This is a genomic window from Roseovarius sp. B-10 (assembly GCF_056859295.1).
In genome coordinates, this window is record NZ_JBSXOE010000040.1 from 1 (window position 1) to 222433 (window position 222433).

The 222433-nt window shown below is 65.9% G+C and carries 217 protein-coding genes, 4 tRNA genes, 3 pseudogenes and 1 riboswitch (1 of these 225 cut by a window edge); of the genes and pseudogenes, 137 read left to right on the forward strand and 87 right to left on the reverse strand.

The genetic code is table 11. The features are described 5' to 3' along the window. Positions 1-143 precede the first annotated feature (143 nt). Positions 144-431, reverse strand: coding sequence for a hypothetical protein (locus tag AC13D8_RS16250; protein WP_482969701.1), 288 nt, complete (start codon positions 429-431; stop codon positions 144-146). A 12-nt stretch (positions 432-443) separates the two neighbouring features. Between AC13D8_RS16250 and AC13D8_RS16255 the strand changes: the two genes are divergently transcribed. Continuing rightward, the gene (locus AC13D8_RS16255; RefSeq protein WP_482969702.1) at positions 444-902 is read left to right on the forward strand and encodes a c-type cytochrome; all 459 of its coding nucleotides are present in this window, start codon (positions 444-446) and stop codon (positions 900-902) included. A 412-nt stretch (positions 903-1314) separates the two neighbouring features. After that, positions 1315-1842 carry a cupredoxin domain-containing protein gene (locus AC13D8_RS16260; protein ID WP_482969703.1) on the forward strand — a complete coding sequence of 176 codons (528 nt, stop codon included), beginning with the start codon at positions 1315-1317 and terminating at the stop codon, positions 1840-1842. A gap of 207 nt (positions 1843-2049) precedes the next feature. Here AC13D8_RS16260 and AC13D8_RS16265 read toward each other — a convergent pair whose 3' ends face one another. Next, complete coding sequence (locus tag AC13D8_RS16265) at positions 2050-2505, reverse strand: Lrp/AsnC family transcriptional regulator (protein ID WP_482969704.1); 456 nt, start codon at positions 2503-2505, stop codon at positions 2050-2052. 109 nt (positions 2506-2614) lie between these two features. Between AC13D8_RS16265 and AC13D8_RS16270 the strand changes: the two genes are divergently transcribed. The 5 genes from AC13D8_RS16270 (at position 2615) to AC13D8_RS16290 (ending at position 9438) form a co-directional block, all read left to right on the forward strand. Continuing rightward, positions 2615-3817, forward strand: coding sequence for a methionine gamma-lyase (locus AC13D8_RS16270; RefSeq protein ID WP_482969705.1), 1203 nt, complete (start codon positions 2615-2617; stop codon positions 3815-3817). A 30-nt stretch (positions 3818-3847) separates the two neighbouring features. Continuing rightward, a complete protein-coding gene (locus AC13D8_RS16275) occupies positions 3848-4966 on the forward strand; it encodes a glycine cleavage T C-terminal barrel domain-containing protein (protein WP_482969706.1) in 1119 nt (372 codons plus the stop codon). A gap of 22 nt (positions 4967-4988) precedes the next feature. Continuing rightward, complete coding sequence (locus AC13D8_RS16280; RefSeq protein WP_482969707.1) at positions 4989-7349, forward strand: 1-deoxy-D-xylulose-5-phosphate synthase N-terminal domain-containing protein; 2361 nt, start codon at positions 4989-4991, stop codon at positions 7347-7349. Between the two features lie 80 nt (positions 7350-7429). After that, positions 7430-8656, forward strand: coding sequence for an acyl-CoA dehydrogenase family protein (locus tag AC13D8_RS16285; RefSeq protein ID WP_482969708.1), 1227 nt, complete (start codon positions 7430-7432; stop codon positions 8654-8656). Positions 8657-8853: 197 nt separating this feature from the next. Continuing rightward, the gene (locus AC13D8_RS16290; RefSeq protein WP_482969709.1) at positions 8854-9438 is read left to right on the forward strand and encodes a carboxymuconolactone decarboxylase family protein; all 585 of its coding nucleotides are present in this window, start codon (positions 8854-8856) and stop codon (positions 9436-9438) included. Positions 9439-9445: 7 nt separating this feature from the next. Here the strand turns inward: AC13D8_RS16290 and AC13D8_RS16295 are convergent, their stop codons facing one another. Then, the gene (locus AC13D8_RS16295) at positions 9446-9787 is read right to left on the reverse strand and encodes an ArsR/SmtB family transcription factor (protein WP_482969710.1); all 342 of its coding nucleotides are present in this window, start codon (positions 9785-9787) and stop codon (positions 9446-9448) included. Positions 9788-10033: 246 nt separating this feature from the next. On the opposite strand from AC13D8_RS16295, the gene AC13D8_RS16300 reads away from it, so the two are divergent. Together AC13D8_RS16300 and clpX are read left to right on the forward strand one after the other, a co-directional pair. Continuing rightward, entirely contained in the window at positions 10034-10672 is a 639-nt protein-coding gene (locus AC13D8_RS16300) for an ATP-dependent Clp protease proteolytic subunit (RefSeq protein WP_129432009.1), read from the forward strand. 143 nt (positions 10673-10815) lie between these two features. After that, on the forward strand, positions 10816-12081 hold the full coding sequence (clpX, locus tag AC13D8_RS16305) for an ATP-dependent Clp protease ATP-binding subunit ClpX (RefSeq protein WP_129432010.1): 1266 nt from the start codon (positions 10816-10818) through the stop codon (positions 12079-12081). Positions 12082-12366: 285 nt separating this feature from the next. Here clpX and queF read toward each other — a convergent pair whose 3' ends face one another. From queF to queC, 4 genes are read right to left on the reverse strand one after another with little or no spacing between them, the layout of a single operon-like run. Then, positions 12367-12834, reverse strand: coding sequence for a preQ(1) synthase (gene queF / locus AC13D8_RS16310; protein WP_482969711.1), 468 nt, complete (start codon positions 12832-12834; stop codon positions 12367-12369). Between the two features lie 12 nt (positions 12835-12846). Further along, positions 12847-13587, reverse strand: coding sequence for a 7-carboxy-7-deazaguanine synthase QueE (gene queE / locus AC13D8_RS16315; RefSeq protein ID WP_482969712.1), 741 nt, complete (start codon positions 13585-13587; stop codon positions 12847-12849). After that, positions 13566-13922, reverse strand: a complete 357-nt coding sequence (locus AC13D8_RS16320) for a 6-pyruvoyl trahydropterin synthase family protein (protein WP_104017098.1) — start codon at positions 13920-13922, stop codon at positions 13566-13568. Before AC13D8_RS16320 ends, queE begins: the two co-directional genes overlap by 22 nt. Then, positions 13922-14614, reverse strand: coding sequence for a 7-cyano-7-deazaguanine synthase QueC (gene queC, locus AC13D8_RS16325; protein ID WP_482969713.1), 693 nt, complete (start codon positions 14612-14614; stop codon positions 13922-13924). Before queC ends, AC13D8_RS16320 begins: the two co-directional genes overlap by 1 nt. Positions 14615-14753: 139 nt before the next feature. Here queC and AC13D8_RS16330 point away from each other — a divergent pair, with 139 nt between their 5' ends. The 4 genes from AC13D8_RS16330 (at position 14754) to aat (ending at position 17907) form a co-directional block, all read left to right on the forward strand. Continuing rightward, complete coding sequence (locus tag AC13D8_RS16330) at positions 14754-15296, forward strand: PAS domain-containing protein (protein ID WP_482969714.1); 543 nt, start codon at positions 14754-14756, stop codon at positions 15294-15296. Positions 15297-15414: 118 nt separating this feature from the next. Continuing rightward, positions 15415-15909 (forward strand): acetyl-CoA carboxylase biotin carboxyl carrier protein, encoded by a 495-nt coding sequence (gene accB, locus AC13D8_RS16335; protein ID WP_482969715.1) that lies wholly within the window; start codon positions 15415-15417, stop codon positions 15907-15909. Between the two features lie 7 nt (positions 15910-15916). After that, positions 15917-17266: an acetyl-CoA carboxylase biotin carboxylase subunit gene (accC, locus tag AC13D8_RS16340; protein WP_482969716.1), complete on the forward strand. Its 1350-nt coding sequence runs from the start codon at positions 15917-15919 to the stop codon at positions 17264-17266. After that, positions 17266-17907: a leucyl/phenylalanyl-tRNA--protein transferase gene (gene aat / locus AC13D8_RS16345; protein WP_482969717.1), complete on the forward strand. Its 642-nt coding sequence runs from the start codon at positions 17266-17268 to the stop codon at positions 17905-17907. The genes accC and aat overlap by 1 nt, the downstream gene beginning before the upstream one ends. Here aat and AC13D8_RS16350 read toward each other — a convergent pair. The 8 genes from AC13D8_RS16350 to sfsA all read right to left on the reverse strand — a co-directional run bounded on the left by AC13D8_RS16350 (position 17874) and on the right by sfsA (position 23284). Continuing rightward, positions 17874-18233 (reverse strand): DUF2155 domain-containing protein, encoded by a 360-nt coding sequence (locus AC13D8_RS16350; protein ID WP_482969718.1) that lies wholly within the window; start codon positions 18231-18233, stop codon positions 17874-17876. The genes aat and AC13D8_RS16350 overlap by 34 nt on opposite strands. Next, positions 18230-18688 carry an outer membrane lipid asymmetry maintenance protein MlaD gene (gene mlaD, locus AC13D8_RS16355; RefSeq protein WP_129432018.1) on the reverse strand — a complete coding sequence of 153 codons (459 nt, stop codon included), beginning with the start codon at positions 18686-18688 and terminating at the stop codon, positions 18230-18232. The genes AC13D8_RS16350 and mlaD overlap by 4 nt, the downstream gene beginning before the upstream one ends. Before the next feature lie 10 nt (positions 18689-18698). After that, positions 18699-19082 (reverse strand): NADH:ubiquinone oxidoreductase subunit NDUFA12, encoded by a 384-nt coding sequence (locus AC13D8_RS16360; RefSeq protein WP_104017090.1) that lies wholly within the window; start codon positions 19080-19082, stop codon positions 18699-18701. 101 nt (positions 19083-19183) lie between these two features. Next, positions 19184-19450 carry a glucose-6-phosphate isomerase gene (locus AC13D8_RS16365; protein ID WP_129432019.1) on the reverse strand — a complete coding sequence of 89 codons (267 nt, stop codon included), beginning with the start codon at positions 19448-19450 and terminating at the stop codon, positions 19184-19186. A gap of 96 nt (positions 19451-19546) precedes the next feature. Continuing rightward, a complete protein-coding gene (locus AC13D8_RS16370; protein ID WP_482969719.1) occupies positions 19547-20443 on the reverse strand; it encodes a DMT family transporter in 897 nt (298 codons plus the stop codon). Positions 20444-20445: 2 nt separating this feature from the next. Further along, positions 20446-21462: a DMT family transporter gene (locus AC13D8_RS16375; RefSeq protein ID WP_482969720.1), complete on the reverse strand. Its 1017-nt coding sequence runs from the start codon at positions 21460-21462 to the stop codon at positions 20446-20448. Positions 21463-21648: 186 nt separating this feature from the next. Continuing rightward, on the reverse strand, positions 21649-22521 hold the full coding sequence (map, locus tag AC13D8_RS16380; protein WP_482969721.1) for a type I methionyl aminopeptidase: 873 nt from the start codon (positions 22519-22521) through the stop codon (positions 21649-21651). A 1-nt stretch (position 22522) separates the two neighbouring features. Next, complete coding sequence (sfsA, locus tag AC13D8_RS16385) at positions 22523-23284, reverse strand: DNA/RNA nuclease SfsA (protein ID WP_482969722.1); 762 nt, start codon at positions 23282-23284, stop codon at positions 22523-22525. Positions 23285-23329: 45 nt separating this feature from the next. Here sfsA and AC13D8_RS16390 point away from each other — a divergent pair, with 45 nt between their 5' ends. Genes AC13D8_RS16390 through AC13D8_RS16405 form a run of 4 tightly spaced genes read left to right on the forward strand, consistent with a single transcriptional unit; the run spans position 23330 to position 26271 of the window. Beyond that, complete coding sequence (locus tag AC13D8_RS16390) at positions 23330-24052, forward strand: competence/damage-inducible protein A (RefSeq protein ID WP_482969723.1); 723 nt, start codon at positions 23330-23332, stop codon at positions 24050-24052. Further along, positions 24049-24774 (forward strand): GNAT family N-acetyltransferase, encoded by a 726-nt coding sequence (locus AC13D8_RS16395; protein WP_482969724.1) that lies wholly within the window; start codon positions 24049-24051, stop codon positions 24772-24774. The genes AC13D8_RS16390 and AC13D8_RS16395 overlap by 4 nt, the downstream gene beginning before the upstream one ends. Next, on the forward strand, positions 24771-25346 hold the full coding sequence (locus AC13D8_RS16400) for a peroxidase-related enzyme (protein WP_104017082.1): 576 nt from the start codon (positions 24771-24773) through the stop codon (positions 25344-25346). The genes AC13D8_RS16395 and AC13D8_RS16400 overlap by 4 nt, the downstream gene beginning before the upstream one ends. A gap of 1 nt (position 25347) precedes the next feature. Continuing rightward, positions 25348-26271, forward strand: a complete 924-nt coding sequence (locus AC13D8_RS16405; protein WP_482969725.1) for an OmpA family protein — start codon at positions 25348-25350, stop codon at positions 26269-26271. Between the two features lie 101 nt (positions 26272-26372). Here the strand turns inward: AC13D8_RS16405 and AC13D8_RS16410 are convergent, their stop codons facing one another. Next, complete coding sequence (locus AC13D8_RS16410; protein ID WP_482969726.1) at positions 26373-27263, reverse strand: LysR family transcriptional regulator; 891 nt, start codon at positions 27261-27263, stop codon at positions 26373-26375. A 113-nt stretch (positions 27264-27376) separates the two neighbouring features. Here AC13D8_RS16410 and AC13D8_RS16415 point away from each other — a divergent pair, with 113 nt between their 5' ends. The 4 genes from AC13D8_RS16415 (at position 27377) to AC13D8_RS16430 (ending at position 32328) form a co-directional block, all read left to right on the forward strand. Next, positions 27377-28375: a TRAP transporter substrate-binding protein gene (locus AC13D8_RS16415; RefSeq protein ID WP_482969727.1), complete on the forward strand. Its 999-nt coding sequence runs from the start codon at positions 27377-27379 to the stop codon at positions 28373-28375. 71 nt (positions 28376-28446) lie between these two features. Then, a complete protein-coding gene (locus AC13D8_RS16420; protein ID WP_482969728.1) occupies positions 28447-28929 on the forward strand; it encodes a TRAP transporter small permease in 483 nt (160 codons plus the stop codon). A gap of 14 nt (positions 28930-28943) precedes the next feature. Next, entirely contained in the window at positions 28944-30221 is a 1278-nt protein-coding gene (locus tag AC13D8_RS16425) for a TRAP transporter large permease (RefSeq protein ID WP_482969729.1), read from the forward strand. Positions 30222-30225: 4 nt separating this feature from the next. Continuing rightward, positions 30226-32328, forward strand: a complete 2103-nt coding sequence (locus tag AC13D8_RS16430) for a N,N-dimethylformamidase beta subunit family domain-containing protein (protein ID WP_482969730.1) — start codon at positions 30226-30228, stop codon at positions 32326-32328. Between the two features lie 127 nt (positions 32329-32455). Here the strand turns inward: AC13D8_RS16430 and AC13D8_RS16435 are convergent. After that, a tRNA-Ser gene (locus AC13D8_RS16435) sits at positions 32456-32545 on the reverse strand. 125 nt (positions 32546-32670) lie between these two features. On the opposite strand from AC13D8_RS16435, the gene AC13D8_RS16440 reads away from it, so the two are divergent. The 6 genes from AC13D8_RS16440 to proB all read left to right on the forward strand — a co-directional run bounded on the left by AC13D8_RS16440 (position 32671) and on the right by proB (position 37563). Next, the gene (locus AC13D8_RS16440) at positions 32671-33519 is read left to right on the forward strand and encodes a DUF2059 domain-containing protein (protein WP_482969731.1); all 849 of its coding nucleotides are present in this window, start codon (positions 32671-32673) and stop codon (positions 33517-33519) included. A gap of 185 nt (positions 33520-33704) precedes the next feature. Next, the gene (locus AC13D8_RS16445) at positions 33705-34373 is read left to right on the forward strand and encodes a 50S ribosomal protein L21 (RefSeq protein WP_129432034.1); all 669 of its coding nucleotides are present in this window, start codon (positions 33705-33707) and stop codon (positions 34371-34373) included. A gap of 11 nt (positions 34374-34384) precedes the next feature. Next, positions 34385-34654, forward strand: coding sequence for a 50S ribosomal protein L27 (rpmA, locus tag AC13D8_RS16450; protein WP_129432035.1), 270 nt, complete (start codon positions 34385-34387; stop codon positions 34652-34654). A gap of 192 nt (positions 34655-34846) precedes the next feature. Continuing rightward, complete coding sequence (locus AC13D8_RS16455; RefSeq protein WP_482969732.1) at positions 34847-35386, forward strand: GNAT family N-acetyltransferase; 540 nt, start codon at positions 34847-34849, stop codon at positions 35384-35386. A 39-nt stretch (positions 35387-35425) separates the two neighbouring features. Next, positions 35426-36469: a GTPase ObgE gene (gene obgE / locus AC13D8_RS16460; RefSeq protein WP_482969733.1), complete on the forward strand. Its 1044-nt coding sequence runs from the start codon at positions 35426-35428 to the stop codon at positions 36467-36469. After that, on the forward strand, positions 36457-37563 hold the full coding sequence (proB, locus tag AC13D8_RS16465; RefSeq protein WP_129432038.1) for a glutamate 5-kinase: 1107 nt from the start codon (positions 36457-36459) through the stop codon (positions 37561-37563). Before obgE ends, proB begins: the two co-directional genes overlap by 13 nt. Positions 37564-37806: 243 nt before the next feature. Here the strand turns inward: proB and AC13D8_RS16470 are convergent, their stop codons facing one another. After that, on the reverse strand, positions 37807-38604 hold the full coding sequence (locus tag AC13D8_RS16470) for a crotonase/enoyl-CoA hydratase family protein (RefSeq protein WP_482969734.1): 798 nt from the start codon (positions 38602-38604) through the stop codon (positions 37807-37809). A gap of 112 nt (positions 38605-38716) precedes the next feature. On the opposite strand from AC13D8_RS16470, the gene AC13D8_RS16475 reads away from it, so the two are divergent. After that, a complete protein-coding gene (locus AC13D8_RS16475) occupies positions 38717-39829 on the forward strand; it encodes a pyridoxal phosphate-dependent aminotransferase (protein ID WP_482969735.1) in 1113 nt (370 codons plus the stop codon). A 45-nt stretch (positions 39830-39874) separates the two neighbouring features. Next, on the forward strand, positions 39875-40048 hold the full coding sequence (locus AC13D8_RS16480; protein WP_164989178.1) for a hypothetical protein: 174 nt from the start codon (positions 39875-39877) through the stop codon (positions 40046-40048). A gap of 13 nt (positions 40049-40061) precedes the next feature. On the opposite strand, the gene AC13D8_RS16485 is transcribed toward AC13D8_RS16480, so the two are convergent. From AC13D8_RS16485 to AC13D8_RS16505, 5 genes are all read right to left on the reverse strand, one after another. Further along, positions 40062-41417 carry an MATE family efflux transporter gene (locus tag AC13D8_RS16485; RefSeq protein ID WP_482969736.1) on the reverse strand — a complete coding sequence of 452 codons (1356 nt, stop codon included), beginning with the start codon at positions 41415-41417 and terminating at the stop codon, positions 40062-40064. 184 nt (positions 41418-41601) lie between these two features. After that, on the reverse strand, positions 41602-42768 hold the full coding sequence (rnd, locus tag AC13D8_RS16490; protein WP_104017062.1) for a ribonuclease D: 1167 nt from the start codon (positions 42766-42768) through the stop codon (positions 41602-41604). A 79-nt stretch (positions 42769-42847) separates the two neighbouring features. Then, entirely contained in the window at positions 42848-43441 is a 594-nt protein-coding gene (gene purN, locus AC13D8_RS16495) for a phosphoribosylglycinamide formyltransferase (RefSeq protein ID WP_482969737.1), read from the reverse strand. Next, on the reverse strand, positions 43438-44493 hold the full coding sequence (gene purM / locus AC13D8_RS16500; RefSeq protein WP_482969738.1) for a phosphoribosylformylglycinamidine cyclo-ligase: 1056 nt from the start codon (positions 44491-44493) through the stop codon (positions 43438-43440). Before purM ends, purN begins: the two co-directional genes overlap by 4 nt. Positions 44494-44591: 98 nt before the next feature. Further along, positions 44592-45449, reverse strand: a complete 858-nt coding sequence (locus AC13D8_RS16505) for a sigma-70 family RNA polymerase sigma factor (RefSeq protein WP_482969739.1) — start codon at positions 45447-45449, stop codon at positions 44592-44594. 101 nt (positions 45450-45550) lie between these two features. On the opposite strand from AC13D8_RS16505, the gene AC13D8_RS16510 reads away from it, so the two are divergent. Beyond that, positions 45551-46150 (forward strand): MarR family winged helix-turn-helix transcriptional regulator, encoded by a 600-nt coding sequence (locus AC13D8_RS16510; RefSeq protein WP_482969740.1) that lies wholly within the window; start codon positions 45551-45553, stop codon positions 46148-46150. Between the two features lie 73 nt (positions 46151-46223). Here AC13D8_RS16510 and serS read toward each other — a convergent pair whose 3' ends face one another. After that, positions 46224-47516, reverse strand: coding sequence for a serine--tRNA ligase (gene serS / locus AC13D8_RS16515; protein ID WP_482969741.1), 1293 nt, complete (start codon positions 47514-47516; stop codon positions 46224-46226). Positions 47517-47588: 72 nt separating this feature from the next. Further along, entirely contained in the window at positions 47589-48905 is a 1317-nt protein-coding gene (locus AC13D8_RS16520; RefSeq protein WP_482969742.1) for a pentapeptide repeat-containing protein, read from the reverse strand. Positions 48906-49108: 203 nt separating this feature from the next. On the opposite strand from AC13D8_RS16520, the gene yajC reads away from it, so the two are divergent. The 12 genes from yajC to arsJ all read left to right on the forward strand — a co-directional run bounded on the left by yajC (position 49109) and on the right by arsJ (position 59113). Continuing rightward, entirely contained in the window at positions 49109-49390 is a 282-nt protein-coding gene (yajC, locus tag AC13D8_RS16525) for a preprotein translocase subunit YajC (protein ID WP_104017054.1), read from the forward strand. A 41-nt stretch (positions 49391-49431) separates the two neighbouring features. After that, positions 49432-52065, forward strand: coding sequence for a protein translocase subunit SecD (secD, locus tag AC13D8_RS16530; protein WP_482969743.1), 2634 nt, complete (start codon positions 49432-49434; stop codon positions 52063-52065). After that, entirely contained in the window at positions 52058-52819 is a 762-nt protein-coding gene (locus tag AC13D8_RS16535) for a sulfite exporter TauE/SafE family protein (protein ID WP_482969744.1), read from the forward strand. The genes secD and AC13D8_RS16535 overlap by 8 nt, the downstream gene beginning before the upstream one ends. 3 nt (positions 52820-52822) lie before the next feature. Next, positions 52823-53176 carry an Mth938-like domain-containing protein gene (locus tag AC13D8_RS16540; protein ID WP_104017052.1) on the forward strand — a complete coding sequence of 118 codons (354 nt, stop codon included), beginning with the start codon at positions 52823-52825 and terminating at the stop codon, positions 53174-53176. 57 nt (positions 53177-53233) lie between these two features. Next, the gene (ccmA, locus tag AC13D8_RS16545; protein WP_482969745.1) at positions 53234-53851 is read left to right on the forward strand and encodes a heme ABC exporter ATP-binding protein CcmA; all 618 of its coding nucleotides are present in this window, start codon (positions 53234-53236) and stop codon (positions 53849-53851) included. Then, positions 53848-54504, forward strand: coding sequence for a heme exporter protein CcmB (ccmB, locus tag AC13D8_RS16550; protein ID WP_482969746.1), 657 nt, complete (start codon positions 53848-53850; stop codon positions 54502-54504). Before ccmA ends, ccmB begins: the two co-directional genes overlap by 4 nt. Before the next feature lie 16 nt (positions 54505-54520). After that, positions 54521-55261, forward strand: coding sequence for a heme ABC transporter permease (locus AC13D8_RS16555; protein WP_482969747.1), 741 nt, complete (start codon positions 54521-54523; stop codon positions 55259-55261). Next, complete coding sequence (ccmD, locus tag AC13D8_RS16560; RefSeq protein ID WP_129432052.1) at positions 55258-55416, forward strand: heme exporter protein CcmD; 159 nt, start codon at positions 55258-55260, stop codon at positions 55414-55416. Before AC13D8_RS16555 ends, ccmD begins: the two co-directional genes overlap by 4 nt. After that, a complete protein-coding gene (locus tag AC13D8_RS16565; protein ID WP_482969748.1) occupies positions 55409-55948 on the forward strand; it encodes a DsbE family thiol:disulfide interchange protein in 540 nt (179 codons plus the stop codon). Before ccmD ends, AC13D8_RS16565 begins: the two co-directional genes overlap by 8 nt. Before the next feature lie 86 nt (positions 55949-56034). Continuing rightward, the gene (locus tag AC13D8_RS16570) at positions 56035-56874 is read left to right on the forward strand and encodes an arsenate reductase/protein-tyrosine-phosphatase family protein (RefSeq protein ID WP_482969749.1); all 840 of its coding nucleotides are present in this window, start codon (positions 56035-56037) and stop codon (positions 56872-56874) included. Next, on the forward strand, positions 56871-57869 hold the full coding sequence (locus AC13D8_RS16575; RefSeq protein WP_482969750.1) for an ArsJ-associated glyceraldehyde-3-phosphate dehydrogenase: 999 nt from the start codon (positions 56871-56873) through the stop codon (positions 57867-57869). Before AC13D8_RS16570 ends, AC13D8_RS16575 begins: the two co-directional genes overlap by 4 nt. Beyond that, positions 57866-59113 carry an organoarsenical effux MFS transporter ArsJ gene (arsJ, locus tag AC13D8_RS16580; protein WP_482969751.1) on the forward strand — a complete coding sequence of 416 codons (1248 nt, stop codon included), beginning with the start codon at positions 57866-57868 and terminating at the stop codon, positions 59111-59113. The genes AC13D8_RS16575 and arsJ overlap by 4 nt, the downstream gene beginning before the upstream one ends. Positions 59114-59132: 19 nt before the next feature. Here the strand turns inward: arsJ and sucD are convergent, their stop codons facing one another. The 4 genes from sucD to AC13D8_RS16600 are packed head-to-tail and all read right to left on the reverse strand — an operon-like array spanning position 59133 to position 63378. Beyond that, complete coding sequence (gene sucD / locus AC13D8_RS16585; RefSeq protein ID WP_129432057.1) at positions 59133-60014, reverse strand: succinate--CoA ligase subunit alpha; 882 nt, start codon at positions 60012-60014, stop codon at positions 59133-59135. Further along, positions 60014-61204 (reverse strand): malate--CoA ligase subunit beta, encoded by a 1191-nt coding sequence (locus AC13D8_RS16590; protein WP_104017043.1) that lies wholly within the window; start codon positions 61202-61204, stop codon positions 60014-60016. Before AC13D8_RS16590 ends, sucD begins: the two co-directional genes overlap by 1 nt. Positions 61205-61217: 13 nt before the next feature. Further along, positions 61218-62159: an HpcH/HpaI aldolase/citrate lyase family protein gene (locus AC13D8_RS16595; protein ID WP_482969752.1), complete on the reverse strand. Its 942-nt coding sequence runs from the start codon at positions 62157-62159 to the stop codon at positions 61218-61220. 13 nt (positions 62160-62172) lie between these two features. Beyond that, the gene (locus AC13D8_RS16600; RefSeq protein ID WP_482969753.1) at positions 62173-63378 is read right to left on the reverse strand and encodes a pyridoxal-phosphate-dependent aminotransferase family protein; all 1206 of its coding nucleotides are present in this window, start codon (positions 63376-63378) and stop codon (positions 62173-62175) included. A gap of 192 nt (positions 63379-63570) precedes the next feature. Between AC13D8_RS16600 and AC13D8_RS16605 the strand changes: the two genes are divergently transcribed. After that, on the forward strand, positions 63571-64245 hold the full coding sequence (locus tag AC13D8_RS16605; protein ID WP_482969754.1) for a helix-turn-helix transcriptional regulator: 675 nt from the start codon (positions 63571-63573) through the stop codon (positions 64243-64245). 111 nt (positions 64246-64356) lie between these two features. On the opposite strand, the gene AC13D8_RS16610 is transcribed toward AC13D8_RS16605, so the two are convergent. The 5 genes from AC13D8_RS16610 to AC13D8_RS16630 form a co-directional block, all read right to left on the reverse strand. After that, a complete protein-coding gene (locus AC13D8_RS16610; RefSeq protein WP_129432060.1) occupies positions 64357-65103 on the reverse strand; it encodes an ABC transporter ATP-binding protein in 747 nt (248 codons plus the stop codon). Further along, on the reverse strand, positions 65100-65885 hold the full coding sequence (locus AC13D8_RS16615) for an MlaE family ABC transporter permease (protein ID WP_482969755.1): 786 nt from the start codon (positions 65883-65885) through the stop codon (positions 65100-65102). The genes AC13D8_RS16610 and AC13D8_RS16615 overlap by 4 nt, the downstream gene beginning before the upstream one ends. Then, positions 65882-66919, reverse strand: coding sequence for an alanine racemase (gene alr, locus AC13D8_RS16620; protein WP_482969756.1), 1038 nt, complete (start codon positions 66917-66919; stop codon positions 65882-65884). Before alr ends, AC13D8_RS16615 begins: the two co-directional genes overlap by 4 nt. 97 nt (positions 66920-67016) lie before the next feature. Further along, positions 67017-67130, reverse strand: coding sequence for an entericidin EcnA/B family protein (locus tag AC13D8_RS16625; RefSeq protein WP_104017037.1), 114 nt, complete (start codon positions 67128-67130; stop codon positions 67017-67019). Between the two features lie 45 nt (positions 67131-67175). Next, positions 67176-69011, reverse strand: coding sequence for an extracellular solute-binding protein (locus AC13D8_RS16630; protein ID WP_482969757.1), 1836 nt, complete (start codon positions 69009-69011; stop codon positions 67176-67178). A 293-nt stretch (positions 69012-69304) separates the two neighbouring features. Between AC13D8_RS16630 and AC13D8_RS16635 the strand changes: the two genes are divergently transcribed. The 25 genes from AC13D8_RS16635 (at position 69305) to AC13D8_RS16755 (ending at position 89909) form a co-directional block, all read left to right on the forward strand. Then, positions 69305-70078, forward strand: coding sequence for a 3-hydroxybutyrate dehydrogenase (locus tag AC13D8_RS16635; RefSeq protein ID WP_482969758.1), 774 nt, complete (start codon positions 69305-69307; stop codon positions 70076-70078). Between the two features lie 45 nt (positions 70079-70123). Next, positions 70124-70561: a tellurite resistance TerB family protein gene (locus AC13D8_RS16640; RefSeq protein ID WP_482969759.1), complete on the forward strand. Its 438-nt coding sequence runs from the start codon at positions 70124-70126 to the stop codon at positions 70559-70561. Then, positions 70558-71307: a phosphate/phosphite/phosphonate ABC transporter substrate-binding protein gene (locus AC13D8_RS16645; RefSeq protein WP_482969760.1), complete on the forward strand. Its 750-nt coding sequence runs from the start codon at positions 70558-70560 to the stop codon at positions 71305-71307. Before AC13D8_RS16640 ends, AC13D8_RS16645 begins: the two co-directional genes overlap by 4 nt. 94 nt (positions 71308-71401) lie before the next feature. Next, the gene (locus AC13D8_RS16650) at positions 71402-72202 is read left to right on the forward strand and encodes an ABC transporter ATP-binding protein (protein WP_104017032.1); all 801 of its coding nucleotides are present in this window, start codon (positions 71402-71404) and stop codon (positions 72200-72202) included. A gap of 27 nt (positions 72203-72229) precedes the next feature. Beyond that, on the forward strand, positions 72230-72949 hold the full coding sequence (locus tag AC13D8_RS16655; RefSeq protein WP_129432067.1) for a transporter substrate-binding domain-containing protein: 720 nt from the start codon (positions 72230-72232) through the stop codon (positions 72947-72949). A 58-nt stretch (positions 72950-73007) separates the two neighbouring features. Next, the gene (locus tag AC13D8_RS16660; RefSeq protein WP_482969761.1) at positions 73008-73892 is read left to right on the forward strand and encodes an ABC transporter permease; all 885 of its coding nucleotides are present in this window, start codon (positions 73008-73010) and stop codon (positions 73890-73892) included. Beyond that, a complete protein-coding gene (locus tag AC13D8_RS16665; RefSeq protein ID WP_482969762.1) occupies positions 73889-74695 on the forward strand; it encodes an ABC transporter permease in 807 nt (268 codons plus the stop codon). Before AC13D8_RS16660 ends, AC13D8_RS16665 begins: the two co-directional genes overlap by 4 nt. A gap of 8 nt (positions 74696-74703) precedes the next feature. Continuing rightward, a complete protein-coding gene (locus AC13D8_RS16670) occupies positions 74704-75300 on the forward strand; it encodes a nucleotidyltransferase family protein (protein ID WP_482969763.1) in 597 nt (198 codons plus the stop codon). A gap of 188 nt (positions 75301-75488) precedes the next feature. Continuing rightward, positions 75489-75845 (forward strand): hypothetical protein, encoded by a 357-nt coding sequence (locus AC13D8_RS16675; protein ID WP_482969764.1) that lies wholly within the window; start codon positions 75489-75491, stop codon positions 75843-75845. After that, positions 75766-77109, forward strand: a complete 1344-nt coding sequence (locus AC13D8_RS16680; protein WP_482969765.1) for a DNA-packaging protein — start codon at positions 75766-75768, stop codon at positions 77107-77109. The genes AC13D8_RS16675 and AC13D8_RS16680 overlap by 80 nt, the downstream gene beginning before the upstream one ends. A 480-nt stretch (positions 77110-77589) precedes the next feature. Further along, positions 77590-78783 carry a phage portal protein gene (locus AC13D8_RS16685; protein WP_482969766.1) on the forward strand — a complete coding sequence of 398 codons (1194 nt, stop codon included), beginning with the start codon at positions 77590-77592 and terminating at the stop codon, positions 78781-78783. Further along, a complete protein-coding gene (locus AC13D8_RS16690; protein WP_104017025.1) occupies positions 78776-79018 on the forward strand; it encodes a GTA head formation protein, RCAP_rcc01685 family in 243 nt (80 codons plus the stop codon). Before AC13D8_RS16685 ends, AC13D8_RS16690 begins: the two co-directional genes overlap by 8 nt. A gap of 18 nt (positions 79019-79036) precedes the next feature. Beyond that, entirely contained in the window at positions 79037-79594 is a 558-nt protein-coding gene (locus AC13D8_RS16695) for an HK97 family phage prohead protease (RefSeq protein WP_482969767.1), read from the forward strand. 31 nt (positions 79595-79625) lie between these two features. After that, complete coding sequence (locus AC13D8_RS16700) at positions 79626-80804, forward strand: phage major capsid protein (protein ID WP_482969768.1); 1179 nt, start codon at positions 79626-79628, stop codon at positions 80802-80804. Positions 80805-80954: 150 nt separating this feature from the next. After that, positions 80955-81554 (forward strand): head-tail connector protein, encoded by a 600-nt coding sequence (locus AC13D8_RS16705; protein ID WP_482969769.1) that lies wholly within the window; start codon positions 80955-80957, stop codon positions 81552-81554. Continuing rightward, positions 81554-81892, forward strand: coding sequence for a head-tail adaptor protein (locus AC13D8_RS16710; RefSeq protein WP_482969770.1), 339 nt, complete (start codon positions 81554-81556; stop codon positions 81890-81892). Before AC13D8_RS16705 ends, AC13D8_RS16710 begins: the two co-directional genes overlap by 1 nt. Continuing rightward, positions 81889-82302 carry a DUF3168 domain-containing protein gene (locus AC13D8_RS16715; protein WP_482969771.1) on the forward strand — a complete coding sequence of 138 codons (414 nt, stop codon included), beginning with the start codon at positions 81889-81891 and terminating at the stop codon, positions 82300-82302. Before AC13D8_RS16710 ends, AC13D8_RS16715 begins: the two co-directional genes overlap by 4 nt. A 24-nt stretch (positions 82303-82326) precedes the next feature. Next, positions 82327-82740 (forward strand): phage major tail protein, TP901-1 family, encoded by a 414-nt coding sequence (locus AC13D8_RS16720; protein WP_104017019.1) that lies wholly within the window; start codon positions 82327-82329, stop codon positions 82738-82740. Between the two features lie 8 nt (positions 82741-82748). Beyond that, complete coding sequence (locus tag AC13D8_RS16725; protein WP_482969772.1) at positions 82749-83072, forward strand: gene transfer agent family protein; 324 nt, start codon at positions 82749-82751, stop codon at positions 83070-83072. Next, positions 83069-83266: a rcc01693 family protein gene (locus AC13D8_RS16730; protein WP_482969773.1), complete on the forward strand. Its 198-nt coding sequence runs from the start codon at positions 83069-83071 to the stop codon at positions 83264-83266. The genes AC13D8_RS16725 and AC13D8_RS16730 overlap by 4 nt, the downstream gene beginning before the upstream one ends. A 6-nt stretch (positions 83267-83272) precedes the next feature. After that, positions 83273-83935, forward strand: a complete 663-nt coding sequence (locus AC13D8_RS16735; protein ID WP_482969774.1) for a phage tail tape measure protein — start codon at positions 83273-83275, stop codon at positions 83933-83935. Positions 83936-83948: 13 nt separating this feature from the next. Then, positions 83949-84581, forward strand: coding sequence for a phage distal tail protein, Rcc01695 family (locus AC13D8_RS16740; RefSeq protein ID WP_482969775.1), 633 nt, complete (start codon positions 83949-83951; stop codon positions 84579-84581). Continuing rightward, positions 84578-85465 carry a DUF2163 domain-containing protein gene (locus AC13D8_RS16745; RefSeq protein WP_482969776.1) on the forward strand — a complete coding sequence of 296 codons (888 nt, stop codon included), beginning with the start codon at positions 84578-84580 and terminating at the stop codon, positions 85463-85465. Before AC13D8_RS16740 ends, AC13D8_RS16745 begins: the two co-directional genes overlap by 4 nt. Then, a complete protein-coding gene (locus AC13D8_RS16750; protein WP_482969777.1) occupies positions 85462-85905 on the forward strand; it encodes an NlpC/P60 family protein in 444 nt (147 codons plus the stop codon). The genes AC13D8_RS16745 and AC13D8_RS16750 overlap by 4 nt, the downstream gene beginning before the upstream one ends. Before the next feature lie 2 nt (positions 85906-85907). Continuing rightward, positions 85908-89909: a baseplate multidomain protein megatron gene (locus tag AC13D8_RS16755; RefSeq protein ID WP_482969778.1), complete on the forward strand. Its 4002-nt coding sequence runs from the start codon at positions 85908-85910 to the stop codon at positions 89907-89909. A gap of 15 nt (positions 89910-89924) precedes the next feature. Here AC13D8_RS16755 and AC13D8_RS16760 read toward each other — a convergent pair whose 3' ends face one another. From AC13D8_RS16760 to AC13D8_RS16770, 3 genes are all read right to left on the reverse strand, one after another. Further along, entirely contained in the window at positions 89925-90863 is a 939-nt protein-coding gene (locus AC13D8_RS16760) for an ABC transporter permease (RefSeq protein WP_241691079.1), read from the reverse strand. Beyond that, a complete protein-coding gene (locus tag AC13D8_RS16765; protein ID WP_482969779.1) occupies positions 90856-91863 on the reverse strand; it encodes an ABC transporter permease in 1008 nt (335 codons plus the stop codon). The genes AC13D8_RS16760 and AC13D8_RS16765 overlap by 8 nt, the downstream gene beginning before the upstream one ends. Before the next feature lie 76 nt (positions 91864-91939). Beyond that, positions 91940-93646 (reverse strand): peptide ABC transporter substrate-binding protein, encoded by a 1707-nt coding sequence (locus tag AC13D8_RS16770; RefSeq protein WP_482969780.1) that lies wholly within the window; start codon positions 93644-93646, stop codon positions 91940-91942. 250 nt (positions 93647-93896) lie between these two features. On the opposite strand from AC13D8_RS16770, the gene AC13D8_RS16775 reads away from it, so the two are divergent. From AC13D8_RS16775 to AC13D8_RS16785, 3 genes are all read left to right on the forward strand, one after another. Then, positions 93897-95717 carry an ABC transporter ATP-binding protein gene (locus AC13D8_RS16775; RefSeq protein WP_482969781.1) on the forward strand — a complete coding sequence of 607 codons (1821 nt, stop codon included), beginning with the start codon at positions 93897-93899 and terminating at the stop codon, positions 95715-95717. Positions 95718-95719: 2 nt separating this feature from the next. Then, entirely contained in the window at positions 95720-96883 is a 1164-nt protein-coding gene (argE, locus tag AC13D8_RS16780; protein ID WP_482969782.1) for an acetylornithine deacetylase, read from the forward strand. 76 nt (positions 96884-96959) lie between these two features. After that, positions 96960-98120 (forward strand): M20 aminoacylase family protein, encoded by a 1161-nt coding sequence (locus AC13D8_RS16785; RefSeq protein WP_482969783.1) that lies wholly within the window; start codon positions 96960-96962, stop codon positions 98118-98120. A 73-nt stretch (positions 98121-98193) separates the two neighbouring features. Here the strand turns inward: AC13D8_RS16785 and purB are convergent, their stop codons facing one another. Next, positions 98194-99498, reverse strand: coding sequence for an adenylosuccinate lyase (gene purB, locus AC13D8_RS16790; protein WP_482969784.1), 1305 nt, complete (start codon positions 99496-99498; stop codon positions 98194-98196). Positions 99499-99581: 83 nt separating this feature from the next. On the opposite strand from purB, the gene AC13D8_RS16795 reads away from it, so the two are divergent. Beyond that, entirely contained in the window at positions 99582-99989 is a 408-nt protein-coding gene (locus AC13D8_RS16795) for a DUF6314 family protein (RefSeq protein ID WP_482969785.1), read from the forward strand. Then, the gene (locus AC13D8_RS16800; RefSeq protein ID WP_482969786.1) at positions 99986-100708 is read left to right on the forward strand and encodes a heme-dependent oxidative N-demethylase family protein; all 723 of its coding nucleotides are present in this window, start codon (positions 99986-99988) and stop codon (positions 100706-100708) included. The genes AC13D8_RS16795 and AC13D8_RS16800 overlap by 4 nt, the downstream gene beginning before the upstream one ends. A 32-nt stretch (positions 100709-100740) precedes the next feature. Here the strand turns inward: AC13D8_RS16800 and AC13D8_RS16805 are convergent, their stop codons facing one another. From AC13D8_RS16805 to AC13D8_RS16830, 6 genes are all read right to left on the reverse strand, one after another. Beyond that, positions 100741-101175, reverse strand: a complete 435-nt coding sequence (locus tag AC13D8_RS16805) for a glyoxalase superfamily protein (RefSeq protein ID WP_482969787.1) — start codon at positions 101173-101175, stop codon at positions 100741-100743. Between the two features lie 217 nt (positions 101176-101392). Beyond that, positions 101393-102058: a hypothetical protein gene (locus AC13D8_RS16810; protein WP_129432081.1), complete on the reverse strand. Its 666-nt coding sequence runs from the start codon at positions 102056-102058 to the stop codon at positions 101393-101395. Between the two features lie 129 nt (positions 102059-102187). Next, complete coding sequence (locus AC13D8_RS16815) at positions 102188-103018, reverse strand: lytic murein transglycosylase (protein WP_482969788.1); 831 nt, start codon at positions 103016-103018, stop codon at positions 102188-102190. Positions 103019-103115: 97 nt separating this feature from the next. Next, the gene (locus AC13D8_RS16820) at positions 103116-104006 is read right to left on the reverse strand and encodes a hypothetical protein (RefSeq protein ID WP_482969789.1); all 891 of its coding nucleotides are present in this window, start codon (positions 104004-104006) and stop codon (positions 103116-103118) included. Positions 104007-104182: 176 nt separating this feature from the next. After that, on the reverse strand, positions 104183-105589 hold the full coding sequence (gene glnA / locus AC13D8_RS16825; RefSeq protein ID WP_129432084.1) for a type I glutamate--ammonia ligase: 1407 nt from the start codon (positions 105587-105589) through the stop codon (positions 104183-104185). Positions 105590-105650: 61 nt separating this feature from the next. Further along, positions 105651-105989 carry a P-II family nitrogen regulator gene (locus tag AC13D8_RS16830; RefSeq protein WP_104016997.1) on the reverse strand — a complete coding sequence of 113 codons (339 nt, stop codon included), beginning with the start codon at positions 105987-105989 and terminating at the stop codon, positions 105651-105653. 184 nt (positions 105990-106173) lie between these two features. Here AC13D8_RS16830 and AC13D8_RS16835 point away from each other — a divergent pair, with 184 nt between their 5' ends. After that, positions 106174-107694, forward strand: coding sequence for an NAD(P)H-hydrate dehydratase (locus AC13D8_RS16835; protein WP_482969894.1), 1521 nt, complete (start codon positions 106174-106176; stop codon positions 107692-107694). Positions 107695-107701: 7 nt separating this feature from the next. Here AC13D8_RS16835 and bmt read toward each other — a convergent pair whose 3' ends face one another. Both bmt and AC13D8_RS16845 read right to left on the reverse strand, forming a co-directional pair. Next, entirely contained in the window at positions 107702-108712 is a 1011-nt protein-coding gene (gene bmt / locus AC13D8_RS16840) for a betaine--homocysteine S-methyltransferase (protein WP_482969790.1), read from the reverse strand. A gap of 108 nt (positions 108713-108820) precedes the next feature. Continuing rightward, entirely contained in the window at positions 108821-109135 is a 315-nt protein-coding gene (locus AC13D8_RS16845; RefSeq protein ID WP_482969791.1) for a DUF1476 domain-containing protein, read from the reverse strand. 169 nt (positions 109136-109304) lie between these two features. On the opposite strand from AC13D8_RS16845, the gene purC reads away from it, so the two are divergent. Both purC and purS read left to right on the forward strand, forming a co-directional pair. Further along, on the forward strand, positions 109305-110066 hold the full coding sequence (purC, locus tag AC13D8_RS16850) for a phosphoribosylaminoimidazolesuccinocarboxamide synthase (protein ID WP_104016994.1): 762 nt from the start codon (positions 109305-109307) through the stop codon (positions 110064-110066). Between the two features lie 12 nt (positions 110067-110078). Then, positions 110079-110318 (forward strand): phosphoribosylformylglycinamidine synthase subunit PurS, encoded by a 240-nt coding sequence (gene purS, locus AC13D8_RS16855; RefSeq protein ID WP_482969792.1) that lies wholly within the window; start codon positions 110079-110081, stop codon positions 110316-110318. A gap of 50 nt (positions 110319-110368) precedes the next feature. Here the strand turns inward: purS and AC13D8_RS16860 are convergent, their stop codons facing one another. Further along, positions 110369-110944, reverse strand: a complete 576-nt coding sequence (locus AC13D8_RS16860) for a gamma-glutamylcyclotransferase family protein (RefSeq protein ID WP_482969793.1) — start codon at positions 110942-110944, stop codon at positions 110369-110371. Positions 110945-111029: 85 nt separating this feature from the next. On the opposite strand from AC13D8_RS16860, the gene AC13D8_RS16865 reads away from it, so the two are divergent. From AC13D8_RS16865 to gcvP, 4 genes are all read left to right on the forward strand, one after another. Further along, on the forward strand, positions 111030-111482 hold the full coding sequence (locus AC13D8_RS16865) for an RrF2 family transcriptional regulator (protein WP_104016992.1): 453 nt from the start codon (positions 111030-111032) through the stop codon (positions 111480-111482). 113 nt (positions 111483-111595) lie between these two features. Next, positions 111596-111673: riboswitch (glycine riboswitch) on the forward strand. 83 nt (positions 111674-111756) lie between these two features. Next, positions 111757-112881, forward strand: a complete 1125-nt coding sequence (gcvT, locus tag AC13D8_RS16870) for a glycine cleavage system aminomethyltransferase GcvT (protein ID WP_482969794.1) — start codon at positions 111757-111759, stop codon at positions 112879-112881. A gap of 20 nt (positions 112882-112901) precedes the next feature. After that, on the forward strand, positions 112902-113261 hold the full coding sequence (gcvH, locus tag AC13D8_RS16875) for a glycine cleavage system protein GcvH (protein ID WP_104016990.1): 360 nt from the start codon (positions 112902-112904) through the stop codon (positions 113259-113261). Between the two features lie 97 nt (positions 113262-113358). Then, a complete protein-coding gene (gene gcvP, locus AC13D8_RS16880; protein WP_482969795.1) occupies positions 113359-116208 on the forward strand; it encodes an aminomethyl-transferring glycine dehydrogenase in 2850 nt (949 codons plus the stop codon). Between the two features lie 297 nt (positions 116209-116505). Here gcvP and AC13D8_RS16885 read toward each other — a convergent pair whose 3' ends face one another. The 4 genes from AC13D8_RS16885 to AC13D8_RS16900 all read right to left on the reverse strand — a co-directional run bounded on the left by AC13D8_RS16885 (position 116506) and on the right by AC13D8_RS16900 (position 122586). Beyond that, positions 116506-118329: a bifunctional helix-turn-helix transcriptional regulator/alpha/beta hydrolase gene (locus tag AC13D8_RS16885; protein ID WP_482969796.1), complete on the reverse strand. Its 1824-nt coding sequence runs from the start codon at positions 118327-118329 to the stop codon at positions 116506-116508. 81 nt (positions 118330-118410) lie between these two features. After that, a complete protein-coding gene (locus tag AC13D8_RS16890; protein WP_104016987.1) occupies positions 118411-119271 on the reverse strand; it encodes an inositol monophosphatase family protein in 861 nt (286 codons plus the stop codon). Between the two features lie 115 nt (positions 119272-119386). Further along, complete coding sequence (locus AC13D8_RS16895) at positions 119387-121906, reverse strand: ABC transporter permease (RefSeq protein WP_482969797.1); 2520 nt, start codon at positions 121904-121906, stop codon at positions 119387-119389. After that, positions 121903-122586, reverse strand: a complete 684-nt coding sequence (locus AC13D8_RS16900) for an ABC transporter ATP-binding protein (RefSeq protein WP_482969798.1) — start codon at positions 122584-122586, stop codon at positions 121903-121905. The genes AC13D8_RS16895 and AC13D8_RS16900 overlap by 4 nt, the downstream gene beginning before the upstream one ends. Here AC13D8_RS16900 and AC13D8_RS16905 point away from each other — a divergent pair. Beyond that, complete coding sequence (locus AC13D8_RS16905; RefSeq protein WP_482969799.1) at positions 122585-123283, forward strand: arylesterase; 699 nt, start codon at positions 122585-122587, stop codon at positions 123281-123283. The two genes, AC13D8_RS16900 and AC13D8_RS16905, sit on opposite strands and share 2 nt — an antisense overlap. Before the next feature lie 57 nt (positions 123284-123340). On the opposite strand, the gene AC13D8_RS16910 is transcribed toward AC13D8_RS16905, so the two are convergent. After that, the gene (locus AC13D8_RS16910) at positions 123341-123547 is read right to left on the reverse strand and encodes a cold-shock protein (protein WP_104016983.1); all 207 of its coding nucleotides are present in this window, start codon (positions 123545-123547) and stop codon (positions 123341-123343) included. A 179-nt stretch (positions 123548-123726) separates the two neighbouring features. Then, the gene (locus AC13D8_RS16915; RefSeq protein ID WP_482969800.1) at positions 123727-124293 is read right to left on the reverse strand and encodes a L,D-transpeptidase; all 567 of its coding nucleotides are present in this window, start codon (positions 124291-124293) and stop codon (positions 123727-123729) included. A 637-nt stretch (positions 124294-124930) separates the two neighbouring features. On the opposite strand from AC13D8_RS16915, the gene AC13D8_RS16920 reads away from it, so the two are divergent. The 6 genes and pseudogenes from AC13D8_RS16920 to AC13D8_RS16945 all read left to right on the forward strand — a co-directional run. Continuing rightward, positions 124931-125782: a substrate-binding domain-containing protein gene (locus AC13D8_RS16920; protein WP_482969801.1), complete on the forward strand. Its 852-nt coding sequence runs from the start codon at positions 124931-124933 to the stop codon at positions 125780-125782. Beyond that, positions 125783-127210: a sensor histidine kinase gene (locus AC13D8_RS16925; RefSeq protein ID WP_482969802.1), complete on the forward strand. Its 1428-nt coding sequence runs from the start codon at positions 125783-125785 to the stop codon at positions 127208-127210. It begins immediately after the preceding gene. Beyond that, positions 127203-128432 (forward strand): sigma-54-dependent transcriptional regulator, encoded by a 1230-nt coding sequence (locus tag AC13D8_RS16930; RefSeq protein WP_482969803.1) that lies wholly within the window; start codon positions 127203-127205, stop codon positions 128430-128432. Before AC13D8_RS16925 ends, AC13D8_RS16930 begins: the two co-directional genes overlap by 8 nt. Positions 128433-128588: 156 nt before the next feature. After that, positions 128589-129110 (forward strand): arsenate reductase (azurin) small subunit, encoded by a 522-nt coding sequence (locus AC13D8_RS16935; RefSeq protein WP_482969804.1) that lies wholly within the window; start codon positions 128589-128591, stop codon positions 129108-129110. 13 nt (positions 129111-129123) lie between these two features. After that, positions 129124-131589, forward strand: a complete 2466-nt coding sequence (locus tag AC13D8_RS16940) for an arsenate reductase (azurin) large subunit (RefSeq protein WP_482969805.1) — start codon at positions 129124-129126, stop codon at positions 131587-131589. 184 nt (positions 131590-131773) lie between these two features. Then, positions 131774-132016 (forward strand): annotated as a pseudogene (locus AC13D8_RS16945) (hypothetical protein); the annotation flags it as partial. 55 nt (positions 132017-132071) lie between these two features. On the opposite strand, the gene AC13D8_RS16950 reads toward AC13D8_RS16945, so the two are convergent. Beyond that, positions 132072-132145 (reverse strand) — tRNA-Cys (locus AC13D8_RS16950). Positions 132146-132295: 150 nt separating this feature from the next. Here AC13D8_RS16950 and AC13D8_RS16955 point away from each other — a divergent pair. The 3 genes from AC13D8_RS16955 (at position 132296) to AC13D8_RS16965 (ending at position 135393) form a co-directional block, all read left to right on the forward strand. Beyond that, positions 132296-132949 (forward strand): protein-L-isoaspartate O-methyltransferase family protein, encoded by a 654-nt coding sequence (locus AC13D8_RS16955; protein WP_104016977.1) that lies wholly within the window; start codon positions 132296-132298, stop codon positions 132947-132949. 26 nt (positions 132950-132975) lie between these two features. After that, positions 132976-134388, forward strand: coding sequence for a TolC family outer membrane protein (locus AC13D8_RS16960; RefSeq protein WP_482969806.1), 1413 nt, complete (start codon positions 132976-132978; stop codon positions 134386-134388). 72 nt (positions 134389-134460) lie between these two features. Beyond that, on the forward strand, positions 134461-135393 hold the full coding sequence (locus tag AC13D8_RS16965; protein WP_482969807.1) for a hypothetical protein: 933 nt from the start codon (positions 134461-134463) through the stop codon (positions 135391-135393). Here the strand turns inward: AC13D8_RS16965 and AC13D8_RS16970 are convergent. Both AC13D8_RS16970 and AC13D8_RS16975 read right to left on the reverse strand, forming a co-directional pair. Next, positions 135378-136856, reverse strand: coding sequence for a cobyric acid synthase (locus tag AC13D8_RS16970; RefSeq protein WP_482969808.1), 1479 nt, complete (start codon positions 136854-136856; stop codon positions 135378-135380). The two genes, AC13D8_RS16965 and AC13D8_RS16970, sit on opposite strands and share 16 nt — an antisense overlap. A 79-nt stretch (positions 136857-136935) precedes the next feature. Beyond that, entirely contained in the window at positions 136936-137256 is a 321-nt protein-coding gene (locus AC13D8_RS16975) for a DUF6280 family protein (protein WP_104016974.1), read from the reverse strand. A 214-nt stretch (positions 137257-137470) separates the two neighbouring features. Between AC13D8_RS16975 and efp the strand changes: the two genes are divergently transcribed. Next, complete coding sequence (efp, locus tag AC13D8_RS16980) at positions 137471-138034, forward strand: elongation factor P (RefSeq protein WP_104016973.1); 564 nt, start codon at positions 137471-137473, stop codon at positions 138032-138034. A 21-nt stretch (positions 138035-138055) separates the two neighbouring features. Here efp and AC13D8_RS16985 read toward each other — a convergent pair whose 3' ends face one another. From AC13D8_RS16985 to AC13D8_RS16995, 3 genes are all read right to left on the reverse strand, one after another. Then, positions 138056-138478, reverse strand: a complete 423-nt coding sequence (locus AC13D8_RS16985) for a DUF1810 domain-containing protein (protein WP_482969809.1) — start codon at positions 138476-138478, stop codon at positions 138056-138058. Between the two features lie 255 nt (positions 138479-138733). Next, positions 138734-147160 carry a GH36-type glycosyl hydrolase domain-containing protein gene (locus AC13D8_RS16990; RefSeq protein WP_482969810.1) on the reverse strand — a complete coding sequence of 2809 codons (8427 nt, stop codon included), beginning with the start codon at positions 147158-147160 and terminating at the stop codon, positions 138734-138736. Next, entirely contained in the window at positions 147157-148182 is a 1026-nt protein-coding gene (locus tag AC13D8_RS16995) for a universal stress protein (RefSeq protein WP_482969811.1), read from the reverse strand. Before AC13D8_RS16995 ends, AC13D8_RS16990 begins: the two co-directional genes overlap by 4 nt. 387 nt (positions 148183-148569) lie before the next feature. On the opposite strand from AC13D8_RS16995, the gene AC13D8_RS17000 reads away from it, so the two are divergent. Then, positions 148570-149994: a tetratricopeptide repeat protein gene (locus tag AC13D8_RS17000; protein ID WP_482969812.1), complete on the forward strand. Its 1425-nt coding sequence runs from the start codon at positions 148570-148572 to the stop codon at positions 149992-149994. 110 nt (positions 149995-150104) lie between these two features. Here the strand turns inward: AC13D8_RS17000 and AC13D8_RS17005 are convergent. Continuing rightward, positions 150105-151415, reverse strand: a pseudogene (locus AC13D8_RS17005) (UTP--glucose-1-phosphate uridylyltransferase). Between the two features lie 295 nt (positions 151416-151710). Here AC13D8_RS17005 and AC13D8_RS17010 point away from each other — a divergent pair. From AC13D8_RS17010 to AC13D8_RS17040, 7 genes are all read left to right on the forward strand, one after another. Beyond that, positions 151711-153072: a UDP-glucose dehydrogenase family protein gene (locus AC13D8_RS17010; RefSeq protein ID WP_482969813.1), complete on the forward strand. Its 1362-nt coding sequence runs from the start codon at positions 151711-151713 to the stop codon at positions 153070-153072. Further along, a complete protein-coding gene (locus AC13D8_RS17015) occupies positions 153069-154052 on the forward strand; it encodes a UDP-glucuronic acid decarboxylase family protein (RefSeq protein ID WP_482969814.1) in 984 nt (327 codons plus the stop codon). Before AC13D8_RS17010 ends, AC13D8_RS17015 begins: the two co-directional genes overlap by 4 nt. A 250-nt stretch (positions 154053-154302) precedes the next feature. Further along, positions 154303-155304, forward strand: coding sequence for a UDP-glucose 4-epimerase GalE (gene galE, locus AC13D8_RS17020; RefSeq protein ID WP_482969815.1), 1002 nt, complete (start codon positions 154303-154305; stop codon positions 155302-155304). Beyond that, positions 155288-157084 carry a glycosyltransferase family 2 protein gene (locus tag AC13D8_RS17025; protein ID WP_482969816.1) on the forward strand — a complete coding sequence of 599 codons (1797 nt, stop codon included), beginning with the start codon at positions 155288-155290 and terminating at the stop codon, positions 157082-157084. The genes galE and AC13D8_RS17025 overlap by 17 nt, the downstream gene beginning before the upstream one ends. A gap of 34 nt (positions 157085-157118) precedes the next feature. After that, on the forward strand, positions 157119-158036 hold the full coding sequence (locus tag AC13D8_RS17030; RefSeq protein WP_482969817.1) for a glycoside hydrolase family 26 protein: 918 nt from the start codon (positions 157119-157121) through the stop codon (positions 158034-158036). A gap of 53 nt (positions 158037-158089) precedes the next feature. Beyond that, positions 158090-158557, forward strand: coding sequence for a hypothetical protein (locus AC13D8_RS17035; RefSeq protein WP_482969818.1), 468 nt, complete (start codon positions 158090-158092; stop codon positions 158555-158557). 453 nt (positions 158558-159010) lie between these two features. Continuing rightward, positions 159011-161146, forward strand: a complete 2136-nt coding sequence (locus tag AC13D8_RS17040; protein WP_482969819.1) for a sensor domain-containing protein — start codon at positions 159011-159013, stop codon at positions 161144-161146. 469 nt (positions 161147-161615) lie between these two features. On the opposite strand, the gene AC13D8_RS17045 is transcribed toward AC13D8_RS17040, so the two are convergent. The 3 genes from AC13D8_RS17045 to thyX form a co-directional block, all read right to left on the reverse strand. Further along, positions 161616-162320 carry a hypothetical protein gene (locus tag AC13D8_RS17045; RefSeq protein WP_482969820.1) on the reverse strand — a complete coding sequence of 235 codons (705 nt, stop codon included), beginning with the start codon at positions 162318-162320 and terminating at the stop codon, positions 161616-161618. Then, the gene (locus tag AC13D8_RS17050; protein WP_482969821.1) at positions 162317-162820 is read right to left on the reverse strand and encodes a Panacea domain-containing protein; all 504 of its coding nucleotides are present in this window, start codon (positions 162818-162820) and stop codon (positions 162317-162319) included. Before AC13D8_RS17050 ends, AC13D8_RS17045 begins: the two co-directional genes overlap by 4 nt. A gap of 62 nt (positions 162821-162882) precedes the next feature. Further along, positions 162883-163791: an FAD-dependent thymidylate synthase gene (thyX, locus tag AC13D8_RS17055; protein WP_482969822.1), complete on the reverse strand. Its 909-nt coding sequence runs from the start codon at positions 163789-163791 to the stop codon at positions 162883-162885. 198 nt (positions 163792-163989) lie between these two features. On the opposite strand from thyX, the gene AC13D8_RS17060 reads away from it, so the two are divergent. Both AC13D8_RS17060 and AC13D8_RS17065 read left to right on the forward strand, forming a co-directional pair. Further along, complete coding sequence (locus AC13D8_RS17060; protein ID WP_482969823.1) at positions 163990-164418, forward strand: VOC family protein; 429 nt, start codon at positions 163990-163992, stop codon at positions 164416-164418. Beyond that, positions 164412-165089, forward strand: a complete 678-nt coding sequence (locus AC13D8_RS17065) for a DUF1194 domain-containing protein (RefSeq protein WP_482969895.1) — start codon at positions 164412-164414, stop codon at positions 165087-165089. The genes AC13D8_RS17060 and AC13D8_RS17065 overlap by 7 nt, the downstream gene beginning before the upstream one ends. Here AC13D8_RS17065 and AC13D8_RS17070 read toward each other — a convergent pair. The 3 genes from AC13D8_RS17070 to AC13D8_RS17080 all read right to left on the reverse strand — a co-directional run bounded on the left by AC13D8_RS17070 (position 165083) and on the right by AC13D8_RS17080 (position 166335). Next, positions 165083-165583: a MarR family winged helix-turn-helix transcriptional regulator gene (locus AC13D8_RS17070; RefSeq protein ID WP_482969824.1), complete on the reverse strand. Its 501-nt coding sequence runs from the start codon at positions 165581-165583 to the stop codon at positions 165083-165085. The two genes, AC13D8_RS17065 and AC13D8_RS17070, sit on opposite strands and share 7 nt — an antisense overlap. Before the next feature lie 91 nt (positions 165584-165674). After that, positions 165675-165899, reverse strand: coding sequence for an FAD assembly factor SdhE (locus AC13D8_RS17075; RefSeq protein WP_129433228.1), 225 nt, complete (start codon positions 165897-165899; stop codon positions 165675-165677). Between the two features lie 34 nt (positions 165900-165933). Continuing rightward, entirely contained in the window at positions 165934-166335 is a 402-nt protein-coding gene (locus AC13D8_RS17080; protein ID WP_104018607.1) for a helix-turn-helix domain-containing protein, read from the reverse strand. Positions 166336-166420: 85 nt separating this feature from the next. Between AC13D8_RS17080 and AC13D8_RS17085 the strand changes: the two genes are divergently transcribed. Both AC13D8_RS17085 and AC13D8_RS17090 read left to right on the forward strand, forming a co-directional pair. Then, positions 166421-167623 carry a pyridoxal phosphate-dependent aminotransferase gene (locus AC13D8_RS17085; RefSeq protein ID WP_482969825.1) on the forward strand — a complete coding sequence of 401 codons (1203 nt, stop codon included), beginning with the start codon at positions 166421-166423 and terminating at the stop codon, positions 167621-167623. A 9-nt stretch (positions 167624-167632) separates the two neighbouring features. Next, entirely contained in the window at positions 167633-168037 is a 405-nt protein-coding gene (locus AC13D8_RS17090; RefSeq protein WP_482969826.1) for a hypothetical protein, read from the forward strand. On the opposite strand, the gene AC13D8_RS17095 is transcribed toward AC13D8_RS17090, so the two are convergent. Beyond that, positions 168020-169231 carry a pyridoxal-phosphate-dependent aminotransferase family protein gene (locus AC13D8_RS17095; protein WP_482969827.1) on the reverse strand — a complete coding sequence of 404 codons (1212 nt, stop codon included), beginning with the start codon at positions 169229-169231 and terminating at the stop codon, positions 168020-168022. The genes AC13D8_RS17090 and AC13D8_RS17095 overlap by 18 nt on opposite strands. 150 nt (positions 169232-169381) lie before the next feature. On the opposite strand from AC13D8_RS17095, the gene AC13D8_RS17100 reads away from it, so the two are divergent. Beyond that, entirely contained in the window at positions 169382-170065 is a 684-nt protein-coding gene (locus tag AC13D8_RS17100) for a fused DSP-PTPase phosphatase/NAD kinase-like protein (protein ID WP_482969828.1), read from the forward strand. Between the two features lie 109 nt (positions 170066-170174). Here the strand turns inward: AC13D8_RS17100 and AC13D8_RS17105 are convergent, their stop codons facing one another. Continuing rightward, positions 170175-170852, reverse strand: coding sequence for a TIGR04283 family arsenosugar biosynthesis glycosyltransferase (locus AC13D8_RS17105; RefSeq protein ID WP_482969829.1), 678 nt, complete (start codon positions 170850-170852; stop codon positions 170175-170177). Positions 170853-170916: 64 nt separating this feature from the next. On the opposite strand from AC13D8_RS17105, the gene ygfZ reads away from it, so the two are divergent. Beyond that, positions 170917-171648, forward strand: a complete 732-nt coding sequence (ygfZ, locus tag AC13D8_RS17110; RefSeq protein ID WP_129433107.1) for a CAF17-like 4Fe-4S cluster assembly/insertion protein YgfZ — start codon at positions 170917-170919, stop codon at positions 171646-171648. Positions 171649-171805: 157 nt separating this feature from the next. Here ygfZ and acnA read toward each other — a convergent pair whose 3' ends face one another. Further along, positions 171806-174553, reverse strand: a complete 2748-nt coding sequence (acnA, locus tag AC13D8_RS17115) for an aconitate hydratase AcnA (RefSeq protein ID WP_482969830.1) — start codon at positions 174551-174553, stop codon at positions 171806-171808. 230 nt (positions 174554-174783) lie between these two features. On the opposite strand from acnA, the gene AC13D8_RS17120 reads away from it, so the two are divergent. Next, positions 174784-175485: a DUF1223 domain-containing protein gene (locus AC13D8_RS17120; RefSeq protein WP_482969831.1), complete on the forward strand. Its 702-nt coding sequence runs from the start codon at positions 174784-174786 to the stop codon at positions 175483-175485. A gap of 99 nt (positions 175486-175584) precedes the next feature. On the opposite strand, the gene AC13D8_RS17125 is transcribed toward AC13D8_RS17120, so the two are convergent. Continuing rightward, a complete protein-coding gene (locus AC13D8_RS17125) occupies positions 175585-176244 on the reverse strand; it encodes a DUF1638 domain-containing protein (protein WP_482969832.1) in 660 nt (219 codons plus the stop codon). A 109-nt stretch (positions 176245-176353) separates the two neighbouring features. Here AC13D8_RS17125 and AC13D8_RS17130 point away from each other — a divergent pair, with 109 nt between their 5' ends. Next, complete coding sequence (locus tag AC13D8_RS17130) at positions 176354-176851, forward strand: hypothetical protein (protein WP_482969833.1); 498 nt, start codon at positions 176354-176356, stop codon at positions 176849-176851. An 88-nt stretch (positions 176852-176939) separates the two neighbouring features. On the opposite strand, the gene AC13D8_RS17135 is transcribed toward AC13D8_RS17130, so the two are convergent. Further along, complete coding sequence (locus AC13D8_RS17135; RefSeq protein ID WP_129433116.1) at positions 176940-177644, reverse strand: corrinoid protein; 705 nt, start codon at positions 177642-177644, stop codon at positions 176940-176942. Positions 177645-177850: 206 nt separating this feature from the next. Here AC13D8_RS17135 and AC13D8_RS17140 point away from each other — a divergent pair, with 206 nt between their 5' ends. Continuing rightward, positions 177851-178936, forward strand: coding sequence for a PA0069 family radical SAM protein (locus tag AC13D8_RS17140; RefSeq protein WP_482969834.1), 1086 nt, complete (start codon positions 177851-177853; stop codon positions 178934-178936). Between the two features lie 20 nt (positions 178937-178956). Here AC13D8_RS17140 and AC13D8_RS17145 read toward each other — a convergent pair whose 3' ends face one another. After that, positions 178957-179445 (reverse strand): Hint domain-containing protein, encoded by a 489-nt coding sequence (locus AC13D8_RS17145; protein WP_482969835.1) that lies wholly within the window; start codon positions 179443-179445, stop codon positions 178957-178959. A gap of 168 nt (positions 179446-179613) precedes the next feature. Here AC13D8_RS17145 and AC13D8_RS17150 point away from each other — a divergent pair. Then, positions 179614-179698: transfer RNA gene (locus tag AC13D8_RS17150), tRNA-Leu, on the forward strand. Positions 179699-179711: 13 nt separating this feature from the next. Here AC13D8_RS17150 and AC13D8_RS17155 read toward each other — a convergent pair. Both AC13D8_RS17155 and AC13D8_RS17160 read right to left on the reverse strand, forming a co-directional pair. Then, on the reverse strand, positions 179712-180500 hold the full coding sequence (locus tag AC13D8_RS17155; protein ID WP_482969836.1) for a phytanoyl-CoA dioxygenase family protein: 789 nt from the start codon (positions 180498-180500) through the stop codon (positions 179712-179714). Then, positions 180494-181330 (reverse strand): sulfite exporter TauE/SafE family protein, encoded by an 837-nt coding sequence (locus tag AC13D8_RS17160; protein ID WP_482969837.1) that lies wholly within the window; start codon positions 181328-181330, stop codon positions 180494-180496. Before AC13D8_RS17160 ends, AC13D8_RS17155 begins: the two co-directional genes overlap by 7 nt. A gap of 144 nt (positions 181331-181474) precedes the next feature. On the opposite strand from AC13D8_RS17160, the gene truA reads away from it, so the two are divergent. Continuing rightward, a complete protein-coding gene (gene truA, locus AC13D8_RS17165) occupies positions 181475-182245 on the forward strand; it encodes a tRNA pseudouridine(38-40) synthase TruA (protein WP_482969838.1) in 771 nt (256 codons plus the stop codon). Between the two features lie 41 nt (positions 182246-182286). Then, a tRNA-Arg gene (locus AC13D8_RS17170) sits at positions 182287-182363 on the forward strand. A 251-nt stretch (positions 182364-182614) separates the two neighbouring features. Here the strand turns inward: AC13D8_RS17170 and AC13D8_RS17175 are convergent. Beyond that, positions 182615-182905: a hypothetical protein gene (locus AC13D8_RS17175; RefSeq protein WP_482969839.1), complete on the reverse strand. Its 291-nt coding sequence runs from the start codon at positions 182903-182905 to the stop codon at positions 182615-182617. Positions 182906-182992: 87 nt separating this feature from the next. On the opposite strand from AC13D8_RS17175, the gene AC13D8_RS17180 reads away from it, so the two are divergent. From AC13D8_RS17180 to AC13D8_RS17200, 5 genes are all read left to right on the forward strand, one after another. Beyond that, the gene (locus tag AC13D8_RS17180; RefSeq protein ID WP_482969840.1) at positions 182993-183223 is read left to right on the forward strand and encodes a helix-turn-helix domain-containing protein; all 231 of its coding nucleotides are present in this window, start codon (positions 182993-182995) and stop codon (positions 183221-183223) included. Then, complete coding sequence (locus tag AC13D8_RS17185; RefSeq protein WP_482969896.1) at positions 183220-183591, forward strand: transposase; 372 nt, start codon at positions 183220-183222, stop codon at positions 183589-183591. Before AC13D8_RS17180 ends, AC13D8_RS17185 begins: the two co-directional genes overlap by 4 nt. 169 nt (positions 183592-183760) lie before the next feature. Further along, a complete protein-coding gene (locus AC13D8_RS17190) occupies positions 183761-184729 on the forward strand; it encodes an NAD(P)-dependent oxidoreductase (RefSeq protein ID WP_482969841.1) in 969 nt (322 codons plus the stop codon). Between the two features lie 4 nt (positions 184730-184733). Next, positions 184734-185495: a class II aldolase and adducin N-terminal domain-containing protein gene (locus AC13D8_RS17195; protein ID WP_482969842.1), complete on the forward strand. Its 762-nt coding sequence runs from the start codon at positions 184734-184736 to the stop codon at positions 185493-185495. Between the two features lie 34 nt (positions 185496-185529). Continuing rightward, positions 185530-186681, forward strand: coding sequence for a TauD/TfdA family dioxygenase (locus AC13D8_RS17200; RefSeq protein ID WP_482969843.1), 1152 nt, complete (start codon positions 185530-185532; stop codon positions 186679-186681). 76 nt (positions 186682-186757) lie between these two features. On the opposite strand, the gene AC13D8_RS17205 is transcribed toward AC13D8_RS17200, so the two are convergent. Both AC13D8_RS17205 and AC13D8_RS17210 read right to left on the reverse strand, forming a co-directional pair. Then, positions 186758-188200 carry an aldehyde dehydrogenase family protein gene (locus tag AC13D8_RS17205; protein WP_482969844.1) on the reverse strand — a complete coding sequence of 481 codons (1443 nt, stop codon included), beginning with the start codon at positions 188198-188200 and terminating at the stop codon, positions 186758-186760. Between the two features lie 35 nt (positions 188201-188235). Further along, on the reverse strand, positions 188236-189846 hold the full coding sequence (locus tag AC13D8_RS17210; RefSeq protein WP_482969845.1) for a GMC family oxidoreductase: 1611 nt from the start codon (positions 189844-189846) through the stop codon (positions 188236-188238). A 111-nt stretch (positions 189847-189957) separates the two neighbouring features. Here AC13D8_RS17210 and AC13D8_RS17215 point away from each other — a divergent pair, with 111 nt between their 5' ends. After that, positions 189958-190884: a LysR substrate-binding domain-containing protein gene (locus AC13D8_RS17215; RefSeq protein WP_482969846.1), complete on the forward strand. Its 927-nt coding sequence runs from the start codon at positions 189958-189960 to the stop codon at positions 190882-190884. A 30-nt stretch (positions 190885-190914) separates the two neighbouring features. On the opposite strand, the gene AC13D8_RS17220 is transcribed toward AC13D8_RS17215, so the two are convergent. The 5 genes and pseudogenes from AC13D8_RS17220 to ccmI form a co-directional block, all read right to left on the reverse strand. After that, the gene (locus tag AC13D8_RS17220) at positions 190915-191229 is read right to left on the reverse strand and encodes a hypothetical protein (RefSeq protein ID WP_482969847.1); all 315 of its coding nucleotides are present in this window, start codon (positions 191227-191229) and stop codon (positions 190915-190917) included. 41 nt (positions 191230-191270) lie between these two features. After that, positions 191271-192224, reverse strand: a pseudogene (locus tag AC13D8_RS17225) (IS5 family transposase). Between the two features lie 93 nt (positions 192225-192317). After that, positions 192318-192554, reverse strand: coding sequence for a DUF1289 domain-containing protein (locus AC13D8_RS17230; RefSeq protein ID WP_482969848.1), 237 nt, complete (start codon positions 192552-192554; stop codon positions 192318-192320). After that, entirely contained in the window at positions 192544-193029 is a 486-nt protein-coding gene (gene ruvX / locus AC13D8_RS17235; RefSeq protein WP_482969849.1) for a Holliday junction resolvase RuvX, read from the reverse strand. The genes AC13D8_RS17230 and ruvX overlap by 11 nt, the downstream gene beginning before the upstream one ends. After that, on the reverse strand, positions 193026-194258 hold the full coding sequence (gene ccmI / locus AC13D8_RS17240; protein WP_482969850.1) for a c-type cytochrome biogenesis protein CcmI: 1233 nt from the start codon (positions 194256-194258) through the stop codon (positions 193026-193028). Before ccmI ends, ruvX begins: the two co-directional genes overlap by 4 nt. Positions 194259-194470: 212 nt before the next feature. On the opposite strand from ccmI, the gene AC13D8_RS17245 reads away from it, so the two are divergent. From AC13D8_RS17245 to rarD, 7 genes are all read left to right on the forward strand, one after another. Continuing rightward, the gene (locus AC13D8_RS17245) at positions 194471-195715 is read left to right on the forward strand and encodes a sarcosine oxidase subunit beta family protein (protein WP_482969851.1); all 1245 of its coding nucleotides are present in this window, start codon (positions 194471-194473) and stop codon (positions 195713-195715) included. Between the two features lie 13 nt (positions 195716-195728). Further along, positions 195729-196058 (forward strand): sarcosine oxidase subunit delta, encoded by a 330-nt coding sequence (locus AC13D8_RS17250; RefSeq protein ID WP_482969852.1) that lies wholly within the window; start codon positions 195729-195731, stop codon positions 196056-196058. A gap of 61 nt (positions 196059-196119) precedes the next feature. Further along, complete coding sequence (locus AC13D8_RS17255; protein WP_482969853.1) at positions 196120-199128, forward strand: sarcosine oxidase subunit alpha family protein; 3009 nt, start codon at positions 196120-196122, stop codon at positions 199126-199128. After that, entirely contained in the window at positions 199121-199690 is a 570-nt protein-coding gene (locus AC13D8_RS17260; protein WP_482969854.1) for a sarcosine oxidase subunit gamma, read from the forward strand. The genes AC13D8_RS17255 and AC13D8_RS17260 overlap by 8 nt, the downstream gene beginning before the upstream one ends. Before the next feature lie 110 nt (positions 199691-199800). Beyond that, complete coding sequence (locus AC13D8_RS17265; RefSeq protein WP_129433156.1) at positions 199801-200400, forward strand: superoxide dismutase; 600 nt, start codon at positions 199801-199803, stop codon at positions 200398-200400. A 145-nt stretch (positions 200401-200545) separates the two neighbouring features. Continuing rightward, positions 200546-201001, forward strand: coding sequence for a host attachment family protein (locus AC13D8_RS17270; protein WP_482969855.1), 456 nt, complete (start codon positions 200546-200548; stop codon positions 200999-201001). A 99-nt stretch (positions 201002-201100) separates the two neighbouring features. Then, positions 201101-201997: an EamA family transporter RarD gene (rarD, locus tag AC13D8_RS17275; RefSeq protein WP_482969856.1), complete on the forward strand. Its 897-nt coding sequence runs from the start codon at positions 201101-201103 to the stop codon at positions 201995-201997. On the opposite strand, the gene AC13D8_RS17280 is transcribed toward rarD, so the two are convergent. Next, a complete protein-coding gene (locus AC13D8_RS17280) occupies positions 201958-202509 on the reverse strand; it encodes an LOG family protein (RefSeq protein ID WP_482969857.1) in 552 nt (183 codons plus the stop codon). The two genes, rarD and AC13D8_RS17280, sit on opposite strands and share 40 nt — an antisense overlap. 101 nt (positions 202510-202610) lie before the next feature. On the opposite strand from AC13D8_RS17280, the gene AC13D8_RS17285 reads away from it, so the two are divergent. The 3 genes from AC13D8_RS17285 to AC13D8_RS17295 all read left to right on the forward strand — a co-directional run bounded on the left by AC13D8_RS17285 (position 202611) and on the right by AC13D8_RS17295 (position 206732). Continuing rightward, the gene (locus AC13D8_RS17285) at positions 202611-204098 is read left to right on the forward strand and encodes a LysM peptidoglycan-binding domain-containing protein (RefSeq protein WP_482969858.1); all 1488 of its coding nucleotides are present in this window, start codon (positions 202611-202613) and stop codon (positions 204096-204098) included. Positions 204099-204168: 70 nt separating this feature from the next. Continuing rightward, positions 204169-205989, forward strand: a complete 1821-nt coding sequence (locus tag AC13D8_RS17290; protein WP_482969859.1) for an ABCB family ABC transporter ATP-binding protein/permease — start codon at positions 204169-204171, stop codon at positions 205987-205989. 158 nt (positions 205990-206147) lie between these two features. Beyond that, positions 206148-206732 carry an HNH endonuclease gene (locus AC13D8_RS17295; RefSeq protein ID WP_482969860.1) on the forward strand — a complete coding sequence of 195 codons (585 nt, stop codon included), beginning with the start codon at positions 206148-206150 and terminating at the stop codon, positions 206730-206732. Between the two features lie 75 nt (positions 206733-206807). Here the strand turns inward: AC13D8_RS17295 and AC13D8_RS17300 are convergent, their stop codons facing one another. The 4 genes from AC13D8_RS17300 to AC13D8_RS17315 form a co-directional block, all read right to left on the reverse strand. Next, the gene (locus AC13D8_RS17300) at positions 206808-207395 is read right to left on the reverse strand and encodes a bactofilin family protein (protein ID WP_482969861.1); all 588 of its coding nucleotides are present in this window, start codon (positions 207393-207395) and stop codon (positions 206808-206810) included. Continuing rightward, positions 207385-208704, reverse strand: coding sequence for a DUF5930 domain-containing protein (locus AC13D8_RS17305; protein WP_482969862.1), 1320 nt, complete (start codon positions 208702-208704; stop codon positions 207385-207387). Before AC13D8_RS17305 ends, AC13D8_RS17300 begins: the two co-directional genes overlap by 11 nt. Before the next feature lie 144 nt (positions 208705-208848). Next, entirely contained in the window at positions 208849-209652 is an 804-nt protein-coding gene (locus tag AC13D8_RS17310) for a ferritin-like domain-containing protein (RefSeq protein ID WP_482969897.1), read from the reverse strand. Positions 209653-209672: 20 nt separating this feature from the next. Next, complete coding sequence (locus tag AC13D8_RS17315; protein WP_129433172.1) at positions 209673-210134, reverse strand: peroxiredoxin; 462 nt, start codon at positions 210132-210134, stop codon at positions 209673-209675. Positions 210135-210245: 111 nt separating this feature from the next. On the opposite strand from AC13D8_RS17315, the gene AC13D8_RS17320 reads away from it, so the two are divergent. The 10 genes from AC13D8_RS17320 to sufD form a co-directional block, all read left to right on the forward strand. Beyond that, complete coding sequence (locus tag AC13D8_RS17320) at positions 210246-213644, forward strand: YhdP family protein (RefSeq protein ID WP_482969863.1); 3399 nt, start codon at positions 210246-210248, stop codon at positions 213642-213644. Continuing rightward, positions 213641-214720 carry a tRNA preQ1(34) S-adenosylmethionine ribosyltransferase-isomerase QueA gene (queA, locus tag AC13D8_RS17325; protein ID WP_482969864.1) on the forward strand — a complete coding sequence of 360 codons (1080 nt, stop codon included), beginning with the start codon at positions 213641-213643 and terminating at the stop codon, positions 214718-214720. Before AC13D8_RS17320 ends, queA begins: the two co-directional genes overlap by 4 nt. Before the next feature lie 67 nt (positions 214721-214787). Then, positions 214788-216053 (forward strand): MFS transporter, encoded by a 1266-nt coding sequence (locus AC13D8_RS17330; RefSeq protein ID WP_482969865.1) that lies wholly within the window; start codon positions 214788-214790, stop codon positions 216051-216053. A 93-nt stretch (positions 216054-216146) separates the two neighbouring features. Then, entirely contained in the window at positions 216147-216725 is a 579-nt protein-coding gene (locus AC13D8_RS17335) for a DUF924 family protein (RefSeq protein WP_482969866.1), read from the forward strand. A 114-nt stretch (positions 216726-216839) separates the two neighbouring features. After that, a complete protein-coding gene (lpdA, locus tag AC13D8_RS17340; protein ID WP_482969867.1) occupies positions 216840-218234 on the forward strand; it encodes a dihydrolipoyl dehydrogenase in 1395 nt (464 codons plus the stop codon). Between the two features lie 59 nt (positions 218235-218293). Continuing rightward, positions 218294-219337, forward strand: coding sequence for a cysteine desulfurase family protein (locus AC13D8_RS17345; RefSeq protein ID WP_482969868.1), 1044 nt, complete (start codon positions 218294-218296; stop codon positions 219335-219337). 19 nt (positions 219338-219356) lie between these two features. Next, complete coding sequence (sufB, locus tag AC13D8_RS17350) at positions 219357-220880, forward strand: Fe-S cluster assembly protein SufB (protein WP_482969869.1); 1524 nt, start codon at positions 219357-219359, stop codon at positions 220878-220880. A gap of 15 nt (positions 220881-220895) precedes the next feature. Further along, entirely contained in the window at positions 220896-221498 is a 603-nt protein-coding gene (locus AC13D8_RS17355; protein ID WP_482969870.1) for a hypothetical protein, read from the forward strand. A 29-nt stretch (positions 221499-221527) separates the two neighbouring features. After that, entirely contained in the window at positions 221528-222283 is a 756-nt protein-coding gene (sufC, locus tag AC13D8_RS17360; RefSeq protein WP_129433193.1) for a Fe-S cluster assembly ATPase SufC, read from the forward strand. Further along, a protein-coding gene (sufD, locus tag AC13D8_RS17365) for a Fe-S cluster assembly protein SufD (protein ID WP_482969871.1) crosses the window boundary here: on the forward strand, positions 222283-222433 show its 5' end (the start). 1139 nt of this gene lie beyond the right edge of the window; 151 of the gene's 1290 nt are visible here — the first part of the coding sequence; it begins with the start codon at positions 222283-222285; its stop codon lies off the right edge, out of view. Before sufC ends, sufD begins: the two co-directional genes overlap by 1 nt.

Below are 222433 nucleotides of genomic sequence, written 5' to 3' on the forward strand. Positions count from 1 at the left end.
CCCATCAGGAAGATGAGCGACAGAATATGTGCCATTCGTGTCAGTCTGAAAAAACGCATGGGTCCCCGTGGCCTCGTATCGTCGTAAAAGAGCGCGATTGCCGCGAAAGATCAAGGATACATTTCGTTACAATAATCTCGCCCCTAAGGCCTTGGTTTATCTTGACCTTTCAGTGCAAGAACATAGCTATTCTCGATCAAATCATGACGTGTTGTGAGGCTGAATATGCGAAGTTTGCCAATGGTTTTGTGCGAAAGACACCGAGCCCTTTCAGCAGCAATGAGCGTCGCGGCAACGTTCAAAATCTCGCACATGCCGACGATGATCGAGAACTCGGGACAGCCAAACCCTGCCCATCGCATCACTTCGTCGCGCAACCCGTGTGATCGGCGAGATCCTTTCGGTGCGCCTGTTCCCGTCACTTGCAACATGGTCGGTCAAGCATGAGCAAACTCGGTTGGATGATCGCGGCTGTGCTGGTTGCGGGGGCAGGTGCGTTCGTTTGGCAGAGCACACGTACCGGGCCAGGCCCGACCGGGCACTCCATGACCCCGCCCAACACCTCGGACATCGCGGACGGCGCGGCCATCGTCGCGGTGAGCGTGCCGGACGACTTGTCGTCCCTGGCGCAAATGGGAGAGCGCGCCTTCAACGCGAAATGCGCGGCCTGTCACGGGGGCGATGCCGCAGGTCGCGAAGGGAAGGGCCCGCCCCTGGTGCACAAGATTTACGAACCCAGTCATCACTCGGACATGGCCTTCGTGATGGCGGCTAAGAGTGGTGTGAGGTCGCATCACTGGCGCTATGGAAACATGCCGCCGGTGGACGGCGTGACAAATGCCGACGTGAAGGCGATCACCGCCTATGTGCGCGCCCTTCAGAAGGAGAACGGAATTTTCTGATGGATTCGGCGCGACGCATGGGGGCGGCCCTGATCGCCTGGCTGGCCATACTTGCGACCTCCGTCGTCCTTCCAGGCGGAGCAGGGATGTATCTTGGGGCCATCGATGTCCAGCATGAGCAGCGTGCATCGGAATCCAGCGCTACTGTGCGTCACGAGCATGGCGAAGCTGACCGGTCAGAGGACTGTCATCCGGGCATGACCTGCTCATTATCCGCAATCGGCACCCAACGCAAAGATCCCGCCCGGACACAACGTGCTTCTGACCTGATGCCGGTCACGGTTGCCTGCGTGGCGGACCGGTTCACGCCGGTATACGATCCGCCGCCCCCACGACAGACGGTCTGATTTCAACCACTCAACACTACACTCGACCGACACAAGGAACTGATATGCAACCTTATCGAACAGCCATGGCAAGCGTCGCGTTTGCTCTTGCAACCTCAACCGCTTTCGCAGGGGCAGGCCACGACGGCGGTCACGGAGGTGAACACGCAGCCATGATGGGGCAGCCCGGCAACCCGGCAAAGGCGGATCGCATTGTCGAGGTCAGCATGACCGAGATGGCGTTTGAGCCATCAAACATTCAGGCTATGGAAGGGGAGACCATCACGTTCGTGGTCAGCAACGATGGCGAATTCGTGCATGAGTTCAACCTCGGCACTGAGAAAATGTGGCAAGGCCACATGGACGAAATGATGAAGATGATGGACACTGGCATGATGACGGTCGACGAGGTCAATCACGACAAGATGATGCAGGCCGGCATGATGCATGATGATGCCAACAGCGTCCTGCTGGAGCCTGGTCAAACCGCAAAAGTGACCTGGACGTTCGGCAAAAAGAGCGAGATCGGCTTTGCCTGCAACGTGCCCGGACACCGTGAATCCGGCATGGTCGGTGATATCACCTTCGTGAAGCAAGTACTTCCGTCCAGTTGATCATCGCATCCAGAGCAAAGACTCTCGGAGAAGGGCGCGGTCAGCGCCCTTCTCGGTTTTTTGGTGACAGCTATGAAAACCGCTTGTTATGCTTCTCAACCGGACCAAATTTTCTTTCATATCGGCATGATGTGATCGGCGCGACGGCGCGCGCGGGTTGGTTTCGCGCGGGCAGGCCCTGCGTGACAGTGCAATGCCGCCCCTCCCTCACTCTGCCGGGAACACCGGGCTGTCCTTGACGACGCCGTAGGCGAAGCTGGTGTCGATCGAGCCGATTCCGCCGATGCGCTGGAGCCGGGCGCGGATGAACGCCTCGTAGGCGTCGAGCGAGGCGACGACGACCCGAAGCTGGTAGTCGGTCTGGCCGGTCATGACGTGGCATTCGGTCACTTCCTCCATCCGGCCCACCTCGCGCTCGAAGGTCTGCACGGTGGTTTCGTCGTGGCGCTCCAGGCGGATACGCACGAAGGCGGTGATCGCGAGGCCGCAGGCGCGCGCGTCCACACGCGCGGCGTAGCCGCGGATCACGCCCGCCTTTTCGAGATTGCGCACCCGGCGCAGGCAGGGCGAGGGCGAGAGGCTGACCTGTGCGGCGAGGTCCTGGTTCGATATGCGCCCGTCGCGTTGCAGGGCGCGGATGATCTGGCGGTCCTTGTCGTCCATTTTGGGCCTCATGTTGGCATAGTATGCTAAAATACTGCGATAGATTGGGACACAAAGCAATCCGTGCCCCGATATGATGCGATATCCTGCCACAAACAGGAGATCAGACATGAGCAATTCCCAAGGCTTCGCCACCCGCGCCATCCATCTCGGGTACGACCCGCTTGACCACGAGGGCGCGCTGACGCCGCCGCTGCACCTGACCTCGACCTTTGCCTTCGAGTCGGCCGAGGCGGGGGGCGAGCTATTCGCCGGGGAGCGCGCGGGCCACGTCTATTCGCGCATCTCGAACCCCACGCTCGACCTGCTGGAGCGCCGCGCGGCCTCGCTCGAGGGGGCCGAGGCGGGGCTGGCGCTGGCCTCCGGGATGGGGGCGATCACGTCCGTCTTGTGGACGCTGCTGGCGCCCGGCGACGAGGTGATCGTGGACCAGACGCTCTACGGCTGCACGTTTGCGTTCATGCATCACGGGCTGCGCAAGTTCGGTATCACGGTGACCCATGTGGACATGACCGAGCCCGAGAACCTTCGCGCGGCGATCTCTGACCGCACCCGCGTGGTCTATTTCGAGACGCCCGCCAACCCCAACATGCGGCTGGTGGATATCGAGGCGGTGGCGGCCATCGCCCACGAGGGCGGCGCGCAGGTGGTGGTGGACAACACCTATGCCACCCCTTACCTGACGCGCCCGATCACGCTGGGTGCCGACCTGGTGGTGCATTCGGCGACCAAGTACCTGGGCGGGCATGGCGACCTGGTGGCCGGGCTGGTCGTGGGCCGTGCCGAGGCGATTGGCGAGATCCGGCTGGTGGGCATGAAGGACATGACCGGCGCGGTGATGGCACCGTTCAACGCGATGCTGGTGATGCGCGGGCTCAAGACGCTGTCGTTGCGGATGGAACGGCATTGCGCCAGCGCGCGCGTGGTGGCCGAGTGGCTGGAGGGGCACCCGGAGGTGGCGGCCGTGCATTACCCGGGGCTGGAGAGCTTTGGCCAGCACGCGCTGGCCTGCCGGCAGATGGCGCTGCCCGGCGCGATGATCGCCTTCGAGCTGACAGGCGGGCTGGAGGCCGGGCGCCGGATGATGAACGGGCTGCGGATGATCGCGCGCGCCGTGTCGCTGGGCGATGCCGAGACGCTGATCCAGCATCCCGCCTCGATGACGCATTCGACCTACAGCGCCGAGGAGCGCGCCGAGCACGGAATCAGCGACGGGCTGATCCGGCTGTCGGTGGGGCTTGAGGATGTTGCCGATATCCTCGACGATCTGGACGGGGCGCTGAGCCGTACCGTGCTCCGCGACACCGCCTGATATGTCCATGTCCAGCACGAAAGCATCCTGATGCCATTCCAGATTTCCATCGGTCCGAACCTGCGCAAATCGCCGTTCTTCGACGCCACCGTTCGAAGCGGGGTGCGGGGGTTCTCGGTCTACAATCACATGCTGATCCCCGGGCATTTCGGCGATCCCGATGCCGAGTATGACCGGCTGATGACCGGGGTGGCGATGTGGGACGTGGCGGCGCAGCGGCAGGTCGAACTGACCGGGCCGGATGCCGGGCGGCTGGCGCAGTACCTGACGCCGCGCGACCTGACGAAGACGCGGATCGGGCAGGGCCGTTACGTGCCGCTATGCGATCACGAGGGGTGGCTCATCAACGACCCGGTGCTGCTGAAGTTGGCCGAGGACCGGTATTGGCTGTCGGTCGCCGACAGCGACATTCACCTGTGGGCCGCGGCCATCGGGCGCGAGCGGCGCTGGGACGTGGCGGTGGGTGAGCCGGACGTGTCGCCGCTGGCGATCCAGGGGCCGAAGGCGGTGCTGGTGGCCGAGGCGCTGTTCGGTCCGCGCGTGCGGGACATGCGGTATTTCGGCTTCGAGGAAACCGAGCTGCACGGCATCCCGCTGCTCCTCGCGCGGTCGGGCTGGTCCAAGCAGGGCGGGTTCGAGCTGTATCTGAGGGATGGCGCGCGCGGTGGCGAGCTGTGGGACCTGGTGGCCGAGGCGGGCGCGCCCTGGGGGATCGGACCCGGGGCGCCCAACGATATCGAGCGGCTGGAAAGCGGGCTCGTTTCCTACGGGGCCGACATGCGCTGGCAGGGGGCGCGGGCGGACCCGTTCGAGATGGGGCTGGGCGCGCTGGTCGATCTGGCGGCGGGGCACGATTTCGTCGGTCGCGCGGCATTGGAGCGGATCGCGGCGCAGGGCCCGGCGCGCAGGCGCGTGGGGCTTGTGCTCGATGGCCGCCCGACGCCGCCGGGCCATCCAGTGCCGCTGATGTTGGGGGAGACGGATGTCGGGCGGGTTTGCGAGTTTGCGTTTTCCCGGCGCCTTGGGCGGACCATCGGTGTCGGGCTTGTACGGGCCGACCTGGCGCAGGATACGGCGGGGCTGACGGTTGCGCTGGAGGGCGGAACGGTGCCTGCGCGGATCGCGCCGTTGCCGTTCGCGGGCCAGTGAAAACAGGGGGATGGGACGCGCCATGACCGAGACAGAGACCGACCACCTCAAGACCGTCCAGCAGCGGCTGTTGTGGCTGTCGCACTGGATGATCCATCACGCCAACCACGTCCGGCCCAAGGTGGACGGGATCAAGACGGGCGGGCATCAGGCAAGTTCGGCGTCGATGGTGTCGATCATGACGGCGCTCTATTTCTCGACGCTGCGTCCCGAGGACCGGGTGGCGGTCAAGCCGCACGCCTCGCCGGTGTTTCACGCGATGCAATACCTGATGGGCAACCTCGACCGCGCGCGGATGGAGGCGTTTCGCGGCCTGGGCGGTGTGCAGAGCTATCCAAGCCGCACCAAGGACGTGGATGACGTGGATTTCTCCACCGGGTCGGTGGGCCTTGGCGTGGCGATCACGAGTTTTGCCGCGCTGGTGCAGGATTACATTACCGCCAAGGAGTGGGGGGCAGATGTGCCGCTCGGGCGCATGGTGGCGCTGGTGGGCGATGCGGAGCTGGACGAGGGCAATGTCTACGAGGCGTTGCAGGAGGGCTGGAAGAACGACCTGCGCAATTGCTGGTGGATCATCGACTACAACCGCCAATCGCTGGACGGGATCGTGCGCGAGCGGCTGTTCGAGCGGATCGAGAAGATTTTCGACGCCTTCGGCTGGGACGTGGTGCGGGTGAAATACGGCGCGCTGCAACGGGCGGCCTTTGCCGAACCGGGGGGCGAGGCGCTGCGCGACTGGATCGACCAATGCCCCAACGCGGAATATTCGGCGCTGACCTATATGGGCGGCGCGGTCTGGCGGCAGCGGCTGATGGACGACCTGGGCGATCAGGGCGAGGTGACCGCGCTGATCGAGCGGCGGAGCGACCGCGAACTGGCGGACCTGATGGAGAACCTTGGCGGCAATTGCGTGGCGACCATGGCCGAGACCTTCGCGAGCATCGACCACGACCGCCCGACCTGTTTTCTCGCCTACACGATCAAGGGCTGGGGCACGCCCATTGCCGGGCACAAGGACAACCACGGCGGGCTGATGACAAAGGCGCAGATGGCCGAGTGGCAGACGCACATGGGCATCCCCGAGGGGCAGGAATGGGACCGCTTTGCCGGGGTCGAAGATGTGGACAGCCTGCGCGCCTTTCTCGACGGTGTGCCGTTCTTTGCCAAGGGCGCGCGGCGGTATGGAGACGCACGGCTGGCGGTGCCCGAAGTTGCGGCGGTGACGGACCGCGAAATCTCGACGCAGATGGCATTCGGCAAGATGCTGGACGGATTGGCGCGGGGCGACAGTGCGCTCGCGGCGCGCATCCTGACCACCTCGCCGGACGTGACGGGCACCACCGGGCTGGGGCCGTGGGTCAACCGTCGCAAGCTGTTTTCGCGGACCGAGCAGCGCGATGCCTTTATCGAGCATCGCATCCCTTCGACCGCGAAATGGAATTTCTCGCCCGAGGGGCAGCACCTTGAGCTGGGCATCGCCGAGATGAACCTCTTTCTGCTTCTGGGGGCGGCGGGGCTGGCGCACAGCCTGTGGGGTCGACGGCTGATCCCCATCGGCACGGTCTATGATCCGTTCGTGCATCGCGGGCTCGATGCGCTCAATTACGCCTGTTATCAGGATGCGCGGTTCATCGTGGCCGGCACGCCATCGGGGGTGACGCTGGCGCCCGAGGGGGGTGCGCACCAATCGGTGGGCACGCCGCTGACGGGCATGGCGCAGGACGGGTTGGCGAGTTTCGAGCCCGCCTTTGCCGACGAGCTGGCGGTGATCCTGGAATGGGCCTTCGACTACTTGCAGCGCGATGGCGAGGGCGACAGGGGAGGGGGCGTGGACGAGCGGACGTGGCTGCGCGACGAGACCGGCGGCTCGGTCTACCTGCGGCTGAGCACCAAGCCGCTGGAACAGCCCGGCAAGCGCGCCGATGATGCGTTCCGGCAGGGCGCCATCGACGGGGCCTACTGGCTGCGCCCTCCGGGGCCGAATTGCGAGGTGGTGATCGCCTATCAGGGCGCGGTGGCCGACGAGGCAATCGCGGCGGCGGGGCTAGCGGGCGGTACGCGCCGCGACGTGGGTGTGCTGGCGGTGACCTCGGCGGACCGGCTCAACGCGGGCTGGACCGCGGCGCAGCGCGAGCGCGCGCGAGGCAACGCGGATGCGGTGAGCCATGCCGAGCGGCTGCTCGCCCCGCTGCCGCGGCACTGCACGCTGGTGACGGTGATCGACGGGCACCCCGCGACGCTGGCCTGGCTGGGGGCGGTGGCCGGGCACCGGACGATTTCCCACGGGGTGGAGCATTTCGGGCAGACGGGCACCATCGGCGATCTCTACCGGCATTTCCGTATCGACCGCGACGCCGTTGCCGCGTCGGCCACCGCGCGCTGAGCGGGCCGAATAGGGGCTTGTAACCTGCCGGGATCGGCGCGCAGTCTGGCGGGCAGGACCAAGCGGCAAGGGAGAGCGGGATGGATCTGGGTTTGCGGCCCGAGTGGCGGGCGCGTCTCGAGCAAGTGGCGGCGATGGTGCGCGACGAGATCGCGCCTTGCGAGGCGGAGTTCCACGCCGAGGTGGCGCGCGACGACCGCTGGGCGCTCAGCCCGCGGCAGGTGGAGATCCTCGACGGGCTGAAGGCGCAGGCGCGGGCCGAGGGGCTGTGGAACCTGTGGCTGACCGACGAGGGCGGGGCCGGGCTGCGCACCGTGGACTATGCCTATTTCGCCGAAGTCATGGGCCGCAGCCCGCTGGCGCCGGAGGTGTTCAACTGCAACGCGCCCGACACCGGCAACATGGAGGTGTTTCACCGTTATGGCAGCGCCGAGATGAAGGCGCGGTGGCTGAAACCGCTGATGGAGGGGGAAATCCGTTCGGCCTACCTGATGACCGAACCGGAGGTGGCAAGCTCTGACGCGACCAACATCGCCATGTCCTGCGTGCGCGAGGGGGACGAATACGTGCTCGACGGCGAGAAGTGGTGGGCCACGGGCGCGGGCGATCCGCGCTGTGCCGTCTATATCGTGATGGTGCGGACCGGCGGCGACGACCTGCCGAAGCATCAGCGTCACGCGATGATCGTGGTGCCCGCCGACAGCCCCGGCATCGAGGTGCTGCGCGCGATGGAGGTCTACGGCCATGACGACGCGCCGCACGGGCACATGCATATCCGGTTTACCGGGGTGCGGGTGCCGGCGGAGAACCTGCTGCTGGGCGAGGGGCGCGGCTTCGAGATCGCGCAAGGCAGGCTGGGGCCGGGGCGCATCCACCACTGCATGAGGGCCATCGGCATGGCCGAGGCGGCGCTGGAGATGATGTGCCGCCGCGGCCTCGAGCGGGAGGCGTTCGGCAAGCCGTTGGCGCAACTGGGGGCGAATCACGACATCATCGCCGAGTGCCGGATGGAGATCGAGCAGGCGCGGCTCTTGTGCCTCAAGGCCGCCTGGATGATGGATCAGGGCGACGCGCGCGCCGCCGCACCGTGGATTCACCAGATCAAGGTGGTCGCGCCGCGCGTGGCGCTGAAGGTGGTGGACGAGGCGGTGCAGTTGTTCGGCGCGCAGGGCATCAGCCAGGATGTGCCGCTTTCGGCGATGTGGACGCATCTGCGCACGTTGCGCCTGGCCGACGGGCCGGACGCGGTCCACCGGCGGCAGGTGGCGCGGGCGGAACTGCGGCGGCACACGCAGGAGAAGGTGTGAACGGGGCGCGGCCCGGGTGGGGGCGCTGCCCCCACACCCCCGGGATATTTCCGGCAAGATGAAGCCAAGGGGGCGCATTCGCGCACAGGTATGTCTGCGCCAGAGCACCGGCCTCACGATGTGGTGACCGGCGGGGCGGTTACATGGCGCGCGGCCCCTGATTAGCTATGGCGTGAGCATAATCAAAGGAGGCTTACATGACTGCCGAATTCAAGATCACCACTGCCCCGGTGAGCGACGATGCCGCTAAAGGCGCGGCCAAGGAGATGCTGGACGGCGCGCGCGCCAAGCTCGGTTTCGTGCCGAACATGTATCGCGGCATGGCGATCAATCCGGGGCTGCTGAGTACCTATCTGCACGGCTATGCGCATTTCCGAGAGCAGGGCAATTTCACGCCGCCGGAGCAGGAGGTCGTGTTCCTGGCCATCTCGCTCGCCAATGGCTGCGACTATTGCACCGCCGCGCACTCGATGCTGGCGGTGAATGTCTCGAAGCTGTCGGAGGCGCACACGCAGGCGCTGCGCGACGGCAAGCCGCTCGATGATGCCAAGCTGGAAGCGCTGCGTCGCTTTACCCATCACATGTGGGAGACGCGCGGCCTGCCGACGAAGGCCGAGGCCGAGGCGTTCAAGGCCGCGGGATATTCGGATATCCACGTGCTGGAGATCATCCTCGCGATGTCCGTGAAGACGATCAGCAACTATGCGAACCACGTGAATCACACGCAGGTGGACGACGCCTTCGCCGCCTTCGCGGTGGACAAGACGGTGGCGGCGGCCTGAGCCGCGCCTAGCTATTGCGCCCCTGCGCGTCGGGGGCGCAAAACATCTCGTACAGGACGCCGAGCAGGCGTTCGGCGCGCGCGTCGGCAAGGCTGTAGTAGATGATCTTGCCGTCGCGGCGCGTGCGTACCAGGCCCTCGTGGCGCAGCCGCGCGAGCTGTTGCGAGACGGCCGCCTGTCGCGCGCCGAGGAGGGCCTCGAGCTCTGAGACGGATTTCTCGCCGGTGACGAGGTAGCACAGGATCATCAGTCGCCCCTCGTGGCCGAGCGCGCGCAGGAATTCAGCCGCGTCGGTGGCGTTCTGCTGCATTTGCGCCAGGTCGGCGCTGTCGGGGGTGGTCGTGAGCATGTGCCATTGCTCCTTTTCGCTCAATCTAGGGCGATTTCGCGCGCGCGGCAATTGCCAAACCCGTGATCGCGGGGGGTGTGCCCGGAGCGGGCCCAGACTTTTGCGCAACACGGCGTCGAATCGCGCGCGCGCCCTTGCAGGGGGTGGGGCGCGCCACTAAGACTCCGTTAGCACGCCGTCGGTTACGATCGGCGAAACCTATTGGCGCGGACAGGACGGCCGGGCCGCAACAGCAGGCGGGACAGGATGAAAGACCCTTTCGAGACATACATGAACACGCTCGTGCCCATGGTGGTCGAGCAGACCAGCCGGGGCGAACGCGCCTACGACATCTTCTCGCGGCTCCTGAAGGAGCGGATCATCTTTCTCAGCGGGCCGGTGCATGATGGCATGTCGAGCCTGATCGTGGCGCAGCTTCTGCACCTCGAGGCGGAGAATCCGTCCAAGGAAATCAGTATGTACATCAACAGCCCCGGCGGCGTGGTGACGAGCGGGCTGTCGATCTACGACACCATCCAGTACATCAAGCCCAAGGTCAGCACGCTGGTCATCGGACAGGCGGCGAGCATGGGGTCGCTGCTGCTCACCGCGGGCGAGCCGGGGATGCGGTTTTCGCTGCCCAACAGCCGGATCATGGTGCACCAGCCCTCGGGCGGCTACCAGGGGCAGGCCACCGACATCATGATTCACGCCAAGGAAACGCAGAAGCTCAAGGACCGGCTTAACGAGATCTATGTCCGCCATACCGGGCAGGATATCGAAACCGTCGAGGCGGCGCTGGAGCGCGACAATTTCATGTCGCCCGAAGAGGCGAAGGAATGGGGCCTCATCGACGAGATCGTGACCAACCGTAACAAGCCCGGCGACGGCGATGACGCCAAATGAGGCGATGAATGAACGGTGATCGCCCGTGCGCGGGCGGTCGAGAAAATCGCATTGTGGTGCTATCCACCCTGACTTAAGCTGGTGGAACGAACGAGACGAGACGACGCGCATGCCGCCCGACCGGCGGCGCTGAAAGGAAAGCCATGGCGAACAATTCCGGCGACAGCAAGAACACGCTCTATTGCAGTTTTTGCGGAAAGAGCCAGCACGAGGTGCGCAAGCTGATCGCAGGGCCCACGGTATTCATCTGCGATGAATGCGTGGAACTGTGCATGGACATCATCCGCGAGGAGACCAAGAGCGCGGGGCTCAAGGCGACCGACGGCGTGCCCACGCCGCACGACATCGCCAAGGTGCTCGACGATTACGTGATCGGCCAGGCGATGGCCAAGCGCGTGCTCTCGGTGGCGGTGCACAACCACTACAAGCGGCTCAACAACTCCGGCAAGAGCGATATCGAGCTCAACAAGTCGAACATCCTGCTGATCGGCCCGACCGGCTGTGGCAAGACGCTGCTGGCGCAGACGCTGGCGCGCATTCTCGACGTGCCGTTCACGATGGCCGATGCCACCACGCTGACCGAAGCCGGCTATGTCGGCGAGGACGTGGAGAACATCATCCTCAAGCTGTTGCAGTCGAGCGAGTACAATGTCGAGCGCGCGCAGCGCGGCATCGTCTATATCGACGAGGTCGACAAGATCACCCGCAAGTCCGAGAACCCGTCGATCACCCGCGACGTCAGTGGCGAGGGCGTGCAGCAGGCGCTGCTGAAGCTGATGGAAGGCACCGTGGCGAGCGTGCCGCCGCAGGGCGGGCGCAAGCATCCGCAGCAGGAATTCCTGCAGGTGGACACCACCAACATCCTGTTCATCTGCGGCGGGGCATTCGCCGGGCTCGACAAGATTATCTCGCAGCGCGGCAAGGGCAGCGCGATGGGCTTTGGCGCCGATGTGCGCGACGAGGACGAGCGCGGCATCGGCGAGGTCCTGTCGTCGCTGGAGCCGGAGGATTTGCTCAAGTTCGGGCTGATCCCGGAATTCGTCGGCCGCCTGCCGGTGCTGGCGACGCTGGAGGATCTCGACGAGGAGGCGCTCGTCACCATCCTGACCGAGCCAAAGAACGCGCTGATCAAGCAGTATCAGCGCCTGTTCGAGCTGGAGAACGCGACGCTGACCTTTACCGACGATGCGCTCAAGGCGATCGCCAAGCGCGCCATCGCCCGCAAGACCGGGGCGCGGGGGCTGCGCTCGATCCTTGAGGATATCCTGCTCGATACGATGTTCGACCTGCCCAGCCTCGAGAATGTCGAGGAAGTGGTGGTCAACGAGGAGGCGGCGACATCGGACGCCGCGCCGTTGATCATCTATGCCGAGACCAAGGGCAAGAAGGGCGGCGCGAGCGCCGGCTGAGTAGTCACGCCTATGGAAAGAGGCCCGCGCCGGAAGGCGGGGGCCTTTTTCGTTGAAGGCGCGTGGGCGAATGGCCTGTTCCTGCCATGCGCATCCTGCCCTCGGCGCGGGACAAGGCGCGTTTACGCGCCGCCGCGCAGCGCCCGACCGCCCGCTCGGGCGGGCGCTTCTGCAACGGCGCAAATAGCGGTGATTTCTAAAGTATCTTGCACCATAAATCGCAGAGCGTAATCGAGTTTGCGCCCACCCGGCGGTCGGGCGCTTCACGCCATCCCCGCCGCGATCTCAGCCCCGCCCGCGGTAGGGCGGCACGCCCTGGTCGGGGATCCACACCCCTTCGGGCGCGGGGCCGGTCTGCCAGAACACGTCGATCGGGATGCCGCCGCGCGGATACCAGTAGCCGCCAATGCGGAGCCATTGCGGGCTGAGGAATTCGACCAGCCGCCGGGCGATGGACACCGTGCAATCCTCGTGGAACGCGCCGTGGTTGCGAAAGCTGGTGAGGTAGAGTTTGAGCGACTTGCTCTCTACCAGCCACGCGCCCGGCACGTAGTCGATCACCAGGTGCGCGAAATCCGGCTGGCCGGTCATCGGGCAGAGCGAGGTAAACTCCGGCGCGGTGAAGCGCACCGCGTAGGCGGTGTCGGCCTGCGGGTTGGCGACGCGTTCGAGTTCCGCCTCCTCGGGGCTTTGCGGCACGCGGGTCGCGCCGCCAAGCTGCGTCAGGTCCTTGTAGATGTCGTTGTCGCTCATCGTGGTCTCCTTTTACACGCCGCGCTTGTTGCCCCAGAGCGTCACGTGCAGTTGCGGCAGAACGGTCGCCGCGAACCAGCCATCGGCCACCACCCGATCCACCAGCCAGCGCATCCGCGCGTCGATGCCCGCCTGGTCCACCACCGCCGTGTCGTCGCCGGGCGGGGGCGGGGTGTGGTTGCCCGGTTGCAGGTAGACGGCCAAGGATGGATACCGCGCTGCTACCTCGCGTGCCCAGTGGTAATCGGCCTCGTTGAACACGACGATCTTGAGCACCGTCGGCGCATCGCCCGCGGCGGCGCGGCAAGCGTCGAATGCTGCCCAGTCCACCGCCATGCCCGACGAGGGCGGTTTGGGGGAAAGCACCAGCATGTCGAGATCGGCGAACCAGTCGCGCGCGACAGAGCCTTGGGTCTCCATCGCGAATCGGTAGCCGCGCGCGTGGCCCATCCCGATCAGCGGGCCAAGCGGCTGGATCGCGGGATTGCCGCCCGAGAGCGTGACGAGGATCGGCCGGTCGCCCGAGAGGCGGGCCACCTCGGCCATCACGTCCGCAGGCGGCATCGGCGCCCATGTGTGGCGATACTCTGCGTCCACCGCGTGCAGGCTGTCGCACCACGAACAGCGGTAATCGCAGCCGCCGGTGCGCACGAATACGGTGGGCTGCCCGATCAGCGCGCCCTCGCCCTGGATGGTGGGCCCGAAGATTTCCGAGACGCGGACGGGATCGGTCACGGCCGGTATTCCGCCCATGTCTTGGGTGTCTCGCTCACCCGCACCGCCGAGACCTCGGGCCAGCGGGCGCGGCACCAGTCGAAGAAATGCCGCGCCATGCGCTCGGCTGTCACGCAACCGTCGCCCAGAACGTCGTTGAGGTGGCGGTGGTCGAGATGGTCGTCGATATAGGACTTCAGCGCAGCAAGGTCGTGATAGTCGCGCACGAATCCGGTCTCGTCGAGGTCCACGGCGGCCAGTTCCACCACCACGATATAGTTGTGCCCGTGCAGCCGCGCGCAGGGGTGTCCCTCACGCAGACCGAAGAGCTGATGCGAGGCGGAGAAGTGGAATTCCTTGGTGATCCGGTACATCAGCGCCCCTCCACCGCGGCCTGCCAGTAATCGGGGTCGTCATAGGCGGTCGGGTCCGCGACCCCGGCGAGGTGGAACGCCTCGCGCCGCTCGACGCAGGTGCCGCAACGCCCGCAATGGCGCGAGCCCCCCTTGTAGCACGACCATGTCTCGGCGAAGGGCACGCCGAGGTGCGCGCCATCGGCCACGATATCGGCCTTGGAGCCGTGGACATAGGGCGTCCAGAGGTTTACCTCGGCCACGCCTTCGAGCGCGTGATCCTGCATCGCCTGGAAGGCGGCGATGAAGCCGGGGCGGCAATCGGGGTAGATGAAATGATCGCCGCCATGCACCGCCGCCGCGACCGCACCCGCCTTTTGCGCCGCTGCCATGCCGAAGGCCACGGCCAGCATGATGGCGTTGCGGTTGGGGACGATGGTGATCTTCATCGTGTCCTCGGCGTAATGGCCGTCGGGCACGTCGACGTCGTCGGTGAGCGCCGAGCCTGAGAGCGCCGCGCCCACGCCGCGCAGGTCCACCACCCGGTGCGGCACGCCGAGCCGCGCCGCGCAGGCGCGCGCGCTCTCGACCTCCTTGACGTGGCGTTGCCCGTAGTCGAACGACAAGAGCGCCGCGAGACGGCGCTCGGCGGCGGTCTTGTGGGCGAGGGTCACGGAATCGAGCCCGCCCGAGCAGATGACGATTGTATCCATACCTTGTGTCCTTGTTTTTTAGAGCGGGTAGGCTGCGACCGCTTGGGCCCGCGCCTTACGCCTTTCGCGCGATCATGGCAAGACGTCCGCCCCGCGCAATTCGCTTGGAGCGCCGCCGCGTGCGCGGCATAACGGGGACATGGAGACCGAGAAACTCGCCTTCGATCATGCGCCGGTCGGGCTTGCCGTGTTGGAGCACCGGATCATCCGCACCTGCAACCGGCAATTCGCCGTGATCTTTGGCGGGGATCCGGGCGATTACGCGGGCGTGCCGCTGGCGCGATTCTACCCTTCGATCGAGGATTACCGCCGGATCGGCTCGGACGCGCTGGCCGTGATGCGCGAGACCGGGCGCTATGCCGACGAGCGGGTGATGAGGCGCGGCTCGGGCGCGCTGTTCTGGTGCCGGGTGCGGGGGCAGTCGCTGACGCCCGACGCGCCGTTCGCGCGCGGCATCTGGTCATTTGCCGATCTCTCGGACGAGCGCCCGCTCGTCGCGCTCACACGGCGCGAGCGCGAGGTGGCGATCCTGACGTGCCGGGGGCTCACGTCCAAGGAAATCGGGCTGGAGCTGGGATTGAGCCATCGCACCATCGAGGTCTACCGCGCCCGCCTGCTGGAGAAATTCGGCGCGCGCAAGCTTGCCGAACTGGTGGCGAAGCTGTCGGGAATGCCGCTCTGAGCCCGAGTATCGTGGGGGAAATGGCCGCTTTTCTCAGGCATCTGCATGCCCTATAAGCGTCGGAAACCATTGCGATGGGCGCGGCCTGCGCGCACCATCGCCGTTACCGAGGAAGCAAATGTCGAACGAAACGCATGAATCGGACGTGGCCTTTATCCGGGCGCTCGCGGAGTTGTTGAACGAGAACGATCTTACCGAGCTGTCGGTCAAGCGCGAATACGGGCAGGACGACACGCTCAACGTGCGGGTGAGCCGACGGGGCGAGATCGTCACCACGCAGGTGAGCAGCGCGCCCGCGGCGCCTGCCGTTGCGCCGGCTGCCGCGGCGTCGGCGCCCGCGGCCGCCCCCGTCGAGCCCGTGGATGACCCGGCGAGCCATCCCGGCGCCGTCACGTCGCCGATGGTCGGCACCGTCTACATGCAGGCGGAGCCCGGCGCGCCCTCCTTTGTGAGCGTGGGTCAGCAGGTGAGCGAGGGCGACACGCTGCTGATCATCGAGGCGATGAAAACCATGAACCACATCCCCGCGCCGCGTGCGGGCACCGTCCGGCGCATCCTGATCGAGGATGGCGCGGCGGTCGAATACGGCGCACCGCTGATGATTATCGAGTGAGGCGGGCATGTTCGACAAGATCCTTGTGGCCAACCGCGGCGAGATCGCGCTGCGCGTGATCCGCGCGGCGCGCGAAATGGGCATCCGCTCGGTCGCCGTCCATTCCACGGCGGATGCCGACGCGATGCATGTGCGCATGGCCGACGAGACCGTGTGCATCGGCCCGCCGGCGTCGTCGGAGAGCTACCTGTCGATCCCCGCGATCATTGCCGCCTGCGAGGTAACCGGTGCGCAGGCGGTTCATCCTGGCTATGGCTTTTTGTCGGAGAACGCCAATTTCGTGCAGATCGTCGAGGATCACGACCTCACCTTCATCGGCCCCTCGGCCGAGCATATCCGCATCATGGGCGACAAGATCACCGCCAAGGACACGATGAAGGCGCTGGGCGTGCCGTGCGTGCCCGGCTCGGAGGGGGGCATCGACGATGTCGCGGCGGCCAAGGCGCTGTGCGCCGAGATCGGCTATCCGGTGATCGTCAAGGCGACGGCGGGCGGCGGCGGGCGCGGCATGAAGGTGGCGCGCGACGAGGGCGAGCTGGAGCGCGCCTTTCTCACTGCGCGGTCGGAGGCCAAGGCCGCGTTTGGCAATGACGAGGTCTATATCGAGAAATACCTGACCACGCCGCGCCATATCGAGGTGCAGGTGTTCGGCGACGGTAAGGGCCGCGCCGTGCATCTGGGCGAGCGGGACTGCTCGCTCCAGCGGCGTCACCAGAAGGTGCTGGAAGAGGCGCCCGGCCCGTGCATCACCGACGAGGAGCGCGCGCGTATCGGCGCGATCTGTGCCGATGCCTGCGCCAATATCAACTATCGCGGCGCTGGCACGATCGAGTTTCTCTACGAGAACGGCGAATTCTTTTTCATCGAGATGAACACGCGGTTGCAGGTCGAGCACCCGGTGACCGAGGCGATCTTTGGCGTGGACCTCGTGCGCGAACAGATCCGCGTGGCAGAGGGGCTGCCGATGTCCTTCACGCAGGAGGAGCTGGTGATCAACGGCCACGCCATCGAGGTGCGCATTAATGCCGAGAAGCTGCCGGATTTCGCGCCGCGCCCGGGCACCATCACGCAGTTTCACGCGCCCGGCGGGCTTGGTGTGCGGATGGATTCGGCGCTCTATGACGGCTATCGCATCCCGCCCTATTACGACAGCCTGATCGCCAAACTGATTGTTCACGGGGCCGACCGCGACACCGCGCTGCGCCGTCTTGCCCGCGCGCTGGGCGAGTTGATCGTGGACGGGGTGGACACCACGGTGCCGCTGTTTCACGCGCTGTTGCAGGAGGAAGACATCCGCAACGGCAGCTACAATATCCACTGGCTCGAACACTGGCTTGAAACCAACCTGCGGGAGTGATGCCCGCCTTCCTGCCCCCCGCGCTGCTGTTGCGCGCCTATGCTGCCGGCATTTTTCCGATGGCCGAGCATCGTGGCGATGCCGAGGTGTTCTGGGTCGATCCGCCGCGCCGGGGCGTGCTGCCGCTGGACGGATTTCACCTCTCGCGCAGTCTTGTCCGCAGGATGCGGCGGGGGGGATATACCGTCACGCTCGATGCCGATTTCGCGGGCGTGGTGGATGCCTGCGCCGACCGGGACGATACCTGGATCAGCGCGCCGATTCGCGAGGCCTACCTGGAGCTGTACGCGCGCGGACACGCGCATTCGCTGGAGGTGTGGGAAGAAGGCGCGCTGGTGGGCGGGGTCTATGGCGTCACGCTCGGGCGCGCGTTCTTTGGCGAGAGCATGTTCTCGCGCCGCGCCGACGGCTCGAAACGGGCGCTGGCGCACCTGGTCGATCACCTGCGGCGCTGCGGCTTCATCCTGTTTGACACGCAGTTCATCACGCCGCATCTGGCGCGGCTGGGGGCTGTCGAGATCGACCGCGCCGAGTATCGTGCGCGGCTTTCGGAGGCGCTGGAGACAGAGGCGGATATAACGGCGCTACCGCTGGAGGGTGACCCGGCTCAGGTGGTGCAGCGCATCACCCAGACATCGTAGCGCGGATGCTCCAGCGCGTTGAGCGCGGGCGAGGAGGCCAGCATCCAGCCGTCGAACCACAGCTTGCCGCCTTGCGTCTCGCGGATGGTGACGTGGGCATAGGCATCGCCCGCCGGGTTGCCCTCGGGGTAGCGGCACTCGGTCAGCTTTACCGTGAGCGAGCCGAACTCGGCGACCTCGCCATTGGCAAGGTCGAGGTCGCGCAGCTCTGTGGTGATCTTGTCCAGCCCGCGCAGCACCGCGCCGCGCCCCGGGGCCGTGTCCTCCTGCGCGCCCGCGCCATGTGCGCAGGCGATCAGCAGACAGGCCGCCACGGCTCGGATCATTGCTCGGCTCCGTCCTCGTTGCCGGATACGAATTTCATCAAGAGCGAGACGAGGCTGACCGATCCTTGGGTGAATTCGATTTCGTCGCCCGGCGCGAAATAGAACGGCGAGCCGCCGGGCAGGATCTCGACGTAATTACCGCCCAGCAGCCCCTCGGACGAGATCGCCACGGCGCTGTCATCGGGGACGTCGATGCCCTCGCTTACGGTAAAGATCGCCTTGGCGCGATAGGTGCCGGGATCGAGGCGCAGCTCGGTCACGCGGCCCACCTTGACGCCCGCGAGGCGCACATCGGTGCCCGTGCTGACGCCGTCGGCGCTGCGGAAACTGGCGTTGAGGGTATATTCCTCGCCCGCTGTGGTGAAGCCGGTGGTCTTGCCGGCATAGGCGACGAAGCCAAGCGCCACGGCCAGCACCAGCCCACCCACGAGGACCTCGGTCTTGTTCTCGGACATGGCTTTGCCCCTATTCCGGCGTCCACGCTTCGTAGTCGCGCCGCTCGACCGGTTCGGGGCGGCGAATCGACCCGGCGGGCGCATAGGCGAGCGGCGTACCGGTCAGGTTCTCCTGATGGGGTTTTTCCCATGCCTTGTGTGGCAGCGGCGCGTCGCTCGGTGGCTCGGCATAGGTGTAGTGCAGCCAGCCGTGCCAATCGGGGCTTACCCGGCTGGCCTCGGCCTCGCCGTTGAAGATCACCCAGCGCTTCTTGCCGTCACGGGAGCGGTAGAAGATGTTGCCCTCCGTGTCCTCGCCCACCTTCACGCCGTTGCGCCAGGTGTAGAACTGGGTGTTGAGCGTCTGCCCGTTCCACCACGTCACGGCGCGCAATAGCGTGTTGAGAATACCCATCAGACCCTCCGGCTCATTCCCTGTCCGATATGGCGGATTTGATGGCAAAGGTCCAGTGCCGCGTGGGCGCGCCCGTGTCCGGGCGCGCCGGAATATCCGGCTCAGCAGGGCACGGTGCGGTAGGTGCCGTCGCCATTCGCATAGGCGCAGCGGTTGGTGCGGGTGTTGCGGGCGATGAGGGTACCCGCCGCCGCACCAGCCAGCGTCGAGAGTACCGTCCATCCGGCATTGGCGTCGAACGCCGCGGCACCGATCAGGCCCGCGCCTGCGCCAAGGGCTGCGCCGGTCACTTCGCGGTTGTCGGTCGTGTCGATGCAGCCTGCCAGTGCGAGGCTCGCAAGTGCACCGATGATCGTGTTGCGTGTCATGTCATGCTCCTTTCCCGCCTGTGGCGGCCTGAGACTTTACCCAGCATAACGCAGGATCGTCCCGGGAAAAAAGCGGCATCGGCAAGGATTAGCCGGTCAGGGGATTGGCGGCGGGCGCTTGCGCCGTGCGCCCGAGAGCGCGTTGCCCGCGATGGCCGCCAGCAGGATCGCCCCGCCCACAAGCGTGGTGGGTTCGGCGCGCTCGCCCAGGAACAGCCAGACCCAGACCGGCCCGAGCACCACTTCGGACATCGACAGAAGCGTGAGTTCGGCGGCGGGGACACTGCGCGACCCGATCGTGTAGAGAATGAGACCGGCGCCGACCTGGAAGACGCCCATGGCGGTGGCAATCCCCGCGTCGCGAGGGGTAAGCGACAGCGACAGGCCAAGCGAGAGGGAGATCACCGCCATGACCACGGTGCCAATGAGTCCTGAGAGCAGCACGGCGGGCATCATCTCGACCGCGCGTCCGCGGCGCAGTGCCACGGTGAACACGGCAAAGCCCAGCGCCGAGCCGAGCGCCGCGAGATTGCCCCTGAGTGCCGCGCCGGAGGTCTTGTCCCAGACCATCACGGCGATGCCGCAGGCTGCCACGGCGATGGCGATCCAGGTGGCGGGGCGCACGCTCTCGCCAAGGATGATGCGCCCCAGCACCGCCGCGATCAGCGGGGCGGCGGCAAAGAGCATCATCGCGTTGGCAACGGAGGTGGACTGGATCGCCGCGATTCCGCCGGTATAGGCCGCGACGAGCGCGGTGCCAGCGATCACGCCGGGCCAGCCCATCGCGGCGATGCGCGCCAGCGGCGCGCGCCCCGAGCGCAGCCGCACCACGACGTAGAGAAACACGCTCATGGCGAGCGATCGGTAAAAGAGGATCTGCCAGACTGCCGCGTCCTCGATCAGGCGGATACCCAGCCCCACGGTGGACCACAGAACGCCCGCCATGAAGACCAGCAGATAGCCCGAGAGATCGCGCTCTGTGGTGGCCGTCATGCTCACGGCGCGCGATCGTCTTCTGGTCCGGGCTGCGGCGGCAGGTGACCTGGCGTGAAGGTGCTCTCGGCGATCACGGGTGGTGCGTCGCCGCGCCGCGCCGCGCGCATCTCGCGCCAGCCGATATAGAGCCCCGAGGCGATGATGAGCGTCATGCCCGCGAGCGTGGCCGGTGGCGGCACCTCGGCCCAGACCACGTAGGCGAGCAGCGCGGCGAAGGGCAGGTAGGTATAGTCGAACGGTGCCACGAGGCTGGCATGGGCGACCTGGTAGGCGCGCGAGGCAAGCATGTAGGCCACCATCCCCACGAGGCCCAGCGCGGCGAGGGGGGTGAAGTCGGCCAGCGTGCCTGCGGGCAGGCCCCAGCGCAGGTGCTGCGTGGCCGCCGTGTCGGGCACGATCTGCGCCACGGCCCAGCCCGCGGGCAGGATCAGAACGCCCGAGAAGGCCAGCGTGTAGAGCCCCACCGTGAGCGTGCTCTCGCGCTCGCCGATTCGGCGGGCGAGGATCTGCGAGGCGGCGTAGCTGAGCCCGCAGAGAAGCGGCAGCACCGCCACCCAGTCGAGCCCGCCGCCGGGCCGCATGGCGATCACCACCCCCGCGAAGCCCACAATGAGCGCCGCCACGCGGTGCGCGCCAATCCGCTCGCCCAAAAACAGCGCCGCCATCAGCGCGGTAAAGAGCGGTGCCGCGAAGAAGATCGTGCTGACCTCCGCCAGCCCCATGAACGGGAAGGACGCGTAGAACATCGAGAATCCCGCAGCAAACAGCGCCGCCCGCGCGAGATGCAGCGGCCAGAGTGTCGAGCGCAGGCTGTGCGGCGCGCCAAGCCAGGCGATGAGCGGCACCAGCAGCATCACCGCCACCACCGAGCGCGCGAAGAGCAGGGGCCAGACCGGGTAGCTCGCGAGCAGCGATTTCATCGCCGCGTCCTGCACCACGAAGAGCAGCATCGCCGCCTTGATACACAGGATGCCGTGCAGGGCGCGCGAGGGGGCCGGGAGGGGATGCGTGCTCATCATCGCCATTGGCGGTTTCCTGTCTTGCGTGGGCGCGGACAGACCGGGGGCGGCGCGGCCCCTCGGTGCGGGGCGCGGGCGCGGACGGTCTGGATGCGTCGAGGGCCGGTGAAATGACCGGTGCGCGCAGGCTCTCATGTCAGAAAGCGACTGTCTTGTCTGATAGCGACACGGGTGGAGGCGGCGTCAGGCGCGGGTGGGGTGGAAGCGACCGGCGGGCGAGAGGGTGAATATCTCGGCGCCCTGCGCGGTCACGCCGATGGAATGCTCGAACTGCGCCGAGAGCGATTTGTCGCGCGTCACCGCCGTCCACTCGTCGTCGAGCACGACGCTGTCGGGGCGGCCGAGATTCACCATCGGCTCGATGGTGAAGAACATCCCCTCTTCGAGCCGCGGCCCGCTGCCCGCGCGCCCGTAATGCAGCACGTTGGGCGGTGCGTGGAATACCCGGCCAAGCCCGTGACCGCAGAAATCGCGCACCACCGACATGCGGTGTGCCTCGACATGGCTCTGGATGGCGTGGCCGATATCGCCGAATGTGGCGCCGGGGCGCACCGCCTCGATCCCCTTCATGAGCGCGTCATGGGTGACCTGGATCAGCCGCTCGGCCTTGCGCGAAGGTTTGCCCGCCACGTACATCCGGCTGGTGTCGCCGAACCAGCCGTCGACGATCACGGTCACGTCGATGTTGAGGATGTCGCCGTCGCGTAGCGCGTCGTCGGCGCGCCGCTTCTCGTGGTCGCGCGAAATGGTCTCGCTGCCGCTCTTGGGGATGGGCGCGCCGGGGATGCCGTGGCAGACCACGTGGTTGACGCTGATGCAGCTTGCGTGGCGATAGCCCTTGTAGCCGATGGTGGCGGATTTCGCCCCGGCGGCCTTGATCTTCTGCTCGATGAGCGCGTCGATGGCCTCGGTGGTCTGGCCCACGAAAATGTGTTCGGATATCTCGTCGAGGATTTGCGCAGCCAGCCGTCCGGCGGCGTGCATGCCTGCGAAATCCGCCGCATCGTGGATGCGGATGCCGTCGCGCGTGGTGCGCCCCCGATGCGTCTGGTTCACGTCATGCCCCGTCGATTTCTCCGTACTTTCCCCCAATTAGGCCGTTTTCGCCGCGAGGACCAGAGGCCAGCGGCAGCGCCGGGCCGATTGTGATGCCGCCGGGCGTGATCTCGGCACGGTGAGCCATCACCTCGACGCCCGCCGCGCGGCCCGCGTCAAACGCCGCGACATAGGCCGGGTCGATATCGGCGGCGGTAGCGAGCGTGGTCGCGTCGCTGCGCTGCACGAGGTAGAACAGCACCGCGCGTCGCCCCTCGCGCGCGCAAGCAGCCAGATCGCGCAGGTGGCGCGCGCCGCGCGCGGTCACGCTGTCGGGAAACTCGGCGTGCCCGGGCGCGCGCGCGAGGGTCACCGATTTCACCTCGATCACCGCCTCGGGCAGACCGGGTCCGCGCAGGATGAAATCGGCGCGGCTCGCTTCGCCGATGCGCTGTTCGGGGCGGACCTCGTCATAGGCGGCAAACGCGGGCAGCGCGCGGGCGGTGAGCGCGGCGCGCAACACGCGGTTGGCAGCACCCGTATCCACGCAGACGAGCGCGCCCCCGGCCGTTTCGGCCAGCCGCCAAGCGTAGCGCAGCTTGCGGCGGGGATCGTCGTTGTGCTCGACCCAGATCGTGGTGCCGGGGGTGGCGAGGCCGGTCATCGCACCGGGATTGGCGCAATGGGCGGTCGTCTCGGTGCCGTCCTCCAGCCGGATATCGGCGAGGAACCGCTTGTAGCGCCTGAGCAGGGTGGCGCGCAGGAGGGGGCTTTGAAACCGCATGGGCGGGGCCTATACCGGGGCCGGACCCACTGCAAGGAAGCCGCCATGCCCAACCCGACCGCCGCCATGCTCGTCATCGGGGATGAAATCCTCTCGGGGCGCACGCGCGACGCCAACATGCATCACCTCGCGCGCGAATTGACCCATGTCGGCATCGACCTCAGCGAGGTGCGCGTGGTGCATGACGACGAAGCGGCCATCGTCGGCGCCGTGCGGGCGCTGAGCGGCGGGTTCGACGTTGTGTTTACCTCGGGCGGGATCGGCCCCACCCATGACGATATCACCGCCGAGGCGGTGGCGCGCGCCTTCGATACGCCCATCGGTGTGCGCGACGATGCGCGGGCCATCCTCGCCGCGCATTACGATGCGCGCGGGCAGGAGCTGAACGAAGCGCGGCTGCGCATGGCGCGCATCCCCGAGGGGGCCACGCTGATCGACAATCCGATCAGCGCCGCGCCGGGCTTTATCCTCGGGAACGTGCATGTGATGGCCGGGGTGCCGTCGATCTTCGAGGCGATGCTCGCCTCGGTGCTGCCCACGCTGACCGGCGGCGCGCCGGTCCTGTCGCAATCCTACGAGGTGCGGCGCGGCGAGGGCGATATCGCCGCCCCGCTCTCCGATCTCGCGGCGCGCTATCCCGACCTGTCGGTCGGTTCCTACCCGTTCATCCGCGACGGCTGTCACGGGGCGCAGATCGTGATCCGCGGGCAGGATGGCGCGCGCCTCGACGCGGCGATGGCCGAACTGGCCGGGATGTTCCCGGCATGATGCCCGATGTCCAGGCGCTCTACGCCGTCACCGAGGCGACATGGCCGTCCGCCGCGACCCGTGCGCTGGGCCCGGTCACGATCCACGAGGGACGGGGCGGCGGCAAGCGTGTGTCGGCGGCAACCGTGACGGGCGCGGCGACAGGGGACGATCTCGACCGCGCCGAGGCGGCGATGCGGGCGCTCGGGCAGGGGCCGCTCTTTCAGGTGCGCGAGGGCGATGACGCGCTTGATGCGATGCTGGAGGCGCGCGGCTACCGCGTGGTCGATCCCGTCAACCTGCATGTCGCGCCGGTGGCCGCGCTGACCGGCGAGACGCTGCCGCGCGTCACCACCTTTACCATCTGGGAACCGCTGGAGATCATGCGCGACATTTGGGCCGAGGGCGGCATCGGCCCCGCGCGCGTGGCGGTGATGGAGCGGGTCGAGGGGCCGAAGACGGGGCTTCTCGGGCGGCTCAGGGATCAACCCGCCGCCGCCGGGTTCGTGGCCATCCACGACGGCGTGGCGATGGTACACGCGCTGGAGGTACGCGCCCGCCACCGGCGCGCGGGGCTGGGGCGGCTGATGATGCTTCAGGCCGCGCATTGGGCCGCCGCGCAGGGGGCGCGACATCTCGCCGTGATCTGCACGCAGGCCAACGAAGGGGCGAACGGGCTTTATTCGGCGATGGGATTTTCCCGCGTCGGCACGTATCATTACCGTCAGAAGGAGCAGCCATGACCCGCAAAGACGACCAGCCCACCGCGCTCGACCTGCCGCCGGTCGATCCCTTGCCCGAGGCGACCGCGCGCTATTTCGAGATATGCGAGGACAAGCTGGGCCTCGTGCCCAACGTGCTGCGCGCGCACGCGTTCGATATCGATAAGCTCGATGCCTTTGCCGGGCTCTACAACGCGCTGATGCTGGCGCCCTCGGGGCTGTCGAAGCTCGAGCGCGAGATGATCGCCGTGGTGGTCAGCTCGATCAACCGGTGCTGGTATTGCCAGGTGGCGCATGGCGCGGCGGTGCGCGCGCTTTCGGGCGATCCCGCATTGGGCGAGGCGATGGTGATGAATTACCGCGTCGCCGATATCGAGCCACGCCAGCGCGCGATGCTCGATTTCGCGGCCAAGGTGACGACGGCAAGCGCCACCGTCGAGGAGGCCGACCGGCAGGCGCTGCGCGATCACGGTTTTTCCGACCGTGATATCTGGGACATCGCCAATGTGGCGGGGTTCTTCAACATGTCCAACCGCGTCGCCTCGGCCACCGGGATGGAGCCCAACCCCGACTACCATTCGCAGGCGCGCTGAGATGCGGGCGCGGCGGGCGGCGTGGCTCGTGGCGCTGCTGCTCCTTGCCGGGGCGGTGCAGGCGCAGGACCTGCCGCTGCCCGAGCGCGCGGAACGCACGGCAGAGGTGATCCGCGAGGCCGACACGGTGCACCTGCCGCAAGGCGCGCTGGAGGGTGGCGCGGTATCGCGGCTGCGGCTCGACGGGACGATTACCAGTCGGGCGTGGCGGCTGCCAGATGGTGGGCAGAGCACACTGGAGCGGATGGCGCCGCTACGCGCGGCGCTGGAAAAGGCGGGGTGGAAAGAGGTATTCTCCTGCGCGGCGGATGGCTGCGGCGGGTTTGGCTTCCGCTTTGCCGTGCCGGTGCTGCCGGCGCCCGCGATGTTCGTGAACCTCTTCGATTACCGTTACCTGCTGGCGCGGCGCGGCACGGGCGAGGTGGTCGAGCATGTCATGCTGTTCGTCAGCCGTGCGGGCGAGCGGGGCTATGTGCAACTCACCCATGTCGGGCCCGCCGGCACGGCAGAGGCGGCGCCCGCCCCGGCCGACCCTGCGCCACAGGCCGGGACGGGATCGTTGGAGGCCACGCTGCGCGAGGCCGGGCACATGGTGCTGCGGGGGCTGGACTTCGCCTCGGGCGAGGCGGTGCTCGGGCCGGGGCCGCACGCGGACCTCGCGGCGCTGGCGGCATTCCTGGCCCAAGACCCCGAAACGCGGATCGCGCTGGTGGGCCATACCGACAACGTCGGCGCGCTCGACGCCAATATCGCGCTGTCGCAGGCTCGCGCCGAGGCGGTGCGCGCGCGGCTCATCGCCGATCACGGGGTCGATGGCGCACGCGTCGAGGCGCGCGGCGTGGGCTATCTCGCGCCGGTGGCGGCCAACGACACGTCCGAGGGCCGCGAGATCAATCGCCGGGTCGAGGTGGTACTCCTGCAATAGATGGATTGGACGGTGCTGTGGGCCCGGTGGATCGCCAGAGCAGCGTTCCCGGACATTTCCGGCCCCTCACGAAGGGGCCATTTTCGTGACGCGCCGGGCCGTCAGCCGTTATCCTGGTTCTCCAGAAAATCGACGAAATGTTGTGTCGGCAGACGCAGGTTCTCGGCCGCCCACACCGCCTCGGTCACCATGACATCGGCAACGTCACGGATGGGAATGGGCACCAGCCCGCCGGTTCCGAAATCGTAGATGCTCTCGGTCAGGATGGTGATGCCCATGCCGCAGGACACAAGCCCGAGAATGCCCACGGAATTGAACGCCTCCTGCACGATCCGCGGGTGAAAGCCCGCCTTGCGGCACAGCGGAAACAGGTAGTCGTAGAAATGCGCCCAGGCCTCTGCCGGTCCGTGCACGAAATCCTCGTTCGCCAGATCGGCGAGCGTGACCGACTTGCGCGATGCCAGGCGGTGCCCTTCGGGCACGATGCAGATCGGACGGTCGGTTTGCACGACACGGCTTTGAAATCCCGGCTGCCGCACCGGGCCGGTGACAAACCCGATGTCGAGCTTGTCGTCCTTCAACTCCTGAAGCTGCGTGGCCGTGACCCCGTGATGCGGGCGCACTGTGATGCCGGGATGTTCATGGTGAAACCGCTTGAGCAGTTCGGGCAGCGCGTCGGCGATGGCGAAATCGGTATAGCCGACGCGCAGCGCCCCGGCCTCGCCGATACTGACGCGGCGGGTAAGGTCGATGGTCGCCTCCATCCCGTTCAGTACCCTTTGCCCGCCCTCGCGAAAGGCGCGTCCCGCATCGGTCAGGCGCACGAAGTTCTGAGAGCGGTCGAACAGCGTGACCTGCAACTCGGCCTCAAGATGCTGGATCGTGCGGGTGAGCGCCGGTTGCGAGATGTGCAGGTGTTCCGAGGCACGTCTGAAATTCAGATCCTCGGCGAGGACCAGGAAATAGCGGATATGGCGGAGGCCGATTTTCATGATACCTATTATGCATCAGAAACTAATCAATTGATATTATACTTGCAGATCGCGCCCGGCTACCCTGCCTGGATAACAAGATCAATAAATCCAGCACGCAACAGGGAGCAATCATGTCACAGTCACCCATTCACCGTTTCGCCGGGTCCATCGCGGCGCTCACCCTCATGGCCGGTGCCGCCTCGGCGCAGGACGTCACCATCAACCTCGGCTATGCCGCCGCCGAGACCAGCACCTATGCCGTGCTTGCCGACAAGTTCGAGGAACTGGCCGAGCAATACACCGATGGCAGCATCGACGTGAAGGTGCGCTGCTGCGGTCAGCTGATGGGCGAGGACGAGGCCTTCAAGGCCATGCAGCTGGGTACGGTGGACATGTTCATCATCACCGGCAACAACATCTCTCCGCATTTTCCGCTGATGGATGCGTTCGTGCTGCCCTACATCTTCCAGAACAAGGATCACGCCTACCGCGTTCTGGAAGGCGAGGTCGGGCGCGACTTTGCCGAGCAGCTTCATGCCGCCACGGGGGTGCACCTGCTGACCTATGGCTTTGTCGGGGATCGCGATTTCTACAACTCGCGCAACCCGATCACCTCGGTCGAGGACATGGCGGGGCTCAAGGTCCGCGTCCCCAAGAACCAGGTGATGATCGACACCTACGAGGAATTCGGCGCGGCCCCCATCCCGCTGCCCTGGGCGGACACGCCCACCGCGCTTCAGACCGGCACGGTGGAAGGGGCCGATAACGGCACCTCGTTCATCAAGTCGCAGAAGTTCTACGAGATCATGCCCTATTTCACGGTGCTTGAGCATTTCACCTATTTCTCGCCGCTTTTCGCCAGCGAACGCGTGATGGGCAAGCTGGACCAGGCGCAGCGCGACGCGGTCATGCGGGCGGCAGAAGAAGCAGGCGTCCATCACCGCGAAGAGATGGCCGCGCGGATCGACGAGATTCGCGCCTTCCTGACCAGTGAGGGCGGCATGGAAACGGCCGAATTCGATCGCTCCGGTTTCATCGAGGCGGGGCTGCGGGTGCAGGATCGCTATGCCGCCGACAAGGGCGAGGCATTCATCGCCCTGGTCGATGCGATCCGCGCCGAAGCAGAGTAACACCTCCGAACCACCGCATGGGGGCAACACGCCCCCATGCCTCTTGACACCTTCAGGGTGGAGGCTGGGGAATGTTGTCCAAAATCGACCGATACTTCGAAGAGGTGATCTGCACGATCTGCCTGACGGTCGTGGTCGGATCGGTGCTGTTGCAGGTGATCCTGCGCTATTTCTTTTCCACCGCCGCCGCCTGGGCCGAGGAGACCGCCGTCTACGGCATGATCTTCGCGATCTATCTCGGGGCCACGATGGCGGTGCGCGAACGCGCGCATATCCGCATTACGCTGCTGGTCAACCGCCTGCCGAGCGCCTTGCAGGTGGGGGCGGTGGTGCTGGCCGACGGGCTGTGGGCCGGGTTCGTGATCTTCATGATCGTGCAGACCACGATCTACACGCAGCTTCTGTTTAACGTCACCTACATGACCCCCGGCCTCGGGATCGAGCAGCGGTGGGTGCAGATGATCATCCCGATGGCCTTTGCCCTGATGCTCTTTCGCATCGGGCAGGTCTATTGGCGCTGGGGCCGCGATGGCTGGAAAGGTCTGCCGCTATGAATGGCCCTATTGTCATGGCCGCGGCCTTCGTCTTCGCGATGGCCATCGGCGTGCCGATTCCCTTTGCCGCCGGGCTGGCCACGGTTGCGGGCCTGCTGATCGCCGATATTCCCCTGACCCTGATGGCGCAGGCGGCGTGGACGGCGTTCGAGCCGTTCCCGCTGGTGACCATTCCGCTGTTCATCCTGGCCGGGCAGTTGATGGAGCAGGGCGGGATGTCCGACAAACTGGTCACCATCGCGAAACGCCTTGTCGGGGCCTACAAGGGCGGCATGGGGCTGGTGACGGTGGTGGCCTGCATGTTCTTTGCCGCGCTCTCGGGCTCGGGCCCCGCCACCACCGCCGCCATCGGCTCGATCACCATCCCCGCGATGCAGAAAGAGGGCTATCGCTCGCGCTTTGCCGGGGCCATCGCCGCATCCGCGGGCGCGCTCGGCAGCATGATCCCGCCGTCCAACCTCCTCATCATCTTCGCGCTGGTCACGGACGTCTCGATCCCGCGGCTGTTTCTGGCGGGTATCCTGCCGGGCGTCGTTCTGGGGCTGATGCTGATGGTCGCGGTCTTTGTGATTTCGTGGAGGAACGGCTACGGCGGCACCGAGGACCGGTTTCGCTGGGGGCCGCTGCTGTGGGCGCTGTGGGAAGGGAAATGGGCGGTGTTCGCGCCGATCCTGATCCTGGGCGGCATCTATGCCGGTATCTTCACCCCGTCCGAGGCGGCAGCGGTGGCGGTGGCCTACGGTCTCTTTGTCGGGCTGTTCATCTACAAGGGGCTGACCTGGGCCAAGCTGCTGCACGCGTTCAAGTTCACCGCCATTGTCATCGGCTCGGTCCTGTTCATCCTGGGTTCGACCAAGGCGTTCGGTCAGCTTGTGACGATCTTCGACATTCCCAGCGATATCCTGGCGCTCTTCCAGGGGCTGGTGGCCTATCCCTGGCTCATCATGCTGTTCATCGGGATTTTCTACATCCTCGTAGGCATGTGGCTGGAGAGCATCCCGCAGATCATCATCTTTACCGCCGTGTTCTTTCCGCTGGTGACCAGCCTCGGTGTCGATCCGGTGGTGTTCGGGATTTTCACCGTGATGACCTGCGAGATCGGGTTCCTGACACCGCCCATCGGCGTGAACCTGTTCGTCGCGGCAAGGATCAGCAAGATCACCATTGAGGACATTTCGGTCGGGGTGCTGCCGCTGCTCATCCCCTACATGCTGATGATCCTGCTTCTGGTGTTTTTCTCGGGCTGGGTGACCTGGCTGCCCGATCTCGTTTACGGCCCGCAACTGAGGTAATCACATGAAAGAAGTTCCCCTGACCGGCTATACCGACCGTCTCTCGGCGCGGCCCGGCGAAGAGATCGCCTTCAAGGTGTCCTCGACCGAGGGCGGCCGCTACCGCGCGCGGCTGGTCCGCTCGATCTGCGCCGATCCCAACCCGGCGGGCATGGGAATCACCGAAGAGGATGCAAGCGAATGGTTCGCGCCGCGCGACCTGCCCGCCCGGCATCAGGCGTTCTTTCCCGGCTCTTACGGCCACACGGAGGGCGTGGTCACGCTGCCCGCGCAAGGCGGCGTCAGCCTGAGCGCGACGGTCCAGCCCACGCATCTCAACGGCCGCGACCAGGCGGTTTTATCCTGCGGGCCGCTGTGCATGGGGATCGACGCGGGGGGCTGTCTCTTCGTGGCGGCTGGGGACGGGCGGGTCACCGTCGGGGCGCCGCTGCCGCCGCATCGCTGGACGCGCATAGAGGCGCGCCTGCAAGATGGCAGCGCCACCCTTGTCCAGACGGTCCTTGGACACCACAGCCGCGAGACGCATGAACAAACCGGCCCGCTGCAATGCGGGGCGATCACCGCTCCGGTCGGCCTTGCGGCGTGTCTGGATGGCGCGCGCGCGCGGCATTTCTTCAACGGCAAGATCGAGGCCCCCGCCATCGCGGGCGCGGACGGCATGATCGCGGCCTGGGATCTGTCGGCCTCGATCCCGCACAGCGACGTCCCCGCCATGACCGGGCCGCCGCTGCACCTCGTCAACTTTCCGACCCGCGCGATGACCGGGTCGGCGTGGGACGCCTCGGAGATGTGCTGGCGGCACAAGCCCGAGCATTATGGCGCCATCCATTTCCATGAGGATGATATCTACGATTTCGGCTGGCAGACCGATTTCACCCTGACCGTGCCCCAGGACATGCCCTCGGGCGTATATGTCATGCATATCGAGGGCGATCGCGGCAGCGATGCCATCCCGTTCTACATCTGCCCGCCCAAGGGCACGCGCCGCGCCGATCTCTGCGTGCTCATCCCGACCTTTACCTATGTCATCTACGGCAACCATGCCCGTCCCGACTACGATCCGGCATGGCAGGGACGGATGCGCGATTGGGGGGCCTATCCCCACAACCCGGCGGAATACCCCGATTACGGCCTGTCGACCTACAACACCCATTCCGACGGGTCGGGCATCTGCCATGCCTCGCACCGGCGGCCGTTGTTCAATTTCCGGCCCGGGTTCCTCACCTTCGGGGCGACCGCCTGTTCGGGGCTGCGGCATTTTCCGGCCGACAGCCACCTGATAAGCTGGCTGCACGCCAAGGGCATCGGCTATGACATCATCACCGACCACGAGTTGCATGCCGAAGGGGCCGAGGTGCTGGCCGGTTACAAGGCCGTCACCACCACCACGCACCCCGAATATCACACCGCCGAGACGCTCGACGCGTTGGGCGATTACCGGGATGCGGGCGGCCACCTGCTCTATCTCGGGGGGAACGGATTCTACTGGCGCATCGCGCGGCACGCCGAGAATGACAGCCTGCTGGAAATCCGCCGCGCCGAGGATGGCATTCGCGCGTGGGCGGCGGAGCCGGGCGAGTATTACAACGCCTTCGACGGCACCTATGGCGGCCTGTGGCGGCGCAGCGGGCGGGCACCGCAGGCGCTGGTCGGGATCGGCTTTGCCGCGCAGGGCGAGTTTCACGGCGCGCCATATCAGCGGATATGCCACGATCCGGCCTTCGACTGGCTGTTCAAGGGCGTGACAGAGGATCTGTTCGGCGGATACGGGTTCAGCGGCAACGGCGCGGCGGGATTCGAGCTGGATCACGTCGATCAACGCATCGGCTCGCCGCAAAACCATGTTCTGCTGGCACGCTCCGCGGGCGACAACCGCGCGTTCATGCTGGTCCCCGAAGAGCAGCTCACCCACCTGACCAACCTGACCGGCGGACCGGAGGAAGAGGCGAAGCACGCCGACCTGATCTATTTCGAGCTGCCGGAGGGCGGCTCGGTCCTTGCCGTCGGCTCGATCACCTTTTGCGGCAGCCTGCCGTGGAACGATTTCGACAACGACGTCTCGCGCCTGTTGGAGAACTACCTGCACCGAAAACTGACGGGCACGTAGCACAACGGCGCAACCTGTCCTCGCTCTCGCTCAGCGCCTTCTCCCTGGCAAGCGTCGGGATACCGAAAGCCCCGCGCCCGGGCCAGTATATATCTGATCCTAATGATGATTATGGACTGGGTCACAGTGGCGGAGAGACAGGGATTCGAACCCTGGGACCCCGTGAAGGGTCAACGGTTTTCGAGACCGCCCCGTTCGACCACTCCGGCACCTCTCCGCGGGGGTCTGGAGAGGCCGTGTAATGGCCTTTGGCTGGCGGGGCAAGGGGGTTTGCGCTTGTTTCGCGCGTGAATTTCCATAGTGTCGCGCCTGACCGTCACGGTCCGATGGGAGGACAGGATCATGGCATGGCCGGACAGCGCGGTGCGGCTGCGGGGGCTGTTCGCGGGGCTCGCCTGTATCGCGCTCGCGGCGGTCGTCCTCGCGGGGGCCGCCCGCGCCACAGAGCGTGACCGCCTCCTGGCCTTTCTCGAGGTGACGGGGTTCGGCGTGGCGATCGACAGCATCGCACTCAGTGCCGCCGACGCGCCCGCGATGATCGGCATGGTGCCAGACGATTTCGGTCTGGCCTGGCCCCGGATCACCGCCGGGGTGTTCGACAGCACCCTGATGCGGGGCTTGGCGCTCGACATGCTCGACGAGACGCTCGACGAAGAAATGCTGGGCCATGCCGCCGCCTTTTATGCCTCCGATCTGGGGCAGCGGCTGGTCGAGGTGGAGAATGCCAGTCACGCGCACCGCGCCGACGAGGCCGCGCGCAAAGAGGCCGAGGCGCGTGCCGCCGCGCTGTCACCGGCGCGCCGTGCCGTGCTCGAGCGGATGAACGCGGCGATTGACGGCTCGGGCATGGCAGAGCGCGCGTTCCGGGAAATACAGGTGCGATTCCTGCTGGCTGCCGCCGACGCGGGGCTGACCGACGGTGATTTCGACGCCGACCTGCTGCGCCGCCTATTGGCGCAGGGGGCCGAAGAGGCGCGCGCCGAGATGAAGGAGGCCGCGCTCGCGAGCGCCGCCCAGACCTATCGCAGCCTGTCCACGGACGACCTGCGCGCCTATGCGGACGCCCTCGAAGACCCGGTGATGGGCCGCGTCTACGAGCTGATGAACGCCGTGCAGTTCGAGATCATGGCCAACCGGTTCGAGGCGTTGGCGGCGCGGCTGGGAGAGGTGCCGCCGGCGCACGACCTCTGAGGCGGTGCGCGCGCGGCTCTTGACACCGCGGCGTCACTGACGCATACGAGCGCGACCGGCGGCAGGATGCGCCGGTTTTGCATTTGTAATGATACCCCGAGAGGGGCGCCGTCCGAGGTGGCCGCGAGGCCCGCAACACCCGCCAAGCCGGGGACCACAGGACGCGGGATGAGAAGGAAAGAGCCATGTTTGCGGTCCTCAAGACCGGCGGCAAGCAATACAAGGTGCAGTCGGGCGACCTGCTGCGTGTTGAAAAGCTTGCGGCGGATGCCGGCGAGAAAGTGCAGTTCAACGAGATTCTCATGCTGGGCGGTGACAGCCCGGTAGTGGGCGCCCCCCTTGTCGAGGGGGCCGCGGTTCAGGCCGAGGTGATCGACCAGGTCAAGGGTGACAAGGTCATCAACTTCGTCAAGCGTCGCCGCAAGCACGGCTCGCAGCGCACCAAGGGCCATCGGCAGAAGCTGACGCTGCTGCGCGTCACCGAGATCCTCGAGAAGGGCGCCGACAAGTCCGGCGTCAAGGCCGCGATCGGCGCGGGGTCGGTGGCTGGCGTGGCCGTGGCTGCCGCCGAGGCGAAGAAACCCGCCAAGGCCAAGCCCACGGCAAAGCCTGCCGCCAAGGCAAAGCCCGCCGCCAAGGCCGAAGCGCCCGCGGGCGGCGACGACCTCAAGAAGCTGTCGGGCGTCGGCCCTGCGCTGGAGAAGAAGCTCGTCGAGGCGGGTGTGACCACCTTCGCGCAGATCGCCGCGTGGACCGAGGCGGATGTCGCCGAGATGGATGAGAAACTGTCGTTCAAGGGCCGGATCGAGCGCGAAGGCTGGATCGAGCAGGCCAAAGAGCTGACCAAGGGCTAAGGAGAGACGAGATGGCACACAAGAAAGCAGGCGGGTCGTCCCGCAACGGTCGCGATTCGGCGGGCCGTCGTCTCGGCGTCAAGAAATACGGCGGCGAGGCCGTGATCCCCGGCAACATCATCGTGCGTCAGCGCGGCAACAAGTTCTGGCCGGGCGACGGCGTGGGGCAGGGCAAGGATCACACGATCTTCGCCGTGACCGAGGGTGCCGTGACCTTCCACAAGGGCCTCAAGGGCCGCACCTTCATTTCGGTGCTGCCAGCGGCAGAGGCCGCCGAGTAAGCCGGACCCAAGATATGTCAGGAACATGAGGGGGGACCGGCTCGCGCCGGTCCCTTCTTCGTTTCCGGGGCATCAACCGGTCAAATCGTCGTCACTTTCCGGTGTGGGTGAGGTCCGGCAGGCTTGCGGCAGAGGCGCGTGCCCCCAATTTGAAACGCGGGGGATGTGCCCATCATGCGAAAGGAGGAGCGCATGACTTTCGAGACAGTGATCGACCAGCCAGTGATCGCGGCGGAACGGTTCGACCTGAGACCGCTGCGCGCGTCCGATGCCGGGCTGATCGCGCTCAACGCGGGCGACGAGCGGGTGGCGCGGGCCACTGCCTCGATCCCGCATCCCTATCCGCCCGGTGCCGCCGAGGCGCTGATTGCGCGCGCGCAGGCAGAGGGCAGGGTCGAGGATATCTGGGCCATCGACGGCACCCGCGCGGGCGGGTCGGAGGTGATGGGCCTCATCGGGCTTACCCGGGTGGACGAGGGCCAGTCCGAGATCGCCTACTGGGTGGCGCCCGCGTGGTGGAACACCGGCATCGCCTCGGCGGCGGTCGACGCCATCCTCGCGGCCAACCCGCACGCCGCGCGCACCGTCTTTGCCAGCGTGTTCCAGGACAACGCCGCGTCGGCGCGGGTCTTGACGAATTGCGGCTTTCAGTATCTTGGGGACGCCGAGCGCTACTGCGTCGCGCGCGGGGCCAACGTGCCCACATGGACCTACAGCCGCCGGATGGGCTGAGAGCCGCGCGCGGACCGCGGCGCGGCGAAAGGATGGGCAATGAAATTCCTCGACCTCGCAAAGGTATATATCCGCTCGGGCAGCGGCGGCGCGGGCTGCATCAGCTTTCGGCGCGAGAAATACATCGAGTTCGGCGGCCCGGATGGCGGCGATGGCGGCGGTGGCGGCTCGGTCGTGGCCGAGGCGGTGGACGGGCTCAACACGCTCATAGATTTCCGCTACCAGCAGCATTTCTTCGCCGATGACGGGCGGCCCGGGCAGGGGCGTCAGCGCACCGGCGCCAGCGGCGGCGACATCGTGCTGCGCGTGCCCGTGGGCACCGAGATCCTCGAAGAGGACGAAGAGACGGTGATCGCCGACATGACCGAACCCGGCCAGCGCGTCGAACTGGCCCGCGGCGGCAACGGCGGCTGGGGCAACCTGCGGTTCAAGACCTCCACCAACCAGGCCCCGCGCCGCGCCAATCCCGGCCAGCCCGGCGTCGAGCGCACGATCTGGCTGCGGCTCAAGCTCATCGCCGATGTCGGCCTTCTCGGTCTGCCCAACGCTGGCAAGTCCACCTTCCTCGCCGCCACCTCGAACGCGCGGCCCAAGGTGGCCGATTATCCCTTTACCACGCTGCACCCCAACCTCGGGGTCGTCGGGATCGACGGCGCGGAATTCGTGGTGGCCGACATCCCCGGCCTGATCGCGGGCGCATCCGAGGGGCGGGGGCTGGGCGACCTGTTCCTTGGCCATGTCGAGCGCTGCGCCGCGCTTTTGCACCTCGTCGATGGCAGTTCGGGCGATCCGGTGGCTGACTACCACACCATCCTCGATGAAATCGAGGCTTATGGCGCCGGCCTCGCCGACAAGCCGCGCCTGACGGTGCTGAGCAAGATCGACACGCTGGACGACGAGGAACGCGCCTTCCTGCGGGACGAATTGCAGGCGGCCTCGGGCGGCGAGGTGATGCTCATGTCGGCGGTCTCGGGCGAGGGCGTGCCCGAGGTGCTGCGCACCCTGCGCGCACAGATCGGCGAGAACCGCGCCCGTGTCCGCCGCGAGGAGGCCAGCGACGAGGACGCCCCGTGGCAACCCTGAGCGACGCGGCCCGCGTGGTGGTCAAGATCGGCTCGGCGCTGCTGGTGGACCGCGCCACCGGCGACCTGCGCGCCGAATGGCTTGCCTCGCTCGCCGCCGACGTGGCCGGGCTGCGCGCGCGGGGTGCCGACGTGGTGCTGGTGTCGTCGGGCTCCATCGCGCTGGGCCGCGGGATGCTGGGCCTGCCTGCCACCACGCTCTCGCTGGAGCAGAGCCAGGCGGCGGCGGCGGTGGGGCAGATCCGCCTCGCCGGGGCCTACGAGGCGGCGCTCGCGGCCCACGGGCTCAAGGCCGCGCAGGTGCTGGTGACGCTCGAGGACAGCGAGAACCGCCGCCGCTATCTCAACTCCCGCGCCACGCTTGATCAGCTTTTGCGCCTCGGCGTGGTGCCCATCGTGAATGAAAACGACACCGTCGCCACCGACGAGATCCGCTACGGCGACAACGACCGGCTGGCCGCGCAGGTGGCGGTGACGGCGGGGGCGGATCTGCTGGTGCTCCTGTCGGATGTGGATGGGCTCTATACCGCCAACCCGCAAACCGACCCGGACGCGCGCCACATCCCCCACGTGGATGCGATTACGCCCGAGATCGCGGCGATGGCGGGCGATGCGGGGTCGGGTCTCGCCAAGGGCGGCATGAAGACCAAGCTGATGGCGGCGCGCACCGCCACCGCCGGGGGCTGCGCGCTGGCGATCACCCGCGGCGACGTGGACCACCCGCTCGCAGCCCTCGGCGCGGGCGCGCGCGCCACCTGGTTCGCCGCACAGGGCGACCCGCAGCAGAAGCGCAAGGCCTGGATCGCGGCGATGAAGCCGCGCGGCCGCATCACCGTCGACGCAGGTGCGGCGCAGGCGCTTGCCCGCGGCAGCAGCCTGCTGCCCGCCGGGGTGAGCGCGGTCTCCGGTGCCTTCGGACGGGGCGACCCGGTGGAACTGGCCGACACGGATGGCCGCGTGCTGGGGCAGGGGCTTACCCGCTACGACAGCGGCGATGCCGACCGTATCAAGGGGCTGCGCCTCGATCAGATCGAGGCGGCGCTCGGCCACCCGCCGCGCGGGCCGCTCGTCCACCGCGACGACATGGCGGTCTGAGCGGGGGAGACTGGGCCGTCGCAGATCTTCACGTAAGCCGCGCATCGACAGGCCGCGGCGCGGCGATCCAACGCTGTTTCTGCCGCGCTTTATGGCAGCCAAATCCGAAAAAGGCCCGAGCGGGGCGCAGGTTGCGGCCAAATCGCCGTGCCGTGGGTGCGGCCCGGCGATGCGCGGCGGCGCGCCAGGGCGCGCCGTTATTCCGCGCATTGATGCCAAGTGGCGACCGTCCGCTCCACTCCATCACCCTTCCTTCCCGCCAAAAACCGGGGCGCGTCCGGCCATGTTGGCGGCGACCTGTTCCATCTGCTCGGGCCCGCCGATGAGCGCCGCCTGTTCGCGGCTCTCGGCCATCAGAACATCGGCCACCGCCGCGCCGCTCTCGGCCACGGCGATGAGCCGCTTGGCGGCGCGGATCGCAGCGGGGCTGCGCCCGGCGATCTCGCGCGCGAGGTCTTGCGCGGCGGCGTGCGGGTCTTCCGCGACCTCGGTCACCAGCCCCCATGCCGCCGCCTGCGCCGCGTCCACCGGCGCGGCGGTGTAGGTCATGCGGCGGATCACGTCCGACCGTGTCAGCCGCGGCAAGAGCGCCATGCCGCCCATGTCGGGGATGAGGCCCCATTTCATCTCCATGATGGCAAGCCGCGCGTCGGGCGCGGCGATGCGGATATCGGCCCCGAGGGCCAACTGGAACCCCGCGCCATAGACCGCCCCGTGCAGCGCTGCGATCACCGGCACCGGCAGCCGGTGCCAGACCATCGCCAGCTCTTGAAAGAGGTTGGTGTCGCCATGGCTGCGCGGCAGGACGAGCGCTTGCGGATCGCCCTGCGCCAGCGCGGCAAAGCTCATCACGTCGAGCCCCGCGCAAAACGCCTGCCCCGCGCCCGACAGCACCACCGTGCGGATATCCGCCTCCTGCAGGGCATGGCCCGCGCCGACGATGGCCTCGGCCATCTCGGGATCGACCGCGTTGCGCTTGTCCGGGCGGGTGAGGGTGACATGGGCGACGTGATCCACGATCTCGGTGCTGACGCGGGGCATGGGCGATCCTCCTTTGACGGCCAGTGAACCACGCTCACCCCGCCCGGCACCAGCGGAACGTGGCGGCAGGCGAGACTTGCAGGCGGCCCCGCCATCCCGTTAACTGCACCCCATGACCGGACCCCGCCTGACCCCGCTCGCCGCCTCGCTGCCCGCCACCGTGCCCTTCGTCGGCCCCGAGGAGCAGGAGCGCGCACGTGGCGCGCCCTTCGCCGCGCGGCTGGGCGCGAACGAGAACCTCTTCGGCCCCTCTCCCGCCGCGCTGGATGCCATGCGAGCCGAGGCCGCGGAGGTGTGGAAATACGGCGACCCCAAGAGCCATGAGCTGCGCGAAGCGCTGGCGCGGCACATGCGCGTGACCCCGGAAAACGTGCTGGTGGGCGAGGGGATCGACGGGCTGCTGGGCAATCTCGTGCGGCTCCTGGTGGCGCCGGGCGACGCGGTGGTGACATCGGGTGGTGCCTATCCGACGTTCAACTACCACGTCACGGGCTTTGGCGGCGCGCTGCACAAGGTGCCTTATGCCGACGATGCCGAGGATCTGCCCGCCCTCATCGACAGGGCCCGCGAGGTGGACGCAAAGCTCGTCTACTTCGCCAATCCCGACAACCCGATGGGCACCTGGACAAGCGGCGCCAAGGTGGCGGCGGCGCTCGACACGCTGCCCGATGGCTGCGTTTTGTGCCTCGACGAAGCCTATGTCGAGTTCGCCCCGGCGGGCACGGCGCCGCAGATTGCCGCCGATGATCCCCGGGTGATCCGTATGCGCACCTTTTCCAAGGCCTACGGCATGGCCGGTGCGCGCATCGGCTACGCGGTGGCGGACGCGCGGCTGATTGCCGCCTTCGACCGCGTGCGCAACCATTTCGGCATGAACCGGATGGCGCAGGCGGGGGCGCTGGCGGCCTTGCAGGACGGCGCGTGGCTTGCCCATGTGCAGACGCAAGTGGCCCGCTCGCGCGACGCGATCACGGCGGCTGCCGTGGAAAACGGCCTGACCGCCCTGCCGTCCGCGGCGAATTTCGTGGCGGTGGATTGCGGGCGCGACGGCGCGTTCGCCCGCGCGGTGCTGGCCGCTCTGGTAGACCGGGGCGTGTTCGTGCGGATGCCCTTCGTCGCGCCGCAAGACCGCTGTATCCGCGTCAGTTGCGGCCCCGAACGCGAAATGGCGGTGCTGGTGGACATGCTCCCGCGGGCTCTTGCCGAGGCCCGAGAAAACACCTGACAGCCGCGCGATTCGCGGTAAACTGTGTTTATGCGCAGAGGCCAGATGGACGCCGCACCGAACTACACCACCGCCGCGCTGGTGATGGGGGGCGTCAACCTGTTCTGGATTCTGTTGCTGATCCGTGGGTTTCTGGGCTTCGGCGCGGTGTTCGCGGTGGGCTATGCGCTTGACCGGCTGATCGTGTGGGGCGCGCGGCGGCGGCGCCGGGCGGGCTGAGGCCGGGCGAGGCTCAGACCGGGAGAGTGCGCACCGACCAGCCCCAGAAACGCCAGAGCATGAACACCCCCGCCAGCGCCAGCCCCAGCGCCAGCCCCAGCCAGATGCCCGGCCCCCCGAGCCCGAGGGTAAAGCCCAGGACATAGCTTGCCGGCACACCCACGGCCCAGTAGCTGAGCGCGGCGATGACCATCGGCACGCGGGTATCCTGCACCCCGCGCAACAGCCCCAGCGCCATGACCTGCGCCGCGTCCACCACCTGGAAAAGCGCCGCCGCCGCCAGCAGCATCACCCCGATGGCGACGACCGCCGGGCGGTCGGGATCGTCGGGGCTGAGGAACAGCCCGATCAGCACCTCCGGCGCCGTCAGGAACACGACGACGGTGGCGAGCGCGACGAGGCCCGACACCACCAGCACCACCCGTGCCCCCTCTCGCAAACTGCGCCCGTCGCCGCGGCCCTGCGCCTGTCCCGCGCGCACGGTGGCGACGTTGGACAGGCCGACATGCACCATGAAGATCACCGAGGTGACCTGCAGCGCGATGCCGTGCGCCGCCAGTTGCAGCGTGCCGAGCCAGCCCATCATCACCGACGAGGCGGCGAACAGTCCCACCTCGGCGAGATTGGTCATGCCGATGGGCCAGCCGAGGCGGAACACCTGCGCCAGCGCCTCCCAGTCGGGCCGCCAGAGCCGGGCAAACATCGTGTGCTCGGGCATGCTGCGCTGCACGTAGACGGCCAGCACCAGCATCGAGGCGAGGTTGACCGAGACCGAGGCGATGGCCGCGCCGCGCACCCCCATCTCGGGCATCCCGAGATTGCCGAAGATGAGCGCGTAGTTGACCAGGATATTGAGCGCCACCGCCGCCAGCGTCACCCACAGCACCACGCCGGTGCGCTCGAGCGCTGCGAGGCAGGACTTGAGCACCATCACCAGCAGCGCGGGCAGGATACCCCAACCGGCGATGACGAGGTAATCGCCCGCCAGCGCCGCGGTGCCCGGGTCCTGCCCCATCACGCGGAACAGCGTGGCCGAGCCCAGCGTCACGGGTAGGCACGCGAGCGCGAACAGCGCCGAGGCCCATAGCCCCATCCGCGTGACCCGGCGCACCTGCGCCTCCTCGCCCGAAGATGCGGCGCGCGCGACCATCGGCATCACCGCCCAGGCAAACCCCGATCCCATGATGAACAGCACGAAAAACAGGGTGCCACCCAGCACCTCGGCGGCCAGCGCCTCGACCGAGTACCAGCCCAGCATCACCGCATCGGTGAGCGTGATCGCGAACTGCGCCAGGTGGCTGCCGACGAGCGGCAGGCCGAGGCCAAGGACGGCGCGCAGGTGCTGGCGATATGTAAGGCGCTGCGACATGGATTTGCCCTATGCCGAGGCGCCTGCGGGTGCAAGAGGGGCGAAGGCGCAGGGGCTGGTCCTGGCCTCAACCTGCCATTCGCATCTCCGCCCTGTGCGGCTCATCGCCGGATGCCGAACGCCCGCAAAGGACCGACCCCGCTCATCGCCCGTGGTCGGCTCTCCGGGCGCCGCCACGCCCCGGTCAGAGCGGCACCGCCGCCACCTCGTCGCCGCGCACGACAAGCCCGATCTCGCCCCGGCACAGGCGCAGCGCGTCCTCACCGAACACCTCGCGCCGCCAGCCCGATAGTGCCGGCACCTCGCGCCCGCCCGCGGCTAGGTGGTCGAGATCGGCGGCGCTCGCGATCAGGCGCGCGGCCACGTCGCTCTGGTCGCTGCGCGCCTTCAGAAGCACGCGCAGCATGTCTGCAATCGCCGGGTTGGCCTGCGCCTTGCCATGGGGCTCCGAATCGACGCGCGGCAGATCGTCTTGGGGACAGTCCAGCCCGGCGCGGACCGCCGCGATGATCCCCTCGGCGATCTCGCCCTTGCGCGCCTCGCGCAGCAGCAGCCGTGCGCGGCCCAGGTCCTGGTGCGATTGCGGCTTTGTCGCCGCCAGTTCCAGCAGCGCGTCATCCTTGAACACCCTTGAGCGCGGCACGTCGCGCGATTGCGCGTAGGTCTCGCGGAAACGGGCCAGTTCGCGCAGGATGGCGAGGAAACGCGGCGCGGTGTTGCGCGTCTTGATGCGCCGCCATGCCTCGTCCGGGTCGGTGCGGTAGGTGTCGGGATCGGCGAGGGTCTTCAACTCCTCGGCCACCCAGGCGCTGCGCCCGGTCTCGTCCAGCTTGGCCGCGAGATACTCGTAGATCTGGCGCAGGTGGGTCACATCGGCCACGGCATAGTTTTTCTGCGCCTCCGACAGCGGGCGGCGCGACCAGTCGGTAAAACGCGAGCTCTTGTCCACCGAGGCGCGGGCGATGCGTTTCACCAGCGTCTCGTATCCCGCCTGATCGCCGAAGCCGCAGACCATCGCCGCCACCTGCGTGTCAAAGAGCGGTGTCGGGATCACCCCTGCCGCGACGGCGAAAATCTCGAGATCCTGCCGCGCGGCGTGGAACACCTTGACCACCGACGGGTCGCGAAACAGATCGTAGAGCGGCTCCAGCGAGAGCGCGTCGCCCCCCGCGATGGGATCGACCAGCACCGCGTTCTCGTCGTCGTTGCCGGGCATGGCAAGCTGCACCAGGCAGAGTCGGGAATAATAGGTGCGCTCGCGCAGGAACTCGGTATCGACGGTGACGTAATCATGCGTGCGTGCCGCCTCGCAGAATTCGGCGAGCGCCTCTGTGGTGGTGATTGTCTGCATGAAGGTTATGCTCTCCGGTGTCGCGGTCCTGCCCCTCGGCGGGGTATATCCCAGCCCCCCGGCAAATGAAATGCCCCGCTCAGGGCAGCATCACCGGGCGCCGGTCGCCAGCGGCAAAGCGCTTCAGCACCGCCGGGTAGAGGATATGCTCCTGTTCCAGCACCCGCGCGGCGAGGGTTCGCGCCGTGTCGTCCGGCAGGATGGGCACCCGCGCCTGCCCGAGGATGGGGCCATCGTCGAGCGCGGGCGTGACCTCGTGGACGGTGCAGCCCGCCTCGGTATCTCCTGCCGCCAGCGCGCGGGCATGGGTGTCGAGCCCGCGATACTTCGGCAAGAGCGAGGGATGGATGTTGAGCATCCTGCCCTGCCAGGGTGCGACGAAGCCGGCGGTAAGCACCCGCATGAATCCCGCGAGGGCGATGATGTCGATGGCGTGCGGGGCGAGCCGTTCGGCGAGCGCGGCCTCGAACGCCGCGCGATCGCCCGCGAAGGGGCGGTGATCGACCACTTCGGTCGGGATACCCGCGTCCCGCGCCCACGCGATACCGCCCGCCTGCGGATCGTTCGACAGGACCAGCGCGGGGCGCGCGGGGTGATCGCCGGTCATGCTTTCGACCAGCGCGCGCATGTTCGAGCCGCCCCCCGAGATGAAGATCGCGACCCGCTTGCTCAAGCGAGCCGCCCGCAATAGCGCACCCCGGCCCCGGCGGTGACATGGCCGATGCGGTGGGTGGTCTCGCCCGCGTCCCGCAGCGCGGTCTCGACCGCATCGGCGCTGTCGGCGGCGGCGACCACCACCATGCCGATCCCGGCGTTGAAGGTCTTGAGCAGCTCCGCCCCGGCGAGCTCGCCCGTCTCGGAAAGCCAGCCAAAGACCGGCGGCAGCGCCCATGCGCCGAGGTCGATCTCGGCGCCCGTGCCCTCGGGCAGCACGCGCGGCAGGTTCTCGGTCAGCCCGCCGCCGGTGATATGGGCAAGGCCATGCACGCCGCCCGTGGTCAGCGCAGCGAGCGCGGGGCGCACATAGAGCCGCGTGGGCGCGAGCAACGCCGCGCCGAGGGTCTGCTTGGCGTCCCACGGGCAGGGATCGTCCCAGCCAAGACCAGAGCGTTCGACGATCCGGCGCACGAGGCTGTAGCCGTTGGAATGCACGCCATCCGAGGCAAGACCAATGAGCACATCGCCCTCGACCACGCCGCGCGGCAGGTCGGTGCCGCGCTCCATCGCCCCGATGGCAAACCCCGCAAGGTCGAAATCGCCCGCCGGGTACATGCCCGGCATCTCCGCCGTCTCGCCGCCGATGAGCGCGCAGCCCGCGCCCCCGCAGCCGCGCGCGATCCCCTCGATGATCCGCGCGGCACTGTCGAGTTCGAGCTTTCCGGTGGCGAAATAGTCGAGGAAAAACAGCGGCTCGGCCCCCTGACACACCAGGTCGTTGACGCACATGGCGACGAGGTCCACGCCGACGCCATCCACCAGCCCGGTGTCGATGGCGATGCGCAGCTTGGTGCCGACGCCATCGGTGGCGGCCACGAGGACCGGATCGGTGAAACCGGCGGCCTTGAGGTCAAAGAGACCGCCGAAGCCACCAAGACCCGCCATCACCCCGGGCCGTTTCGTGGCGGCGGCGGCGGGCTTGATCCGCTCAACCAGCGTGTTCCCGGCGTCGATATCGACGCCTGCCTCGGCATAGGTCAGCCCGCTCGTCTTGCCGGTCTCGGTCATGCTCAGGTGTCCTTTTCGTTGCTCGCGCAACGCAGTATTGCATCCACCTGCCCCGCGCAATCGCAAAGCCCGCCTGACCCGGTTCCGATCTTGCTGTATCAGAGGGTATCTTGCATCGTCGCGTCGTCGCCCAGCATCGCGCGCAGCCGTTCCAGCCCGCGGTCGCGCAACTGCCGCACCCGCTCGCGCGAGACGCCGTGGATATCGCCCAGCTCCTGTAGCGTGAGCGGCGGATCGGCCAGCACGTTGGACACCACGATATGCCGCTCGCGATCGGGCAGCGCGCGGAAATGGTCGACCATGATAGTGCGCAACCGCGCGCGGTCGTGACGATCCGCGACATCGGCCTCGACGTCCGTATCGAGGTCGGGCAGCAGGTCCATCGCTTCTGCCCCGTCCTCGCCGACGGGGCCGTGAAGTGAGCTGTCGGCCTGCCCGAATTGCCGCCGCATTTGGTCCAGCACGCGCGTATCGACCCCGAGCGCGGCGGCCAACCGCGCCTCGCGCGCCGCCGGATCCTCGCCGGGTCGGCGGGGCAGATTGTTCTCGATCTGCCCCAGCCGATAGAACGCCTGCCGCGCCTTGGCCGACCGGCCCCGCCGCACCAGTGACCAGTTGAGCAGCCGGTAATCCTGCAACTCGGCGCGCACCCACCACGCCGCGTAGGTCGCGAAACGGATGCCGCGATCCGGGTCAAAGCCGTCGGCGGCGCGCATCAGCCCGATATAGGCCTGTTGCATCAGGTCGGGATCGTCCTGCGCCCGGCCCTTGGTAAAGCGTGCCACCATCGCCTGCACCAGCGGCGTGAAGGCCGTGATCAGCCGGTTGCGCGCCGCCACGTCGCCGCGCTCGCGCCACGCGCGGGCCAGCCGCGTCTCCTCCTCGGGGGACAGGAATGCGCGGCCCGCGGCGCGCGCGCGCTGGGGCGGTCGGTTCGGGAAATAGGGCTTGTTCATGGTCTCGGGCCCGACTCTTGCAGGGATGAAGTGGTTTCGAATCGAAACTATCCCTCCGCGCGCCTCTGGTCAAACCGGTTTCGACTCGCTATTACTCTGCCATGAGCCGATCCGAGGCCCCCCAAGCCGACCCCGCCGAGGCCGCGCCCGCCACGCTGGCCGAACTGCTCGTGCATGTCGGGCGCTCGGCGCGCGGCGAAGAGGGCGGCCCCGCGCGCCTCACCGCCGCGCAATGGACGGCGCTGCGTTTCTTCGCGCGCGCCAACCGCGCCTCGCGCACGCCCTCGGCCTTCGCCAGTTTCCAGGCGACGACACGGGGCACCGCCTCGCAGACGATCAAGACGCTGGAGACGCGCGGCCTGCTGGCGCGCCGCCGGTCCGAGAGCGACGGACGCAGCGTGCACTTCGAGGTGACGGCAGAGGGGCAGGAGATGCTCGCCGCCGATCCGCTGCGGCACCTGATGGCAGCGATCAACCATTTGCCGCAGGCCGACCGCGCGGCGCTGGCGCGCATCCTGCCCGAACTGTCAGCACAGCTCGCGGGCGCGCGCGGCGGCGCCTGCGTGGGCACCTGCGGCCGCTGCGACCACTACGAATCGCGCGGCGATGGCGGCTATTGCGCCTGCGTCGCGATGAGCCTCGCACCCTTCGAGATCGGCCAGCTCTGCACCCGGTTCAGCCCGCGCGAGGCGGCGGAATAGGGCAGGGGGCTGTCTGCCCCCAGTCGCCCGTGCCGGGCGCCTCCCCCCGAGAATATTTTGGGCAAGATGAAGCTCAGGCCAGCGTGCCCTCGGGCGTCAGCACGCGCTTGCCCCCCAGATACGGCACCAGCACCTCCGGCAACACCACCGAGCCGTCCGCCTGCTGCCCGTTCTCCAGCACCGCGATCAGGCAGCGCCCCACCGCGAGGCCAGAGCCGTTGAGCGTGTGAACGTAATCCGGCTTGCCGCCGCCCTCGGGGCGAAACCGCGCGTTCATCCGCCGCGCCTGGAAATCCCCGCAGACCGAGACCGAGGAAATCTCGCGATAATTGTCCTGTCCCGGCAGCCACACCTCGATATCGTGGGTGCGCCGCGCGCCGAACCCCATGTCGCCGGTGCACAGCACCACGGTGCGATAGGCCAGCCCCAGCCGGTCGAGGATTCCTTCCGCGCAGGCCGTCATCCGGTCGAGCTCGGCACGGCTCTCACCCGGGTGGGTGATCGACACCATCTCGACCTTCTCGAACTGGTGCTGGCGCAGCATTCCCGCCGTGTCGCGCCCCGCGCTGCCCGCTTCCGAGCGAAAACACTGGGTGTGGGCGACATAGCGGCGCGGCAGGGTGGCCGCCTCCACCGTGTCGCCATGCACGAGATTGGTCAGCGTCACCTCCGCCGTGGGCACCAGCCACCAGCCATTGGTGGTCTGGTAGCTGTCCTCGCCGAATTTCGGCAACTGCCCGGTGCCGCGCATCATCTCGTCGCGCACCAGCACCGGCGTCCAGGTCTCGGCGAGGCCGTTCTCGGTGATGTGGGTGTCGAGCATGAATTGCGCCAGCGCCCGGTGGAGCCGCGCGACCGCCCCCCTGAGCACCACGAAGCGGCTGCCAGAGAGCTTGGCCGCCGTCTCGAAATCCATGCCCGGAATGACGCCCGCGATCTCGTAATGCTCCTTGGGGGCAAAGTCGAACGCGGGCGGCGTGCCACGGCGGTAAAGCTCGACATTGTCGGCCTCGTCCGCGCCCTCGGGCACATCGTCAAGGGGCAGGTTGGGCAGGCCCATGAGCGCCTCGGTCAGTTGCTGATCGAGGTCGCGCGCCTGCGTCTGCATGGCCGCCACCTCGGCCTTCTTCTGCGAGACCAGCGCGCGCAGCCGCTCGAACTCCGCCTCGTCGCCCTTGGCCTTGGCGGCGCCGACCTCTTTCGAGGCCCGGTTCTGTTCCGCCTGCGCGGTCTCGGCGGCATGGATGCGCGCGCGCCGCGCTTCGTCGAGCGCGAGGATATCGCCTGCGACCCCCTCCATCCCCCGCTGGGCCATCGCCACGTCAAAGGCGTCGGGATTGTCGCGGATGGCGCGGATGTCGTGCATGGAATGGTCCCTCGCGTGAATCGTCTCTCGCGCGCTTATGCACCAGATTTTTGGCGAGGTGTAGGGCGGGGTTTACCGCGCTGTATCCGGTGGGTCGGGCGGGGTATAGCCCTCGGGATCGGCCTGCCACTTGCGCCATTCTTCATTAAACTCTTCGGGTCCAAGCGCATGCCGTGGCCAGTGGTCCGGCCAGTCTTCATGCTCTGGTCCATGCCCGCCGGGGAGTGTGACTGAAGCATCTCCGAACATCTTGTTCAGATGTACGGAAAGCTGTGTCAGGTCGGTACAATCCACGTCTCGGATCGCGGCATTGTCAAAATGGGTTCCCGAGAGATTTGTGTCGGTATCAAGTTGAACGTTACGAAGGCTTGCCCCCTGTAGTTGGGCTCCCTGAAACAGCATGCCGCGGAGGTCTGCACCGTGTAGCAATGCGCCTCGAAGGTCTGCCTCGGTGAAGTTGCAGTTTCTCAAACATGCCCCGGTGAATATTGCCTTTGTCATCCATGACTTTGCAAAGAGGGAATGTGCTAATTGAGTTCTTTGGAAAAGTGCTTTGTCCAACCGAAGCACCGAAAGGTCCGAGCGCGGGAGACGGACGTCTCTTAGATCAATACGAAATGGTGCGTCGCTCGTTGATCGGTGTGTCCTATTCAACTCAGTCGCAATCTGTTCTTCGCTTCTCCTCCCAATGACTTCGATCGCTATTTGTACGTCGGCGCGTGTCTTTTCTTGGTCACCAACTTCCGTTTGTAAGTTTGCCGGCGCATTCTGCCGGATATAGGCGCAGAGGATTTCCATGATCTGCACATGGTCCTCGGCGCTCTTCTTGGCGACCCGCTCCAGCGCGTAGATCGCCCCGATGCGGACTTCGAGGTTGGGTTCGGTCAGGGTGATGTTTTCCCACTTCTCGACCGGCTGCTTCTCGAGGTCTTTGGGAATTACCGCGCCTTCTGGAAGCTCAAACCCTTCGTCCTTCCATTCGAAGGCGGTCTCGCGAACGAGGCCGTTTATGTATGTTCGGTTCCGGCCCAGTCGGTTTACCTCTTTCTCCGCCCCCAGCCCCTGCACCGCCGTGTTGATCCTGTCAGTGATCAGGCCCTCCTGCGCGATGTCTGCCTGCCTCTGCGCCACCACCGCGCGCCAGATCACGAAGGGCGCGCCAAGCAGGGCGACGATCACCGCCCCGGTGCCGAAGCCCGTGCGCGGCGTCCCCAGTCCGAGGTCGAAGATCGCGTGGAGCAGGATTGCCCCCGCTGCCGCGACCGCCAAGGCAAAGAGAAGGATCACGACCCCGGACAGGAGTGGGCCGAGCGGGCGTGCGACGGTCAGGACCCATGGCTGGCGCAGGCCGAACCAGCCGGGGATATCGGGCTTCTCGGGCGCGCTCACGGGGTCTGCATTTCGCGGGTCATGACCGCAACCTACCCGCGAAACGCGCAAAGCCCAAGCCCGCCCGCGCCCCGACGGAATACCGACGTAATACCGACGCTGTGCAGCCCCGGCTTTCGCGCCTTGCAAATGCGCGGCCCGAACCTTAGGTTCCGCGTCAATTCGCGGGGCCGGGCCCTGCCATCAGACAAGGAACGCACCCCATGGAAGCCTTCGCGCAATTCGTCCCGCTTATTCTGATCTTCGTCATCATGTATTTCCTGCTGATCCGTCCGCAGCAGAAAAAACTCAAGGAACACAAGGCGATGGTCGAGGCGCTGCGGCGTGGCGACCAGGTGGTGACCCAAGGCGGGCTGATCGGCAAGGTGGCCAAGGTCAAGGACGAGGGCGAGATCGAGGTAGAGCTTGCAGAGGGCGTCAAGGTGCGGGTCGTGCGCTCGACCATCGCGCAGGTGCTGTCCAAGACCGAGCCGGCCGAGGGCTAAAGGCCGCCACCGACCACGCAAGCCATTGAAAAGGCGCGACAATGCTGCAAATCGACCTGTGGAAACGCCTCCTGATCTGGGGCACTGTCGCGCTCGGGCTGCTGCTGGCCCTGCCCAATGGATTCTACTCCCGGGTCGAGACCCATAACGACGCCGCCGCCGCCATCGAGCGGGGCGCCAACCCCTCGGAATTGCAGGACGAATTGGCCCTCTGGCCCGAGTGGCTGCCCTCGGGCCTCGTCAATCTCGGGCTCGATTTGCGCGGCGGCGCGCATCTGCTGGCCGAGGTGCAGGTAGGCGATGTCTACAAGGCGCGGCTGGAGGGCATGTGGCCCGAGGTGCGCGACCTGTTGCGAGAAGAGCGTGATCGGGTGGGCGCGATCCGCCTGCAAGACACTGAAAATGCACAACTTCGTGTGCGAATGGTCGAGAAGCCGGAGATGGCCGAAGAGGCCGCGGCGCTGGTTCGCGGGCTCGCGCGCCCGGTCACCAGCCTGACCGGCGCCGGGGCCACCGACATCGCGGTGGCGAGCGAAGGCGCCGATATCATCGTGCGCCTGAGCGAGGCCGAGCAGCGCGCCACCGACGAGCGCACCGTGCGACAGGCGCTCGAGATCATCCGCCGCCGCATCGACGAGACCGGTACCCGCGAGCCAACCATCATGCGCCAGGGCGCGGATCGCATCCTCATCCAGGTGCCGGGCATCGGCTCGGCGGGTGAGCTCAAGGCGCTCATCGGCACCACCGCTCAACTGACCTTTCAGCCGGTGGTGAGCCGCACCTCCAACCCTGACGAGACCCCGGGCCCGGGCAACGAGATCCTGCCGGCGATGGACGACGAGGGGGTCCACTACATCCTCGAGCGCGCGCCGGTCGTCACCGGTGAGGAGCTGGTCGATGCCCAGCCCGATTTCGACCAGAACGGGCAGCCGGCTGTCTCGTTCCGTTTCAACCCCACCGGCGCGCGCAAATTCGGCGAGTATACCGCGGAGAATGTTGGCAATCCCTTTGCCATCGTGCTCGATGGCGAGGTAATCTCGGCACCCGTGATCCAGAGCCACATCCCCGGCGGCTCTGGCATCATCACTGGCAATTTCACCGTCGAGGACAGCACGCAGCTTGCCGTGCTGTTACGCGCAGGCGCGCTGCCTGCGGGGCTCGAATTCCTCGAAGAGCGCACCGTCGGGCCGGAACTGGGAGCCGACAGCATCGAGGCCGGCAAGATCGCCTGTATCGTGGCCTTCGCGCTGGTGCTGGCCTACATGCTGGCTTCGTATCGGATTTTCGGGCTGTTCGCCAATATCGCGCTCATCGTCAACGTCGGCCTGATCTTCGGTCTGCTGAGCCTCATCGGGGCCACGCTGACACTGCCGGGGATCGCGGGCATCGTGTTGACCATCGGCATGGCGGTGGATGCCAACGTGCTGGTCTTTGAGCGCATCAAGGAGGAGATGAAAACCGCCAAGGGCGCCGCCCGGGCGATTGAGCTGGGCTACGAAAAGGCGATGAGCGCCATCGTGGACGCCAACATCACCACCTTCATCACCGCCGTGATCCTCTACGCGATGGGCTCGGGCCCGGTACGGGGCTTTGCCATCACGCTGGGGTTGGGCATCATCACCTCGATCTTCACCGCGATTTTCGTGACCCGACTGATTGCCATCATGTGGTTCGAGCGCAAGCGCCCCAAGACCGTCTTGCAAGGTCGCGCGCTGCGTCTCGTGCCGCAGGAGACCGCGATCGACTTCTTCGGTCGGTGGAAGCTGTGGCTGGGGATTTCGGGCGTGATGATCCTCGTGGCACTCGGCTCCTTTGCGATACAGGGGTTGAATTTCGGTATTGATTTCAAGGGCGGCACGACGATCCGCACGCAGAGCGCCGAGCCGGTGGACGTCGGTCAGTACCGCGATGCGGTGGGCGATCTGGGACTGGGGGATGTGAGTATCACGCAGGTGTTCGACCCGACCTTCGGCCCCGACGAGAACGTGGCGATGATCCGTATCCAGGCGCAGGACGAAACCGAGAGTGTCTCGCCGGAGGTGATCTCGGCGGTGGAGCAGGCCTTGCGGGCTCAGGTGCCCGATATCCAGTTCACCTCGGTCGAGAGCGTCGGGCCCAAGGTCTCGGGCGAACTGATCCAGGCGGCGGTGATCGCCGTGGCGCTCGCCATCGCGGCGGTGCTGTTCTACATCTGGCTGCGCTTCGAGTGGCAATTCGCCGTTGGCGCGGTGCTGGCACTGGTGCACGACGTGGCGCTTACAGTGGGCGTGTTCTCGGAGTTGCAGATCCAGTTCGATCTGGCGATCATCGCGGCGCTATTGACCATCGTCGGCTACTCGCTCAACGACACTGTGGTGGTGTTCGACCGCGTGCGCGAGAACCTGCGCAAATACAAGCAAAAGCCGCTCCGCGAGGTGCTCAACATCTCGATCAATGAGACGCTGAGCCGCACGATGATGACCTCGGTCACCACGCTGCTGGCGCTCTTCGCGCTGTATTTCCTCGGCGGTGACGTGATCCGGGGCTTTGTCTTTGCGATGATCTGGGGCGTGGTCGTGGGCACCTATTCGTCGATCTTCGTCGCCTCGACGATCCTGATGTGGCTGGGGGTGAAGCGCGACTGGTCGAAACCGGATGCCACCGCCGGCACGCAATTTGCCAATGTGGATGCCTGATCCATTCGTAGCGGCCCTGGCGACTCCGGGGTTGCCCTGGCTGATGCTGGCGATCGGGGTGGCCGGTATCGTGCGCGGCTTCTCGGGGTTCGGCACGGCGCTGATCTTTGTCCCTGTCGCCGGGATATTCCTTGCACCGCAGGTGATCGTGGGCGTGATGATGCTGACCGGCATCGTCAGTTCATCGGCGCTCCTGCCGCGTGCGTGGGGGCAGGCGGATCGGCGCGAGGTGGGGCTGCTGGCCTTCGCTGCACTGCTGACGGTACCCTTGGGCCTGTGGCTGATGGCCCGGATCGACCCGGAACTGATCCGCTGGTGCGTGGCCGTGATCGCCACGGTGACGCTGGCGGCGCTGGTATCGGGCTGGCGCTTTTCGGGGAGGGTGAGTCGCCCGCAACTGGCTGGCATCGGCGCGGCGGCGGGGGGTATCGGCGGGCTGACGGGGCTGACCGGGCCGGCGGTGATCCTGTTTTACCTCGCCGGGCAATCGGTGGCGCAGGCGGTGCGCGCCAACACCATCCTGTTCCTCGCTGCGCTCGACGTGGTGATCGTGGCCAACCTGCTGGCGAAGGGCGTGGTGGACTGGGCGCTTGTGGCGCTGGCACTGGTACTGGCAATTCCTTATGTCACCACCTCGCTCATCGGGCAGGCGCTGTTTGACCCGCGCCACGAGCGGCTCTACCGTTGGGTGGCCTACGCCGTGATCGCGCTCGCGGTGCTGAGCGGTCTGCCGATCTGGAGCAACGGAGCCTGAGCCATGCGCATGACCGAGATCACCTTTGCAGAGGCCACGCCGGTGGACGGCTACGGCCCCGGCTTTTTCCGCGTGGCCGGGCAGGTGATCGAAGGCGCGGTGCTGGTGACCGCGGCGTCGGCGCGCGGGTGGCGGGGCTTTGACGACCCCGCACCGCTCCTGGCGTTGGCGGGCGAGGTGGACGTGGTGTTCATCGGCACCGGGGCCGAGACGGCGCACGCCCCCGCCGACCTGCGCGACCGGCTGCACGAGGCCGGGCTGGGGGTCGAGGCGATGAATTCGCCCGCCGCCTGCCGCACCTACAACGTGCTCCTGTCCGAGGGTCGCCGGGTGGCGCTTGCGGCGCTACCGGTGTGACATCGCGCGCAGGCTTTGGCGCTTTCCGCGCCTGCGGCTTTCGGCTAGGCAGAGCGCATGGTGTTACGTGTCACGGATATGGGCGTCGCCCGCGGCGGAGTGCCGGTGCTGGAAGGGGTGAGCCTCGCGCTCGGCCCCGGTGAGGCGCTGGTCCTGCGCGGACCCAACGGCATCGGCAAGACCACCCTCCTGCGCACGGTGGCGGGGCTTCAGCCCGCCCTTGGCGGCGAGGTCGAGGCCGCGCCCGAGAGCCTCGTCTATGCCGGGCACGCCGACGGGATAAAGGCGGCGCTCACCGTGGTGGAGAACCTGCACTTCTGGGCGCAGGTCTTTGGTACAAAGGACATTTCCCGGGCGCTGGAGACGTTTCGCCTTGGTCCACTGGCGAACCGGCAGGCCGGCGCGCTGTCGGCTGGGCAAAAGCGGCGGTTGGGCCTTGCGCGGCTGTTGGTCACCGGGCGGTCCGTCTGGCTCCTGGACGAGCCGACCGTGTCGCTCGACACGGACGCGGTTGCGATGTTCGCGGGCGCGGTGCGTGCCCATCTCGCCGCGGGCGGTGCGGCGCTCATCGCCACGCATATCGACCTGCGGCTGTCGGAGGCGCGCATCCTCGATCTCGCACCCTATCGTGCCGCGCCGCTGGCGGTGGAGGATTTCGACGGGGTGTTCCTGTGATCGCGCTTCTCACTCGCGACATGCGGCTCGCGGTGCGCGCTGGCGGCGGCTTTGGCCTCGGGCTGGCGTTCTTTCTGATCGTCGTGGTGCTGGTGCCCTTCGGCGTCGGACCACAGAGCGCCCTTCTGTCGCGGATCGCGCCGGGAATGCTGTGGCTGGGCGCGCTGCTTGCCTGCCTGCTGTCGCTCGACCGCATCTTTGCCCTCGATCACGAAGATGGCAGCCTCGATCTGCTGGCCACCTCGCCCCTGCCGATGGAGGGGATCGTGGTGGTCAAGGCTTTCGCGCACTGGCTCACCACCGGCCTGCCCCTGGTGCTGGCCGCGCCCCTGCTGGGCGTGCTGCTCAATCTGCCGGGGCCGGGCTTTGGCTGGCTGGTGCTGTCGCTGGTGCTGGGCACCCCCGCGCTCAGCGTGATCGGCACCTTTGGCGCGGCGCTCACCGTGGGGCTGAAACGCGGCGGATTGCTCCTCAGCCTGCTTGTGTTGCCGCTCTACGTGCCCACATTGATATTCGGTGCCGAGGTGGCGCGGCGCGGGGCCGAGGGGCTCGCCGTGACCACGCCGCTGGCGCTTCTGGCGGGGATCACCTGCGGGACGATCGCGCTTTTGCCTTTCGCCTCCGCTGCGGTATTGAAGGTCAACCTGCGATGACGGACGGATACAGCCCATGAATCTGAATGCCCTTTGGGAATACGCCAATCCGAAGAAGTTCATCGAGACCACCGACCGCGTCCTGCCTTTCGTGGCGTGGTCGGCGGCGCTCCTGCTGGCGGCGGGGTTGGTCTGGGGCTTCTTCTTCACACCCGAGGATTACCGGCAGGGCTCGACGGTCAAGATCATCTACCTGCATGTTCCCGCTGCGCTGATGGCGATCAACGCGTGGCTGATGATGCTGGTCACGTCGCTAATCTGGATCGTGCGCCGCCACCATGTGAGCGCGCTCGCCGCGCGCGCCGCCGCTCCGGTGGGCATGGTGATGACGCTCATCGCGCTCGCGACCGGCGCGCTCTGGGGACAGCCGATGTGGGGCACGTGGTGGGCATGGGACCCGCGGCTCACGAGTTTTTTGATCCTGTTCCTGTTCTATCTGGGGTATATCGCGCTGTGGGAGGCGATCGAGAACGACGACACCGCTGCGGACCTCACCTCGATCCTGTGCCTTGTCGGTTCTGTCTTCGCGCTCTTGAGTCGCTATGCGGTGAATTTCTGGAATCAGGGTCTGCACCAAGGTGCGTCGCTCAGCCTCGACAAGGAGGAGAACGTGGCCGACGTGTTCTGGTATCCGCTGCTGGTGACGATGGCGGGCTTTGTGCTTCTGTTTGTCGCGCTTGTGCTGGTGCGCACGCGCACCGAGATCAGGGCAAGGCGGACGCGCGCGCTCGAGGCACGTGAAAGGATGCAGGCATGATCCCCGAACTGGGCAAATACGCGGGTGCAGTGTTGTCGTCTTACGGGGTGTCGCTGGCACTTCTGGCCGTGATCGTCTGGACCAGCCTGCGGCGCTCGGCACGCGTCAAGCGGGCTTTGGAAGAAATAGAGAAGCGGAGAAGAACCGATGGCTAGGCTTTCGCCCCTCATGGTTGCGCCGCTGGTTGTGTTTGCTGCCTTCGCGGGGCTGGCGTTCATCGGACTTTATCGCGAGAATCCCGATGCACTCCCCTCGGCGCTGGCGGGCCAGCAGGCCCCGGCGGTTGAGACCACTCCGCTCGGCAACAAGCCGGGCTTTGGGGACGCCGACCTGCGCGCGGGCGAGGTCAGCCTCGTCAACTACTGGGCAAGCTGGTGCGCGCCCTGCCGGGTGGAGCACCCAAACCTGATGCAGCTCGCCGCCGATGGTATCCCCGTCTACGGCGTCAACTACAAGGACAAGCCCGGCAACGCGCTGGGCTTCCTCGAAGAGCTGGGCGACCCCTATACCGGTATCGGCGCGGACGCGTCCGGTCGCATGGCGCTCGAGTGGGGAGTCTACGGCGTGCCCGAGACCTACGTGATCGACGGGCAGGGCGAGATCGTGCAGCGCTTTGCCGGGCCGATCACCGACCGGGTACTGGAGAATACCATCCGCCCGGCGATCGAGGCGGCGCGCGAGCGCTAGCGCCGCCTCAGGGTCTTTCGTGAAGTTTTGGTGACAGCAAGCCGTGGGCCTTGCCACATCTCCTATATTTTGCATATTCGTGAAATATGGAAAAAGAAGTTGCCACCCGCCTTTCCACGCTCGGACATCCGCAACGGCTCGTTCTTTTCCGGCTGCTCATGCGGCGCTATCCTGATCGCGTGTCGGCGGGCGAGTTGGCCGACGCACTCGCGCTCAAGCCCTCGACCCTCTCGGCCTACCTGAATGCGCTGCTGCGCGCCGGGCTGGTCACCCAAGAGCGTCACGCCACTTCCCTCAGATATTCCATCAACATGACCGAGGTGCGCCGCACCTTCGATTACCTGCTCAACGACTGCTGCCGCGGGCGATCCGATATCTGCGTCCCCGCCTCCACCCGTAAAGGAATCCCGGACATGGCCGACAGGAAATACAACGCGCTCTTCATCTGCGTGGGCAACTCTGCCCGCTCGATCTTTGCCGAAACCATCCTGCGCGAGATCGCGGGCGACCGGTTCAACGCCTATTCCGCTGGAACTCGGCCCTTTTCCGAACTCAATCCTTTCGCGCTGGAAGTGCTGAAATCCAAGGGGCACGACATCTCTGACCTGCGCGCCAAGAACATAACAGAATTCACGGGGCCGAACGCCCCGGTGATGGACTTCGTCTTTACCGTTTGCGACCGGGCCGCGAACGAGGAGTGCCCGGCCTGGGAAGGGCAACCCGTCACCGCCCATTGGGGCACACCTGACCCGGTCAGGGCCGAGGGCACCGAGGCGGAGAAAGCGCTCGCCTTCCAGCACGCCTATGGCGCGCTGCGCAATCGGATCATGATCTTCGCGGCGCTGCCTTTCGACTCGCTGGACAAGGTGAGCCTTCAGGCCCGGGTGGACGACATCGGGCGCAAGGCGGACGAGGCCGAAGCATGACCGTCTACGCCATCAACGGGTTGGGCCGGATCGGCAAGCTGATCCTCAAGCCGCTGCTGGCGCGTGGCGCGCAGGTGGCGTGGATCAACGACGCGGTGGGCGATGCGGAGATGCACGCGCACCTTCTGGAGTTCGACACGGTGCACGGGCGGTGGGACGCGGCGTTTTCGCATGATGAGAGCGGCGTCACGATTGATGGTATCCGCCTGCCGTTCATCGGCACGCGCGACCTTGGCGCCCTGCCGCTCGACGGTGTCGACGTGGTGATCGACTGCACCGGCGTCTACAAGACCGAGGCGAAACTGGCCCCTTACTTCGAGGCAGGCGTTAAAAAACTCGTCGTCTCTGCCCCGGTCAAGGACGGGGACGCCGCCAATATCGTCTACGGCGTCAACCACGAGGTCTACGATCCCGCCCGCCACCCCATCGTCACGGCGGCAAGCTGCACCACCAATTGCCTCGCGCCCGTCGTCAAGGTGCTGCACGAGGCCATCGGCATCAAGCACGGCTCGATCACCACGATCCACGACGTGACCAACACGCAGACCATCGTCGATCGCCCCGCCAAGGATCTGCGCCGCGCGCGCTCCGCGCTCAATTCACTGATCCCCACCACCACGGGCAGCGCCACGGCGATCACGCTGATCTACCCGGAACTCAAGGGCCGTCTCAACGGCCACGCCGTGCGCGTGCCGCTGCTCAATGCCTCGATCACCGATTGCGTGTTCGAGATGGAGCGGGAGACCTCTGCGGAGGAGGTGAACGCCCTGTTCAAATACGCCGCTGAGGGGCCGCTCGCGGGGATTCTCGGCTATGAGACGCGACCCTTGGTCAGTGCCGACTACACAAACGACACCCGCTCCGGCATCGTCGATGCGCCCTCCACCATGGTGGTAAACGGCACGCAGGTGAAGGTGTATGTCTGGTATGACAACGAGATGGGTTATGCGCATCGGCTGGTCGATGTGGCGCGCATGGTGGGAGCATCATTGTGAGCCCACGCCTCGAGGGCCTTTCGGCCTATATCGCCGTCACGGCGGCCTATTGGGCCTTCATGCTGACCGATGGCGCGCTGCGGATGCTGGTGCTGCTGCACTTTCACACGCTCGGGTTCAGTCCGGTGCAGCTGGCTTACCTGTTTGTCCTCTACGAGATCGCGGGGATGGTGACGAACCTGTCGGCAGGCTGGATTGCGGCACGGTTCGGCCTCACCTCGACGCTCTACGCGGGGCTGGGATTGCAGGTGCTGGCACTCATCGCGCTGGCGCAGCTCGATCCGGGCTGGACCGCCGCGCTTTCGGTGGCCTACGTGATGGTGGTGCAAGGAGCGAGCGGAGTGGCCAAGGACCTGGCCAAGATGTCCTCGAAATCCGCCGTCAAGCTGCTCGCACCAGCGCAAGACGGCGGGCTCTTCCGCTGGGTCGCGACGCTGACGGGATCGAAAAACGCGGTTAAGGGGCTGGGCTTTCTGCTGGGTGCGGCGCTGTTGGCCGGGATCGGTTTCAACGGCGCGGTCTGGGCGATGGCGGGGGTGCTGGCACTGATCCTCGTGGCCGTGGCGCTCGCCATGCCGCCGGGCCTCCCCACGGGGCGCAAGGGCGCGAAATTCTCCGAGGTGTTCTCGAAATCCGCCAACGTCAACTGGCTGAGCGTAGCGCGCGTGTTCCTCTTCGGTGCGCGCGACGTGTGGTTCGTAGTGGGCATCCCCGTCTATTTCTACGGCGTGCTGTCGGACGGCTCCGACGCCGGGAACCGCGCGGCGTTCTTCATGATCGGCAGCTTCATGGCGGGGTGGATCATCCTCTACGGCGCGGTGCAGGCGGGCGCACCAAGCCTGATGCGCGCGGGCATCCGGCCCGAGGGCGACATGATCCGCGCCGCGCGGGGTTGGGCTTTGGCCTTGTTCACGGTGCCGGTGGCGCTGACCGTTGCGGCGCTGCTGGCGGGTGGGCCGCAGACATGGCTCACGATCACGCTGGTGGCGGGGCTGCTGGCGTTCGGCGCGGTCTTTGCCGTGAATTCCGCGCTCCATTCCTACCTGATCCTCGCCTTCAGCCGGGCGGAACGGGTGACGATGGATGTGGGATTCTACTACATGGCCAACGCCGGTGGGCGTCTCTTGGGCACGGTACTCTCGGGGCTGACCTACCAGGCGGGCGGGTTGCCACTGATGCTGGGAACGGCCAGCGCGATGATCGCTGTCTCGGCGTTCGCGGCGGGGCGGTTGCGCGCCGGGTGAGGCCCCGGCGCGCGTAGGTTCAGGCCACCATCTTCGCCACTACCTCGCCGAAGGACGAGGGCGTAGGTACAATGGTCACGCCGGCATCGCCGAGGATTTCCACCTTTTCCTGCGCCGATTCGCCAAACGCCGACACGATGGCGCCGGCATGGCCCATGCGCCGCCCCTTGGGCGCCGAGAGACCGGCAATGTAGGCCGCAACCGGCTTGGTCATGTGGTCGCGGATATAGGCGGCGGCCTCGGCCTCCTGCGGTCCGCCGATCTCGCCCACCATCACCACGGCGTCGGTCTCGGGGTCGTTCTCGAACAACTCCAGGATATCGCGGAAGCTTGATCCGTTGATCGGGTCACCGCCGATGCCGACCGAGGTCGAGACGCCGATACCGTGCTCCTTCATCTGGCTCGCGGCCTCGTAGCCGAGCGTGCCTGACCGCCCGACAATACCCACGCGCCCCGGCATGTAGATATGCGGCGGCATGAGCCCGGCAAAGGCCTGCCCGGGCGTGATGATCCCGGCGCAGTTGGGGCCGATCAGGCGCATCCGGCGCTCGGCCTTGTAGCGGCGCATATAGCGTTTCACGCGGATCATGTCGCGCGCCGGGATGCCGTCGGCGATGCAGACGCAGGTCTTGATCCCCGCATCCGCCGCCTCCATGATCGCGTCGGCGGCGAACGGGGGCGGCACGAAGCAGATCACCAGATCCGCGCCGGTCTCGGCCACGGCGCCCTTGACTGTGTTGAAAACCGGCAGGCCGTCATGCTTGGTCCCGCCCTTGCCCGGGGTCACGCCGCCCACGACGTTGGTGCCGTGCTTGATCATGTCGGCGGCGTGAAAGCTGCCGATGCGGCCGGTCAGGCCGGTGACGAGCACGCGGCTGGATGTGTCGATGAGAATGGCCATCAGGCGGCTCCCTTTTCCGATTTGTGGGCAGCAGACCACGCCGCCACCACCTTTTCCGCGGCGTCGGCGAGGCTCTCGGCGGTCTGGATGGGCAAGCCGCTCTCGGCGATGAGGCGGCGGCCCTCCTCGACATTGGTGCCCGACAGCCGCACCACCAGCGGCATGGTCAGCTCCAGCTCGCGCACCGCGCGGATAACCCCCTCGGCGATCCAGTCGCAGCGGTTGATACCCGCAAAGATGTTGACGAGGATCGCCTCGACATTGGGATCGTTCAGCACCGCCTGGAACGACATGAGCACGCGCTCGGGGCTTGCCCCACCGCCCACGTCGAGAAAGTTGGCGGGCTCTCCCCCGGCCATCTTGATCATGTCGAGTGTCGCCATGGCGAGACCCGCGCCGTTGACGATGCAGCCGATCTCGCCGTCGAGTCCGATATAGTTCAGCCCGCGATCCGAGGCGAAGGTCTCGCGCGAATCCTCCTGGCTCTTGTCGCGCAGCTCCGAGATTTCGGGGCGGCGGAAAAGGGCGTTGTCGTCAAAGCTCACCTTGGCGTCCAGCGCCACGATCTCGCCCGCGCCGGTGACGACCAGCGGGTTGATCTCTACCATGTTGGCGTCGGTTTCTTCCATCATGCGGTAACAGCCGATGATGGTCTTGACCGCCTGCGGGATGAGCGGCGGGTCGAGGTCGAGCGAAAACGCGATCTCGCGCGCCTGGAACGCCTGCATTCCCACCGCCGGATCGACCACCGAGCGGATGATCGACTCGGGCTCCTCAGCCGAGATTTCCTCGATCTCCATGCCGCCCTGCGCCGATGCCACGACGACCACGCGCTCTTCCTTGCGGTCCATCACGAAGGCGAGATAGATTTCCTGCGCGATATCGGTGGCTTCCTCGACATAGAGGCGGCTCACCAGCTTGCCTTGCGGGCCGGTCTGGTGCGTGACCAGCATCCGGCCCAGCATCCAGCTTGCCGCTTCGCTGATCTCTTTCTCCGACTCGCAGATGCGCACGCCGCCCGCCTTGCCGCGGGCACCGGAATGGATTTGCGCCTTGACCACCCACTTGTCGCCCGACAGTTCCGAGGCGCGGTAGACGGCCTGTTCGGGGCTGTAGGCGATGCCGCCCCGCGGCACCTGCACGCCAAAGCGCCTCAGCAGGTCCTTGGCCTGGAATTCGTGGATATCCATTTGATTTCCTCCCTTATCCCTTGGCGGCGATGGCGTCGGCCACGCTCAGCACATTGTTGGCCATCCGCTCTGATGCCGCGTCGATCATCTTGCCGTCGAGGCTCGCGGCGCCGCGACCTTCTGCCTCGGCCTTACGCAACTCCTCGATGATGCGGCGCGCCCGCGTCACCTCTGCCTCGGGGGGCGAGAACACCTCGTTTGCCAGCGCGATCTGGCTGGGGTGGATGGCCCATTTGCCCTCGATCCCCAGCGCGGCGGCGCGTTTTGCCGACAGGGTATAGCCATCCGGGTCGGAGAAATCGCCGAACGGCCCGTCGATGGCGCGCAGCCCGTAGGCACGGCAGGCCACGGTCATGCGGCTCAGCGCGAAATGCCACTGGTCGCCCGGGTAATCGGGGTTGAGCCCGCCGATCACCACGGTGCGCGCGCGGTTCGAGGCGGCATAGTCGGCGACGCCGAAATGCAGCGCCTCAAGTCGTCCGGGGGCCGCGGCGATGGCCTCGACATTGGCCATGCCGAGGGCGGTCTCGATCAGTGCCTCGAGGCCGATCTGGTGGCTGAAGCCCATCGCCTCCTCGATCTGGCTCACCATCGTCTCGACCGTGTAGAGATCCGCAGGCACGCCCACCTTGGGCACCAGGATCGTGTCGAGATGCTGACCCGCCTGTTCCACAATCTCGACCACGTCGCGATACATGTAATGCGTGTCGAGCCCGTTGATGCGGATCGAGACGGTCTTGCCCCTGGCTTTCCAGTCGATGTCGTTGAGCGCCTGGATGATGTTGGCGCGGGCCTGCACCTTGTCGGGGGGGGCGACGGCATCCTCGAGATCGAAGAAGATGTAATCGACCTCCGAGTCCGCGGCCTTCTCGATCATCGAGGGGTTGGAGCCGGGCACGGCCAGTTCCGAGCGTTGCAGGCGCTGCTTCTTGAGTGGGTGAAGGGTGTAGCTCATGTCATCTGTCCTTTCAGGCGGCGCGCGCGGCGCTGCGGGTCTGTACTGGCGGGGCCGTCATGCGAAACACCTCTTGCGCGGCGGCGACGCCCTGGCCGGGGCTGATGGCCGCCCCCGCGTCGCGCAGCGCCATTTCCGCTGCCGACAGCGCGCCGCACAGCATCACCGGGTTGAGTGAGCCGAGATGGCCGATGCGGAAGGCACGACCGGCAAGCTTGGCGAGGCCCGAGCCGAGCGAGGTCTGATACTTGTGATAGGCGGTCTCGATCACCTGGCGTGCGTCGATGCCCTCGGGGGCGTAGATCGCGGACACGGTGTCGGAATGCCATTCTGGCGCGTCGGCCACAAGGCGGCAGCCTTGCCATTCGGCTACGGCGGCGCGCACGCCCGAGGCGAGGCGATGATGCCGCTCCCAGACCGATTCGAGCCCGGCCCCGAGCAGCATGTCGAGCGACACGCGCAGGCCGCGCAGGAGCTGCGTCGGGGGCGTGTACGGGAAATAGCCGGTGTCATTCAGCCGGATCATGTCCGAAAAGCTGAAATAGCAGCGCGGCATTTTGGCGCGCTCATGGGCGACGAGAGCCTTTTCGCTGACCGCGAGCAGGCCGAGGCCGGCGGGCAGCATAAAACCCTTCTGCGAGCCCGCGACGGCAAGATCGACGCCCCAAGCCTCCATCTCGAACTCGATAGAGCCGATGGAACTCACCCCGTCCACGAACAAAAGCGCCGGGTGCCCGGCGGCGTCGAGCGCGGTGCGGATGGCGGCGACGTTGGACGTCACGCCGGTGGCTGTCTCGTTATGGGTGGCAAAGACGGCCTTGATCTCATGCGCCTTGTCGGCGGCGAGGCGCGCGGCGTAATCCTCCACGGGCACGCCCTTGCCCCACTCCACGTCGATCACCTCGACGTCGAGGCCGAGCCGCTCGACCATATCCACCCAAAGCATTGAAAACTGGCCGAAACGCGACATCAGCACGCGGTCGCCACTGTTCAGCGTGTTGGTGATTGCGGCCTCCCACGCGCCCGTGCCCGAGCCGGGAAAGACGAAGACGCGACCGGTGTCGGTGCGAAACACCTTTTTCAGGTCAGCGAGCAGCGGCAGGATGAAATCGCCGAAATCGGGCGCGCGCATGTCCTCCATGGGCAGGTTCATCGCGCGGCGCACTTCCTCGGGGACGTTGGTGGGGCCGGGGATGAATAGATGGGTGTTGCCGTTCATTTGGTCCTCCTCTCAGGTTGGCCCCTTGTCGCCGGCCGCGCGCTGCCCGGGAACGCCCGCGCGCATGGAAAGCGCGGCCAAGAGGGGGGCGTTTCGCTCCGCCGGGTAGGGCGCCCCTACCCGGCGCCGCAGGGGCGGCATACGTCTGTATGCAAAAAAATCGTTTGATTTCATGCATTTCCTTTGTCTTTGATGGCGGATCAGGAGGAGGAGGCCATGCGCGACATGGTGGATGCGACCGCTCAGGACGCGGAACATGGTTTGCCCGAGGTAATCGTGGCGGACAGGCACCTTATTGTCTGTCAGGGGCTGGGCTCGCTCGTGGCGCAGATGGCGCAGGTGCAGCTCGGGCCGTTCGCCACCGATCAGGCGAGCCTGCGCAAGGCACTGGCGGCGCGACGCGGTCCCTGCATCGTGATCCTCGGCGTGCGGCTCGCCGACGCCGATCTCGGCCGTGTGCTCGAGATGCTGCGGCGCGATCACGCCTCGGTGCTCGTGGTGGTGGTGGTCGAGGAGAGCGAATTCGCCTTCATCCGCACGGCGGTCAAGGCGGGTGCCAACTCGGTCTGCCTGATGGGGCAGGTCCTGACCACTCTGCCCAAGGTACTCGGGCGGCTGGTGGAGGGGCATTGCATCCTGCCGGTGGACGTGATGCGCCGCCTGACCGGCGAACGGGCCGAGACCCTGTCGCGCCGCGAGCACGAGATACTTGGCCTGCTCACCGACGGGCTCACGAATTTCCAGATAAGCGCGCGGCTCGGTCTGTCCGAGAACACGGTGAAATATTACCTCAAGGCGATCTACCAGAAGCTCGAGGTCAATTCCCGTGGCGGCGCCATCGCGAAATACGTGGCCGGGCACTACTGACGGGGCGGCGTGCGTCCGGGCAGGTCATGGCCTGGAGCTGCCATTCAGGTTTTGGTGCCAAGGCGCGGCTCCTCAAGCGTTGTGCTGGACGTCCCTTCCAGGCCGCCCCGTTCACCGCACTGCCTCGATCGGTCCCTCGGCGCGCCCGTGGATGAACTGGTCAAGATAGGGATCGCCCGACGTGTCCATTTCCCCCACCGGCCCGGTCCATTGGATCACCCCGTCATGCAGCATTGCCACGTTGTCGGCGATGGCGCGCACGCTCGTCATGTCGTGGGTGATGGTCATGGCCGTCGCGCCCATCTCTACCACGATCTCGCGGATCAACTCGTTGATGACGCCTGACATGATCGGGTCGAGACCCGTTGTCGGCTCGTCGAAGAAGATGATTTCCGGTTCCGCGGCGATGGCCCGTGCGAGGCCCACGCGTTTCTGCATGCCGCCCGACAATTCTGCCGGGAAGTTATCCGCCACATCCGGTTTCAGCCCCACGCGGCGCAGCTTCTCGATGGCGATCTCGCGCGCTTCGGCCTTCGGCCGCTTGAGCGAGCCGCGCAGCAGGCGAAAGGCCACGTTCTGCCACACCGGCAGCGAATCGAACAGCGCGCCGCCCTGGAACAGCATCCCGAACCGCGCAAGAAAGGCGTCGCGGTCACCCTTGGTCACGTCGCGCCCGTCGAGCGTGATCTCGCCGCTGTCGGGCCGGATCAGCCCGAGGATGCACTTGAGCGCCACCGACTTGCCGGTGCCCGAGCCTCCGATGACGACCATCGACGTGCCGGACGGGATCGTCAGGTTCACCCCGCGCAGCACGCGGTTCTCGCCAAAGGCCTTGTGAACGTCCGTAAGCTCGATCATGCGGAAAAGAATACCTCGGTCAGCACGTAATTGGCGGCGAGGATCAGCACCGACGACGCCACCACCGCCGATTTCGTGGCGCGGCCCACGCCCTGCGCGCCGCGGCCCGAATTCATCCCGTGATAGCACCCCATCAGCGCCACGATGAAGCCGAACACCGCCCCTTTGATGAGGCCCGAGACCACGTCCCATGTCTCGAGAAAGTCGATGGTGGTCTTGAGATAGGTGCCCGCCCCGAAATCGAGCCGCCCGACGCCCACCATGAACCCGCCCATGATGCCGATGGCGTCGCCCACTGCCACCAGCAGCGGCAGCGCCAGCGTGGCGGCCAGCACGCGGGGCAGGGTGAGGTATTTCATCGGGTTCGTGGACAGCGTGGTCAGCGCGTCGATCTGCTCGGTCACCTTCATCGTGCCGATTTCGGCCGCGATGCTTGAGGCCACCCTCGCGGCCACCATCAGCCCGCCCAGCACCGGGCCAAGCTCGCGCGTGAGGCCGATGGCCACGATCGAGGGCACCACCGTCTCGGCGTTGAAGCGCGCGCCGCCGGCGTAAATCTGCAAGGCCAGCGCGCCCCCGGTAAAGAGCGCCGTCATGCCCACCACGGGCAGCGACAGCCAGCCGATCTGCACCAGCGCATGGCCGAACTCGCGCCAGTAGAAGGGCGGACGCGCGAGGTGGCTCACCGCGTCGGTGGCATAGAGCGTCACCCGCCCGACCCCGGCCAGCGCGGTGATCACCGCCCGCCCGATGGCCGCGAGGAGGCGTGCGAGCGCACTCACGCGCCGACAAGGCGCCGCGTGTAGCGCCCCCCCAGCGAGGTCAGGATTTCATAGCTGATGGTGCTCGCGTTGTCGGCCAGTACGTCGATGCCCTGCTCGGGACCGAGCAGCCGCAGGCTCGACGGATCGTGGCCCAGGTCGGTGATGTCCACCCCGATCAGGTCCATCGAGATACGGCCTGCAATGGGGCAGGGCGTCTCCTCGGCATAAAGGGACGTGCGCGGCCCCATGCCCCGCAGGATTCCATCGGCATAGCCCGCCGATACGGTGGCGATCCGGGTGGGGCGGGCGGCCACGAAATCGTTGCCATAGCCCACCGTCTCGCCTGCCTCCAGGTCGCGGCACTGGATGACGGGGAGGTCAAGCGTGACCACCGGCCGCGCGTCCGTGAAAGGCGCGCCGCCATAAAGCCCGATCCCTGGACGCGCGAGGTCGAAATGGTAATCGGGGTGCATCAGGATGCCGCCGGTATTGGCGAGGCTGCGCGGGATATCCAACCCCTCGGTCATCTCGCGGAAGGCGCGCAACTGCTGCGCGTTCATCGCGTGATCCGCCTCGTCGGCACAGGCAAGGTGGCTCATGATGAGCTGTAGCCCCTGCGTCAGCGCGATCTCGCGCACCGCCTGCCACTCGGCGGGCTCCATCCCCAGCCGGTTCATGCCACTGTCGAGCTGGATGCCAAAGGCGCGGCCGGGAAGCGCCTCGGCGTGGCGGATCATCTGGTCGACCGAGTTGATCATCGGCACGAGGCCGCAGTCCGCGATCATGTCGGCATCGCCGGGCATGTGGCCCGAGAATACGTGGATCGCCGCCTCCGGCCCCACCACGTCACGCAGCGCGGCCCCCTCCTCGGCGATGGCCACGAAGAAGCTGCGCACGCCCTCGCGCACCAGCCTGCGGGCGACGCGCGCCGCCCCGAGCCCATATCCATCGGCCTTGACCACCGCTGCCGTCTCACCCGTGTTGGCGGCGTCGAGCGCGCGCCAGTTGGCGGCGATGGCGTCGAGGTCGATCGTGAGGGTGGCGGTGCTCATGACATGGGTTTTGACAGTCAGGACGGGGGCGTCAAGGGGAAAGCAGGCCCCGCGCTTACCGGCGCGAGCCATGAGCGCCGCGCCGCCCGCGACCGCGTCAGAACCAGCTCTGGACGCCGCGCGCGGCGCCGGAGATGTCGCGCCCGATGCCATCGACGGTGGCACACCCGGCCAGCCCGGCGATGAGGGCGAGGGCTATCAGTTTGCGCATGTGTCTGCCTGTGCTTGGTTGCTCTGCTCGTGTGACGGCGTTGCCTTATGGCTCTTCGCTCTTCTTGTCCCACCAGACCGTCGGCAGGAAATGAATTCCGTCACCGTAGATCGGCAGGTTATCCACAGGATAGGTCAAATCTGCCCTGTGGGCAATACGGCCCACCGCATAGCGGTGGATGGGGATGACATAGCGCCCGGTCGTCAGCACCCGGTCGAGCGCGCGGGTGGCGGCGATAAAGCCTTCGCGATCGGGTGCAGCGAGCATGGCGTCGATCATCGCCTCGGCCGCCTCCGAGCGCATGCCCATGAGGTTGCGGCTGCCGGGCTCGTCGGCATGATCGCCCCCCCAGTAGAATCGCTGCTCGTTACCCGGGCTCAGCGACAGTGACCGGCGCATCATCGTCAGGTCGAAATCGAACTGCGCCGCGCGCTCGGAATATTGCGCCTTGTCCACCGTCTCGATGGTGAGCGCGATGCCCAACCGCGCCAGCGCGCGGGTGTATATGTCCATCATCGCGCCCGCCTGCGCGATCAGCCCGTCCTGTTGCAGCAGGACGGTCAGTTCCAGCGGGCGGCCCGCGTCGTTCACCAGCCGGCCCTCTTGCACCTGCCAGCCCGCCTGACCCAGCAGACGCATCGCCCGGCGCAGCCCGGCGCGGTTGCGCGCCGTGCCGTCGCTCACCGGCAGGTCGTAGCCGTCGAGCGCGCCGGGCAGCAGCGTGTCCCCGAAGGGCAGGAGCAGCTCTCGCACGCGACCCTCGGCCGGGCCGGGCCGCATGGCCAGTTCGGAGCCCGAGAAATACGAGGTAATGCGCGGTTGCCGCCCGCCGGTGAGCGTGTCGTTGATATGCTCGAAGTTGAACGCGGTGATGAGCGCCTCGCGCACCCGCCAGTCATCGAGCGGTGCGCGCCGGGTGTTCATCACGAAGCCGGTCATCCCTGAGGGCTGCTCGTGGGGGATTTCCGACAGCACGATCTCGCCGCGCTCCACGGCGGGAAAGTCATATTGATTGGCCCATGCCTCGGCGTTGAACTCGCGCACATAGCTCAGCAGCCCGCCCTTGAACGCCTCCTTGAGCACCGTGTCGTCGCCGTAGAACTCGATCCTGATCTCGTCGAAATTATGCGTGCCGCGGCGATAGGGCAGGTCGCGGCCCCAGTAATCGGGATTGCGCCTCAGCGACACAAAGCGGCCCGGCTCGTAGTCGGCGACGACATAGGGTCCGCTGCCGAGGGGCACGTCGTTGAGCCCGCCTTCGGCGATGTCGCGTCCCTCCCATTGTGCCTTTTGCAGGATCGGGCGCATCCCGGCCAGCAGCGCCAGTTCGCGATCGGCTTCGTTGAAGGTGATGCGCACCTTGCGCGCGCCGGTCGCCTCGATGGAGGCGACCTTCTGCCAGAAGCTGCGATAGCGGGCGTGACCGCGTGTGCCCAGCGCCTCGAAGGACCAGATCACGTCCTCGACCGTCACCGGCGCGCCGTCGGAGAATCGGGCCTCGGGCCGCAGGGTGAATTCCACCCAGGATCGGGCCGCATCGGTCTCGACCGATTCGGCCAGCAGGCCGTACAGCGTGAAAGGTTCGTCATACGAGCGGCCCATCAGCGTTTCGTGCGTGAGATGCGCGATCTGCCACGGCGCGGTGCCGCGAATGATAAAGGGATTGAGCGAATCGAAGCTCCCGACATTGCCAGTGACGATGCGCCCGCCCTTGGGCGCATCCGGGTTGGCATAGGGCAGGGACACAAAATCAGGTGGCAGGGCGGGGGTGCCATACATAGCTATGCCATGCGCGGGCTCAGCACTTGTCGGCGGGGCCGCCAGCGCGACCACGAGCGCCGCCAGCGCGCCGCGCAATATGGAGAAAAAATCCGGTATCATTTTGGCGACAATTCCTGCTCTGCCTTGTTTTCTTGACGCCAAGCCTAAGACCGGATTCACGTCTTTTCAAACTTTTAGCTTGGACTGAACCGCAGGATTGCTTATAAAGGGGTCACTGCTCGATAGGTTTCTTGCCTGTATGAAACCTGCCTCAATGACTAGACCCCGGCCTTGTGCCGGGGTTTTTTTTGTCCGCGTTCCGGCGGCTCACGGCGACGTGACCGCAGAGCCCGCGTGCAATTCCGCGACGCGGCATCTATGCTGCGTGCGCAGTACACATTGGGAGACAGAGCATGAGTGTGAAGGGCAAGACCGCCGTCATCACCGGGTCGAATTCCGGTATCGGCCTTGGCATCGCCGAGGAACTGGCGCGCGCCGGGGCGAACGTGGTGCTGAACTCGTTCACCGATTCGGACGAGGATCACGCGCTGGCCCGCCGAATCGCCGAAGAGACCGGCAGCCAAGTGCGCTACATCAGGGCTGACATGTCGAAACCCGACGAGTGCCGCGCGCTGATCGAGCAGGCGGGGGCCTGTGATATCCTCATCAATAACGCGGGGATCCAGCATGTCGCGCCGATTGACGAGTTTCCACAGGACAAGTGGGACGCGATCATCGCGATCAACATGAACTCGGCCTTTCACACCACCGCCGCCGCGTTGCCGCTGATGCGCAAGGCGGGCTGGGGCCGGATCGTCAACATTGCCTCCGCTCACGGGCTGCGCGCCTCGCCCTACAAGGCTGCCTATGTCACCGCCAAGCACGGTGTCGTCGGCATGACAAAGACGGTAGGGCTCGAGACCGCGAAAGAACCGATCACCTGCAACGCGGTCTGTCCGGGCTACGTTCTCACCCCGCTTGTGGAGGCGCAAATTCCCGACACGGCCAAGCAATACGGCATTTCCGAGGATGCCGCGATCGAGGAGGTGATCCTCGCCAAGCAGCCGTCCAAGGAATTCGTCACGGTCGAGCAGCTTGCCGGGACCGTGCTCTATCTCTGCTCGGACGCAGCGGCGCAAGTCACCGGCACGACGATCAGCGTCGATGGCGGCTGGAGCGCGCAGTAAGTAGGGGCATTGGCGCGGGCGCGCGGGCGGTCTATATCGGACAGCATGTTTGGAGATCTGCTCAGCCGGCTTCTGGCCCCCGCCCCCGAGACCCTGCCTGACGCGGACGCGCGGCTTGCGCTGTCGGCGCTGATGGTGCGCCTCGCGCGCGCCGATGGCCACTACGATGCCGATGAACGCGCGCGCATCACCGGAATCCTGTCGGGGCGCTACGGGCTCGACGAGGCCGGAGCCGAAGCGCTGCGCGGCGACGCCGAGGCGCTGGAGGCGGAGGCACCTGACACCGTCCGTTTCACCCGCGCGATCAAGGATGCCGTGCCGCACGAGGCCCGCGCCGAGGTGATAGAGGCACTATGGCAAGTGGCGCTGGCCGACGGTGCGCGCGAGGCGCACGAGGATTCGCTTATCCGGCTGGTGACAAGCCTGCTGGGCCTGACCGATCAGGAAAGCGCCCGTGCCCGCCAGCGGATAACGCGCGGATGATCGCCAGCCTGCCGATGTATGACCGGCCCGAGACGGCGGCAGCCAATGACCGGCTGTGGCAGGCGGTGCGGGCGCGACTGGGCGAGGGGCCGGAGGCGTTGACGCGGGATGGCGACCTCTGGGCGCAGTGGCAAAGCCCCGATCTGCTCTTGTCGCAGACCTGTGGTTTGCCTTACCGGTCAAGGCTTTACGACAAGGTGAACCTTGTCGGAACGCCGGTCTGCGACCTGCCGGATTGCCCGCTGGGGCAGTATTACAGCGTCTTCGTTGCGCGTCGCGACGATCCGCGCGACGATCCGCAGGCCTATGCCCAGGCGGTGCTGGCGTATAACGAGCCGCTGTCGCAATCGGGCTGGGCCGCGCCGCAGGCCTGGGCGGCGGCGCGGGGTTTTGCCTTCACCGAAACGCTGCGCACGGGCGCGCACGCGGCATCGGCGCAGGCGGTGGCCGACGGGCGCGCGGATATCGCCGCGCTGGACGCGCTAAGCTGGAGGTTCATGGCGCGAACCGATAGGTTCGCGGATGCGCTGCGAGTGATCGGGCGCACCGATCCCACCCCGGCGCTGCCCTGGATCACCGCCGCCACGCGCGACCCCGCCCCTATCCGCGCCGCGCTGTCGGCGGCGCTGCTCGCGATGCCGCCGGAGGATCGCGACACGCTGGGGATTTCCGGGCTGGTCGAGATCGCGCCCGAGGCCTATCTCGCGCTGCCGATACCGGCACCGCCTGCCTCCGAATTGACCTGACCGGGCGTCAATTCGGCGGGCAAGCGGCCTGTTCCGCCGCATTGCAAGTTGCATCGCGCAGAATTTTCGGCCCTATTGTCACGAAGACGTCGCAATGCCAGAGTCCGACAGGGGGACGCGCGTGACCGAAACGCCGGTGATCGAAATCCGAAACCTGCACAAGGCCTATGGCGCGCTTGAGGTCATCAAGGGCGTCGATATCACCGCCCCCAGGGGCCATGTCATCTCGCTCATCGGGTCGTCGGGATCGGGCAAGTCCACCATCCTGCGCTGTGCCAACCTGCTGGAGGACAGCCAGCAGGGCGACATCCTGTTCAATGGCGAGCCGGTGAAGTGGAAGGGCGAGGGATTGGGTCGTCATCCGGCTGACGCCAAACAGGTTTTGCGCATTCGTACGAATCTCAGCATGGTGTTCCAGCAGTTCAACCTGTGGGCGCACATGACCATCCTGCAAAACGTGATGGAGGCACCGGTGACGGTGCTGGGGCGCGACCGGGCGGAGGCGGAGCACGCGGCGCGCGGCTATCTCGACAAGGTAGGTATCGGCGACAAGTGCGATGCATACCCTGCGCAGCTATCGGGCGGGCAGCAGCAACGAGCGGCGATCGCGCGGGCGCTGTGCATGGAACCCGAGGCGTTGCTCTTTGACGAGCCCACCTCGGCGCTCGATCCCGAGCTGGAACAGGAGGTGATCCGCGTCATCAAGGACCTCGCGAACGAGGGGCGCACGATGATGCTCGTTACCCATGACATGAGCATGGCCCGCGACGTGAGCGATCACGTGGTGTTCTTGCACCAGGGTCTGATCGAGGAAGAAGGCGCGTCCGACGAATTGTTCGGCGCACCGAAATCAGAGCGGTTGCGGGGCTTTCTCAGCTCCACGATGGCCGCTTGACCGTTACCAACCAGGAGGGAGAAGACCATGAAGAAACTACTCGTTTCCACCGCCGCCGTGGCCATGATGGCCGGCATGGCGATGGCGCAGGACGTCGTGCGGCTGGGCACCGAGGGTGCCTATCCGCCGTGGAACTTCATCAATGATGCGGGCGAGGTCGATGGTTTCGAGCGCGAGTTGGGCGACGAGTTGTGCAAGCGCGCCGAGCTTAACTGTGAATGGGTGACGAACGATTGGGACAGCATCATTCCCAACCTCGTTTCGGGCAACTACGACGCCATCATCGCTGGCATGTCGATCACCGACGAGCGCGACCAGGTGATTGATTTCACCCAGAATTATACGCCGCCAGACCCGTCCGCCTATCTGGCCATGTCCGACGACGTTGACCTCTCGGGCGGCGTGATCGCCGCGCAGACCGGCACGATCCAGGCGGGCTACGTGGCCGAATCGGGCGCGACCCTGCTGGAATTCGCCACACCTGAGGAAACCATCGCCGCCGTGCGTAACGGCGAGGCCGACGCGGTTCTGGCCGACAAGTCCTACCTCGCGCCGATCGCGCAAGAGGACCCGGGCCTGATGTTCGTCGGGGACGATGTGCCCCTGGGCGGCGGCGTCGGCATGGGCGTGCGCGAATCCGACGGCGAGCTGCGTGAGACCTTCGACGCGGCGATTCAGTCGATGAAGGATGACGGCACGCTCAACACGATGATCGAGAAGTGGGAAGTGTCCTCCACCTTCGAGTGACCGCTTTCATCCCCGCGCGCCATGGGGCGCGCGGGCCGATCTTTCGGGGGCGGCCCTGATGTTTTCATTTTGCTCCGATCCCGCGACACTCGACAGTGCGCGGTGGCTGGCGTGCTACCTCACCACCGTGAAACACGCCAATCTTTACATCGCGGTGGGCACGGTGCTGTTGCTTCTGGCGATCACCGCGCCCGCGGCGCTTGCCTTCGGGTTTGGCGGGGCGATGGCGGCGCGGTCGCGCATCTGGCCGCTGTCGTGGTTCGGCAAGGGTTATATCGCCATCGTGCGGGGCGTGCCGGACATCGCCTTTTTCCTGTTCTTCGTGATTGCGCTCGACCAGATTTTCGAGGTGATCCGCCACAAGATCAAATGCCCCGACTGGCCCGACGAGATATGGCAGGGCAGCGATTTCGTGGTGTGCCAGGCGGCCAAGCTGCCGTTGGGCAATTCGCCGCAATGGGTGCATGACACCTATGGATTCTTCGTCGCTGTTCTGACCTTTGCCATCGTGTTCGGCGCGTTCGCGGCCAACGTGCTCTATGGCGCGATGCGCGCGGTGCCGCATGCGCAACTTGAAACCGCGGAGGCCTACGGCATGTCGCGGCGCCAGAGTTTCTGGCGCATCCTCGTGCCGCAGATGTGGGTCTATGCGCTGCCCGGCCTCAGCAACCTGTGGATGGTGCTGACCAAGGCCACGCCACTGCTGTTCCTGCTGGGGATCGAGGATATCGTCTACTGGGCGCGCGAGATGGGCGGCACGGCGCTGCCGCGCTTTACCGAGTATCCGCACGGTGACTGGCGGATGTGGTATTTCCTCGCGCTGCTGGTGTTTTACCTGGGGCTGACCAAGGTGTCGGAGGTGGCGCTGGAGCGGGTGATGGTGCGGCTGAGCCACGGGCAGGCGACGACGGGCGGCGAAGCGCAGCGGAGGGCGGGCGCATGAGCTGCTGGCAGACGGTTCAGGATTACGCGCTGCGCAGTCTCGGCCATGGCGAGCGGCTGTTGCCACGCGACGGATACACGCTGTGCGAGCATTTCACGCTGATCGGGTCGGGACTGATCTGGAACGTGTATTTCGGGGCGCTGGCGCTTTTCGCGGGGTTCTTCCTCGCCACGGTCGTGGCACTGGGAAAGGGCGCGCGCAATCCGCTCGTCAGAAAGCCGTCGGAGTGGTTCATTTTCATCTTTCGCGGCTCGCCGCTCTTCATCCAGTTCTTTTTCGCCTATTTCCTGTTTCTGTCGCTGAAATCGGTCAGCCCGGTCTTTGACGCATTCACCTCGGCGTGGCTGGGGGCGCTTATCGTGCTGTTTCTGAACACTGCCGCCTATTCGGGCGAGATATTCTACGGTGCGCTGCGCTCGATCCCCAAGGGCGACGTCGAGGCCGCGGATGCCTACGGGTTCTCGGGGCTGCGGCGGTTTCGCAAGATCGTGTGGCCGACGATGCTGCGGCTCGCGTGGCCGGCCTATACTAACGAGGCGATCTTTCTGTTCCACTCGACAACGCTGGTGTTCTTCTCGGGCTTTCCGGCGTGGCAACAGCGGGGCGACGCGCTGTATTACGCCAATTACTTCGCCGACAAGACCTTCAACCCCTTCGTGCCCTACCCGATCCTCGCCGGGTATTTCATCCTGTTGACGCTGGTCATCATCGGGATTTTCGGCGTGGTGAACCGGCACCTCAACCGGCACCTGCCGCAGGAGGCGCGGCGTGGGCTGCGGCTGCGGCTCAACGTCATCCGGTGACGGGGGCGGTGGCGATCCTGGTACCGGCGGCGGGCGCGTCGCGGCGGATGCGGGGGCGCGACAAGCTGATGGAAGAGGTGCGGGGGCGGCCGCTGTTGGCCGATCGTGTGGCGGTGGCGCTGGACCTTGATGCCGATGTGCTGGTGACGGTGCCGCCCGGGGGGGCGGCGCGCGCGCAGGCGCTGGCCCCGCTGATGGGGCCGAGGCTGTGGGTCGAGGAGGTGCCGGATGCGGGCGAGGGGATGGCGGCGTCGCTGCGCCGGGGGGCGAAATGGGCCGAGGCGCGCGGGGCAGGGGCGCTGATGGTGCTGCTGCCGGATCTGCCGGACCTGACCGGGGCCGATCTGCGCGCGGTGTGGGACGCCTTTGACGGGCAGCGCATCCTGCGCGCGACCGCCGAGGATGGACGGGCGGGGCATCCGGTGGTGTTCCCGGCGCGGCTATTGCCAGAGATGGCGGCGCTGCGGGGGGACGAAGGTGCGCGGGTGATCCTTGCGGCGCATGATGTAGCGCGCGTCGCGCTGCCGGGCTGCCGCGCGGTGACCGATCTCGACACGCCCGAGGACTGGGCCGCGTGGCGTGAGGGCGGGGCACCAAAACCTTAAGAAAATGTAAATATAACGGGCAGTTGGCGTGCGCGCGGATTTGACTCACCGCGTGTTTGCTCGTATAGGTTGTGTCGTGCTGAGCGAGATGGGCAGGCGGCCCCGGGACACCCCCGGAGGCCGCCTTTTCATGTCGGCGCGGGCGGGGGGCATCGCGAGAAGGGAAACGGCATGAGGCAGCGACACGCATGGTTCTGATCACCCCGGAGGAGGGGCCTTCGGGCCTGACCAGTGCGATCAATTCGCTTGAAGAGCAGCTTGCGGACATGCGCGGGGAGCTCGAGGCGCTTCATCGGCGGATACGGGCCGGGGAACTCGACGAATTGAAAAACGCGACGCGGGCCACGACGGAAATCCGTCAATGGCTCAAGATCGCAATTGAAATGGAGGCACAGCTTGAAAAACGCAGACAACACGAGCGTGGCATCGTCCACGGCTACGCCATCGACTTCGACGCCGCCCGGGTTGAGATCCGGTGCCGCATGGACCGTCTCGCAAGGGCACGATGCACGGCACGAGTTCCTCGATGCCCTGAGCGAGGGTGAGCTGCTGGCGCTGCCCTATATCTTTGAGTTCTGGGCGATGGAGCATCAGTTGCCGCCCGAGGGGGACTGGCGCACATGGGTGATCCTGGGCGGGCGCGGCGCGGGCAAGACGCGCGCCGGGGCCGAATGGGTGCGCGCGCAAGTAGAGGGCGCGCTGCCGCTCGGTGAAGGGGCGTGCAAGCGGTTGGCACTGATCGGTGAGACGGTGGAGCAGGTGCGCGAGGTGATGGTCTTTGGCGAGAGCGGGATCATGGCGTGCAGCCCGCCTGACCGGCGGCCCGAGTGGCAGGCCACGCGCAAGCGGTTGGTCTGGCCCAACGGGGCGGTGGCGCAAGTGTTCTCGGCGCACGAGCCCGAGGGGCTGCGCGGGCCGCAATTCGATGGCGCGTGGGTGGACGAGCTGGCCAAGTGGAAGAAGGCGCGCGAGACGTGGGACATGCTGCAATTCGGGCTGCGGCTGGGTGAGGCACCGCAGGTCTGCGTGACCACGACGCCGCGCAACGTCGGCGTGGTCAAGGACATCCTCGCGAGCGACAGCACCGTGGTGACGAGCGCGCCCACAGAGGCCAATGCTGCGAATCTGGCGCAGGGTTTCCTGGAGGAGGTACGCGCGCGCTACGCCGGTACGCGGTTGGGGCGGCAAGAGCTGGAGGGGGTGCTGGTGGACGCCACCGAGGACGCGCTCTGGACGCCGGTAATGCTGGAGGCAGGGCGGGTGGAGGCCGTGCCCGACCTCGACCGGATCGTGGTGGCGATCGACCCGCCGGTGACGGGCCATGCCGGCTCGGACGCATGCGGTATCGTGGTGGTGGGGGTGGTTACGCAAGGCCCGGTGCAGGACTGGCGGGCCTGGGTGCTGGCCGACGCAAGCGTGAACGCGGCGAGCCCGGCGGCCTGGGCGCGGGCCGCGATCCGCGCCATGGAACGCTGGGGGGCAGACCGTCTGGTGGCCGAGGTCAACCAGGGCGGCGACCTGGTGGAGCAGGTGATCCGGCAGGTCGATCCGCTGGTACCGTTCCGCAAGGTCCACGCCAGCCGCGGCAAGGCGGCGCGCGCCGAGCCGGTGGCGGCGCTATACGAGCAGGGGCGGGTGCATCACGTGCGGGGGCTGGCCGCGCTGGAGGACCAGATGTGCGCGATGACCAATCGTGGCTACGAGGGGCGCGGCAGCCCGGACCGGGTGGATGCGCTCGTCTGGGCGTTGACCGATCTGATCGTGGAGCCGGGGGCAAAGTGGCGCCGCCCGAGCGTGCGCGCGGTGTGAGGGGCGGGCGGGCGCTTGACAGATGCGGCCCTAGGGTGATCGGGGTGGTCCCGATGCTGCGGCAGGCCGATGGGGTGGACGTGGAGATTGGCCTGGAGCTGCCGTTGCAGTGAGCCGCGCAGCGCCCGACCGCCGGGTGGGCGCAATACCGGTTGTGCGGCGCGATTTATGGTGCAAGATACTTCTGCAATCACAGCTACTTGCAACGACGAGGAGCGCCCGCCCGAGGGGGCGGTCGGGCGCTGCGCGGCGGCGCGTTCCGCGCCTTGATTCCGCGCAAGTGGGCCAAGATCGGAAGGTTCGCTCAAGGCCGTTCCCGTTGCCGCAACCCGCCGGGCAGCGCTTGCCCGCCCGGCGGCGTGCAACGGGCTTCTTTCCGGGTTGATGCGATGGTTTTCGAGGGGGCGCACGCATCGCTTAACTTTCCTTAAACCTTTGACCGTCTGATGCCCCTCGAGCGCCGAGGTGAAGGAGCGAGCGATGATACTGGATTTCTTCCGGCAAGGAGGGGCAGAGGTGGCAGAGAGCCCGGAGCAGAAGGCGAGCGCTGCGGGCCGCGTCATCGCCTGGGGCGGGTCGGGGCGCGTGGCGTGGAGCCCGCGCGACACCGTAAGCCTCACGCGGAGCGGTTTTGCGGGCAACCCGGTGGGCTTTCGCGCCGTCAAGATGATCGCCGAGGCGGCGGCGGCGCTGCCGCTGGTGTTGCAGGATGCCGAGCAACGGTTTGCCGTGCATCCGGTGCTCGACCTGGTAGCCGCGCCCAACCCGGCGCAGGGCCGGGCAGAGCTGTTCGAGGCGCTGTATGGCCAGCTTCTGCTGAGCGGCAACGCGTATCTTGAGGCGGTGGGCGCGGGCGCGGGCCTGCCGCTGGAGCTGCACGTGTTGCGGTCGGACCGGATGAGCGTGGTGCCGGGTGCCGATGGTTGGCCGGTGGCCTATGAATACAGCGTTTCGGGGCGCAAGCATCGGTTTCACATCGGCGAGGGTGCGCCCTGCATCTGCCATATCAAGAGCTTTCACCCGCAGGACGACCATTACGGGCTGAGCCCGATGCAGGCCGCCGCGCAGGCGGTGGATGTGCACAACGCGGCAAGCCGGTGGTCCAAGGCGCTGCTCGATAATGCGGCGCGGCCCTCGGGCGCGATCGTCTACAAGGGAGCCGAGGGGCAGGGCGCGCTGAGCACCGATCAGTATGACCGGCTGGTCGCTGAGATGGAGGCGCATCATCAGGGTGCGCGCAACGCGGGCCGCCCGATGCTGCTGGAAGGTGGCCTCGACTGGAAGCCGATGGGGTTTTCGCCCTCGGACATGGAGTTTCAACAGACCAAGGAGGCAGCGGCGCGCGAGATCGCGCTCGCCTTTGGCGTGCCGCCGATGCTGCTCGGCATTCCCGGTGACGCGACCTATGCCAATTACCAGGAGGCCAATCGCGCCTTTTACCGGCTGACGGTGCTGCCACTGGTGGCGCGCGTGAGCGCCAAGGTGGCAACGTGGCTCAACGCGTTCACGGGCGAGGCGCTGGAGATTCAACCCGATCTCGACCGGGTGCCGGCGCTTGCGGCCGAGCGCGATGCGCAATGGTCCCGCGTGGCGGGCGCGGATTTCCTGACGGCAGCGGAGAAGCGGGCGCTTTTGGGGCTGCCCGCGCTGCCGGGTGGGGTGGCGGATGACTGAGGGCGCCCCGCCGCCGCGGTACGGTTTCGAGGCATTCGACTGTGCGCCCGCGCTTCGGCTGGAGGCGCATGAGCGGGTCTCTGATTTGCAGCAGCGGGCGATGCGCGAGCGGCTGGAGCGGTTGGAGGCGACGGTCGAGCGGCTGGAGCGCCGCCTGTGGCTGGCGGTTTATGGCGTGGTGGCGGCGGTGCTGGTGCAGGCGTTTCAGCCGATCCTGGCGGCATTGCCGGGTTGAGGGGAAAGGATGAGGTGGATGGAGATGGAGACGGATTTGGAGCGCAAATTCATGCAAGGCGGGGCCGAGGGGCTATCCGTGACCGAAGCGGGCGGGATCGAGGGCTATGCGAGCCTGTTCGATGCGCCCGATCAAGGCGGGGATATCGTCGCGCGTGGGGCCTATGCGGCGAGCCTCAAGCGGATGGGCGCAGAGGGGCGCCGCGTGCGGATGCTGTGGCAGCACGATCCGCGTGAGCCCATCGGCATCTGGGACGAGGTGCGCGAGGACGGGCGCGGCCTGTGGGTCAAGGGCCGGCTACTTGACGGTGTCGCGCGCGCCCGCGAGGCGGCGGCGCTGATCGCCGCGGGGGCGCTCGACGGGTTGAGCATCGGCTATCGCACCGTGCGCGCGGGCCGGAAGGAGAAGGGCCAGAGGCTCTTGCAGGAACTGGAGCTTTGGGAGGTGTCGCTGGTGACATTCCCGATGCTGCCCAGTGCGCGGGTGGCGGCCAAGGGCGAGAGCCCCGGGGACGACACCTTGCGCGAGATGGCGGCCGTGCTGAGGGCGGCGCGCCGGGAGATGGCGCGCGACTGAGCCGCCGACCCGCAACCGAGAGGAGTTGACGATGACGACCGAGACGAAGGCTCGGACCGGGGAAGACGTGTCTCCGGCAGCCGAGATGGGGGAGGCCCTGTGCGGGTTCCTCGACGAGTTCAAGGGCTTTCGGGCCGAGATCACCACGCGGTTTCAACAGCAGGAAGACAAGATGACCATGATCGAACGCAAGAGCCTGACACAGGCGCGCCCGCAACTGGCAGGCCAAACCGACATGCATGCACCGCATCGCAAGGCGTTCGACGCCTATCTGCGCTCGGGTGACGATGACGGGCTGCGCGGCCTCGACCTCGAGGGCAAGGCGCTCAACACCGCGGTGACGGCGGAGGGCGGCTATCTGGTCGATCCGCAGACCTCCGAGACGATCCGCTCGGTGCTCAACTCCACCGCGTCGATCCGGGCGATCGCCAATGTGGTCGCGGTCGAGGCGACGTCGTTCGACGTGCTGGTGGACCATACCGAGCTGGGCCACGGCTGGGCCAGCGAGACCGGTAGCGTGGCCGAGACCGACACGCCGCAGATCGACCGCATCGCGATCCCGCTGCACGAGCTGAGCGCGCTGCCGAAGGCGAGCCAGCGGCTGCTCGATGACAGTGCCTTTGATGTGGAGGGTTGGCTGGCCGCGCGCATCGCCGACCGGTTCTCGCGCGCCGAAGCCGCGGCCTTCGTGTCGGGTGACGGGGTGGACAAGCCGCGCGGGTTCCTCAGTCGTCCGGCGGTGGACAACGACGTCTGGACCTGGGGCAACCTGGGCTATGTGCCCACGGGCATCGATGCTGACCTGGGCGGCCCGGATCCGATTGTCGACCTGGTTTACGCGCTGGGTGCAGAATACCGCGCCAACGCCACGTTCGTGATGAATTCGCGCACTGCCGGTGTCGTGCGCAAGCTCAAGGATGTGGATGGCCGGTTCCTGTGGTCCGACGGGCTGGCCGCCGGAGAGCCTGCGCGGCTGATGGGCTACCCGGTGCTGATCGCCGAGGACATGCCCGAGATCGCGAGCGGGGCGGATGCCATCGCCTTTGGCGATTTTCGCGCAGGCTACACGGTGGCCGAGCGGCCCGACCTGCGCATCCTGCGCGACCCGTTCAGCGCCAAGCCGCATGTCCTGTTTTACGCGACCAAGCGCGTGGGCGGCGATGTGAGCGATTTCAAGGCGATCAAGCTGTTGCGGTTCGCCGTCGCCTGAGGCGGGCGGTGAAGACGGGCGGGGGCCGATGGCTCCCGTCCGGGGCGCGTGCCGCGCGACGCGGCGTTGTTCAGCTTCCCCTCCGTCCGTGCAACGCCGGGCGGCACGCGCCGCAAGAGCCGGAGGGGTCCGGGATGATGGAGATGGTCCATGTTGCTGATGGAAGAGACCGCGGTGCCCGATGCCGCATTGCCGCTGGCGGAGTTCAAGGCGCATCTGCGGCTGGGCACCGGATTCGCGGATGACGATATTCAGGACCCCGTGCTGGAGGGATTTCTTCGCGCGGCGCTGGCCGCGATCGAGGGTCGCACCGGCAAGGCCCTGATCGAGCGACAGTTTTCCTGGGTTCTGCACGATTGGCAGGACCCGGCCGGGCAGCCCCTGCCGGTGGCGCCGGTGAGTGCGATCCTGAGCTTGGTCCTGCGCGACCGCGTAGACGAGGAAGAGGTGATCGGTGCCGCGCTCTATCGGTTGGAGCGCGACGCGCACCGCCCGGTTCTGCGGCCTGTGGGGCATGGATTGCCGATAGTGCCGACGGGCGGCGTGGCCGAGATCGTGTTTCGCGCGGGTTATGGTACGGGCTGGGCTGACCTGCCCGCCGATCTGGCGCAGGCGGTACTGCTGCTCGCGGCGCATTACTACGAGCACCGGTCCGAGACCGCGCTACGCGAGGGCTGCATGCCCTTTGGCGTGGCGAGCTTGATCGAGCGCTACCGCAAGGTGCGCCTGCTGGGCGGGGGGGCACGGTGATGGCGCGGCCCATGCTCGACCGCCCGCTGGTGCTGGAGGCGCCCGATCGCGTGCCCGACGGCGCGGGTGGGTTCACGCAGGTTTGGGCGGTGCGCGGCACGCTCTGGGCGGCGCTCGACGTGCGCACGGGGCGCGAGGTGGCGGGCGAGGGGCTGCGGTTGGGGCGTGCGGGCTATCGCGTCACCGTGCGCGCGGCCCCGCAGGGCGCCCCCTCTCGACCAATCCCCGGGCAGCGGCTGCGCGACGGCGCGCGGCTCTTTCACATCCTTTCCGTGACGGAGAGCGACGCGGGCCGCGGGTATCTGATGCTCTGGGCTGAAGAGGAAGTGGTGGCATGAGCTATGGCATGGCGGCAGCACTTCAGGCGGCGATCTGGCAGCGGCTCTCGGCCGACCCGGCGCTGGCGGCGCTGGTGGGCGGCGCGATCTACGACGCGGCCCCTCAGGGCACGGTGTCCGATCTCTACGTGATCCTTGGTCCCGAGGATGTGCGCGAGCGCGGTGATGGCACCGCGGCAGGCGCCGAACACCGCGTCACCGTCACGGTGGTGAGCGCGGCGGCGGGATTTCTCATCGCCAAGCAAACGGCGGGCGCGGTGAGCGATGTCCTGGTCGGCGCGGCGCTGACGCTCGATCGCGGGTGGCTGGTGTCACTCAACTTCCTGCGCGCCCGCGCGCGACGTAGCCGCGACGGGCAGTTGCGCCGGATCGACCTGACCTTTCGGGCGCGTGTGGATGACGGTGCCTGATCCAAGACAGAACGGAGACGAGACATGGCAGTTCAGAATGGCAAGGACCTTCTCATCAAGGTCGATCTCAATGGCGGCGGCAATTTCCAGACGGTGGCAGGGCTGCGTGCAACGCGGGTGAGCTTCAACGCCGAGAGCGTGGATGTCACCAGCCTCGATTCGGCGGGCGGCTGGCGCGAGTTGCTGGCCGGCGCGGGCGTCAAATCCGCCAGCATCAGCGGATCGGGCGTCTTTCGCGACGCGGCCAGCGATGCGCGGATGCGGCAAATATTCTTCGACGGAGAAACACCGAATTTCCAGGTGGTCATCCCCGACTTCGGCACCATCGAGGGGCCATTCCAGGTGACCGGAATCGAGTATGGCGGCACCCATGATGGCGAGGCGACCTATGAGATGTCGCTGGCCTCGGCGGGGCGGCTCGATTTCGTGGCGCTGTGAGCTCGGCGATGGCCAATCCTTACGCGGGCGAGGTGGCGCTGGTTCTGGGTGGCGAGGGTTGCGTGATGCGGCTCACGCTCGGGGCGCTGGCGGAAATGGAAGCGGCGCTTGGGGCGGATTCGCTCGTCGCGTTGGTGACGCGGTTCGAGGAAGGGCGGTTTTCTTCGCGTGACGTGCTGGCGGTGATCGTTGCGGGCCTGCGCGGCGGCGGCTGGGAGGGGCAGCCCTCGGACCTGCTGACCGTCGAGATCGAGGGCGGGCCGGTGGCCGCGGCGCGGGCGGCGGCGCAGCTCCTGGCGCGAGCCTTTGCCCTGCCGGGAGAGGCGGGATGAGCGAGGCGCGTTTCGATTGGCCCGCGCTTTTGCGGGCGGGCGTGCAGGGGCTGGGCCTGCGCCCGGGTGAGTTCTGGGCGCTGACCCCAGTGGAATTGCGTCTGATGCTGGGCGAACGGCAGGGGACGCGCCCGATGGCGCGCGACGGGCTGGAGGCGCTGTTGGCCGCCTTTCCCGACCACGAAGAGGAGTGACGAGCGATGGATGAGCTGGACCGCGCCGAGGATATGGAGGCGCAGATCGCGGCACTGGACGACGCGATGGGGCAGGCGGGGGCGATGGCCGCTGCATTTGCCGGGGAGCTTGCACAGGTGCGCGGCGGGTTTGCCGCCGCGGGACAGGACGTGCAGAGCCTCGAACGGGGGCTGAGCCGCGGGTTGCGCGGCGCGCTGAGGGGTGCGGTGGTGCAGGGCGACAGCCTGTCCGAGAGCCTGCGGCGGCTGGCCACGACGATGGTCAACACCGCATTCAGCGACGCGGTGCGGCCCGTGACCGACCAGGTCGGTGGGTTGCTCGCGCAGGGTGTCGGCGCGCTGGTCGGCGGAATCCTGCCCTTTGCCAAGGGGGGCAGCTTCGCGCATGGGCGGGTGATGCCCTTTGCCAGCGGCGGTGTGGTGAGCGGACCGACGCGCTTTGCCATGCGTGGTGGACGCACCGGGTTGATGGGCGAGGCCGGACCCGAGGCGATCCTGCCGCTCAGCCGCGGCACCGACGGGCGGCTCGGTGTGCGCGCGCAGGGCGGCGGGACGGTGAACGTCGTGATGAACGTGAGCACACCGGATGTCGAGGGTTTTCGCCGTAGCCAGGGACAGATCGCAGCACAGATCGGTCGTGTGATCGGTCGCGGCGCGCGCAATCGCTGAGAGGGAGGCAGGCATGGGATTTCACGAAATACGGTTTCCGGTCAATCTGAGCTTTGGCTCTATCGGCGGGCCGGAGCGGCTCACCGAGATTGTCACGCTGGCAAGCGGGCACGAGGAGCGTAACACGCCATGGGCGCAGGCGCGCAGGCGGTATGACGCGGGCGTGGCGCTGCGCAGCCTCGAGGATGTCGAGGCGCTCATCGCGTTCTTCGAGGCGCGGCAGGGGCAGCTCTACGGCTTTCGCTGGAAGGACTGGAGCGATTACAAATCGTCGCGCGCGGGCGCGGCGCCCGTCTTTGACGATCAGCGGATCGGGGTGGGCGACGACGCCACCACGGCGTTCCAGCTTTACAAGACCTATCGCTCGGGCGCGCAGGAGGCGGTGCGCCCCGTGGTCAAGCCGGTGGCGGGCAGCGTGCGCATGGGCCTTGGCGGCGTGGAGATGCGCGAGGGGGTGCATTACGAGGTGGACGATTCCACCGGTATCGTCACCTTTGCCGAACCGCCCAACCGGGACGTGGCGGTGACCGCCGGGTATGAATTCGACGTGCCGGTGCGGTTCGATACCGACCGCATCCAGGTCAGCCTCGCGTCGTTCCAGGCGGGCGAGGTGCCCAGCGTGCCGGTGGTGGAGATCCGGGTATGACCGGGGCAGAGGCGCTGGCCGCGCATCTCGGGTCGGGGGTGAGCACCGCTTGCCGGACCTGGGCGCTGACGCGGCGCGACGGCGTGGTGATGGGGTTCACCGATCACGACCGTGCGCTGCATTTCGAGGGGATCGCGTTTCGCCCCGAGACGGGCCTGAGCGCCCGCGCCGTGGCGGCGAGTACCGGGCTTGCCGTCAACAATACGGAGGCGTTGGGTGCGCTGTCGGATTCTGCCATCAGCGAGGCGGATATCGAGGCGGGGCGCTATGACGGCGCAGGCGTGCGCGCGTGGATCGTTAACTGGCAGGACGTGACGCAGCGGGTGACGATCTTTGCCGGGACCATCGGCGACATCCGCCGCGCCGGCGGCGCGTTCGAGGCGGAGCTGCGGGGCCTCACGGACGCGCTCAACGTGCCGCTGGGCCGGGTTTTCCAGAAATCTTGCAGCGCCGTGCTGGGGGATCGCGATTGCACCTTTGATCTCGATACGCCGGGGTATGTATCCGAGCGCGAGGCCGAGGAGGTCGCGGAGAACCGCGTGTTCCGCTTTGCCGATATGGCCGGGTTTGCCGAGGATTGGTTCCGGCATGGCGTGCTGAAGGTGCAAAGCGGCGCTGCGCGGGGCCTGCAGGGGATGATCAAGCGGGACCGTATGGACGGTGTCGCGCGGGTCATCGAGCTGTGGCATCCCTTGGGGGCAACGGTTGCGCCGGGCGACGCGCTGCGGATCGAGGCGGGCTGTGACAAGCGCCGCGAGACCTGTCAGTTCAAGTTCAACAACATCCTGAATTTTCAGGGCTTTCCAGATATTCCGGGAGATGACTGGGTGATCACCGATCCCACCAAGTCACCGCGCCTTGATGGTGGGAGCCGTCGCCGATGAGCGCCCGGCAGGATCGGATCGTAACCGCCGCGCGCGGCTGGATCGGCACGCCCTACCGGCATCAGGCGGCGTGCCGGGGCGCGGGATGTGACTGCCTTGGACTGGTGCGCGGAGTCTGGCGCGAGGTGATGGGCGAAGAGCCCGAGCGCCCACCTGCCTATTCGATGGACTGGTCCGAGCCTGCACGGGAGGAGGCGCTGTGGCACGCAGCGCTGCGTCACCTGCGGGCGCGTCCCGTGACCGGGGAGCAACCGGGCGACGTGATCCTGTTCCGGATGCGCGACGGTGCGGTGGCCAAGCATCTGGGTATCTGTACCCGTGCCGGGCGGGACGCGCGATTTGTTCATGCCTATTCGGGGCATGGCGTGGTCGAGAGCGCGCTGAGCCTGCCGTGGCGGCGGCGGGTCGTGGCGCGTTTCGCCTTTCCTGAGGAGGGATAAGCATGGCAACGATTCTTCTGTCCGCCGCCGGGGCGGCCATCGGTGGCGCGGTCGGCGGCTCGGTTCTCGGCATCTCGTCGGTGGCGCTGGGGCGCTTCGCGGGCGCGGTGATCGGGCGGTCGATCGACCAGCGGTTGCTGGGGCAGGGTTCGGAGGTGATCGAGACCGGGCGCGTCAACCGGTTGCGGCTGACCGGGTCGGGCGAGGGCGACGCCATCGCGCAGGTCTATGGCCGGATGCGCGTGGGCGGGCAGGTGATCTGGGCTACCGAATTCCGCGAAACGGTGACTGTCACGCCGGGGCAAAGCGGAGGCGGCAAGGGCAGTCCACGTCCCGCCACCCCCACTGTGCGGGAGTTTCGCTATTCGGTGAGCCTGGCCATCGCGCTTTGCGAGGGCGAGATCACGAATGTCGCCCGTGTCTGGGCCGATGGCACCGAGATCGCGCCCGACAGCCTGAACATGCGCGTGTATCCGGGCAGTCGCGATCAGCTTCCCGATCCGGTGATCGAGGCCGTGGAAGGGGCGGGCAGCGTGCCCGCTTATCGCGGCACTGCCTACGTGGTGATTGAGGAGCTGGACCTCACACCGTTCGGCACCCGTGTGCCGCAATTCAGCTTCGAGGTCTGCCGGCCTGCACAGATCGAAACCCCCGGCGCCGATCTCGATCCGGTCCATAGCCTGAGCGGGGTGGCCATGTTGCCGGGCACCGGCGAATACGCCCTCGCCACGACCCCGGTGACGCTTGATTTCGGATTCGGCTCCAAGCAGGTGGCCAATATCAGTACGCCCGGCGCGCGCACCGATTTCACCGTGTCGCTTGAGGCGCTAAACGCCGAATTGCCCCGCGTGCAGGCAACCTCGCTGATCGTGAGCTGGTTTGGCGATGATCTGCGCTGCGGCTCTTGCCAGATCCGTCCGCTGGTGGAGACACGGGATTTCGATGCCGCCAACATGCCGTGGACGGTATCGAGCCTGACGCGCGACGCGGCGGACGAAGTGCCCAAGGACGCCGGAGGCCGTGTGGTCTATGGAGGCACGCCCTCGGACCAGGCGGTGATAGAGGCGATCCTCGCGCTGCGGCAGGCGGGGCAGGAGGTGCTTTACTATCCGTTTATCCTTATGACGCAGATGCCGGGCAACACCCTGCCTGACCCGTGGAGCGATGCGGAAACGCAGGCGGTACTGCCGTGGCGGGGGCGGATCACCACGTCGAAGGCACCGGGGCAGCCGGCCAGCCCGGACGGGACGGCGACGGCGGAGAACGAGGTTGCGGCGTTCTTTGGCACGGCCTCGGCAGCGGAGTTCACCGTGACGCCGATCGAGGTGGTACCGGTAGAGGCGCCGGGCACGGGCGCGCTCGACCTGCTGAGTTTCGGCGGAGAGGTCAAGGCGAGCCCGGTCGCCTATCACGGCCCCGACGAATGGACCTTTCGCCGCTTCATCCTGCACCAGGCGGCGCTCTGCGCGGCGGCGGGGGGCGTCGAGAGCTTCTGCATCGGCTCGGAAATGCGCGGCCTGACGCAGATCAGGGGCGCGGGAAACAGCTTTCCGGCGGTGACGCAGCTCGTTGATCTGGCGGCGGAAGTGCGCGCGCTGCTGGGGCCGGAGGTAAAGATCAGTTATGCCGCCGACTGGTCCGAATATTTCGGGTATCAGCCGGGGAATGGCGACCGGTTCTTTCATCTCGATCCGCTCTGGGCCGATGACAATATCGACTTCATCGGGATCGACAATTACATGCCGCTGTCGGATTGGCGGGAGGGGTGTGAGCACCTTGACGCCGAGGCGTGGCCGTCGATCTACGACCTTGGCTACCTGCAATCCAATATCGAGGGCGGCGAGGGGTATGACTGGTTTTATCCGTCGCCCGAGGCACGCGCAGCACAAAGGCGGGTGCCGATCACCGACGATGCCTATGACGAGCCTTGGATCTGGCGGTTAAAGGACCTGCGCAACTGGTGGGCCAACCGGCATTTCGACCGGGTGGACGGTGTGCGCGCGCCCGAGCCGAGCGCATGGGTGCCGGAGTCTAAGCCCATCCGCTTTACCGAGTATGGCTGCGCGGCGGTGGACAAGGGCACCAACCAGCCCAACAAGTTTCTCGATCCGAAATCCTCGGAATCGCGCTTGCCCCGCCATTCGACGGGGCAGCGGGACGAGCTGATACAGATGCAGTATCTGCGCGCGATGGCGGGCTATTGGCGCGATCCGGCGCACAACCCGGTCTCGCAGGAATACGGGGGGCCGATGCTCGACATGGATCGGGCCTATGTCTGGGCTTGGGACGCCCGGCCATATCCGTGGTTTCCGGCCAATGGTACGCTGTGGTCCGATGGCGACAATTACGCCCGTGGGCACTGGATCACGGGCCGGGTGAGCGGGCGCCGGTTGGCCGAGGTGATCGACGAGATCACGGGCCGCGCGGGGCTTGCGCCGCCCGACAGCGCACCGGCCACCGGCTTCGTGCGGGGCTATACCGTGGACGAGGTCGGCCCGGCGCGTGCATCGCTTCAGCCGCTCTTGCTGGCCTATGGCGCGGACGCGGTGGAGCGCGATGGCAGTCTGGGCTTTCGTGTGCGCAACGGGCGGGCGGATTTTGCCGCCGTCTATGACCGGCTGGTGCGCGACCCCGAGCTTGGCGGTATAATCGAGGAAACGCGCGGTAGTGACCTGGAACTGGCGGGCCGCGTGCGGCTTCGTTTCGTCGAGGCAGACGGTGATTATGAAGCGGTGGCCGAGGAGGCGATCCTGCCAGACGAGGCAACGCACGCGGTCGCGATGTCGGAGTTGTCGCTGTCGCTGACCCGCGCCGAGGGGCGTCAGGTGGTGGAGCGGTGGCTGTCGGAGGCGCGGCTGTCGGTCGATACGCTGCGCCTGTCGTTGCCGCCCTCGGAAATCACGGTCGGGGCGGGGGATGTGATCGCGTTGCCCGATGCGGAGGGCGGCGGGCGGTTCCGCATCGACCGGGCCGAGCAGATGGGCGGGATGCAGCGCATCGAGGCCACGCGCACCGATCCAGAGAGCTTTCGGCCCATCCTATTGAGCGAGATATCCGCGCGCATCACGCCGTTCGTGGCGCCTGCGCCGGTGACGCCGCTGTTCCTCGATCTGCCGCTCATGACCGGCGAGGAGGTGCCGCACGCGCCGCACCTCGCGGTGATCGCCGATCCGTGGCCGGGGACGGTGGCGCTCTATTCCGCGGACGAGGATGCCAATTACACGCTCGACACGCTCGTCGCCGCGCAGGCGACGGTGGGGGTGACAGAGACATCGCTCATCCCCGCCGCGCCGGGGCGAATCGACCGGGGCGCGGGTCTCTTCGTTCAGATGCGCCACGGCACGCTGGAGAGCGTGAGCGACCTGGCGTTCCTGAACGGGGGTAATCTGTGTGCCATCGGCGACGGCACGCCCGACGGTTGGGAGCTTTTCCAGTTTCGCGATGCCGAACTGGTAGCGCCCGAGACCTATATCCTGCGCCATCGGTTGCGCGGACAGTTGGGAACCGAGGGGGCAGGGACGTGGCCGATAGGATCCATCGTGGTGCGAATGGATGGTATTCCGCGCCAGATCGGGCTCAAGGAGGCGCAGCGCGGACAGGCGCGGCATTACCGGATCGGGCCGGGGGGGCGTCCGGTGGACGATCCCAGTTTCGGTCACGCGGTGCTGGCCTTTGACGGATTGGGCTTGCGCCCTTTCGCGCCCGTGCACCTGCGTGTGGCCGAGGCGGCGGGCGACCTGCGCGTCACATGGGTGCGGCGAACGCGGATCGGCGGCGACAGGTGGGAGACGCCCGAGGTGCCGCTGGGCGAGGAGAGCGAGACTTACGTGGTGCGCGTGCGACGCGGGGCGCAGGTGTTGCGCGAGGTGACGGTGTCCGAGCCGGGATGGACCTACCCCGCCGGCGCCCGCGTCGAGGATGGGCCGGACGCGGGCAAGCGGATCGAGGTGGCGCAGGTCTCGGCAAGTTTCGGGCCGGGGCGGTTCGCGGTGCGCGCGTTGTGAGCAGCCCCGGGGGCCTCAGCGCCCCCGGATGCGCGGGTCGAGCGCGTCGCGCAGCCCGTCGCCCATGTAGTTGATCGCCAGCACCGTGAGCGAGATCGCGAGGCCGGGCCAGAACACCCGCTCGGGATAGTCCTGCAGGTATTGCGTCGCGTCGTTCAACAGCCGTCCCCATGTCGGGAAGTCGGGCGGAAACCCGAGGCCGAGGAAGGAAAGCGCGCTCTCGGTGATGATCGCGTTGGCGATGCCCAGCGTCGCCGAGACCATGATCGGCGACATAACGTTGGGCAGGATGTGCCGGGTAATCAGGTTGAAATTCGTTGTCCCGATGGAGCGCGCGGCGAGGATGAACTCTCGCTCCTTCAATGCCAGCACGTCGCCGCGCACGATCCGCGCCGTGGGCATCCAGCTTGTCACGCCGATGGCCACCACGATCAGGATAAAGATGCCCTTCTCGGGGCCGAACGTACTGTTGAGCGCCTCGCGAAACAGCAGCACCATCACCAGGAGAAGCGGCAAGAGGGGCAGCGACAGGAACAGGTCGGTGAAGCGCATCAGCGGCCCGTCGAGACGGCGGAAAAACCCCGCGAGAACCCCGATGAGCGAGCCCAGAACCAGCGCCAGAAGCATCGCCGTCAACCCCACCGAGATCGACGTCTGCCCGCCCGCCATCATGCGCGCCAGCGTGTCGCGGCCAAGCTGGTCGGTGCCGAACGGATGCGCGAGGCTGGGTCCCTGGTTGCGCGCGCGGATGTCGATGAAGGTGGCATCGTAGGGCCAGAGATATGGTCCGATGAATACCGCGAGGATGATGAACAACAGCACGATGCCACCCGCGAGCGCGCCGCGATGGGTCTTGAACTGGTCCCAGACATCGCGCCAATGGCTGCGCGGCGGCGCGGTGGGGCCCTCGTCGGCCAGCGCGGCGATGGGCTTTGGATCGGGGCTCTCAGTCATAACGGATCCTTGGGTCGAGCACGCCATAGAGCACGTCGGCGACGATGTTGAACATGACGATCAGCACCGCGATCATGAAGGTCACGGTCTGCACCATCGGCAGGTCATTGGCCTGGATGGCGGTGATGAGAAGCTGGCCGAGCCCGTTCACCTTGAAAATCTGCTCGGTGATGATCGCCCCGCCGAAGATGTAGGGAACGCCGAGTGCGATCACCGTGATGACCGGGATCATCGAGTTGCGCAGCACATGCACCATCACCACGGTCCATTCCGACAGCCCCTTGGCGCGGGCGGTGCGCACGTAGTCCTGGTTGAGATTGTCGAGCATCGAGGCGCGCATGAAGCGGCTGATTTGTGCCGTGGTTTGCAGGGCCAGCACCATAACCGGCATGACCATCTGCATCAGCTGCAGCTTGAATGTTTCCCAGCCCACCACCTCCAGCGTGGTGTCGTAGATCGACGGTAGCCAGCCAAGCTGCACCGAGAATATCACGATCACCAGCACACCAGAGAAGAACGGCGGCACCGAATAGCCTACCATGGTGACAAAGGTGCCCGCCTGATCGAACAGCGAATACTGCCGGTAGGCAGAATAGATGCCGATGGGCAAGGCAATCAGGATGCCCACCACGTAGGACATCGCCACCACCCACAGCGTCTGCGGCATGCGCTGCACGATCACGTCCATCACCGGTGAGCGAAACTGCCAGCTCAGCACGCGCTGCTGGCCCTCGGCCAGCGCCGTGCCCAGGAGGTGATCCGTGAAGATCATCGGTTCGACCACGAAGAACTGCCACATCCACTTGCCAAAGCGGATATGCGTCGGTTCGCCAAGGCCCAATGCTTCACGCATCCGTTCCTTGACCTCGGGCGGCACGGTGAGCGGCACCTGCGCCATCGGGTCGCCGGGGGCGAGCTCCAGCAGCAGGAAGATCACGAGGCTGATGAACAGCAGCGTCGGGATCGATAGCACGAGCCGTCGGATCGTATAGGTCAGCATTCGCGGCGCCTCAACGGGGTATCTTGGGACAAGTGGGGCCGGGCAAATGCCCGGCCCCTATCCGGCGCGAACCGGATCACTCCTTGATGCGGTACCAGTCGGCTGCGTTCCACAGCTCGGTATCCCAGGTGTTCATCACCACACCGCCGAGCGTGTTGGATTTGGCCGAAACGCGGCCACGATGGACCAGCGGGATGATCACATTGCTGTCCCTGGTGAGCATGTTGTTGGCTTCGATGGCGATTTCCCCGCGCTTCGACAGTTCTGCGGTGCCGCCCAGCTCCTTGATGAGCGCATCGTATTCCGGGTCGCAATACCGGTTGATGTTCTCGCCCTGCCATTGCGTCGCGGGGCGCGGAATTTTCTCGCAGGTGCGCGACGCCAGGTAGCTCTGCGGGTCGGTGCCGTCGAAGTTGTTGGCATACATCTCGACATCGGCGTAGAACTTGACGAAGGTGTCGGGACTGCCCGGATCACCGCCGAAAAAGACGCTCGCATTGATATTGCGCAGCTCGGTCTCGACGCCGATCTCGCCCCACCACTGCTTGATGAGCGCCTGGAAATCCTGGCGCACGGCGTTGGTCGAAGTCTGGTAGAGGACGGACAGCTTCATTCCATCCTTCTCGCGCACGCCGTCGCCGTCACTGTCGGTCCAGCCCGCTTCTTCCAGAAGCGCCTTGGCCCCCTCGATGTCCTGCTCGAGGCAATGGGTGTTATTTGCGGCATAGATCTCGGGGGCGGGCACCCAGTCACAGGTCGGCTTGCCCGCCTTGCCGTATCCGATCTCGGTGAGCAATACGCGGTCGATGGCCATGGACAGCGCCTTGCGCACTGCCGGGTCGGTCAGGAACGGGTGCGGATGCTTGGTGGTGGCGCGTTCGCCATCGGGCAGGTCAGTCGAGGGATCGGTGAGGTTCATTTCGAGCCTCTCGACCAGAGTGCCGAAGGCTGCGATCGCTTCGCCTTGGCCTGCCTCTTCCATGTTGGCGATCACGTCGGGGGCAAGCTGCAGGTTCCAGGCGTAGTCGAATTCGCCGGTCTCCAGCACCGCACGGCCCGCCGAGGTGGCATCGCCGCCGCCCTTGAAGGTCATAGTGGCAAAGGCGGGCTTGTCGGGATCGCGATAGTTCTCGTTGGCCGAGAGCGAGATCACGTCATTGGGGCGGAACTCATCGACCACGAAGGGCCCGGTGCCGATGGGATGGAAATTTTCATCGGCGCATTCCGAGGCGCGCGCGCCGGTGCACTCGGCATATTGTGCGGCCTGGATGATTGGCGATGTCCCGCCGGTGAAAGGACCATACGGGTTGGGCTGCGGTCCGTCGAAATGCACGGTCACGGTCAGGTCATCGACCACCTCGACCTCGGACACGCCTTCGAACTTGGCGAGCTGCGCGCAGCCGCCCTCGGGGTTCATGCAGTACTCGGCAGTGAATTTCACGTCCTTCGCGGTGAAGGGCGTGCCGTCCGACCATTTCATTCCCGGCTTGATCTTCCAGGTGATCGACTTGAGGTCCTCGGCCACGCCGCCGTTCTCGACGGTGGGAATACCGTCGGACAGATAGGGTACCAACTCGCCCTTTTCGTTATAGCGCGCGAGCGGCTCGATCACGAGGCTCGCGGCCTCGCGCTCCTTGGTGCCGCCGGTCAGATAGGGGTTCATGATCGACGGCGCCTGCCAGTAGATCAGGTTCACGTGGCCGTCCGAGCCGCGTTCGGCCATCGCCATCGAGGCGAGACCGACGAGTGCGGTCGCGCCCAAGAGAATCGGTTTGAGGGTCATAACGGTGCGTTTCCTCCGCTGTTGCGATGGCTCTGCGGCCATCTGTGGTTCCGTTTTGTCGGGGTAGCCGGGAGAGCGTTGCCCGTCCCGGCCCCAACCGGTTCGGCCATCACAGACTGGATTGCGTCAAAAAGCAAGAGCGCGGGCGTCAATGGAACGCACTTGCGGTTCGCTTTCGTTCGGCGTTTGACAGTCTGCCGCGCTTGTGCGTAGCGTTTGGGCTTGGGCGATATGCAAAGCGAGGCGCGTCATGCTCGACAAACCGCTGGCGAGGATCGAGAATCTCCGCGTCGAATTCGAGACCCGCGACGGTCGCGTCGTGGGCGTCGAGGACGTGTCCTTTTCCGTCGATCCGGGCGAGACGGTCTGCGTCGTGGGCGAATCGGGATCGGGCAAATCGGTCTCGTCGCTGTCGCTGATGCGACTCATCGAATATGACGGCGGCACCATCGCGGGTGGGCGGATGCTGTTCGACCGCAAGGAAGGTGGCGAGATCGACCTCGCGAAAACCGACCAGAGCCTGATGCGCACCATCCGCGGCAACGAGATCGGCATGATCTTTCAGGAGCCGATGACCGCGCTCAACCCGGTCTTTACCGTGGGTCGGCAGCTCTCCGAGGGGCTGCGCGTGCATCGCGGCATGGACAAGGCGCAGGCGCGTGCCCGCGCGCTGGAATTGCTGCGCGAGGTCCGCATCCCCGAGCCGGAACGGCGGCTCAACCAGTATCCGCACGAGTTGTCGGGGGGCATGCGCCAGCGGGTTGTGATTGCCATGGCGCTGGCCTGCAAGCCGCGACTCTTGATCGCGGACGAGCCCACCACCGCGCTCGATGTCACCATCCAGGCGGAAATTCTGGCCCTCATGGACCGCTTGAAGCGCGAGACGGGCACCGCCGTCATCTTCATCACCCACGACATGTCCGTGGTCGCGCAGATGGCCGATCGCGTGGTCGTGATGTTCCGCGGCAACAAGGTCGAGGAGGGCCCGGTCGAGGAGATTTTCGAAGCACCCCAGCACGAGTACACCCGCGCGCTGCTGGCCGCTGTCCCGAAGCTCGGCGAGATGCGCGGCAAGGCCTGGCCCGAGCCGATGAAGCTCTTGGGCACCGAGGGGCAGGAGATCAAGCCGATCAAGGGCAGCGACGAGATGCTGCTCACGGTCAAGGGGCTGACCACGCGCTTTCCCGTCACCGGTGGCTTCTTTCGCCGCACGGTGGCCAATGTCCACGCGGTCGAGGACCTGTCGTTCACGCTCAAGAAGGGGCGCACGCTCAGCCTCGTGGGCGAGTCGGGCTGCGGAAAGTCCACCGCCGGGCGCTCGATCCTGCGGCTGGTCGAGCCGATGGCGGGCGAGGTGGTCTTGGATGGCACCGACATCATGTCGCTGCATTCCCGCGACCTGCGCCGCGCACGGGTGGACATGCAGATGATTTTCCAGGACCCGTTCGCCAGCCTCAACCCGCAGATGAAGCTCGCCGCGCAAGTGGCTGAGCCGATGAAGAATTATGGCCTCGTCAGCCAGTCGGAGATGGAGGACCGGGTGGCGATGCTGTTCGACCGGGTGGAACTGCCGCGCTCGTTCCTGCGTCGCTTCCCGCACGAGCTGTCGGGCGGCCAGCGGCAGCGCGTGGCCATCGCCCGGGCGCTGGCGCTCAATCCCAAGCTGATAGTTTCCGACGAGGCGGTGAGTGCGCTCGACGTGAGCGTGCAGGCGCAGGTGATCAACCTGATGATGGAATTGCAGGCCGATCTCGGCCTCGGTTACCTGTTCATCAGCCACGACATGGCGGTGGTCGAGCGTGTCAGCCACGATGTGGGCGTGATGTACCTGGGCCGCATCGTCGAGATGGGCCCCCGCGCCGCCGTGTTCGAAAACCCGCAACACCCCTATACGCAGGCGCTGATGAAGGCCGTGCCGATCGCCGACCCGCGCAAGCGCAAGTCGGAAAAGGATCTCAATTTCAAGCCGATCCCGTCGCCGATCCACCCCGTCGGGCACGAGCCGGGGCCATCGGTCTACAAAGAGGTCGATCCTGGCCATTTCGTGCTGACCTCCGACAGCGGGTACTAAGCATGGAACACCTTTCGCCCGAGGCGATCATGGCCCGGCTGGTGGGTTTTCCCACGGTCAGCCGCGACAGCAACCTCGAACTCGTGGACTGGGTCGAGGACTACCTCGCCGGGCATGGCATCACGGCGCATCGCCACCCCGACGAGACCGGGCAGAAGGCCGCGCTTTTTGCCCATGCCGGGCCGCCGGTCGAGGGCGGTGTGGTGCTGTCGGGGCACACCGACGTGGTGCCGGTGGACGGGCAGGCGTGGAGCACCGACCCCTTCACCGTGACCGAGCGCGAGGGCAAGTATTTCGGGCGCGGCTGCGCCGACATGAAGGGGTTTGACGCGCTCGCCATCTGGGCGCTGGTCGAGGCGCACCGCCGCGGCGTCAACCGCCCGTTGCAACTGGCACTCAGCTATGACGAGGAGGTGGGTTGCATCGGCGCGCCACCGATGATCGCGGCGATGCAGGGCGTGGTGCCGCGCGCCGATCTGGCCATCATCGGCGAGCCCACTACCATGCAGGCGGTGACCGGCCACAAGGGGGGGCTGGGCTATGACGTGCATGTTCAGGGCTACGAGGTGCATTCCTCGCTTATGCACAGGGGCGTCAATGCGATCATGGCCGCCGCCCCGCTGATCGACTGGGCCAACCGCATGAACGCCGAGAATCGCGCGAAACGACCCTCTGACCTCGCCGCCATGTTCGAGCCCCCCTGGACAACACTGCACGTGGGGCAGATCGAGGGTGGCACCGCGCATAACATCACCGCCAAGAACTGCCGTTTCGGCATGGATTTCCGCGTGGTGCCGGGCGAGGACCCCGAGGAATGGGGCGCGCGGTTCATTGAGGAGGTGCGCGCCGCCGAGGCGGCGATGCAGGCGGTCCGCCCCGAGACCCGGATCGACGCGCGGCGAAAATTCACCGTACCGGGCCTGCGCCCCGAGGAGGGCGGTGTCGCCGAGGCGCTGATCCGGCAGGTCACCGGCGACAATGCCTCACACGTGGTCAGCTATGGCACCGAGGCGGGACAGTTCCAGGCGGCAGGCTATTCGGCGGCGATCTGCGGGCCGGGTGACATCGCGCAGGCGCACCAGCCGGACGAGTTCATCACGCGCGCGCAGTTCGAGGCCGGACATGGCCTCATGCGCAGCCTCGTGGACCGGCTCGCGGCGGGGTGAGGTCGCGGCCCCTTGCCGCCGCCCGCGCTTTGGTCCAACCTCCGCGCATTCCCAAACCCGCGAACAGGAGAGGCTCATGCCCATCAGGAACCGCTTTGCCGAGTTGCACGACGAAATCACCGCCTGGCGACGCGACATCCACCAGAACCCCGAGATTCTCTACGAAACCCATCGCACCAGCGCGCTGGTGGCCGACAAGCTCAAGGAGTTCGGCTGCGACGAGGTGGTAACCGGCATCGGCCGCACCGGCGTGGTCGGCGTGATTCGCGGCAAATCCACCGGATCGGGCAAGGTGATCGGCCTGCGCGCTGACATGGACGCGCTGCCTATCCACGAGGCCACCGGGGTGGAATATGCCAGCAAAACCCCCGGTGCGATGCATGCCTGCGGCCACGACGGGCACACCGCGATGCTGCTCGGCGCGGCGCGCTACCTTGCCGAGACGCGCAATTTCGACGGCACCGCCGTGGTGATCTTCCAGCCCGCCGAAGAGGGCGGCGGCGGCGGCAAGGAAATGTGCGACGACGGGATGATGGAACGCTTTGGCATCCAGGAGGTCTACGGGATGCACAACTGGCCGGGCAAACCGGTGGGCAGCTTCGCGATACGTCCCGGTGCCTTCTTTGCCGCCACCGACCAGTTCGACATCGAGGTGACGGGCCGCGGCGGTCACGCCGCCAAGCCGCACGAGACGGTCGATCCCACGGTGATGACCGCGCATCTGGTCACGATGCTGCAGACCATCGCCAGCCGCAACGCCGACCCGGTGGACCAGGTGGTTGTGTCGGTCACCTCGTTCCAGACCTCTTCGAACGCGTTCAACGTGATCCCCGCCTCGGTGCATCTCAGGGGCACGGTGCGCACCATGAGCACCGCCATGCGCGACCTGGCCGAGACGCGCATCCGCGCGCTGTGCGAGCATGTGACCGCGGGCTTTGGCGGCAGCGCCGAGGTGACCTATCACCGCGGCTACCCGGTCATGGTCAACCACGAGGACCAGACCGATTTTGCCGCCTCGGTGGCGGCGAAGATCGCGGGTGCCTGCGACGAGGCCCCGCTGGTGATGGGCGGCGAGGATTTCGCCTTCATGCTAGAGGAGCGCCCCGGTGCCTATATCCTCGTGGGCAACGGCGATACGGCGATGGTTCACAACCCCGAGTACAATTTCAACGACGAGGCCATTCCCGCTGGCTGTAGCTGGTGGGCGGGCATCGTTGAGGAGCGGATGCCGGCCTGAGCGGGCGGAACCGGGACCGAGCATTTATGGAAAGATGAAGCCGGGGCGGGGGATTCTCCCGCCCCGGTCGCGTTCAGTCGCCGAAAACCCGGGCAAAGATCGTGTCCACGTGCTTGGTGTGATAGCCCAAGTCAAACTTTTCTTCGATCTGCGCCGGGCTGAGCGCCGCCGTAACCTCCGGATCGCCAAGCAGTTCGGCCTTGAAATCGACGCCCGTCTCCCAGACCTTGAGTGCGTTGCGCTGCACGAGGCGGTAGGCGTCCTCACGGCTGACGCCCGCCTGCGTGAGCGCCAGCAGAACGCGCTGGCTCATCACCAGGCCGGGGAAGCGGTTCATGTTGCGGTTCATGTTCTCGGGATAGACGATCAGCTTGTCGATGACATTGGTCAGGCGGGCGAGGGCGAAATCGAGGGTCACGGTGGCATCAGGCCCGATCATGCGTTCGACCGAAGAATGCGAAATGTCGCGCTCGTGCCAGAGCGCCACGTTTTCCATCGCCGGAATGACCATCGAGCGCACCATGCGCGCAAGCCCCGTCAGGTTCTCGGTCAGCACCGGGTTCTTCTTGTGCGGCATGGCCGAAGAGCCCTTCTGCCCCATCGAGAAGAACTCGGCCGCCTCCAGCACCTCGGTGCGCTGCATGTGGCGGATTTCCACGGCCACGTTCTCGACCGAGGAGGCCACCACGCCGAGGGCGGCAAAGAACGCCGCGTGCCGGTCACGCGGGATCACCTGTGTGCTGATCGGTTCAGGGCTCAGGCCAAGCTGCGCGCAGACATGCTCCTCGACCGCCGGGTCGATATTGGCAAAGGTGCCGACCGCGCCCGAAATCGCGCCGGTGGCGATCTCGTCGCGCGCGGTACGCAGGCGGGCGAGGTTGCGGTCCATCTCGGCGTAGAAGCGGGCAAAGGTCAGGCCCATCGTCGTCGGCTCGGCATGGATGCCGTGGCTGCGCCCGATGCGAATCGTGTCCTTGTGCTCAAAAGCGCGGCGCTTGAGCGCGCCAAGCAGCGCCTCCGTGTCCGCGATCAGGATATCGGCGGCGCGGGTGAGCTGGATGTTGAAGCAGGTATCGAGCACGTCCGAGCTTGTCATGCCCTGATGTACGAAGCGCGCCTCGTCGCTACCCACATGTTCCGCGAGGTGGGTGAGAAACGCGATCACGTCGTGGCGCGTCTCGGCCTCGATCTCGTCGATGCGGGCGACGTCGAATTCCATGTCCTTCGCCTTCCACACGGCCTCGGCATTCTCGCGCGGGATCACGCCGAGATTTGCCATTGCGTCGCAGGCATGGGCCTCGATCTCGTACCAGATGCGGAATTTGGTGGCGGGTTCCCAGATGGCGGTCATCTCGGGGCGGGAATATCGCGGGATCATCTTGTCGTCCTCAATCGGATGGGGTGGTATCGGTCTCGGCGCGCTTGTAGAGCCAAGGGCAGGGCGCGGCAAGGCGGGGCGCGATGACGGTACGGCGATTGCAGGATTTCGAGGGGGCGTGGGCGTTCGAGCGCCGGATCACCCATGCCGGGGGGCAAGAGGCCGTGGTGACGGGCTGTGCCATCTGGACGCGGGACGGAACCGGGCTCGAATATGTCGAAACCGGCGAGATGCGCTTGACGGGTGCGGCCCCGATGCGGGTGGAGCGGCGCTATCGCTGGGAGGAGGGACCGCGCGCGTATTTCGCGGATGGCCGATTCTTTCACGACGTGCCGCCCGAGGGTGGCGAGACGCGCCATTGGTGCGATCCCGATCAGTATGACGGCGCCTATGATTTCAGTCGCTGGCCGGAATTCACCGTCACCTGGGCGGTGCGCGGCCCGCGCAAGGACTATCGCATGATGACGATCTACACCCCGGAGGACAGATGACCACGATCCTGCAACAGAGCCTGCCGCGTGAAATGGCGGAGCGCCGCCCGCTACCCGGTATCGCGCCGCTCGACCCGGCGACATGGCTTCGCGTGGACGAGGCATTCGCCGCGCAGATGGCGGAGCGGGCGCGGCTTCTGACCGGGCAGCGCGAAGATGTGATCGCCGTCACCGAGGGGGCCGGTCCGGCGATGGACGAGCTTTTGCAGTTCGTGCTGGATTGGTTGGCCGCGCACGGCGATGGCTACGACATTTCCGCAAGGGAGGTGCGGCGGCCCGATGGCGTCACGGTGCCCCTCGATCGCGCCGACCCGATGGGCACGCTGGGCCACCTGGTGCAGGAGGACCTGTGCCTGATGGAAAAGCGCGGGGAGGAGCATGTGCTCACCGCCGCGGTGCTGTGCTTTCCGGCAAGCTGGCGGCTGGCGGAAAAGATTGGCCGCCCGCTCACCGCGATCCACGTCCCGGTGCCCGAGTATGACGCCGGCCTCGCGCGGCGCGTGCAGCGGCTCTTTGACGGGGTGCAGCCGGGGCGGCCCCTGTGGCGGTTCAACGCGCTCAACTATGTCGATCCGGTGCTGCACCAGCCGCGCTCGCGCGTGCAGCCGAGCGAGACCGCGGACCTGCCCTACCTGCGCTCCGAGCGGCAATGCGTGCTGCGCCTGCCACGCACGCGCGCCTGCGTGTTCTCGATCCACACCTACGTCTTGGCGCGGTAGGGGGCGCGACCGATCGCGCCCCCTTTCATGACTCAGGCTGCGGCGAGCACCACGTGGGGCTGCCCGTCGGACGTCCTGGCCAGTGTGCGTCCAGCGTCATTCACGATGCAGTTGATTTGCCGCCGGTACGAACTGAACCAGTCGGAGCGCACCACATCGACGGGCCGGTCGAAGACGATGGTCAGATGCTGATGGCCACCGATGGCCTCCCGCACCGCCTTGATCCGCCCGGTAAAGCCCTGGCCCAGATAGCGGCCCGAGACGGCCTGTCCCACCTGCCAGCGCGGCGCTGGCGCATTGCCGAGCGCTGCCGAGAGCGTATTCCAGTCGCGAAAGCCCCATTGCCGCGAGATCGTTTCAAGCGCTGCGCTGTGACTGAGGGCGGTGCCCTGATCGGCCAGAGTGGCACGCAGGCGCCTGGCGTGATCCTTGAGTGCGGTTCGATTCGGAAGTGTCGTGTTGGTCATGGTTTCTGTCCTGCGGGTCGCGTCGACGGGACGATGTTCGCATTGTCATCCGGTTCGTGACCCAAGGTCAGAAAACGGGAAAATATCTCACAGAACTTCACCAAGGGCGCGCGGCCTCGCGAACGGCGGGGGCCTGCGCCCCATGATGGTGCGACGTAGGGACTGGCACCCGCGCTGTCAACGGGGTGCAACAGCTTCGTATCGGGGAGCCGGGGCCTCAGCCGCTGATAAGCGGCTGAGCCTCGCGCAGGGCGGTGTAGGCGAGCAGGGCGGCCCCCACGGGTGGTGCGTGCAGGAACAGAGTCATTCCCAGCGTCACCACCGTCAGGCGCAGCGGTTGCGACGGGATCGCGGGCAGGGCCTCGGGCTCGACCGCGTCGCGCTGCCACCCGCCCTCGCGCGCCTCGACACGCTTGCGGTGACCGGTCTCGATGTCCTCGGGCCGCAGCCGAGGCGCGGTCGCTCCCAGCAGGTCAAATGTCCGGTCCAGCAGCGCCGTGCCGACCGCCTGCGCGGACGGGCCGCGCAAAAGCGCATCATAGGGCAGGTAGCTGCCCACCCGCTCCAGCGCGCGCTCCAGCAGCACGCCGTAGGCGCCCGGGTCGAAGCCGGTGCCGAGGCGCTTTTTCCGCGGCGGCGGGCCAATGGCGATGACGAGGTAATGCGGTCGATCCTTGCGCTCCGGCGGCAGCCAGCCAAGCGCGATGCGCACGCATTCACGGTCGATGAGCGCGATGTCTTCGCCGTCCCATGTCAGGCGGCGCACCTGCGTGGCCAACCCGTGCGAGGCGATGTCAAACTCCTCGACGATGTCGGGAAATTCCATCCCCGGCGGGCCGTGATATTCCAGTGCGGCGATTTCGCCGTATGTCTGCCTGCTCATGATTTGCCTCTCGGCTTGCTCCTGTCTTGAAGCGGATGGAAACCATATGCACCGTTTACACCTATCTCTCCGTCTCTTCGCACACATCCCGCCCGTCACGCTTGGCCCCGTTCCGGGCTGCGAGCCGTCTCAGTCCCGGTCGATCTGTGCCGCCATGATGGCGATCGCCTTCTGATACACACCGGCGGCGTTCCATTCCTGGATCACCGCGAAATTCGGCTCGCCCTCCTGATAACCCTTGCCCGGCTGCCAGCCCTTGGCGCGCAGGTAATTGGCGGTCGAGGCCATGGCGTCGGCGAGGTCATAGAAATCCACCCGCCCGTCACCATCGCCATCCACGCCATAACGCAGCGCGTTTCCGGGCAGGAACTGGGTATGACCCAGTTCGCCATGCCGGGCCCCCCGCGTCTCGGGGGTGATCGCGCCCCGGTCCACCAGTTTCAGGGCACCGATGGCATGGGGACGGAAGAAATCCGACCGGCGGCAATCATAGGTCAGCGTGACGATGGCCGAGACCACCGAACTGTCGCCCATGAAGCGGCCGAATCCCGTCTCCATCCCGTGGATCGCGATCAGCACGCCGGCGGGCACGCCATAATGCCGCTCGAGCGATTCGTAGAAGGCCGCGTTGCGTGCCAGCCGCTTGCGGCCCTGCGCCACGATGACCGACGCGCCGCGGATTTCCATGAACTTGTCGAAGCTGTAGCGAAAGCTCTTCTGATTGCGGTCGGCGGCGATGGTGGATCGCGCATAGGTGGCCCCGCGCAGCGCCTCTATCCCGCGCTGATCGACACCCGCGTTGGCGGCTTGTCGTGCGAAATCGCGTTTCCACGCCTCGAAGCCCTGCGCACTGTTGCCGCATTCGGCAGCCCATGCCGTCCCGGTGCCGATTAGCAGCGTGGCAGTCCAAAGGCCCAAGGCCGCGAGGCGCGGCGCGGCGGCTGTCGGCTTGCCTTGCATCGTCACTCTCCCCCTCGGTGCACACACGGTGCCACCATACCGCGCCACTGCGGTGGGACAAGGCCCCTCGCGGGTGCGGCTGCGGGGCGCGCGCGTGTCATCCGCCCAGGGCCACGATCAGGTTGGCCGCCTGTGCGATCTGCCCATGCGTGGCCAGCACCATGAACGTGCCGGTCAGCGCTGCCGTCTGCGAGGCGAGGCGCATATTCTCGCCACGCAGCAGGTTGACGACCGTGAGCGCCGCGGCGACCGGCAGGGCGAAGAGACCGATGGCAAAGGTCAACATCCAGACGCTGAGCCGCAACGGCGCGGTCGGTTCGCGGATATCGTCGGGCTGCGACATGGCCTCGACCTCTGCCGGGTCGGGGTCGCGAAACGCGGCGCGCAGCGCATCGAGTCGCTCTTCTTCGCTCCGGTCGCGGCCAAAGCCGGGCATCTGTGCGCGCAATTGTGCATAGGCTGTCTCGACATCGGGCAGCCGCTTGCGGCGGCGGTCGGTCGCTGCGGGCGCGGGGCGCACCGGCGCGGGCATCGCGGCGGTGTTGGCCACGGCTGTGCGGAACTCGGCCCGCGTCAGCACTGCGCGTGGGTCGGTCCATTGCACGTAATCGGGCACAAGCGTCGCTTGAAGCCCGGCGAGCAGATGCGCGATCAGCGTCTCGGAGGACGTCTGCGCGCGCGCTTCTTCATCCGCCCCGCGTCCAAGGCTCAGCTCGAGGATATGCGCCGGGTTGGTGTCGATTCGCGGCAGTGGCCGACCCTCGGTGATCCGCACCCGGCAGACAAGCCCGCGCGCGCGCACCGTTGCCTGCGTGTCGCTTTCGCAGCGCCGTTCCTCCACCCGCTCGCCCAGACGGTCAAGCGCGTCGGCAATGCCGCAGGTGATCGCGGCAATATCAAAGGACTTCTTACCCAAGAACACTAGTCCTGCCTGAACCTTTTGCATTGTATCGGTCATGGTGGCACCCGTCGGTTGCTGTTCAGCCATCTAACTGGCAGGAAATATGGCAACCAGTTTGTTTCAAATGCGGATACATTTAGGCAAATTGTCCGGAATGGGCATATTGGCGCGCAACACGAAACGACCCGCACGCAAAGAGAAAGGCGCCCCGCAAGCGGGACGCCTCATGGTTGCAAGTCTGGCGGGATTGTGCCGCCGCTGCCTCAGCAGCTGTAATACATCAGGAATTCAACCGGGTGCGGCGTATGCTCGTAGAGCTCGATCTCGTCCATCTTGAGCTCGATATAGCCATCGATCTGGTCCTTGGTGAACACGTCACCCGCGAGCAGGAATTCGTGATCGGCCGCGAGCGCGTCCACTGCCTCGCGCAGGCTGCCGCAGACCGTGGGGATGCCTTCGAGCTCCTCGGCCGGCAGGTCGTAGAGGTTCTTGTCCATCGCCTCGCCCGGGTCGATGCGCGACTTGATCCCGTCGAGCCCGGCCATCAGCAGTGCGGCAAAGCACAGGTAGGGGTTGGCCGACGGGTCGGGGAAACGGGCCTCGACGCGCTTGGCCTTGGGGCTCTCGGTCCACGGGATGCGGATACAACCCGAACGGTTGCGCGCCGAATAGGCCCGCAGCACCGGAGCCTCGAAGCCGGGGATCAGCCGCTTGTAGCTGTTGGTCGAGGGGTTGGTAAAGGCGTTGAGCGTCTTGGCATGCTTGAGCAGACCGCCGATGAACCACAGCGCCTCCTGGCTCAGATCGGCATACTTGTCGCCCGCGAAAAGCGGTTTGCCGTCCTTCCAGATCGACATGTTGACATGCATGCCGGTGCCGTTGTCGCCATAGATCGGCTTGGGCATGAAGGTGGCCGACTTGCCATAGGCCTGCGCGACGTTGTGGATGACATACTTGTATTTCTGAAGCTCGTCGGCCTGCTTGGTCAGGCTGTCGAAGATCAGGCCCAGCTCGTGCTGACACGACGCCACCTCGTGGTGGTGCTTGTCCACCTTCATGCCGAGACGTTTCATGGTCGAGAGCATTTCCGAGCGGATGTCCTGCCCGTCATCAATCGGGTTGACCGGGAAGTAGCCGCCCTTGACGCCGGGGCGGTGGCCGGTGTTGCCCATCTCGTATTCGGTATCGGTGTTCCAGGAGGCGTCGATCGCATCGACCTCGTACGACACCTTGTTGATCTTGTTGCTGATGCGGACATCGTCGAAGATGAAAAACTCAGCCTCCGGCCCAAAGAAGGCCGTGTCGCCGATGCCGCTCGATTTCAGGTAGGCCTCGGCCTTTTCCGCGGTGCCGCGCGGGTCGCGGTTATAGGGCTCGCCGGTGTCGGGCTCGACCACCGAGCAGTGCACGCAAAGCGTCTTCTCGGCGTAGAACGGATCGACATAGGCGCTTTCGGTGTCGGGCATGAGCTTCATGTCCGAGGCCTCGATGGATTTCCAGCCCTGGATCGACGAGCCGTCGAACATGAACCCTTCCTCGAGGAAATCCTCATCGACCTGATCGGCCATCACGGTCACGTGCTGCAGCTTGCCGCGCGGGTCGGTGAAGCGGATATCGACATACTCGATATCCTCGTCCTTGATCTGCTTGAGAAGCGCGTCTGTGCTCATGCGCTGGTCCCTTTCGTTGATGTGTTCGTTGCTGTGGAGAGATGTGGGTGACGATGGCGGGTCAGAGCGCGTCCGGCCCGGTCTCGCCGGTGCGGATTCGGATGGCGTGCTCGATGGGGCTGACAAAGATCTTGCCGTCCCCGATCTTGTCGGTGCGCGCCGCGTCCACGATGGCCTCGATCGCGCCCTCGACCTGATCGTCATCGACGACCACGTCGATCTTGACCTTGGGCAGGAAGTCGACGACGTATTCCGCCCCGCGATACAGTTCGGTATGCCCTTTCTGGCGGCCAAATCCCTTGACCTCGATCACCGAGAGACCCTGGATACCGGCCTCCTGCAAGGCTTCTTTCACCTCGTCCAGCTTGAATGGCTTGATGATCGCCTCGATCTTTTTCATGGCAAAAGAGCTCCCTGACCGTGTTCGACCCCGCTCAGACCACTTCCCGCAGGCACCGACAATCGGATAGGCTGGATTTTGGGCGTTCGCGCCGCCGGTTTTGATGCTGATGCCTAAAAAATATGCAAAATGCCACAAAACCGGGCGAAATTGAATCGCGCCGGGGACAGGAGGGCCGATGCCGATGAACAATCTGCTCACCGCTGCGCAGATGCGGGCCGAGGAAACCGCCGCCATCGAGTCGGGCGCGGTGACGGGGCTGGAGCTGATGGAGCGCGCGGGGCGCGGTGTGGTAGAGGCCGCGTTCGCACACTGGCCCGATCTCTCGCGCGCGCCGCAGCGCGCATTGGTGCTGTGCGGACCGGGCAACAACGGCGGCGACGGCTTTGTCGTGGCGCGGCTCCTGAAGGAGTGGGGCTGGGACGTGCAGGCGTTCCTCCTGGGCGATCCCGAGCGGCTGCCGCCCGATGCGCGGGCCAACCAACGGCGGTGGTCCGCGCTCGGCACCACCCGCCCGATCGACGACGCGCGCGCGGCAGCGGCGGCCGGGGATGCGGCGCTGGTGGTCGATGCGCTGTTCGGCACCGGGCTCACGCGCCCGCTGGAGGGGGTTTTGGCCGATCTGGTCGCGCGTCCCGCGTCGCGCTGCGTGGCCGTCGATATTCCCTCGGGGCTCTGCGCCGATAGCGGGCGCGTGCTCGGCGCGGCGATGCGCGCCGATCTCACCGTGACCTTTCACTCCGCCAAGCCGGGTCATTACCTGGCGGACGGCCCCGGCCATTGCGGCGCTCTCGCGGTGGCGGATATCGGCCTGCGCGACGGCGACGTGCCGGGTGCGATCTCGCTGTGCCCCGCCCCCGGCGCGGCGCGACTTGCCAAGGAGGCAGGGGCGCACAAATACGGCCACGGTCATGCGCTGGTGCTGACCGGCGGGGCCGGGCGCACGGGGGCCGCGCGGCTCGCCGCGCGGGCGGCGCTCCGGGTCGGGGCGGGGCTGGTGACGCTGGGCGTGCCGGGATCGGCACAGATGGAGGTCGGCGCGCAGATCACCGCGCTGATGCTCGCCCGCGTGGATGGGGCCGAGGGGCTGGCCGCTGCGCTGGAGGACCGGCGCCTCACCGCGCTCTGCCTCGGGCCGGGGCTGGGGGCCGCGCGGGCGCGGACGCTGGTGCCGGTGGCGCTAAGGGCTGCGCACGCGCCCAGCGTGGTGCTCGATGCCGATGCGTTGACGGCCTTTGAAGACGCGCCGGAGACCCTCTTCGAGATGCTGCACGCCGGCTGCATCCTGACACCGCACGCGGGTGAATTCGCGCGGCTGTTCCCGGATATTGCAGAGACGCTGAACGCGCCCGCCACCAAGGGCCCCGCCTGTTCCAGGGTGGATGCCACGCGCGCGGCGGCGGAACGTGCGGGCTGCGTGGTTCTGCTCAAGGGGCCGGACACCGTGATTGCCGCGCCGGACGGATCGTGCAGCATTCACGCTGCCCACTACGACCGCGCGGCCCCGTGGCTCGCCACAGCCGGATCGGGTGACGTTCTGGCGGGGCTTGTGACCGGAATGATGGCGCGGGGCCTCGGCCCGGCACAGGCAGCAGAGGCCGCCGCCTGGCTCCATGTCGAGGCTGCCCGCAGGTTCGGTCCCGGCCTCATCGCCGAGGATCTGCCCGAGACCATGCCGCAGGTGCTGCGCGCGCTGGGGGTCTAAGCCCGGTTCAGGCGCGGCGGCGGCGCGTGCGGCGGGGTTGTGCCGCATCCTCGCCGGTCCCGTCGGAGGGCGATGAGAACGGCCCGATCTTGTCGGTAATCTGCTCGGGCGTGGGGCGCGGCCCCATGGGGCGCTCTTCCAGCGCGGCACGCATCAGGCGCAGGTGATCGCCCATCGTGCCGCAGCAGCCGCCGATGATGCGCGCACCCGCGTCGCGCGCCAGCACCGCGTATTCGGCCATCAGTTCCGGCGTGCCATCGTAATGGATGTGCCCGTCATGGTATTTGGGGATGCCGGCGTTGCCCTTGGCGATGATCGGCCGTTCCGATCCCTGCGCCACGAATCCCAGCACCGTGCGCAACAGGTCCGATGCCCCCACGCCGCAATTCGCACCATAGGCGATGGGCGGGTTGGGCAGCTTTTCCACCATTTTCGCCATGTCTTCCGAGGTCAGCCCCATCATGGTGCGCCCCGCCGTGTCAAAGCTCATGGTTCCGCACCACGGCATCCCGGCGAGCGCGAATGCCTCCGCCGCGGCCTTGTATTCCTCGGGCGCGCTGATCGTCTCGAGCCAGAGTACGTCGGCTCCGCCTTCCTTGAGGCCCTCGGCCTGCTCGTGGAATATCTCCACCGCCAGCGAATGCGTCAGCGCCCCCATCGGCGCCATGATCTCGCCCGTCGGCCCGACCGAGCCCGCCACCACCAGCGGGCGGTCGCAGCGGTCGGCCACGTCGCGCCCGATCTCTGCGGCGATCCGCGAGAGCTGTCGCGCGCGCTTCTCGGCACCGTGCAGCTTGAGCCGCGCGGCGTTGCCGCCAAAGGAATTGGTCAGAAACAGGTCGCTGCCCGCGTCCACCGCGCTTTGATAGAGGGCGCGGATACGGTCCGGGTGATCCTCGTTCCACAGTTCCGGCGCATCGCCGGATTGCAGGCCCATGTTGAACAGGTTTGTGCCCGTGGCACCGTCTGCGAGAATCCACTCGCGCCCGGCGAGCATCTTGGTGAGGGCGTCGGTCATATCGCGCTTCCCGCAATCTCTAAGACCGGAAGCGATGCCACTGCCCGCTCCGGAATGCAAACCAGAAATCCTCATCAAGAACGTGAGGCGCGCTTGAATCGCGCCCGCTCAGTGTTCCTTGACGAGCTGATCCTTGGCCACCTTGAGCAGCTCGTCCATCTTGGCGCGGATCGTGTCGGCATCGGCGATGTCGCCCAGGTCGGCGGCCACCTTGCGCACCACGTCCTCGTGCCCGGCCTCCTCGAAATCGGCCTTGACCACCGTGATGGCATATTCGTTGGCCGCGTCGCCGGTCTTGCCCAGCAACTCGGCCGCCCACAGACCCAGGAGCTTGTTGCGCCGCGCTTCGGCACGGAATTTCATTTCCTCGTCATGGGCGAACTTGTTCTCGAAGGCGCTTTCACGTTCGTCGAAGGTGGTCATCGGGCCGGTCCCCTTGCACTGATTGCATTCGTGTCCGATATGCCCTCTGCGCCCCGCAAGGGCAAGAGGCTCTGCCCCGATGCGACACCTTGCGACCGCGCGGGGCTTGCACTATGAGAACGCATCGGCGTGACTTCCCCACGCCCCTCAGCCCAGCGACGGAGACTGCATGGCACGGCGCAAGAAAATCTACGAAGGCAAGGCCAAGATTCTCTACGAAGGCCCCGAGCCGGGCACCATCATCCAGTATTTCAAGGATGACGCCACCGCCTTCAACGCCGAGAAGAAGGCGGTGATCGAGGGCAAGGGCGTGCTGAACAACATGCTGTCGGAATACTTCATGGCCGGGCTCAATGCCGTCGGCGTGCCCACGCATTTCATCCGCCGCGTGAACATGCGCGAACAGCTCGTGCGCGCCTGCGAGATTGTCCCGCTCGAAGTGATCGTGCGCAACTATGCCGCCGGCACGATGGCCAAACGGCTGGGCATGGACGAAGGCACGCAGCTTCCGCGCCCGATCGTCGAATACTGCCTCAAGGACGATGCGCTCGGCGATCCGCTGGTGACCGAGGAACATATCGCCGCCTTTGGCTGGGCCACGCAGCAGGACATGGACGACATCCTCAGCCTCGCGCTGCGGGTCAACGATTTCATGTCCGGCGTGATGTATGGCGTGGGCATCCGTCTGGTGGATTTCAAGATCGAGGTGGGCCGCGTCTACGAGGGCGATTTCCAGCGCCTGATCGTTGCCGACGAGATCAGCCCCGATAGCTGCCGGTTGTGGGACATCAAGACCGGGCAGAAGCTCGACAAGGACGTGTTCCGCCGCGATCTGGGCTCGCTCACCGACGCCTATACCGAGGTGGCCAACCGCCTCGGCGTCATGCCCAAGGGCGCGACGCCCATGACGCGCCCCACGCTCATCAACTGAAGGAGTGCGAGGATGAAGGCCCGCGTTCACGTGATGCTGAAAACCGGCGTGCTCGACCCGCAGGGCGAGGCGGTGCGCCACGCCCTCGGGTCGCTCGGATTCGACGGTGTCGAAGGCGTGCGGCAGGGCAAGGTGATCGAGCTCGACCTCGCCGAGATCGACGCCGACAAGGCCCGCGAGACGGTGACGCAGATGTGCGAGAAGCTGCTCGCCAACACCGTGATCGAAAGCTACGCGGTCGAACTGGTCTGAGCGAGGGCCAGGCCGCCCTTTAGCCTCCGCCCTCGATCAATCGCCTTTTCTCAGCCCGTTGCCGCGATGCGCGGGGCACCGACGCGGGCAAGGTGCGCATCGGTGAGCGCGCGCTCGGCATCGCTCAGCCCCCGGTGGCGCGGATAGCGCGGCGCGGCGCGGTCGTCGAGCACCGGCGCGTCCCAGCCCCCTGTCGTGTCAAAGAACCGCGCCACCCCGTCTTCGCCGAACTCGCGCAGATAGCCCTGCACCACCACGTCGATATAGCTCAGCAGGATCGGGTGCGCCGCCGTCGGCGCCCCGTGATGGCCCTCGGGGATGGTGTAGACGGCGATTTCGGGGGAGTGGGGCAGGTCATGGCGCACCTGATCGGCGGCCGGTGCGCGCACATACGCGGCCTCGCGCGCGTCGAGCGCGGGCCAGTCCGCACCCGGCACCGGCGCGATCAGCCCGTCGATCTCGGCATCGTCGTCAGGGACCACCGTCAAATAGGCCACCGGGCGCAGCGTGGTGTGCCGCCACACCCGCCGCCACCCCGACAGGCGCGCGGGGCGCGCCCCCCCAAAGCCGTGGGTCGTGCGGTTCACGAGGCTGCCATAGCCAAAGAAATATGCATGTCGAACCAAGGTTTTTTTGCCTCCGCTTGATTTGCATCAAGGTCCGCGCTCACAGTCTGGCGAAACTCGGGCAATTGCAACCGAAGGCAGGCTCATGCGGATCACGAAACGCACCAATATCGCTATCAGGCTCCTGATGTTCTGCGCATTCAATCCCGACCGGCTGGTGACCAAGACCGAGATCGCCGAACGGTGCAACATCTCCGAGAGTCACCTGGCGCAGATCGTCAACCGGCTGGGACAACTGGGCTTCCTGCACACGCAGCGTGGGCGCACCGGCGGGGTGGCGCTGGGCCGCCCGATGGCCGAGATATCCGTGGGCGAGGTGTTTCGCAAGCTCGAGGAGAACGTGCCGGTCGCGGAATGCTTTGCCGATGTCGACAATACTTGCCCGCTCAAGGCCGGGTGCCGCCTGCGCGCGGCGCTGACCGACGCGGTCGAGGCGTTCTACCGGCGGCTCGACGACGTGACGCTCGATGCGCTGGTCTGCGACAACGACACGCTGCTCGCGATCTTTTCAGCGCCGCCTTGCGCCAAACGGGCTTGATCGCGCCCGCGCGGTATACTAGCGTCCACCACGTCGCGGCAGGGAGAACTGGCCACGCCAGTGCCGAAGGAGCAACCGCCCCGGAAACTCTCAGGCTCAAGGACCTGCGCGACCGACACAACTCTGGAGAGACCCCGCACGCGGGGCGCCGAAGGGATAGCGATCTCAGGCGAAAGGACAGAGGGGGCATCGTGGCACGACCCGGTCCGGGCGCGTGCATCACTGGTGCCGGGACGTATCGAAGCCTCCGGCCCGTCGTCATGAGGAGGGTCCGGTGTCTGATCTGAACGTCACGCCGCTCAACGCGCTGCACCACGAGCTTGGCGCCCGGATGGTGCCCTTCGCGGGCTACGAGATGCCGGTGCAGTACCCGCTCGGTGTCATGAAGGAACATCTGCATTGTCGCGCCCGCGCCGGGCTCTTCGACGTGAGCCACATGGGACAGGTGATCCTGCGCGCGCCGGGCGGCTACCCGCAGGTGGCCCGCGCGATGGAGGGGCTGGTGCCCGTGGATCTGCTGGATCTTGGCACGATGCGCCAGCGCTATGGCTTCTTCACCAACGACGATGGCGGCATCCTCGATGACCTGATGCTGGCCAATCGCGGCGATCACATGTTCGCCGTGGTCAACGCCGCCTGCAAGGCGGATGACATCGCGCACATGCGCGCGAATCTTTCCGGCGTCGAGATCGAGGAAATCACCGACCGCGCGCTGCTGGCGCTGCAAGGGCCCGCCGCCGAGGGCGTGCTGGCGGCAATGCTGCCGGGGGTGGCGCAGATGCGGTTCATGGATGTGGCCGTCCTGCCATCGGATCATGGCGAACTGTGGATTTCGCGCTCGGGCTATACCGGCGAGGACGGCTACGAGATTTCCGTGCCCGCGGATCAGGCAGAGCCGCTCGCCCGTGCGCTGCTCGCGCACGCGGAGGTAGAGCCAATCGGCCTCGGCGCGCGCGACAGCCTGCGGCTGGAGGCGGGGCTGTGCCTCTACGGTCACGATATCGACACCACGACAAGCCCGGTCGAGGCACGCCTCGCCTGGGCCATTCAGAAGGTGCGCCGCGCGGGTGGCGCGCGGGCGGGCGGATTTCCCGGCGCCGCGCGCATCCTGCAGGAACTGACAGACGGCGCACCCCGCGCCCGCGTCGGCCTGCGCCCCGAGGGGCGCGCGCCAATGCGCGAGGGCACGCCGGTTTTTGCCGCGCTCGAGGGCGGCGAGGCCGTGGGCCACGTCACCTCCGGCGCCTTCGGGCCGACGATCCAGGGGCCGGTGTCGATGGGCTACGTGCCGCGTGACCTCGCCACCAAGGGCACCACGGTTTACGGCGAGGTGCGCGGCAGGCGGATGGCGGCCACGGTCGTCGCGCTGCCCTTCACCCCGGCCAATTTCAAACGCTGAGCAACAGGGAGAGACCCACCATGAAATTCACCGAAGAACACGAATGGCTCCGCGCCGAGGGCGATGTCGTCACCGTCGGCATCACCGGCCACGCCGCCGAGCAACTGGGCGACGTGGTGTTCGTCGAACTGCCCGAAGTGGGCACGATGGTCACCCGCGACGACGAGGTCGTGGTGATCGAGAGCGTCAAGGCCGCCTCGGACATTCGCGCGCCGCTCGACGGCGAGATTGTCGAGGTCAACGAGGCGCTGGTGGACGAGCCCGGCAAGGTCAACGAGGACCCCCTGGGCGATGCGTGGTTCTTCAAGATGAAACCCTCGGAGCCCGGCCAGATGGACGAGTACATGGACGAGGGGGCCTATAACGACTTCATCGGCTGAGCCGCTCCCCCGTCGGGGACGCCTCCGGCGGGAGTATTTTTGCCAAGAAGAAACCGGGGCCGCGCGCGCCGCAGCCCGGTATAGCGAGGACCAAGCGATGCCCTTCACGCCGACCGACTACCTGCCCTACGATTTCGCCAATCGCCGCCATATTGGCCCCTCGCCCTCGGAAATGGAGGGCATGTTCGAGGTGCTGGGCGTGGCCGATCTCGACGCATTGATCGACGAGACGGTGCCGAAATCCATCCGGCAGGAGGCTCCGCTCGATTTCGGCAAGCCCAAGTCCGAGCGCGAATTGCTGCACCACATGCGCAGGATCGCGTCGAAGAACAAGGTGCTGACCTCGCTCATAGGGCAGGGCTATCACGGCACGGTCACGCCTCCGGCGATTCAGCGCAACATCCTCGAAAACCCCGCCTGGTATACCGCCTATACCCCCTACCAGCCGGAAATCAGCCAGGGGCGGCTCGAGGCGCTGTTGAATTTCCAGACCATGGTGAGCGACCTGACGGGCCTCGAGATCGCCAATGCCTCGCTGCTTGACGAGGCGACGGCGGCAGCCGAGGCCATGACCATGGCGCAGCGCGTGTCGAAATCGAAGGCAACCAGCTTCTTCGTGGACGAAAGCTGTCACCCGCAGAACATCGCGGTGATGCGCACGCGCGCCGCGCCGCTGGGCATCGAGGTGATCGTCGGCGCCCCCGACGAGATGGAGGCCGACAAGGTCTTTGGCGCGATCTTCCAGTATCCCGGCACGCATGGGCACCTGCGCGATTTCTCGGACGAGATCGCGGCGCTGCACGAACACAAGGCCATCGGCATCGTGATCGCCGATCCGCTGGCGCTGACCCTGCTCAAGGAGCCGGGCGCGATGGGCGCCGATATCGCCGTGGGCTCCACGCAGCGCTTTGGCGTGCCGGTGGGCTATGGCGGTCCGCACGCCGCCTACATGGCCTGCCGCGACGCCTATAAACGCGCCATGCCGGGGCGCATCGTGGGGGTGAGTGTCGACAGCCACGGCAACCGCGCCTACCGCCTCAGCCTGCAGACCCGCGAGCAGCATATCCGCCGCGAAAAGGCCACGTCGAACGTCTGCACCGCGCAGGCGCTCTTGGCGGTGATGGCGTCGATGTACGCGGTGTTTCACGGGCCAAAGGGCCTCAAGGCCATCGCCCAGCGCATCCACCGCAAGACGGTGCGGCTGGCCCGCGGGCTAGAGGCCGCCGGATTCCACGTCGAGCCCGGCGAGTTCTTCGACACGATCACCGTGGACGTGGGCCTGTTGCAGCGCGGCGTGCTGCAATCGGCGGTGCGCGAGGGGGTGAACCTGCGCCGTGTCGGTGACACGAAGATCGGCATCACGCTCGATGAACGCACGCGCCGGGCGACGGTCGAGGCGGTCTGGCGCGCCTTCGGCATCGTCATGCAGGACAGCGATCTGTCGCCCGAGTATCGCCTTCCCGAGGCACTTGCGCGGCAGAGCGCGTATCTCACCCACCCGATCTTTCACATGAACCGCGCCGAGACCGAGATGATGCGCTACATGCGACGGTTGGCAGACCGCGATCTGGCATTGGACCGGGCGATGATCCCGCTGGGAAGCTGCACGATGAAGCTCAACTCGGCGGCCGAGATGATGCCGGTAAGCTGGCGCGAGTTCTCGCTCCTGCACCCATTCGCCCCCGCCGATCAGGCCGAGGGATACGCCGAGATGATCGGCGATCTCAACGCCAAGCTGTGCGAGATCACCGGCTATGCCGCCATTTCCATGCAGCCCAATTCCGGTGCACAGGGCGAGTATGCGGGGCTCTTGACCATCGCTGCATGGCACCGCGGGCAAGGGCAGGGGCACCGCCGCGTCTGTCTCATCCCGACAAGCGCGCATGGTACCAACCCGGCGAGCGCGCATATGGTCGGCTGGGACGTGGTAGTCGTGAAATCGGCGGAGAACGGCGATATCGACCTCGACGATTTCCGCGCCAAGGCCGAGAAACATTCGGAAAACCTTGCCGGGTGCATGATCACCTATCCCTCGACGCATGGCGTGTTCGAGGAAACGGTGCGCGAGGTCTGCGAGATCACCCACTCCCACGGCGGGCAGGTCTATATCGACGGGGCCAACCTCAACGCGATGGTGGGCCTCTCGCGGCCCGGCGATCTGGGCGGCGACGTCAGCCACCTCAACCTGCACAAGACCTTCTGCATCCCGCATGGCGGCGGCGGGCCCGGCATGGGGCCGATCGGCGTGAAGGAACACCTCGTGCCGCACCTGCCCGGTCACCCGGCGACCGGCGGCACCGAGGGGCCGGTGAGCGCCGCGCCCTATGGTTCGCCCTCGCTTCTGCCGATCTCGTGGGCCTATTGCCTGATGATGGGCGGCGCGGGGCTCACGCAGGCGACACGGGTTGCGATCCTCAACGCCAACTACATCGCGCGACGGCTTCAAGGGGCCTACGACGTGCTCTACAAGGGCCGGAACAACCGCGTGGCGCATGAATGCATCCTCGACGTGCGCCCCTTCGCCGACAGCGCGGGCGTCACCGTGGACGACATCGCCAAGCGCCTGATGGATTGCGGCTTTCACGCGCCGACGATGAGCTGGCCGGTGGCCGGCACGCTGATGGTCGAGCCCACCGAGAGCGAGACCAAGGCCGAGCTTGACCGGTTCTGCGACGCGATGCTCGCCATCCGCGAGGAAATCCGCGCCATCGAAGAGGGGCGGATGGACCGCGAGAACAACCCGCTCAAGAATGCCCCGCACACGATGGAAGACCTCGTGCGCGACTGGGACCGCCCCTATAGCCGCGAGCAGGGCTGCTTCCCGCCCGGCGCGTTCCGGGTGGACAAGTACTGGCCGCCGGTGAACCGGGTGGACAACGCCTATGGCGACCGTCACCTCGTCTGCACCTGCCCGCCGCTCGAGGACTACGCCGACGCGGCGGAATAGGGCGTTTCCAGCAAAAGTGGATACCGGTTTTGCGTCCGGAAACGCGACAAAACAATAACTTACAGAATTTTCGTGTTTCAGCGAAACATGGAAATTCTGTAGGGCGGGCGGAAAAGAATTGGGACGGCCATCCTGGCCGCCCCTCCCGTGATGGAAATTACCTTGTTTTTATTGACCGGACCCCGGAAGGGCCGCGGCCGCGTCGGAAGAGGCTGCACCATCACTCACTATGATCACCGTCCCCTCACGCAAGATCACGCTAGCGCGAAAAGACGGGTCTGTCATACCCTGATTGGGCTATTTCGCGTCCGCCTCCGCGACAAGCGGCGCCAGCCGGTCGAGCGCGGCACGCCAGTGCCGGAAGAACACGAGTTGCCCGGCATCCTCGAACAGGTGATACTCGATCCACGGGTGATCGCGGCGGAATTCCTCGTAGGTTGCGCGCGGCACCTGAGGGTCCTGCGCGCCGTTCATCAGGATCACCGGCAGCGCCCCCTTCAACGCCACCAGATCGCCGCTCCAGTCCTCGAGCTGCCCGCCGACAAGCTGGCGTGCGAACGCCTCGTGCGCCGAATGCGTGGCCGACAGCGCCACCTCCGAGCCACCCACGATTGCCTCGTACACCTCCGGGTCCTCGAAGGTGGCGATGTCGGCCCCGGACTCGCCATAGATCGCGCGGGCGAACCCGCCCTTGCCGATCCGGCGCGCGAGAAGGAAGCCGGCCTTGACCATGAATGGCAGAAGGTGCGGCGTATACTTCGCCCCGGCGAGGATAAAGCGGTGCCACTTGTCCATCCGCTCGAACTGCGCCCGTCGGGTGAGCGGCAGCATCCCGGCGCAGGCGAGGATGCCGGTGATCCGCGCCGGGTCGCGCCGGGCCAGCCGCGCGGCGTAGTAGACATCACCCCCGAGGCTCAGCACCGGGCAGCGCCGCACGCCCTCGGCACGCAGCACCCTCTCGGTATCTTCGAGCAGGGCGGCGTCGTAATCCGCCCCGTGCGCCACCATGTCCGACGACCCGTAGCCCGGCCTCAGCGGCACGATCACCCGTAATCCCCGCGCCCGCGCCTCGGCCTCGGCGCTCGCGGGCCAGCGCACCAGCCCGAAGTCCAGCGGCAGGTAGAGCAGCGGTCGCCCCGCCATGTCCCCCAGCACCGTCCACGCAACCCGCCGCCCGTCCGGCGCGACAAGCGTCCTGTCGGCGGATGCCTCGTGGTCAGGATGCGCGCAGGTCACGCCCTGCCGCGCGGGGGGTGATGTCACCGTGGCCGTCGTCATGTCGATCATCGACAGGGCCAGTCGCACCAGTTCCAGCTGCGAATGGGTCTCGGTCTTGGCGAGGATCGACTTGATCTGCGCGCGGATCGTGTCGGGAGAGCGCCCGCGTCCCGCCGCGATCTCGGCGATCGAACGGCAATCGACGAGGTGGCACAGGATGTCGCCCTCCGCCCGTGTGAGATCGAAGGCCTGCCGCAGGATATCGCAGAACCCTTCGGGCAGGTGTAGCCCGTTGGACGCGGCGAGCACCAGGTCGGTGCCGTCCGACGCGGTGCAGCGTTGCAGCCGCAGCACCATCAGGTGCCCGGGTCCGTCACCGCGCAGACGCAGCATCGCCGTGTCCTTGCCCAAGTCGGCGAACAGCATGGAAAGCGCGGCGGCAAGGGCAGGGCGGTCGTCGTCATGCAGCGGCAGATCGCTGATCGTTGCCCGCTCGGCGATGCCCATCAACCGCCGTGCCGCCGGGTTGGCGGCGCGCACCACGCCGCCACGGTCGAGCACCAGGGCCGCCACCCGCTCGAACGGGGCGAGCATGGCGTCGAGCCCGTCCTTCCCGGTGCTCGCCTCGCCGATCGCGGCGCGGTCGAGAAACGCGGTGGCCCGCCTGAAATGCGCGGCAATCTGCGGATCGTCGAGCAGGCGCGGCGCGCTGAGATCGACATGCGCGCGCAAGGGGGCGACGGCGCTCTCCCAATGATCGAGAAGCGCCTCGAACCGCTCGGGATCGAGCGCCACGTCATAGAGCCTCTCGATGGTCTCGGCACGGTCCGCATCGGACAGCGTTACTGTCGTGCCGCCACCCGTCCCCGCCGCGTCCGGGCCGTCGTTGTGCCATGATGTCATCGAGGGCCCTGAATCCTGACAGCCAACTGTACGCAGTATTGACACCGCCGGTGTCAATTTCAAGGCAAGTGGGGCCCCGCGTCAGGCAAGATCGGCAAAGTGATCGCGTAGCGCCGTCCATGTCGTCTCGCTACCCGCGCAGAGCAGCAGGCCCTCGCCGAGCGAGGTGTCATAGTCGTGCCCGTCGAGCATCCGCGCCACCCCGCCCGCGCGCTGACAGATCAGCACGCCCGCCGCGTGATCCCACGGGTTGAGCCGGTCCGACAGGACGAAATCGACCGCACCCTGCGCCAGCAGCCGGTATTCGTGGCACGAACAGCGCAGCGCCGTGGCCTGCCCCAGCGCGGCGAGGCGCGGATAGAACGCCTCCTGCCGTGCCTGCCCCATCAGCGACACATGCACATACCCATGCAGATCGCCCAGCGCACCGCCCGCCGCCGTGGTGGCCGCGCGCTCGACCCCGCTGGCCGCGACGAGCCGTGCGGAGGTGGTCTCGTCGGCGAGGATCCAGTCGTCGCCCACGGGATCGTAGAGCAGCCCCAGCACCGGGCGCCCAAACCGCGTGACAGCTATGATCACGCCGAAGAGCGGCAGGCCGTGAACGAAATTCCACGTCCCGTCCACCGGGTCGATGATGATCGCGAACTCCGCCTCGCTGACCTCGTCGCGCAGCTCGGGCCGGTCGGCGACGGCCTCCTCGCCGACAATCAGCGCATGGGGAAACAGTCTTTGCAGCCCCCGCGCGATCATCGCCTCGGCCGCGCGGTCGGCCTCGGTCACCAGATCGCGGGGGCCGGTCTTGGCCGTGGCCTCCGCGCGCGTGATCGAGCGAAAGCGCGGCAGGATCTCGGTGCGCGCGGCGCGCCGCACGAGGTTGACCAGCGCGGTCTGCTGCGCGGGGCTGAGGGGTGCGGAGAGGGCGATGGGCAACGAATCGGTCATGGTCTCTCCCTGTGAGTGCCGGGGTTGATTGCCAGCCGGACGTGACGAATTCAACGCGGCGCTTTGGTCGTCGGGTACGGATCGAATATTTGGGGCAAGATGAAGCGGGGCGGTGTCATTCGCGGGCGCGCAGCACCCTTGCGGGGCGGGCGCGCAGCGGGCCGAGGGCAAAGACCAGCCCGGCCAGCAGCGTGATCGCCGTGCCGCCCGCGACGATGGCAAGCGCGGAGGGCCAGATCACGGTGAATGGCGTTTCCATCACGAACCGACTCACCGCCCAGCCACCGCCGATGCCTGCGCCCAGCGCCACGATGCCCGCGGCGGCCCCGAGGATCAGCGACCTCAGGGCCAGCCCCGCCAGGATACGCGCGCGCGTGGCACCCAGAACCTTGAGGATTGCCGCCTCGACGCTGCGCGCGCGCGCATCCGCCGCCGCCGCGCCGATCAGCACCAGGAACCCGGTCAGAAGCGTCACCGACGCCCCCCACGAGGTGGCCGACGCGAGGCTGGCCAGCAGGTCCGTCACCCGCATCAGCGCGTCGCGCACGTTGATCGCGGTGACGTTGGGGTGGCGGTCGGTCACGTCGCGCAGGATCGCCTCCTCGGTCGCCTCGCTATCGGCATAGACCGTGGCGATGAAGCTGTGCGGCGCGCCCGCCAGCGCCGAAGGGTTCATCAGCATGACGAAGCCCATGCCAACGCTGGAGAAATCCACGTCGCGCAGCGAGGTGATCGGCGCCGTGATGTCGCGCCCGAGGATGTTGACGGTGATCTCGTCTCCGATGCCGATCCCCATCTCGGCGGCCTCCTCGGCGGCAAAGCTGAGCTGCGGCGGCCCGGTATAGCCCTCGCCCCACCAGTCCCCGGCGGTGAGCGTGGTGCGCGCGGGCAAGCTATCGGCATAGCTCACCGCGCGGTCGCCCTCGACCACCCAGTGGCCGGGGGCCACCTCGCGCGCGGGGCGGTCGTTGATGCGGGATATGATTCCGCGCAGCATCGGCGCGTGATCGACCCGGCTCACGCCCGGGTCGCTCTCCAGCCGGTCGAGAAACCACTCCATCTGGTCCTTTTGCAGATCGACGAAGAAGAAGGACGGCGCGCGCTCGGGCAGGTCGGCGGCGATGGCGCGGCGCAGGTTGCCATCGATCTGCCCCACGGCGGCCAGCACTGACAGCCCCAGCCCCAGCGCCAGCATCACCGGCCCCGCCGTATTGCCCGGCCCACCGATCGCGCCCAGCGCCCAGCCCAACGCGGGCCGTCCCCGCAGGCGCGGGCGCAGGGCGCGCGCTGCACGGGTGGTTGCCGCTGCCGCCAGCCACAACAGCGCCAGCGCCCCGAGGATACCACCCGCCGTCCAGAGCGTTAGCGGGGCATTGCCGGAAAACAATGCCGCCGCGATCACCAGGAGCGCGAAGAGCACGGCGGTGGTCAGCACCCAAGGCCAACCCGGCCAGCGCGCCCCGCCGATCCCCGCGTCGCGGTAGAGCGCAGCGGCGCGCACCTCGCGTGCCCGTGCCAGCGGCCACAGCGTAAAGATGAGCACGCTCAGCACCGAATAGAGCGTGGCCTCGATCATCGGCGCGGGGTAGGGGGCAAAGACCGCCGGCACCGGCAATTGCGCCGCGATCACCGGGCCCAGCGCCACCGGCAGCCCTACGCCGAGGATGAGCCCGCCCGCGATCCCGAGCAGTGCCAGCACCGCGACCTGAAGGAAATATATCAGAAAAACAGTTCTTTGGTCGGCGCCCAACGTGCGCAGCGTGGCGATCACCTGCACCTTGCCCGCGAGGTAGGCCCGCAGCGCCGCCGAGATGCCGACGCCGCCCACCGCGAGGCCCGACAGCCCCACCAGCACGAGGAACGCGCCCAGCCGCGTGACGAATTCGGCCACCTGCGGGCTGGCGTTGCGGGCGTCGGTCCAGCGCGCGCCGCTGGCGGAAAGCTCTTCTTCGGCGCGGGCGGCGAGGGCGTCGAGATCGGTGCCCGGCGGCAGGTCGAGCCGGTAGCGAGAGGTGAAGAGCGAGCCGGGCGCCAGAAGCCCCGAGCCATCGAGCGCCGTCCGCGCCACGATGGTGCGCGGCCCGAGGCCAAAGCCCGCGCGCGACGGGTCGGGCTCGCGGACGATTTCAGCCATCAATGTAAACTGTTGTTCTCCAAGCCGAAAACTGTCACCGATCCCGATGCCCAGCCGGGTGGCCAGCACCGGCTCCATCACCGCGCCGGGCAGGCCATCGCTACCCGCGAGAGCCGCCTCCAGCGGCATGTCGGGGTCGAGTGCCACGCGACCCACCAGCGGATAGGCCGCGTCGACCGCCTTGACCTGCGTGAGTTCGCGTGCCTCGCCGGCCACCGCCATCGACCGGAAATCGGCGATTTCCGAGACGCGGGCAGCGGCGTCCTCCATCCACAACCTCTCGGTTCGCGAGGCGAACCTGTAGGTTAGCTCAATCTCGGCATCGCCGCCCAATAGCTCTGCGCCCTGCGTGGCGAGCCCGGCCTGCACGCTCTCGCGCAGGGTGCCGACGGCGGCGATGGCGGCCACACCGAGGATTACGCAGCCGAGAAAGATGCGAAAGCCCCGCAGCCCCCCGCGCAACTCCCGCCCCGCCAGCAGGGCCGCAACCCTCAGGCTCATGCTGCGGCTGCCGGGGCGATGCGCCCGTCACCCAGCGAAATCACCCGGTCGCAGCGCGCCGCCAGCGCCGGGTCGTGGGTGACCAGAACCAGCGTCGCCCCGTCGCGGTCGCGCAACCCGAAGAGCAGGTCGATGATCGCCGTACCGGTGGTGCTGTCGAGGTTGCCGGTGGGTTCGTCGGCGAGGATGAGCGCGGGGCGCGGCGCGGCGGCGCGGGCTAGCGCCACGCGCTGCTGCTCGCCGCCCGAGAGCTGCGAGGGATAGTGGCCCGCCCGCGCCTCGAGCCCAACGGCGGCAAGCTCTTCCATCGCGCGCGCACGCGCGTCGCGGCGCCCGGCAAGCTCGAGCGGGGTTGCCACGTTTTCCAGCGCGGTCATCGTGGGGATGAGGTGGAATGACTGAAACACCACGCCCACATGCGCGCGCCTCAGCCGCGCCAGCGCGTCCTCGTTCATGGCACCGAGGTCGTGGCCGAAGGCGCGCACGCTGCCTCCCGTCGCGCGCTCCAACCCGCCCATCAGCATGAGCAGCGAGGATTTGCCCGATCCCGACGGGCCGACAAGCCCGATCGTCTCGCCGCTGTGGACATCGAGCGTGATCCCGTGAAGTATCTCGACAGGGCCGGCATTGCCTTCGAGCACGAGCGCGACATCGGCCAGGGAAAGAAGGGGGGAGCTCATGAGGTTGCGCCTGTTTTGCCAGTGTTTTCTGTCATATGGGGTGGCCCGGCACCTGGGCAAGGCGCTCGTGCTCTTTCTGTGGATGGCCGTGCCCGCGCAGGCGGGCGAGGAGGCGGCGGCGGACGCGCCCGTCACCGTGCTGGCGCTGGGTGATAGCCTCACCCAAGGCTATGGCCTGCCGCAGCAGGACGGTCTGGTGCCGCAATTGCGGCGGTGGCTGGCGGAACGTGACATCGACGCGGAGGTGATCAATGGCGGTGTGTCGGGCGACACCACGGCGGGCGGTGCCGCGCGCGCAGGCTGGAGCCTGACGCCAGAGGTGGACGCGATGATCGTGGCGCTGGGCGGCAACGACCTGTTGCGCGGGATCGACCCGGCGGTGAGCCGCGCCAATCTCGATACCATTCTGGCCGAGGCGGCGGAACGCGACGTGGAGGTGCTGCTGGTGGGGATGCGCGCGCCGGGCAATTACGGCGCTGACTACAAGGCCGGTTTCGACGCGATCTACCCCGATCTCGCGGAAAAGCACGGCACGCTGCTCGCCCCCGATTTCTTTGCCGGGCTGGGCGAGGGCGACCCTGCGGCGCTGCAACGTTTCTTTCAGGGTGACGGTATCCATCCCAACGCGGAGGGTGTGGCGCGCATCGTCGATGGGCTGGGGCCGCATGTGGCCGCGCTGATCGAGGCCGTGAAATGAGAACGGGCCCCACAAGGGGGCCCGGTTCAACCGTCTCGCCAAGGGCGGAAGCGCCGTTCAGGCGAGGGCGATGTCGCTGGCGGACTGACGCCCGTCGCGGCCCGATTCGATTTCGAAGGTCACCTTCTGGTTGTCTGCGAGGCCGGTGAGGCCCGCGCGCTCGACTGCGGAAATGTGGACGAAAACGTCCTTGCCGCCGCCGTCAGGTGCGATAAAGCCGAAACCCTTGGTGGTGTTGAACCATTTTACTGTGCCAGTAGCCATGTGCCCTGAACTCCTAATTGTGTGCTGCCCGCGGAAGTGCGACAGCTTGGCTCGTCGTCGTGCAAGATCGAGTGACTGAGCCGATAGAAGGACAGGTGGTCGATAGCCGTAACGTTAGCAGATGCAATATGGGCCTCGGCGACGGGAAACGCAAGGGGTATCGTGAGGTCCGGGCAATATCACAGCACCGTCACCACGGTGCCTGTTGGGACGCGCTGGTAGAGATCCTGCACATGGGCGTTGATCATGCGAATGCAGCCATTGGATACCGAGCGCCCGATGGACGAGGGCTGGTTGGTGCCGTGGATGCGGTAATAGGTGTCGCGCCCATTCTGAAACAGGTAGAGCGCGCGCGAGCCAAGCGGATTTTCGGGCCCGCCGGGCTGGACGTAGTCGTTGCCACGAAAGCGCGCGTAGGTTTGCGGCTCACGCTCGATCATCTCGTCAGTGGGCCGCCATGTGGGCCACTTCTTTTTCACGTCGATGGTGGCGGTGCCGGTGAATTCGAGCCCCGCCCGCCCGACGCCCACGCCGTAGCGGCGTGCCTCGCCGGGTGCGGTGACGAAGTACAGAAAATGCGCGCGCGGCAGTACGACCAGATGCCCTGGCGCGTAGGCGTCGCTGAACGTCACCTGCTGCGGTGTGAATATCGGGTCGAGTTCGAATGCGCGGGCGCGGCCCGGCACAAGGGCAGGAGCGGCCAGCGCGGCGAGGCCTGAGGCGACGAGAGAACGGCGGTCGATCATGTCACTTCCTCCACGGATCCTTTCGACATCCTATATATGGCCTTGCGTGCCGCGGGTTTAAGTCAAAACGCGGTGACCGCGGTGAAAATCGCGGCACTGTGGCCTTTGCGCTCAGATCGCGGCCCAATCGTCGAAGCGGTAAGGCACGGGCCGCCGGTGCCACGGCGGACGGGGATGGCGCGGATCGGTCTTGCGGCGGGTCATGGCGGGTCTCCTTTTGCCGGGTCCGTGCCACCAAGGTGGGGCTGGCCGTGCGCGCAAGCCAGAGGCGGTGGGGCGAACGTGAGCGGGTGTGATCGGCGAGGATCGGCCCGGGGCAGGCGCGGCGGATGGCGCCCGCCCCACGGGAACCGCATGTACGACACAGCAGTTTCGTATGATCGAGACTCAGAGTCGGAAAACAGACCTGATACGGGGCAGTCTGAATACGGGGTAGTCTGAGGCCCGAATGTTCAGACGCGGGCACGCGCATGTGCCCCCCGTGTCAGCGCGTGACTTGTCGGCTCGGGAGGCGCGGGGTCAAGTTTTTCTGCCTAGACGTATTCAGTCTGGTATCAGAGGGATGCGACAAGCGTCGTATCGTGCCGGGCGCAAGGCACGGGGCGGCGCGACGATTTTGGAGCATGAAGAGAACGGCATGACAGCGATAACCCGGCGCGCGGCGATCATGATGGGCGGTCTCGCATGTGCGGCGATTCCGATGCGCAGCCTGGCACAGACACGCTTCCGGTTGGGTCTCACGCCCGTTTTCCTAGACAATGACGCGGTGATCATCGACCGGCTGCGCCACGTGCTGTCGGCGGCCATGGGGCGCGAGATAGAGCTTGTGCAGAAACGCACCTACGAGGAAGTGACGGGCCTGTTGCTGGAGCGTTCGCTCGACGCGGCGTGGCTGTGTGGGTATCCATACTTGCAGCACCGGGAGGCGCTCGCGCTGGTGGCGGTGCCGGTCTGGCGGGGCAGGCCGCTCTATCAATCCTACCTGATCGCCGGCCAGGGGGTCGCGGCCGATAACCTCTCTGATCTGCGCGGGGCGACGCATGCCTTCTCCGATCCCGACAGCAATTCCGGCTACCTGGTCACGGCAAGCGATCTGATCGCCATGGGCACCCGGCCCGAGCAGTGGTTTTCGCGGGCAATCTTTACCTACGGGCACCGCAACGTGGTGCGCGCGGTGGCCGACGGGCTGGTGCAGTCGGGCAGCGTGGACGGCTATGTCTGGGAGGCGCTGGCCGCGGTGGAGCCGGACCTGACACGGCGAACCCGCGTCATCGGCAAGTCGGAATGGTTGGGCTTTCCGCCCGTCTGCGCGCGCAAGGACACCGAGAACGCGGAACCGGTGCGTGCGCTGCGCGAGGCGCTCCTGGGACTGTCGCGATCAGACGCCGGACGCGCGGCGTTGGCGGCCCTGCAACTGGACGGGTTTCAGACGGCCCCCGAGGGCTTGTTTGACGGCATAGCCAGCCGAATGCGCCTGCTGGAAACCTGAATGGCCGGGGTTCTGCGTACTCTGCCGCTGTCGCTCAGGCTGCCCCTGCTTGGGGCGGCGCTGATGGTGCTGGTGGGGGTTGTCGCGTCGCAACAGGTGCTGTCGGCGCTGGGCCGCGTGCAGGACGCCCGGCTGCGCGAACTGGCGGCGATGCATGTCGAGGGGCTGTCGGTGGCGCTGGGGCCGCTGGTCCTGCGCCGTGACATCTGGGAAGTTTATGACACGCTTGATCGCGCCGGGCGCGAGAGCGAGGGTCGGCGCATGGTCCTGACGGCGGTGGCCGATGAGGCGGGCCGGGTTCTGGCCGCGACCGACCCGCGGCGCGTACCGGTAGATAGCGCGATCGAGCGGGTCGCCCAAGGGGCGGTGCCGCTCGACCAACTGTCGGTGGGCGCGTCAGAGAGCACGGTCCGCCTGATTGCGCCGCTCGATTACCAGGGCCGGTCGGTGGGTCGCATCGTCACGGAACTGGATGTGTCCGATCTGCAGAGCGAGCGCCGGCGCGCCCTCTGGTTCCTGCTGGCGGGCAACGCGCTTGCGACCGCCTTTCTCGCGGGGCTGGGATATCTCGCGATGCGCCAGATGCTGCGGCCCGTCTCGACCCTGGCGCAGCAGATGGCCGGGGCAGAGGGCGAGCCGCAGCCCATCGCCGAGACGGACGTGCCGCGCGGCGATGGCGAGCTTGCCCGACTGGCGCGGACCTATAACAGCATGGTGCATGACGTCGCCGCGAAATCACAATTCGAACGTAGGCTTGCCGAACGTGAACGCTTCGTGGCCCTTGGGCGGTTGTCGTCGTCACTGGCGCACGAGATCAACAACCCGCTGGGCGGGCTGTTGAACGCGACGGACACCATCCGGAAATTTTCCAACAGGCCCGAGGTCGTGACGGCATCCGCCGAGTTGCTGGAACGGGGCCTGCGGCACCTGCGGGACGTGGCGCGTGTCACGCTGGACCAGAACCGTCTGGAGCAGGAGGGAACCCCGCTTTCATCCGATGATTTCGAGGATGTCCGGCTACTGATCCTGCCCGAGCTCAAGCGGATGGAACAGCGGATGGACTGGTCCGCGCCAGAGGATATGACGGGTTGTGCGGCCTTGCCCGCCGCGCCCGTTCGACAGATCATGCTCAACCTGCTGCTCAATGCCTCGGCGGCGACCGGACCCGAGGGCGGTGTCACGCTTCACGCCCGGCTGGACGATGCCGGTCTGGAAATCGACATTTCCAACAGCGGCCCGCCCATGTCCGAGGCGGCGCGGGCACGGCTGCTGAGCGATGCGGCGCTGGCACCGGGCGGTGGCGTCGGCCTGCGGCTGGTGCGCGATCTCGTGAAGGATCTGAGCGGCAGGATCGAACTTGCGCGCGAAGACGGGCAGACGACGGTACGGGTAATCCTGCCGGCTCGGGAAGGTGCGACCGATGCTTGACGGCCGCCGCATCGTTCTGGTCGAGGATGACGAGATCATGGGCGGCTCGCTCTTGCAGCGGCTGGAGCTGGAGGGCGCGCAGGTGCTGTGGCTGAAGCAGATGCACCGCGCGCTGGGCGCGATCCGCACGCCTCAGCGCGGCATCGACGCGGTGATCTGCGATATCGCGCTGCCTGACGGTACCGGCGAAGACCTGTTCATCACGCTCTGCCGCACCACCACGCCGCCGCCGTTCCTGTTCATCACCGGGCAGGGCGGCATCGAGCAGGCGGTGCGCCTGATCAAGTCAGGGGCGGCGGATTACATCACCAAGCCATTTGACATGTCGGTGTTCCTGGACCGCCTCGCGCAGCTTCTGGCCCCGGGAGAGACGCAGGAATTCCCCCCGATTCTCGGGGTTTCCGGGGCCGCGCAGCGGGTGGAGGCGTTGATCGTGCGCGCGGCTGAGAGTGCCGGGCCGGTCCTGATCCGGGGCGGACCCGGGCTGGGCAAGGACCTTGTCGCGCGCCGTATCCACGAGTTGTCAGAGCGCCGGGCTGCGCCCTTCATCTCGGTGAACCTGGCGCGCGAGGGCGATCCCGAGGCGGCGCTCTTCGGGCAGGATGGCGCGTTCCGCAAGCTGGGCGAGGGCACGCTGTTCGTCAACGCGATCAGTCGCCTGCCGCTGCAGCTTCAGCGCCGGTTGGGCGAGGAGATCGAGCAGGGGATCGAGGGGCGCCTCGTCACCGCCTGCGGCACCGACCTGGAGGCGCTGGTGCAGCAGGGCGCGTTCGACACCGAACTGCATTACCGCATGGCGCGGATGGAGATACCGATACCCCCCCTCGGCACCCGCCCCGAGGACGCGGTATGGTTGCTGGAGCAACTGTTTCAACGGCTCGCGCCCGCCAAGGCCCCCGATGTTACCGGGATCGGCGCGCTGTGCCTGGAGGCGGCGCGCGACCACGACTGGCCCGGCGGCGGGCGCGAGGTGCGCGCACGGCTGGTGCGCGGGTTGTCGCTGGCGCGCGGCGCGCTGTTGCAGCCCGCCGACCTGTTTCCCGAGCGTCAGGCGGGGGAGGACGGCATCAAGAGCCTCGCCGAGGTGCGCGAGGCCGCCGAGCGCGCGCAGATCATCGCCGCGCTGGAGCGCAGCGGCGGACAGGTGGGCGCGGCGGCGCGGATGCTGGGCATCGCCCGGACAACGCTGTGGGAGAAGATGCAGCGCTACGGGCTATCGTGACGCGCCCGCGCCGCGCGGCCTGTTCGGATTTCCGAACATCTGAAATTCCTCATGATATTCAACGCTTAGCCGCGCCGCAGAATGAGCGCCAAGACTGTCGTGGCTTGCGCGTGGAGGCCCTATCCTTGTTGCCATAGCAAGGGAGGAGCCAAGCCAATGAAATGTAATCGACTGGTCGATGCGGGCCGTCGTCAGTTCCTGCGCGGGGGCCTTGGGGCCACGGCGGGCGCTGCGGCGAGCGTTGTCATGGGAACGAGCGACGCCAAGGCGCAAACGGCGCTCGCGCGGGTGGAGTATCCGGCGAACCGGCTGGCCAACGTGGCCGACCTGGCCGTGAACGAGCCGATGGACGTGGCCTACCCGGATGCCGACAGCCCCGGTGTCGTGCTCAAGCTGGGGCAGGCGGTCGAGGGCGGCGTGGGCCCCGATGGCGATATCGTCGCCTTCTCGGTCCTGTGCCCGCACAAGGGCTGGTATCTGAGCTACAACGGCGAGGACCGCACCTTCAATTGCCCCGGACACCATTCGCGCTTCGATGCCGAGGCGGGCGGACAGCAGGTCTGGGGCCATGCCACCAACAACCTGCCGCAATTCGTGCTGCGCGTCGACGGCGCCGGCGACATTTATGCCGAGGGCGTGGACGAGCTGATCTACGGTCGCCTGTCCAACACGCTCTGAGGGAGGAAATTCAATGGCTTACAAGAGACAAGTGGACCGTCTGCCGATCATTCCCGCGGACGCCAAGGAACATAACGTCACCTGCCATTACTGCATCGTCGGATGCGGCTACAAGGCCTACACCTGGCCGATGAACAAGCAGGGCGGCACCGCGCCGAACCAGAACAAGTTCGGCGTCGATCTGTCCGAACAGCAGTTCCAGGACACAGAGGCGTGGTATGCGCCCTCAATGTACAACATCGTCAAACAGGACGGGAAGGACGTGCAACTCGTCGTCAAGCCGGATGCGAATTGCGTCGTCAATTCCGGGCTCGGCTCGATCCGTGGCGCGCGCATGGCCGAGAACCGGCCCTCCGATGTCTCCGGCACGCAGCTTCAACGCCTGAGCGATCCGCTCGTGTGGCGCAACGGGACATGGCAGCCGACATCGTGGGACGACGCGCTCGACCTCGTCGCGCGGGTCACGGCGCGGGTGGTGACCGAAGGCTCGGAGGACGATCTCGTCGTGTCGATGTTCGACCATGGCGGCAGCGCCGGCGGATATGAAAACACCTGGGCCACCGGCAAGCTCTATTTCGAGAGCATGAAGGTCAAGAACTGCCGTATCCACAACCGCCCGGCCTATAATTCCGAGGTGCATTCGACCCGCGACATGGGGGTGGGCGAGCTCAACAACAGCTATTCCGATTACGAGATCACCGACACGATCTTCATGATCGGGGCCAATTCGATGGAGACGCAGACCAATCTCTATCTCAACCACATGGTGCCCGGCCTTCAGAACGGCGCCAAGTTCATCATGGTCGACCCGCGCCGCACCGTCACCGTGCATTCCTCCGAGCAATGGGCGGGCAAGGAGAACGTGCTGCACCTCGCGATCAACGAGGGCAGCGACATGGTGCTGTTCAACGCCATCCTGACCCATATCGTCGATCAGGGTTGGACGGATGACGACTTCATCGCCGCCTCGACCTTTCAGGGCAGCGAGGCGGTGGCGCAGGACAGTGCCCATCCCGCGAGCCTGGGCAGTCTCGATCATGCGATGCAGGACTGCCGGACGTCGCTGGATGAGGCGGCGGAGATCTGCGGTGTGGCCGCGGCCGACATCCGACAGGCCGCCGAATGGATCGCCAAGCCGCATGAAGATGGCAGCCGCCGCAAATGCGCGACGGCCTACGAGAAAGGCATCATCTGGGGCAACGACAACTATCGCACCATCGGCGCGCTGGTGAATATCGCGCTGGCCACCGGCAATGTGGGCCGCGAAGGCGGCGGCGTGTGCCGTCTGGGCGGGCACCAGGAGGGCTACTATCGCCCCGCCGATGGCCATGTGGGCCGTCCGGCGGAATATGTCGACCAGTTCCTGATCCGGGGTCTGGGCGGGGTGCACCATATCTGGGCCTGCGACCACCACAAGACCACGCTCAACGCCGCCGAGTTCAAGCGCGTGCACAAGCGGCGCGCGGACATGGTCAAGGACGCGATCGACGGTGCTGCGGGCGGCACGCGTGAGCAGGTGGTCGACGCGATCGTCTCGGCGATCAGTGCGGGCGGCCTCTTCGTGGTGGATGTGGACATCATCCACAGCCAGATCGGTCAGAACGCGCATGTCATCCTGCCCGCCTGCGAATCGAACGAGATGAACCTCACCTCGATGAACGGCGAGCGGCGGTTGCGTCTCAGCGAGCGCTACATGGACCCCTACGGCAATTCGCGCTCCGACTGCCTGATCGCCGCCGGGATCGCGCAGCACATGGAGCGCGTTCTGCGCGAGATGGGCGAAGGAGCCTATGCCGACCAGTTCCAGGGCTATGACTGGCAGACCGAGGAAGACGCCTTCATGGACGGGTACAATGCGGGCAATCCCGAAGTGACCTATGAGCGGCTGCGCGCGGCGGGCAATAACGGCGTGCAGGAGCCGGTCAAGGGCTACGAGAACGGTGCGCTTGTCGGCACCGAGCGGCTCTATGCCGATGGCACGTTCGACCGGCACGGGCGCGACGACGGCAAGGCGCTGTTCTGTGCTGCCGGGTGGCGCGGCTGGCAGGCGCCGGGCAAGGCCCGCGAGAAGGCCGCGCACAAGTACTGGATCAACAACGTCCGTGCCAATATCTTCTGGCAGAACCAGTTCCTCGACCAGAAGAACCAGTTCATCCAGGACCGCTTCCCGTATCCGTTCATCGAGATGAACCCCGATGACATGGTCGAGGAAGGGCTCAACCCCGGAGACCTGATCGAGATCATCAACGACAATGGTGTGACGCAGGGCATGGCCTATCCCACGGCAACCGCCAGGCGCGGACAGGTCGCGATGGTCTTCGGCTCACCCGCGGGCAGCCAGGGCAACGTCGTCAACCCCGGCACCAACGAACTGGTGCTGCCCAACTACAAGCATTGCTGGGGCGACATCCGCAAGATATCGAACGCCACGCATGAAACGGCAGGCATCACATTCAAGTCGAAGGAAGTCACGCTCTGACCGGCTGAAACAAGAAATGCCCGCCCCGCGTCACGGGGCGGGCGCTCGATCGTCGGGGCGACAGCGGGCCGGATCTTGACGCCCGGGAACGCGACAATCGGATCCTCCCCGAAAGTTGCAGGCAAGCGCCGTTCGAGGTTCTGGGCACGTTCACTGACATCGAAACAGGGCGAAGGCGGACCGCCCTCAACTTCGGGCGGCGATGGAGTTAACCCGCCGCGAGGGCGCCGCCCTGCCAGTGGCCAGGCTTGACCGGATCAGCCGTTCGGTGGCGTTCACCGCTGGGCTGTTGAAGGATAATCGTGCCGGATACATCTTCCGAGGCGCGCGCGCCGATTTATCTTGCATCAAGGTAGCCCCAACCGGTTTGCCGACCGAGGTGCGGCAGGGGGCAATTGCGCGCAAGCTGAATGATTTGCTTGGATAGTGCCTACATGAGCCCGGAGGTCCACGCGATGCATCCGCTAACCCACTGATTTAAATGGAGGCGAGTACCGGAATCGAACCGGTGTACACGGATTTGCAATCCGCTGCGTAACCACTCCGCCAACTCGCCCCGATGTGGTGGCGTTTCGGTTATCCCATCCACTTCTTCGGTGCAAGAGGGACCGAGGTGTTTTGCCGGTAGGGGGCGCAGGGAGATTGCCGCCATGCGGCAGATGTGTCAGAACCCCCTCATGGATTCATCAAGACGAGAGTTCCGCCGATGACCGATTTCACCGCGCGCCGCACCATGATGGTGGATACGCAGGTCCGCCCCTCGGACGTGACCAAGTTCCCGATTATCGACGCCATGCTGCGCGTCCCGCGCGAGGCCTTCGTTCCGGCACGGATGCGCGAGGTGGCCTACCTGGGCGAGAATCTCGACCTCGGGGCCTCGCGGGTCGTGCTGGCGCCGCGGACGCTGGCCAAGATGCTCGACGCGCTCGATATCGAGGGGGACGACCTGGTACTCGATATCGGCCCGGCGCATGGCTATTCGGCGGCGGTCATCGCGCGGCTGGCCGAGGCCGTCGTCGGGGTCGAGGACGATCCCGCGCTGGTCGAAGAGGCGCAGCGCGCGCTGGGCGATGCCGGCGCCGACAACGTGGTGATGGTCGAGGGCGCATTGTCCGCCGGGGCACCGGATCATGGTCCCTACGACGTGATCCTCGTCGAGGGCGCGGTCGAGCACCTGCCCGAGGCGATCACCGGGCAGCTCAAGGAGGGCGGGCGCATCGCGTGCCTGTTTTCCGAGGATGCGCTGGGCGTGATCCGCATCGGCTACAAGATCGACGGCCGGATGAACTGGCGCGACGCGTTCAACGCCGGCGCGCCGGTGCTGCCCGGGTTCGAGCGTCACGCGGCATTCACGTTGTGAGCGGAAAGGGGCAGGAGGCACCGGGAATGACGATGAGGCGGTTGTTGCGGTGGAGTTTTGTGGCGGTCCTGGGGGTGGCTTGCCTGGGCGCGCAGCCAGGCGCCGCGCGGGCCGAGACGCTGGCGGATGCGCTCGTCTCCGCCTACGTCAATAGCGGGCTCCTGGAGCAGAATCGCGCGCTTCTGCGCGCGGCGGACGAAGACGTTGCGCAATCGGTTGCCAACCTGCGTCCCATCATCGAATGGACCGCGGATGTCACGCGCGATTTCTCGCAGGCGGGTTCCAGTCTGCTGACGCGCAATTCCGGCGAGACGACCGCCAATCTCGGCATCGTCGGCTCGCTGCTGCTCTATGATTTCGGGCGCAGGGATTTTCTGACCGAGGCGGCGAAGGAAACCGTGCTGGCCACGCGCGAGGTGTTGCGCAGCGTCGAGCAAGACGTGCTGCTGACGGCTGTGCAGGCCTACATGAATGTGATCCGCAACCGCGAATTCGTCCTGTTGCGGCGCAACAACCTGAGGCTTCTGGAGGAGGAGTTGCGCGCTGCGAGCGACCGGTTCGAGGTCGGCGAGGTCACGCGCACCGATGTGGCTCAGGCCGAGGCGGCGGTGGCTCTGGCGCAAAGCGGCCTGGCGGCCGCTGAGGGTGATTTCGAGCGCGCGGTCGAAGAGTTCCGCGAGGCCATCGGGCGCGCCCCCGGCGATCTGCGCACGCCGGGCGATCTGCCGCGGCTGCGCAGTGACGTGGCTGCGGCCAAGGCGGCGGCGGTGCGTCGCCATCCCGACGTCCTGGAGGCGCAGCGCAACGTCACGGTGTCCGAGCTCAACATGCAGGCCGCCGCGGCGGCCAAGCGACCCACGCTCAACCTGACCGGGCGGCTGGGCACCACCAACGACCTTGCCGATTCCGAGTTTACACGTTCGGGCAGCGTGGGGCTGGAACTACGTGGACCCATCTACGAGGGCGGGCGGCTCACATCGCGCGAGCGGCAGGCGCGGGCACAGCGCGATCAGCGGCTGGCACAGCTTCATCTCGCAGGGCTTCAGGTCAAGCAGGACGTGGGCAACGCCTTTGCCAACCTGCGTGCTGCCCAGGCAAGGCGCGAGGCCAACCGCGAGGCGGTGCGCGCCGCGCGGGTCGCTTTCGAGGGCACGCGCGAGGAGGTGAAACTCGGCGCGCGTACCACGCTCGACGTGCTTGACGCCGAGCAGGATCTGCTCGATGCCGAGGCCAGTCTCATCTCGGCCAACGCCGATGTCGTGATCGCGGCCTATGCGGTGCTCGCGTCAATGGGGGATTTGACGGTGCGCGACCTCAACCTCGGGGTCCGGACCTACGATCCGGCGGCGTATTATGACCTGGTCAAGACCGCCCCGGTACCCTTGAGCCCGCAGGGCAAGAAGCTCGACCGGGTGTTGCGGGCGCTCGGGAAAAACTGAAAAATTTCCGAATAGGTTGTGCGAATACACCTGCGCGGGTAAACTGCTCGCGAGGCAAGAATGGTAACAGGCATGTCGGACCCGGTCGCAAATGTGGATATCGAGGATGTCCTGTCGTCGATTCGCCGACTCGTGTCGAACGGGCCGGAGAAGGATGGCAAGGCGTCGAAGGAGGCGCGCGGGGAAGAGCGGCTCGTGCTGACGCCGTCGCAGCGCATTGATGACTCAGAGCCATCGGAGAGCGGTGAACGGTCGGATCGCGCGACCTCTGCATTGGCAGGGCTGACCGAGGCCCATCCGCCTGAACCCGGGCCGTCGCTTGAGGTCGAGCCCGAGTCCGAGGAACGCGGCGCGGAAGATGACGTTGCCGATGTTCTGTCAGGGGTCGATACTGATACCGATACCGATACCGATACCGCAGCCGAGGACGATATTGCCGCGTTGTCGCTGACACTGTCTGACCAGGGTGGGGATGCGCAGGCCGAGGCTGCGCCCGGCGCGGGCGAAACCGATAGCGGCAAACCCGAAGACGGGACAGACACCCCCACCGACGACGAGGACGCCGCGCTTGAGGGGATAGCCGCGATGTTCGCCCGGCACGAATCAACCACGCCGAGCGCGTGGGAGCCCGATGGCGACGATGAGGATGCCTTTGCCGATGATGCTGCGGCCCCGTCGCTTGAATGGCGCGATGTCGATGATACCGACGAGGACGATGGGTACGACAAGATCCTCGCCGGTTCTGATCATCCCGAAGAGACAGAGCCGCGCGAGGAGGGCCGCGCGTTTGCCCGCGACTGGGATACCGAGGCGCGCGAGACGGAGGACAACGCCTTTGCCATCGAGGACGAGGCACTGCTCGACGAGGAGGCGCTGCGCGACCTCGTGGCAGAGATCGTGCGCGAGGAACTCATGGGCACGCTGGGTGAGCGGATCACCCGCAACGTGCGAAAGCTGGTGCGCCGCGAGATCCACCGCGCCCTAAACTCTCAGGATTTCGACTGATCCTCCGGCGCGATCACCGGCTCTGCCGCGAGCGACAGAAGCCGATCCACGTCGAGATGTGTCTCCAGGTGCCGGGCAAGCGCGTCGAGCGTGGTGTCGATTGCATCCTCATATAGCAAATCCGACACCGCGCCGAGATCGGCCAGGTACGCGGCGCGAAACGCGTCCTCGGCGAAAAGTCCGTGCAGGTAGGTGCCCTGAACCCGGCCATCGGGCGATTGCGCGCCTTCGCGCCGGTCGCCTACGCACAGCCAGCCGCGTTCGCAATCGGGGCCGACGGTTTCGCCCAGATGTATCTCGTAGCCCCGCACCGGCGTGCCCGAGGGCTCGTGCCGCGCCTCGGTGAGGCCCAGCCGCTTGTGCGGTTGCAGCACCGTCTCGACATCGAGATGGCCCAGCCCTTCGACCGCGCCGGGCGGGCCTTCGATCCCGTCGGGGTCGGCGACCCGGCGGCCCAGCATCTGGTAGCCCCCGCAAACGCCCAGCACCCGGCCCCTGCGCCGGACATGGGCGGCGAGGTCGATATCCCAGCCATTGGCGCGGAAATCCTCCAGGTCGGCGATGGTGGATTTGCTGCCCGCGACAAGGATCAGGTCGGCATCGGCGGGCAGGGGGCGGCCCGGCGGGATGATATCCAGCGTGACGCCCGGCTCGCCCGCAAGCGGCGTCAGATCGTCGAAATTGGCGATCCGGCCGAGCTGCGGCACGGCGATGCGGCAGGCCCCGCCCCGCGACGAGGCAAGGTCCTGCACGTCCTCGGGCGGCAGGCGCCAGGCGTGCACGAACCACGGCACCACGCCCAGTGAGGGCCAGCCGGTGCGCGCGGCGATGGCGCGTTCGCCGTCCGCGAAAAGCGAGATGTCGCCTCGGAACTTGTTGACCGCGAAGCCCCGGATCATCGCCGCATCGTCGGGATCGAGCACCGCCTGCGTGCCGACGATCTGCGCGATCACCCCGCCGCGGTCGATATCGCCAACGAGGATCACCGGCACCCCGGCGGCGCGGGCAAAGCCCATGTTGGCGATGTCACCGGCGCGCAGGTTGATCTCGGCGGGGCTGCCCGCGCCCTCCACGATGATCAGATCGGTGCTATGGCCAAGCCGGGCAAAGCTGTCGAGCACCGCACCCATCAGGCGCGGCTTTTCCCGCGTGTAGCCCCACGCGCCGAGGCTTCCAACCGGGTGGCCCTGCACGATGACCTGCGCGCCATGCGCGCCCTCGGGCTTGAGCAGCACGGGGTTCATGTGCGTCAGGGGGGTGCGTCCCGCCGCGCGGGCCTGTAGTGCCTGCGCGCGCCCGATCTCGCCGCCATCCCCGGTCACGGCGGCGTTGTTGGACATGTTCTGCGGCTTGAACGGCGCGACGCTGATCCCGCGCCGCAGGCAGGCCCGCGCCAGCCCCGCCACCAAGAGCGACTTGCCGACATTCGAGCCGGCGCCCTGGATCATGATCGCGCGCGTCATGTGGCCATCCCCGCCTGCGGCAAAGCAAAGGCCCCGCCGCGTGCGACGGGGCCGGATCGGCGATCTTGCGCCGTGACGCTCAGGCGGCTTCGGCCTGCGCTGCGGCGTGGCGGCGCTCGCTTTCCTCGCGCGACAGCGCGACCGAGGTGCGCACCCCCTTGCCGACGAATTCCATCAGCCCGGAAACGACGCGCTCGTTGGGGTCGATCCCGGCACAGGACAGCACCTCGCGCCCATCGCGCGATCGCGCCCAGCGGGCGATCTGCTCGGGGCCATTGCCGTATTTCTTGTCATCGGCGATCGCATCGTCAAGCGCGGCCAGAACCACGGCCGCAAAGAGTTTACGCGCACGGTTTCCCTGTTCGGCGTTGAAAGCCGTGCCATCAACGAAATCCTTCATGCTTCGTCCTGTTCTTATTGCTCTTGCGTTTCGGGCGTGACGGCGGTTATGACGCGTTTTGATCGATTCGGATAGAGCGTAGATGCATAGCATCTATGCAATAGGCGCATGGCTCGCGCTGCCCCGAAACGAAGTATGGGTGTCTTGCCCCCGTGCATCACGCGATATATAGGACCGCGAGACACGATATCAACCTTTTGACACGGTTCGGACCATGCCCAAGATCAACGGAAACGAGATTCGCCCCGGCAACGTGCTGGAGCATAACGGCGGCCTCTGGGCGGCGGTCAAGGTGGACCACGTCAAGCCCGGCAAGGGCGGCGCCTTCGCGCAGGTCGAGATGCGCAACCTGCGCAACGGGTCCAAGCTCAACGAGCGGTTCCGCAGCGCCGACAAGGTCGAGCGCGTGCGCCTCGAACAGAAGGATCAGCAGTTCCTCTACCAGGAGGGCGAGAACCTGATCTTCATGGATACCGAGACCTACGAACAGATCCAGCTTCCCGCCGAAATCCTCGGCGAGCGCCGCCCCTTCCTGCAGGACGGCATGACCATCACGGTAGAGTTCCACGAGAGCGAGGCGCTCAACGCGTCGCTGCCGCAAAAGGTCACCTGCCGCGTGGTCGAAACAGAGCCGGTGGTCAAGGGCCAGACCGCCGCCAACAGCTTCAAGCCTGCCGTGCTCGACAACGGGGTAAAAGTGATGGTGCCGCCCTTCGTCGGCCAGGACGAGGACATCGTCGTCAACACCGAGACGATGGAATATGCCGAGCGCGCCTGAGCGCGACCTGCCCTGACGCCCCTAACGCCCCAACTCGGCCAGCGTCAGCGGGCAGGGGGTACCGTCGTAAAACACGTCGAGAATCGCGCGAAACTCCGGCCCGCCCCCGGCGGCGTCGAATAGCGTGGCCGAGGACCGCAGCTTGAGCGCATCCGTCCTCCCGAGGACCGCCTCCGCGCTTTTATCCTCATGAGACAGCATGGCGCGCGCGGCCTCGTGCAGGCGCGGCCCAAGCACCGGATGCGCGAGATAGTCCCGCGCCTCCTCCAGCCCCGTGATCCCGTAATACTTTGCCGTGAGCGACCGGCCGAGCGCGGCGAGTTGCGGAAAGATGAACCACATCCAGTGCGTCATCTTCGCCCCCGCTCGTAGCTCGGCCCGCGCGGCGGGCCAGCTGCCCTCCTGCGCTTTGACGAAGCGAGAGAGGTCAGACGCGGGCGTCATTACCTTACCATATAGTGGGGCAGGGCGGTTCGTCCAGACGGGTGGCCCCGCCTGGCCGCGCCGATGGGCAAGCCGCGCCGATGGGCAACAAGAGGCACCGCCGGGCGGGGCGTGGGGCGAGAGGAGTTCGCTGCGCTATGACGAAGTTGCTGGCGGAGTACGCGATAGTGGGTTGGCACCACCAATACCGTCCTGTCGAGCACATCGCCCGGACCTTGACCCTGACGGAATGGAGCAAACAGCGCGCGGTGGGAATCAGCGCCGCAGGCGCGCCGTGGCGCGGCGTTCCATCCCGCCTGTCGGGATGGCAATGCAATCGCCGTCTAGCGGTCGACCATCCACCTCAAGCTCAACGCGACCGGAGCCGATCCGGTCGGGATCTTCGATGGTAATGATCAATATCCCGTCCGGGCCCTTTACCCTGACCTCTGCACCGCCCCAGTCCCTGGGGAGCCGCGGGGTGATCCTGACAGCACCGCGTTGGAGGCTCAGGCCGAGAATTCCCTCGACGGCGAGTTGCCATGTCCAGCCTGCGGCGCCTGTGTACCATGTCCAGCCGGCCTGACCGATCCCGGGTTCGGCACCGCGCACGTCGGCCGGCACGACATAGGGTTCCGCCCGGTAGAGGTCGGCCCTGATGAGGTCGTCGGTGCGGCGGATGGGGTTGATGAAATCGAAAATGCGATGGGCCTCGTCGCCATTGGCCAGCCGCGAATGGGCCAGACCCAGCCAGGCCGCCGCATGCGTATACTGGCCGCCATTTTCCCGCACACCCGGCGGATAGGCGCGGATATAGCCCGGATCGCGCGGTGTCCGGTCGAAAGGCGGCGTCAACAGACGCGCCAGCCGCGCATCATCATCGACGAGGCGCCCGGTCGCGGCAGCGACGGCCATGGCGGTTCGATCCGAAGCGGGGCCGCCGGCGAGTGCTGCCCAGGACTGCGATATGCTGTCGATCTGGCATTCGTCCGACGTCTTCGAACCCCATGGCAGGCCGTCATCGGCAAACGCCCGCGCGTACCATTCGCCATCCCAACCCGCTGCGTCGGCAGTCCGGCGCAGATCATCGGCGCGTACCTTCCAGATGTTATGGAGGTCGTTGCGTCCGGTTTCCGAGGCAAGGTCAGCGAAGGTGTCGGCGCAGACAGCCGCGAACCATCCGAGCCACACGCTTTCGCCACGCCCTTCGCTGCCAACCCTGTCCATGCCATCGTTCCAGTCCCCGGTGCCAATCAGTGGCAGTCCATGAGCGCCCTTCGTGACGCCACGATCCATTGCCCGCCGGCAATGCTCGAAGAGCGAGGCGCGCTCCGCGCCCGCCTCGAACAGGGCGTAGCGGTCTTCCTCGTCAGTCCCCAGCGGCGGGGCGGACAGAAACGGGATTTCCGCGGCGAGGATGGAGGTGTCCCCGGTGGCCGTTACGTATCGGCCGGTTGCATATACCAGCCACAGCAGATCGTCCGAGCAGTGCGTTCGCACACCTCGCCCCAGAGGGGGATGCCACCAATGCAGCACATCGCCCTCCTCGAACTGCCGCGACGCACAATCCAGAATATGCGCCCGCACGCGTTGCGGCTCGGAAAACAGCAGCGCCATCATGTCCTGAAGTTGGTCACGGAAACCGAAGGCTCCCCCGGCCTGCTGGAACCCGGCGCGCGCGAAGACGCGCGATGCAAAGGTCTGGTTGAGGAGCCAGCGATTGACCATGAGGTCGAAAGCCGGGTCGGGGGTGGTAACCCTGACGGTGCCGAGCCGGCGCTGCCAGACGGCATCGTTTTCGACAAGTGCCTGTTTGGCCGTCTCGACGTCACTCCAATGCACCGCGAGGCGCGCCGCTTCGGCGGGATCGCTTCCGTCTCCAAGCACGAAGACGACCTCCTCTGTCGCACCGGCGGCCAGGTCGATATGTACTTGGAATGCTGCGCAGGGGTCGGCGACATCGCTGAGCGCTCCGTCGAGTCCCCAGGCCGTGAGGCCGGTCGGTCGGGCTGGATCACCCTGCCGACCGAGGAACGCCCGGCGGTCACAGGTCAGGCTGTGCGGTGGCCGGCTGGCGGCGAGAAACGCCGTGCGGTTGCCGAACTCGGGATTCCATCCATTGCGTGCGATCAGCGCCCGACTTTCGAAATCGAAACCGCAAACCACGTGTGGCCGCGCGGTACTGGACATCGACCCAAGCAACCAGTGGGCATAGTAGGTGACCGTGAGCCGCCGGTCACGATTGCCGGGATTGGTTAGAGTCAGCAGCGCCAGCTTCACAGGCGCATCGGGCGGGACGAAGACAGTGAGGCGCTGTTCGAGACCTTCTTCGTGGCGCTGCCAGGTCGTCGCGCCCGCGCGGTGGCGGATCTGGCAGGTCGCATCGCCGCCGGCAGGCAGCGGGGTCGGTGTCCAGATATGCGCTGTTTCCTCATCGCGCAGATAGAGCGCCTCGGACTGCGGATCGGCAACCGGGTCGTTCGAACATGGCGTAAGGCGATGCTCGCCGCTGTTGATGCACCAGCTGAAGCCCAGCCCCGCTTCCGAGACGATGGTGCCGAAGCTCTCATTACCCAGCACGTTGCACCACGGTGCTGGCGTCACCTGTCCACCCTCCAGGTGGATTGCATAATCGCCCTCTGTCGGGGTGAACCCACCGAGAGAATTGTCGAAGGCGAGGTTTTCGGGGCGCATGAGGGGCGGCGCGGGTACAGGATCAGACGGTGGTGCGCCGACCGGCTGGAAACGCGGCGGCGCGGTGCGTCCCGATCGCGGCGGTGTCACCGCTTGGGTCAGTGATGTGGCCGCTCCGTCAAGAGACACCCCGGCCGTGGCCTCGAGCGTCCGGCGCTCGGCTGCATCGAACCGGTCCGCCGCCAGAAGATGAATGCCCCCCGGCCCGCCCAGACCGTGGGGTGCGTTCGCGTCGCGAAGAGCGGCAAACAGCAGGTCGCGGGTTGGCTCCTGATAGCCTGAAGCGCCTTCGCGCAGGATCACCAAGTCCGCACGAAGGCCATGCCTCAGCCACCACTGATGCGCCCGGATGATGATCGGCAGAAGCTGTGCATGCGTGTCGTCGACAGCCCGCACAAGGATGATCGGCAGATCGCCCGACAGCCCCATGCTCCAGAGCAGCGGCTGGGCCGGAAGATCCGTCTCCGACGCCGCCGCCAATGCGAGCGGGGGCGGTCGTGGGAAAACGAGATCGTGGCACAGGGCCTGTGCCTCGGCCAGCGCGCGGGAATCGAGCCCGAGGCGTTGCGCTTCGAGTGCCGCAGATCGCTGCGCGTCTTCCATGACCCAGTCGAGTGCCGGCGGGGATGCGTAGCGTTCGGCGATCTCGAGCGCCGTCTCGCGTGAGCCGGCCGCGATCGTCACGAAATCAACCCGCGCGCGTGCCCCGGGCGCCAGGACAACGCGCGCCCGCAGGGCCATGACCGGATCGAGCGTCCATCCGGTGGCACCATCCAGCGGGTCGATCGCGCCCGGTGGCCGTTCGGGGTCGCCGTGCCTGGCGAGAAACCTTCTGCGGTCTGTCTCGAAACCTGCTGGTGTCACCGCGGAATCGCTCGGCAGAAGGCTATGAATGAGGACCGGCGGCTGATCGGCGGGTCGTCTCGGGCGCCGCTTGAAGATTAGCGTGTTCTGGCCATCGAGGCGCTCGCTGTGGACGAAGAGCTTGCTGAAGGCAGGGTGCCGCTCATGAGCGTGCGCAGGCGCAAGCACGACCTCCGCATAGCTTGTCACATCGACCTCGCGTGTCCTGTCACTTTCGTTGGAGAGCGTAACGCGACGGATTTCCACGTCGTCGCCCGGCGCAATCGCGATCTCGAGGTTCATCGACAAACCTTCCGCGCGCTCGTGGAACTCGACCTTGTGGGCATGGAACGTCGTCTCCGACGTCCCGCCCACGCTGCGACCGCCGAGCGAGCGGACCGTCCCTCTGTCGCGCTCGCTGACATAGATGCGCGAGTCTCCGCCACGGTTGACATCGTCGCCCGTCCATCGTGTGAGCGATTGGCCGCGCCACCAGAGCGCCCCGCCTCCGGCGTCGGTTATCCAGGATGCGAGGCTTCCGTTGCCGATGGCATGGAGTTGAGGGCCCGGCTGGTTGCGTGCCGTCCAACCATGCAGCGCCGGTGTCGGCGTACGTGAAAGGTCGGGCGCCGCGGTCTCAGCATCGGTCGCCTGCTCGGGCGGAAACTCCCACGGGACACGCTCCTGCAGCAGCAGCTCGGTGGCGCGCATGCGCGGCTCGCGACCGAAACGCCTGATCAGTATGTTATCGTTCAGCGCGTTGCCAATGGCGGCGGAAATCATACCTTGGTGGTGGGCAAAATAGGCGCGGACAGGCGTGAAACCGCCTTTCTTTGGCCGCCGGTCCGGTGTGAAATCGGCAGCCTCGAAGAATCCGTATCGGTCACGCAGGCCGAGCTGGTCCAGCCGACGAAGGTTGGAGGCGGCGAGCCGCGGCGCGACGGCTAGCGCCAGCGCGCTCGCATAGGGCGCTACAACGTAGTCCTCGGACAGGCCGCGCTTGAGACCAAGACCCGGCACCCCGAATGCCTGGTACTGGTAGCGATGCGAGACGTCACGGGCGGAATAACCCGATTCCGAGACCCCCCAGGGCAGGCCGAGCTTGTCACCATAGTGCCGTTGCGCGGCAACAGCGGCACGTTCGCTCTGACCCAGAAGCCGCCCCGCGTCGCTCGGCAACAGTAGAGCGGGCATGAGATATTCGAACATCGACCCATTCCAAGACAGCGTCGTCAGCGCGCCGACTGCCTTGGCGATTGGGCGCCCCAGATGAAACCAGTGTTCGACCGGCACATCGCGCTTGGCGATTGCGAAATAGCTTGCCAGTCGGGCCTCGCTTGCCAGCAGGTCGTAGTGGTGTTGGTCCAGTCGGTCGGAGTCGAGATTGTAGCCGATAACGAAGGTTCTGGTTTCCGTATCGTAGAGAGACCGAAAATCCATGCCGAAGGCGCGCGCTTCCGCGCGGACCGCGCATTGCGTGAGGCCGTCGGAGAGATCGCGGCAGGCAGCATCGCCCCGGTCGAGCGCCGCGATCATCTCTGCAATCCAGCGGCGGCTCTCGGCATCCGCTGGTACAAGTTCGGAGAACGCGGAGCGCGCCCGGCCGATCCTGTCGGCCATTTGATTAATCGGAGTGTCTGGCGGCGGTAGCGCCTTCAGCAGTTCCGCCACCCCTTCAAGTCCGGCCGGCGGCGTATAGGCCATTTCTCTCCATGGCTCCAACACGTCGAGATCCCGTCGCATGGTCTGCAGGTGGTGATCGGTCCGCTCCAGCCACAGAAATATCTCGTGCGGATCGGCTTTGACGTTCGACTCCACCGACTTGGCGACGAGCACCTGAACCTGTCGCCACTCTTCCGAGCCGATCTCGTCCAGCGCTGACCGCCAATTCCTCGGCTGGCTTCGGATGTCCGGAATCTTGCCGACAATGATGTCGAGCCAACCGCAGATCGCCCTTCGGTCGGCCTCGGGCAATACCGACAGAGCCTCACGCAGCAAGTTGAGTGCGTCGCCAAAACCGTCCCAAAGTTTCGGAGACAGCATCGGCCCCGTCACGGCCTCGCTGCAGCCTTGGCGCAGCGTCAGCAGGCTGACTGCCAGATTGCCGCTGTCCACCGTCGAGACATACCGCGGCGCGAGCGACTTGAGTGTCTTCGTGTCGAACCAGTTGAGTGTGTGGCCGGCATGGCTCTCCAGCCGATCGAGCGTGCCAAGGGCGGCGGACATCCGCGCGGAGAGATCACGAAGGCCGATATGTCCCAGATCCCACGCCGTCAGCGCTGACAAGAAGAACATCCCGACATTGGTCGGGGAAGAGCGGTGTGCGATCTCCTCGTGCGGGCTCGCCTGATAGTTGTCGGGTGGCAGCCAATTGTCATCGGGACCGGCAAACGTCTCGAAATAGAGCCAGGTGCGGCGCGCGATCAGGCGCAGGTAGAGCCGGTCTTCGGGCCGCAGGGTTTCCGCCGCCCTTTGCGGCTTCCGGCTGATGATCCGTGCGATCTCGGGCGAGACGAACCACAAGAGGAGCAGCGGTGCCGCACCGGTCAGGGAAGCGGGATCGATCCGGGCAAGCAGCAGGGCGATCGCGGTGGCGATCAGAGGGGCTGCAGCCATCTCCCGCCAGATGCCGAGCCGGGTTTGCGAAACCTCCGTCGCGGAATGGGCGGCTGACGTCCATTCCAGCAGCCGGCGTCGCGAGACGTAGACGCGTTGGAGCGTTCTCGCGATCGCCTCGATCGCCGTCGCCGCCTCGTAGGCCAGGAAGATGATCGCCAGCAGCCAGCGCCCGGCGTGATCCGCCAGATGTCGCAGGGTGCTCCGCGTGGCGCCCCGCCTGCGCCCGCGCGCGAGGCCGGTAATGAGGTCGGTGAAGAGGTATGCGCCCGGCGCGGCAACCGTCAGCACCGTCCAGATCAGGGCCTGTCCCGGCAGCGCGAGCCAGCCCGCAACCGCGAATGCGACAAGTGCCGGGGGGATGAGGCTGCGGCGCAGATTGTCAAATATCTTCCAACGGTCGAGCGCCGAAAACCGGTTGGGACGGCGCGTGTCGTCGCGGCCCGGTGCGGTTCTGCCCAGCCACGGCGTGAGCTGCCAGTCGCCCCGGATCCAACGAAAGGCGCGACGGGCATAGGCAAGATAGTTGGCGGGAAAGTCCTCATAGAAGACGATGTCGCTGGCAAGCGCTGCACGGCCGTGAAGCCCCTCGAACAGATCGTGGCTGACGATCGCGTTCTCCGGTACGCAGCCATGCAGGCATCGATGGAACGCGGCGACGTCGAAGGCACCCTTGCCGGTGAATATTCCTTCGCCGAATAGGTCCTGATAGACGTCCGAGACCGCCCGGCTGTAGATGTCGATCGCGGTATCGCCAGTATAAAGGCGGGTGAACAGCGACCGATCGCCGGCATTGGGCAAGATCTCGACCCGGGGCTGGATGAAGGTATAGCCGCGGCGCGGTCTTCCCGTCGCGGGGTCGAACTCGACACGGTTCAGCGGATGGGCCAGCGTCCCCAGGAGCCGGTTGATGCTGTTGGGCGGCGCCGTGGTGTCGGCGTCGAGCGTCACAACGAAGCGCGCCCGGCGCAGCCGGTCGACATCGCCTTCGCGCAAGGAGAAGGCATCGGGCCGGTGACCCAGGATGAGGCCTGTCAATTCCTCGAGCTTGCCGCGCTTGCGTTCCCATCCCATCCAGCAGCCTTCGGCGGAATTCCAGCGGCGTCCCCGGTGGAGGAGTACGAACGGCGCATGGTCGGCGTAGCGCGCGTTGAGGCGGCGCACGCCAGCTAGCAGAGCCGCCTCGATCGACACGTCTTCCGGCATGCTTTCTGCATCCGCGTCCGCGAGGTCGCTCAGCAGTGCCATGCGGATGAACGGATCGGGGTTCGACAGCCAGTGCGTCTCAAGCCGCTCAATGAGCGGTTCGACCTCGACCGCCTTGCGCAGGATCACCGGCATCACCAAGACCGCGTCGCAGCCGCTGCCCAGCCCGTGTTCGACGTCGAGCTTCGGCAGCACCCGGGGCGGGACCAGTCGGGTGACGAGCCAGTGCGTGAAAGTCACGCTGACGATCATCGCGGGCGCGAGCGACAGCACGAGTCCGATGACCCACGCCACCAGGCTGGCGTCGTAGATGGCGAGCAACTGCACAGGCAGGATCATCGCGGCAATGGCGAAGCCTGCCAGCGCCCCGGCATAGCTCCTGCCGGGATGATTGATGATCCAGCGGCGCAGGGCATCACCCCCCCTGGTCCGAAAGCCGACCCTCCGCTCGAGCTCCGCCCGCCCTTCTGCGACCAGCCAGCATCCGACATGCCCGAGGCGAAGCGCGCCTGCATGGGCACGCGTCAGGGTCAGCGCGGTCTCTGCGACATCCCACTCGGACACCTGTGCGCCGTCCGCGATCTCCTCGACGGCCTTGCGGTATCGGTCCCGCGTGTCGAAATCCATGGTCGAATAGACGCCGGCAGGATCATCCCGCAGGATCGCTTCGATACGGCTGACCTGATCGAAGAACGACTTCCATGAAGTGTTCGACACCGCCACGAGGGCCGAAATCGCGCGCGAGACGCCTTCAGTCGGGTCGAGCGTCTCGCGACGCGTCATTCGCGGCGTCGGTTCGAATGGTGGGGCAAGTTCAGGCAAAAGCTGGGAAAACGAATGAACGAGCGTCTCCAGGCAGGCGAGGCGCAGCATCGTCGGAAACGCCCAGAGTTCGGCAGTCGTTAGCGGCCCGTCCTGCTGATAGGCTCTGACGAACTCCACCGTGCCCGCAAGGCTGACCTGCATATGCGCGACATCGAGTATGCCTTGCGCCATCCCCATGATGCGCGGAATTCCGTGATACTCGGGTGCGGCAAGCCGGGGCAACCGGCGGTAGAAGCCGGTCGGGAGATCCTCGCGAACCTGCCGAATAGCGCGCCGCACCTGAAACTCGTTGTCGAGCAGCCACTCCGAGGCCTTGGCGGCATCCGGCGAGGCCTCGCGGCAATGGCGGCGCGCGCGATCCAGCCAAGGAAGGATGACGGAGAGTTTCCGCCAGACGAGAGCCGGCTCGGGCCGGCCCTTCTCGATATCATGCCGCGCTCGGATCGTTACGGCGGCAAGCTCCAAATCGCTGTCCGCCGCGACGAGGCGTTTTTCCCAGGGCGCCGCCGCCGGTGTCACAACAACGCCCGGCTTGGCAGCCTCGCGGTAATGGCTTCGTCTGATTTCCCGTAAGCCATTGCCGGGTTTCCCTGATGTCCCCGCACGAGCAGGATCGGGATGTTCATGTGGTTGATCAGATAATCGGCGACGCTGCCCACCGACATGTCCGGATGTCCGCTCTGGCCGGTGCAGGAAAGCACCATGAGGTCGGCATGCTCTTCTACCACCGCGCGCGCCAGCGCATGGCGGGGATCGCCGCTTGGCAATACCCGTATTCCCGTCGCTGGGGCTGCGGGCAACTGGAATCGGACTCGTTTCAAATAGTGCTCGCCGGTACGCTCGTTGCGGCGGCGCAGCTGGTCGCGCAAAGTGATGGTCTCCGCTTCGGGCGGGCCCGCCTCGGTGAGATCGACACTCGGGGCCGCATGGACGAGCACGATCTCGGCGTCGTGGGCGGCCGCGATCCTCAAGCCAAGCGGCAAGGCCGATTCCGATCGTGACGAGCCGTCGAGCGGTATCAGCACCCTGCGATACCGTATCGGCGCGTCTACGACCTGCGACGGCGGGACAATCAGCACCGAACCGTTGACGACCCCGGCGACCCGACGCACGGTGCCGCCCAACCCGGCGAAGGATCCATTGCTTTCGCCACTCCGACCCAGCACGGTCAGTTCTACCGCATTGTCGCGCGCCCAGGCGCAGATGCGCCCGGCGGCCGGTCCGTCGATGACCACCGTATCGGTTTGCAAGCCACCAAAGTGCGATGCGCGCTCGCGCAAGTCAGCCTCCACATCGCGGTGGCGCATTGCCCACTCCACCGGGTCCATCGGCGACTGTTCCGCCGACGCCTCGAGAACGCGCAGGACGGTCAGTCGTGCCTTGACCGCCAGGGCCATCGCGGCGGCGTGCGCCAACACTGCATCCGCAAAGGATGACGCATCGACACAGGCCAAGACATGGCGAAGACCCTGATGATAGGCATGCGGACAAGACGGCAGAGTCCGCGTCATGTTATGCTTCAGGGCTTCACGCTCGGTCATGGTGTGCTCCTGCCAAGATAGTGTAGCAATCCACATGATGCCGCAATCCATGATCGAGTGAAGGCCTCGATCTCACCCTCCGCAGGTAATACTCGGAGACCGCCTGTGTAGCGCCGCTCAGTAAAGAACGGCACTGCCGAGGTGTTCAGTCCCGGCATTTGGTGGATCGGGGCGGGCATGAGCATCAGACCCGACAAGATGAATTTCCTGAGCTTGTTGGCCTCACCAATCCTTCGTGGTCATAGTCCGGGAAAGAGCATACACTAAGCTCAAATCGTGCGTCGGCGATCAGAGGGGGATGGTGAACCGAACAGTTGCCAGCCTTCCGGGCTGCTACATGCAGTATCTTTAGTTTTTTCAGGAGTTGGTAGAGTGACAAGTAAATTCGTGACCCATGCGCGCATTCTTTCCGGTGCGCTGATCGTGATCCTGGCCACCGGGGCAGTGGCGCCGGCGAAGGCTCTCGATACGGATGCACTGAAATCGGCTGCCGCAGCAGGAGATACCGCAGCCCAGCGCAAGCTGGGGGAGGCGTTGGTCTTTGGCAGCGACGGTGTGGCGCAGGACGTTGCGCAGGGCCTGAAGCTTCTGGGCGAGGTCGCCGCGGCGGGGGATGTGCAGGCCAAGGCCAGCCTCGGGAAGATCCTGATCGACGGTTATTACACCGGAGCCCAGCCAGAGCGCGCGCAGCAACTTCTGGAGCAGGCGGCGAATGCCGGAAACCGGTTGGCGCAGATGACCCTTGGCGAGGCGTTGCTGTGGGGGCACAACCTGAAGCCCGATCCGCCGCGCGCCAAGACCCTGCTGCAGGCCGCAGCCAAGGCCGGCGATCCCGAAGCCCGACGGATTCTGGGCGAACATTTGGTAGGCGGCTGGGTTCTGAAACCCGACGTCGAGGCGGGCCTCGCGCTGCTTGAACAGGCGGTCGCTGCGGGCGACGACAAGGCGATGGTCTCGCTTGGCGGGTTATTGCTGAACGGCACGGGCGTGAAGCCGGACGTGTCGTGGGCGCGGGCGCTGTTCGAAGAGGCTGCAAAGGCTGGAAATGGCGAGGGGCTTGAGAGCTACGGCACCCATCTTTTGTGGAGCAACCGCAGCCCGGCGCAGGCCGAAGACTATCTTCGGCGCGCTGGCGAAATGGGGCGTGGTTCTGCCTGGAGCACTTTGGCCGAGGGGGCGATGTACGGCTATCTCGGCCGCCGATCCCGGTCCAAGTTCGACGGCTATGCCGAGAATGCGCGCGCCGCCGGCGAGGAAATGGTCCCGGTGTTCGAGGCCGAGCGGCTGACATGGGGCATCAGTATGCGCGCCAGCGGGCCCGAGGCCATCGCGGTCTTGGAAAAGGCGGCGGACGACGGCAACGCGACGGCGGCCAGCTATCTGATCGCGCTGGTCCGTGGCGGCAACCACTACAATGTGCGCAAGCGGCCAGAGCAGGCCCGGGCCTATCTCGAGCGCTACGCGCCGCTGCTCGGCCCCGCCAAGAGCGCTCAGTTCGCCTTTACCATTGATGCGGCAAGCAAGCGGCAGATCGCGGACCTTCCCAAGCTCAAGGCGGTCTACGATAGCCATCCGGAATGGCGCTCGCTCTGGTTTGGCAAGCAGATCTACGCCGCCAACGAGAACCTCGCGATCTATATCGTGCAATCGAAGATGAAAGGCGATGGGCTCTATGTCGGCACGGTCAACGGCTACGCCACGGAGACGACGCTGCGTGCGATGGGGCGCGCCTGCCACCGCTTGCCGGATGCCACGCGCTGCGACGATAGCGTGATGCATCCGGACGTCGTCGGGGCGTTGCTGGCCCGTTAGGCAAGGCATTGAACTGCAGGCAGTGAGCGATGCGATGCGGCCCCGGGAGCGCCCGCCCTCGTCATGCCCTGCGAAGAGCGCGTTCTTCCGACCCGCGGTCATGTCGGCGGTTACGATGAGCCTGAAGTCCTCCCCCGAGAAATCATGCTGACCTGTTCCCCTGACGCTGACGGGTCATAGGACGTGGCCTCCATTCTTGCCTTGTCCTCGGCGGCAAAGGCTTGGAGCAACGCCTTGCCGACCATGGCATGGAGGTCGTCCGCGCTGAGATTGTTGATCAGCGCGTCCATGGGAAGCTGGGTCAATGGACGTGTCGCCTCGGGCGGCGGCAGGTCCGACAGGTTGATCGGCAACAAAACCTGCTGGACGACCTGGGATTGCCCGGACGCCCATCCGTCACGGATCATATCGATGCGTTCGAAGCGGCTCTCGTCGAGGGCGCGGTGGATTGCCTTGGCAATTGTGTCGGCCAGTTTCGGATTGCCGGGTGCGTGCGAGGGCAGCTGTGTGATCGCCCCAAGCGCCTTGACCGCGGCCTGACGGGCGCTCGAGGCCGCAAGCAAGCCATCATGGGTGCCGCAATCGTAGCGGGTGCCCGAAAACCGGAACGCCGTCAGCGCCACGGACTGGGTTGCCATGGCAATTGCATCGGTCAACTGAAACTCGCCCCCGGCGCCTTTCGGCGTGCGGCCCAGAATGTCAAAGATCTCCGGCTCCAGAATATAGCGCCCGACCGCGGCGATGGACGAAGGCGCCTGGCCAAACGGCGGCTTCTCCACCATGCCGGTCACGGGAATTCAGTTGCCGGTCACGGAGCCGTCCAACTTGAATATCCCGTAGTGGCAGGCATCTTGTTGAGACACTTCCATCGCGGCGATCATTTGCCCCCCTTGATAGTGATCGACCATTTCGGAAATACAGTTGCGCCCCATGATGACGTCATCCGGCAGAATGATGCCGAACGGTCCCGGCAAGGTAAGTCCCTTGCAACACAGGATCGCATGGCCAAGACCCAGCGGTTGGTTCTGGGACACATAGAGGATCTCAGGGGAGCTTTGGACCGTGTCCGTGCCGACCAGCCCTGCGGTGGATGCCACTGCGGTATGACCAAGATATTCAAGGATGGCCGCTTTCGCGGGACTGACAACCACGATGATCCGGTCAGCGCCAGCTTCGATCGCCTCGTCGATGGCAAACTGGATGACCGGTCGGTCATAGACTGGCAGAAGCTCTTTCGCGGTTACCCGGGTTGCTGGCAGCATCCGTGTGCCCGTGCCCGCGGCGGGAATGATGATCGTCTTGAGTCCACTGGTTGGATGGGCCATGGGCGGCCCCCTCGCCACGCTGCGACTTACGCGATCCCCCGACAGTGCGGAATTGCTGCACGAGCGTCGGGGCGATCGAGAACGAACATGAAACATAACATTTAACGCGCAGCGAAGATAGCCACCAGAAACCCAGGTAACCCAAGACGACGAGAATAATGACGACGGCTCCGACGACAGATAAAGTTGTTCGTTTGTCTCTCGCTTCTCTAGCGACCCGATCTTTCGTCGCCGCGCCCCGATGGATCGCCGCGCGCTCGACCACGAACAATGCTCGCCGAACGTTGATTTAGATCAGTTTTCCGCTGATGGATCTGCGGCAGTGTGAAGAGAGTTGCGGCTGCGCGCTGCGACGTCACAAGCTGTCGCCGCAATCGGGTAGGAGAGTCGAATGAAGATTGCCATGATCGGGACCGGATATGTCGGCTTGGTATCGGGCGCCGGCTTTGCGGAGTCGGGCCATTACGTGGTATGTGTTGACAAGAACGCGAACAAGGTTGCGTCGCTGGCCGAGGGTATCATGCCGATTTATGAACTGGGTCTGGACGCACTCGTCGCGCGCAACGCTCAGGCGGGACGGCTCTCTTTCACGACAGATATGAGCACGGCGGTTCGGGATGCCGATGCCGTATTCATCGCGGTCGGGACACCGAGCCGCGGCAACGATGGCCACGCCGATCTTTCCGACGTTTTCGATACCGCAGCAGAGATCGCCCATGCGCTGACGGGGTATGCGGTCATCGTAACCAAATCGACAGTTCCCGTGGGCACAAGCCGCAAGATTGAGGAGATCATACGGTCTATCCTGCCTGACGGAGAATTCGACGTTGCGTCCAATCCCGAGTTCCTGCGCGAAGGTACTGCCATCGAGGATTTTCGTCACCCCGACCGGGTTGTGGTGGGTTGCGATACCGAGCGGGCGCGCAAAGTGCTGCTCGAAGTATATCAACCACACCACCATGCGCGCGAAACGCCGATGATCTTTACTACGCGAGAGACGTCAGAACTGATCAAGTACGCGGCCAATGCTTTTCTCGCGACCAAGATCACCTTCATCAACGAGATGGCGGACATCTGTGAGAAAGTTGGTGGCGATGTGAAGGAGGTCGCGCGAGGCATGGGCCTCGATCGTCGCATTGGGCGAGCGTTCTTGAATGCGGGGCCCGGGTACGGAGGGTCGTGCTTTCCGAAGGACACGCTGGCGCTGCTCAAGACATCTCAGGACGTAGGCGCGCCGACGCACATCGTCGAAACCGTCGTGAACGTTAATGCGGCCCGCAAGCATGCAATGGCAAAACGGATCGAAGCGGCGTTCGGCGGCGTGAAAGACAAGACCGTCGCCGTGCTCGGCCTGACCTTCAAACCCGACACCGACGACATGCGCGACGCACCGAGTCTCGTGATCATTCCGTATCTCCAATCCTGCGGCGCGCGAATTCAGGCCTATGATCCGCAAGGCGGCAAGGAAGCGCGCTCGCGCCTCGATCTGGACATCTGCAAGACCGCAGACGACGCCCTCAGCGGCGCTGACGGCGTGGTGATCCTAACGGAATGGAAGGAGTTTCAAGCGATTGACCTGGCGAATATGAAGACTCTGCTGAAGCGTGCGTTGGTGGTGGATCTGCGAAACATCTACCCCCCCGAGAAGATGGCGGCCGCCGGGTTTACCTACTGGAGCATCGGGCGGCCCTCAATTTCAAACACCCCGGATCTGGCGTCTCAATCTGGCACAAACGGAAAGCAAGGTAGTTGATAAAGGAAAGAGCTCGGCGCGGCACATCCAAGCGCAGAATCCTGATTAGTGGCGGAGCCGGGTTCATCGGCTCGCATCTTTGCGATCGCATGGTGCGCGAAGGCCATGACGTGATCTGTGTCGACAACTACTTCACCGGCGCAAAAAGCAATGTCTCCCATCTTCTGGGCTTTCCCAATTTCGAAATCCTACGTTTCGATGTGCGTGATCCTCTCCGGCTGGAAGTCGACGAGATCTACAATCTCGCCTGCCCGGCTTCGCCTCATCACTATCAGCTGCAACCCGTTCGTACGATCGAGACAAGCGTGATGGGCACCATCAATCTCCTGCGCCTCGCGCGAGAGACCGGGGCCACCTTTCTGCAGGCTTCGACCAGTGAAATCTATGGAGACGCGCAGGTTCAGCCGCAAAGCGAAACCTACTACGGCCACGTCAATCCGATTGGACCGCGCGCCTGTTATGACGAAGGCAAGCGCTGCGCTGAAACCATCTGCTTCGACTATCATCGGCAGTATGGTGTCCGCATAAAGGTCGTCAGAATCTTCAATACCTATGGCCCGCGACTGTCGCCCGCCGACGGACGGGTCGCCTCGAATTTCATCCTGCAGGCGTTGCGCGACAAGCCTATCACAATCTACGGCGATGGCTCACAGACGCGCTCGCTTTGCTACGTGGACGATATGATCGGCGGCCTCGCCGCGATGATGGATTCGAACGACGATGTGACCGGCCCCATCAATCTCGGCAACCCTGACGAGCACACGATCCGCGAGATTGCGGATCTGATCATGTCGCTTACCGACTCCAAATCAAAGATCACATTCGGCCCCGTGCCGGAGGATGATCCTCATAAACGACGACCCGACATTTCGCTTGCGATCGAGAAGCTGAACTGGCGCCCCACTGTTGAGCTCGAGACAGGACTGGCGCGCACGATCGGCTATTTCCGGCGCCAGTTCTCAATGGACATGCCTGGCTGAAGGAGCGAATACATGAATGCGCGTTGTCGGAACAAACCGGCATGTGGTGGGCAGGGGGCCCTCGCCGCGCTTGGCATGACCGAACCCGGCCCATTCGGGCACTTCAGGACGCGCCCCGAGACCACCCATGCGGGCGAATTGCCGGGCTGGCAGCCCGGCGTGCGCTCGGCGAGGGGCCGGACCGGACGATCGCCTGTTTCCGCAACGAAATCCGCACGGCGACCGGGATGATGTCTGAGTTGGATACCTGATGCTTGAAGGTCTGCCCGTTTTGGTTACTGGCGGCGCGGGGTACATCGGGTCGCATACCTGCAAGGCGCTGGCAGCGGCGGGCGCCCGGCCGGTGGTGTTCGACGACCTCTCGACCGGGCATCGCGATGCGGTGCGCTGGGGGCCTCTCGTCCGCGGCGACGTGCGCGACCGGGGAGCGGTGGCAGCGGCGCTGATGCGCCACGAAATTTCCTGTGTTCTGCATTTCGCCGGCAAGGCCTATGTCGGCGAGTCGATGCAGGATCCGGGCAAGTATTACGACAACAATGTCGGCGGCATGATCGGCCTTCTTGCTGCCTGCACCGAGGCCGGGGTGGGGCGCGTCGTGTTTTCGTCGAGCTGCGCCACCTACGGTCTGCCTGAGCGCCTGCCGATCACCGAGGACACGCCCCAGCGCCCGATCAACCCATATGGCCGCACCAAGCTGATCTGCGAGCAAATGCTGCGCGACCACGGCAGCGCCCATGGGCTGCACCATGTCAGCCTGCGCTATTTCAACGCCGCCGGCGCCGACCCAAAGGGCGAGATCGGCGAGCGGCATGACCCCGAAACCCACCTGATCCCGCTGGCGCTGATGGCCGCTTCGGGGCAGGGCCCGGCGCTGAAGGTCTTCGGCACCGACTATCCCACGCCCGACGGCACCTGCGTGCGCGACTATATCCATGTTGCCGATCTTGCCCGCGCCCATGTGCGCGCGGTCGAACACCTGATGGCGGGGGGCGCGAGCCTGGCGCTGAACCTCGGCTCGGGGCGCGGGTTTTCGGTCCGCGAGATCACTGCCGCGATCGAAGCGGCGACCGGCCGTGCGGTCCCGGTCGAGGATGCGCCGCGCCGGCCGGGAGACCCGCCGGAACTGACGGCCGATGCCGGCCTGGCGGCGCGGCTGTGGGGCTTTCGCGCCGGGCGGTCTGACATCGCCGATATCGTGCGCGACGCGGCCCCCTGGTTCGGGTTGGGAGGCGGCGATGGGGACAAGGTCTGATCGCCCCGGCCAGCGTCTTCTGAAACCGCTTCTGAGCCGGCGGCAAAAGTGGATCTACCGCGGCTATACGCTTGTCTGGGTGCTGGCCGCGCTCTTCTTCTGGGGATGGTGGCTGCAACCCGATCATATCCTCGATCCGTGGCTTTACGGCATGGCGACCGGGCCGCTGATCTGGCTCTACGGGCTGCAGGTCTATTTTCTCTGCGTGGTGCACAACGCGCGCGTCAGTTCCGCGCCCGATCCCGTGCCCGGAGAATACCGGGTCGCGATGATCACGACAAAGACCCCAGCCGAGCCCTTCGCCGTGGTGCGCCCGACGCTCGAGGCGATGCTGGCGCAGGACTATCCGCACGACACCTGGCTGGCCGACGAGGATCCGACGCCCGAGGTCCTGGAATGGTGTGCCGAACACGGCGTTCGCGTCTCGACCCGCAAGGGCCGCGACGACTACCACCGCGCGGAATGGCCCCGGCGCACCCGTTGCAAGGAGGGCAATCTCGCCTTCTTCTACGACCACTGGGGCTATCGCGACTATGACCTCGTCTCGCAGCTCGATGCCGATCACGTGCCGCGGCCCGGTTACCTGCGCGAGATGATCCGCCCCTTCGCCGATCCCGCCGTCGGCTATGTCAGCGCCCCCAGCATTTGCGCGGCGAACGCCAAGGAAAGTTGGGCTGCCCGGACCCGCCTCTATGCCGAGGCAGGTTTCCACGGCATCCTGCAGGCCGGCTACACCGGAGCGCTCGCGCCGATGTGCATCGGTTCGCATTACGCGGTGCGGACGCCGGCACTGAAAGAGGTGGGCGGCCTCGGCCCCGAACTGGCCGAGGACCATTCGACGACGATGCTGATGAACGCCGGCGGCTGGCGCGGCGTCCATGCCATCGACGCGATCGCCGTCGGTGACGGTCCGGCCAGCATCACCGATCTCGCCACGCAGGAATTCCAGTGGTCGCGCAGCCTGCTCAGCCTGCTCCTGTACCATACGCCGCGCTATCTCGGCAGCCTCACGCCGCGGCTCAGGGCACTCTTCGTCTTCTGCCAGGTCTGGTATCCGCTGTTTGCGCTGACCTTCGCGGGGATGTATTTGCTGCCGATCGTTGCGCTCGTGCTCGACCGGCGCTTTGCCGAGGTGACCTATCCGGCCTTCCTGGGCCACAGCCTGCCCACCGTCGTGGCGATGACGCTCTTTGCCTATCGCCTGCACCGCGATGGGTTCCTGCGGCCGCAATATGCCCCGATCATCTCTTGGGAAAAGGGGCTTTTCGTACTGGCGCAATGGCCCTGGGTGGTCTGGGGTGTGGTGATGGCGCTGGCGGACCGTCTCAGCGGCCGCTTCGTCGACTTCCGGGTCACGCCGAAGGGCGGTGCGCAAAACGCGCCGCTGCCGGGGCGCGTGCTGGCGGTCTATGCCATTCTTGCGCTCGGCTGCGTCGTGCCGGTCCTCGCGGTGTCGGACATCACGCAGGCGCGCGGCTTCTACCTGCTGGCGGTGTTCAACGCGTTGGCCTATTCGGCCCTGTTGGCGGTGATCGTCGTGCACCATTGGCGCGAAACAGGCCGGCCCAGGCGTTTGGGCGCCGCACTGCAAATCGGAACAACAGCCGGGGTTTTCGCGGCAATCGGTGCCGCTCTGTTCTTGCGGGGCACCGAAAGCCTTTATGCTCTTGAGGCCGGACTCGGACCTGTCCACCTGACCAGTGTCGAATATCGTGCATCCGGTGCAAGAAGTAATGCGCGCGGTACTGTCGTCTACCGCTTTGATCCGGGATGGAACTAACCTGACGTTATGAAATTAGTATGGAGAGATAACAATGATGACTTGTGTACCCAAAACGCTCGACCGCAATTGCCGGTATTTCCCAACCCTCTTGACCGCGCTGCTTTTCGGGGTCGCCGGGTCGGTGCCGGTTCTGGCTGCGCCGCCGGGAGATCTGCCTTTCGGGGTCTACGATCCCGGCGGAGATTTCGAAAATGACACGAACGTGCAGATAGAGCATCTCTTCTTGCCCTGGGAAGACCTCTATCTGCAATCTTTGAGCGAGGCCGATACCTATGCACTCAAGCGCCATCGCGCCGTTCTGGTAACGATCGAGCCCTGGACCTGGTCGCGGTCCGAACGGAACACGCCCCAGCACCTGCGCGAGGGGATCTTCGACGGCAGCTATGACAATAACATGCGCACGATCTGCGAGGTTCTGAACACGCTGCAAAGCCCGGTGACGGTGCGTTGGGGGCATGAGATGGACGATGACAACGGCCAGTTCATCTGGGCCGGCTGGGACGCGGAAACCTATGTTGCCGCCTATCGCCGGATGATCGACGTCTGTCGCGCGGCGGCGCCGAAGGTGCGCTACATGTGGTCGCCGACCGGTTTTGAGGGGATGGAGGCCTATTATCCGGGCGACGATTACGCCGATGTCGTCGGCATCTCTGTCTTCGGCTACCAACCCTGGGACCAGGATCATTACGACCGTGACCGGACCTTCGAGGACATCATGGCGCCGCGGTACGAACGCGCTGCCACCTTCGACAAGCCGGTCGTGGTGGCCGAACTCGCCTACTCGGGAAAACAGGCCTATGTCGACATGTGGGAAAACGCGGTCCGCAATGTTGGTGACCGATATCCCCAGCTCGTCGGGGTGGTCTATTTCAACTATCCTGAGGTCTATAACTGGCCCGAAGGGTTCGGCCGTCCGGACTGGCGGGTGCATCACCGCGTCCTCGAGTAACTGCTCCGACCGGCGGAATTCGGCAAAAAACGGCGTCCTGTAAAGGGGCGCCGTTGCCGTTCCATGATCTGGCCAATATCGTAACATATTCATGTGATCAGTTCTGGTCACGGGAAGTGGTCTTCATTTCGCTCGAGCCGGGCCTTGTTCCGGAGGGGAGGGGGAGGCAGGCCGAATTTCATTGGGCCGGGCGCGCCTTGGAGGGCGGCAGCAGGCAAAAACACGAGGGGCACGTCATGAGAAGAACAGCCAGGAATTTCGGGGGCGCCATCGCGGTGGCCATTTTAATATCGGCGCAGGCCGGTCCGGTGCTGGCGCACGACGAGACAACACAGTCCCAGGTCGTGCAGGTGAACGCGACGCAGGGCTTTAGCTGGTTCAGCAACGGCCAGACAGCTGCCGAAGTGGAACGGGCCCGGCGCAACCTGACCGGGACCCAATCCGCCCGCTTGCTCGGTCACGGCAGCTGGATCTGCTCGCCGGCCGGTTTTGGAAAGAAATCGAGATGTTTCGCGCGTTGATTGTCGGATTCAGCTCTGTCGGATGACCTCCGGTTGAGGCGGACGGCGGCGCGCCTCGCGGAATGACCTGGTGCTCCCCGTTCCAGTACTTCAAGACGAGCTGAAGCGACCCCGGAAATTCGGAGCGCGCAAGCTGCTCAAGCAGGTTGTCGAGGCGGATTTGACGGCCTGCCGCTTCGGCAAAGCTCAACAAGAGCACCCGTTTGACGCCTCCCTCACGGAGCCTGAGACACTCGGAAAAACCTGAAATCAATGGCTCCTGAGGCCGTAGTATGTTATGATTTCCCGATCATGGATTGGCTTCGCTTAGGCGCGAGCCAAGATGGCAGTGCGGGGAATGACCCTACCGAAACCGCCCGAATTGCCCGCGGGCTTCACAGGTTCAAACCATAGGGTGATACATCCGAGCTGGGCCGCGGCGCTTTTGACCGCAGGCAGAAGGAGAGAGTGGCCATGAACGGCGCGGGCAAGCGGGCCAGGCGATCCAAGTCGCGGCCAGAGGACGTGCTTCCGGTCTTGCCCGATACCAAGGGCGATCTGTTCTGGGAGATGAACGAGCCGGGAACGGAATTCAAACAAAGTGTGGTCGGCATCGTCGTTGTGCGGGCCGACGGCACCATTGGTTACATCAACCCGTATTTGGCCAGCCTGGTTGGCGAATTGCCGGCGGAAATGGTCAACGAGCCGCTCCTCGATTTCGTCGCGGAACAAGACAGAGCTGCCATCGCCGAAGTCGTAAAGGACTGCGTGTCCGGCAAGCGCCGTTTCGTCCAGTTGGAGACCACGATAACCCACAAGAGCGGAACGATCGTCGACATTTTCGTCGACGCGTCGGTCGCCGTCTTCAAAGGGCAACCTGCCGCGGTCGGCGCCGCGATCGACATCAGCGAACGAAAGCAGGCGGAACAGGCCCTTGCCGACTCCGAGGCGAAACTTCAGACCGCGCTGACGAACATGTCGCAGGGTCTCTTGATGCAAGATGAAGAGGGGAGGATCATATTGTTCAATCGGCGCTTCGCCGAGATTTTCCAGTTGCCGCAAGACCAGATACGGTTGAGCATGACCGTGCCGGAGCTTATGGATCTCGCGGCATCAACTTCCGGTCTCCGGGATCTGGACCCCGAGGCCACGCTCGCTCAGCTGGCGAAAATCCTCCGCGACCCTGCGGGTGGAACATATCTCCAGCGCTTGAACGACGGCCGGAGCATTTCTGCGTCCTTTCAGCCGATGCCGGAGGGCGGGATCGTGGTGACCTTCGAGGACATCACTCAGCGGCTTGCCGATCAGGCGGAGATCCAGCACATGGCGCAATTCGATGCGCTGACCGAACTGCCGAACCGGCTGAGCTTCTACGATCGGTTGGACACCCTCATGAAGCAGCAGAGGCCGGGCGAATTCGTCGGGGTTCTGAGCCTCGACCTCGACCACTTCAAGGCCGTTAACGATACGCTCGGGCACCCCACGGGCGACCTGTTGCTGCAGGCGGCCGCCCGGCGCATGCAAAGCTGCCGGCGTGGCGAAGACATCCCGGCAAGGCTGGGCGGAGACGAGTTCGCCATTATCCAGACTCCGGTCAAGGACCCCTCGGACATCACCGCACTTGCAAGCCGCCTTATCGAGGCTGTCTCGGCTCCTTACGACTTGGACGGTCGTCAGGTGATCGTGGGGATCAGTATCGGTGTTGCCGTCGCGCCCAGTGACGGCACAGATCCCGATGTCCTCATGAAGAACGCCGATCTGGCGCTCTATCGCGCCAAGGCGGACGGGGGCAACGTCTACCGCTTCTTCGAGCACGAAATGGATGCGCGTATGCAGGCCCGCCGCCTCATCGAGCTCGATCTGCGCAAGGCGATCCATAACGGGGGCGAATTCGAGCTGCTCTACCAGCCCATGATCGACGTCAAGACCGGAGCGGTCGACAGTTGCGAGGCGCTGCTGCGCTGGTCCAGCCCCGAACGCGGCCTCATGATGCCGGACGAATTCATTCCGGTGGCAGAGGCGACAGGGCTGATCGTGCCGCTGGGCGAATGGGTGTTGTATCACGCCTGCGTCGAAGCCGCGCGGTGGCCGGAGGAGATATCGGTTTCAGTCAATCTCTCGCCGGCTCAGTTCAAGAGCAAGAAACTCGTCCGCTCCATCAAGAATGCGCTTGCCGAGTCGGGGCTGCCTGCCGATCGGCTCGAGCTCGAGATCACCGAACAGGTACTGATGAAGGAAAGCGAGGGTGCGTTTGTCATTCTGCGCCAGATCCGCGATCTCGGGGTCAGGATCTCGATGGACGATTTCGGCACCGGCTATTCCTCGATCGGTTACTTGCGCGCCTTCCCGTTCAGCAAGATCAAGATCGACAAATCCTTCATTCGTGACCTGCCCGGCAGGAAAGACAGCATCGCGATCGTGCGTGCGGTCGTCGCACTGAGCAGCAGCCTGGGCATCTTGACCACTGCCGAGGGTGTGGAGACCGAAGAGCAATACCTCAGCGTCACCACCGAAGGCTGCAACCTGGTCCAGGGGAACTTCTTCAGCGAGCCCCGCCCGAGCGCCGAGGTCGTCCAGTTCTTCAAGAAGCGGTTTTTAGAAAGCACGTGACACGAAAACGCCGATCTTGCGGTGCAGGCCCAGCGTGACGCGGGGCAGGGCGGTCGGTCCAGACGGCTGGCCCCGCCCTTCTTTCCCGTGATCCACCCCCGTCATCCTCGGGCTCGACCCGAGGACCTCTCGCCACCGCAGCACCCCCCGTCATCCTCGGGCTTGACCCGAGGACCTCCCGCCACCGCAGCACCCCCCGTCATCCTCGGGCTTGACCCGAGGACCTCCCACCATCCGTCCCCAACGGCAGCCACCACCGGGCCGCGCCCGACTCTGGGTGGGCGCACCACCGCCCGTGCGATGCGCCGCACCCCAAAGCATCCCCGCCATGCGTGCTGCGACCGACATCACCACCGCGCCCTCCCGTGGGGAGGGTCGGGCGCGGCCCGGCGGTGCCGGGCGTGGCTATATCGCGCGTTAGCGAGGTGTGCGTGGTGGTAGGGGTTCTGAAGAACGCCTAACGCCGACGCTACGATTTCTTTTCAGTTCGTTTCAGGTAGTCTTGATACCAAATTCTGGCCAATTCCTTGCTTTCAAAGAACACGCGAATTTGATCGTTTAGCTCGTTATCAGAAAGCAGCGGAATATCACCTCGCTTCCAAATCACCGGCCTGCGTTGCCATTCCTTCTCCCCGACTTTGTGCCGTGGAAAGAAGTATATTCTACCTTCCGAGTCTGCGAAGTCAGTAAGAGTAAAGACTGATTTCTCTAGAATGGTCATGAACAGGCTTGCCTGATAAGAATCGAATGCAATCTGGCTCCACGGACAGAGAAATATCGGTGTGAAGCGTCCATCCATCCGGACCACACTAAGTGGCTTAATCGGGATCGCGACTCCTCGCCTCAGAGGAAACCACTCCAGCATTTCATCGAAAGCCCTCACACCCTCGATTGGGTTGGATTCAACGAAATCGTAAAATGCATTCACTAGCTCGATATTGAAAGGGCGTCCGACTGGATTGCCTCGTTCGGAAGCAATTTTTAGCGCCGTCTTTCTATCTATCTGATCTTCAATGTAGAATTTAGCGACCGATCTACTTGGCAGATAGTTCCACGTTATCCCACCTTTCAAGAAAGCGAAAACGTTTTTCGCTGTCTTGTTTATGTCGGGATGCTGCATCCGCGCCCAATTTTCGGCGGCGGGGGGGCGATCGACTTTTGCGACTGAGGTCATTGGCAACGTATCCTTTTACCTTTTGGCAGCTCATAGGTGCGGATTGTTTCGTCGGTAATTTCCATTCCGACATTCATTTCGCCATCATGATTCCATATGGCGTCCCAAGCCCCTCCCTTGTCGTGCGACAAGTCCCTTAATATCCAAGCCGGTATTTCTGAGTAAAAATTTGCAAGCTCACGTATATAACGTTCTAACTCTGCTGGCAGTTCTTCCCTCGCCTCTACTCGCTCTCCACTGTTGAAATCCACCTTGGTTGCGAAGCTTTGAATAGGAGAACTTTTGTATTGCTTGAATTGATTGTATATTTCTCGAAATACTGGACCATGCTCCCATGCTTCAATCTTGGCTGAAACTAAAGGGCACCCCTTATCTCTTAAGCAATCGACATGCATAAAGAACAGCATCTTATTCAAATGAAGGTTAGAGATTGGCCTGCCATTCTCCCTACACTCGTCTAGCGCGATATTTGCGATTGCTCGCACGTCGTAGCCCTTCATAATCCACTCATGTGATGCACGTGTTTCATTTTTGTTCCAAGTTAGCCGATTGTCAACACTCACTACCCCTCAATCACCCCTACAAACTCCCGCCATTCCCCCTTGGACATGCCGGAGGTTTCCTGCGTCACCTCCTCACCCTTCACCATCCGCCGCACGCAATCAAGGGCGGTGGCCGAGAGCGTGGCACCCCCCATGCGGTAATCCTCGAAGGCGCGGTAGGCTGCCGGCACCCAGTCGGCGACGATCTTGCAGATCGCATCGGCATAGACGCGGATTTCATACTGCGCATGCGCATCCGCCCGCAGCCGCAGGAAATGCAGCAGGTTGTGCAAATCCACCTTCCAGTACCATTGCGTATAGATATTGGCGGGCAGGGTCATCCGCGCCAGTTCGCGCGCCAGCCCCTGCTGCCCCTCGTCGGAAATCATCGCCTCGTAATGGTCGTAGCACCGCATCGCGTCCTCGCGCAGCAGGCGCAGCACGCGCTCGGCCTCTTCGCCCTCCAGCGCGTCCCCGCGCCCCTGGTTGTTGGTGGTCGATTGCGCGGCCAGCGCGTCGGGCGCGGGGATATAGAACTCGCGGTCCAGGATCGAGTAGCGGGCAGAGTATTCGTTGACGTTCGCCGTGCGGTGCCGGATCCACTGCCGCGCCACGAACACCGGCAGCTTGACGTGCAGCTTGATCTCGCACATCTCGAACGGGGTCGAGTGCCAGTGCCGCATGAGATACCGGATCAGCCCCTCGTCATTGCTCACCGATTTCGTGCCCCGGCCATACGACACCCGCGCCGCCTGGCAGATGGCGGCATCGTCGCCCATGTAGTCGATCACCCGCACGAATCCGTGATCCAGCACCGGGTGCGCGGTATAGAGATGCGCCTCCATGCCCGGCGATATGGCGCGCAGGGTTTCGCGCGGCTCGGCGCGGGCGGCGTCGATTTCGGCCTGTTGTTCCGGGGTCAGCGGCATGGCGGCACCTTTCGGGGATGGGGCGAGTCGATCTCCACTATATCTTGCGGGTGGGCCTGCCGCCAAGCCGATATCGGGTGTGTCAGCCGGATTCGCTTTGCCCTCGACACGCGGGCCACAGGCCCTATCCTGAGCCGGAGTAATCGCACCGACGCGATACCGACAAAATACCGACGCGATACCGACAGGAGAAATCCGATGAAAATCCGCTATCTGCACACGATGGTCCGGGTCAAGGACCTCGACGCCACCATGCGATTCTTCTCCCTTCTGGGCCTGCAAGAGACCCGCCGCTGGGACAACGAGGGTGGGCGATTCACCCTTGTTTTCATGGCTCCCGAGGGGCAGGAGGAATGCCCGGTGGAGCTGACCTGGAACTGGGACGGCGACGAGGGCCTGCCGTCGGACAGCCGCCATTTCGGCCACCTCGCCTATTCGGTCGGCAATATTTACGAGATGTGCCAACACCTTATGGACAACGGCATCACCATCAACCGCCCCCCCCGCGACGGCCGCATGGCCTTCGTGCGCAGCCCCGACAACATCTCGGTGGAGCTGTTGCAGGAAGGCGAGGCGCTCGCCCCCGCCGAGCCCTGGGCGAGCATGGAGAACGTGGGCCACTGGTGAGATGGGCGGCCCTGCTCGCGGGCCTTTTCGCGGCCCCCGCCGAGGCGGCTTGCCGCCTCGCGCTGGTGCTGGCGCTGGACGTGTCGTCCTCGGTCGATGCGCATGAATACGACTTGCAACGCAAGGGGTTAGCGGCGGCGCTCGACGCCCCGGACATCCGCCACGCGATCCTTGGGGGCGAGGGCGACGTGGCGCTGGCGGTCTACGAGTGGAGCGGGCGCGACCAGCAAAAGCTGCATCTCGACTGGACCATCTTGCGCAACCACGCCGACATCACCCGCGCGGCGGCCCTGCTGGCCGGCATGGAGCGCTCGACCGCGGAATTTCCCACGGCGCTCGGCTCCGCGCTCGGCTATGGCGCGCAGGTGATGACCCGCGCCCCCGATTGTGCGCGCCGGGTTATCGACGTGTCGGGCGACGGTGTGAACAACGAGGGCTTCGCCCCGGCGCTGGCCTATAGGCATTTTCCCTTTCAAAACATAACTGTGAATGGTCTGGTGATCCTCGGCCATGACGCGACCGTGCTGCGCCATTATCGCGACGAGGTGCTGCGCGGGCCCGGCGCATTTCTCGAGGTGGCGGACGGGTTCGAGGATTTCAGGCGCGCCATGGCACGCAAGCTCTTTCGCGAGATCAGCAATATCGTGTTGGGCGCACTGCCAGCTCAATAAATATAGCGGATCTGGTCGCTCCAGTAGCGTTCCACCCGCCTGAGCGCGCCGGTCACCTGGTCAAGCCCGTCCTCGCCCAGCACCCCGCGTTCCTGCAACCCCGCGGCGTGACGCTCGAACAGCGCCGCGACCACGTCGCGGATGCCGCGCCCCTTCTCGGTCAGGCGCACGCGCACCGCCCGCCTGTCCGCCTCGCAGCGCTGGTGGTGCATGTAACCCGCCTCCACCAGCTTCTTGAGGTTATAGCTGACATTGCTGCCCTGGTAATACCCGCGCGACTTGAGCTCGCCCGCCGTCACCTCGTGATCCCCGATGTTGAACAAGAGAAGCGCCTGAACAGCGTTGATCTCCAGGATGCCGACGCGCTCGAACTCGTCCTTGATGACGTCTAGCAGCAGGCGGTGCAGCCGCTCCACCAGCGACAGCGCGTCGAGATACCCGGCGATGAAGGCACCGGGCGCGGGCCGTGTGCTCAGGGGGCTGTGAAAGCTCATGGATGTCTCCGTCGCGGACCATTCGCGAGAGAGACTCGGACAAAACCGCCAATATTCGGTTAAATCGCGCAGCAGACGCCTAAAATCCGCGCTATTTCCCGGCGCATGCCACCTGCGCGATGTCCTCGACCAGTGGCGCGAAGCGACCGGGCGGGGCGCTCTGCCCGGTCACCCATTGGTAGAGGTCCTGGTCGTTTTCGGACAGGAGCGCGTCGAGCAGGTCGAGCGTGGGCGCGTCAAGATGTTCAAGACGCGCCCCGGCATAACGCCCGAGAATGATATCCATCTCCTTGATTCCACGCCGATTGGCCCGCATGGCGAGGCGCCGCAAACGGTGCTCGCGCGGCTCGTCATTCACCGGCCTGCTCCATCAGGCGCGCGCGCAACGTCTTTTCCAGCCGCCCCAACCGGTCGGTGGAATAGGCGATTTGCGTGCGGATGTCGCGGATCTCGGTCAGAAGCCCGGTAATATCGGGTTCCAGATCGCCCATCGTGGGCGAATCCGGCCCCTCGCCCTCGCCCGAGAGCAGCCAAAGCAGCGACACGTTCAACAGCCCCGCCATCATCGACAGCTTGTTGGCGCGCGGCTCGGAGAGGTCGTCCTCCCAACCCTTGAGCGTCTTGAGCTTCACGCCGAGCCGTTTGGCCAGATCGCTCTGGCTCATGCCTGCGCGCTCGCGCGCGCCCGCGACACGGTCCCCGAAGGTGGTCGCTTCGGGGTCGAACCAGCTATCGTCTTGCTCGGTGGTCATGCTCTTCCTTTCCGGTGATCGTTCTTGAACGGAACTCGCGCGCACCCTAAGAGATTTGGGAAGTGAATTCAAACCGGAGCCGACCATGTCCCGCCTCTCCGCGACGATTGCGCGCGTCAAGCCCTCGCCCACGATCGCCGTCACCACCAAGGCGCAGGAATTGAAGGCTGCCGGGCGCGACGTGATCGGGCTTGGCGCGGGCGAGCCCGATTTCGACACGCCCGACCACATCAAGGCGGCGGGCATCCGAGCCATCGAAGAGGGCAAGACGAAGTATACCGCCGTCGATGGCATCCCGGAATTGAAGCAGGCGATCTGCGCCAAGTTCAAGCGCGACAACGGGCTTGATTACACGCCCGCGCAGGTCAGTGTCGGCACGGGCGGCAAGCAAATTCTCTACAACGCGCTCATGGCCACGCTGAACCCGGGCGATGAGGTGGTGATCCCCGCGCCCTACTGGGTGAGTTATCCCGACATGGTGCTGCTGGCGGGTGGCGAGCCGGTGGCGGCCCCTGCCGGCATCGAGACCGGGTTCAAGCTGACCCCGCAGGCGCTCGAAGCCGCGATTACGCCGCGTACGCGCTGGTTCATCTTCAACTCGCCCAGCAACCCTACCGGGGCGGGCTATTCGCGCGACGAACTCAGGGCGCTGACGGACGTGCTGATGCGCCACCCTCATGTCTGGGTGATGACCGACGACATGTACGAGCACCTCGCCTATGACGGGTTCGAATTCTGCACGCCCGCGCAGGTCGAGCCGGGGCTTTACGACCGCACCCTCACCTGCAACGGCGTGAGCAAGGCCTATTGCATGACCGGCTGGCGCATCGGCTATGCCGCCGGGCCCGAGGAGTTGATTGCCGCGATGCGCAAGATCCAGTCTCAATCGACGTCGAACCCCTGCACCATCAGCCAATGGGCCGCCGTCGAGGCGCTGAACGGTAGCCACGATTTCATCGCCGCGAACAACGCGGTGTTCCGCCGTCGCCGCGATCTCGTGGTCTCGATGCTGAACGAGATCGAGGGGGTGGACTGTCCGGTGCCCGACGGAGCCTTTTACGTCTACCCGTCGATCGCCGGGTTGATCGGCAAGACGAGCGCGGGTGGCGCGCGGATCGAGACGGACGAGGATTTCGCCACAGCCCTCCTCGAAGAGCAGGGCGTCGCCGTAGTCTTTGGCGCGGCCTTCGGGCTTTCGCCGAACTTCCGCGTCAGCTACGCTACCGCCGACGAAGCGCTGCGCGAGGCGTGTGGGCGGATACAGGCGTTCTGCGCCGGGCTGCGGTAAGAGGGGCATATGGCGGGCGATCTGCCGGAATACTATTTCCGCGTGCGCGAGAACGGCGCGTTCGTGTTTCGCGTGGATACCGAGAACCGCCAGCGACGTATCGACATGGACCAGATCGCCGTGGTCAATATCCGCAAGGGCGAGATCAAGCCGCATGGTGACCGCGAACTGACCGAGGCCGATCTCGCCGCGATCCACGAGTGGATGGCCGAGCGGCAGGAAATCCTCGCGCATCGCGATATCGACGACATCCTGCGCGCGGTGGACTACCTAAACACCACCGCCCATTGGGCTCAGTCGCGCGCCACCGAAGAACAGCTTGAACAGGTGACCGACGCGCTGCTTCTGGCCATGCATGATCTGCGCACCGTGCTGGTACGCAAGAAGGCCGACCGCCTAACCCGCGAGGGTTGAGCCCCGGGCCACCTCCGCCGCCGCCGCGGCAACACCGCCCTGGCCATGGGGGATACGGAGCGCCTGCATTCCCGCCTCGATCGCACCAAGTGCGCCGAGGATCATGTGCGCGTTCACGTGCCCCATGTGCCCGATGCGAAAGAACCCGTGCCAGGCCGGATCGCCCGGCTCGGCCATCCCGAGCCCGATGCCGAGGGTCACGCCCGCGTTGTCCTGCACCCATTGCCGCAACGCCGAGCCGTGTGGCGCGCCGATCCTCAGCGCCGTGACTGCGCGGCTGCGCAGGGATGGATCGGCGATGTTGAGCTCGAGCGGCCCCACCTCGCCCCACGTCTCGCAGGCGGCCCAGATGGCGCGGGCCAGCACCTCATGCCGGTGCCAGATCGCCTCGATCCCCTCGTCGGCGATCAGATCAAGCGCCGCACGCAAGCCAAAGAGGTGATGCGTTGGCGCGGTGCCGCCGAAATACTGGTAAAACATCTGTGGATCGGCGCGATTGGTCCAGTCCCAGTAGCGGCTCACGCGCTCCATTCGCGCCCGCGCCGCCGCCGCTTTCTCCGAGAAAAAGACAAAGCCCAGCCCCGGCGGCACCATCAGCCCTTTCTGACTCGCCGCCACCATCACGTCGACGCCCCAGGCGTCCATCTCGAACCGGTCGCACGCCAGCGAGGCGATACAGTCGGCCATCAGGAGCGCCGGATGCCCAGTGGCGTCGAGCACCGCGCGCAGCCCCGCGATATCGTTGAGCACCGAGGTCGAGGTATCGGCATGGGTGGCCAGCACGGCGCGGATCGCGTGGTCCTTGTCGGCGCGCAACGTTGCCTCCACCCGGTTGAGATCAATCGCCGCGCGTTTGCCGAAATCGAGGATTTCCGGCGCGATTCCACGCAGCTGCGCCACCTCGGCCCAACCGTGGCCGAAGCGGCCTGTGGCCGGAACGAGCACCCGCTCGCCCGGGCTGACCGTATTGGCCAGCGCCGCCTCCCACGCGCCGTGCCCGTTGGCGATGTAGATTGCGACGTCGCCTTGCGTGCGGGCCACCGCGCGCAGGTCGGGGATCAGCCCGGCGGTCATCTCGATCAGGTCGCCCTCGTAGATGTTGGGGGCGGCGCGGTGCATGGCGCGCAGCACCTCTTCGGGCATGACAGAGGGGCCGGGAATGGCCAGATAGGCGCGACCGTTGGCAAGGCTCATGGAAATCTCCGCTTGATGGCGCGGGTGACATTACCCCGCTGCCCGGCGGCGTCAATCGGCACCGGTGCGGCTTGTCATCCGAGGCCGGGTCGCCTAGACGGTGGCGGCGGGGCGCGCGCGTGACCCCGAAGACCGGAGACCCCCGCGCCGATGAGCCTTTTCAAACGGATATCCGACTGGGAGCGTCGGCTGCGCGCCTCTTACAACACTGATCTCTCGACGCCGGAGAACCGCCGCCGCGCGCATGTCTACAACCTTTGGTTCGACCATGCGATCCTGCGCACCGTTTGGACCAACCAGTTTCCCGTGGCTCCCGGCGTGTGGCGCTCGAACCAGCCTACCCATGCCCGGCTCGTCCGACTCAAGGCGAAGGGGGTGCGCAGCATCCTCAACCTGCGCGGCGCGGCGGGGGCGGCGCATTACCTCACCGAGAAGGAAAGCTGCCGCCGCCTTGGGCTCAGCCTTGTTGACTGCACGCTGCAGGCCCGCGACGCGGCGCCGCGCGCCAATATCGAGGCACTGATCGCCGCCTTCCGAGAGATCGAACGCCCCTTTGTCATGCATTGCAAATCGGGGGCCGACCGGGCGGGCTTTGCTGCCGCGATCTACCTGATGGTGATCGAGGGCCGCCCGGTTGCCGAGGCGCGGCGGATGCTGGGGGTGAAATACATCCATTTCAAATGGACCCGCACCGGTGTGCTCGACTTCATCCTCGACCGTTTCGCTGCCCGGCACGCCGAGACCGGCATCGGCTTCGAGGACTGGATCGCCACCGAATACGATCATGAAGCGATCCAGGCCGCGTACAACGCCACGCACAAGCCGCTGTTCTGAGAGACGTAGCAAAGGTTCAAGGTCTGGAACTGGCCTGGAGCGATCGTTGAGGTGAGTCGCGCCGGCGCCAAGACCCGATTGGCAGCCGCAGATCAAACAGCCTTGCCCCCTACCGCCGATACCGCGCCGCCAGCCGCGCCGGGTCTGCCCCGCACAAGTACCGTGCCAGAAGCCACAGGTTGCGCGCCCCCCGGCGCAGCCAGCCCTCGCGTTGGAAGCGCGCCGCCGATGTCGTCACCGCCAGCGGCAGGAGTGCGATCCGCCCCTTGAGCGCGCGGGCCAGCGCCACGTCCTCCATCAAGGGGATGTCCGGGTAACCCCCGGCGGCGTGATAGGCGCGGCGCGACACAAGTAGGGCCTGATCGCCATAGGGCAGGCCGAACATCCTCGTGCGCAGGTTGGCCCATCCCGCGACCAGCCGGGGCGCCACCCCGCCCGCGTCGAAGCGCAACCGAAACGCCGCCGCGCCGCCCTTCGCGATCTGTGCGCGCACCGCCTCGCTCCAGCCTTCGGGCAGCCCCGTGTCGGCGTGCAGGACCATCAGCCACGTGCCGCCAGCCGCCTCGGCCCCGCGTCGCAATTGCCCCCCGCGTGACGGCGGGCCGGTCACGATTACCGCCCCTGCTTCCTCGGCCATTACGCGGGTGGCATCCTGCGAGCCGCCATCGCTCACGATCACCTCGCGGATGAGGCCCGTGTGCACGCCCTCGAACAGAGCGCCCAGGCAAGCAGGCAGTGCGTCCCCGGCATCGAGCGTGGGAATGACCACGGATAGCTCGGCGCGCATTACGCCCCCCTTTCGTGTCCAGATCCTCGCCCTATATTACGGGTTCACGGGCAAGGGAACGAGCATGGCACGGCGCATTCTGGAAATCACCGGCAGCGAGGCCGAAAGCTTTCTGCAGGGGCTCGTGACCAGCGATCTCTCCCGGCTCGACGACGGCCTCGTCTATACCGCGCTGCTCACGCCGCAGGGCAAGTATATCGCCGATTTCTTCCTGCTGCGCCACGGCGACGCGATTTGGCTCGACGTGGACGAGAGCCTTGCGCAAATGCTCATTCAGCGGCTCTCGCTCTATAAGCTGCGCGCCGACGTGCAGATCACAGAGACCGACAAGGGCGTGCGCCGCGGCACCGGCCCCGTGCCCGAAGGTGCACTGGCCGATCCGCGACACCCCGATCTCGGCTGGCGGCTCTACGGCGACGAGGAGGGCGATGACGGCACCGACTTCGACCGCATCCGCGTGGCGCACTGTATCCCGGAAACCGGGATCGAGTTGACGCCCGACATCTTCATCCTCGAAGCGGGGTTCGGGCGGCTGGGCGGTGTCGATTTTCGCAAGGGCTGTTATGTCGGGCAGGAGGTCACCGCCCGGATGAAGCACAAAACCGAGCTGAAAAAGGGCCTCGCCCTCGTCGCGGTCCACGGCGCTGCCCCGGTGGGTACCGCGATCACCACGCCAGAGGGTAAGCCCGCCGGCACACTTTTTACCCAGGCGGGTGGGCGCGGCATCGCCTACCTGCGTCACGACAGGACCTGCCCGGGCATGACGGCCGGTGAGGCGCGTGTTGATCCACTCTGAGATGCGGACGCCGGTGCTATGCCTGTAGCCTTATCCGATGATAGGGAACAGCGCGGGGACACGCCGGTTGCGAGGGGCCGCCACGCAATGACCGGCAATTACCAAAGATGCGGGAATGGACCGGGCGCGGGTATGGCCCCACGCTCGGGCCTAGCGGTCAGGCGGACTTGGCGAGGTTGCGCAGCACATAGTGCAGCACGCCGCCATGCTCGACATATTCCTTCTCGATGGCGGTATCGATCCGGCACTTGAGGGTGATGTCCTTCTTGGTGCCATCGGCATAGGTGATCGTGCAGCCCACCTCCTGCAGTGGTTTCACATCCGCAAGTCCAGAGATGCTGAAGCTCTCGTCGCCCTTGAGCGCCAGCGTCGAGCGGCTATCGCTGCCGGTGAACTCGAACGGGATAACCCCCATGCCCACGAGGTTGGAGCGGTGGATGCGCTCGAAGCTCTCGGCGATCACCGCCTTGACGCCCAGGAGCGCCGTGCCCTTGGCTGCCCAGTCGCGCGAACTCCCTGCGCCGTATTGCTCGCCGCCCACCACGACGAGGGGCGTGCCCTCTTGCTGATAGGCCATCGCGGCGTCGAAGATCGACGTCTGTTCGCCGTCCGGTCCGAGCGTGTAGCCGCCCTCGACCCCGTCGAGCATCTCGTTGCGGATGCGGATATTGGCGAACGTGCCGCGCATCATCACCTCATGATTGCCACGCCGCGAGCCATAGGAGTTGAACTCGCGCACCGGCACCTGCCGTTCGCGCAGGTATTGACCGGCGGGTGTGCTTTCCTTGAACGAGCCGGCGGGCGAGATGTGGTCGGTGGTGACCATGTCGCCCAGCAGCGCCAGCATCCGCGCGCCGTCGATATCCGAGATGGTGCCCGGCTCCACCGGCATGTCGCGGAAATAGGGCGGGTTCTGGACATAGGTCGATTGTGGCGGCCAGTCATAGGTCTCGCCTCCCGAGGTCTCGACCGCCCGCCATTTCTCGTCGCCCTCGAACACGTCGGCGTATTTCGAGCGGAACGCCTCGCGGGTGACGGTGGCTTCGACGATCTCGGCGATTTCCTTTTGGGTGGGCCAGATGTCCTTCATGTAGACCGGTTTGCCGTCGGGATCGTGGCCCAATGGGTCGCGGGTGAGGTCGATATTCATGTCGCCTGCCAGCGCATAGGCCACCACCAGAGGCGGCGAGGCGAGGTAGTTGGCGCGCACGTCCGGCGATATGCGGCCCTCGAAGTTGCGGTTGCCCGAGAGCACCGAGGTGGCCATGAGGTCGCCCTCGGCGATGGCCTCGGAGATTTCCTTTTGCAGAGGGCCCGAGTTACCGATGCAGGTGGTGCAGCCATAGCCCACGAGGTTGAAGCCGATGGCGTCGAGATCGTCCTGAAGCCCTGCGGCCTCGAGATACTGGGTCACCACCTGGCTACCCGGTGCGAGAGAGGTCTTGACCCAGGGCTTGCGGGTGAGGCCCCGTTCGCGGGCCTTTTTCGCCACCAGCCCGGCACCGATCATCACGTAGGGGTTGGACGTGTTGGTGCAGGAGGTGATCGAGGCGATCACCACAGAGCCGTCGCGCAACCTGTAGTCTTCGCCCTTGACGGGGGTGGATTTGCGCGGATCGCCGTTGGCATCGGCCGCCGGGCCTTCGGCGGCCATGTCATGGGCCGCCAGGCTTTCATCCTCGCCACGGTAATCGGCGACGACGTTGTAGAAGGCTTGTGCGGCCTGATCGAGTGTCACGTAATCCTGCGGCCGCTTGGGGCCGGAAATGGCGGGCACGATCTCGCCCATATCGAGACTGAGCGTGTCGGTATAGACCGGCGCGTAATCCCGCCCGCGCCAGAAACCGTTCTCGCGGGCATAGGCCTCGACCAGCGCGACGCGGTCCTCGTCGCGCCCCGTTTGACGCAGGTAGCGCAGGGTCTCGTCGTCGATGGGAAAGAACCCGCAGGTGGCGCCGTATTCGGGGGCCATGTTGGCGATGGTAGCGCGGTCCGCGAGCGGCAGGTTGTCGAGGCCGTCGCCGTAGAATTCCACGAATTTGCCCACCACGCCCTTCTTGCGCAGCATCTCGACCACCTTGAGCACGAGGTCGGTGCCGGTGGTGCCCTCGACCATCGCGCCGGTGAGCTCGAATCCCACAACCTCGGGAATCAGCATCGAGATGGGCTGGCCCAGCATAGCGGCCTCGGCCTCGATGCCGCCGACGCCCCACCCGAGCACGGCGACGCCGTTGATCATCGTGGTGTGGCTGTCGGTGCCCACCAGCGTATCGGGGTAGGCCACCGTCTCGCCATTCTGGTCCTCGTCGGTCCAGACGGTCTGGGCGAGGTATTCGAGGTTGACCTGGTGGCAGATACCGGTGCCCGGCGGCACAACGCGGAAGTTGTTGAACGCGCCCTGGCCCCATTTGAGGAACTGGTAGCGCTCCATGTTGCGCTCGTATTCGCGATCCACGTTCATCTGGAACGCGCGCGGGTTGCCGAACTCGTCGATCATCACCGAGTGGTCAATCACCAGGTCGACGGGGTTGAGCGGGTTGATCTTCTGCGCGTCACCGCCCAGCGCCTTGATTCCGTCGCGCATGGCGGCGAGATCGACCACCGCCGGGACGCCGGTGAAATCCTGCATCAGCACGCGGGCAGGGCGGTAGGCCAGCTCGCGATTGGCGCGGCCACCATTCGCGGCCCATTCGGAGAATGCGCGGATGTCATCGAGCGTGACGGTCTTGCCGTCCTCGAAGCGCAGCATGTTCTCCAGCACCACCTTGAGCGCGGCGGGCAGGCGCGAGAAGTCGCCAAGCCCTGCCTTCTCGGCGGCGTCGATGGAGTAATAGGCGATGGTCTGGCCGCTGACGCTGAGGGTCTTGCGGGTCTTTGCGCTGTCTTGACCGACTGTGATAGGCATGGGATGCCGTCCTTTCATGTCAGGGCTGGATGACGTTTGCCCTGCTTCTGACCGATATTCCCGCGCCAATCAAGAGGTGGGGCGCCAATTTGTATACTATTGCACACAATTTGATTGCTGTTACAGCCCCCGGCTCGCGATCTCGCGAAACCTTGAGTTGGCACGGGCGGAGTCAGCGCCTAGATTCAAGAAATCCGAACAAACCGAACCCAAATGGGACCGATCCGATAATGCGTTACCTCCTTTACAGCCTTTTGGCGGGATGGGCGATGCTCGCCGCACCGGCGCTCGCCGCGGACCGGCCCGTGGTGGTCGAGCTTTATACCTCGCAAGGCTGTTCTTCCTGTCCGCCTGCCGATGGCTTTTTCGAGCAACTCGCCGCACGTGACGATGTGCTGGCGCTGTCGCTGCACGTGGATTACTGGGATTACATCGGCTGGGAGGACACGTTCGGCAGCCCCGCACATACCGCGCGGCAGCGCGGCTATGCCGCAGCGGCGGGGCGCAAGATGGTCTATACTCCCCAAATGATCGTCAACGGGGCCGATCACGTCGTCGGCACGCGCTATCGCGATGTGACCGACCTCATCGACAAGCATCGTGCCACGCAGGAGAACGGGATCGCAGTGCAGGTGCGGCGCGAGGGCGGGCAGGTGCATCTCGAGGCGCGGTCTGAGCGGCCGCGCAAGATGCCGCTGATGGTGCAGTTCGCTCGCTACATGCCCAAGGCCAAGGTAGAGATCGAGCGCGGCGAGAATGCTGGGCGCACGATCACCTATACCAACATCGTGACCGACCTGGTCAAGGTGGCCGAGTGGGACACGCAGGAGCCGCTGACGCTGGATGTCGACTGGCCTGAGGGCGCGCCGCTGGCGGTGCTGCTGCAATATCCCGACCACGGCACCATCGAGGCGGCGGCGCGGCTGCGTTGAGGCGGCGGCGGCGGCAGCTAGTCTTGGGCGAGCGTTGGCGTCCTGCCCTCGCGCGGCTCTTCAATTTATGCCTGATGTCCGCTCAAGGCTGACAGCCCCTCAGCTCTTTGCGGCCTGCACAGCGAGGGCGGTGTGCAGATCGCCGTAGCCGGTGAAGCGGTATTCGTAGTCGAGCCCGAGCCGTTGCGCGCACTCCTCGGCGCGGGCGCGTAAGGCCGCGTCGTCGGTTTGCGCCTGGTAGACCAGCTTGGTGTAGTTGCCAAAAATCACGTCGCGTAGCTCCGGGTGCCGGTCCAACCCCATCGGCTTCCACACAAAGGCATCGAACTGCCGCACGAGAAAATCCGTGAGGTAAAAGGCGGTGATCTCGTCGTCATGCTCGGCGAAGCGGTCCACCCCCTCGAAGAAGGCGTAGCAATGCGGCCCGGCAACCATCTCGACGCCCAGATCCTGGCATTTCGCCTGCAACTGCCCTCCGGTGCCACAATCGGCATAGACCACGAACACGCGCGCGTAGGCGTCGCGGTGGCGTGCGACGGCCTTCTCCACCTCCTCTGTGATGCGCTCGGGGTAGAGGTGTAGCTTGGCGGGCAGGCAGTGCAGATCCATGTGATCCCAACCATTCGCGCGCTTGAGGGCGAGGATTTCATGCGCGAGCGCGCCGCAGGCAATGAGCAGGATGCGGCCCTGACCTGTAGGGGCCAGCCCGCGCGTCGTTAGCGTCGCGGGATCGGGAAGGCTATCGTTGCTCTGCGTCACGGCATTTGACCTTTTCGTGTGCGCCAGAAAGAAAGCGTTGTCGTCGGAACAGGGCAGGGCCATTTTCGAGGCTTCTATGACCTCTGATCACAATCAAGGACAGACCAGCATGACCTCGTCAACCGATCGCACGCCCATCTTGCCATCCCGGTTCGCCCAAACCCTGGGAATGATGTTCATCTCTGGCCTCGTCGCGACCGTCGCCTTCGATCTCTGGGGGCAGATCATCAGCCCCGCTCTCGGCTTTGCCAACCTGTCGCCGCATGGGCTTGCGCGAAGCCTGCTTGGCACTTTCGGCCTGCCCAATGGCGATTTCGCTGGCTATTTCACGCACTTCTACCTGGTGGGGTTGATCGGCTACCCGGTCGGTTGGCTCTATGTCTTTCGGCCCGTCTGGTCCCGGCTTGCCGGGCAGAGGGGGGGCTGGTTTGTGCCCGCCGTGCTTTACGGCTTTGAGCTATGGGTTTTCGCTATCGGCGGGATCACGGCGGTCGCGGGCCTGCCCTTTTTCCTGAACTTCACCGGCATCACATGGGTCGCGCTGGTGGGGCACGTGCTCTACGGTATCGTCATGGTCGCGGTCATGCGCCTCGTCGCGGTACGCTGATCGCATGCCTGACACCGCTGGTATTCCGACGTGCCTGCCAATTCGATCGGCGAGCACGTCGGAGTCTGCAATGGCACGCTGATCCGTATCAGCCCGCCGCGAGGGCGTTGTGCTTGCGCGCCATGAAATACTTGGCCGTTTCCACAGCCACCGCGGCATCGCGGCAATAGGCATCGGCACCGATGGCCTTGCCGAATTCCTCGTTGAGCGGCGCGCCCCCCACAAGCACGACGTAATCATCGCGCTTGCCCTGTTCCACCATCGTGTCGATCACGACTTTCATATAGGGCATGGTGGTGGTCAACAGCGCCGACATGCCGAGGATGTCGGGCTCTTCGGTCTCGAGTGCTTCGAGATAGTTCTCGACCGGGTTGTTGATCCCGAGATCGACTACCTCGAAACCCGCACCCTCCATCATCATCGAGACCAGGTTCTTGCCGATGTCGTGGATGTCGCCTTTCACGGTGCCAATGACCATCTTTCCTACGCGCGGCGCGCCGGTTTCGGCCAGAAGCGGCTTGAGGATCGCCATGCCGCCCTTCATAGCGTTGGCGGCGAGCAGCACCTCTGGGACGAAAAGGATGCCGTCGCGGAAATCCTTGCCGACGATGGTCATGCCGCCCACGAGCGCCTCGGTTAGGATGCGGTAGGGCGCCCAGCCTCGCTCGAGAAGGATGTTCACGCCCTCCTCGATCTCTTCCTTCAGACCGTCGTAGAGGTCGTCGAACATCTGCTGGACGAGTTCCTCGTCGTCGAGCTCTGACAGGATGATGTCGTCTTCTTCGTCGGACATGGTGGGAATCCCTGGCTGTTCTGCGCGCGGGGCGCGGTGACGTTGCGCCTCTTTCGTCAATTTGTCGCAGCGCGACTTTCCGAATTGCGACGCTGCCCGCGTCGCAACCGACCTGTAGCAGCGTTTTGGCCCGAGTGTGACGGAAAGATCGGCATCATCATTATCGGAATATTGCATTCGTTCATGTTATGTTCCATTTTCCAGATATGAATCACGAACCGACACTTCCGGCTGACCTGCGTCCGCGCGGTCGCGGCGCGACGAGCAACGCCGCTGGCCGGTTCGAGGCGTATGATGTCGAGTATGCCGACGGTGACCCCGGCCCGGAGGCTGAGAATCGCGTGCTCCGCACGCTGGTTTCGGAAGAGCGGGCTGGAAGGGTAATTTCCTATAACCGCTCGCCAGACCTGCCATTCGACCGATCAATCAACCCCTATCGCGGCTGCGAGCATGGCTGTGTCTACTGTTTCGCGCGACCCACCCATGCCTGGCTCGGCCTGTCGCCGGGGCTCGATTTCGAGACCCGGCTGATTGCCCGGCCTGACGCGCCCGACCGGCTCGAGGCGGAGCTGCGCGCCCGCGGCTACAGCGTGGCCCCGATCGCCATCGGCACCAATACCGACCCCTACCAGCCGGTCGAGCGGCAATACGGGATCACCCGCGCCTGTCTGGAGGTTCTGTCGCGGTTCAATCATCCGGTGGCGCTGGTGACCAAGGGCGCGCTCATCGAACGCGATCTCGATCTGCTGGCGGATATGGCGGCGCGAGGGCTGGCGAAGGTGGGCGTGTCGGTCACGACGCTGGACGACACGTTGGACCGGCGACTGGAGCCGCGCGCACCATCGCCCGCGCGGCGGCTCGACACGGTTCGGCGGCTGGCGGGCGCAGGGGTGCCTGTGAGGGTGATGGTATCGCCGGTTATCCCGGGCCTCAGCGATACAGAGACCGAGACGATTCTTGAGGCCGCACGCGATGCCGGAGCGGGGGCCGCGAGCTGGATCATGCTGCGCCTGCCGCGCGAGGTGTCAGGATTGTTCCGCGACTGGCTTGCGCAGCACTACCCCGATCGCGCGGGCCGGGTGATGAACCGGCTTCGCGAGATGCATGGCGGGCGCGATTATTCTGCCGACTGGCACCTCCGGATGCGGGGGCAGGGCGTGTATGCGCGGATGATCGCGCGGCGCTTCGACCTGGCGGCGCGACGGCTGGGGCTGGATGCGGCGCAGCCCGGGCTGCGTTGTGACCTGTTCGAGGTGCCGCTCGCACGTGGCGCGCAACTGGCGCTGTTCTAGGAGGGCGAGCGCCTTGCGCCTTAGGTGATGAGCGCGCTTGTCGGTTCGCTCGTCACTTCCAGGCCGTCCAGATAGAGGATATGCGGCTCTCCGAAATCCAGTTCGCAGAAATCGAGCTTGGCGCACCCGGCATGGGTAACGAATTCGCCATCGACCAGCCGCGCGGCGGCGACCAGCACCTGATCGTGGCCAAAGAGCGCCCGCGCGCGCCAGTCGCGAACCAGGATCGGCTGTCCGGCGGGCAACAGCACGTCACGCCCGGGCCGCCTGTGGCCAAGCGATCCCTCGCGGATGCGAACCAGCGGCGCGCGCAGCGACCGCCGCGTGATGGCGCGCAACGTGACCATTCCGGCATCGCGGGTGATGACCCGATCGCCGGGGCGCAAATCCCTTGCCAGGCGTTCGCCCGTGGCGGTCAGCAGTATGCCATCGGCCCACAGGCCGGTCGTGTGAAATGGGGGACTGGCGGCAGCTCTGCCGTCAGGACGCCCGACCGTATCCGGTTTCATGGCGTATCTCGCTCTGTTTCTGCCTCAGTTTTTTGTCACATTAAGGCAATAATCTGGCGATGTCGTGCCCTTTTTCGTGCACGGCGGGCAGGGGCCGCGCGATTCGGGCTTAAATCTGCTCCCGGTCTTTGCTAGAGCGCGCAGGGCCCGCCCTGCGCGGCGGTGCGTGCGGGTGTGGCGGAATTGGTAGACGCACCAGATTTAGGTTCTGGCGCCGCAAGGCGTGGGGGTTCGAGTCCCTTCACCCGCACCAAAGCGCAGTTGACTCAGGGTACGGTGAGCCAGTCGCCGCGCGTGTCGTCGGGAAATACGGGTCGAAAATAGGCAACCATGCGGCCCTCGGGCGGTGCGGTGGCGGTCTCGTCCCACGGCGCGACACCGTGCAGCGCCATTCGGTGTATTAGGACGGCGGTCCCGGGCGAGGTCACGATTGGCACGCGATCGCAGGTTTCGAACGCTTCACGCCTTGCGGCATGGTACGGTTCGGTCAGGTCCACATCCGCCCAGTCGCGCGGATCGACGCCGTCTAGCGCGGAGGCAAAGGCGCGACGCATCAGGTGGTGGCTGCCCTCCCAGACGACCAGAGGGCTTGCCCCCGCGCTCGTTTCGCTCAGCGGCAGGCCAAGCAGCCAGGCGTGACGCTCGCGCAGCATCCGCTGCCGCTCGGGTCCGATGGGCAGAAGCCCATCGACATGCGCCGCGTCGCGCTTTTGCCGGTAGCGGAATGCCGCCGCGCCCTCGCCGTCGCGCGGGCGCGGGTAACCGGGATAGACCACCGAGACCTGCGCCGCGTGGAGCGGAAGTGACCCGGCGATGGTCTCGGCGGCGCGGCGCGCGGCCCCGTCAAGCGGCACGCCAGCCACGCTGCCGTCCGCGTCGTTGGGTAGGCAGTCGAGGCCTACGAACCACGTCCCCCCGCACGCGAGCCCCGCCGCGCGGCGTGCGGGCTCGGCCATGCGCTTGAGTGCTGCGTCGCGGGCGGTGCGTGCCCATTCGGCGACGCCGGGTTCGGGCGGAAAGATCGCCCAGCCTTTCTCCGATAGCGTGGCTACCATCCCAGCGATTTCCTCAGCATGTTGAGCGCCACCAGCGTCAGAAACACCGCGAACACGCGCTTGAGCGGCTTGGGGTCCATCGCGTGGGCAAGCCGCACGCCCCAGGGTGCTGTGACGAGCGTCATGGCAATGACCACGCCGAAGGCCACGAAATTGACCGCGCCAAAGGTCAACGGCGGGCGGTGCGCCGGGTCGATGGTGAGGAACAGGAACCCGATAACCGACGGGAGCGCGATGGTCACGCCAAAGCCTGCTGCCGTGGCGACCGCGCGGTGGATAGCGACGCCGTAGAGGCTCATCAGCGGCACGCCGAAGCTGCCACCACCGATCCCCATGAGCACCGACAGGAACCCCACGATGGGCGATAGCACCAGCCGCCGCAGCCCGCCGGGCATGGCCGGGCCCAGCCGCCAATGCGCGCGCCCGAGCCCGAGATAGAGCCCGATCACGATGCCGAGTGCGCCGAACAACCCTTGCAGAGTTGTCGAGCGCAGCGACGCCGCCACCAGAACGCCCAACACCGCCCCCGCCGCGATTCCTGGCGCCCAGCCGCGCAGGATGTCCCAATCGACCGCGCCCTTTCGGTGATGGCTCAGCACCGAGCGCACCGAGGTGACGATGATCGTGGCGAGCGACGTGGCGAGGCACATCTGCATGAGTTGCGGGCCGTCATAGCCCAGCGTCTGGAAGGCATAGAAGAACGCGGGCACCAGCACGATCCCGCCGCCGACACCCAAAAGGCCCGCCAGAATCCCGGCAAAGGCACCGATTACCGCCAGGAGGCCCAGCATCTGCAAGAGCAGCGTGGTATCAGGCAGGGCGATGGGCATGTGCGGGCTCCGGTCCGGGGATGGGTCAGCCCCCGGCTTACACCGCGCACGCGTCGGGGGAAAGACGCAGAAACGGCTTGCCCCGAGGGGAGGTTTCGCGCCAAGGATGCCGCCCGAACGCGCGTGCAAGCAAGAGGACCGGCGATGCCCCGCTATGCCCTGAAGGTAGAGTATGACGGCGCGCGTTTCGCGGGCTGGCAACGGCAGGCCGACCAGGTGACTGTGCAGGGTGAGGTCGAGCGCGCGCTTGCCCGGCTGGAGCCGGGGCCGCACACCATCGCCGCCGCCGGGCGCACCGATGCGGGCGTTCACGCACTGGGGCAGGTGGCGCAATGTGACCTCACGCGCGAGTGGGAACCGTTCCGGCTCAGCGAGGCACTCAATTACCACCTGCGGCCCCTGCCGGTGGCGATCACCGCCTGCGCGCGCGTGCCCGATGACTGGCACGCGCGGTTCTCGGCCACGGGGCGGCGCTATCTCTACCGGATCGTCGCACGCCGGGCGCCGCCCGCGCTTGAGGCCGGGCGCGTGTGGCACCTGCGCCGCGCGCTCGATGTCGCGTCCATGCGTGCGGGCGCGGCGCATCTGGTTGGCCACCACGATTTCACCACCTTCCGCGCCTCGATTTGCCAGGCGAAGAGCCCCGTGAAAACACTCGACGCGGTCGAGGTCGCCGAGGTGGATACCGCGACAGGTCCGGAGATCCACCTGCACTTTGCCGCGCGGTCGTTCCTGCACAACCAGGTACGCAGCATGGTGGGGACGCTGGAGCGGGTGGGTGCGGGCGCGTGGCCGACCGAGCGGGTGCGCGACGTGCTCGAGATGCGCGACCGCACCGCCTGCGGTCCGGTGGCGCCGCCCGAGGGGCTTTATCTCTCGCGGGTGATCTACCCTGATGACCCGTTCGGCGAATAGGTTTTGATCTCGCCCGCGGCGCGCGCTAAGAGGCGGCCAGCGGTCCCGTAGCTCAACTGGATAGAGCAGCTGACTTCTAATCAGCAGGTTGGGGGTTCGAGTCCTCCCGGGATCGCCACTTAATAAAATGAAAACAAGAGGCTGTGGATAGCGCAAAGCTAAGCCTTGCGCTTTCTTTTGCCCTTGTCACCGAATTTGTCACCGGGTGTCACACTTGCAGAAAAGACCGGGCGAATCCCGCCCGGTCCTTGTCGATCTGTTGGAGGCGTCACTCGGGTTCAGTGCGCTTGGCAAACAGGCAATCCTCCGGCGTGTCTGCGGCGTGGTGCAGGGCGTCCAGCCCTTCAAACATGCAGTCCGGATAGTTGCTCAGTGCTGGACGTCCTCGGCCTCACCGCGTTCGGCAGCGGTTTCCTCGAGCATCATCTCGGCCGTCTTGCCGCCGTGCCCCACCCATTCGATAACGTGAGCGTCGTCAACCTCGAACAAACGGTCTCGCGTGGCCGTAATCCGAACAAGCAAACTTTCAGTTTCGGGCGAGTTGGGGAGCCTTGCAGCCTCGGCCATCTGCTCGACGGCGCGCAGCATTGCGCGCGCCTCGTCCAGTCTCTCGGAGGTTCTTTCGTGATTTCGGCGGACGTGGTCGGGAATGTTCGTCATTGTCTCGATTTCCTAGTATGATATTACACTATTAGCGCAGCATTGCATCAATGGCGCAGAGTGCATCAAAAGTGCAAAGTGAGATTTATGAAGCCCGAACAATGCCGTGCCGCCCGTGCAATGGTGGCCATGTCCCAAGATGATCTCGCCAGCGCCACGGGCATCGCAAAGCGTACGATTGCGGGTTTTGAAATGGGGCGGAGTTCCCCTTATGCGCGCACTATCGCAGCGCTCCGCGCAGCCCTGGAATCCGCCGGGGTCGAGTTCATCGCAGAGAATGGGGGCGGCGCAGGCGTCCGGTTGCGCAAGGATACCTGACCGTCGCCAGCACGGCGAGGATCGGCCCCGTGGCCAGCACCATGCTGATCGTGGAAATGCCGGAACTCGGACAGATCACCGGTGAACAGGCCGCCGCCCTCACCGGCCTTGCACCCATTGCACATGACAGCAGCGCCATGCGCGGCAAGCGCGCTATCGATGGCGGTCGGCGTCTGTTGCGACATGTTATATTCCAGGCCGCTCTCGGCGCCAGCCACCACAACCCGGTCCTGAAGGCCTTTGCAGATCGCCTTCGCGCGGCCGGAAAACCGCACAAGGTGGTCATCACTGCCGTTGCACGAAAGCTCGTCACAATCGTCAACGCACTCTGCAAATCTCGCCAGAAATGGGCCACGCAGCCCGCTTGAGAAATACAGTTGCTAGTCAGTCCGTTCCACTGATGAAATCGGTCTGATTTCCCACTTTTCTGTCAACGGAACTGAACCCTCAGGGTGCAATGCCATTGTTTTACGGGCGCCCGGTGCTGCGCCATGCTGCTGAGTACATCAGGGATCACAGCGGGCAAGGCACAGCAAGATGAAACTCGGATTTATCGGATTGGGTAATGTCGGCGGCAAGTTGGCAGGAAGCCTGCTACGCAACGGCTTTGACCTCACGGTTCATGACCTGAACCGTGAGCTTGTCGCGGAGTTCATTGAACGTGGGGCCGCAACGGTAGACGGACCGCTTGCGCTGATGCAGGCCTGCGACGCGGTGATCACCTGCCTGCCGTCGCCGGCGGCCTCTGCCGCCGTGGTTGAAGAGATGTTACCCGCCGTCGATGACACCAAGATCTGGCTCGAAATGTCGACCACGGATGCCGAGGAGGTAAAGCGCCTCGCATCGCTGGTGGAGGCGCATGGCGGCTCGGCCATCGAATGCCCGGTCTCGGGCGGCTGTCACCGGGCGGATACCGGAAACATCTCGATTTTCGCTGGATGCGATCGCGCCACGTTCGATCGCATGTTGCCGACCCTGACGGCGCTGGGTCGCCGGGTGCTGCACACCGGCGAGATCGGCACCGCCTCGGTCCTGAAGGTGATGACGAATTATCTGGCCACCGCAAATCTCTTGTCCTGCTGCGAGGCGCTGGTGACGATGAAGGCCGCCGGCATGGATCTCAACACCACGTATGAGGCGATGAAGATCTCGTCGGGGACGTCCTTCGTGCATGAAACCGAAAGCCAGTTGATCCTCAATGGCTCGCGCGATGTCTCGTTTACGATGGACTTGGTGAAAAAGGATATCGGCCTGTTCCACAAGATCGCCGAAGCGGCGAATGTGCCGCTCGAGATCAGCCCGCTGCTTGTCAGCATCTTCGATGACGGCATCGCCCGCTACGGCGACCGCGAGTTGTCGCCCAACATCATCCGCAGGCTGGAGGATACAACCGGCCTGAGCATTCAGGCAGAGGGTTTCCCTGCTGAACTGGTCGATGACGAGCCCGAGGAGCCCGGCTACGAGGTGTTCCCCACCGGCCGCGCCAAGCCCCTTGCCGCGGAGTGATCCGATGGAGGATCTTGCGCCAGAAGCTCAAGCCGGGACAGGCTTTGCACAGGAGCGGGCCGATCTCGCGGCTGCCTTTCGCTGGACCGCGCGGCTTGGCCTGCACGAGGCGGTCGCCAACCATTTCAGCCTGGCGGTGAACGAGACCGGCACCGCATTCCTGATCAATCCCAACCAGATGCATTTCTCGCGCATCCGCGCGTCGGACCTGCTGCTGCTCGATGCCGACGATTCCGGAACGCTCGAGGGGCCGGAGGCGCCCGATCCCACGGCATGGGGGCTGCACGGGGCGATCCACCGCCATTGTCCGCACGCGCGCTGCGTGATGCACACCCATTCGATCTGGTCCACGGTGCTGGCCGGCCTCGCCGACAGCACGCTGCCGCCGATCGACCAGAACACCGCGACGTTCCATGACCGTCATGTGGTGGATACCGGATTTGGCGGTCTGGCTTTCGAGGAGGAGGGCAGGCGCTGTGCCGAACTGCTGTCCGACCCAAAAAAGAAGGTCATGGTGATGGGCAACCACGGCCTGCTCGTCATCGGCAGCGGCGTCGCGGATGCGTTCAACCGCCTCTATTACTTCGAACGCGCGGCGGAAACCTATCTACGCGCGCTTCAGACCGGGCAGCCCCTGCGGCGGCTGTCGGACGAGATCGCGGAAAAGACCGCGCGGGAACTCGAGGAGTATCCCGGGCAGGCCGAGGCACATCTGCGCGAAATCCGCGCGATCCTCGATGCCGAGGCGGACTCCTACGCCACCTGAGACACCATGAAATTGCTGAAAGGATGACCAACCGATGAGCGACGTCACGTTCGAATTCCAGGAAAATGGCATGGTCGTCGGGTTGCCCGGCGACCACGCATACTTCAACTATTACTGGCTGCGCGATGCCTGTGTCTCCTGCATTGACCCACAGACACGCGAGCGGGTGTTCGACACGTCGGAATTGTCGTCCTCGCCGCGTGCGACCTCTGCCCATGTCGATGGCGACATGGTGGTGATTGGCTGGCAGGACGAGGCGCAGGCGAGCCACGTGCCGATCGCCCTGCTGGAAGAGGTCGCAGCCAAGGGCCGCGTCGACGATCCTGCGGATATCCCGCGCAACCTCTGGTACAACGACCACCTGCCCGACATAGTCCGCGTCAGCCAGCAGGCGGTGACCGACACGAACGAGGGACGCGCGCGGCTGAGCCGCGCCCTGATCGAGGACGGCATCGCAATCGTCAACGACATGGAGCACAGCACCGAGAGCCTGCCGCGTCTGGCAAGGGCGATCGGCCCCATCACCCCTTCGGCGGAGGGGCTGTTCTTTGATGTCCGGGTCGAGATCGATCCGACCAACCTCGCCTTCACCGCAGGCCCGCTGGAAATGCATACCGACCTGCCGGGCGAGGAAACCGCGCCGGGGGTGCAGTTTCTGCATTGTCTGGAGAACACCGTCGAGGGCGGGCTGTCGCTGTTTCTCGACGGCGCGGCCGTGGCCGAGGCGCTGCGCGCAGAGGACCCGGAGGCATTCGATCTCCTGTCCCGCCACTACATCCCGTTCTTCTACCGGCATGACAACTGGGATTACCGCGCGCATCAGCGGGTGATCGAGACCGACCTCGACGGCAACGTGACCGGCGTCACGATTTCCCAGCACCTGCAGGACAACATGGACCTGCCGCAGGAGCTTCTGGACCGCTATTACCCGGCATTCCTCAAGTTCATTCGCATGATGCAGGAGGAGCGGTTCCTGATGCGCTTCCGCTCGGAGGCCGGCAATTGCGTAGTGTTCGACAACCACCGCATCGTGCATGGCCGTGAAGGCTACGTGGCCGATAGTGGTCGCCGCCACCTGCGCGGCTGCTACACTGATCGCGGCGCGCTTCGCAGTACCTACCGCGTGCTGGCGCGGCAGGGCTTTACCGGCGAGACGTCTGTCGTCAAGGACCGGGCGCGCGCCTGATCCGGTACCCGGCACGACCGCATGTGAACGGCGCGGATTGCCCCGCGCCGTTCTGTCGTTTGGGGAGCACGCCCTGTCAGGCGGCGAAGGGCGGGCGGACCTTGATTTCCATATAGTCCTCAAGCCCCTGAACACCGCCTTCGCGCCCGTTGCCGGAATGCTTGAATCCGCCGAAGGGGGATCCGTAATCGGCATCGCGCCCGTTGATATGGATGCCGCCTGCACGCAGGCGGCGTGCGACCCGCAGGGCGCGCTCCTCGCTGCCGGTCTGGATGAAGGCCGCGAGCCCGTACTCGGTATCATTGGCCAGCGCGATCGCCACTTCCTCGGTGTCGAACGGGGTGATGACCAGCACCGGGCCAAAAATCTCCTCGCGCCAGATCACCATCTCCGGCGTGACATCGCAAAAGATCGTCGGGCGCACGAACCAGCCGGATTGCAGCGCCTCAGGCAATCCGTCGGGGCGGCCCGTTCCTCCGGTCAGAAGGCGCGCCCCCTCGTTGAGCCCTGTCTCTATCATAGTCTGCACCCGGTCATACTGGATCTCATCGAAGAGCGGCCCGAGGTGATCGCCCTCCTGCTCGGGATCGCCCATGACTGTGGCTTCGGTGGCGGCTTGGGCCAATTCCAGCACACGGGGATAGACGCTGCGCTCTACCAGCATGCGGGTGGGGGCATCGCAGGATTGCCCGGTGTTGAAGAAGCACGCGGCCACACCCTCGGCCACGCGTTTCTCAAGATCGGCGTCGGCGAAGATCAGGTTAGGGGATTTGCCTCCCAGTTCCAGCGTCACCCGCTTGAAGCTGTCGGCAGCGTTGCGTGCTACCGCGCTGCCGCCACGTGTCGAGCCGGTGAACGACATCATCGCCACGTCGGGGTGCCGCGCCAGCGCGGCACCCACCGTCGGCCCGTCGCCCTGCACGAGGTTGAAGACCCCCGCCGGATACCCGGCCTCGTGCACGATCTCGGCATAGACCTGCGCCGAGAGCGGCGTATGCTCGGACGGTTTGAGCACGCAGGTCGCCCCGGCGGCAAGCGCGGGTATCACCTTGAGCGCGATCTGGTTGATCGGCCAGTTCCACGGTGTGATCAGCCCGCAGACGCCGATCGGCTCGCGGCTCAGGATATCGCCGTTGGGCAGCGTCTCTGCCTCGTCCAGCGTCTCGAGCGCGGCGATGAAGGCCTCGAGGTGACCGATGCCGGCATCGGCCTGCACCGCGCGAGACATTGTGATCGGTGCTCCCATCTCGGTGGTCATGGCATGGGCCAGATCATCCATGCGCGCCCGCGTCACCTCGGCTAGGCGGCGCAGCAAGGCCAGACGCTCCTCCTTGGAGGTCATGGAAAACGTCTCGAAGGCGCGTTTGGCGGCCTGAACGGCGCGATCCGCATCTTCTGCGTTGCCCATGGCGACGGTGCCGATCTGACGGTTGGTGGCGGGCGAGCGTATCGGCATCGTCTCGCTCGAGGCAGGCGCGACCCAGGCCCCGTCGATATAGAAGGTGTTCAGTGTGATCATGTCGCATCTCCTTTTGCGGCGCTTTTGGGGGGCGCTCACCCGGCGTCTTGCAGCACCATGTCGGCGGCCCGCATCGCGAGCATCAAGGTCGGGGCGTTGATATTGCCGGATGTGATGTTGGGGAAGGCGGACGCATCGACCACCCGCAGCCCCGGCACCCCGTGAACCTGAAGCCGGGCGTTGAGCACCGAGTCATGCGGGCCGTGCCCCATGCGGCAGGTGCAAGACGGGTGATAGACGGTCGAGGCGCGGTTGCGAAAGTCGTCGAGCAGGGCTGCATCGTCCATCGTGTCGAAATCCGGAGATTTGGCAAACTCGGTCACCATCTGCAATTGCGGGCTCCGCGCGAGGGTACGGATGACCTTGCTGGCCCGCACGGCCGCGTCAAGGTCGTCATCGGTCGCAAGGGAATTGGGCTGTATGACAGGCGCATCGCGCCAGGAACCCGAGGCGATCCGCACATGCCCGCGGCTGGTCGGGCGGCAGGGTTGCGCTGAGAGCAGGTATCCTGGCTGCCGGTCAAGAACGACCCTGCCGGCGCGGTTGATCTCGTAGGAGGCCGGGTTGCAGAAGAGTTGCACATCGGGCACCGCCTGTTGTGGCGTGGAGCGCACGAAGCCGCCCACCTGATTGACCGGAACAGAGAGCGCGCCCTTGCGGGTGAGCGCGTAGCGCAGCGCCGCGCGCAGCCGGCCCGAGGGGCTGCCCAGCATGTTGTTGAGCGTCGGCACACGGGCTCGGAACTGACAGGACACCGCCAGATGATCCTGAAGCCCTTGGCCCACATGGGCCAGATCGTGCCGAACCTCGATCCCGTGCGCCTTCAATAGCGCGGCCGGTCCAATGCCCGACAGTTGAAGCAGGTGCGGGCTATTGATGGCCCCCGCGCAGAGGATGACCTCCTTGCGCGCGCGCACCCGGCGCATTTGGGTGCCCCGCATATAGGCAAGGCCGCTCACCTGCGCGCCGCTGAACTCCAACCGGGTAACATGCGCATGGGTGATGACCCGCAGATTGTCCCGGCGGGTGGCGGGCCGCAGGAATGCATCCGCCGAAGACCAGCGAACGCCGCGCCGCACGGTGCTGCGGTAGAACCCGAGACCATTGGCGCCGGGCCGGTTCATGTCGTCGATCACTGCAAATCCGGCGTTGCGGCCCGCCTCGAGAAAGTTCCTCGAGAACGGATGCATCTGATCCGAGAGATCCTGCACCCAGACCGGTCCTTCGCCGGACGGCTTTGCCCGCGACGCACCCGGTGCGCGGGTCTCTATCCGGTCATAGGCATCCTCTACCGCCTGCCAATCCCAGCCGGTCGCACCGGCCGCCGCCCAGTCATCGAAATCGCGGGGCTGACCGCGGACATAGGCCATGGCGTTGATCGAACTTGATCCCCCGATGACACGCCCCCGCGGCCAATAGCTCTGACGACCCGACAGGCCGGTATCCGCCTCGGTCATGTAGCCCCAGTTCAGTGTCGGGTCGGAGAAGGTCATGGCATAGCCTACGGGGATCTTGATCCACATGCGTGCATCTCCGCCCCCGGCCTCGAGCAGCAGCACCTGGTGGTGGCCGTTCGCGGACAGGCGGTTGGCCATCACACAGCCCGCGGATCCTGCCCCAACGATCACGTAGTCGACTTCATCCATCTGCTCTCTCCGCCTGACCGCCGATCACATATGGGGATAGAAGCGGCACAGTCACAAACAACGACTTTCACCGCCTAGGCCTCATATTATTTTGGTCTCATCGAATTGCGCATGGCTGCGTCCAAGGCCATGTTGTGCCCCGAAAGGAAACGCCGGATGCGAAGATTGCCCCATGTTACCTGGCTGCGCGCGTTCGATGCCGCGGCGCGTCACAGTTCGTTCACGGCGGCCGCGGACGAGCTTCATCTGACCCCGGCAGCCGTCAGCCAGCAGATCCGGCTTCTGGAAAAGCGACTGGGGGCCGAGCTGTTCAAGCGGCTGCCGAAGGGCGTGGCGCTGACCGATGTCGGCCAAGCCTATGCACAACCGCTTCGGAAATCCTTTCTCGAGATGGAACAGGCGACCGACGGCCTGTTTCGCGGGCAACGCAAGGCGACACTTCGGGTTCGGTCGTCCATTTCGTTTGGCGCGCTGGTCCTGGCACCGCGGCTGAACGCGTTTCGCGAACGGCACCCCGAGATCGAGATCGACTTGTTCACTACGGTCTGGTCGGATCGCATGACCGACGCGGGTATCGATCTCGACATCCGCTACGGCGATGGTGACTGGCCCGAACGGAATATCTGGCCCCTCGAGGTCGATGATGCGGTAGTCGTTTGTCATCCCGACCATGCGTCATCCCTGGGCGACGACCTCTCGATTGAAGGGCTGGCCGCCGCCAGTGTCGTCCAGGTCGTCGGATCGGAAACCGACTGGGGGCGCCTGTCTGACAAGTACGGGCTCGATTTGCCAGTGCCGGTGCATTGGATGAAGGCGGACTCGTCTCTGGTCGCCCTGCAGATTCTTACGGCCGGGCACGGCTCCGCCATCATTAGCCGCAGCTTTGCCGGACATTATCTAAAAACAGGTGCGCTTATCGCACCCGTTCCGTACCAGATATCCATGCTGCAGAAGTTCTTTCTGGTTCAGTACGAGGACACGAATAAAAGTCCCGAGATCGCGGTGTTCAAGGATTGGCTTACGTCCCAGAAATTCTGAGTCGGGCCCCGACCCCGCAGGTCACCGATTTCATATCAGGTGTTCCTTGTTGAGTTCGACCAGAGCGCCGCGAAGAAACTCTTCGGGCATGTCGACCAGAAGGTTGTGGTTGCGATCGATGCTCGTATGGAGGTCCAAGTACATGTCGACGACCCCGATGGCCTCCTCGAGGGGATAGTCCTCGGAAAATTCCGGGGGCTCCGGAACCTCTTGAGCCCCGAGGAGCCAGTGGTGCGGGTTGATATAGAGGGTGTGTCCGCAGATGTTCTTCAGGCGCCCCTCAGGGGGGATCCCGAAAACCCGGTCGAAGACCAGTCTTTGGACGTAGATGAGACTCTGTTGCACAAATCGGCTGAAGGCCAGACGTCCCCTTTCCCCGGACAGACTCATCCTACGGGCTCAGTGATGGGTATGCCGAGCGCGGTGTAGCTGTTGAGGACTGCGATGCGGACTTGGATTTCTGCGACCTGGCGGTCGAAGTGTCTCGCCATGAGGCTCTGCCCGAGCAATTTCGCTCCGTGGACCTTCGGTTCACACAGTGCATCTTGGTCTCGACGCGGCTTCGGCGGTGGTATCCGCTCCACCGTCGCCAGATCGCACGGTCGAGGTATTTCGAGGCCCGCAGGGCTTCGTTGCGCGCGAGCGCACCCGGCGTGGTTGGCTTCCAGGGTTTGGCATTCTTGGGCGGAGGAACAACGGCATGGGCGCTGCGATCAGCTATAGTATCGTGGCACTTTCGAGTGTCATAGGCGCCGTCGGCCGCGACGCTGGCGACCTCCTCGTCCATCGGGATCTGGCCTATAAGATCAGGCAGCATGGGCGCGTCACCGATATGGCTGCCAGTGATCTCGACGGCCCGAACCTCCAGTGTTTGCTCATCGATCCCAAGATGAATCTTGCGCCAGACCCGTCGCTTGGGGTCGCCGTGTTCGCGCGCATGCCACTTACCTTCGCCCTCAACCTTGATCCCGGTGCTATCGATCAGCGGGTGCAGCGGCCCCGTGGAGCCCCGATACAGGATGTTCACGACCAAGGCCTTCTGGCGGCGGGAAAGCGTGCCGAAGTCCGGCACCGCCCAGTCCAAGCCAACCAGTTGCAGCAAGCTTTCAACGAAGCCCGTGGTCTGGCGTAGCGCCATGCCGAACAACACTTTCATCGTCAGGCATGTCTGGATAGCGGTGTCGCTGTAACTGGGTTGCCGGCCCCGTTTGCCAGTCTGCGCAGCTTCCCAGGTCATATCGGGGTTAAACCAGATCGTCAGCGAGCCGCGGTGCTTGAGCGCTTCATTGTAGGCCGGCCAGTTCCTTGGTCTTGTAGGTCGAGGGTGTGGGTCTGCTCATGTCGCCCAGCTACCACACTGCATTCGCGACATGAATCCCTCACGCGCTTTGTGCAACAGAGCCGGCTCGAGTCCCCGCGGGATCGCCAACGCCTCAGCCGCCGCGCGCCAGCCTTGCGGCGCGACCGCCGCGGCGTTTCCTCAGTAGGTCGGCGCGGTCGGGCAGGGCAGCCATGATGGCGCGGCGCTCCTCCGTGCTCATCTTTGACCAACGGGTGATCTCGTCGATGGAGCGCAGGCAGCCGGTGCAGATGCGCGCCTCCGGGTGGACGACACAGACGCGCACGCAGGGGCTCTCGACCTCGTCGCGATTCCAGACATCATCCGCCATGCTGCTCGGTCCTCATATGGCGCATTCGGTCGAGCGCCCCTTGCAGGATATAGGCGGCGGCGACCGAATCGATGACCTCTGCGCGACGTTTGCGTGTCGTATCCGCCTCCAGGAGCGCGCGTTCGGCGGCAACGGTCGACAGGCGCTCGTCCCAGAACCCGATGGGGAGATCGGTGAGCTGTGAGAGATTGCGAGCGAAGGCGCGGGTGGATTGGGCGCGCGGGCCCTCCGAGCCGTCCATATTGCGCGGCAAACCCAGCAGGATGCCGCCGGCTTCGCGCGCGGTCGCGATCTCCAGGAGGCGCGTGGCATCGAGGGTGAACTTGCGTCGCTTCACCGTTTCCACCGCGCTCGCGCTCGACAAGAGCCGGTCGGAGAGGGCCACGCCGATGGTCTTGGTGCCAAGATCGAGCCCCATCACCCCGCGTTCGGGCGCGAGCGCGACGGCGAAGTCGGCGATGTCTTCGCAGATCATTCGGTCACGCCTGCGGCCTCTGCCGCCGTGCGCAGAATGCCGAGCGCGCGGGCATCGCCGCCAAAGGTCTCGCGCGCTTCGGTCCAGATGCGCCGGGCTTGCGCCGTTTCGCCCATCACGCCATAGGCGTTGATGAGCCGTGCCCAGTCCTCGGGTGGGCCACCTTCGGTTGCGAGCCGCTCGGACAGCCGTGAAACCATGCCGCGGATCATAGCGGCGCGCGCCTCGGTGTCCATGTCGCCGGCGGCCTCCATGTCGGCGGCTGACGGCCCGCGCCCTTCGGATTCTTCGGGCGGGGTATAGCGCACGCCCGCTCGCTGTGCGATTTCGCCGATCTCGGCGCGGATCGCGGGCACCCAAGGCGCGTCAGGGGTGCTGTCCTCCAACAGGTCGCGCCAGACGGGGAATGCGAGGTCGGGTCGGCCGAGTTGCAAATGCCAGACGCCCAGATAAAACCGCACGGTGGGCGCGCGCGGATCGCGCTCGAGCGCGGCGCGCAGCACCCCCGCCGCGTCGGTCGAGACATAACCTCCCGCCGCTTCGATCATCAATTCGGCCAGTGTTGCGTGATCGGTGGCGCTCGCGGCGTCGCCGCGTAGCGCGACGAGCTTCTCCTGCGCCTTGCGCGCCGCTACGATGCGCCCCAGTGCGGCCTCGCTGCGCACCAGGAAACGCAGCCCCTGCTGATCCTCGGGCCGAGCCGCCACCACCTTGCGCAACTGCTCCACCAGCTCGAGATGCTCTTGGCTTGTCCCCTCCGGCGGGGCTATCTCTCCAGGGCCAAAGCGGGCCTCGGCAGCCTCTTGTCTGAGCCGCTCGGCGCGCGCCTCTTCGGAGGCGGCGATCCGTGCGGCAAGCGGCATGTCGCCGTAGCCCGGCGCGCCAAGCGCGGCATAGAGCGCCAGCCCGCCGAAAGCGACCAGCACCATCGCCACGAGTGCTCCGGCTCGTCCGGCGATGCGCGGCTGACCGGCGGTCGCCCCGCCTGCGCGCAGCTGCGCATCGGCGGCAAGGATGCGGCGCGAGACCTCGGCGCGCAGCCGCTCGGCCTCTCCGTCGGCAATCACGCCACGGCCTGCGTCGCGCTCGATCTCGCGCAGCTGGTCGCGATAGACGCGCAGATCGTAGGAAACGGGCGGCTCGGCCCCCGCACGCCCGCGCAGCGCCGCCAGCGCCAGAAGCAACCCGGTGCCGATAGCGAGTGCCGCCGCGATGATCCAGAAGCTCATGATCGTCATCCTCTCTCACCCCCATCTAAAGCGCAGCCCGCGCGGAAAAAAGGGGCAAAGCCGCGTATACGGGCCCAAGCCCCGCGCCGCGATGTCGCAATGTCGCAATTTGCGGGCGAAGCGCCGCCCTCGGTCACCTTTCGCCTGCGCGCCCGTCGCATTACCTTCGCATCGTTACCGGCCCGCGAATCCCCGGAAAGGACACCCCGCGCATGAAACGCTATTCCGTCTTTGCCGTCGCCCGAGAGGCCCTGCGCGACCACATGGGGTGGGAACGCGCCTGGGCCTCGCCCGAGCCAAAGAAGCGCTATGACGTCATCATAATCGGCGCGGGCGGGCATGGCCTTGCAACCGCCTATTACCTCGGCAAGAACTTCGGCATCACCAACGTGGCAGTGCTGGAAAAGGGCTGGCTGGGCGGCGGCAACACGGGCCGCAACACCACCATCATTCGCTCCAACTATCTCCAGGATCCGTCGGCGGCGATCTACGAGAAGTCCCGCTCGCTTTACGAGACGCTGAGCCAGGATCTCAACTACAACATCATGTATTCGCCCCGCGGCGTCATCATGCTGGCGCAGACCGAGCACGAGGTGCGCGGCTACAAGCGCACGGCGCAGGCCAACGCGTTGCAGGGCGTGACGACCGAGTTCATCTCCCCGCAGCGCGTCAAGGAGATCGTGCCGATCATCAACCTCGACGGGCCGCGCTACCCGGTCCTGGGCGGGCTGTGGCAGGCGCGGGCGGGCACCGCACGTCACGATGCCGTGGCCTGGGGCTATGCGCGGGCGTGCTCGGCGATGGGCATGGATATCATCCAGAAATGCGAGGTGACCGGCATCCGCCGCGACGGCGACAAGGTCACAGGCGTGACCACCAACCGCGGCGATATCGACTGCGACAAGCTGGGAATCGTGGTGGCCGGTCACTCGGGCCACCTCGCCGACATGGCTGGTTTCCGCCTGCCGATCGAGAGCGTGGCGCTTCAGGCGCTGGTTAGCGAGCCGATCAAGCCCTGCATGGATTGCGTCGTCATGGCCAACACCGTGCACGGCTACATGAGCCAGTCCGACAAGGGCGAGATGGTGATCGGTGGCGGCACCGACGGCTACAACAACTATACGCAGCGCGGCTCGTTCCACCATATCGAGGAAACCGTGCGCGCGCTGGTCGAGACCTTCCCGATGGTCGCCCGGCTCAAGATGCTGCGCCAGTGGGGCGGCATCGTGGACGTCACCGGCGACCGCTCACCCATCCTGTCGAAAACGCCCATCGAGGGTATCTTCATCAACGCGGGCTGGGGCACTGGCGGGTTCAAGGCGATCCCGGGCTCCGGCTGGGGCTTTGCCGAATTGATGGCCAAGGGGCACTCGCCGCTCTGCGACGAGTTCGGCCTCGACCGGTTCTACCAGGGTCGGTTCATCGACGAATCCGTCGCCGCTGGCGTCGCCCACTAAGGAGGGATGGAAAATGCTGATCCTCACCTGCCCCTGCTGCGGCGTCACCGCCGAGGAGACTGAGTTCCACCAGGGTGGCGAGGCGCATCTAAAGCGCTTCGGCCCTGGCTCCTCGGACGACGAGTTCCACACCTATCTCTTTGCCAAGGAGAACCCCAAGGGTGTGCATTTCGAGCGTTGGCGGCACAATAACGGCTGTGGCAAGTGGTTTCACGCGGCGCGCGATACCATGACGCTGGAGGTCTACGGCACCTATCCGGCCCAGACGCTGGAGCCGCCGCAGGACATCCGCGATGCGATCACCGCCAAGCGCCCCGGCTGGAGATGGAGGGAGTTCGCATGACTCTTCTTCTTGGCAAAAATACCCAACTCATCACGCCCGCAACGGGCAAGAGGTCTGGCACATGAGCACACGTCTGGCCACCGGCGGCCGCCGTCTCGATCGCGGTCGCGCGCAGGAATTCACCTTCAACGGCAAGCGGATGCAGGGCCATCCGGGCGACACGCTCGCCTCGGCGCTGCTGGCCAACGGCCAGATGCTGATGGGCCGCTCATTCAAGTATCACCGCCCGCGCGGTGTTGTGGCGAGCGGGGCGGAAGAGCCCAACGCGCTCGTGGGTCTGGGCGAAGGCACGCGGTTCGAACCCAACCAGCGCGCCACCACGACCGAGCTTTTCGACGGGCTTGTGGCTGTCAGCCAGAACCACTGGCCCAGCCTCGAGACCGATATCGGCGCGGTCAACACCCACTTTGCACGCTTCCTGCCCGCCGGTTTCTACTACAAGATGTTCATCCACCCGCGCCCGTTCTGGAAGCATGTCTACGAGCCCTTCATCCGCCAGTCGGCGGGGCTCGGTAAGGCACCGAACCCCGGCGACCCCGACCGTTACGAGCATTTCTACTATTTCTGCGACGTACTCGTGGTGGGCGGCGGTGTGGCCGGGTTGCAATCCGCGCTTGCTGCGGCAGAGGCGGGCGCGAAGATCATGCTGATCGAGCAGACCGCCCATTGGGGCGGGCGCGCGCCCGTCGATGGCGGCGAGGTGGACGGCCAGCCCGTCGAGGCGTGGATCGACGCCACGATTGCAAAACTGCAAGACATGCCCAACGTCACCCTGCGCACGCGGTGCATGGGTGCGGGTGTTTATGACCATGGCTATGCGCTTGGCTATGAGCGAGTGAGCGATCACGCGCCGGGCAGCGATGCCCCTCGCCACCGGCTGTGGCGCATCCGTGCGGGCCAGATCGTCACCGCGACGGGGGCCATCGAGCGCCCGCTGAGCTTCGCGGGCAACGACATTCCCGGCGTCATGCTCGCCTCGGCGGTGCGCGATTACGCGGTAGATTACGGCGTTTCGATTGGCGACCGCACCGTGGTCGTGACCAACAATGACGACGCCTACCGCACGGCTATCACGCTGAAGAAGCTGGGTCTCGAGATTCCCGCGATCCTCGACGCGCGCCAACAGGGCGGCGGCGCGCTGGCCGAGGAGGCGCGTGCGCTGGGTATTCGCATCGAGAACGGAAAGGGCATCGCAAAGGTCAAGGGCGGCAAGCACGTCACCGGCGTCGCGATCTGCGCGCAGGCGGGCGAGGGCGCAGCGCTGGAGGAGATCGCCTGTGATGCAGTCGCCATGTCGGGCGGCTGGTCGCCGGTGGTGCACCTGTGGTCGCATTGCGGTGGCAAGCTCGTCTGGGACGACGCACAGGCCCATTTCCGCCCCGATCCCGAGAACCCGCCGCGCGGCGCGCACGGAGAGGGCTTCGTTATCCCCGCCGGGTCCGCAAACGGTGCGGGCGATCTGGCCAGCGTCGTGGCCGACGCCCACGCCGCGGGACAGGCCGTGGCAAAGGCCATGGGGGCCAAGCCCAAGGGCGAGGCGCCCCAGGGCAGCGCGTCGCCGGAAGCGCCGATGCAGCCCGTCTGGCTCATGCCGCAGGGAGCGGGCTACAAGCTGCGGATGAAGGCGTGGCTCGATTATCAGAACGACGTGAAGGTGTCGGACGTGCAGCTCGCCGCCCGCGAGGGCTATGAGAGCGTCGAGCACGCCAAGCGCTACACCACCCTGGGCATGGCCACAGACCAGGGCAAGCTGAGCAATATCAACGGTCTGGCGATTCTTTCGGACGCGCTGGGCCAGCCGATCCCACAGACGGGCACCACCACGTTCCGCCCGCCCTACACGCCGATCTCGTTGTCTTCGATCGCCGGCGAGGCGACCAAGGCCAATTTCCAGCCCATCCGCAAGACACCGATGCAGGGCTGGCACGAGGCAAACGGCGCGGATTTCGAGCCGGTTGGCCAATGGCGCCGCCCCTATTGCTTCCCCAAGGGCGAAGAGGGGCGCCACGAGGCTGTGAACCGCGAGATTACCCAGACCCGCGACAGCCTCGGGTTGCTCGATGCCTCGACGCTCGGCAAGATCATCGTCAAGGGCGCGGATGCGGGCCGCTTCATGGACATGCTCTATACCAACATGATGTCCACCCTGAAGCCGGGTCGCTGCCGCTATGGCCTCATGTGCAACGAAAACGGCTTTCTCATGGATGACGGCGTGGTGGCGCGGCTCGACGAGGAGACGTTCCTTTGCCACACCACCACCGGCGGGGCGGAATCGATCCATGGTCACATGGAGGAATGGCTCCAGACCGAATGGTGGGACTGGAAGGTCTATACCGCCAATGTCACCGAGCAATACGCGCAGGTCGGCGTCGCGGGCCCCAACTCGCGCAAGGTGATCGAGAAGCTCACCGATGATGACATCAGCGCCGATGCGCTCACCTTCATGGGCTGGACCGAGATCACCGTCGCGGGCATCCCCGCGCGCGTGTTCCGCATCTCCTTCGCTGGCGAGTTGAGCTTCGAGCTTTCCGTGCCCGCAAGCCACGGTCGTGCGCTGTGGGACGCGCTGACGGAGGCGGGGGCCGAGTATGGCGTCATGCCCTACGGCACCGAGGCGATGCATGTCATGCGTGCCGAGAAGGGCTTTATCATGATCGGGGACGAGACGGATGGCACGGTCATCCCGCAGGACCTCAACCTGGACTGGGCAATTTCCAAGAAGAAAGAGGACTATATCGGCAAGCGCGCGCAGGAACGCAGCCACATGGCCGACCCAAAGCGCTGGAAGCTGGTGGGGCTGGAAACGCTCGACGGCTCGGTTCTGCCTGATGGGGCCTATGCCACGGCGGATGGCCACAACGCCAACGGGCAGCGCAACGTGCAGGGGCGCGTGACCTCGACCTATCACTCGCCTACGCTGGGCCGTGGCATCGCCATGGGCCTGGTCCTGCATGGGCCGGACCGCATGGGCGAAGTGCTGGAATTCCCAAAGGTTGACGGCGGCATCATCAAGGCCAAGATCGTCGATCAGGTGTTTTACGACAAGGACGGGGAGAAACAGAATGGCTGAGCCCGTAACTGCCCTGAATGGCGCCCGGTACGAGGGGATCGCCACCATCGAGGATGCTGGCCCCACCGGCATGATTACCCTGCGGGGCGACCTAACCTCCAAGGAGGTCAAAGCCGCGGTCAAGAAAGCCGTGGGTCTGGACGTTCCCGGACAGCGCGCGGCGCTGGACGGGAAGGGAACTGCGGCGCTGTGGATGTCGCCGGACGAACTGCTCTTGATGTGTCCTTATGACAAGGTCGCCGAGACCATCGCCACGCTGGAATCGGCGCTCGAGGGGCAGCATTTCCTGGCCGTCAACGTCTCGGACGCGCGCACCTTCCTGCGGATCTCGGGGGCGGGTGCGCGCGAGGTTCTGGCCAAGCTTTGCCCGGTGGATCTCTCGCCTGACGCCTTTGCTCCCGGCATGTTCCGCCGCACGCGCATGGCGCAGGTGCCGGCCGCCTTCTGGCTGAACGAGGGCGGCACCTTCCACCTCGTGTGTTTCCGCTCGGTGGGCGATTATGCTTTCAACATCTTGAAAACGGCGGCTCTTCCTGGTGGCGAGGTGGGTGTCTACGGCTGAACGGGCGCCATTCCCGAGGGAAAAACTCCGGCGCGCGGGGTTGACCTTTTAGCGCGCCCGTCACCATGTATCGGGCACAGGATTTCAACGCCAACGAACAGGGGGACCACATGGCCTTCGAACTTCCCGACCTGCCCTATTCCCACGACGCGCTCGCCGATCACGGGATGAGCCGCGAGACGCTGGAGTATCACCACGACATCCACCACAAGGCCTATGTCGACAATGGCAACAAGGCGATCGCCGGTACCGAGTGGGAAGGCAAATCCGTGGAGGAGATCATCAGAGGCACCTATGACCCGAAAGCGGTGGCGCAATCGGGCATCTTCAACAACGCCTCGCAATACTGGAACCACAACCAGTTCTGGGAGATGATGGCCCCCGGCGGCACCGGCATGCCCGGCGAGCTGGAAAAGGCGATCAACGAGAGCTTTGGCAGCCTCGACGAGTTCAAATCGCAATTCTCCGCTGCGGGCGCCGGTCAGTTCGGCTCGGGCTGGGCTTGGCTGGTCAAGGATACCGATGGCAGCCTCAAGGTCACCAAGACAGAGAACGGTGTGAACCCGCTCTGCTTCGGGCAGACCGCGCTTCTGGGCTGTGATGTGTGGGAGCATTCCTACTACATCGACTTCCGCAACAAGCGCCCGGCTTACCTCCAGAACTTCCTCGACAACCTGGTGAACTGGGAAAACGTCGCCTCGCGGATGTGATTGCGGTTGGCGATGCAACTCGACACGGAACCCCGCACCAATGGTGCGGGGTTTCTCGCATCCGGTTGATCCGTATCAACGCCGCCCGTGCCCGGAACGGGCGATAGTGGCAAACGGCAAAGACGCAGAAAAAGGAGCGACGCAGATGAGCGAACTTTCGCACGGCACTTGGGTTCTGGTGGCAGACGGGAAAAAGGCGCTGTTTCTCGAAAACGTGACCGACGCACAGGCCCCCAATCTCGTGATCCGCCGCGTCGAGGAACAGGACCTGCCCCCGAATCGCGAGCAACAGAGCGACCGACCCGGACGCATGACCGATCCCGGGCAGGGGCAGCGCTCGGGCCTATCCGGCGCGGATTGGCACGAGCTGGACGAGGCGAGGTTCGCCTCGGACATGGCGGATGTCCTCTACCGGATGGCGCATCGCGGCACCTTCAAGCGGCTGATCCTCGTGGCCCCGCCGAAAACGCTCGGCGGCCTGCGTGATCACTTGCACAAGGAGGTCGCGCAGTGCGTCGTGGCCGAGATCGGCAAGGACCTGACCAACCATCCCGGCGATAGGCTGGAAAAAGTGCTCCTGGCGGAATTGGCGGCGCACTGAGCCCCGCCGGCCCGTGGCGGACCTCGTTGCCTGGTCGCTCTTGCCATTGCCGCTCGGGCAGGGCAGCAAGAGCGGCGAGGCAGAAGGAGCAGGCCGCAGATGCGCGAGGCGACCAAGGGGATTGTGGCGATGGTCGCCACCTGCACGGTCTGGGGGCTGTCGGGCATCTATTACAAGCTGCTCGCCCATGTCCCGCCCATCGAGATCCTGGCGCATCGCACGCTTTGGTCGTGCGCCTTCTTCGCCCTCGTGTTGCTGGTGCAGGGGCGGATTTCCATGCTTGGCCGGGCGCTGGCCGGGCGGCGCTCGGTGCTGTCGATCGCGCTCGCCGCATTGATGATCTCGACCAACTGGTTCGTGTTCATCACTTCGATACAGATCGGGAAGGCGATGGAGGCGTCGCTGGGCTATTACATCTTCCCGCTGGTGGCCGTGCTGCTCGGGGCGATTGCGTTTCGCGAACGGCTAGGCCGGGCACAGCTTTTCGCTGTGGGGCTGGCGCTCTGCGCGGTGGTGACGCTCACACTGGGCCTCGGCGTGCCGCCGTGGATCGCGCTGGTGCTGGCATCGAGTTTTGGCCTCTACGGTCTTGTCAAGAAAGGGCTTTCGGTCGGGCCGGTGGTGTCTGTCACCGCCGAGGTTCTGCTCTTGTCGCCGATCGCGCTGACGGTGCTGTGGTATTTTCATTCCAGCGGCAACGGGGCCTTTGCCGCGAACTGGCGTGACAGCCTGCTGCTGGCGTTTTCCGGCATCCTCACCGGCACGCCTCTGATCATGTTCAGCTATGCCACCAAGCGCGTCACGCTGGCCACGGTGGGGCTGGTGCAGTATCTGAACCCCACCCTGCAATTTCTAGTGGCAACACTGATTTTTCTCGAGCCGTTCAGCTTTTGGCACGCCGTGGCCTTTGCCATGATCTGGACCGCGCTCGCGATCTACACCACCGCGAGCCTGCGTCAGGACAGAGCGGCGCGCAGGGCGGTGCCGAGAGCCTGAGGGTCATCCACCTCGCGGATCATGTGCCGCAGATTCGCATCGGCGAAGCCGCAGGCGATGACATGCTCGACCAGCTGGATAAACGGCATCCAGTAACTTTCAGTATTCAGAAGAAAAATCGGTTTTTCATGTAGGCCTAACTGGCGCCATGTCAGCACCTCGAACAGCTCGTCGAGCGAGCCTGCGCCCCCCGGAAGTACCACGATCGCGTGGGAGTTCATGAACATCACTTTCTTGCGTTCATGCATGGTCTCGGTGACGACATAACGGGTGAGATCGCGCTTGCCACCTTCGCGTCCCACCAGATGCGCGGGGATCACGCCGAGCGTGCGCCCGCCTGCCGCCTGTGCCGCGCGCGCCACTGCTCCCATCAGCCCCACGTCGCCCGCGCCGTAGACCAGCTCCCAACCGTTCCCGGCCAGCATCCGGCCGGTCTCCTCCGCGGCCGCTAGGTAGGACGGGTCATGACCCTCACGTGCGCCGCAAAAGACACAGACAGCCGCGTGTGTCATGAATTTCTCCTGTCGCTCAAAGGGTTGCTTTGACCCCTGATAGCCTTGTTGATATGCTCCGACAACCGGGCATGGTGCCCTGGTTGGGGATGTCGGGAAAGATGAGCAAAATCGCCGGATTGGGTGCGGGTCCCGTGATCGGGCTCGGGGTGGCTGCGGTTGTCGCGGCGGTGTCCATCGGCACCTATTTCTTTGCGGATGGTGGCCTGTCGCTATCCACGCCCGAGCCGGAGCAGGCGGCACAACCTGCCACTGAGCTGTCGCCCGAACCCGTCGCAAAACCCACGCCAGACGCGCAGGACGCGGGCGAGTCGGTCGAAGCCAGCGAGACAGCGCAACAGGATCCCGTGGCACCAGCCGCCAAGGCGGACGGAGGCGCGAACCCTGAGGCCGAGCCGGAGACGGAGACCCCGCAACCGCCCGCGCTCGACACCTTTCGCCTTGATCCGGATGGGCAGATGCTCATCGCGGGGCGCGCGATTCCGGGCGGCAAGGTGGCGATCACAGTGGATGACGTCCGCCTTGGCGCGGCCCAGTCAGACCGGTCGGGCAAGTTCGTGGCATTTCTCGACCTGCCGCTGAGCGATGCGGTACGAGTGCTGGGGTTGGAACTGCTGCTCGACGACGGGCGCGTGATCCGCGCGCCTGACGAGATCCTGATCGCGCCGTCGCCGCCCCCGGCTCCACGCCCGCAGGCGGTGGCACAGGCCGACACCGCGACGCCGCCCTCACCCGCAACGCAGGAGGGGGTAACGACCGGGGACGCGCCCGACATTGGCGAAGATCAGGTAACCGAGATGGCGGGGGCGCAACCGGAGACGGAAGAGATTGCGAATGCGGAAACGGCGAAGACGAGCGCGCCCACCGCCGAGGTAACTCAAACAGCGTCCGAAATGCACGATCCGGCCCCGGAGGCGCGCAAGGAACAGCCCGCCGCGCCCGTGGCTCCGCCCACCGCAGACGCTTTGCAGCCGGGCGCGGGCGAGGGTTCGGTCGCGCAGGCCAAGCCGCCCGCCGAGACGCCCGCGCCACCCACGGTGGTGCTGTCGGATACCGAGGGTGTGCGTGTGTTGCAGGCCCCCTCCGAGCAGGGGCCGGACGTGATGTCGTCAGTGGCCCTCGATTCGATCAGCTATTCCGATACGGGCGAGGTGAAACTTTCCGGACGGGCCAGCACGCCCGACGCGCGTGTGCGCATCTACGTTGACAATCGTGCCGTCACCACTGCGCCGGTGGACGAGAGTGGTGCATGGCGCGGCTCTCTGCCAGAGGTGGATGCCGGTATCTATACGTTGCGCGTTGACGAGGTCGGTGCCGGGGGCGAGGTGACCTCGCGGGTCGAGACGCCGTTCAAGCGCGAGGACGTGGCCACGCTTGCGGCGCAGGACGACGACAAGGACGGGGACGGCACGCCCGAGCCGCCGCGCATGTCGGTGGTGACAGTGCAGCCCGGCTCGACCCTCTGGGCGATCTCGCGTGAGGCCTATGGCGAGGGTATCCTCTACGTGCGCGTGTTCGAGGCCAACCGCGACCGCATCCGCGATCCCGACCTGATCTATCCCGGGCAGGTGTTCGAGCTGCCGCAGTAGCGCCGCGGTCTGGTCATCGGGGAGTGTCGCCGCTATCTGTGGGGTCCGGCAGCAACGACAAAGGCCACCGATGCGCACCCCCAACCCCGAGTCTTATCCGTCAGAGCGCGGTGGATGGCGGATCATCCGCCGGGTCGTCCCCTACCTGTGGAGCGCGGAAGAGCCGTGGGTGCGCCGCCGGGTGGTACTGGCGCTGCTACTCTTGCTGGTGGCCAAGCTGGTCGCGGTGACGACGCCGGTGTTCTACAAGGTGGCGGTGGATGCGCTGGCGGGCGAGGGGCCAGGTCCGGCTTGGGCGCTGGGGGCGGGGGCCATCGGGCTGACCGTGGCCTATGGCATGGCGCGGCTGATGAACGTGGGGTTCCAGCAGGCGCGCGACGCGGCCTTTGCCAAGGTGGGTCAGCGGGCGCTGCGCAAGCTTGCGCTCGAGACCTTCCGCCATATCCACGCGCTTTCGCTCAGCTATCACCTGACGCGGCGCACCGGCGGGCTGAGCCGGATCATAGAGCGAGGGGTGAAGGGCGTCGATTTCCTGCTGCGCTTCCTGCTGTTCTCCATCGCGCCGCTGATCCTCGAATTGCTGATGGTGGGGGTGATCCTGTGGTTAGCCTTCGACATCTGGTATCTGGCGGTGGTGGCGGGGGTGATCGCGGCCTATGTTGCCTTTACCTTCAAGGTGACCGAGTGGCGCGTGCGCCTGCGCCGCGAGATGAACGACCAGGACACCGACGCCAACCAGAAGGCCATCGATAGCCTGCTCAACTACGAGACGGTCAAGTATTTCGGTGCCGAGGGGTTGGAGGCAGCACGTTACGACCGGGCGATGGCCGGCTACGAGCGTGCGGCGCTCATGACTGCCTATTCGCTCTCGTTCCTCAATTTCGGGCAGTCATTCCTTATCACCGGCGGGCTTGTGGCAGTGATGGTGATGGCGGCCACGGGCGTACAGGCGGGCACGATGACCGTGGGCGATTTCGTGATGGTCAACGCCTACATGATCCAGATTACCATGCCGCTCAATTTCCTCGGCACGGTCTATCGAGAGATCCGGCAGGCGCTGGTGGACATGGGCGAGATGTTTGACCTGCTTGATCAACCGCCCGACGTGCGCGAGCGGGCCGGCGCGCGACCGCTCGCCGTAGCGGGCGCGAATGTGCGGCTAGAGGATGTGCGCTTTGGCTACGATCCGGGCAACCCCATCCTCAAGGGCGTGACGCTGGATGTGCCCGCTGGCCAGATGGTCGCGGTGGTGGGACCGTCGGGGTCGGGCAAGTCGACTATCGGGCGGCTGTTGTTCCGATTCTACGATGTTCAGGACGGGCGCATCACGATCGACGGGCAGGACATCCGCGATGTCACCCTCGAAAGCCTGCACACGGCCATCGGTGTGGTGCCGCAGGACACGGTGCTGTTCAACGACACGATCGGCTACAACATCGGATATGGTCGCGACGACGTGACCCAGGCCGAGATCGAGGAAGTGGCGCGGGCGGCCCAGATACACGAGTTTATCGCCGGGCTTCCCGAGGGCTATGCCACGCAGGTCGGCGAGCGGGGGCTGAAGCTTTCGGGTGGAGAGAAACAGCGCGTGGGAATCGCGCGCACGCTCTTGAAGAACCCGCCGATTCTGCTGCTTGACGAGGCGACCAGCGCGCTCGACACCGGGACAGAGCGCGACATCCAGGACGCGCTTGCCCGCGCTGCGGAGGGGCGCACTGTCATCATGATCGCGCACCGTCTCTCGACGGTGGCGGGCGCCGATCGGATCGTGGTGCTGGAGGACGGTCGCGTGGCCGAGCAGGGCAGCCATGCCGACCTGCTGGCGCGCGGTGGTCGCTATGCAGCGCTGTGGCGGCGGCAGTCAGAGCAGGACCCGGGTGTTGCGGCCTGAGCGTGTCACATGGCGGTTACCTTCCGCGGCTATGGAATCGCTAGATGTGGCGCAATATCTAAGGCTTGTCAGGCGGTCGCCGCGATATATAGTAGTCTTAAGGGTGGGTGCATGTCTCGCCCGCCGCAAGAGAGGGCACCACTGGGGCTGTGAACGCGATGGACGGTGATTTCAGAAGCGAGTTCGTGAGAGAGCCGGCTGGACTGCGGCAGTTTCCGGCGCTGGTGCTCAATGCCGATTACCGACCACTCTCCTACTATCCTCTGTCGCTCTGGACCTGGCAGGAGGCGATCAAGGCGGTCTGGTCCGACCGCGTGGATATTGTCGCGCAATACGATCACTGGGTGCGCAGTCCGAGTACCGAGATACGCATACCTTCGGTAATCGTGTTGCGAGACTATGTGAAACCTCAGAAGCGCGTGGCCTTCACGCGCTTCAATCTTTTTCTGAGGGACGAATTCCGCTGTCAGTATTGTGGTGCAAAGGACAACCTGACCTTCGACCACGTGGTGCCGCGCGCCCGCGGCGGGCGCACAAGCTGGGAGAATGTCGTGGCCGCCTGTTCTCCGTGCAACCTGCGCAAGGGCGCGCGCAGCCTGCGGCAGGTTGGGATGAGCCTGCGCCGCCCGCCGCGTCCCCCCGGGGCGGAGGAGTTGCGCAACATGGGCCGCAAGTTCCCGCCCAACCACCTCCACGAAAGCTGGATCGACTTCCTGTACTGGGATGCCGAGCTGGAGGCGTGAGGGACGACCATCGCACACAACAAAGGCGCCGCTGCCGGGGCAGGGCGCCTTTTCTGTGTTGCGTCGGTTGCCGGATCAGCTCTGCTTGGCGTCCGCGGGCTTGGCAGCAGGTTGCACGCCGCCTTGCTGTGCAGCCGCCTGTTGCGTCCCACCCTGCTGGTGCTGGGCTGGGGCCGCCTGTGCGCCGCCCTTGGCGCCGGGCTTGTTGCCCGAGAGCGGATCGTCCTGTCGCTGCACCGACCCCTCGAAATGCGCGCCCGATTCGATGGCGATGGTCTTGTGAATGATGTCGCCCTCGACCCGCGCGGATGAGGTGAGCCGCACCTTGAGGCCGCGCACGCGGCCCACGATACGCCCGTTTACCACCACGTCATCGGCGATCACCTCGCCCTTGACGGTGGCACCTTCGCCGACGGTCAGCAGGTGCGCGCGGATATCGCCCTCGATGGTGCCCTCGACCTGGATGTCGCCGGTTGTGCGCAGGTTGCCGACCACGTGCAGGTCCGACGACAGCACCGACGCCGGCGGCTTGGCCTTGGGCGACGTGCTTCGCTGTTCGCCGCCGGTATCGACGCGGGGACTTTCGGTCCGCGTGTCCGTCGTGGCCGGCTTGGTCTCGGCGGGCTTTTGTGCGGGTTCGTTGATCTTGCTCTTAGAAAACATCTCTCGCAGCCTTGATATAGGTCATGGGGTTGATCGCCTTGCCATCCACCCGAACCTCGTAGTGTAGGTGGGTGCCGGTGGAACGTCCAGTGTTGCCCATATCACCGATCCGATCCCCGCGCGAGACCCTTTGGCCCTCGCGTACCCGGATTCTGGACATGTGCGCATAACGCGTTTCGATGCCGAAAGCGTGCTTGATCTTGACGAGTTGCCCGTAGCCCGACAGCCACCCTGCATGGGTCACAACGCCGTCGGCAGTGGCATGGATGGGGGCGCCGTGCGCTCCGGCGAAATCGGTGCCCGCGTGCAACCGCCCCCACCGCATGCCGAATCCTGAGGTGTAGCGGAACGCGCCCTTGACCGGAATCGCCAGCGGAACCTTGCCGGCGGCGAGGCGATAGAGGTTCAGCTCATCGAGCCGTGTCAGGATGCGGTTGGCGCGCGTGGCCTCCGGTGAGGGGGCGGTGCCGCGCGTAGAGAGCGAGATCGGGGTGAGCGGGCCACCCTGCCCGGAATAGCCCCGTCTTACCGTGTCGATCAACGTATCCGGATCGAGACCGGCCTTGCGAAACATCGTTTCCAGCGGCTCGACCGAGATGGTCATCGCGTCCTCGAGGCGGCTGAATATCTCGGAATTGCGCTCGTTCACGAGGCGCAACTCGAAGGCCATCTCCTCGGCGTCGCGCTGAGCGTCCTCGGCCTCGGCGAGGGTCTTGTCGCGCTCACGCGCCGCATCGGCGAGCGCGGTGGTCAGCACCTCAACCGTGGGATCGTCCGCTGGGCTGGTTGCGGCGCCGGGGTTCTCGGCCTTCCCGGCCTGGATTTGCGAGGTGAGGCGCGCGACCTTGTGCTGCGCATCTTCGCGCGCGGACATGGCGCGGCGCAAGGTGCCCTGGACCATCTCGAGCCCGGTTTCGAGCTCGCGTCGGCGCGTCTCGGAGGCGAGAAGTTCCGACTGCATGGCCGATATCTGCGCCAGCGCCGAGCTGAACCGCTCCTGCGCTGCCAACGCCTCCTGTGCCCGGCGGTCGCGCTCTTCGGCCAGCGCGTTGAGCCGCGCCTCGTAGGTCTGCAATTCGCGCTTCGCCTGCTCGCGGAAATTGCCCGCGCCAATGGAGTCCATCACCAGAACAGCGGTCGCGATGATCGTCCAGGCCACGATCGCACAGGTGCCGACAGCGGCGATGATCTGCGTGCCGGGGCGTAGCCGGATGAAGCGCGTGTCGGTGTCGGATCGCAGAAACACCCGGCGTTCGGGAAAATGACGTTCGAGAAGCTCGTGCAGTCGGATCGCCAGCGTCGGTTTCAATGTTGCGGTCTTTCTTCTGTCCCTGTCTGCATGTGTGCTTAGACAGAGGTGGCGAGGTGGGCAAGAAATTTGACCGCAAGCCCCGGATTCCGCGGAGGTTTCCCGCTCATTGGGCGGAAACTTGCCGATTGCGCCCCGGTTCGCTCAATCCTGAGTTGTCGGTCGCTCGGCGAGTGGCCAGTAGAAATCCGGTGGCAGCCCGGCCTCGGCGCGCTTCTCCTCGTTGAAGGGCGGCTTGAGGGCACCGTGGAAATAGCGGCGCACAAGGTCATGAAACACGTCCTTCGGGTCAAGATCGTGACGCCCGCACAGGAAATGGAACCATTTCGAGCCGTAGGAGACGTGGTGCACCTCCTCGGCGTAGATCACCTCCATCGCCTCGACGGCGCGTGTCTCGCCCGCGCGGGCAAAAATGTCGATCATGCCCGGCGTCACGTCGAGCCCGCGCGCCTCGAGCACCATCGGCACCACGGCGAGCCGCCCCATCAGATCATCGGCGGTGTCCTCGGCCGCGCGCCACATCCCGGCATGGGCGGGCAAGGCACCATAATGGCTGCCCATTTCCTCGAGGCAGTCACATATCAGGTTGAAATGCTTGGATTCCTCGTCAGCCGATTTTACCCAGTCATCGTAGAAACCGGCTGGCATCGGCGTATCGGCAAAGCGTGCGACGATATCCCAGTGCAGGTCGACAGCGTTCAGTTCGATATGCGCCACCGCGTGCAACATGGCGATCCGGCCTTGCTGGCTGCCGGGACGGCGGCGAGGGACGTCGCGGGGATCGAGCAACTCGGGTCGAGCGGGGCGTGCGGGGCGTGCGGGCGGCGTGGCGCGCCCCACGGGAGGCATGCGTCCCTCGGTTCGGGCCGCCTGCCACGTCGCCGCGTGCCGCCGCGACAGCGCCGCCTTGGCTCGACCGTCGGCGGTGGTCAGCACCTCGACGGCCATCTCTACGAGTGGTCGGTCGGTCACAGCGCGCGCACCGCCTCGAGCACCTCCTCGGCATGACCGGGCACCTTGACCTTGCGCCATGCGCGCGCGATGTGGCCCGCCCCGTCGATCAGAAAGGTAGACCGCTCGATCCCCATGAACTTCTTGCCGTACATGTTCTTTTCCTTCCACACGCCGTAGGCTTCGCACACCTCCGCCTCGGCATCCGACAGGAGCGGCACCGTGAGCGCGTGCTTGCCGCGGAATTTCTCGTGACTGGCAACGCTGTCCTTGGAAATGCCCAGCACCGTCGCGCCCGCAGCCTCGAACTCGGAGAGCAGGCCGGAAAACGCCACCGCCTCCTTGGTGCAGCCGGAGGTGTCGTCGCGCGGATAAAAGAACAGCACAACCGCGACGGGGCGCAGCGCCGAGAGCGTGACGCTTTCGCCGCCGTCGCGCGGCAGGGTAAAATCGGGGGCGATATCGGAGATGTCGGGCATGGGCGCTCCTTCGTGATGCGGCTTGTGATGACTCCTTGCCGAACGCATATTAGGTCGGGACGGGCAAGAATAAAGCCACGAGGCAGAGCCGGGCGCCAAAGGTGGCGCGGCATGACACGCATGAGCGAGCCAGAGACGCAACAGAGCGACCAGCGGGTATCCGGGGAGGTGCCGGATGGCGCGCGCGCGCGCGTGCTGCCGCGGCGCGGCCTGCTGCACCATTTCGGGCAATTGTGCCTTGGCTGCGTGGCGGTCGTGCTGATCGTCAGCGTTGGGGTGGTCGCGGTGCTGGCGGCGGGTGTCACCGCGCCGGGTTGGATGCGCGAGCGGGTCGAGCAGCGGATTGGCGCGGCGCTGCCGGAGCACCGGTTGAGTTTCGAGACGCTCACGCTGGGGCTTGACGGCGGGATGGTTCCGCAGGTGGTGCTGAAGGGGGTCACGCTCTTCGATGCCCAAGGCGTGCGGCTCGTCGATCTCGGGGCTCTCGACGTGTCGCTATCGCGGACGGCACTGTTGTCGGGCGACGTGTCGCTGTCGCGCGTTCGGCTCGACGGGGGGCGACTTATTCTGCGGCGGCGGGCGGATGGTGCCCTGTCGGTGGCGTTCGAGGCCAGTGACGGACGCGGTCGCCACCCTGGGCGCGAGGGCCGCTTTTCCGACCAGATCGGCAAGATGCTGTCGCAGCCCGCGTTGGCGCGGCTGAGGCAGATTGAGGCCGACAACATCAGCCTGCGCTACGAAGATGCGCGCAGCGGTCGGGCCTGGTCGGCCGATGGTGGGCAGGCAACGCTGAAACGCCAGGGTGACCGGATCACCTTGCGTGGCAACATCACCGTGCTTGGTGCGCGTGAATACGCAAGCGGTCTGGAGGTGAACTATACCGGCAACCTGGAGTCCGCGGTCGCGGAATTCGGCATCCGGTTCGAGGATGTCCCGGCCGGGGAACTGGCCGGGCAGTCGCCTGCGCTTGCATGGCTCGGGGCGGTGCAGGCCCCGATCTCGGGGGCACTGCGCGCAACGATTGACCAAGAGGGACGGCTGGGCCCGCTCAGCGCCACGCTTCAGATCGGGGCGGGCGCGTTGCGCCCCAACGCGGCCACGGTGCCGATTCCGTTCCGGTCTGCGCGGAGCTATTTCACCTACGATCCGAAGCGCGGGCAGATCGATTTTTCCGAGATATCGGTCGAGAGCGATTGGGGCACCGCCCGCGCCGAGGGGCGCGCGCGGCTTCTGGGCATGGAGAGCGGTTGGCCCGCCGCGCTTGAGGCGCAGGTGCGCATCGGAGAGATCGCGGCCAACCCCGCGGGGCTCTATCCCGGTCCGGTAGTATTCGAGGGGGCAGGCGCGGATCTGCGGCTCGAGCTTGACCCGTTCGCGCTCACCGTCGGCGATTTCCGGCTGCGGGACCGGGGCGAGGTGCTGCGCCTGTCGGGGGTAGCGCGAGGGCAGGCGGATGGCTGGTCGGTCGATGTCTCGGGACGGATGGAGACCATCGCTCCCGAACGCCTGCTGGAGTTGTGGCCCGTCACGATCAAGCCCAAGACGCGCACATGGATCGACGAGAATGTGCTCGGCATTGCGTTGCACGACATTCAGTTCGGTCTGCGCGGGGAGCCGGGACGCGCGCCGGATATGTTTCTCGGGTTCGGGTTCTCCGACCTCTCGACCGTCTATGTCCGTGAGGTGCCACCGATCGAGGCGACCTCAGGCCACGCCTCGATTCGGGACAATCGTTTCACCATCCATGCCGAGTCGGGCCACGTGACAGCGGCGCAGGGCGGACGGGTGGATATTTCCGGCACCAGTTTCATCATCCCCGATGTTCGCATCAAGAAGGGTCCCGCCGAGGCGCATCTGCGGGCGCGCGGCACGATCACTGCGGCGCTGTCGCTGCTTGATTCGCCGCCCTTCCGATTCCTTCAAAAAGCCGGGCGCCCGGTAACGCTGGCCGATGGCCGCGCGGACCTCACGGGGCGGCTCGATTTCATCCTCAAGCAGAAACTCACCCCGGAAGAGGTAGCCTTTGCGGTGACCGGCGAGATTACCGACATGCGCAGCGAGACATTGGTCAAGGGGCGCGTTCTGGCGGCGAGCGGTCTCTCGGTCGAGGCCGATAATGAGGCGCTCGCCATCGCGGGGGAGGCGCGAATCGGGCGCGTGCCGGTCGCGGGGACCTGGACCTTGCCTCTGGGGCCCGACACCGGCGGCGCGAGCCGCGTGAGCGGCGAGATCGAACTGTCGCAGCGGTTCCTCGACGAGTTTGGGATCACGCTGCCCGAGGGCAGCCTGACGGGCGAGGGGCGAGCAACTGTCGATATCGCTCTGGCGCGCGACGCGCCGGCGGAGTTTGCACTCACCTCCGATCTGATGGGGGTCGGCCTGGGGATCGCGCCGCTCGACTGGGCGCTGAGCCGCCAGGCCACCGGGCGGCTCGATGTTGCGGGCACGCTGGGCACGCCGTCGCAGATCGACACGCTGGCGCTTGAGGCGGGCGGGCTCCGGGCGCGCGGCGAGGTGCGGCTGTCTCCGAATGGCAGCCTCGTGCAGGCGCGGTTCACTCGCGTGGAAGTAGACGATTGGCTCGACGTGGCGGCCACGCTCGTCGGGCGCGGGGTGGGGCAGTCACCGCGGGTGGAGGTGACCGGAGGCACCGTCGATCTGCGACATGGCGCGCTCGGCGCGGGTGATGGCGGTGACGGCGGGCCGGTCAATCTGCAACTGGACGAATTGCGTATCTCCGACGGTATTGCGCTCACCGGGTTTTCGTCCACGCTGGAGACGCACGGCGGTGCGCGCGGCAGCTTTACCGCGCGGGTGAATGGGCGCACGCCGGTCGAGGGCGACGTGATTCCGACGAGCGCTGGGCGCAGCGCCTTTCGCATTCGCTCGGGCGACGCGGGAGGGCTGCTCGCGGCGGCGGGCATTCTCGAGGATGCGCGCAACGGCGTGCTCGACCTCAGGCTAACACCGGCAGGCGGCCCCGGCAGCTATGACGGCGTGCTCGCCATCGAGCAGTTGCGCGTCAAGCGGGCCCCGGCGCTGGCGGCGCTGCTTAATACCATCAGCATTGTCGGGCTGATCGAGCAGTTCTACGGACAGGGGCTGCACTTCACGTCCGTAAACGCGCGGTTTCGCCTGACGCCAGAGCGGCTGATCGTTACGCAGGGCAGCGCGGTCGGTGCGTCGGTGGGGATATCAATGGACGGCTATTACAACCTCGCCACCAAGCGAATGGACATGCAGGGCGTGCTGTCGCCGGTCTATCTGCTCAACGCCATCGGTGGGGCCTTTACCCGGCCTGGAGAAGGGCTTATCGGGTTCAACTTCACGCTTCGCGGTGCCTCCGAAGACCCGGCGGTTTCTGTCAACCCGCTCTCGGCGCTGACGCCAGGATTTTTGCGTGAGATGTTCCGCAGGCCGACCCCGCGGATGGAGGGAGAACCGCCGACGCCATCGGGCGGGGACCCATCCGACGAGGAGCCGCCGGCCTACCAGAGACAGGACCCATGAAGCTCGATGAATTCGATTTTGCCCTGCCCGAGGATCTTATCGCCACGCGGCCAGCCCGCCCGCGACGCGCGGCGCGGCTTCTGGTGGCCGAGGGTGACGCGATCCACGATTCCCGGGTCACCGATCTCGGAACGTGGCTGCGCGCGGGCGACCGGCTGGTACTAAATGATACGCGGGTAATTCCCGCTCGGCTCGCGGGGCGGCGTCATCGCGCGGGCGGTGTGGGGGCGGGGATCGAGGTCACGTTGCTGGAGCCGCAAGCCGACGGCACGTGGAGCGCGCTGGTCAAGCCGCTGAGAAAGTTGCGCGAGGGCGAGGAGATCACCTTTGCCTCCGGGCTCTCGGCGGTGCTCGAGGGGCGCGGCGAGGGGCAGGCGCGGCTGCGTTTCAACCTCGCGGGCGAGGATTTCGACGCTGCGCTTGATGCCGCAGGTGCTATGCCGCTGCCGCCCTACATCGCCGCGCGGCGGCCCGCCGACGACCGCGACCGCGAAGATTACCAGACCGTCTGGGCACGCCGCCCCGGTGCCGTGGCCGCCCCAACAGCGAGCCTGCATTTCGACGAGGTGGTGCTGGCCGACCTGGCCGCGCGGGGAGTGACGTTTTCCCATGTGACGCTGCATGTGGGGGCGGGCACCTTCCTGCCGGTAAAGGTCGAAGACATCACCACCCATCGCATGCACGCCGAATGGGGCGAGGTGAGCGAGCAGGTCGCGGCCGAGATTGCCGCCACCCGTGCGGCGGGAGGACGGATCATCCCGGTGGGCACCACCGCGCTTCGCCTGATCGAGACGGCGGCGCGCGACACCGGCGAGGTGGCACCGTGGCAGGGAGAGACCGACATCTTCATCTATCCCGGCTTTGCGTTCCGCGCGACCGATGCTCTGATGACAAATTTCCACCTGCCGAAATCGACGCTGATGATGCTGGTCAGCGCGCTGATGGGCCGCGAGCGAATTGCCGCAATCTATGCCCATGCCGTCGCCGCGCGATACCGATTCTTTTCCTACGGCGATGCATCCCTGTTGATCCCACCGCCCGGGCCTGACAACGGACAGAAGGCAGCGACCCGCTGAGTCGCAAACCGCCTAGACGCGTGCCGACCCGTCCTGCGACGGTCGCCCCGGATCATGGAGAAACGACATGCTGCAAGTGTTTTCGAGCGCATGGGCGCTGCTTCTGGGTATGATGCTCTTGCAGGTGGGCAATGGCATGCAGGGCACGCTGCTCGGCGTGCGCGGTGCGCTCGAGGGGTTTTCCACCACGCAGATGTCGGTGGTCATGTCGGCCTATTTCGCGGGCTTCCTGTTCGGCTCGCGCATGGCCCCCGAGATGATCCGCCGGGTGGGGCATGTGCGGGTCTTCGCCGCGCTCGGGTCGATGATTTCGGCGGTGCTGATCCTCTACCCCACCTTCGCCGACCCCTGGGCGTGGTCGGTCGGGCGCGTCGTGATCGGCTTTTGCTTCTCCGGCGTCTACGTGACCGCGGAAAGCTGGCTCAACAATTCGGCCACCAATCAGACCCGAGGCAAGGCGCTGTCGCTTTACATGATCGTGCAGATGGTAGGCATCGTCGCGGCGCAGGGCCTTCTGGTGCTGGGCGATCCGTCGGGCTATGTGCTCTTCGTCATCCCGTCGGTGCTGGTGTCGCTGGCCTTTGCGCCGATCCTTTTGTCGGTTAGTCCCACCCCCGCATTTGATACCACAAAGCCGCTGTCGCTGCGCCGGATCATGGCGATTTCGCCACTCGGCTGTGTCGGTATGTTCCTGCTCGGCGGCGTGTTCTCGGCGCAGTTCGGCATGGCGCCGGTCTACGGCGCCGAGGCGGGACTGAGCGTGGTGCAGATATCGATCTTCGTCTCGACCTTTTTCGTGGGCTCCTTGGTGCTGCAATATCCTATCGGCTGGCTGTCGGACCGAATGGACCGCCGCGTGCTAATCTGCGGGGCGGCCGTGCTGATGGGGGTCGGGGCGATGATCGGTTTCGTGCTAGGCGCGGTCTTTGTGCCGCTTCTGGTGACGGCTTTCGTCATCGGTGGCATGTCGAACCCGCTCTATTCGCTGCTCATCGCCTATACCAACGACTTCCTCGAGCATGACGACATGGCCGCGGCCGCCGGTGGAATGGTGTTCATCAATGGGCTGGGCGCGGTGACCGGCCCGCTGGTCACCGGCTGGCTGATGGGGGTGATCGGGCCGCGCGGATTCTTTGTGGTGATCGCGGTGCTGGCACTGTCGATTGCCGCCTACGCGGCCTACCGGATGACGCAGCGCGCCGCCCCGGCACCCGCGCAGACCGACAGCTATATGGCGGTTGCGCCATCGGCCTCGCCGATGGCGGTGGAATTTGCGCAGGAAGTGGCTATCGAAACCGCGCAGGAGGGCGAGGAGCCCGGAAAACCGGATTGAATATGTCCTTTTTGAAGCAATATGTTACTGTAATATTGCCGAAATCAGGGGTTAACGTGACAGTTACATGACGGGAAATCGAGGAGAGTCCCAATGGTGTCGCCCGACGAGGTGTTGCGGTTCTGGCTGGACGAGGTCGGTCAGAAAGGCTGGTATCAGAATTCGGAGGCGCTGGACGCGCAGGTGCGCGAGCGTTTTTCAAGCGCGTGGGAGAATGCCCGTGCGGGGACGTACGGCCTGTGGCTTACCTATCCAAGCGGCACGCTTGCCTACGTGATCCTCACCGACCAGTTCCCGCGCAACATGTTCCGCGGCGAGAGGCGGGCCTTTGCTACCGACCGTGCGGGGCTGACGGCGGCCAAGGTGGCGATCAACCGTGGCTGGGATGTCCGGATTGACGAGCCGGCGCGGCAGTTTTTCTATCTTCCGTTGATGCATTCCGAGAATCTCTGCGACCAGGAGCGCTGCGTGCGCCTGATTTGCGAGCGCATGCCGGTGTATGGCCCCGACAACCTGCTTCATGCCCGCGCGCATCGCGAGGTGATCCGCCGCTTTGGCCGATTCCCCTATCGTAACGCGGCGCTAGGCCGGGCATCGACCGCACCGGAACGCACATTCGAGGCCGAGGGCGGATATGGTGTGCTGGTCCGAGAGGTGACAGAGGCGGCGTGATTTCGGCCCTGCGCGGTGGGCAGACCTGCTTTTCGCGGGGTGTGCCTTTCCCTGCGTTGAGGTCTCGTGGGAAATAGTTTAACACCAAACTAGTTTCCGGCGAGGGAGGGCCACATGGCGTCTGACAGCTTTGACATGATCGTGATCGGCGCGGGGCCTGGGGGCTACGTGGCCGCCATCCGGGGCGCGCAGCTTGGCTTGAAGGTGGCCATTGTCGAGCGCGAGCACATGGGTGGCATCTGCCTCAACTGGGGCTGCATCCCCACCAAGGCGATGCTTCGCTCGTCGGAGGTGTTTCACCTCATGCACCGCGCCAAGGAATTCGGGCTGAGCGCCAAGGGTATCGGCTATGATCTCGACGCGGTGGTGAAGCGCTCTCGCGCGGTCGCCAAGCAGCTGAATTCCGGGGTTGGCCACCTGCTCAAGAAGAACAAGGTGACCGCCTACATGGGCGAGGCGAGCCTGCCCGCCAAGGGCCGTGTCAGCGTCAAGACCGACAAGGGCACCGAGGAGCTGAAGGCGAAGAACATCGTGATCGCGACCGGTGCGCGGGCGCGCGAGTTGCCGGGGCTGGAGGCCGATGGCGATCTGGTGTGGACCTACAAGCACGCACTGGTGCCGCCGCGCATGCCGAAAAAGCTGCTGGTCATTGGATCGGGCGCGATCGGGATCGAGTTCGCAAGTTTTTACAACACGCTTGGGGCCGAGACGACCGTGGTCGAGGTGATGGACCGCATCCTGCCCGTTGAGGATGCCGAGATTTCCGCCTTCGCCAAGAAGGCATTCACCAAGCAGAAGATGAAGATCATGGAAAAGGCAGCGGTCAAGCAGCTCGACCGTGAAAAGGGTAAGGTAACCGCCCATATCGAGACCGGCGGTAAGGTCGAAAAGCACGAGTTCGATACGGTGATCTCTGCCGTGGGAATCGTCGGAAATACAGAAGGGCTGGGACTTGAAGACTTGGGTGTGAAGGTCGAGAAAACCCACGTGGTGACCGACCCGCATTGCCGCACCGGCGTCGACAGGGTCTATGCAATCGGCGATATCGCGGGCGCACCGTGGCTCGCACACAAGGCCAGCCACGAGGGCGTGATGGTGGCCGAGCTGATCGCTGGCGGCAAGCCGCACGCGGTCGACCCCGACAGCATCGCCGGCTGCACCTATTGCCACCCGCAGATTGCCAGCGTGGGCCTCACCGAGGCGCAGGCCAAGGAGAAGGGCTACAAGATCAAGGTGGGCCGCTTTCCCTTCATTGGCAACGGCAAGGCCATTGCGCTGGGCGAGGCCGAAGGCATGGTAAAGACCGTCTTCGACCAGAGCACCGGCGAGCTTCTGGGCGCGCACATGGTGGGCGCGGAGGTGACGGAACTAATCCAGGGCTATATCGTGGGCCGCACGCTCGAGACCACCGAGGAAGAGCTGATGAACACCGTCTTCCCGCATCCCACGCTTTCGGAAATGATGCACGAATCGGTGCTGGACGCCTATGGGCGGGTGATCCATATCTGAGCCACGGTCGCGGAGGGTGCCGACAGGCCCGTCGGTCGTGGCCGCCGGACGGGGGAAGAATGACGCGCGTCTATCTCGATTATAACGCGACCGCGCCGATGCGCCCCGAGGCGCGCGAGGCGATGATCGCTGCAATGGACGTGGTGGGTAACCCGTCCTCGGTCCATGCGGAGGGGCGCGCCGCCAAGGCGCTGGTCGAGCAGGCGCGTGCGCAGGTCGCCGCCGCGCTCGGGGCCGATGGGGCAGAGGTGATATTCACCTCCGGTGCGACCGAAGCAGCGGCGCTTGCGTGCGCGGGCCGGCACCTGTCGGGCGCGGCGGTGGAGCACGACGCGGTGCGCGCCTGGATCACCGCAGATCTGCCGGTGGATGCGGGTGGTCGCGTGACGGTGAGCGACCCCGCCCGCTCGGTTCTGCAACTGGCCAATTCCGAGACTGGCGTGATCCAGACCCTGCCCGAGGGGCTGGCCGTGAGCGACATGACGCAGGCATTCGGCAAGCTGCCGGTGGCGTTTAACTGGTCGGGCGTGGACATGGCGCTCGTTTCCGCGCACAAGCTGGGCGGACCCAAGGGCGTGGGCGCGCTGGTGGTGCGGTCGGGCTGCGAGGTGGCCGCGCAACTTCGCGGTGGCGGGCAGGAGATGGGCCGCCGTGCGGGCACTGAGAACGTCGCTGGCATCGCCGGATTCGGGGCAGCGGCAGAGGCCGCTGCGCGTGATCTGGCCGACGGGGTCTGGTCCGAGGTCGAAAAACTTAGAAACATTCTAGAATCAACTATTGCAGAGATTTCAAAGGAGACTATTTTCGTGGGGAAAGACGGGCCTCGCCTGCCCAACACAAGCTGCCTGCTGACGCCGGGCTGGAAGGGTGAGACGCAGGTGATGGCGCTTGATCTCGCGGGGTTCGCCGTATCGTCGGGCAGTGCCTGTTCGAGCGGCAAGGTCCGGGCAAGTGGCGCCTTGCAGGCGATGGGCGTTGATGCAGCGGCGGCAAACTCGGCGCTGCGCGTGTCTCTCGGGCCGGAGACGACGACGGACGATATCATGCGTCTTGCCGAGGTCTGGGCGAGGCTGTGGAACAGACATCGGGCCCGCTTGGCCTGAACGACAGGAGAAAACGGCAATGGCGGCTTTGGACGACAGACAGGTCAAGGACGGCGTCGATCGGGAGACGGTCGATACCGTGCGGCAGGTCGGCGGGGCCTATAAGTATGGCTGGGACACCGATATCGAGATGGACTATGCCCCGATGGGTCTCAATGAGGACATCGTGCGCCTGATCTCGTCCAAGAATGAAGAGCCGGAATGGATGACCGAATGGCGGCTCGCCGCCTATCGCCGCTGGCTGGAGAAGAAAGAGCCCACCTGGGCGATGGTCGATTATCCCAAGATCGACTTTCAAAAGCAGTATTACTACGCGCGACCCAAATCTATGGAGGTCAAGCCCAAGTCGCTGGACGACGTCGACCCCAAGCTGCTGGCGACCTACGAAAAGCTGGGCATCCCGCTCAAGGAACAGATGATCCTCGCCGGTGTCGAGGGTGCCGATGAGGCCCCCGCAGAGGCGCGCAAGGTGGCCGTGGATGCGGTCTTTGACAGTGTGAGCGTCGGCACGACATTCCAAGCGGAATTGAAAAGGGCTGGTGTGATCTTCTGCTCGATTTCCGAGGCGATCAAGGAGCATCCCGAACTGGTGAAGAAGTACCTCGGCTCGGTCGTGCCGGTCTCGGACAACTTCTACGCCACGCTGAACAGCGCGGTGTTCTCCGATGGGTCGTTCGTCTACGTACCGCCGGGTGTGCGCTGCCCGATGGAACTGAGCACCTATTTCCGCATCAATGCCGAGAATACGGGCCAGTTCGAGCGCACGCTCATCATCGCCGACAAGGGTTCTTTCGTGAGCTATCTCGAAGGCTGCACGGCGCCGCAGCGCGACGAGAGCCAGCTTCACGCGGCGGTTGTCGAGATCGTCGCCGAGGAAGATGCCGAAGTGAAGTATTCCACGGTGCAGAACTGGTATCCGGGCGACGAGAACGGCAAGGGCGGCATCTACAACTTCGTCACCAAGCGTGCCGATTGCCGTGGTGACCGTTCCAAGGTGATGTGGACGCAGGTCGAGACCGGCTCGGCGGTGACGTGGAAATATCCCTCCTGCATCCTGCGTGGCAACGACAGCCAGGGCGAGTTCTACTCCATCGCCATCGCCAACAACTGGCAACAGGCCGATACCGGCACCAAGATGATCCACCTGGGCAAGAACACGCGTTCGCGAATCGTCTCCAAGGGGATCAGCGCGGGCCATGCCCAGAACACCTATCGCGGGCTGGTGTCGATGCACCCCAAGGCAAAGAACAGCCGCAATTACACCCAGTGCGACAGCCTGCTCATCGGCGATACCTGCGGGGCGCACACGGTGCCGTATATCGAGGTCAAGAACAACTCGAGCCGCGTCGAACACGAGGCCACGACATCCAAGGTGGATGACGACCAGCTCTTCTACTGCCGGCAACGCGGCATGGACGAGGAAGAGGCGGTGGCGCTCGTCGTTAACGGATTCTGCCGTGAGGTGCTTCAGGCATTGCCGATGGAATTTGCCATGGAGGCACAGCAGCTGGTGGCGATCTCGCTCGAGGGGTCGGTGGGCTAGCGCCTGCGTGCAGCGATGACGGACACCGAAACCATATCGCGGCCGGACCTGACCCTGCCCGAGGCCGAAGCGGCGCACCTGCGCGCGGCTTACGAGCAGGCTGGAGCCATCCTCGAATACGGCTCGGGTGGCTCGACGGTGATGGCCTCCGAGATGCCGGGTAAACGCGTCTGGTCGGTCGAGAGCGATGCGGCGTGGGCCGGGATGATGCGAGACTGGCTTGCCGCCAACCCGCCCGCGCAGGGCACCGAGGTCGATGTTATCTGGGCCGACATCGGTCCGACCCGCGATTGGGGACACCCGCAGGGCAAGGGTGGTTACCTGCGCTACCCGGGCTATTCGCTGGGACCGTGGGAGCGCGGTGACGTCGCCCCCGACGTGGTGCTGGTGGACGGGCGGTTCCGCACCGGCTGCGCGCTGGTAACTGCACTTCACACGAAGAAGCCGCTGCGGCTTCTGTTCGACGACTACGCGCCGCGCCGCCACTACCACCGGATCGAGACCTATATCGGCGCTCCGCGCCAGATGATCGGGCGGATGGCCGAATTCGAGGTGGTGCCGATGGCGCTGCCGCTGGAGCGTCTGAGCGACGCCATCGGGATGATGCTGCGGCCGTGACGCCGCGAGCGATGTTGAAAGGAAAAATCATGCTGGAAATCAAGAACCTGCACGTCGATCTTGAAGAAGAAGATAAGACCATCCTTAAGGGCGTCGACCTGACCGTTGAGGCCGGCAAGGTCCACGCGATCATGGGGCCGAACGGGTCGGGGAAATCGACCTTGAGCTACGTGCTCTCGGGGCGCGATGGCTACACCGTGACCGAAGGGTCGGCCACGCTCGACGGGCAGGATCTGCTGGACATGGAGACCGAAGAGCGTGCCGCGGCCGGCCTGTTCCTCGCCTTCCAATACCCGGTGGAGATTCCCGGCGTGGGCAATATGACCTTTCTGCGCACCGCCGTGAACGCGCAGCGCAAGGCGCGCGGGCAGGACGAGATCAGCGCCTCAGATTTCCTCAAGCTGGTGCGCGAGAAGGCCAAGGCACTCGAGATAGACGCCGACATGCTCAAGCGTCCGGTCAATGTGGGCTTTTCCGGCGGAGAGAAGAAGCGTAACGAAATCCTTCAGATGGCCGTATTGGAGCCGAAGATGTGCATCCTCGACGAGACCGATTCCGGCCTCGACGTGGATGCGATGAAGCTCGTCGCGAATGGCGTGAATTCTCTCCGCGACGCGGGTCGTGGCTTCCTTGTTATTACCCACTACCAGCGCCTGCTCGATCACATCGTGCCCGATGTCGTGCACATCATGTCGGAGGGCCGCATCATCAAGTCCGGCGGGCCGGAACTCGCACTCGAGGTCGAGAAGAACGGCTATGCCGATCTCAAGGCGGAGGTGGCGTGATGGCGGCAGCACCGCAGGCAAAGACAGACACGACGATGCAGATCGACGCGATGCGCCTGCCCGAGGGGGGCGCATGGATCACGGCGGCCCGCGAGGAGGCGCTGGCGCGCCTGCGCGCGACCGGCCTGCCGCAGCGTCGGGACGAATACT

Excerpts from the sequence above, each read along its gene's own strand:
- AC13D8_RS16590 (WP_104017043.1), bottom strand. The coding sequence starts at position 61,204 with ATGGATATCCACGAATTCCAGGCCAAGGACCTGCTGAGGCGCTTTGGC.
- ccmD (WP_129432052.1), top strand. The coding sequence starts at position 55,258 with ATGATCCCCGAACTGGGCAAATACGCGGGTGCAGTGTTGTCGTCTTAC.
- accC (WP_482969716.1), top strand. The coding sequence starts at position 15,917 with ATGTTCGACAAGATCCTTGTGGCCAACCGCGGCGAGATCGCGCTGCGC.
- queF (WP_482969711.1), bottom strand. The coding sequence starts at position 12,834 with ATGAGCGACAACGACATCTACAAGGACCTGACGCAGCTTGGCGGCGCG.
- AC13D8_RS16915 (WP_482969800.1), bottom strand. The coding sequence starts at position 124,293 with ATGATCGACCGCCGTTCTCTCGTCGCCTCAGGCCTCGCCGCGCTGGCC.
- AC13D8_RS16565 (WP_482969748.1), top strand. The coding sequence starts at position 55,409 with ATGGCTAGGCTTTCGCCCCTCATGGTTGCGCCGCTGGTTGTGTTTGCT.
- AC13D8_RS16295 (WP_482969710.1), bottom strand. The coding sequence starts at position 9,787 with ATGCTCACGACCACCCCCGACAGCGCCGACCTGGCGCAAATGCAGCAG.
- AC13D8_RS17050 (WP_482969821.1), bottom strand. The coding sequence starts at position 162,820 with ATGAAGGGCTACGACGTGCGAGCAATCGCAAATATCGCGCTAGACGAG.
- clpX (WP_129432010.1), top strand. The coding sequence starts at position 10,816 with ATGGCGAACAATTCCGGCGACAGCAAGAACACGCTCTATTGCAGTTTT.
- AC13D8_RS17025 (WP_482969816.1), top strand. The coding sequence starts at position 155,288 with ATGGGGACAAGGTCTGATCGCCCCGGCCAGCGTCTTCTGAAACCGCTT.
- gcvH (WP_104016990.1), top strand. The coding sequence starts at position 112,902 with ATGAAATTCACCGAAGAACACGAATGGCTCCGCGCCGAGGGCGATGTC.
- AC13D8_RS17030 (WP_482969817.1), top strand. The coding sequence starts at position 157,119 with ATGATGACTTGTGTACCCAAAACGCTCGACCGCAATTGCCGGTATTTC.
- AC13D8_RS16470 (WP_482969734.1), bottom strand. The coding sequence starts at position 38,604 with ATGCCCCGCGTCAGCACCGAGATCGTGGATCACGTCGCCCATGTCACC.
- AC13D8_RS17260 (WP_482969854.1), top strand. The coding sequence starts at position 199,121 with ATGGCTGAGCCCGTAACTGCCCTGAATGGCGCCCGGTACGAGGGGATC.
- AC13D8_RS17080 (WP_104018607.1), bottom strand. The coding sequence starts at position 166,335 with ATGACCACCGAGCAAGACGATAGCTGGTTCGACCCCGAAGCGACCACC.
- AC13D8_RS16605 (WP_482969754.1), top strand. The coding sequence starts at position 63,571 with ATGGCGGATCAGGAGGAGGAGGCCATGCGCGACATGGTGGATGCGACC.
- sufB (WP_482969869.1), top strand. The coding sequence starts at position 219,357 with ATGGCGGCTTTGGACGACAGACAGGTCAAGGACGGCGTCGATCGGGAG.
- gcvP (WP_482969795.1), top strand. The coding sequence starts at position 113,359 with ATGCCCTTCACGCCGACCGACTACCTGCCCTACGATTTCGCCAATCGC.
- AC13D8_RS16360 (WP_104017090.1), bottom strand. The coding sequence starts at position 19,082 with ATGGGTATTCTCAACACGCTATTGCGCGCCGTGACGTGGTGGAACGGG.
- bmt (WP_482969790.1), bottom strand. The coding sequence starts at position 108,712 with ATGACCGACGCCCTCACCAAGATGCTCGCCGGGCGCGAGTGGATTCTC.
- AC13D8_RS16920 (WP_482969801.1), top strand. The coding sequence starts at position 124,931 with ATGACAGCGATAACCCGGCGCGCGGCGATCATGATGGGCGGTCTCGCA.
- AC13D8_RS17200 (WP_482969843.1), top strand. The coding sequence starts at position 185,530 with ATGAGCGACGTCACGTTCGAATTCCAGGAAAATGGCATGGTCGTCGGG.
- AC13D8_RS16740 (WP_482969775.1), top strand. The coding sequence starts at position 83,949 with ATGGGATTTCACGAAATACGGTTTCCGGTCAATCTGAGCTTTGGCTCT.
- AC13D8_RS16955 (WP_104016977.1), top strand. The coding sequence starts at position 132,296 with ATGACCGATTTCACCGCGCGCCGCACCATGATGGTGGATACGCAGGTC.
- AC13D8_RS16750 (WP_482969777.1), top strand. The coding sequence starts at position 85,462 with ATGAGCGCCCGGCAGGATCGGATCGTAACCGCCGCGCGCGGCTGGATC.
- queE (WP_482969712.1), bottom strand. The coding sequence starts at position 13,587 with ATGGGCGGAATACCGGCCGTGACCGATCCCGTCCGCGTCTCGGAAATC.
- AC13D8_RS16595 (WP_482969752.1), bottom strand. The coding sequence starts at position 62,159 with ATGAGCTACACCCTTCACCCACTCAAGAAGCAGCGCCTGCAACGCTCG.
- purB (WP_482969784.1), bottom strand. The coding sequence starts at position 99,498 with ATGATCCCGCGATATTCCCGCCCCGAGATGACCGCCATCTGGGAACCC.
- AC13D8_RS16865 (WP_104016992.1), top strand. The coding sequence starts at position 111,030 with ATGCGGATCACGAAACGCACCAATATCGCTATCAGGCTCCTGATGTTC.
- AC13D8_RS16890 (WP_104016987.1), bottom strand. The coding sequence starts at position 119,271 with ATGACCGATTCGTTGCCCATCGCCCTCTCCGCACCCCTCAGCCCCGCG.
- AC13D8_RS17265 (WP_129433156.1), top strand. The coding sequence starts at position 199,801 with ATGGCCTTCGAACTTCCCGACCTGCCCTATTCCCACGACGCGCTCGCC.
- AC13D8_RS17160 (WP_482969837.1), bottom strand. The coding sequence starts at position 181,330 with ATGCCCATCGCCCTGCCTGATACCACGCTGCTCTTGCAGATGCTGGGC.
- AC13D8_RS16700 (WP_482969768.1), top strand. The coding sequence starts at position 79,626 with ATGACGACCGAGACGAAGGCTCGGACCGGGGAAGACGTGTCTCCGGCA.
- rpmA (WP_129432035.1), top strand. The coding sequence starts at position 34,385 with ATGGCACACAAGAAAGCAGGCGGGTCGTCCCGCAACGGTCGCGATTCG.
- purS (WP_482969792.1), top strand. The coding sequence starts at position 110,079 with ATGAAGGCCCGCGTTCACGTGATGCTGAAAACCGGCGTGCTCGACCCG.
- AC13D8_RS16410 (WP_482969726.1), bottom strand. The coding sequence starts at position 27,263 with ATGAAAATCGGCCTCCGCCATATCCGCTATTTCCTGGTCCTCGCCGAG.
- yajC (WP_104017054.1), top strand. The coding sequence starts at position 49,109 with ATGGAAGCCTTCGCGCAATTCGTCCCGCTTATTCTGATCTTCGTCATC.
- AC13D8_RS17320 (WP_482969863.1), top strand. The coding sequence starts at position 210,246 with ATGACACGCATGAGCGAGCCAGAGACGCAACAGAGCGACCAGCGGGTA.
- AC13D8_RS16415 (WP_482969727.1), top strand. The coding sequence starts at position 27,377 with ATGTCACAGTCACCCATTCACCGTTTCGCCGGGTCCATCGCGGCGCTC.
- AC13D8_RS16770 (WP_482969780.1), bottom strand. The coding sequence starts at position 93,646 with ATGACCCTCAAACCGATTCTCTTGGGCGCGACCGCACTCGTCGGTCTC.
- AC13D8_RS16445 (WP_129432034.1), top strand. The coding sequence starts at position 33,705 with ATGTTTGCGGTCCTCAAGACCGGCGGCAAGCAATACAAGGTGCAGTCG.
- AC13D8_RS17280 (WP_482969857.1), bottom strand. The coding sequence starts at position 202,509 with ATGACACACGCGGCTGTCTGTGTCTTTTGCGGCGCACGTGAGGGTCAT.
- AC13D8_RS16535 (WP_482969744.1), top strand. The coding sequence starts at position 52,058 with ATGCCTGATCCATTCGTAGCGGCCCTGGCGACTCCGGGGTTGCCCTGG.
- AC13D8_RS16735 (WP_482969774.1), top strand. The coding sequence starts at position 83,273 with ATGGATGAGCTGGACCGCGCCGAGGATATGGAGGCGCAGATCGCGGCA.
- AC13D8_RS16785 (WP_482969783.1), top strand. The coding sequence starts at position 96,960 with ATGCCCATCAGGAACCGCTTTGCCGAGTTGCACGACGAAATCACCGCC.
- AC13D8_RS17135 (WP_129433116.1), bottom strand. The coding sequence starts at position 177,644 with ATGTCCGACGAAGAAGACGACATCATCCTGTCAGAGCTCGACGACGAG.
- AC13D8_RS16395 (WP_482969724.1), top strand. The coding sequence starts at position 24,049 with ATGATGCCCGATGTCCAGGCGCTCTACGCCGTCACCGAGGCGACATGG.
- AC13D8_RS16290 (WP_482969709.1), top strand. The coding sequence starts at position 8,854 with ATGACTGCCGAATTCAAGATCACCACTGCCCCGGTGAGCGACGATGCC.
- obgE (WP_482969733.1), top strand. The coding sequence starts at position 35,426 with ATGAAATTCCTCGACCTCGCAAAGGTATATATCCGCTCGGGCAGCGGC.
- AC13D8_RS17180 (WP_482969840.1), top strand. The coding sequence starts at position 182,993 with ATGAAGCCCGAACAATGCCGTGCCGCCCGTGCAATGGTGGCCATGTCC.
- AC13D8_RS16765 (WP_482969779.1), bottom strand. The coding sequence starts at position 91,863 with ATGCTGACCTATACGATCCGACGGCTCGTGCTATCGATCCCGACGCTG.
- queC (WP_482969713.1), bottom strand. The coding sequence starts at position 14,614 with ATGGATACAATCGTCATCTGCTCGGGCGGGCTCGATTCCGTGACCCTC.
- AC13D8_RS16745 (WP_482969776.1), top strand. The coding sequence starts at position 84,578 with ATGACCGGGGCAGAGGCGCTGGCCGCGCATCTCGGGTCGGGGGTGAGC.
- AC13D8_RS16505 (WP_482969739.1), bottom strand. The coding sequence starts at position 45,449 with ATGAACAAGCCCTATTTCCCGAACCGACCGCCCCAGCGCGCGCGCGCC.
- ccmI (WP_482969850.1), bottom strand. The coding sequence starts at position 194,258 with ATGAGCTTCTGGATCATCGCGGCGGCACTCGCTATCGGCACCGGGTTG.
- AC13D8_RS17145 (WP_482969835.1), bottom strand. The coding sequence starts at position 179,445 with ATGAAACCGGATACGGTCGGGCGTCCTGACGGCAGAGCTGCCGCCAGT.
- AC13D8_RS16365 (WP_129432019.1), bottom strand. The coding sequence starts at position 19,450 with ATGACACGCAACACGATCATCGGTGCACTTGCGAGCCTCGCACTGGCA.
- AC13D8_RS16775 (WP_482969781.1), top strand. The coding sequence starts at position 93,897 with ATGCTCGACAAACCGCTGGCGAGGATCGAGAATCTCCGCGTCGAATTC.
- AC13D8_RS16260 (WP_482969703.1), top strand. The coding sequence starts at position 1,315 with ATGGCAAGCGTCGCGTTTGCTCTTGCAACCTCAACCGCTTTCGCAGGG.
- AC13D8_RS17245 (WP_482969851.1), top strand. The coding sequence starts at position 194,471 with ATGAAACGCTATTCCGTCTTTGCCGTCGCCCGAGAGGCCCTGCGCGAC.
- AC13D8_RS16630 (WP_482969757.1), bottom strand. The coding sequence starts at position 69,011 with ATGATACCGGATTTTTTCTCCATATTGCGCGGCGCGCTGGCGGCGCTC.
- AC13D8_RS16820 (WP_482969789.1), bottom strand. The coding sequence starts at position 104,006 with ATGGCTGAACAGCAACCGACGGGTGCCACCATGACCGATACAATGCAA.
- AC13D8_RS16640 (WP_482969759.1), top strand. The coding sequence starts at position 70,124 with ATGTTTGGAGATCTGCTCAGCCGGCTTCTGGCCCCCGCCCCCGAGACC.
- AC13D8_RS16610 (WP_129432060.1), bottom strand. The coding sequence starts at position 65,103 with ATGATCGAGCTTACGGACGTTCACAAGGCCTTTGGCGAGAACCGCGTG.
- AC13D8_RS16510 (WP_482969740.1), top strand. The coding sequence starts at position 45,551 with ATGAGCCGATCCGAGGCCCCCCAAGCCGACCCCGCCGAGGCCGCGCCC.
- AC13D8_RS17195 (WP_482969842.1), top strand. The coding sequence starts at position 184,734 with ATGGAGGATCTTGCGCCAGAAGCTCAAGCCGGGACAGGCTTTGCACAG.
- AC13D8_RS16475 (WP_482969735.1), top strand. The coding sequence starts at position 38,717 with ATGACCGGACCCCGCCTGACCCCGCTCGCCGCCTCGCTGCCCGCCACC.
- truA (WP_482969838.1), top strand. The coding sequence starts at position 181,475 with ATGCCCCGCTATGCCCTGAAGGTAGAGTATGACGGCGCGCGTTTCGCG.
- AC13D8_RS16265 (WP_482969704.1), bottom strand. The coding sequence starts at position 2,505 with ATGGACGACAAGGACCGCCAGATCATCCGCGCCCTGCAACGCGACGGG.
- AC13D8_RS17095 (WP_482969827.1), bottom strand. The coding sequence starts at position 169,231 with ATGAGCCTTGCCAACGGTCGCGCCTATCTGGCCATTCCCGGCCCCTCT.
- sucD (WP_129432057.1), bottom strand. The coding sequence starts at position 60,014 with ATGGCCATTCTCATCGACACATCCAGCCGCGTGCTCGTCACCGGCCTG.
- AC13D8_RS17230 (WP_482969848.1), bottom strand. The coding sequence starts at position 192,554 with ATGGCGGATGATGTCTGGAATCGCGACGAGGTCGAGAGCCCCTGCGTG.
- AC13D8_RS16925 (WP_482969802.1), top strand. The coding sequence starts at position 125,783 with ATGGCCGGGGTTCTGCGTACTCTGCCGCTGTCGCTCAGGCTGCCCCTG.
- AC13D8_RS16300 (WP_129432009.1), top strand. The coding sequence starts at position 10,034 with ATGAAAGACCCTTTCGAGACATACATGAACACGCTCGTGCCCATGGTG.
- AC13D8_RS17130 (WP_482969833.1), top strand. The coding sequence starts at position 176,354 with ATGACCTCGTCAACCGATCGCACGCCCATCTTGCCATCCCGGTTCGCC.
- AC13D8_RS17190 (WP_482969841.1), top strand. The coding sequence starts at position 183,761 with ATGAAACTCGGATTTATCGGATTGGGTAATGTCGGCGGCAAGTTGGCA.
- AC13D8_RS17300 (WP_482969861.1), bottom strand. The coding sequence starts at position 207,395 with ATGTTTTCTAAGAGCAAGATCAACGAACCCGCACAAAAGCCCGCCGAG.
- AC13D8_RS16400 (WP_104017082.1), top strand. The coding sequence starts at position 24,771 with ATGACCCGCAAAGACGACCAGCCCACCGCGCTCGACCTGCCGCCGGTC.
- AC13D8_RS17215 (WP_482969846.1), top strand. The coding sequence starts at position 189,958 with ATGGCTGCGTCCAAGGCCATGTTGTGCCCCGAAAGGAAACGCCGGATG.
- queA (WP_482969864.1), top strand. The coding sequence starts at position 213,641 with ATGAAGCTCGATGAATTCGATTTTGCCCTGCCCGAGGATCTTATCGCC.
- AC13D8_RS17285 (WP_482969858.1), top strand. The coding sequence starts at position 202,611 with ATGAGCAAAATCGCCGGATTGGGTGCGGGTCCCGTGATCGGGCTCGGG.
- AC13D8_RS16730 (WP_482969773.1), top strand. The coding sequence starts at position 83,069 with ATGAGCGAGGCGCGTTTCGATTGGCCCGCGCTTTTGCGGGCGGGCGTG.
- sufC (WP_129433193.1), top strand. The coding sequence starts at position 221,528 with ATGCTGGAAATCAAGAACCTGCACGTCGATCTTGAAGAAGAAGATAAG.
- AC13D8_RS16690 (WP_104017025.1), top strand. The coding sequence starts at position 78,776 with ATGACTGAGGGCGCCCCGCCGCCGCGGTACGGTTTCGAGGCATTCGAC.
- AC13D8_RS16455 (WP_482969732.1), top strand. The coding sequence starts at position 34,847 with ATGACTTTCGAGACAGTGATCGACCAGCCAGTGATCGCGGCGGAACGG.
- AC13D8_RS16755 (WP_482969778.1), top strand. The coding sequence starts at position 85,908 with ATGGCAACGATTCTTCTGTCCGCCGCCGGGGCGGCCATCGGTGGCGCG.
- AC13D8_RS16800 (WP_482969786.1), top strand. The coding sequence starts at position 99,986 with ATGACCACGATCCTGCAACAGAGCCTGCCGCGTGAAATGGCGGAGCGC.
- aat (WP_482969717.1), top strand. The coding sequence starts at position 17,266 with ATGCCCGCCTTCCTGCCCCCCGCGCTGCTGTTGCGCGCCTATGCTGCC.
- AC13D8_RS16810 (WP_129432081.1), bottom strand. The coding sequence starts at position 102,058 with ATGAGCAGGCAGACATACGGCGAAATCGCCGCACTGGAATATCACGGC.
- AC13D8_RS16905 (WP_482969799.1), top strand. The coding sequence starts at position 122,585 with ATGAGGTTGCGCCTGTTTTGCCAGTGTTTTCTGTCATATGGGGTGGCC.
- efp (WP_104016973.1), top strand. The coding sequence starts at position 137,471 with ATGCCCAAGATCAACGGAAACGAGATTCGCCCCGGCAACGTGCTGGAG.
- AC13D8_RS17270 (WP_482969855.1), top strand. The coding sequence starts at position 200,546 with ATGAGCGAACTTTCGCACGGCACTTGGGTTCTGGTGGCAGACGGGAAA.
- AC13D8_RS16575 (WP_482969750.1), top strand. The coding sequence starts at position 56,871 with ATGACCGTCTACGCCATCAACGGGTTGGGCCGGATCGGCAAGCTGATC.
- AC13D8_RS16250 (WP_482969701.1), bottom strand. The coding sequence starts at position 431 with ATGTTGCAAGTGACGGGAACAGGCGCACCGAAAGGATCTCGCCGATCA.
- AC13D8_RS16645 (WP_482969760.1), top strand. The coding sequence starts at position 70,558 with ATGATCGCCAGCCTGCCGATGTATGACCGGCCCGAGACGGCGGCAGCC.
- AC13D8_RS17155 (WP_482969836.1), bottom strand. The coding sequence starts at position 180,500 with ATGGTAGCCACGCTATCGGAGAAAGGCTGGGCGATCTTTCCGCCCGAA.
- AC13D8_RS17210 (WP_482969845.1), bottom strand. The coding sequence starts at position 189,846 with ATGGATGAAGTCGACTACGTGATCGTTGGGGCAGGATCCGCGGGCTGT.
- AC13D8_RS17075 (WP_129433228.1), bottom strand. The coding sequence starts at position 165,899 with ATGCGGGCCAATCGGCGTGGAATCAAGGAGATGGATATCATTCTCGGG.
- AC13D8_RS17010 (WP_482969813.1), top strand. The coding sequence starts at position 151,711 with ATGAAGATTGCCATGATCGGGACCGGATATGTCGGCTTGGTATCGGGC.
- AC13D8_RS17040 (WP_482969819.1), top strand. The coding sequence starts at position 159,011 with ATGAACGGCGCGGGCAAGCGGGCCAGGCGATCCAAGTCGCGGCCAGAG.
- AC13D8_RS16845 (WP_482969791.1), bottom strand. The coding sequence starts at position 109,135 with ATGACCACCTTCGACGAACGTGAAAGCGCCTTCGAGAACAAGTTCGCC.
- AC13D8_RS16895 (WP_482969797.1), bottom strand. The coding sequence starts at position 121,906 with ATGAGCCTGAGGGTTGCGGCCCTGCTGGCGGGGCGGGAGTTGCGCGGG.
- AC13D8_RS16930 (WP_482969803.1), top strand. The coding sequence starts at position 127,203 with ATGCTTGACGGCCGCCGCATCGTTCTGGTCGAGGATGACGAGATCATG.
- AC13D8_RS17250 (WP_482969852.1), top strand. The coding sequence starts at position 195,729 with ATGCTGATCCTCACCTGCCCCTGCTGCGGCGTCACCGCCGAGGAGACT.
- rarD (WP_482969856.1), top strand. The coding sequence starts at position 201,101 with ATGCGCGAGGCGACCAAGGGGATTGTGGCGATGGTCGCCACCTGCACG.
- AC13D8_RS16910 (WP_104016983.1), bottom strand. The coding sequence starts at position 123,547 with ATGGCTACTGGCACAGTAAAATGGTTCAACACCACCAAGGGTTTCGGC.
- AC13D8_RS16885 (WP_482969796.1), bottom strand. The coding sequence starts at position 118,329 with ATGACATCATGGCACAACGACGGCCCGGACGCGGCGGGGACGGGTGGC.
- AC13D8_RS16960 (WP_482969806.1), top strand. The coding sequence starts at position 132,976 with ATGACGATGAGGCGGTTGTTGCGGTGGAGTTTTGTGGCGGTCCTGGGG.
- glnA (WP_129432084.1), bottom strand. The coding sequence starts at position 105,589 with ATGAGCACAGACGCGCTTCTCAAGCAGATCAAGGACGAGGATATCGAG.
- AC13D8_RS17070 (WP_482969824.1), bottom strand. The coding sequence starts at position 165,583 with ATGAGCTTTCACAGCCCCCTGAGCACACGGCCCGCGCCCGGTGCCTTC.
- AC13D8_RS16390 (WP_482969723.1), top strand. The coding sequence starts at position 23,330 with ATGCCCAACCCGACCGCCGCCATGCTCGTCATCGGGGATGAAATCCTC.
- purM (WP_482969738.1), bottom strand. The coding sequence starts at position 44,493 with ATGACCGAGACCGGCAAGACGAGCGGGCTGACCTATGCCGAGGCAGGC.
- AC13D8_RS16815 (WP_482969788.1), bottom strand. The coding sequence starts at position 103,018 with ATGCAAGGCAAGCCGACAGCCGCCGCGCCGCGCCTCGCGGCCTTGGGC.
- AC13D8_RS17295 (WP_482969860.1), top strand. The coding sequence starts at position 206,148 with ATGGACGGTGATTTCAGAAGCGAGTTCGTGAGAGAGCCGGCTGGACTG.
- AC13D8_RS16760 (WP_241691079.1), bottom strand. The coding sequence starts at position 90,863 with ATGACTGAGAGCCCCGATCCAAAGCCCATCGCCGCGCTGGCCGACGAG.
- AC13D8_RS16900 (WP_482969798.1), bottom strand. The coding sequence starts at position 122,586 with ATGAGCTCCCCCCTTCTTTCCCTGGCCGATGTCGCGCTCGTGCTCGAA.
- AC13D8_RS17100 (WP_482969828.1), top strand. The coding sequence starts at position 169,382 with ATGAGCCTTTTCAAACGGATATCCGACTGGGAGCGTCGGCTGCGCGCC.
- AC13D8_RS16370 (WP_482969719.1), bottom strand. The coding sequence starts at position 20,443 with ATGACGGCCACCACAGAGCGCGATCTCTCGGGCTATCTGCTGGTCTTC.
- purC (WP_104016994.1), top strand. The coding sequence starts at position 109,305 with ATGGCACGGCGCAAGAAAATCTACGAAGGCAAGGCCAAGATTCTCTAC.
- lpdA (WP_482969867.1), top strand. The coding sequence starts at position 216,840 with ATGGCGTCTGACAGCTTTGACATGATCGTGATCGGCGCGGGGCCTGGG.
- AC13D8_RS16285 (WP_482969708.1), top strand. The coding sequence starts at position 7,430 with ATGGATCTGGGTTTGCGGCCCGAGTGGCGGGCGCGTCTCGAGCAAGTG.
- AC13D8_RS17290 (WP_482969859.1), top strand. The coding sequence starts at position 204,169 with ATGCGCACCCCCAACCCCGAGTCTTATCCGTCAGAGCGCGGTGGATGG.
- accB (WP_482969715.1), top strand. The coding sequence starts at position 15,415 with ATGTCGAACGAAACGCATGAATCGGACGTGGCCTTTATCCGGGCGCTC.
- AC13D8_RS16935 (WP_482969804.1), top strand. The coding sequence starts at position 128,589 with ATGAAATGTAATCGACTGGTCGATGCGGGCCGTCGTCAGTTCCTGCGC.
- AC13D8_RS16485 (WP_482969736.1), bottom strand. The coding sequence starts at position 41,417 with ATGTCGCAGCGCCTTACATATCGCCAGCACCTGCGCGCCGTCCTTGGC.
- AC13D8_RS16420 (WP_482969728.1), top strand. The coding sequence starts at position 28,447 with ATGTTGTCCAAAATCGACCGATACTTCGAAGAGGTGATCTGCACGATC.
- AC13D8_RS17090 (WP_482969826.1), top strand. The coding sequence starts at position 167,633 with ATGGCGGGCGATCTGCCGGAATACTATTTCCGCGTGCGCGAGAACGGC.
- alr (WP_482969756.1), bottom strand. The coding sequence starts at position 66,919 with ATGAGCACCGCCACCCTCACGATCGACCTCGACGCCATCGCCGCCAAC.
- AC13D8_RS16660 (WP_482969761.1), top strand. The coding sequence starts at position 73,008 with ATGTTTTCATTTTGCTCCGATCCCGCGACACTCGACAGTGCGCGGTGG.
- AC13D8_RS16995 (WP_482969811.1), bottom strand. The coding sequence starts at position 148,182 with ATGACCGAGCGTGAAGCCCTGAAGCATAACATGACGCGGACTCTGCCG.
- AC13D8_RS17335 (WP_482969866.1), top strand. The coding sequence starts at position 216,147 with ATGGTGTCGCCCGACGAGGTGTTGCGGTTCTGGCTGGACGAGGTCGGT.
- AC13D8_RS17175 (WP_482969839.1), bottom strand. The coding sequence starts at position 182,905 with ATGACGAACATTCCCGACCACGTCCGCCGAAATCACGAAAGAACCTCC.
- rnd (WP_104017062.1), bottom strand. The coding sequence starts at position 42,768 with ATGCAGACAATCACCACCACAGAGGCGCTCGCCGAATTCTGCGAGGCG.
- AC13D8_RS16725 (WP_482969772.1), top strand. The coding sequence starts at position 82,749 with ATGGCCAATCCTTACGCGGGCGAGGTGGCGCTGGTTCTGGGTGGCGAG.
- AC13D8_RS16375 (WP_482969720.1), bottom strand. The coding sequence starts at position 21,462 with ATGAGCACGCATCCCCTCCCGGCCCCCTCGCGCGCCCTGCACGGCATC.
- AC13D8_RS16440 (WP_482969731.1), top strand. The coding sequence starts at position 32,671 with ATGGCATGGCCGGACAGCGCGGTGCGGCTGCGGGGGCTGTTCGCGGGG.
- AC13D8_RS17105 (WP_482969829.1), bottom strand. The coding sequence starts at position 170,852 with ATGCGCGCCGAGCTATCCGTGGTCATTCCCACGCTCGATGCCGGGGAC.
- AC13D8_RS16405 (WP_482969725.1), top strand. The coding sequence starts at position 25,348 with ATGCGGGCGCGGCGGGCGGCGTGGCTCGTGGCGCTGCTGCTCCTTGCC.
- AC13D8_RS16330 (WP_482969714.1), top strand. The coding sequence starts at position 14,754 with ATGGAGACCGAGAAACTCGCCTTCGATCATGCGCCGGTCGGGCTTGCC.
- AC13D8_RS17315 (WP_129433172.1), bottom strand. The coding sequence starts at position 210,134 with ATGCCCGACATCTCCGATATCGCCCCCGATTTTACCCTGCCGCGCGAC.
- AC13D8_RS17140 (WP_482969834.1), top strand. The coding sequence starts at position 177,851 with ATGAATCACGAACCGACACTTCCGGCTGACCTGCGTCCGCGCGGTCGC.
- secD (WP_482969743.1), top strand. The coding sequence starts at position 49,432 with ATGCTGCAAATCGACCTGTGGAAACGCCTCCTGATCTGGGGCACTGTC.
- AC13D8_RS16675 (WP_482969764.1), top strand. The coding sequence starts at position 75,489 with ATGGTTCTGATCACCCCGGAGGAGGGGCCTTCGGGCCTGACCAGTGCG.
- AC13D8_RS16715 (WP_482969771.1), top strand. The coding sequence starts at position 81,889 with ATGAGCTATGGCATGGCGGCAGCACTTCAGGCGGCGATCTGGCAGCGG.
- AC13D8_RS16830 (WP_104016997.1), bottom strand. The coding sequence starts at position 105,989 with ATGAAAAAGATCGAGGCGATCATCAAGCCATTCAAGCTGGACGAGGTG.
- AC13D8_RS16600 (WP_482969753.1), bottom strand. The coding sequence starts at position 63,378 with ATGAACGGCAACACCCATCTATTCATCCCCGGCCCCACCAACGTCCCC.
- AC13D8_RS16430 (WP_482969730.1), top strand. The coding sequence starts at position 30,226 with ATGAAAGAAGTTCCCCTGACCGGCTATACCGACCGTCTCTCGGCGCGG.
- AC13D8_RS16835 (WP_482969894.1), top strand. The coding sequence starts at position 106,174 with ATGAACAATCTGCTCACCGCTGCGCAGATGCGGGCCGAGGAAACCGCC.
- AC13D8_RS16650 (WP_104017032.1), top strand. The coding sequence starts at position 71,402 with ATGCCAGAGTCCGACAGGGGGACGCGCGTGACCGAAACGCCGGTGATC.
- sfsA (WP_482969722.1), bottom strand. The coding sequence starts at position 23,284 with ATGCGGTTTCAAAGCCCCCTCCTGCGCGCCACCCTGCTCAGGCGCTAC.
- AC13D8_RS16655 (WP_129432067.1), top strand. The coding sequence starts at position 72,230 with ATGAAGAAACTACTCGTTTCCACCGCCGCCGTGGCCATGATGGCCGGC.
- AC13D8_RS16270 (WP_482969705.1), top strand. The coding sequence starts at position 2,615 with ATGAGCAATTCCCAAGGCTTCGCCACCCGCGCCATCCATCTCGGGTAC.
- AC13D8_RS16795 (WP_482969785.1), top strand. The coding sequence starts at position 99,582 with ATGACGGTACGGCGATTGCAGGATTTCGAGGGGGCGTGGGCGTTCGAG.
- AC13D8_RS16710 (WP_482969770.1), top strand. The coding sequence starts at position 81,554 with ATGGCGCGGCCCATGCTCGACCGCCCGCTGGTGCTGGAGGCGCCCGAT.
- AC13D8_RS17045 (WP_482969820.1), bottom strand. The coding sequence starts at position 162,320 with ATGACCTCAGTCGCAAAAGTCGATCGCCCCCCCGCCGCCGAAAATTGG.
- mlaD (WP_129432018.1), bottom strand. The coding sequence starts at position 18,688 with ATGTCCGAGAACAAGACCGAGGTCCTCGTGGGTGGGCTGGTGCTGGCC.
- AC13D8_RS16705 (WP_482969769.1), top strand. The coding sequence starts at position 80,955 with ATGTTGCTGATGGAAGAGACCGCGGTGCCCGATGCCGCATTGCCGCTG.
- AC13D8_RS16805 (WP_482969787.1), bottom strand. The coding sequence starts at position 101,175 with ATGACCAACACGACACTTCCGAATCGAACCGCACTCAAGGATCACGCC.
- AC13D8_RS16975 (WP_104016974.1), bottom strand. The coding sequence starts at position 137,256 with ATGAAGGATTTCGTTGATGGCACGGCTTTCAACGCCGAACAGGGAAAC.
- galE (WP_482969815.1), top strand. The coding sequence starts at position 154,303 with ATGCTTGAAGGTCTGCCCGTTTTGGTTACTGGCGGCGCGGGGTACATC.
- AC13D8_RS17310 (WP_482969897.1), bottom strand. The coding sequence starts at position 209,652 with ATGGCCGTCGAGGTGCTGACCACCGCCGACGGTCGAGCCAAGGCGGCG.
- AC13D8_RS17345 (WP_482969868.1), top strand. The coding sequence starts at position 218,294 with ATGACGCGCGTCTATCTCGATTATAACGCGACCGCGCCGATGCGCCCC.
- AC13D8_RS17085 (WP_482969825.1), top strand. The coding sequence starts at position 166,421 with ATGTCCCGCCTCTCCGCGACGATTGCGCGCGTCAAGCCCTCGCCCACG.
- AC13D8_RS16425 (WP_482969729.1), top strand. The coding sequence starts at position 28,944 with ATGGCCGCGGCCTTCGTCTTCGCGATGGCCATCGGCGTGCCGATTCCC.
- AC13D8_RS16665 (WP_482969762.1), top strand. The coding sequence starts at position 73,889 with ATGAGCTGCTGGCAGACGGTTCAGGATTACGCGCTGCGCAGTCTCGGC.
- AC13D8_RS17120 (WP_482969831.1), top strand. The coding sequence starts at position 174,784 with ATGCGTTACCTCCTTTACAGCCTTTTGGCGGGATGGGCGATGCTCGCC.
- AC13D8_RS17355 (WP_482969870.1), top strand. The coding sequence starts at position 220,896 with ATGACGGACACCGAAACCATATCGCGGCCGGACCTGACCCTGCCCGAG.
- AC13D8_RS16255 (WP_482969702.1), top strand. The coding sequence starts at position 444 with ATGAGCAAACTCGGTTGGATGATCGCGGCTGTGCTGGTTGCGGGGGCA.
- AC13D8_RS16720 (WP_104017019.1), top strand. The coding sequence starts at position 82,327 with ATGGCAGTTCAGAATGGCAAGGACCTTCTCATCAAGGTCGATCTCAAT.
- AC13D8_RS16965 (WP_482969807.1), top strand. The coding sequence starts at position 134,461 with ATGTCGGACCCGGTCGCAAATGTGGATATCGAGGATGTCCTGTCGTCG.
- AC13D8_RS17205 (WP_482969844.1), bottom strand. The coding sequence starts at position 188,200 with ATGATCACACTGAACACCTTCTATATCGACGGGGCCTGGGTCGCGCCT.
- AC13D8_RS16320 (WP_104017098.1), bottom strand. The coding sequence starts at position 13,922 with ATGTACCGGATCACCAAGGAATTCCACTTCTCCGCCTCGCATCAGCTC.
- ccmA (WP_482969745.1), top strand. The coding sequence starts at position 53,234 with ATGGTGTTACGTGTCACGGATATGGGCGTCGCCCGCGGCGGAGTGCCG.
- AC13D8_RS16480 (WP_164989178.1), top strand. The coding sequence starts at position 39,875 with ATGGACGCCGCACCGAACTACACCACCGCCGCGCTGGTGATGGGGGGC.
- AC13D8_RS16540 (WP_104017052.1), top strand. The coding sequence starts at position 52,823 with ATGCGCATGACCGAGATCACCTTTGCAGAGGCCACGCCGGTGGACGGC.
- AC13D8_RS16685 (WP_482969766.1), top strand. The coding sequence starts at position 77,590 with ATGATACTGGATTTCTTCCGGCAAGGAGGGGCAGAGGTGGCAGAGAGC.
- AC13D8_RS17060 (WP_482969823.1), top strand. The coding sequence starts at position 163,990 with ATGAAAATCCGCTATCTGCACACGATGGTCCGGGTCAAGGACCTCGAC.
- AC13D8_RS16695 (WP_482969767.1), top strand. The coding sequence starts at position 79,037 with ATGGAGATGGAGACGGATTTGGAGCGCAAATTCATGCAAGGCGGGGCC.
- AC13D8_RS16280 (WP_482969707.1), top strand. The coding sequence starts at position 4,989 with ATGACCGAGACAGAGACCGACCACCTCAAGACCGTCCAGCAGCGGCTG.
- AC13D8_RS16635 (WP_482969758.1), top strand. The coding sequence starts at position 69,305 with ATGAGTGTGAAGGGCAAGACCGCCGTCATCACCGGGTCGAATTCCGGT.
- ygfZ (WP_129433107.1), top strand. The coding sequence starts at position 170,917 with ATGGCACGGCGCATTCTGGAAATCACCGGCAGCGAGGCCGAAAGCTTT.
- AC13D8_RS17330 (WP_482969865.1), top strand. The coding sequence starts at position 214,788 with ATGCTGCAAGTGTTTTCGAGCGCATGGGCGCTGCTTCTGGGTATGATG.
- AC13D8_RS16555 (WP_482969747.1), top strand. The coding sequence starts at position 54,521 with ATGAATCTGAATGCCCTTTGGGAATACGCCAATCCGAAGAAGTTCATC.
- acnA (WP_482969830.1), bottom strand. The coding sequence starts at position 174,553 with ATGCCTATCACAGTCGGTCAAGACAGCGCAAAGACCCGCAAGACCCTC.
- serS (WP_482969741.1), bottom strand. The coding sequence starts at position 47,516 with ATGCACGACATCCGCGCCATCCGCGACAATCCCGACGCCTTTGACGTG.
- ruvX (WP_482969849.1), bottom strand. The coding sequence starts at position 193,029 with ATGATCTGCGAAGACATCGCCGACTTCGCCGTCGCGCTCGCGCCCGAA.
- AC13D8_RS16970 (WP_482969808.1), bottom strand. The coding sequence starts at position 136,856 with ATGACGCGCGCGATCATGATCCAGGGCGCCGGCTCGAATGTCGGCAAG.
- AC13D8_RS16940 (WP_482969805.1), top strand. The coding sequence starts at position 129,124 with ATGGCTTACAAGAGACAAGTGGACCGTCTGCCGATCATTCCCGCGGAC.
- thyX (WP_482969822.1), bottom strand. The coding sequence starts at position 163,791 with ATGCCGCTGACCCCGGAACAACAGGCCGAAATCGACGCCGCCCGCGCC.
- AC13D8_RS17255 (WP_482969853.1), top strand. The coding sequence starts at position 196,120 with ATGAGCACACGTCTGGCCACCGGCGGCCGCCGTCTCGATCGCGGTCGC.
- AC13D8_RS16275 (WP_482969706.1), top strand. The coding sequence starts at position 3,848 with ATGCCATTCCAGATTTCCATCGGTCCGAACCTGCGCAAATCGCCGTTC.
- argE (WP_482969782.1), top strand. The coding sequence starts at position 95,720 with ATGGAACACCTTTCGCCCGAGGCGATCATGGCCCGGCTGGTGGGTTTT.
- AC13D8_RS16570 (WP_482969749.1), top strand. The coding sequence starts at position 56,035 with ATGGAAAAAGAAGTTGCCACCCGCCTTTCCACGCTCGGACATCCGCAA.
- AC13D8_RS16350 (WP_482969718.1), bottom strand. The coding sequence starts at position 18,233 with ATGATCCGAGCCGTGGCGGCCTGTCTGCTGATCGCCTGCGCACATGGC.
- AC13D8_RS16985 (WP_482969809.1), bottom strand. The coding sequence starts at position 138,478 with ATGACGCCCGCGTCTGACCTCTCTCGCTTCGTCAAAGCGCAGGAGGGC.
- AC13D8_RS16625 (WP_104017037.1), bottom strand. The coding sequence starts at position 67,130 with ATGCGCAAACTGATAGCCCTCGCCCTCATCGCCGGGCTGGCCGGGTGT.